Annotated in this window: 230 protein-coding genes, 7 tRNA genes and 1 riboswitch (2 of these 238 running past the window's edge); of the genes, 168 read left to right on the top strand and 69 right to left on the bottom strand. The window is 48.4% G+C overall.

The window, feature by feature from the left end:
- The 10 genes from MAQ5080_RS01470 to fliS all read left to right on the top strand — a co-directional run.
- Positions 1-681, top strand: partial view of a flagellar hook-basal body complex protein gene (locus MAQ5080_RS01470; RefSeq protein ID WP_067204487.1) — the 3' portion only. Its footprint begins 1,002 nt before the window's first position; only the last 681 of its 1,683 coding nucleotides appear in the window; its start codon lies beyond the left edge, outside the window; the stop codon is at positions 679-681.
- Positions 682-814: 133 nt separating this feature from the next.
- Positions 815-1,555 carry a flagellar basal-body rod protein FlgF gene (gene flgF, locus MAQ5080_RS01465; protein WP_067204484.1) on the top strand — a complete coding sequence of 247 codons (741 nt, stop codon included), beginning with the start codon at positions 815-817 and terminating at the stop codon, positions 1,553-1,555.
- Positions 1,556-1,589: 34 nt separating this feature from the next.
- On the top strand, positions 1,590-2,375 hold the full coding sequence (gene flgG / locus MAQ5080_RS01460; RefSeq protein WP_067204480.1) for a flagellar basal-body rod protein FlgG: 786 nt from the start codon (positions 1,590-1,592) through the stop codon (positions 2,373-2,375).
- 12 nt (positions 2,376-2,387) lie between these two features.
- Positions 2,388-3,047 (top strand): flagellar basal body L-ring protein FlgH, encoded by a 660-nt coding sequence (gene flgH, locus MAQ5080_RS01455; RefSeq protein WP_067204477.1) that lies wholly within the window; start codon positions 2,388-2,390, stop codon positions 3,045-3,047.
- A gap of 20 nt (positions 3,048-3,067) precedes the next feature.
- Complete coding sequence (locus MAQ5080_RS01450; RefSeq protein ID WP_067204474.1) at positions 3,068-4,156, top strand: flagellar basal body P-ring protein FlgI; 1,089 nt, start codon at positions 3,068-3,070, stop codon at positions 4,154-4,156.
- A 12-nt stretch (positions 4,157-4,168) separates the two neighbouring features.
- The gene (flgJ, locus tag MAQ5080_RS01445; RefSeq protein ID WP_067204470.1) at positions 4,169-5,131 is read left to right on the top strand and encodes a flagellar assembly peptidoglycan hydrolase FlgJ; all 963 of its coding nucleotides are present in this window, start codon (positions 4,169-4,171) and stop codon (positions 5,129-5,131) included.
- Between the two features lie 133 nt (positions 5,132-5,264).
- Positions 5,265-7,235, top strand: coding sequence for a flagellar hook-associated protein FlgK (flgK, locus tag MAQ5080_RS01440; RefSeq protein ID WP_067204467.1), 1,971 nt, complete (start codon positions 5,265-5,267; stop codon positions 7,233-7,235).
- 7 nt (positions 7,236-7,242) lie between these two features.
- Positions 7,243-8,457 carry a flagellar hook-associated protein FlgL gene (gene flgL, locus MAQ5080_RS01435; protein ID WP_067204464.1) on the top strand — a complete coding sequence of 405 codons (1,215 nt, stop codon included), beginning with the start codon at positions 7,243-7,245 and terminating at the stop codon, positions 8,455-8,457.
- A gap of 15 nt (positions 8,458-8,472) precedes the next feature.
- Complete coding sequence (locus MAQ5080_RS01430) at positions 8,473-10,002, top strand: HD-GYP domain-containing protein (RefSeq protein ID WP_067204460.1); 1,530 nt, start codon at positions 8,473-8,475, stop codon at positions 10,000-10,002.
- 76 nt (positions 10,003-10,078) lie between these two features.
- Positions 10,079-10,516, top strand: coding sequence for a flagellar export chaperone FliS (gene fliS, locus MAQ5080_RS01425; RefSeq protein WP_067204457.1), 438 nt, complete (start codon positions 10,079-10,081; stop codon positions 10,514-10,516).
- Positions 10,517-10,530: 14 nt separating this feature from the next.
- Here fliS and MAQ5080_RS01420 read toward each other — a convergent pair whose 3' ends face one another.
- On the bottom strand, positions 10,531-11,463 hold the full coding sequence (locus MAQ5080_RS01420) for a hypothetical protein (RefSeq protein ID WP_067204453.1): 933 nt from the start codon (positions 11,461-11,463) through the stop codon (positions 10,531-10,533).
- 161 nt (positions 11,464-11,624) lie between these two features.
- On the opposite strand from MAQ5080_RS01420, the gene MAQ5080_RS01415 reads away from it, so the two are divergent.
- From MAQ5080_RS01415 to MAQ5080_RS01250, 33 genes are all read left to right on the top strand, one after another.
- On the top strand, positions 11,625-12,458 hold the full coding sequence (locus MAQ5080_RS01415) for a flagellin domain-containing protein (RefSeq protein ID WP_067204450.1): 834 nt from the start codon (positions 11,625-11,627) through the stop codon (positions 12,456-12,458).
- A 418-nt stretch (positions 12,459-12,876) separates the two neighbouring features.
- Entirely contained in the window at positions 12,877-13,707 is an 831-nt protein-coding gene (locus tag MAQ5080_RS01410; protein ID WP_067204447.1) for a flagellin N-terminal helical domain-containing protein, read from the top strand.
- Positions 13,708-13,785: 78 nt separating this feature from the next.
- Entirely contained in the window at positions 13,786-14,193 is a 408-nt protein-coding gene (locus tag MAQ5080_RS01405; protein WP_067204444.1) for a flagellar protein FlaG, read from the top strand.
- A 34-nt stretch (positions 14,194-14,227) separates the two neighbouring features.
- Positions 14,228-15,688: a flagellar filament capping protein FliD gene (gene fliD / locus MAQ5080_RS01400; RefSeq protein ID WP_067204440.1), complete on the top strand. Its 1,461-nt coding sequence runs from the start codon at positions 14,228-14,230 to the stop codon at positions 15,686-15,688.
- A 371-nt stretch (positions 15,689-16,059) separates the two neighbouring features.
- On the top strand, positions 16,060-18,999 hold the full coding sequence (locus MAQ5080_RS01390; protein WP_067204432.1) for a 6-hydroxymethylpterin diphosphokinase MptE-like protein: 2,940 nt from the start codon (positions 16,060-16,062) through the stop codon (positions 18,997-18,999).
- 12 nt (positions 19,000-19,011) lie between these two features.
- Complete coding sequence (pseI, locus tag MAQ5080_RS01385) at positions 19,012-20,040, top strand: pseudaminic acid synthase (RefSeq protein ID WP_067204429.1); 1,029 nt, start codon at positions 19,012-19,014, stop codon at positions 20,038-20,040.
- The gene (pseG, locus tag MAQ5080_RS01380; protein WP_067204425.1) at positions 20,022-21,014 is read left to right on the top strand and encodes a UDP-2,4-diacetamido-2,4,6-trideoxy-beta-L-altropyranose hydrolase; all 993 of its coding nucleotides are present in this window, start codon (positions 20,022-20,024) and stop codon (positions 21,012-21,014) included. The genes pseI and pseG overlap by 19 nt, the downstream gene beginning before the upstream one ends.
- Before the next feature lie 20 nt (positions 21,015-21,034).
- Positions 21,035-21,565 carry a GNAT family N-acetyltransferase gene (locus MAQ5080_RS01375; RefSeq protein WP_067204422.1) on the top strand — a complete coding sequence of 177 codons (531 nt, stop codon included), beginning with the start codon at positions 21,035-21,037 and terminating at the stop codon, positions 21,563-21,565.
- Between the two features lie 49 nt (positions 21,566-21,614).
- On the top strand, positions 21,615-21,854 hold the full coding sequence (locus tag MAQ5080_RS01370; protein WP_067204418.1) for an acyl carrier protein: 240 nt from the start codon (positions 21,615-21,617) through the stop codon (positions 21,852-21,854).
- 22 nt (positions 21,855-21,876) lie between these two features.
- Positions 21,877-22,641 (top strand): SDR family NAD(P)-dependent oxidoreductase, encoded by a 765-nt coding sequence (locus MAQ5080_RS01365; RefSeq protein ID WP_067204415.1) that lies wholly within the window; start codon positions 21,877-21,879, stop codon positions 22,639-22,641.
- A gap of 9 nt (positions 22,642-22,650) precedes the next feature.
- Positions 22,651-23,994, top strand: a complete 1,344-nt coding sequence (locus tag MAQ5080_RS01360) for an AMP-binding protein (RefSeq protein ID WP_082860963.1) — start codon at positions 22,651-22,653, stop codon at positions 23,992-23,994.
- Entirely contained in the window at positions 23,991-25,070 is a 1,080-nt protein-coding gene (locus tag MAQ5080_RS01355; RefSeq protein ID WP_197464538.1) for a LuxE/PaaK family acyltransferase, read from the top strand. The genes MAQ5080_RS01360 and MAQ5080_RS01355 overlap by 4 nt, the downstream gene beginning before the upstream one ends.
- Entirely contained in the window at positions 25,060-26,184 is a 1,125-nt protein-coding gene (locus MAQ5080_RS01350) for an acyl-CoA reductase (protein ID WP_067204409.1), read from the top strand. Before MAQ5080_RS01355 ends, MAQ5080_RS01350 begins: the two co-directional genes overlap by 11 nt.
- A gap of 117 nt (positions 26,185-26,301) precedes the next feature.
- Positions 26,302-27,198: a nucleoside-diphosphate sugar epimerase/dehydratase gene (locus MAQ5080_RS01345; protein ID WP_067204406.1), complete on the top strand. Its 897-nt coding sequence runs from the start codon at positions 26,302-26,304 to the stop codon at positions 27,196-27,198.
- 2 nt (positions 27,199-27,200) lie between these two features.
- Positions 27,201-27,659 carry a glycerol-3-phosphate cytidylyltransferase gene (gene tagD / locus MAQ5080_RS01340; protein ID WP_067204403.1) on the top strand — a complete coding sequence of 153 codons (459 nt, stop codon included), beginning with the start codon at positions 27,201-27,203 and terminating at the stop codon, positions 27,657-27,659.
- Positions 27,660-27,705: 46 nt separating this feature from the next.
- Entirely contained in the window at positions 27,706-28,605 is a 900-nt protein-coding gene (locus MAQ5080_RS01335; RefSeq protein WP_197464537.1) for a glycosyltransferase family 2 protein, read from the top strand.
- A 29-nt stretch (positions 28,606-28,634) separates the two neighbouring features.
- Positions 28,635-29,621 carry a glycosyltransferase family 2 protein gene (locus MAQ5080_RS01330; RefSeq protein ID WP_231870754.1) on the top strand — a complete coding sequence of 329 codons (987 nt, stop codon included), beginning with the start codon at positions 28,635-28,637 and terminating at the stop codon, positions 29,619-29,621.
- 31 nt (positions 29,622-29,652) lie between these two features.
- Positions 29,653-30,828, top strand: a complete 1,176-nt coding sequence (locus MAQ5080_RS01325) for an NAD-dependent epimerase/dehydratase family protein (RefSeq protein ID WP_067204873.1) — start codon at positions 29,653-29,655, stop codon at positions 30,826-30,828.
- Positions 30,829-30,833: 5 nt separating this feature from the next.
- Positions 30,834-31,526, top strand: coding sequence for a nucleotidyltransferase family protein (locus tag MAQ5080_RS01320; protein WP_067204391.1), 693 nt, complete (start codon positions 30,834-30,836; stop codon positions 31,524-31,526).
- Positions 31,527-31,544: 18 nt separating this feature from the next.
- Complete coding sequence (locus tag MAQ5080_RS01315) at positions 31,545-32,558, top strand: GDP-mannose 4,6-dehydratase (protein WP_067204388.1); 1,014 nt, start codon at positions 31,545-31,547, stop codon at positions 32,556-32,558.
- A 14-nt stretch (positions 32,559-32,572) separates the two neighbouring features.
- The gene (locus tag MAQ5080_RS01310; protein WP_067204385.1) at positions 32,573-33,502 is read left to right on the top strand and encodes a thiamine pyrophosphate-dependent dehydrogenase E1 component subunit alpha; all 930 of its coding nucleotides are present in this window, start codon (positions 32,573-32,575) and stop codon (positions 33,500-33,502) included.
- Positions 33,503-33,514: 12 nt separating this feature from the next.
- Positions 33,515-34,576 carry an alpha-ketoacid dehydrogenase subunit beta gene (locus MAQ5080_RS01305; protein WP_067204382.1) on the top strand — a complete coding sequence of 354 codons (1,062 nt, stop codon included), beginning with the start codon at positions 33,515-33,517 and terminating at the stop codon, positions 34,574-34,576.
- Positions 34,576-35,436, top strand: coding sequence for a transketolase (locus tag MAQ5080_RS01300; RefSeq protein WP_067204379.1), 861 nt, complete (start codon positions 34,576-34,578; stop codon positions 35,434-35,436). Before MAQ5080_RS01305 ends, MAQ5080_RS01300 begins: the two co-directional genes overlap by 1 nt.
- Positions 35,430-36,362 carry a transketolase family protein gene (locus tag MAQ5080_RS01295; RefSeq protein WP_067204375.1) on the top strand — a complete coding sequence of 311 codons (933 nt, stop codon included), beginning with the start codon at positions 35,430-35,432 and terminating at the stop codon, positions 36,360-36,362. The genes MAQ5080_RS01300 and MAQ5080_RS01295 overlap by 7 nt, the downstream gene beginning before the upstream one ends.
- Complete coding sequence (locus MAQ5080_RS01290; protein WP_067204372.1) at positions 36,359-37,297, top strand: class I SAM-dependent methyltransferase; 939 nt, start codon at positions 36,359-36,361, stop codon at positions 37,295-37,297. The genes MAQ5080_RS01295 and MAQ5080_RS01290 overlap by 4 nt, the downstream gene beginning before the upstream one ends.
- 17 nt (positions 37,298-37,314) lie before the next feature.
- Positions 37,315-38,427, top strand: a complete 1,113-nt coding sequence (locus MAQ5080_RS01285; RefSeq protein WP_067204368.1) for an aldo/keto reductase — start codon at positions 37,315-37,317, stop codon at positions 38,425-38,427.
- A gap of 13 nt (positions 38,428-38,440) precedes the next feature.
- Positions 38,441-39,199 carry a class I SAM-dependent methyltransferase gene (locus MAQ5080_RS01280; protein ID WP_067204365.1) on the top strand — a complete coding sequence of 253 codons (759 nt, stop codon included), beginning with the start codon at positions 38,441-38,443 and terminating at the stop codon, positions 39,197-39,199.
- Positions 39,200-39,202: 3 nt separating this feature from the next.
- A complete protein-coding gene (locus tag MAQ5080_RS01275; protein ID WP_067204362.1) occupies positions 39,203-40,189 on the top strand; it encodes an NAD-dependent epimerase/dehydratase family protein in 987 nt (328 codons plus the stop codon).
- Positions 40,189-40,701, top strand: coding sequence for a dTDP-4-dehydrorhamnose 3,5-epimerase family protein (locus MAQ5080_RS01270; protein ID WP_067204359.1), 513 nt, complete (start codon positions 40,189-40,191; stop codon positions 40,699-40,701). The genes MAQ5080_RS01275 and MAQ5080_RS01270 overlap by 1 nt, the downstream gene beginning before the upstream one ends.
- On the top strand, positions 40,698-41,663 hold the full coding sequence (locus MAQ5080_RS01265) for an NAD-dependent epimerase/dehydratase family protein (protein WP_067204355.1): 966 nt from the start codon (positions 40,698-40,700) through the stop codon (positions 41,661-41,663). The genes MAQ5080_RS01270 and MAQ5080_RS01265 overlap by 4 nt, the downstream gene beginning before the upstream one ends.
- On the top strand, positions 41,650-42,627 hold the full coding sequence (locus tag MAQ5080_RS01260) for a GHMP family kinase ATP-binding protein (protein ID WP_067204352.1): 978 nt from the start codon (positions 41,650-41,652) through the stop codon (positions 42,625-42,627). Before MAQ5080_RS01265 ends, MAQ5080_RS01260 begins: the two co-directional genes overlap by 14 nt.
- A complete protein-coding gene (locus MAQ5080_RS01255) occupies positions 42,611-44,497 on the top strand; it encodes a glycosyltransferase (RefSeq protein ID WP_067204349.1) in 1,887 nt (628 codons plus the stop codon). The genes MAQ5080_RS01260 and MAQ5080_RS01255 overlap by 17 nt, the downstream gene beginning before the upstream one ends.
- Positions 44,498-44,506: 9 nt before the next feature.
- A complete protein-coding gene (locus MAQ5080_RS01250; RefSeq protein ID WP_067204346.1) occupies positions 44,507-45,571 on the top strand; it encodes a sulfotransferase domain-containing protein in 1,065 nt (354 codons plus the stop codon).
- 56 nt (positions 45,572-45,627) lie between these two features.
- Here MAQ5080_RS01250 and cysQ read toward each other — a convergent pair whose 3' ends face one another.
- The 8 genes from cysQ to MAQ5080_RS01210 form a co-directional block, all read right to left on the bottom strand.
- Positions 45,628-46,428, bottom strand: a complete 801-nt coding sequence (gene cysQ, locus MAQ5080_RS01245) for a 3'(2'),5'-bisphosphate nucleotidase CysQ (protein WP_067204343.1) — start codon at positions 46,426-46,428, stop codon at positions 45,628-45,630.
- Between the two features lie 10 nt (positions 46,429-46,438).
- Positions 46,439-47,488, bottom strand: coding sequence for a class I SAM-dependent methyltransferase (locus MAQ5080_RS01240; RefSeq protein ID WP_197464536.1), 1,050 nt, complete (start codon positions 47,486-47,488; stop codon positions 46,439-46,441).
- A gap of 58 nt (positions 47,489-47,546) precedes the next feature.
- Entirely contained in the window at positions 47,547-48,563 is a 1,017-nt protein-coding gene (gene galE / locus MAQ5080_RS01235) for a UDP-glucose 4-epimerase GalE (RefSeq protein WP_067204338.1), read from the bottom strand.
- Positions 48,564-48,587: 24 nt separating this feature from the next.
- The gene (gene pseF, locus MAQ5080_RS01230) at positions 48,588-49,277 is read right to left on the bottom strand and encodes a pseudaminic acid cytidylyltransferase (RefSeq protein ID WP_067204335.1); all 690 of its coding nucleotides are present in this window, start codon (positions 49,275-49,277) and stop codon (positions 48,588-48,590) included.
- A complete protein-coding gene (pseC, locus tag MAQ5080_RS01225) occupies positions 49,274-50,449 on the bottom strand; it encodes a UDP-4-amino-4,6-dideoxy-N-acetyl-beta-L-altrosamine transaminase (RefSeq protein ID WP_306455399.1) in 1,176 nt (391 codons plus the stop codon). The genes pseF and pseC overlap by 4 nt, the downstream gene beginning before the upstream one ends.
- Complete coding sequence (gene pseB, locus MAQ5080_RS01220; RefSeq protein WP_067204332.1) at positions 50,442-51,434, bottom strand: UDP-N-acetylglucosamine 4,6-dehydratase (inverting); 993 nt, start codon at positions 51,432-51,434, stop codon at positions 50,442-50,444. The genes pseC and pseB overlap by 8 nt, the downstream gene beginning before the upstream one ends.
- A gap of 83 nt (positions 51,435-51,517) precedes the next feature.
- Positions 51,518-52,051 (bottom strand): adenylyl-sulfate kinase, encoded by a 534-nt coding sequence (cysC, locus tag MAQ5080_RS01215; RefSeq protein ID WP_067204330.1) that lies wholly within the window; start codon positions 52,049-52,051, stop codon positions 51,518-51,520.
- Between the two features lie 8 nt (positions 52,052-52,059).
- Positions 52,060-52,626 carry a DNA-3-methyladenine glycosylase I gene (locus MAQ5080_RS01210; protein ID WP_067204867.1) on the bottom strand — a complete coding sequence of 189 codons (567 nt, stop codon included), beginning with the start codon at positions 52,624-52,626 and terminating at the stop codon, positions 52,060-52,062.
- A gap of 58 nt (positions 52,627-52,684) precedes the next feature.
- Here MAQ5080_RS01210 and MAQ5080_RS01205 point away from each other — a divergent pair, with 58 nt between their 5' ends.
- The 6 genes from MAQ5080_RS01205 (at position 52,685) to parE (ending at position 58,167) form a co-directional block, all read left to right on the top strand.
- Positions 52,685-53,488: an energy-coupling factor ABC transporter permease gene (locus tag MAQ5080_RS01205; RefSeq protein WP_067204328.1), complete on the top strand. Its 804-nt coding sequence runs from the start codon at positions 52,685-52,687 to the stop codon at positions 53,486-53,488.
- Positions 53,485-54,111, top strand: coding sequence for an NUDIX domain-containing protein (locus tag MAQ5080_RS01200; RefSeq protein ID WP_067204325.1), 627 nt, complete (start codon positions 53,485-53,487; stop codon positions 54,109-54,111). Before MAQ5080_RS01205 ends, MAQ5080_RS01200 begins: the two co-directional genes overlap by 4 nt.
- Before the next feature lie 3 nt (positions 54,112-54,114).
- Positions 54,115-55,068: a 1-acylglycerol-3-phosphate O-acyltransferase, YihG family gene (gene yihG / locus MAQ5080_RS01195; RefSeq protein ID WP_082860959.1), complete on the top strand. Its 954-nt coding sequence runs from the start codon at positions 54,115-54,117 to the stop codon at positions 55,066-55,068.
- Positions 55,069-55,094: 26 nt separating this feature from the next.
- On the top strand, positions 55,095-55,547 hold the full coding sequence (locus tag MAQ5080_RS01190) for a DUF1249 domain-containing protein (protein ID WP_067204322.1): 453 nt from the start codon (positions 55,095-55,097) through the stop codon (positions 55,545-55,547).
- Positions 55,548-55,575: 28 nt separating this feature from the next.
- A complete protein-coding gene (locus MAQ5080_RS01185; RefSeq protein ID WP_067204319.1) occupies positions 55,576-56,166 on the top strand; it encodes a YqiA/YcfP family alpha/beta fold hydrolase in 591 nt (196 codons plus the stop codon).
- A gap of 102 nt (positions 56,167-56,268) precedes the next feature.
- Positions 56,269-58,167, top strand: a complete 1,899-nt coding sequence (gene parE, locus MAQ5080_RS01180) for a DNA topoisomerase IV subunit B (protein ID WP_067204316.1) — start codon at positions 56,269-56,271, stop codon at positions 58,165-58,167.
- Between the two features lie 60 nt (positions 58,168-58,227).
- Here the strand turns inward: parE and MAQ5080_RS01175 are convergent, their stop codons facing one another.
- Positions 58,228-58,407: a DUF3012 domain-containing protein gene (locus MAQ5080_RS01175; protein WP_067204313.1), complete on the bottom strand. Its 180-nt coding sequence runs from the start codon at positions 58,405-58,407 to the stop codon at positions 58,228-58,230.
- A gap of 218 nt (positions 58,408-58,625) precedes the next feature.
- Here MAQ5080_RS01175 and MAQ5080_RS01170 point away from each other — a divergent pair, with 218 nt between their 5' ends.
- Together MAQ5080_RS01170 and MAQ5080_RS01165 are read left to right on the top strand one after the other, a co-directional pair.
- Entirely contained in the window at positions 58,626-59,306 is a 681-nt protein-coding gene (locus MAQ5080_RS01170) for a YiaD family glycine zipper/OmpA-like lipoprotein (protein ID WP_067204310.1), read from the top strand.
- A gap of 141 nt (positions 59,307-59,447) precedes the next feature.
- Positions 59,448-60,056 carry a UPF0149 family protein gene (locus MAQ5080_RS01165; RefSeq protein ID WP_067204307.1) on the top strand — a complete coding sequence of 203 codons (609 nt, stop codon included), beginning with the start codon at positions 59,448-59,450 and terminating at the stop codon, positions 60,054-60,056.
- Between the two features lie 56 nt (positions 60,057-60,112).
- Here the strand turns inward: MAQ5080_RS01165 and MAQ5080_RS01160 are convergent, their stop codons facing one another.
- A complete protein-coding gene (locus tag MAQ5080_RS01160) occupies positions 60,113-61,309 on the bottom strand; it encodes an amino acid aminotransferase (protein ID WP_067204304.1) in 1,197 nt (398 codons plus the stop codon).
- A gap of 110 nt (positions 61,310-61,419) precedes the next feature.
- Between MAQ5080_RS01160 and MAQ5080_RS01155 the strand changes: the two genes are divergently transcribed.
- Both MAQ5080_RS01155 and trbK read left to right on the top strand, forming a co-directional pair.
- The gene (locus MAQ5080_RS01155; RefSeq protein ID WP_082860958.1) at positions 61,420-62,646 is read left to right on the top strand and encodes a methyltransferase; all 1,227 of its coding nucleotides are present in this window, start codon (positions 61,420-61,422) and stop codon (positions 62,644-62,646) included.
- Positions 62,647-62,817: 171 nt separating this feature from the next.
- Positions 62,818-63,012 (top strand): entry exclusion lipoprotein TrbK, encoded by a 195-nt coding sequence (trbK, locus tag MAQ5080_RS01150; RefSeq protein WP_067204301.1) that lies wholly within the window; start codon positions 62,818-62,820, stop codon positions 63,010-63,012.
- 35 nt (positions 63,013-63,047) lie between these two features.
- Here the strand turns inward: trbK and MAQ5080_RS01145 are convergent, their stop codons facing one another.
- Positions 63,048-63,731 carry an EAL domain-containing protein gene (locus MAQ5080_RS01145; protein ID WP_231870747.1) on the bottom strand — a complete coding sequence of 228 codons (684 nt, stop codon included), beginning with the start codon at positions 63,729-63,731 and terminating at the stop codon, positions 63,048-63,050.
- A 352-nt stretch (positions 63,732-64,083) separates the two neighbouring features.
- Between MAQ5080_RS01145 and MAQ5080_RS01140 the strand changes: the two genes are divergently transcribed.
- Positions 64,084-66,489 carry an EAL domain-containing protein gene (locus tag MAQ5080_RS01140; RefSeq protein WP_067204294.1) on the top strand — a complete coding sequence of 802 codons (2,406 nt, stop codon included), beginning with the start codon at positions 64,084-64,086 and terminating at the stop codon, positions 66,487-66,489.
- Here MAQ5080_RS01140 and MAQ5080_RS01135 read toward each other — a convergent pair.
- On the bottom strand, positions 66,472-67,167 hold the full coding sequence (locus MAQ5080_RS01135; RefSeq protein WP_067204291.1) for a pirin family protein: 696 nt from the start codon (positions 67,165-67,167) through the stop codon (positions 66,472-66,474). The two genes, MAQ5080_RS01140 and MAQ5080_RS01135, sit on opposite strands and share 18 nt — an antisense overlap.
- A gap of 170 nt (positions 67,168-67,337) precedes the next feature.
- Here MAQ5080_RS01135 and MAQ5080_RS01130 point away from each other — a divergent pair, with 170 nt between their 5' ends.
- Positions 67,338-68,264 (top strand): AEC family transporter, encoded by a 927-nt coding sequence (locus MAQ5080_RS01130; RefSeq protein ID WP_067204288.1) that lies wholly within the window; start codon positions 67,338-67,340, stop codon positions 68,262-68,264.
- Between the two features lie 27 nt (positions 68,265-68,291).
- Here MAQ5080_RS01130 and MAQ5080_RS01125 read toward each other — a convergent pair whose 3' ends face one another.
- The 5 genes from MAQ5080_RS01125 to MAQ5080_RS01105 all read right to left on the bottom strand — a co-directional run bounded on the left by MAQ5080_RS01125 (position 68,292) and on the right by MAQ5080_RS01105 (position 72,492).
- Positions 68,292-69,338 carry a Gfo/Idh/MocA family protein gene (locus MAQ5080_RS01125; protein WP_067204286.1) on the bottom strand — a complete coding sequence of 349 codons (1,047 nt, stop codon included), beginning with the start codon at positions 69,336-69,338 and terminating at the stop codon, positions 68,292-68,294.
- 45 nt (positions 69,339-69,383) lie between these two features.
- Positions 69,384-70,037: a YceH family protein gene (locus MAQ5080_RS01120; protein ID WP_067204283.1), complete on the bottom strand. Its 654-nt coding sequence runs from the start codon at positions 70,035-70,037 to the stop codon at positions 69,384-69,386.
- Between the two features lie 9 nt (positions 70,038-70,046).
- Positions 70,047-70,844 (bottom strand): sterol desaturase family protein, encoded by a 798-nt coding sequence (locus tag MAQ5080_RS01115; RefSeq protein ID WP_067204280.1) that lies wholly within the window; start codon positions 70,842-70,844, stop codon positions 70,047-70,049.
- A gap of 46 nt (positions 70,845-70,890) precedes the next feature.
- Positions 70,891-71,280, bottom strand: coding sequence for a hypothetical protein (locus MAQ5080_RS01110; protein WP_067204277.1), 390 nt, complete (start codon positions 71,278-71,280; stop codon positions 70,891-70,893).
- 66 nt (positions 71,281-71,346) lie between these two features.
- The gene (locus tag MAQ5080_RS01105) at positions 71,347-72,492 is read right to left on the bottom strand and encodes a MalY/PatB family protein (RefSeq protein WP_067204274.1); all 1,146 of its coding nucleotides are present in this window, start codon (positions 72,490-72,492) and stop codon (positions 71,347-71,349) included.
- A gap of 327 nt (positions 72,493-72,819) precedes the next feature.
- Here MAQ5080_RS01105 and betI point away from each other — a divergent pair, with 327 nt between their 5' ends.
- From betI to lplA, 5 genes are all read left to right on the top strand, one after another.
- Positions 72,820-73,404, top strand: a complete 585-nt coding sequence (betI, locus tag MAQ5080_RS01100; RefSeq protein ID WP_067204271.1) for a transcriptional regulator BetI — start codon at positions 72,820-72,822, stop codon at positions 73,402-73,404.
- 106 nt (positions 73,405-73,510) lie between these two features.
- On the top strand, positions 73,511-74,440 hold the full coding sequence (locus tag MAQ5080_RS01095) for a choline ABC transporter substrate-binding protein (protein ID WP_067204267.1): 930 nt from the start codon (positions 73,511-73,513) through the stop codon (positions 74,438-74,440).
- Positions 74,441-74,520: 80 nt separating this feature from the next.
- Entirely contained in the window at positions 74,521-75,366 is an 846-nt protein-coding gene (gene choW / locus MAQ5080_RS01090; RefSeq protein ID WP_067204264.1) for a choline ABC transporter permease subunit, read from the top strand.
- A 3-nt stretch (positions 75,367-75,369) separates the two neighbouring features.
- On the top strand, positions 75,370-76,551 hold the full coding sequence (gene choV / locus MAQ5080_RS01085) for a choline ABC transporter ATP-binding protein (protein ID WP_067204260.1): 1,182 nt from the start codon (positions 75,370-75,372) through the stop codon (positions 76,549-76,551).
- Positions 76,552-76,844: 293 nt separating this feature from the next.
- Positions 76,845-77,861 carry a lipoate--protein ligase gene (gene lplA / locus MAQ5080_RS01080; protein ID WP_067204256.1) on the top strand — a complete coding sequence of 339 codons (1,017 nt, stop codon included), beginning with the start codon at positions 76,845-76,847 and terminating at the stop codon, positions 77,859-77,861.
- On the opposite strand, the gene MAQ5080_RS01075 is transcribed toward lplA, so the two are convergent.
- Positions 77,858-79,069: a LysR family transcriptional regulator gene (locus MAQ5080_RS01075; RefSeq protein ID WP_067204253.1), complete on the bottom strand. Its 1,212-nt coding sequence runs from the start codon at positions 79,067-79,069 to the stop codon at positions 77,858-77,860. The genes lplA and MAQ5080_RS01075 overlap by 4 nt on opposite strands.
- 154 nt (positions 79,070-79,223) lie before the next feature.
- Between MAQ5080_RS01075 and ligA (MAQ5080_RS01070) the strand changes: the two genes are divergently transcribed.
- The 7 genes from ligA (MAQ5080_RS01070) to MAQ5080_RS01040 all read left to right on the top strand — a co-directional run bounded on the left by ligA (MAQ5080_RS01070) (position 79,224) and on the right by MAQ5080_RS01040 (position 84,537).
- Positions 79,224-79,616, top strand: coding sequence for a protocatechuate 4,5-dioxygenase subunit alpha (gene ligA / locus MAQ5080_RS01070; protein ID WP_067204249.1), 393 nt, complete (start codon positions 79,224-79,226; stop codon positions 79,614-79,616).
- Positions 79,616-80,461: a class III extradiol dioxygenase subunit beta gene (locus tag MAQ5080_RS01065; RefSeq protein ID WP_067204246.1), complete on the top strand. Its 846-nt coding sequence runs from the start codon at positions 79,616-79,618 to the stop codon at positions 80,459-80,461. The genes ligA (MAQ5080_RS01070) and MAQ5080_RS01065 overlap by 1 nt, the downstream gene beginning before the upstream one ends.
- Positions 80,458-81,159: an alpha/beta fold hydrolase gene (locus tag MAQ5080_RS01060; protein WP_067204243.1), complete on the top strand. Its 702-nt coding sequence runs from the start codon at positions 80,458-80,460 to the stop codon at positions 81,157-81,159. Before MAQ5080_RS01065 ends, MAQ5080_RS01060 begins: the two co-directional genes overlap by 4 nt.
- Before the next feature lie 5 nt (positions 81,160-81,164).
- Positions 81,165-81,617, top strand: coding sequence for a nuclear transport factor 2 family protein (locus tag MAQ5080_RS01055; RefSeq protein ID WP_067204240.1), 453 nt, complete (start codon positions 81,165-81,167; stop codon positions 81,615-81,617).
- 126 nt (positions 81,618-81,743) lie between these two features.
- Complete coding sequence (locus MAQ5080_RS01050) at positions 81,744-82,724, top strand: TRAP transporter substrate-binding protein (RefSeq protein ID WP_067204237.1); 981 nt, start codon at positions 81,744-81,746, stop codon at positions 82,722-82,724.
- A gap of 2 nt (positions 82,725-82,726) precedes the next feature.
- A complete protein-coding gene (locus tag MAQ5080_RS01045) occupies positions 82,727-83,236 on the top strand; it encodes a TRAP transporter small permease (RefSeq protein ID WP_067204236.1) in 510 nt (169 codons plus the stop codon).
- On the top strand, positions 83,233-84,537 hold the full coding sequence (locus tag MAQ5080_RS01040; RefSeq protein ID WP_067204234.1) for a TRAP transporter large permease: 1,305 nt from the start codon (positions 83,233-83,235) through the stop codon (positions 84,535-84,537). Before MAQ5080_RS01045 ends, MAQ5080_RS01040 begins: the two co-directional genes overlap by 4 nt.
- Before the next feature lie 76 nt (positions 84,538-84,613).
- On the opposite strand, the gene cpxA is transcribed toward MAQ5080_RS01040, so the two are convergent.
- Complete coding sequence (gene cpxA / locus MAQ5080_RS01035; RefSeq protein WP_067204232.1) at positions 84,614-86,014, bottom strand: envelope stress sensor histidine kinase CpxA; 1,401 nt, start codon at positions 86,012-86,014, stop codon at positions 84,614-84,616.
- Entirely contained in the window at positions 86,014-86,703 is a 690-nt protein-coding gene (locus MAQ5080_RS01030) for a response regulator (protein ID WP_067204858.1), read from the bottom strand. The genes cpxA and MAQ5080_RS01030 overlap by 1 nt, the downstream gene beginning before the upstream one ends.
- A gap of 206 nt (positions 86,704-86,909) precedes the next feature.
- Here MAQ5080_RS01030 and MAQ5080_RS01025 point away from each other — a divergent pair, with 206 nt between their 5' ends.
- Positions 86,910-87,446, top strand: a complete 537-nt coding sequence (locus tag MAQ5080_RS01025) for a Spy/CpxP family protein refolding chaperone (protein WP_067204229.1) — start codon at positions 86,910-86,912, stop codon at positions 87,444-87,446.
- Between the two features lie 47 nt (positions 87,447-87,493).
- Here the strand turns inward: MAQ5080_RS01025 and MAQ5080_RS01020 are convergent, their stop codons facing one another.
- Positions 87,494-88,453, bottom strand: coding sequence for a Bug family tripartite tricarboxylate transporter substrate binding protein (locus tag MAQ5080_RS01020; protein WP_067204225.1), 960 nt, complete (start codon positions 88,451-88,453; stop codon positions 87,494-87,496).
- A 312-nt stretch (positions 88,454-88,765) separates the two neighbouring features.
- On the opposite strand from MAQ5080_RS01020, the gene MAQ5080_RS01015 reads away from it, so the two are divergent.
- Together MAQ5080_RS01015 and galU are read left to right on the top strand one after the other, a co-directional pair.
- On the top strand, positions 88,766-90,049 hold the full coding sequence (locus MAQ5080_RS01015) for an MFS transporter (protein WP_067204222.1): 1,284 nt from the start codon (positions 88,766-88,768) through the stop codon (positions 90,047-90,049).
- A 419-nt stretch (positions 90,050-90,468) separates the two neighbouring features.
- Positions 90,469-91,299 (top strand): UTP--glucose-1-phosphate uridylyltransferase GalU, encoded by an 831-nt coding sequence (gene galU, locus MAQ5080_RS01010; protein ID WP_067204219.1) that lies wholly within the window; start codon positions 90,469-90,471, stop codon positions 91,297-91,299.
- A gap of 81 nt (positions 91,300-91,380) precedes the next feature.
- On the opposite strand, the gene MAQ5080_RS01005 is transcribed toward galU, so the two are convergent.
- Positions 91,381-92,172: an inositol monophosphatase family protein gene (locus MAQ5080_RS01005; RefSeq protein ID WP_067204216.1), complete on the bottom strand. Its 792-nt coding sequence runs from the start codon at positions 92,170-92,172 to the stop codon at positions 91,381-91,383.
- A 264-nt stretch (positions 92,173-92,436) separates the two neighbouring features.
- Between MAQ5080_RS01005 and MAQ5080_RS01000 the strand changes: the two genes are divergently transcribed.
- Positions 92,437-93,165: an RNA methyltransferase gene (locus MAQ5080_RS01000; RefSeq protein ID WP_067204212.1), complete on the top strand. Its 729-nt coding sequence runs from the start codon at positions 92,437-92,439 to the stop codon at positions 93,163-93,165.
- 95 nt (positions 93,166-93,260) lie between these two features.
- Here MAQ5080_RS01000 and gnd read toward each other — a convergent pair whose 3' ends face one another.
- On the bottom strand, positions 93,261-94,787 hold the full coding sequence (gene gnd, locus MAQ5080_RS00995; RefSeq protein WP_067204209.1) for an NADP-dependent phosphogluconate dehydrogenase: 1,527 nt from the start codon (positions 94,785-94,787) through the stop codon (positions 93,261-93,263).
- A 498-nt stretch (positions 94,788-95,285) separates the two neighbouring features.
- On the opposite strand from gnd, the gene MAQ5080_RS00990 reads away from it, so the two are divergent.
- From MAQ5080_RS00990 to MAQ5080_RS00975, 4 genes are all read left to right on the top strand, one after another.
- Positions 95,286-96,836: a phosphoenolpyruvate carboxykinase gene (locus MAQ5080_RS00990; protein ID WP_067204205.1), complete on the top strand. Its 1,551-nt coding sequence runs from the start codon at positions 95,286-95,288 to the stop codon at positions 96,834-96,836.
- A gap of 110 nt (positions 96,837-96,946) precedes the next feature.
- The gene (locus tag MAQ5080_RS00985; protein WP_067204202.1) at positions 96,947-97,723 is read left to right on the top strand and encodes a TatD family hydrolase; all 777 of its coding nucleotides are present in this window, start codon (positions 96,947-96,949) and stop codon (positions 97,721-97,723) included.
- Complete coding sequence (locus tag MAQ5080_RS00980) at positions 97,720-98,607, top strand: sugar nucleotide-binding protein (RefSeq protein WP_067204198.1); 888 nt, start codon at positions 97,720-97,722, stop codon at positions 98,605-98,607. Before MAQ5080_RS00985 ends, MAQ5080_RS00980 begins: the two co-directional genes overlap by 4 nt.
- 32 nt (positions 98,608-98,639) lie before the next feature.
- Positions 98,640-99,038: a hypothetical protein gene (locus MAQ5080_RS00975; protein WP_067204195.1), complete on the top strand. Its 399-nt coding sequence runs from the start codon at positions 98,640-98,642 to the stop codon at positions 99,036-99,038.
- A 27-nt stretch (positions 99,039-99,065) separates the two neighbouring features.
- On the opposite strand, the gene MAQ5080_RS00970 is transcribed toward MAQ5080_RS00975, so the two are convergent.
- Positions 99,066-99,914, bottom strand: coding sequence for a hypothetical protein (locus MAQ5080_RS00970; RefSeq protein ID WP_067204192.1), 849 nt, complete (start codon positions 99,912-99,914; stop codon positions 99,066-99,068).
- Positions 99,915-99,926: 12 nt separating this feature from the next.
- Complete coding sequence (locus tag MAQ5080_RS00965) at positions 99,927-100,469, bottom strand: YceI family protein (RefSeq protein ID WP_067204188.1); 543 nt, start codon at positions 100,467-100,469, stop codon at positions 99,927-99,929.
- A gap of 141 nt (positions 100,470-100,610) precedes the next feature.
- Between MAQ5080_RS00965 and MAQ5080_RS00960 the strand changes: the two genes are divergently transcribed.
- Positions 100,611-101,501: a LysR family transcriptional regulator gene (locus MAQ5080_RS00960; RefSeq protein WP_067204184.1), complete on the top strand. Its 891-nt coding sequence runs from the start codon at positions 100,611-100,613 to the stop codon at positions 101,499-101,501.
- Positions 101,502-101,519: 18 nt separating this feature from the next.
- On the opposite strand, the gene MAQ5080_RS00955 is transcribed toward MAQ5080_RS00960, so the two are convergent.
- The 3 genes from MAQ5080_RS00955 to MAQ5080_RS00945 all read right to left on the bottom strand — a co-directional run bounded on the left by MAQ5080_RS00955 (position 101,520) and on the right by MAQ5080_RS00945 (position 105,642).
- Positions 101,520-103,436, bottom strand: a complete 1,917-nt coding sequence (locus tag MAQ5080_RS00955) for a beta-ketoacyl synthase (RefSeq protein ID WP_067204181.1) — start codon at positions 103,434-103,436, stop codon at positions 101,520-101,522.
- Between the two features lie 152 nt (positions 103,437-103,588).
- The gene (locus tag MAQ5080_RS00950) at positions 103,589-104,488 is read right to left on the bottom strand and encodes a glucosaminidase domain-containing protein (RefSeq protein WP_067204178.1); all 900 of its coding nucleotides are present in this window, start codon (positions 104,486-104,488) and stop codon (positions 103,589-103,591) included.
- 173 nt (positions 104,489-104,661) lie between these two features.
- Positions 104,662-105,642, bottom strand: coding sequence for a glutathione S-transferase family protein (locus MAQ5080_RS00945; protein ID WP_067204176.1), 981 nt, complete (start codon positions 105,640-105,642; stop codon positions 104,662-104,664).
- 103 nt (positions 105,643-105,745) lie between these two features.
- Here MAQ5080_RS00945 and MAQ5080_RS00940 point away from each other — a divergent pair, with 103 nt between their 5' ends.
- The 5 genes from MAQ5080_RS00940 (at position 105,746) to MAQ5080_RS00920 (ending at position 112,517) form a co-directional block, all read left to right on the top strand.
- Complete coding sequence (locus tag MAQ5080_RS00940; RefSeq protein ID WP_067204172.1) at positions 105,746-106,879, top strand: GGDEF domain-containing protein; 1,134 nt, start codon at positions 105,746-105,748, stop codon at positions 106,877-106,879.
- A 282-nt stretch (positions 106,880-107,161) separates the two neighbouring features.
- Positions 107,162-107,809 (top strand): TetR/AcrR family transcriptional regulator, encoded by a 648-nt coding sequence (locus MAQ5080_RS00935; protein ID WP_067204170.1) that lies wholly within the window; start codon positions 107,162-107,164, stop codon positions 107,807-107,809.
- 1 nt (position 107,810) lies between these two features.
- Positions 107,811-108,431 carry a LysE family translocator gene (locus MAQ5080_RS00930; protein ID WP_067204167.1) on the top strand — a complete coding sequence of 207 codons (621 nt, stop codon included), beginning with the start codon at positions 107,811-107,813 and terminating at the stop codon, positions 108,429-108,431.
- A 148-nt stretch (positions 108,432-108,579) separates the two neighbouring features.
- A complete protein-coding gene (gene lon, locus MAQ5080_RS00925; RefSeq protein ID WP_067204164.1) occupies positions 108,580-111,012 on the top strand; it encodes an endopeptidase La in 2,433 nt (810 codons plus the stop codon).
- A gap of 122 nt (positions 111,013-111,134) precedes the next feature.
- A complete protein-coding gene (locus MAQ5080_RS00920) occupies positions 111,135-112,517 on the top strand; it encodes an MATE family efflux transporter (RefSeq protein WP_067204160.1) in 1,383 nt (460 codons plus the stop codon).
- Here the strand turns inward: MAQ5080_RS00920 and MAQ5080_RS00915 are convergent, their stop codons facing one another.
- Positions 112,518-113,276 (bottom strand): TlyA family RNA methyltransferase, encoded by a 759-nt coding sequence (locus tag MAQ5080_RS00915; RefSeq protein WP_067204157.1) that lies wholly within the window; start codon positions 113,274-113,276, stop codon positions 112,518-112,520.
- Between the two features lie 107 nt (positions 113,277-113,383).
- On the opposite strand from MAQ5080_RS00915, the gene MAQ5080_RS00910 reads away from it, so the two are divergent.
- From MAQ5080_RS00910 to MAQ5080_RS00895, 4 genes are all read left to right on the top strand, one after another.
- The gene (locus MAQ5080_RS00910) at positions 113,384-114,229 is read left to right on the top strand and encodes a sulfurtransferase (RefSeq protein ID WP_067204154.1); all 846 of its coding nucleotides are present in this window, start codon (positions 113,384-113,386) and stop codon (positions 114,227-114,229) included.
- A gap of 68 nt (positions 114,230-114,297) precedes the next feature.
- Complete coding sequence (locus MAQ5080_RS00905; protein WP_067204151.1) at positions 114,298-115,467, top strand: nucleotide sugar dehydrogenase; 1,170 nt, start codon at positions 114,298-114,300, stop codon at positions 115,465-115,467.
- 189 nt (positions 115,468-115,656) lie between these two features.
- Complete coding sequence (locus MAQ5080_RS00900) at positions 115,657-116,679, top strand: glycosyltransferase family 9 protein (protein ID WP_197464534.1); 1,023 nt, start codon at positions 115,657-115,659, stop codon at positions 116,677-116,679.
- A complete protein-coding gene (locus MAQ5080_RS00895) occupies positions 116,680-117,762 on the top strand; it encodes a glycosyltransferase family 4 protein (protein ID WP_082860957.1) in 1,083 nt (360 codons plus the stop codon).
- A 21-nt stretch (positions 117,763-117,783) separates the two neighbouring features.
- Here MAQ5080_RS00895 and MAQ5080_RS00890 read toward each other — a convergent pair whose 3' ends face one another.
- The 5 genes from MAQ5080_RS00890 to MAQ5080_RS00870 are packed head-to-tail and all read right to left on the bottom strand — an operon-like array spanning position 117,784 to position 122,295.
- A complete protein-coding gene (locus MAQ5080_RS00890) occupies positions 117,784-118,347 on the bottom strand; it encodes an acyltransferase (protein ID WP_067204148.1) in 564 nt (187 codons plus the stop codon).
- Positions 118,348-118,368: 21 nt separating this feature from the next.
- Positions 118,369-119,163, bottom strand: a complete 795-nt coding sequence (locus tag MAQ5080_RS00885; RefSeq protein WP_067204145.1) for a glycosyltransferase family 2 protein — start codon at positions 119,161-119,163, stop codon at positions 118,369-118,371.
- A 10-nt stretch (positions 119,164-119,173) separates the two neighbouring features.
- Entirely contained in the window at positions 119,174-120,184 is a 1,011-nt protein-coding gene (gene waaF / locus MAQ5080_RS00880) for a lipopolysaccharide heptosyltransferase II (protein ID WP_082860956.1), read from the bottom strand.
- On the bottom strand, positions 120,177-121,124 hold the full coding sequence (rfaD, locus tag MAQ5080_RS00875; RefSeq protein WP_067204141.1) for an ADP-glyceromanno-heptose 6-epimerase: 948 nt from the start codon (positions 121,122-121,124) through the stop codon (positions 120,177-120,179). Before rfaD ends, waaF begins: the two co-directional genes overlap by 8 nt.
- A 19-nt stretch (positions 121,125-121,143) precedes the next feature.
- The gene (locus tag MAQ5080_RS00870; protein ID WP_231870745.1) at positions 121,144-122,295 is read right to left on the bottom strand and encodes an AGE family epimerase/isomerase; all 1,152 of its coding nucleotides are present in this window, start codon (positions 122,293-122,295) and stop codon (positions 121,144-121,146) included.
- Between the two features lie 64 nt (positions 122,296-122,359).
- On the opposite strand from MAQ5080_RS00870, the gene hldE reads away from it, so the two are divergent.
- The 7 genes from hldE to MAQ5080_RS00835 all read left to right on the top strand — a co-directional run bounded on the left by hldE (position 122,360) and on the right by MAQ5080_RS00835 (position 131,158).
- Entirely contained in the window at positions 122,360-123,787 is a 1,428-nt protein-coding gene (gene hldE / locus MAQ5080_RS00865; RefSeq protein WP_067204843.1) for a bifunctional D-glycero-beta-D-manno-heptose-7-phosphate kinase/D-glycero-beta-D-manno-heptose 1-phosphate adenylyltransferase HldE, read from the top strand.
- Positions 123,787-125,553 carry a lipid A export permease/ATP-binding protein MsbA gene (gene msbA / locus MAQ5080_RS00860; RefSeq protein ID WP_067204138.1) on the top strand — a complete coding sequence of 589 codons (1,767 nt, stop codon included), beginning with the start codon at positions 123,787-123,789 and terminating at the stop codon, positions 125,551-125,553. The genes hldE and msbA overlap by 1 nt, the downstream gene beginning before the upstream one ends.
- A gap of 4 nt (positions 125,554-125,557) precedes the next feature.
- The gene (locus tag MAQ5080_RS00855) at positions 125,558-126,796 is read left to right on the top strand and encodes a 3-deoxy-D-manno-octulosonic acid transferase (RefSeq protein WP_067204135.1); all 1,239 of its coding nucleotides are present in this window, start codon (positions 125,558-125,560) and stop codon (positions 126,794-126,796) included.
- A gap of 32 nt (positions 126,797-126,828) precedes the next feature.
- Positions 126,829-126,935, top strand: a riboswitch (TPP riboswitch).
- 45 nt (positions 126,936-126,980) lie between these two features.
- Entirely contained in the window at positions 126,981-127,973 is a 993-nt protein-coding gene (gene thiB / locus MAQ5080_RS00850) for a thiamine ABC transporter substrate binding subunit (RefSeq protein WP_067204132.1), read from the top strand.
- A gap of 3 nt (positions 127,974-127,976) precedes the next feature.
- Positions 127,977-129,557: a thiamine/thiamine pyrophosphate ABC transporter permease gene (gene thiP, locus MAQ5080_RS00845; RefSeq protein WP_067204129.1), complete on the top strand. Its 1,581-nt coding sequence runs from the start codon at positions 127,977-127,979 to the stop codon at positions 129,555-129,557.
- A complete protein-coding gene (locus tag MAQ5080_RS00840) occupies positions 129,544-130,248 on the top strand; it encodes a thiamine ABC transporter ATP-binding protein (RefSeq protein ID WP_067204126.1) in 705 nt (234 codons plus the stop codon). Before thiP ends, MAQ5080_RS00840 begins: the two co-directional genes overlap by 14 nt.
- A gap of 52 nt (positions 130,249-130,300) precedes the next feature.
- On the top strand, positions 130,301-131,158 hold the full coding sequence (locus tag MAQ5080_RS00835) for a DMT family transporter (protein ID WP_067204123.1): 858 nt from the start codon (positions 130,301-130,303) through the stop codon (positions 131,156-131,158).
- Positions 131,159-131,160: 2 nt separating this feature from the next.
- Here MAQ5080_RS00835 and MAQ5080_RS00830 read toward each other — a convergent pair whose 3' ends face one another.
- Positions 131,161-132,060: a DMT family transporter gene (locus MAQ5080_RS00830; RefSeq protein WP_067204119.1), complete on the bottom strand. Its 900-nt coding sequence runs from the start codon at positions 132,058-132,060 to the stop codon at positions 131,161-131,163.
- 272 nt (positions 132,061-132,332) lie between these two features.
- Between MAQ5080_RS00830 and rpsF the strand changes: the two genes are divergently transcribed.
- From rpsF to MAQ5080_RS00800, 6 genes are all read left to right on the top strand, one after another.
- Positions 132,333-132,743 (top strand): 30S ribosomal protein S6, encoded by a 411-nt coding sequence (gene rpsF, locus MAQ5080_RS00825; protein WP_067204116.1) that lies wholly within the window; start codon positions 132,333-132,335, stop codon positions 132,741-132,743.
- 22 nt (positions 132,744-132,765) lie between these two features.
- Complete coding sequence (gene rpsR, locus MAQ5080_RS00820) at positions 132,766-132,996, top strand: 30S ribosomal protein S18 (RefSeq protein WP_055461955.1); 231 nt, start codon at positions 132,766-132,768, stop codon at positions 132,994-132,996.
- A 58-nt stretch (positions 132,997-133,054) separates the two neighbouring features.
- A complete protein-coding gene (locus tag MAQ5080_RS00815; RefSeq protein WP_231870744.1) occupies positions 133,055-133,882 on the top strand; it encodes a hypothetical protein in 828 nt (275 codons plus the stop codon).
- A 32-nt stretch (positions 133,883-133,914) separates the two neighbouring features.
- Positions 133,915-134,361 carry a 50S ribosomal protein L9 gene (gene rplI / locus MAQ5080_RS00810; protein ID WP_067204110.1) on the top strand — a complete coding sequence of 149 codons (447 nt, stop codon included), beginning with the start codon at positions 133,915-133,917 and terminating at the stop codon, positions 134,359-134,361.
- 154 nt (positions 134,362-134,515) lie between these two features.
- Positions 134,516-135,892 (top strand): replicative DNA helicase, encoded by a 1,377-nt coding sequence (gene dnaB / locus MAQ5080_RS00805; protein WP_067204107.1) that lies wholly within the window; start codon positions 134,516-134,518, stop codon positions 135,890-135,892.
- A gap of 95 nt (positions 135,893-135,987) precedes the next feature.
- Positions 135,988-137,541 (top strand): methyl-accepting chemotaxis protein, encoded by a 1,554-nt coding sequence (locus tag MAQ5080_RS00800; protein ID WP_231870743.1) that lies wholly within the window; start codon positions 135,988-135,990, stop codon positions 137,539-137,541.
- A gap of 73 nt (positions 137,542-137,614) precedes the next feature.
- On the opposite strand, the gene bioA is transcribed toward MAQ5080_RS00800, so the two are convergent.
- Together bioA and MAQ5080_RS00790 are read right to left on the bottom strand one after the other, a co-directional pair.
- Positions 137,615-138,907 (bottom strand): adenosylmethionine--8-amino-7-oxononanoate transaminase, encoded by a 1,293-nt coding sequence (gene bioA, locus MAQ5080_RS00795; RefSeq protein ID WP_067204100.1) that lies wholly within the window; start codon positions 138,905-138,907, stop codon positions 137,615-137,617.
- Between the two features lie 81 nt (positions 138,908-138,988).
- Entirely contained in the window at positions 138,989-139,528 is a 540-nt protein-coding gene (locus MAQ5080_RS00790; protein ID WP_156496492.1) for a ComF family protein, read from the bottom strand.
- A gap of 278 nt (positions 139,529-139,806) precedes the next feature.
- Between MAQ5080_RS00790 and bioB the strand changes: the two genes are divergently transcribed.
- The 40 genes from bioB to MAQ5080_RS00590 all read left to right on the top strand — a co-directional run bounded on the left by bioB (position 139,807) and on the right by MAQ5080_RS00590 (position 179,599).
- On the top strand, positions 139,807-140,793 hold the full coding sequence (bioB, locus tag MAQ5080_RS00785; RefSeq protein ID WP_067204839.1) for a biotin synthase BioB: 987 nt from the start codon (positions 139,807-139,809) through the stop codon (positions 140,791-140,793).
- Positions 140,780-141,964 (top strand): 8-amino-7-oxononanoate synthase, encoded by a 1,185-nt coding sequence (gene bioF, locus MAQ5080_RS00780; protein WP_067204094.1) that lies wholly within the window; start codon positions 140,780-140,782, stop codon positions 141,962-141,964. The genes bioB and bioF overlap by 14 nt, the downstream gene beginning before the upstream one ends.
- 5 nt (positions 141,965-141,969) lie before the next feature.
- A complete protein-coding gene (locus tag MAQ5080_RS00775) occupies positions 141,970-142,776 on the top strand; it encodes an alpha/beta fold hydrolase (RefSeq protein ID WP_067204091.1) in 807 nt (268 codons plus the stop codon).
- Positions 142,757-143,557 carry a malonyl-ACP O-methyltransferase BioC gene (gene bioC / locus MAQ5080_RS00770; protein ID WP_067204088.1) on the top strand — a complete coding sequence of 267 codons (801 nt, stop codon included), beginning with the start codon at positions 142,757-142,759 and terminating at the stop codon, positions 143,555-143,557. Before MAQ5080_RS00775 ends, bioC begins: the two co-directional genes overlap by 20 nt.
- Entirely contained in the window at positions 143,550-144,236 is a 687-nt protein-coding gene (bioD, locus tag MAQ5080_RS00765; RefSeq protein WP_067204085.1) for a dethiobiotin synthase, read from the top strand. The genes bioC and bioD overlap by 8 nt, the downstream gene beginning before the upstream one ends.
- A 108-nt stretch (positions 144,237-144,344) precedes the next feature.
- Positions 144,345-144,815 (top strand): helix-turn-helix domain-containing protein, encoded by a 471-nt coding sequence (locus MAQ5080_RS00760; protein WP_067204081.1) that lies wholly within the window; start codon positions 144,345-144,347, stop codon positions 144,813-144,815.
- Entirely contained in the window at positions 144,816-145,967 is a 1,152-nt protein-coding gene (locus MAQ5080_RS00755; protein WP_067204078.1) for a sensor histidine kinase, read from the top strand.
- A 1-nt stretch (position 145,968) separates the two neighbouring features.
- Positions 145,969-147,315, top strand: coding sequence for a sigma-54-dependent transcriptional regulator (locus MAQ5080_RS00750; protein WP_067204075.1), 1,347 nt, complete (start codon positions 145,969-145,971; stop codon positions 147,313-147,315).
- A 71-nt stretch (positions 147,316-147,386) separates the two neighbouring features.
- Complete coding sequence (gene fliE, locus MAQ5080_RS00745; protein ID WP_067204072.1) at positions 147,387-147,746, top strand: flagellar hook-basal body complex protein FliE; 360 nt, start codon at positions 147,387-147,389, stop codon at positions 147,744-147,746.
- Between the two features lie 25 nt (positions 147,747-147,771).
- Positions 147,772-149,445 (top strand): flagellar basal-body MS-ring/collar protein FliF, encoded by a 1,674-nt coding sequence (gene fliF / locus MAQ5080_RS00740; protein ID WP_067204070.1) that lies wholly within the window; start codon positions 147,772-147,774, stop codon positions 149,443-149,445.
- 1 nt (position 149,446) lies between these two features.
- Positions 149,447-150,457 carry a flagellar motor switch protein FliG gene (gene fliG, locus MAQ5080_RS00735; protein WP_067204067.1) on the top strand — a complete coding sequence of 337 codons (1,011 nt, stop codon included), beginning with the start codon at positions 149,447-149,449 and terminating at the stop codon, positions 150,455-150,457.
- A gap of 3 nt (positions 150,458-150,460) precedes the next feature.
- Positions 150,461-151,243, top strand: a complete 783-nt coding sequence (locus MAQ5080_RS00730; RefSeq protein ID WP_067204064.1) for a FliH/SctL family protein — start codon at positions 150,461-150,463, stop codon at positions 151,241-151,243.
- A gap of 9 nt (positions 151,244-151,252) precedes the next feature.
- Positions 151,253-152,590 (top strand): flagellar protein export ATPase FliI, encoded by a 1,338-nt coding sequence (gene fliI / locus MAQ5080_RS00725; protein WP_067204061.1) that lies wholly within the window; start codon positions 151,253-151,255, stop codon positions 152,588-152,590.
- Positions 152,591-152,639: 49 nt separating this feature from the next.
- Positions 152,640-153,077: a flagellar export protein FliJ gene (gene fliJ / locus MAQ5080_RS00720; protein WP_067204058.1), complete on the top strand. Its 438-nt coding sequence runs from the start codon at positions 152,640-152,642 to the stop codon at positions 153,075-153,077.
- Positions 153,077-154,795: a hypothetical protein gene (locus MAQ5080_RS00715; protein ID WP_067204055.1), complete on the top strand. Its 1,719-nt coding sequence runs from the start codon at positions 153,077-153,079 to the stop codon at positions 154,793-154,795. The genes fliJ and MAQ5080_RS00715 overlap by 1 nt, the downstream gene beginning before the upstream one ends.
- Positions 154,788-156,518: a hypothetical protein gene (locus tag MAQ5080_RS00710; RefSeq protein ID WP_156496491.1), complete on the top strand. Its 1,731-nt coding sequence runs from the start codon at positions 154,788-154,790 to the stop codon at positions 156,516-156,518. The genes MAQ5080_RS00715 and MAQ5080_RS00710 overlap by 8 nt, the downstream gene beginning before the upstream one ends.
- A gap of 44 nt (positions 156,519-156,562) precedes the next feature.
- The gene (locus MAQ5080_RS00705) at positions 156,563-156,865 is read left to right on the top strand and encodes an STAS domain-containing protein (RefSeq protein ID WP_067204050.1); all 303 of its coding nucleotides are present in this window, start codon (positions 156,563-156,565) and stop codon (positions 156,863-156,865) included.
- Between the two features lie 14 nt (positions 156,866-156,879).
- Positions 156,880-158,574, top strand: a complete 1,695-nt coding sequence (locus MAQ5080_RS00700) for a SpoIIE family protein phosphatase (RefSeq protein ID WP_067204048.1) — start codon at positions 156,880-156,882, stop codon at positions 158,572-158,574.
- Between the two features lie 47 nt (positions 158,575-158,621).
- Positions 158,622-160,487, top strand: a complete 1,866-nt coding sequence (locus MAQ5080_RS00695; RefSeq protein ID WP_067204046.1) for a flagellar hook-length control protein FliK — start codon at positions 158,622-158,624, stop codon at positions 160,485-160,487.
- Between the two features lie 93 nt (positions 160,488-160,580).
- On the top strand, positions 160,581-161,099 hold the full coding sequence (locus tag MAQ5080_RS00690) for a flagellar basal body-associated FliL family protein (protein WP_067204044.1): 519 nt from the start codon (positions 160,581-160,583) through the stop codon (positions 161,097-161,099).
- Between the two features lie 9 nt (positions 161,100-161,108).
- The gene (fliM, locus tag MAQ5080_RS00685; RefSeq protein ID WP_067204042.1) at positions 161,109-162,080 is read left to right on the top strand and encodes a flagellar motor switch protein FliM; all 972 of its coding nucleotides are present in this window, start codon (positions 161,109-161,111) and stop codon (positions 162,078-162,080) included.
- Positions 162,081-162,089: 9 nt separating this feature from the next.
- Complete coding sequence (fliN, locus tag MAQ5080_RS00680) at positions 162,090-162,551, top strand: flagellar motor switch protein FliN (protein WP_067204040.1); 462 nt, start codon at positions 162,090-162,092, stop codon at positions 162,549-162,551.
- Between the two features lie 86 nt (positions 162,552-162,637).
- Positions 162,638-162,943 (top strand): flagellar biosynthetic protein FliO, encoded by a 306-nt coding sequence (gene fliO, locus MAQ5080_RS00675; protein WP_197464533.1) that lies wholly within the window; start codon positions 162,638-162,640, stop codon positions 162,941-162,943.
- A gap of 40 nt (positions 162,944-162,983) precedes the next feature.
- Entirely contained in the window at positions 162,984-163,691 is a 708-nt protein-coding gene (gene fliP / locus MAQ5080_RS00670) for a flagellar type III secretion system pore protein FliP (protein ID WP_231870752.1), read from the top strand.
- 2 nt (positions 163,692-163,693) lie between these two features.
- Positions 163,694-163,963, top strand: coding sequence for a flagellar biosynthesis protein FliQ (gene fliQ, locus MAQ5080_RS00665; RefSeq protein WP_067204034.1), 270 nt, complete (start codon positions 163,694-163,696; stop codon positions 163,961-163,963).
- Complete coding sequence (fliR, locus tag MAQ5080_RS00660) at positions 163,963-164,745, top strand: flagellar biosynthetic protein FliR (RefSeq protein WP_067204032.1); 783 nt, start codon at positions 163,963-163,965, stop codon at positions 164,743-164,745. Before fliQ ends, fliR begins: the two co-directional genes overlap by 1 nt.
- Entirely contained in the window at positions 164,738-165,877 is a 1,140-nt protein-coding gene (flhB, locus tag MAQ5080_RS00655; RefSeq protein WP_067204031.1) for a flagellar biosynthesis protein FlhB, read from the top strand. The genes fliR and flhB overlap by 8 nt, the downstream gene beginning before the upstream one ends.
- A gap of 54 nt (positions 165,878-165,931) precedes the next feature.
- On the top strand, positions 165,932-168,028 hold the full coding sequence (flhA, locus tag MAQ5080_RS00650) for a flagellar biosynthesis protein FlhA (protein WP_067204028.1): 2,097 nt from the start codon (positions 165,932-165,934) through the stop codon (positions 168,026-168,028).
- Positions 168,029-168,126: 98 nt separating this feature from the next.
- The gene (gene flhF, locus MAQ5080_RS00645) at positions 168,127-169,467 is read left to right on the top strand and encodes a flagellar biosynthesis GTPase FlhF (RefSeq protein ID WP_067204026.1); all 1,341 of its coding nucleotides are present in this window, start codon (positions 168,127-168,129) and stop codon (positions 169,465-169,467) included.
- A gap of 119 nt (positions 169,468-169,586) precedes the next feature.
- Positions 169,587-170,306, top strand: coding sequence for an RNA polymerase sigma factor FliA (locus MAQ5080_RS00640; RefSeq protein ID WP_067204024.1), 720 nt, complete (start codon positions 169,587-169,589; stop codon positions 170,304-170,306).
- Positions 170,307-170,363: 57 nt separating this feature from the next.
- Positions 170,364-170,744, top strand: coding sequence for a chemotaxis response regulator CheY (locus MAQ5080_RS00635; protein WP_425324508.1), 381 nt, complete (start codon positions 170,364-170,366; stop codon positions 170,742-170,744).
- A 9-nt stretch (positions 170,745-170,753) separates the two neighbouring features.
- Entirely contained in the window at positions 170,754-171,551 is a 798-nt protein-coding gene (locus MAQ5080_RS00630) for a protein phosphatase CheZ (RefSeq protein ID WP_067204020.1), read from the top strand.
- A 15-nt stretch (positions 171,552-171,566) separates the two neighbouring features.
- A complete protein-coding gene (locus MAQ5080_RS00625; protein WP_067204018.1) occupies positions 171,567-173,864 on the top strand; it encodes a chemotaxis protein CheA in 2,298 nt (765 codons plus the stop codon).
- Between the two features lie 21 nt (positions 173,865-173,885).
- A complete protein-coding gene (locus MAQ5080_RS00620; RefSeq protein ID WP_067204016.1) occupies positions 173,886-174,956 on the top strand; it encodes a protein-glutamate methylesterase/protein-glutamine glutaminase in 1,071 nt (356 codons plus the stop codon).
- The gene (locus MAQ5080_RS00615; RefSeq protein WP_067204012.1) at positions 174,956-175,693 is read left to right on the top strand and encodes a flagellar motor protein; all 738 of its coding nucleotides are present in this window, start codon (positions 174,956-174,958) and stop codon (positions 175,691-175,693) included. Before MAQ5080_RS00620 ends, MAQ5080_RS00615 begins: the two co-directional genes overlap by 1 nt.
- Positions 175,686-176,492: a flagellar motor protein MotB gene (locus MAQ5080_RS00610; protein ID WP_067204009.1), complete on the top strand. Its 807-nt coding sequence runs from the start codon at positions 175,686-175,688 to the stop codon at positions 176,490-176,492. The genes MAQ5080_RS00615 and MAQ5080_RS00610 overlap by 8 nt, the downstream gene beginning before the upstream one ends.
- A gap of 68 nt (positions 176,493-176,560) precedes the next feature.
- Positions 176,561-177,334 (top strand): ParA family protein, encoded by a 774-nt coding sequence (locus MAQ5080_RS00605; protein ID WP_067204008.1) that lies wholly within the window; start codon positions 176,561-176,563, stop codon positions 177,332-177,334.
- Between the two features lie 2 nt (positions 177,335-177,336).
- Complete coding sequence (locus MAQ5080_RS00600; protein WP_231915727.1) at positions 177,337-178,650, top strand: chemotaxis protein CheW; 1,314 nt, start codon at positions 177,337-177,339, stop codon at positions 178,648-178,650.
- A 16-nt stretch (positions 178,651-178,666) separates the two neighbouring features.
- Positions 178,667-179,161, top strand: coding sequence for a chemotaxis protein CheW (locus tag MAQ5080_RS00595; protein ID WP_067332924.1), 495 nt, complete (start codon positions 178,667-178,669; stop codon positions 179,159-179,161).
- A 27-nt stretch (positions 179,162-179,188) separates the two neighbouring features.
- Complete coding sequence (locus tag MAQ5080_RS00590; protein ID WP_067204003.1) at positions 179,189-179,599, top strand: DUF2802 domain-containing protein; 411 nt, start codon at positions 179,189-179,191, stop codon at positions 179,597-179,599.
- A gap of 12 nt (positions 179,600-179,611) precedes the next feature.
- Here the strand turns inward: MAQ5080_RS00590 and MAQ5080_RS00585 are convergent, their stop codons facing one another.
- Together MAQ5080_RS00585 and fliK are read right to left on the bottom strand one after the other, a co-directional pair.
- Positions 179,612-179,893 carry an EscU/YscU/HrcU family type III secretion system export apparatus switch protein gene (locus MAQ5080_RS00585; RefSeq protein ID WP_067204001.1) on the bottom strand — a complete coding sequence of 94 codons (282 nt, stop codon included), beginning with the start codon at positions 179,891-179,893 and terminating at the stop codon, positions 179,612-179,614.
- Positions 179,894-181,717: a flagellar hook-length control protein FliK gene (gene fliK, locus MAQ5080_RS00580; protein WP_067203999.1), complete on the bottom strand. Its 1,824-nt coding sequence runs from the start codon at positions 181,715-181,717 to the stop codon at positions 179,894-179,896.
- Between the two features lie 105 nt (positions 181,718-181,822).
- Between fliK and ccmA the strand changes: the two genes are divergently transcribed.
- The 12 genes from ccmA (at position 181,823) to MAQ5080_RS00520 (ending at position 191,916) form a co-directional block, all read left to right on the top strand.
- Positions 181,823-182,437 (top strand): cytochrome c biogenesis heme-transporting ATPase CcmA, encoded by a 615-nt coding sequence (gene ccmA, locus MAQ5080_RS00575; RefSeq protein WP_067203997.1) that lies wholly within the window; start codon positions 181,823-181,825, stop codon positions 182,435-182,437.
- Complete coding sequence (ccmB, locus tag MAQ5080_RS00570; protein WP_067203995.1) at positions 182,434-183,096, top strand: heme exporter protein CcmB; 663 nt, start codon at positions 182,434-182,436, stop codon at positions 183,094-183,096. Before ccmA ends, ccmB begins: the two co-directional genes overlap by 4 nt.
- Positions 183,096-183,842: a heme ABC transporter permease gene (locus MAQ5080_RS00565; RefSeq protein ID WP_067203993.1), complete on the top strand. Its 747-nt coding sequence runs from the start codon at positions 183,096-183,098 to the stop codon at positions 183,840-183,842. The genes ccmB and MAQ5080_RS00565 overlap by 1 nt, the downstream gene beginning before the upstream one ends.
- Positions 183,832-184,008 (top strand): heme exporter protein CcmD, encoded by a 177-nt coding sequence (gene ccmD, locus MAQ5080_RS00560; RefSeq protein ID WP_067203991.1) that lies wholly within the window; start codon positions 183,832-183,834, stop codon positions 184,006-184,008. Before MAQ5080_RS00565 ends, ccmD begins: the two co-directional genes overlap by 11 nt.
- Positions 184,009-184,440: a cytochrome c maturation protein CcmE gene (ccmE, locus tag MAQ5080_RS00555; RefSeq protein WP_067203990.1), complete on the top strand. Its 432-nt coding sequence runs from the start codon at positions 184,009-184,011 to the stop codon at positions 184,438-184,440. It begins immediately after the preceding gene.
- A gap of 15 nt (positions 184,441-184,455) precedes the next feature.
- Positions 184,456-186,393, top strand: a complete 1,938-nt coding sequence (locus tag MAQ5080_RS00550) for a heme lyase CcmF/NrfE family subunit (protein ID WP_067204832.1) — start codon at positions 184,456-184,458, stop codon at positions 186,391-186,393.
- Between the two features lies 1 nt (position 186,394).
- Positions 186,395-186,904, top strand: coding sequence for a DsbE family thiol:disulfide interchange protein (locus tag MAQ5080_RS00545; RefSeq protein ID WP_067203988.1), 510 nt, complete (start codon positions 186,395-186,397; stop codon positions 186,902-186,904).
- A complete protein-coding gene (locus MAQ5080_RS00540; RefSeq protein ID WP_067203985.1) occupies positions 186,901-187,314 on the top strand; it encodes a cytochrome c-type biogenesis protein in 414 nt (137 codons plus the stop codon). The genes MAQ5080_RS00545 and MAQ5080_RS00540 overlap by 4 nt, the downstream gene beginning before the upstream one ends.
- 2 nt (positions 187,315-187,316) lie before the next feature.
- Complete coding sequence (ccmI, locus tag MAQ5080_RS00535) at positions 187,317-188,495, top strand: c-type cytochrome biogenesis protein CcmI (protein ID WP_067203984.1); 1,179 nt, start codon at positions 187,317-187,319, stop codon at positions 188,493-188,495.
- Positions 188,496-188,561: 66 nt separating this feature from the next.
- Positions 188,562-189,581, top strand: a complete 1,020-nt coding sequence (zipA, locus tag MAQ5080_RS00530) for a cell division protein ZipA (protein WP_067203981.1) — start codon at positions 188,562-188,564, stop codon at positions 189,579-189,581.
- Positions 189,582-189,646: 65 nt separating this feature from the next.
- Positions 189,647-191,683: an NAD-dependent DNA ligase LigA gene (ligA, locus tag MAQ5080_RS00525; RefSeq protein ID WP_067203980.1), complete on the top strand. Its 2,037-nt coding sequence runs from the start codon at positions 189,647-189,649 to the stop codon at positions 191,681-191,683.
- Positions 191,683-191,916, top strand: a complete 234-nt coding sequence (locus tag MAQ5080_RS00520) for a YheU family protein (protein WP_067203978.1) — start codon at positions 191,683-191,685, stop codon at positions 191,914-191,916. Before ligA (MAQ5080_RS00525) ends, MAQ5080_RS00520 begins: the two co-directional genes overlap by 1 nt.
- Before the next feature lie 61 nt (positions 191,917-191,977).
- Here the strand turns inward: MAQ5080_RS00520 and cysE are convergent, their stop codons facing one another.
- The gene (cysE, locus tag MAQ5080_RS00515) at positions 191,978-192,781 is read right to left on the bottom strand and encodes a serine O-acetyltransferase (RefSeq protein WP_141656799.1); all 804 of its coding nucleotides are present in this window, start codon (positions 192,779-192,781) and stop codon (positions 191,978-191,980) included.
- A 116-nt stretch (positions 192,782-192,897) separates the two neighbouring features.
- Between cysE and MAQ5080_RS00510 the strand changes: the two genes are divergently transcribed.
- Positions 192,898-193,227 (top strand): hypothetical protein, encoded by a 330-nt coding sequence (locus MAQ5080_RS00510; RefSeq protein ID WP_067203977.1) that lies wholly within the window; start codon positions 192,898-192,900, stop codon positions 193,225-193,227.
- Between the two features lie 18 nt (positions 193,228-193,245).
- On the opposite strand, the gene mnmC is transcribed toward MAQ5080_RS00510, so the two are convergent.
- Together mnmC and MAQ5080_RS00500 are read right to left on the bottom strand one after the other, a co-directional pair.
- Positions 193,246-195,198 carry a bifunctional tRNA (5-methylaminomethyl-2-thiouridine)(34)-methyltransferase MnmC2/FAD-dependent 5-carboxymethylaminomethyl-2-thiouridine(34) oxidoreductase MnmC1 gene (gene mnmC, locus MAQ5080_RS00505; RefSeq protein WP_067203975.1) on the bottom strand — a complete coding sequence of 651 codons (1,953 nt, stop codon included), beginning with the start codon at positions 195,196-195,198 and terminating at the stop codon, positions 193,246-193,248.
- Positions 195,188-195,739 carry a peptidylprolyl isomerase gene (locus MAQ5080_RS00500; RefSeq protein WP_082860953.1) on the bottom strand — a complete coding sequence of 184 codons (552 nt, stop codon included), beginning with the start codon at positions 195,737-195,739 and terminating at the stop codon, positions 195,188-195,190. Before MAQ5080_RS00500 ends, mnmC begins: the two co-directional genes overlap by 11 nt.
- A gap of 87 nt (positions 195,740-195,826) precedes the next feature.
- Here MAQ5080_RS00500 and MAQ5080_RS00495 point away from each other — a divergent pair, with 87 nt between their 5' ends.
- Positions 195,827-196,135: an Rdx family protein gene (locus MAQ5080_RS00495; RefSeq protein WP_067203973.1), complete on the top strand. Its 309-nt coding sequence runs from the start codon at positions 195,827-195,829 to the stop codon at positions 196,133-196,135.
- A gap of 46 nt (positions 196,136-196,181) precedes the next feature.
- Here the strand turns inward: MAQ5080_RS00495 and MAQ5080_RS00490 are convergent, their stop codons facing one another.
- Entirely contained in the window at positions 196,182-196,478 is a 297-nt protein-coding gene (locus MAQ5080_RS00490) for a YciI family protein (protein ID WP_067203972.1), read from the bottom strand.
- 3 nt (positions 196,479-196,481) lie between these two features.
- Positions 196,482-197,018: a septation protein A gene (locus tag MAQ5080_RS00485; protein ID WP_067203971.1), complete on the bottom strand. Its 537-nt coding sequence runs from the start codon at positions 197,016-197,018 to the stop codon at positions 196,482-196,484.
- Between the two features lie 66 nt (positions 197,019-197,084).
- Here MAQ5080_RS00485 and MAQ5080_RS00480 point away from each other — a divergent pair, with 66 nt between their 5' ends.
- The 6 genes from MAQ5080_RS00480 to MAQ5080_RS00455 all read left to right on the top strand — a co-directional run bounded on the left by MAQ5080_RS00480 (position 197,085) and on the right by MAQ5080_RS00455 (position 202,432).
- Positions 197,085-197,930, top strand: coding sequence for a PHP domain-containing protein (locus tag MAQ5080_RS00480; RefSeq protein ID WP_067203969.1), 846 nt, complete (start codon positions 197,085-197,087; stop codon positions 197,928-197,930).
- Positions 197,931-197,997: 67 nt separating this feature from the next.
- Positions 197,998-198,618, top strand: coding sequence for an L-threonylcarbamoyladenylate synthase (locus MAQ5080_RS00475; protein ID WP_067203967.1), 621 nt, complete (start codon positions 197,998-198,000; stop codon positions 198,616-198,618).
- A 140-nt stretch (positions 198,619-198,758) separates the two neighbouring features.
- On the top strand, positions 198,759-199,673 hold the full coding sequence (gene rluB, locus MAQ5080_RS00470; protein ID WP_067203965.1) for a 23S rRNA pseudouridine(2605) synthase RluB: 915 nt from the start codon (positions 198,759-198,761) through the stop codon (positions 199,671-199,673).
- 35 nt (positions 199,674-199,708) lie between these two features.
- On the top strand, positions 199,709-200,170 hold the full coding sequence (locus MAQ5080_RS00465; protein ID WP_082860952.1) for a DUF1499 domain-containing protein: 462 nt from the start codon (positions 199,709-199,711) through the stop codon (positions 200,168-200,170).
- A gap of 43 nt (positions 200,171-200,213) precedes the next feature.
- A complete protein-coding gene (locus MAQ5080_RS00460) occupies positions 200,214-200,933 on the top strand; it encodes a response regulator (protein ID WP_067203964.1) in 720 nt (239 codons plus the stop codon).
- 5 nt (positions 200,934-200,938) lie between these two features.
- Positions 200,939-202,432 (top strand): ATP-binding protein, encoded by a 1,494-nt coding sequence (locus MAQ5080_RS00455; RefSeq protein WP_067203963.1) that lies wholly within the window; start codon positions 200,939-200,941, stop codon positions 202,430-202,432.
- 23 nt (positions 202,433-202,455) lie between these two features.
- Here MAQ5080_RS00455 and MAQ5080_RS00450 read toward each other — a convergent pair whose 3' ends face one another.
- Together MAQ5080_RS00450 and argF are read right to left on the bottom strand one after the other, a co-directional pair.
- A complete protein-coding gene (locus tag MAQ5080_RS00450) occupies positions 202,456-203,382 on the bottom strand; it encodes a LysR family transcriptional regulator (RefSeq protein WP_269447854.1) in 927 nt (308 codons plus the stop codon).
- A 92-nt stretch (positions 203,383-203,474) separates the two neighbouring features.
- Positions 203,475-204,380 (bottom strand): ornithine carbamoyltransferase, encoded by a 906-nt coding sequence (gene argF, locus MAQ5080_RS00445; protein ID WP_067203962.1) that lies wholly within the window; start codon positions 204,378-204,380, stop codon positions 203,475-203,477.
- Positions 204,381-204,620: 240 nt separating this feature from the next.
- On the opposite strand from argF, the gene grxD reads away from it, so the two are divergent.
- Complete coding sequence (grxD, locus tag MAQ5080_RS00440; protein ID WP_055462026.1) at positions 204,621-204,956, top strand: Grx4 family monothiol glutaredoxin; 336 nt, start codon at positions 204,621-204,623, stop codon at positions 204,954-204,956.
- Between the two features lie 63 nt (positions 204,957-205,019).
- On the opposite strand, the gene gloA2 is transcribed toward grxD, so the two are convergent.
- The 3 genes from gloA2 to MAQ5080_RS00425 all read right to left on the bottom strand — a co-directional run bounded on the left by gloA2 (position 205,020) and on the right by MAQ5080_RS00425 (position 207,543).
- Entirely contained in the window at positions 205,020-205,436 is a 417-nt protein-coding gene (gene gloA2, locus MAQ5080_RS00435) for an SMU1112c/YaeR family gloxylase I-like metalloprotein (RefSeq protein WP_067203961.1), read from the bottom strand.
- Positions 205,426-206,382, bottom strand: a complete 957-nt coding sequence (locus MAQ5080_RS00430; RefSeq protein WP_067203960.1) for a LysR family transcriptional regulator — start codon at positions 206,380-206,382, stop codon at positions 205,426-205,428. Before MAQ5080_RS00430 ends, gloA2 begins: the two co-directional genes overlap by 11 nt.
- 156 nt (positions 206,383-206,538) lie before the next feature.
- On the bottom strand, positions 206,539-207,543 hold the full coding sequence (locus MAQ5080_RS00425) for a 2-hydroxyacid dehydrogenase (RefSeq protein WP_067203956.1): 1,005 nt from the start codon (positions 207,541-207,543) through the stop codon (positions 206,539-206,541).
- A 340-nt stretch (positions 207,544-207,883) separates the two neighbouring features.
- Between MAQ5080_RS00425 and MAQ5080_RS00420 the strand changes: the two genes are divergently transcribed.
- Positions 207,884-208,093 carry a cold-shock protein gene (locus tag MAQ5080_RS00420; protein ID WP_055462030.1) on the top strand — a complete coding sequence of 70 codons (210 nt, stop codon included), beginning with the start codon at positions 207,884-207,886 and terminating at the stop codon, positions 208,091-208,093.
- A gap of 71 nt (positions 208,094-208,164) precedes the next feature.
- Here the strand turns inward: MAQ5080_RS00420 and MAQ5080_RS00415 are convergent, their stop codons facing one another.
- The gene (locus MAQ5080_RS00415; protein ID WP_067203954.1) at positions 208,165-208,923 is read right to left on the bottom strand and encodes a sulfite exporter TauE/SafE family protein; all 759 of its coding nucleotides are present in this window, start codon (positions 208,921-208,923) and stop codon (positions 208,165-208,167) included.
- A 485-nt stretch (positions 208,924-209,408) separates the two neighbouring features.
- Between MAQ5080_RS00415 and MAQ5080_RS00410 the strand changes: the two genes are divergently transcribed.
- The 3 genes from MAQ5080_RS00410 to MAQ5080_RS00400 all read left to right on the top strand — a co-directional run bounded on the left by MAQ5080_RS00410 (position 209,409) and on the right by MAQ5080_RS00400 (position 211,913).
- On the top strand, positions 209,409-210,335 hold the full coding sequence (locus MAQ5080_RS00410) for a porin (protein WP_067203951.1): 927 nt from the start codon (positions 209,409-209,411) through the stop codon (positions 210,333-210,335).
- Positions 210,336-210,569: 234 nt separating this feature from the next.
- Positions 210,570-211,202 carry a cupin domain-containing protein gene (locus MAQ5080_RS00405; protein WP_231870739.1) on the top strand — a complete coding sequence of 211 codons (633 nt, stop codon included), beginning with the start codon at positions 210,570-210,572 and terminating at the stop codon, positions 211,200-211,202.
- Positions 211,203-211,211: 9 nt separating this feature from the next.
- Complete coding sequence (locus tag MAQ5080_RS00400) at positions 211,212-211,913, top strand: fumarylacetoacetate hydrolase family protein (protein ID WP_067203948.1); 702 nt, start codon at positions 211,212-211,214, stop codon at positions 211,911-211,913.
- Here the strand turns inward: MAQ5080_RS00400 and MAQ5080_RS00395 are convergent.
- Together MAQ5080_RS00395 and MAQ5080_RS00390 are read right to left on the bottom strand one after the other, a co-directional pair.
- Positions 211,910-212,386 carry a DTW domain-containing protein gene (locus MAQ5080_RS00395; RefSeq protein ID WP_067203947.1) on the bottom strand — a complete coding sequence of 159 codons (477 nt, stop codon included), beginning with the start codon at positions 212,384-212,386 and terminating at the stop codon, positions 211,910-211,912. The genes MAQ5080_RS00400 and MAQ5080_RS00395 overlap by 4 nt on opposite strands.
- Before the next feature lie 95 nt (positions 212,387-212,481).
- Positions 212,482-213,693, bottom strand: a complete 1,212-nt coding sequence (locus MAQ5080_RS00390; RefSeq protein WP_067203945.1) for an ammonium transporter — start codon at positions 213,691-213,693, stop codon at positions 212,482-212,484.
- A gap of 471 nt (positions 213,694-214,164) precedes the next feature.
- Here MAQ5080_RS00390 and MAQ5080_RS00385 point away from each other — a divergent pair, with 471 nt between their 5' ends.
- Complete coding sequence (locus tag MAQ5080_RS00385) at positions 214,165-214,377, top strand: cold-shock protein (RefSeq protein WP_055462037.1); 213 nt, start codon at positions 214,165-214,167, stop codon at positions 214,375-214,377.
- Between the two features lie 76 nt (positions 214,378-214,453).
- Here MAQ5080_RS00385 and MAQ5080_RS00380 read toward each other — a convergent pair whose 3' ends face one another.
- Entirely contained in the window at positions 214,454-215,299 is an 846-nt protein-coding gene (locus MAQ5080_RS00380) for an outer membrane protein assembly factor BamD (RefSeq protein ID WP_067203944.1), read from the bottom strand.
- A 108-nt stretch (positions 215,300-215,407) separates the two neighbouring features.
- On the opposite strand from MAQ5080_RS00380, the gene rluD reads away from it, so the two are divergent.
- From rluD to clpB, 3 genes are all read left to right on the top strand, one after another.
- Positions 215,408-216,385, top strand: coding sequence for a 23S rRNA pseudouridine(1911/1915/1917) synthase RluD (gene rluD, locus MAQ5080_RS00375; RefSeq protein WP_067203942.1), 978 nt, complete (start codon positions 215,408-215,410; stop codon positions 216,383-216,385).
- A 71-nt stretch (positions 216,386-216,456) separates the two neighbouring features.
- Entirely contained in the window at positions 216,457-217,200 is a 744-nt protein-coding gene (gene pgeF / locus MAQ5080_RS00370) for a peptidoglycan editing factor PgeF (protein ID WP_067203938.1), read from the top strand.
- Positions 217,201-217,300: 100 nt separating this feature from the next.
- Positions 217,301-219,904 carry an ATP-dependent chaperone ClpB gene (gene clpB, locus MAQ5080_RS00365; RefSeq protein ID WP_067203937.1) on the top strand — a complete coding sequence of 868 codons (2,604 nt, stop codon included), beginning with the start codon at positions 217,301-217,303 and terminating at the stop codon, positions 219,902-219,904.
- An 85-nt stretch (positions 219,905-219,989) separates the two neighbouring features.
- On the opposite strand, the gene MAQ5080_RS00360 is transcribed toward clpB, so the two are convergent.
- The 15 genes from MAQ5080_RS00360 to MAQ5080_RS00290 form a co-directional block, all read right to left on the bottom strand.
- Complete coding sequence (locus MAQ5080_RS00360; protein ID WP_067203935.1) at positions 219,990-220,643, bottom strand: TIGR04219 family outer membrane beta-barrel protein; 654 nt, start codon at positions 220,641-220,643, stop codon at positions 219,990-219,992.
- Between the two features lie 95 nt (positions 220,644-220,738).
- A tRNA-Gln gene (locus tag MAQ5080_RS00355) sits at positions 220,739-220,813 on the bottom strand.
- 16 nt (positions 220,814-220,829) lie between these two features.
- Positions 220,830-220,906: transfer RNA gene (locus MAQ5080_RS00350), tRNA-Met, on the bottom strand.
- A 22-nt stretch (positions 220,907-220,928) separates the two neighbouring features.
- Positions 220,929-221,003, bottom strand: a tRNA-Gln gene (locus MAQ5080_RS00345).
- Positions 221,004-221,015: 12 nt separating this feature from the next.
- Positions 221,016-221,092 (bottom strand) — tRNA-Met (locus MAQ5080_RS00340).
- A gap of 21 nt (positions 221,093-221,113) precedes the next feature.
- Positions 221,114-221,188 (bottom strand) — tRNA-Gln (locus MAQ5080_RS00335).
- A 12-nt stretch (positions 221,189-221,200) separates the two neighbouring features.
- Positions 221,201-221,277: transfer RNA gene (locus tag MAQ5080_RS00330), tRNA-Met, on the bottom strand.
- Positions 221,278-221,290: 13 nt separating this feature from the next.
- Positions 221,291-221,365 (bottom strand) — tRNA-Gln (locus MAQ5080_RS00325).
- Between the two features lie 103 nt (positions 221,366-221,468).
- Positions 221,469-222,560, bottom strand: coding sequence for a redox-regulated ATPase YchF (gene ychF / locus MAQ5080_RS00320; RefSeq protein ID WP_067212523.1), 1,092 nt, complete (start codon positions 222,558-222,560; stop codon positions 221,469-221,471).
- A gap of 24 nt (positions 222,561-222,584) precedes the next feature.
- On the bottom strand, positions 222,585-223,169 hold the full coding sequence (gene pth / locus MAQ5080_RS00315) for an aminoacyl-tRNA hydrolase (protein WP_067212526.1): 585 nt from the start codon (positions 223,167-223,169) through the stop codon (positions 222,585-222,587).
- Between the two features lie 16 nt (positions 223,170-223,185).
- Positions 223,186-223,764, bottom strand: coding sequence for a 50S ribosomal protein L25/general stress protein Ctc (locus tag MAQ5080_RS00310; protein ID WP_067212529.1), 579 nt, complete (start codon positions 223,762-223,764; stop codon positions 223,186-223,188).
- A 67-nt stretch (positions 223,765-223,831) separates the two neighbouring features.
- Positions 223,832-224,779 (bottom strand): ribose-phosphate diphosphokinase, encoded by a 948-nt coding sequence (locus tag MAQ5080_RS00305; protein WP_067212531.1) that lies wholly within the window; start codon positions 224,777-224,779, stop codon positions 223,832-223,834.
- A gap of 58 nt (positions 224,780-224,837) precedes the next feature.
- Positions 224,838-225,698 carry a 4-(cytidine 5'-diphospho)-2-C-methyl-D-erythritol kinase gene (ispE, locus tag MAQ5080_RS00300; protein WP_067212534.1) on the bottom strand — a complete coding sequence of 287 codons (861 nt, stop codon included), beginning with the start codon at positions 225,696-225,698 and terminating at the stop codon, positions 224,838-224,840.
- Entirely contained in the window at positions 225,695-226,276 is a 582-nt protein-coding gene (gene lolB, locus MAQ5080_RS00295; protein WP_067212538.1) for a lipoprotein insertase outer membrane protein LolB, read from the bottom strand. The genes ispE and lolB overlap by 4 nt, the downstream gene beginning before the upstream one ends.
- 9 nt (positions 226,277-226,285) lie before the next feature.
- Positions 226,286-228,019 (bottom strand): tetratricopeptide repeat protein, encoded by a 1,734-nt coding sequence (locus MAQ5080_RS00290; RefSeq protein ID WP_067212541.1) that lies wholly within the window; start codon positions 228,017-228,019, stop codon positions 226,286-226,288.
- 238 nt (positions 228,020-228,257) lie between these two features.
- On the opposite strand from MAQ5080_RS00290, the gene hemA reads away from it, so the two are divergent.
- Positions 228,258-228,361 carry the 5' portion of a glutamyl-tRNA reductase gene (gene hemA, locus MAQ5080_RS00285; protein ID WP_067212544.1) on the top strand. The gene runs 1,183 nt beyond the window's last position, so 104 of the gene's 1,287 nt are visible here — the first part of the coding sequence; it begins with the start codon at positions 228,258-228,260; its stop codon lies beyond the right edge, outside the window.

Genomic DNA, 228,361 nt, shown 5'->3' with positions numbered 1-228,361 from the left:
ATTGGTTATTATTTTATTAAGCAAGGTGAAAATAATACTTGGGAAATGAAGGTTACCGTAGATGGTGAATCTACTTATTTTGATGCTGGAACTAACCAAGATGAGCCGTTTTTGGCTGAAGATACGGTAGTGCAGTTTGATGCTCAAGGTAATATTACCGGGTCATATACTAATTACCCTCCTTATGGGGTGGCAAACCCTGTTCAGCTTAGTATTACTGGTTGGGATCCAACTGATGCTTCCGCAACCTTGGATATTGATCTGGGCGAATCGACTCAATATGCGCTATCAAGCTCCGATACATTTAGCCAAGATGGTTTCTCGGCGGGTGAACTGCAAGGGGTAAGCTTTGATGAAGATGGTTTATTGATTGCGAGTTACACCAACCAACAAACTGCCGTATTAGGTCAGATTGCTTTAGCCAACTTTGATAACGTGGATGGTTTAACGCCAGCGGGTGATACTTCCTGGGTGGCAAGTTCTGACTCTGGAGCGGCAAATATCGGCAGACCGAATACTGGTACCTTTGGTAGCATCCAAGGGGGCGCTTTAGAAGAGTCGAATGTGGATTTGACCGAGGAGTTGGTGGCATTGATCGAGGCTCAGCGTAACTATCAGGCGAACTCTAAGACGCTAGAGACCGAAAACACTGTAACACAGACGATTATTAACCTACGTTAAGCAAATCGTTGATGGCAAAGCCCAGCTCTTTAGCTGGGCTTTTTTGTGTCTGAAATTTACTCCTAAAACTTGGCACGCTATTTGTTACACAATCTCTAATAACGGTTTATAAGTTTGCCAATGAGGTTCGAGTATGGATAGAGCGCTTTATTTAGCCATGAGTGGTGGCACGCAGGTGATGAATGCCCAAGCCATTCATGCCAATAACCTTGCGAACGTTGCCACCACTGGATTTCGCTCTGACTTTGAACAGGCTCGCTCTATGCAGGTCAATGGCGATTATTACCCGTCTCGAGTCTATGCCATGACCGAGAACCCTGGTACCAGCTTTGAGCAAGGGCCGTTGCAGCAAACCGGCCGTGATATGGACATTGCGGTACAAGGCGATGGTTTTATTACCGCATTGGATGGCTCTGGCCAAGAGGTATACACCCGCGCAGGAGATCTGCAATTAACCGTAGCGGGGCAGCTGGTGACAGGAACTGGTTTGCCTGTGGTCGGAGCGGCGGGTCCGATCTTTTTACCGCCTCTAGATCAAATGGCCATCAGTGAAGACGGCACAATCTCGATTATCCCTCAAGGTGGCGACGGTACCCAGATGGCGGCCTTGAATCGCATTAAATTGGTGTCGGCGGAGCCTGAAAGTCTGGTGAAAGGTGAGGATGGCCTGATGCGCACTAAAAATGGCGAGATGTTAGAGGCTAATAATAATGTCCAAGTGCTGTCCGGCTTTCTAGAAGGCAGTAATGTCAATGCGGTGGAAGAGATGACCAATATTATGGAGTTGTCTCGTCGTTTTGAAATGAACATCAAAGTTATGAATACGGTGCGTGAGAACGAAAACGCATCAGCACGAATTTTACAACGTAGCTAAGTGCTCGTTGACTAAAAGAGATTAGGAGTAGGATATGCATTCAGCGTTATGGGTTGCAAAAACAGGTTTGTCAGCAATGGACAAGCAACTGTCCACTATCTCAAACAACTTGGCCAACGTGTCTACCACGGCCTTCAAAAAAGATCGTGCCGTGTTTGAAAACTTAATGTATCAAACATTGCGTGCACCAGGCGGTCTGTCGTCTCAAAATACAGAGCTACCATCTGGTTTACAGATGGGCGCAGGTGTTCGTGTCACAGGGACACAAAAGAACTTTGAAGTGGGTGATTACAATATTACCGACCGTCAGCTTGATGTGGCGATTCAGGGCGGGGGCTTCTTCCAAGTGGTTCAGCCAGATGGCAGTATTGCTTATACCCGTGACGGGCAGTTCCAATTAAACAGTCAAGGTGACCTAGTGGATTCGAGTGGTTTGCTACTGGATCCTGGTATCACTATCGATTCGGATGTGGTGCAGATCAATATTGCCGAAGACGGTGTTGTATCCGTGTTGCGAGCAGGGCAAACCGATATGGAAGAAGTGGGTGCGTTGACGATCGCAAACTTTATTAACCCAACCGGTTTGCACTTTATGGGCAGCAACCTATACGGAGAGACCACTGCCAGCGGTGCGCCAATTGTTGGGGTCCCAGGGCAAGATGGTTTAGGTTACTTAAGTCAAGGTATGCTGGAGTCGTCTAACGTGAACTCCATCGAAGAGTTGGTGAATATGATTACTACTCAGCGTGCCTATGAAATGAACTCAAAAGTGATCTCTGCGGCAGATGGTATGTTGAGCTTCGTTAACCAACAATTATAAAGAGTAGTGTTTATGCGTTACTTATTGGCATTGTTTCCTTTGGTGTTAGTGGGCTGTGCAGCGGTTGAGCCAGCGCCAGTATCTGATGACCCTTATTATGCGCCTGTGATTCAGCCGGCAGTGCAATACACTCAGACGAGTGATGGCAGTATTTATCAAGCTGGCATGGGCGATGTGTTTTTTGGTGATAAAAAAGCGCGTCAGGTCGGGGATATTTTAACGGTCACTTTGGCGGAGAATACCACCTCAACCAAAACCAATGCCGCTTCGGTGTCCAAGTCTTCTTCTGCGACCATTCAGAACCCGACTATCTTAGGGATTCCAATTGGGCTAGATACCGACTTGCCCGGTATGAACAGTGATTTTTCCGGCAATGCCAATGCCAACCAAAGTAACAGTCTAAACGGCAGTATTACGGTGACCGTGTATGAAGTGTACCCAAATGGCTTGTTAGCGGTACGTGGTGAGAAGTGGATTACCTTAAATCGAGGTCAGGAATACATTCGTCTGTCTGGTCTTGTGCGCGAGGAAGATATAAGCTCTGCTAACACGGTGGAGTCCACTCGCTTAGCGGATGCTCGAATTGCCTATTCAGGGACTGGTGAACTGGCAACTGGCAGTGAGCAGGGCTGGCTAACTCGAGCGTTAAATACCAGTTGGTGGCCGTTTTAATTAATTAAGAGTCTTGCGTCATGAAAACCTTCTTCCTAGCGTTCTTTTTAATGATCTTGAGCAGCGTGGTCAGCGCTGAGCGTTTAAAAGACATCGCCAGTGTTGAGGGGGTGCGTGACAACCAATTGTTTGGCTATGGTTTGGTGATCGGTCTGAATGGTACCGGTGATGACACGGATTTCACTAATCAAAGCTTTATCAGTATGTTGAACCAGTTCGGCATCAACTTGCCAGATGGTGCCAGTACTGATGCCGATAACGTGGCTGCGGTATCGTTAACGGCGACTCTGCCTCCTTTCTCAAAACCTGGTCAGACCATTGATGTGACCGTGTCTTCGTTGGGCAATGCCAGCTCGTTACGTGGTGGTACTTTGTTGTTATCTGCTCTGAAGGGTGCTGACGGGCAGGTGTATGCCATTGCCCAAGGTAACTTGGTGGTCGGTGGTTTAGGGGTTGGTGGTGCCGATGGTTCTCGGCAGTCGATTGCGGTACCAACGGTGGCGCGAATTCCCAATGGTGCCAGCGTTGAAAAGGCGGTGCCGACCAGTTTTAACCGTGGTGATACCTTAACCTTTAACCTTAATCGCCCTGACTTTACGACAGCCAAGCAGGTCGCGGATAAAATTAACGGCCTATTGGGCCCAGGTGTGGCGCAATCCCTTGATGCCACCTCGGTGCGTGTGTCCGCGCCCCGTGATCCTTCTCAGCGTGTGACGTTTCTCTCGATACTGGAAAATCTCGAAGTCGAGCTTGGCCGCGAACGGGCTAAGATCGTGGTGAACTCGCGTACTGGTACCATTATCATTGGTCAAGATGTGACCGTGTCGCCAGCGGCCGTGACCCATGGCAGTTTAACGGTGACGATTAAATCTAACCCAGAAGTCGGTCAGCCCGATATTCTGCCTGGTGCAGGTCAAGAGCTGGCACCGCGTCAAGAAATTGAGACCGATGAAGAAAGCGGTCATATGTTTGTCTTCACTCAAGGGGCCTCACTCAATGACATTGTTCGTGCGGTAAATCAGGTCGGCGCTGCCCCTGGCGATGTGATGGCGATTTTAGAAGGCTTAAAGCAAGCCGGTGCATTAAATGCAGACCTTGTGGTGATCTAAGCTGGAGGAATTATGAGTCGTATTGATAATAATGCCTTTTTCGCGGACTTCAACTCGTTAGCCGATTTGAAGCGTCAAGCCCAGCAAGACCCCGACGTGGCGCTGAAGAAGGTCGCTCAAGAGTTTGAAGCAATCTTCATCAATATGATGTTTAAGAACATGCGTCAGGCCAATGAGAACATTGGCGGCGGACTGTTTGATAGTGCCCAGACTAAGCAGTATACCGAGATGATGGATACCCAGTTGGCGCAATCTTTAGCTGGGGCTGGCGGTATTGGTTTAGCCGAATCCCTAGTGCGTCAATTGCAGGGGCAAGGTGTGGGGGCATCCTCTTCTTCAGCTAATCTAGACAGCGACGAGGGCTCCGAGCAGGATTTTCTCAGACGTCTTTCTGTATTGGATATGGCGCAAGTCAGAGGCGTGACCAAGAAGGCGGCTGAGGAGTTAGCGGAGACAACCCAGAGCTTGGCGGAAAAAGCCTCTATATCGGCTCAGGATGTGGCCTTTGAAACGCCTGATAGTTTTGTTGAGACTCTTTGGCCCCATGCGCAAAAAGCTGGTGAAAAACTAGGGGTGGACCCAAGAGCTATTCTTGCTCAAGCTGCGCTGGAGACGGGCTGGGGCAAATACCCAATGGCTAAAAATGATGGCTCGCCAAGCTATAACTTGTTTGGTATTAAAGCGGATCAGCGTTGGTCGGGGGATCGTACCTTAGTCAACACGCTGGAGTTTCGTAATGGCGTCGCACAGCAAGAGAAAGCCGCGTTTAGGGCGTATGACTCTTTCGCGCAGAGTTTTGATGATTACGCTGACTTTTTAAAAGCCAGTGAACGGTACCAAAATGCCCTGCAAGCCGGGGACGATGCGGCAATGTTTGCCGCTTATCTGCAGCAAGGCGGCTATGCGACCGACCCTAACTATGCCGATAAAATTTCTAATATCCTTTCCAGTAAATGGTTTAAAACCCTTCTATAACAAGGCGTTACATATTTCTCTACAATTCCCTTAAATTCATTAAGGGAAAAACTTCTTTTTGGTAAAGTAATTGCATCAACTGACGATATAAAGGTATACGCAGTCGCGTTTTGATATTTGAGAGGTTGATCGCATGGCTAGTCTTTATTCCATTGGTTTGTCGGGGTTGCAGTCGAGTACGGCGCGCATAACGACGACTGGTCAAAACACAGCAAACGTTGATACAGAAGGCTATAGCCGCCAATCTACGGCGACAGTAAGTCGATCTGGTGGTGGTGTCTTGGTGCAAGACACCAGTCGCATTATCAACCAGTACGTTAATCAGCAGGTGTGGAGTGATACGTCAAAACACAACTTCTACGACAGCTATCACTCGATGATGACTTCGTTTGATTCTGTGATGGGCGACGAGAGTGTCTCTATTAGTAATTATTTGGATACCGCTTTTAGCTCACTGCAAAATGTGAACAGCGATCCGACGGACAGTTCTGCTCGTGCTCATGCTTATTCCACGTTTAGAGAACTGGCGGCACAGTACAATGAAATTGCTGATTATGTGTCGAACCAACGAGAGCTCGCCAGTGATGAGATTAGCAACAACGTTGAATCCATCAATAATATTACTGATCAGATTGCCTCTCTAAACGCCCAGATTTTTAAACTGGAATCGACGACTAAGAACTCAGCCAATGAGTTGCGCGATCAGCAAGAACAGTTAGTCAAGGAGTTGTCTGGTTATCTTGATGTCAAAGTGCAGTACGATGACCATAAACTGATGACGGTGAACTTAGCGTCAGGTCAGCCGCTGGTTTTACAGAGTAATAACAATGAGCTGGCATTGACCTCCGACCCAAAAAATCCTGACGGCGAGCTAGGTGTGGAACTGAGCTTCGGTCGTTACGAAGTGGCTATTCCGACTGACGAGCTGGGTGGTTCAATGGGGGGGCTGATTGCCTTTCGGGATGAGTTCGTGAGCAGTGCTGAGCGCATGTTGGGGCAGCAAGCCTTGGTGCTTGCTGACACCATGAACGAACAAAATAAATTGGGGTTGGATGTTAATCAAGATTTGGGGATTAACTTGTTTGCTACCGACAGCATTAAAACGGTAGCGAATGAAAATAATGCCAACCCTGCCGCAGATATTTCTGTGCGTGTTACCCCTGGAGCGTCTGATGAAGTGTCGACAGACACTTACGAATTGGTCATGACCTCGGCAACTGAGTTCCAACTGGTAACCTACGATTTAGATGGCCGTATCAGCAATGAGTCGGATGTTATTGATATTACGGCTTCACCGCTGGGAGAACCGATTTCTGTTCCTGGTTATGGGGTGGACATTAGCTTTGGCGGCTTAGCAGACTACAGCACAGGTGATCGCTTCGAATTTACGCCGACTAAAGATGCTGCTTCGTCATTGCGCTTAAGTGCTCGCTCTGGTGATGATTTTGCCATGGCAGCGCCAATCGCGGTATCTAGTAATGCTGCCAACCTCTCTGATGTTTCTATTTCTGTGGCGAGTGTTACGGATACAAATACCAGTGCCTTCACAGCTAATAAAACGTTGGATGTGAGTGCCCCTCAGAGTATTGCGATCAACGCCAGCGGAGAGGTTGAGATCTTCGATGGTAGTGGTTCAGGTGTACCTATTAATACGCCGGCGGTGATCACAGATTACAGCAATATTCTCGAGCAATTTGGTTTAGCCACAAGCGCTGGATTTGATATCAGTCTAGACGGTGCGCCAGAGCTCGGCGACTCTTTCTCGATTGCTTTTAACGATACTGGTGAGTCGGACAATTTTAATGGTTTAAAGTTAGCAGATTTGCAGAATCAGGCCACTGTCGGTGGTGTGCGCTCTTTCTCTACGGCCTTCTCCTCGCTGGTCACGGAAGTGGGCAGTTTAACGGCTTCCTTGAAGACTAATTCAAGTGCCAGTGAGGTGGTGATGAATCAATCGCTGGCGGCACGTGATCAGGTCTCGGCAGTGAGCTTGGATGAAGAGGCCGTGAATTTACTGCGTTACCAACAATCATATACAGCCTCCGCACAAGTTTTATCGGCGGCACAAAACACATTTTCAACGCTGATTGGCGCGTTGAGGTAGGTAAGTCATGCGAGTCACTTCTAACCTTATTTATAATCAGTCAGCCCTCTCTATGGCGAAAGCCAATGAGCGCTATTTAAAAGTCCAAGAAAAGATTGCTGAGCAATCTGATATCGTGCGCCCAAGTGACGACCCCAATGGCGCAGGTCAGCTGATGCGCTACGATGCGGACAGTAAATTACTTGAGCAGTACGAAGATAATATGTCGCTGGCGACCAATGCCTTGGAGTATGAGTCGGTCGCACTGCAAAGCATGAACACCACATTAGACTCCATTAATGTATTGATGATTCAGAGTCAAAATGGTGCCAACTCGCAGGCGGATCTCGATACCATTGCCGAAGAGATGGAAAACTTACTGCATTCCATGTCAGACCTGATGAATTCACAGGACTCGAACGGCAAGTATGTGTTTGCGGGCACCAATGCCAGCTCGCCGGCTTTTATTAAAGATGCCAATGGCCAATATCAATACAATGGCGATGAAGCACAGCGAAATGCCCAGATAGGGGACAACATCTCTATCGCGACCAATGACTCGGGCAAAAAGATCTTTCAGGATGCTTGGACACGTAATAACTTTGCCGCAGCGACCAGTGCTGGCACCGCTACGCTGAGTTATCGTGTCTCTGATCAAGCCGCGTTTGATGCGTTTCTAGAAGATAACTACAGTGCTGTGACCCCTGCCTTAAATGATTTTCAGTTAGTGACCGAGTCACCCGGTGCCGGTCAATTTGAAATCTCAGATAGCTCTGGTGTCATTGCCACAGGAAGTTATCAACCTGGTGAGCCGTTTACCTTTAATGGTATGGAATTCACCTTAACTGGGGCTGCGGGCAGTACTGTTGACTTCAGTTTGGATCAGCCAACGCGTGATAATGTGCTCAATCAGGTGCAAGGGGCGATCGACGCCTTACGTGACCCTAACTTGACCTCCGGTCAAAAAGAAGAAGCGTTACTGGATGCTTTTACCAGCATTGAGAATACCCAAGACAGCATGGCGACGGCTTCCTCTTCCGTGGGAGCGCGACTCAACACCATTGAGAATCGTACCGAGTACAGTTCTGCGAAAAAAATCTTTAACCAAACCGCCCAGGATAATATTGGTGGTTTGAATGTTTATGAGGCCACGACTGAACTGCAGTTAACTGAGACCGCTTTACAGGCTTCGCAATTGTTGTTTCAGCGAGTCAGTTCTTTATCTCTATTTAATTCGCTTTAGTCGTAAGGGGTCTAGATGGCAAAGTTTGATGTTTTAAGCTTGTATGGTACGAATGTCGACTTTGCCTACTTCAATGTTTTTGACTTGATGGATGTGCTTGGGGTCAAGGAGCGGATACTCAAAAGTGATCGAGTGGTCAGTTTGGTTAAAAAGCACGGTCGTAAACATCGTATTGTCAGTATCGCCATTCGTCAGGTGCTTCTTTCCGAGTTAAAACCCTTCTTAAATAGCAAATTCTTATCCTATGACGCGGCTTGCCAAGACCTGAATATGGGGCGTAGCGATTATGAGCGACGTTATGAGGCCGAAGAAAAGTTTATTCTGATCTGCTTTTCATTGGCGATGGGGAAATCAATCGTCAGTATCAAACATCTGAAAAGCAGTGAAGAAATCGCCAAGCTGCCACGAGAGTTTTATGCCAAGGGGAAAAGCCTCTATCAGTACTTGCGTCAGACCTTAAATGACAACACCCGAGATTATGTGCTCAGTTACAAAGAGGGGAAGTTGGATGCGGAAGGTGAATTGAAGGCTGAGCCTGCGAGTGCTGAAGCAACGCCAGTGGACGTGCCTGTGGAAACGTCGAAAGCCTCTGACATAGCAAAAAAGATCGAGCCGGTCGCCTTCACAAAAGAGATTGAAACGGCCTTATCCTTAATGGGGCAAGGGGTCGGTTTGATTGTTGAGGAAGTGAATGCTGTCCTGACAGGTAAATCGTTAGAGTTGCCAAAGTTTGCCAGTTTTTGTCAGAAGCTCAGTGACTCTTATGACCGTAATCCCTATGCCTTATTAGTGGTGAGACATATTCAAGACAGTGATGCTTATGTGGCGCAACACAGTGTGGGCTGCGCTATCCTTGCTTGCCATTTGACAAAAGCGCTCAAGCTGGATGCGCGTTATGTCCAAGTCATTAGTATGGGAGCGTTACTGTTTGATCTAGGGCGTTTTAAGCTCCCTGATGCGATGACGAAAAAGACGGGTAAGTTAACGGACGCAGAGTTTCAGCTTACCCGGAAGCATCTGCAATTTGGTGAAGCCATTTTAGCCAGCTCAGGGAAAGTGCCGAAAGTCATTTATCAAATGCTCTGGGAGCATCATGAGCGCCCTGACGGAGCGGGCTACCCACAAGGCAAAGCTGATCGTGAAATCAGCGTCTATGGTTATATCGGTGCCATTGTTGATGCCTACGATTCACTCACCTCTGAACAGCCTCATAAGCCGCCTTTGACGCCAAGTAATGCGCTGCAGAAAATGTCCAAAGAAGCGGGTTTAGCCTTTGACAGTAAGTTATTGGCCATATTTAAGCAGAGTTTGGGGATGGTGCCGGTGGGAACCTGCGTTGAGTTGAGTAATGGCCGCTTAGGGTTTGTGCTAACGCTTAATAGCCAGCAGCAGCCAGCGTTAGTCCGGCAAGTCTACAGCCTGTCTTCTAAGAGTTTTATTGCGCCCATTGATCTGGCGATCGATCGCAATAGCGAGATTCGGATCGTCAATAACGTGCTGCCATCGGACTATGGCCTCACCTTCGGGCATCATTTGAATATTTAGCCTTAAATTGTTCTAAACTTTCTCAGTATTGGTCGATAACCTATAAGAGCTTTATTTTTTAGTAGGTGGTTTTTTTATGTATGCAAAAAAAGGCATTCAGGCTTATAAGCGTGACTCTATCAGTGCGGATTTGACAGAAGCGACTCCTCACCGCGTGATTCAGCTTCTTATGCAGGGTGTATTAGAAAAGACTGCACAAGGTAAAGGCTACATCGAGCGTCGTGATATCGAAGGTAAGGCGGAAGCGCTGTCGCGTGCCTCTGCGATTATTAATGCCTTGCGCGGTGCCTTAGATCGCGAAGTGAACCCTGAGCTTTGCGATAATCTAGACTCTTTATATGAATATATGATTGGCCTGATTGCAGAAGCCAGTGTCACTATGAATGTTGAGAAGTTAGACGAAGTGATCAAACTGATGCTGACGATCAAGTCTGCGTGGGATCAAATCAGTGAAGAGGATAAGCAGCTCTCTGAGCAGATGCGTCAGGAAAGACAAGCTGCTGTTTCCGAATAATTCTGGTGGGCATATTAGCCCATTTCTATATCTGAACAATAAATTTTGCAGTGCCCGTCATGGCTGGAATAATAGACTGCCTTCAGGGTTTGCTGATCAAGCGCTAACCCTGGGTAACTGCAATCCCCTCCAGATTCCAAATGAATTGACTGCAACACTTTACCAGCCAAAGATAACTCCGCTATCTCTGTCCATTGGGGGAGCCACTGGCTTGGATCTTCGTGCCGACGATAGCCTGCTAATAATGTCTTCTTATCGGGCGCCCATACTAACTCTGGACCACCTATTCTGAATCCCAGGTCCTGCCATTGCCATTGATCGTAAGGTGGCTTTGATGTTCCCAATAAGCCAGTAGAGCTTTCCGGTGGCGTAATATCTCTGCGTAATAAACAGTATGCGGTCCCTTGTTCATCGAAGACCAATCCATGCTCATTGACATAATTACCGTCGAACTCTGTCACGCGCCGGCTCTTATAAGAGTCTAGCGAAGGGGATATTTCGTACCAGTGCAGCCCATTTTTGGGTCTAGTGCCATAGGCGAGGCCGTAAGCTTTATCTTGATGCCAGGTGATGCGCCATAGCCAATGGCTTTGCTCTGCAATTGGCGTTGGCTCTGACCATTCTCCCTGCTTATTGCGCCACGCGAAGGTTTGGCGATATTTGGGATCGGCGTTTGTGTAATACGCCGTTGCAATCAGTATCAGTTGATTGCTTGGGGAGACGCTAAGTTTCGGGTCGCGAAGGTCTGCGTTGTCAATGCGAAGGCAGCCCATATCTTGCCAACGACTTCCATCACTGCTTTTTAGGAGTCTCAAGGTGCCATCAGTAGAGTTATGCGACTCGGCTTCTCTAAAGGTGCACCACCAAGCTTCATTGAAGCGGGTTAGATCGGTGAAGGCATTATGTTCGGACGCTTGCCAGATGCTTGTTAGCTTGATCTCTTTCATGTGTGTTCGCTGCCTTGATTGTCTTTACTATAAATCTTACGCCCTATGAAAAAAAAATGAAGAAATTCCTAAAGTAAAAACTCCCTATGACGATAACTAAATCATAAGAGATACAAACAATATGTATCGCCTAACAGTTAGAATTGAGTGGAGAGATCATCATGGCTCTATATGTAAATACAAACGTTTCTTCTTTAAATGCTCAGCGTCAATTGATGGGTTCAGGCAATGCCTTAACTACTTCGTTTGAGCGTTTATCTTCTGGTTTTCGTATCAACAGTGCGAAAGACGATGCGGCAGGTCTACAGATCAGTAACCGTATGACGTCTCAGATTCAAGGTCTGAACCAAGGTATCCGTAACGCTAACGATGGTATTTCGGTGGCTCAGGTAGCAGAGGGTGCTTTACAAGAATCGACTACTGCACTACACCGTATTCGTCAGTTAGCGATTCAATCGCAAAACGGCATTAACTCAAGTGCTGACCGTGCGGCATTGCAGAAAGAAGTAACTGCTCTTGTCGCTGAAATGAGCCGTATTGCAACCACTACTCAGTTTGGTGGTGTAGATCTGTTGACTGGTGACTACTCTGCAAAATTCCTAGTGGGTGCCAATGCGGGTCAAACTATCAGCGTTAACTTATCGGGAGCTGGTGGTGCTAACTTTGGTGCTTCGGGTTTGGGTGTTGCGACAGTCGATATCTCTACTGAGGCTGGTGCATCAGCGGCATTGGCTGCCATCGATACAGCGATTACTACAGTAGATGGTAAGCGTGCCGACTTGGGTGCGGTGCAGAACCGTTTCAGCTCAACTATCCGTAACTTAAGTAATATCGTGGAAAACGTGACTGCGGCCCGTTCACGAATTAAAGACACAGACTTTGCAACAGAAACTGCGGAATTGACTCGTAACCAGATTCTACAGCAGGCAAGTAACACTATCCTTGCCCAGGCGAATCAGCGTCCTCAAGCAGCGTTGTCTTTGTTGGGAGGTTAAAAATAACCCGTTGGGGTGGATTAGGAGGTCGAGGTAAGATTGGCATCCAGCCACCAACGGGAATAATTAGAGTTCTCAATCTAACTATATTAGCCAAGCTTAATGCTTGGCTTTTTTTTGCTCTTTTTACGGAGCGACTGGGGGAGGTAGTCCCAGTTCCTGATAAATAGCATAATATGTGCCAAAATTTTAAGTTATTGAAAAGTATGAATAATATTTTTATTTAAAGGATGTATTGGCAATTATTTGCCATAAGGTGAAAAAAAAATAAAAAAAAAGGCTAAAGTTTGCCTTTAACGACCCGATAAGCTGATTAGGTAAGATGTAAAGGATTTGGGACTCTAGAGGTGGGGTTCCATATCTCCCACCTAGGTGGATATTAAGGCTGGGCAATGAATTGCCCATTTAGGAGGTCGTTATGGCTTTATATGTAAATACAAACGTTTCATCGATGAATGCACAACGTCAGTTATTGAGCTCTGGTAACAACTTGAGTACTTCATTTGAGCGTTTGTCTTCTGGTTTCCGTATTAACAGTGCAAAAGACGATGCAGCAGGCCTGCAAATTAGCAACCGTATGACATCTCAGATTCAAGGTTTGAATCAGGGTATTCGTAACGCGAACGATGGTATTTCCGTCGCTCAAGTTGCCGAAGGTGCGTTGCAAGAAACAACTACTGCGCTACACCGTATTCGTCAATTGGCGGTGCAATCTCAAAATGGTATCAACTCTAGTGCTGACCGTGCTGCCTTACAGAAGGAAGTCACTGCGCTAGTGGCTGAGATGAGTCGTATCGCAACAGATACACAGTTTGGTGGTGTAGACCTTCTAACTGGTGATTACTCTGCAAAATTCCTAGTGGGTGCCAATGCGGGTCAGAGTATTAGTGTTAACCTTTCTGGTACTGGTGGTGCAAACTTTGGTGCTTCGGGCTTAGGTGTATCGACTGTAGATATCTCCACTACAGGTGGTGCTTCTGCTGCGTTAGCATCCATTGATGCGGCGATCACTGCTGTGGATAGTAAGCGTGCAGATTTGGGTGCAACTCAAAACCGCTTTAGCTCTACTATTCGTAACTTGAGTAACATCGTTGAAAACGTGACAGCGGCACGTTCACGTATTAAAGATACTGACTTCGCAACAGAAACTGCAGAATTGACTCGTAACCAGATTCTTCAGCAAGCCAGTACTTCTATCCTAAGTCAGGCGAACCAGCGTCCTCAAACAGCGCTATCTTTGCTAGGCTAAGCGATATCCCAAGCTAATCTGAGCTAAACTAAAGAGTGGTTTAGCTCTGTTAGCTTCATTTTTATGAAGGGGGAGGGTATGTCTTTAAATGGTATTGATAACCGGTCTATGGTCGTAGGCTTCGAAGGCAGTACACTGGCTTCGACACAGAGTGTAGAGACTGAGCAATTAAAGCTCTCAGGCTCAAAAGCGGATGCTGCTCAAACGACTGAACAGGAAGATGCTGCAGCGTTAGAAGATAATCCAGCGGTGTTGCAAAAAGCCGTGGAAGATATCAATTCAATGGTTGAATCAAAAAACCGTCAGTTGAGGTTTTCAGTGGATGACTCCAGCGGTAAGCCAGTGATAACGGTGTTAGACTCGGAGAATGAAGATGTCATTCGCGAGATTCCTACAGAGGAAGTACGCCGCTTAGCGGCCAGAATTGAAGAATTGCAAAGCGAATTGGGTATGGCTACAGGATTGCTTGTAGACAGCCGAGTATAAGTTGATGGTTAGCGTTTGCTAGAAGGGGGCGAACATGTCAATAGGTGGAACGTTAGGGGTTGCTTCAGGGTTGGCGTTAGAAGACCTGGTAACTCAATTGGTCTCTGCTGAGCGGACCCCCAAAGTAAAACAGCTCGACAGTCAAAAAAGCTCTATTGATGTTTCCTTGTCTGCTTTAAGTAAGATACGTTCAGCGATGGGTAACTTTCAGAGCTCGTTAGATGTTTTAAAGTCTGCCGATAGCTTAATGCAGCGTGCAGCCACTGTCTCACACCCAGATGATCTGACACCATTTGATGTGACCACATCCGGATCTGCTAGTGCTGGCAGCTATAATATCTCGGTTGAAGCGCTTGCTTCTGGAACTCGAGCCACATCAGCTGACGGATCATTTACAGGTTCCGATGCAGTAGTGTCAACAACAGATGGCGTTTTAACTTTTGGTGCGGATGGTGACAGCTTTGATGTCGATGTGACCGCAGGGATGACGTTGTCTCAGCTGCGCGAAGCCATTAACGACAAGTCCGATAACTTTGGTGTGTCTGCCAATATTATCAATACGGGCGACCCAGCGGTAGGCTCCAAACTTGTGATCACTTCGTCTATTACCGGCGATCCGGCAACAAAAGAACTAAGCATTACCAACAACAATGCAGAGTTGGATGCGGTTTCTACGGTTGCGTCTGGCGGTGGCACGGCCATGTCTGTGATTAGTTCACAACAGGCTCATGTTAAAATCGATGGTGTGGATGCTTATTCTGATTCCAATACCATGGAAAACGTTATTCAGAACGTTTCTTTAAACTTGAAAAGTGAGACGAACGGTACGGCGGCAACGCTAGATGTGTCCACGGATACTGAAACAGTACGTGGTTATATTGATGATTTTATTTCTAAGTACAACAGTCTAGTCTCTGCCATCCAAGATCAAACTAAGTCCGGTACAGCGTCAGCTGATGGTGAATCTTTTAGTGGTGGTGGACCGTTAAACGGTAATAGTATGATTCGTGGTCTACGTGATCAGCTTAATACTGACATTGTTGGGGCTGTAGAGGGGGCTGACTCGTCATTAAATACCCTGTTTGCACTGGGGATCTCGATTAATGATGATGGCAAAATGGAGATTGCTAGCACCAACGCGTTTGGTGGGCAAACTGGTGAAGAGCGCATGACGGCAGCTTTAGAAGGTTCCTTTGACAAAATCGCCGAGCTCTTTTCTGGAGATAATGGTATTGCAACTCGAATCGAGTCATCATTAGAGTATTATACCAAGTCTAAAGGTCTATTTGACTCGCAAGAAGAAGTGCTAAAAGGGCAGTTAGAGTCAATTACCCAAAGAAGAGAAGATTTGGATCAGTATATTTCTGGTTACGAAGAAACTCTAAGAAAACGTTATGCTGCCTTGGACTCTGTTGTAGCCTCTATGTCTCAGACGTCTTCTTATTTGATGAGTCAGTTATCATCGTTACCAGGCTTTGGTGGGTCTAGCAACTAATAATCAGCCGCTATTAGGGATGAAATGAATCAGTCAGTAATCGATAGACTTGAGCAGGTAAACAACAAAATAGATCTTCTTCTATCCAGTGAGGAAGTCTCCGAAGTGGATTCTCTCTTAGCTGTTTGGTCGGAACGAGATAGTTTGCTGGAGCAGCTATGTCAGGACCAGAGCTCACTATTAGAGCACAAAGAGCGACTTAGTAATGAATTAGCCTTAACCAATAAATGGTTAGGGCTAATTCGTGCCTACAGTACGAAGCTCGGTAAAGATCTACTTTCCTCTACTAGAAATCAAAAAGCAATTCGCACTTACAGACGTTAAAAGACTGCTTCAATGTCTAACCTCTCTCCAGTAATGGAACCCTTCTTATGAAAAATATTGGTCAACTCACCCTGTCTGATGAAGCGGAACAACAGAAGCTAGAGCAAGTATTGGCGGAGTCTGTTCGAACGATTAAGCAGAATAATATTCAAGCGTTTAGTCTCTACGCCCCCTACTTATTAGATTTTTTTAATGTGTTTGGTGATGACACACTTTCAATCTTTTGTACGAAACAGGGTAAGGCCAATATTGTTGATTATTCAACAGGTCAGTGCTGGTATGGTGAAGACCCTGAGGCTGAGATAAACAGCGGCTTTAAGCATGATGTGAGCCAAGTGGCTAAAATTTCATTGCTTGAGAAAGCAGAGCAAAGCACACCCTTTATCGATTATGTAGAAGGGACACCATTTATTTCGCCTGAGTCATTTCACTCTATGCAAGGTGAAACTACTGATATTGAAGGTGGCAAGATTCCATTGCTAATTCAATTTGGTATTGGCATTGGTCATATATTGAAGGAGATGTCGGATCTTGTTGAGATCGATAACTGGTTAGTTTATGAGCCTTCAATTGAGGTATTTAAGGCGTCAGTCGATGTCTTTGATTGGGCGTCATGGCTAGAGGCGCGCGTTGAGAAGGGGCAGCAGGTTTACCTTCAGATTGGAAATAATGCAGCGACATTAGTTGAAGATGTTCAGCATATTGCCTCTGAAGTTGGCCTCACAGAAGCGTATGTTTACCGCCATTACCATCACGCAGAGATGGACTCTCTCTATCAATATTTAACCTCGTCGCTATTTTCTTGGCGTAGTTTGCTTGATGGTCAGGTTTCGTTAGTTCCTTTTACGGATTTTTGTGATGAAATTCCGCCTGTTTCTACGTCCGTAAAACTGTCTGACTCAGCTTCTTCCCGCATCTCTTGGATGGAAGCGCAACAGCGCTTTCTATTCAATCTACAGGCGTTAGAATACTACTACCCAGAAGTCGCCCAAGCATTTAGAAGCTATTCGCCGCAAAAATGGCACCTTGTGCTATCTGAAAGTAAAAAATGGAACCTGTTGCATATAGAGCGTAATGCCATGTTCTATGGTGAAGATGGTGAGAAAGAATCTAGTCGAGACCTAGAGGATTTTAAAAAGAACCCTTTAAAAGACGACCCTTTGTTAGATACTACGGGGGGAAAGCTTTGGTGGTATAAGCATTTTAGAAAAACTCATAAACTAAAGCGTTTTATTAGAGAGGCTGGCGGTGAAGCATCAGCCACAAGTTTGCCAAATAAAATCAATGGGATGATCTTATTTGGGTTAGGGCTTGGCTACCAGCTAGAAGAAATTGTGAATGGCCATGACGTAGTAAGCTTATACCTTTACGAGTCAAACTTTGACTTCTTCTATGCGTCATTATATGTGCTTGATTGGAATTGTATTCTAAAGAAACTAGATGAAAGTAAAGGGAGATTGTATCTGAACCTCGGTGATGATGGTTCTCATGCTCGAGATGACTTAGCAAATCAAATCCAAAAGGTTGGTCCCTATAATATAGTTTCGACTTACATTTATAGTGTCTACCACCACCCTATAATCCAGCAGTCAATTTTTGACTTGAAGCAAGAATTTAAAGTGATTGTTTCAATGGGGGAGTACTTTGAACATGCTCGATTCGGTATTTCACATATGCGTGAAGTTTTCTCGTCTGGGTCTGCTTACTTAGTGAAGAAAACAGCGTATGAAGATTATTCGGATTTAGTCGATTATCCAGTTTTTATCGTAGGCAATGGGCCTTCACTAGATGCCTCATTTGAGTACATAAAGAAAAATCGTGATAAAGCGATTGTGATTTCATGCGGCACAGCGCTCCGAGCGCTTTATAACTACGGCATCAGGCCTGATTTTCATGCTGAAATTGAGCAGAACCGAGCGACTTACGACTGGATTAGTAATGCCGCAGATAGAGGGTTTTTAAAGCAAATTACATTACTTTCGGTGAATGGTATTCACCCAGATAGTGCAGAATTATTTGCCAAAACCATGGTGATGTTTAAAGCGGGTGAAGCATCAACAAGAGCTTACACAACAACCGTTTGCTCCCTTCAAGATTACCCTGAATTAGACTTTGCGTATCCTACTGTGTCGAATTTAGCCGTCTCGATGATGTGTACACTGGGAATGAAGAGCTTATACCTTTTTGGGGTAGATCTTGGCTTTAAAGAGTTAGATTACCATCATTCTAAAGAGTCAGACTATTACTCTAGATTAGACTCTGATGACATCAGTGCAGAAAAGAAATCCGCTTTAGAGAATGAATATGCAAAAGCAAACGGCGTGATTCCTGTTTTGGGTAACTTTCAGGAGCGAGTTTTTACTAAGCATGAATTTAGGGTGTCAAGCCAGATTATCGAAAGGGTATTGATGTCCTATGAAGGGGTTCAGTGTTTCAACTGTAGTGATGGTGCAAAGATCCTTGGTGCGGAGCCATTGCAGCCAATGGATATCAATTTGCCAGAACAGCAATGCTCTCCTAGTGAAACGATTAATTGTTTGGTTCATAGAGTTTGTGCACCGCCAGAAGCTGCGGCTAAGCTCTCAGAGGAATTTGATAACTTTTTCAACATTGAGCACTTGAAGCGAGATGTTGATTGTCATCTTGACTGGGTGAGGCTGCAGCGTCCGACAAATGTTGTAGAGCTTGAAAGTATTTTGGCGTATCAAAGAGAGCTATTCCATAGAACATTAGCCGATAGAACCTCTTTGTTCTTCTTTTTGTTTTGGGGGAGTATGAACTACTTTTCGGCACTTTTGATAAAGCTGGCTAATACATCTATGGAAAATGATTTTTATGAAAGCCGCTTAAATGAAGCGTGGGAGCTTTGGGCTGAGTACATCGAAGAGGTTTTCTATGAGTACTACGATAACCCACTAGCGAGTGATGTAACTGCTACGAAGAATGCGAACTTTGTAGCGACTCAACCCGCTCCTATTAAGCACTGACTAGGAGGTCATTTGAATAACTTCGCTTTGACTATTCCCTTTATCATCGCTGAATTGTCTGGCAACCACGATCAAGACTTTGATACCGCTAAAGCGATGATCAAGGCGGCGGCAGACGCGGGTGTCGATGCGATCAAGCTGCAAACCTACACCGCTGATACCATGACGCTCAATGTGCGCAATGACGAGTTTATGATCGGTGAAGCGGACAGTCTGTGGCAAGGTCAGAACCTGTACGATTTATACGGCAAAGCCTGCACTCCTTGGGAATGGCATCAGCCGTTGTTTGACTATGCTAACTCTCTAGGCCTAGTGGCCTTTAGCTCGCCATTCGATGCCTCTGCCGTTGAGTTTCTCGAAAGTCTAAATGTGCCACTGTATAAAGTGGCGTCGTTTGAGCTGACCGATATTCCTTTGATTCAAAAGGTCGCTGCCACTGGCAAGCCCACCATTATGTCTACCGGTATGGCATCCATTGAAGAGATTGGAGAGGCCGTCGCGGCTTTTCGCCATATCACTGAAGCAGAGTTGGTATTGCTCAAATGTACCAGTACCTACCCTGCAAAGATGGAAGACTCTAACCTTGCCACCATTCCAGATTTAGCGCAGCGGTTCGGCTGCCGAGTAGGGTTATCTGACCATACTCGTGGTATCGGTGCAGCAGTGGCATCGATTGCCTTGGGTGCGAGTGTGATTGAAAAGCATTTTGTGCTGGATCGCTCGGCTGGGGGCGTGGATGCCGAGTTTTCTATGGAGCCTTCGGAAATGGCGGCGCTTGTTGAGAATTGCCAACAGGCGTATGCGGCGATTGGCTCGGTCAAATACGGTGGCTCCGAAGCCGAACAAAAGGCCAAGAAATACCGCCGCTCGATTTATATTGCCCAAGACCTACCGGCAGGCACTTTGCTGCGTCCTGAGCATATTAAAATCATTCGACCTTCATTGGGTTTGGCGCCAAAGCACTGGAATGAAGTCATTGGTCGTACGTTAAGTACGGATGTTCAGTTAGGTCAGCCATTATCATGGGACATTCTCGACTAAAAGTAGTCATACGCGCCGATGCTTCCGTACAAATCGGTATGGGGCATCGTGTGCGCAGTGAAGTACTTGCTGAGGCCTTCTCTGAGCAAGGCGCCGATGTTCGCTTTGTCGTGCATGCCTCATGTGCTGACTTTGCAAAGGACGGTGACTTTCTTTTTGAGTCTGAGTCAGAATGGCATGAGTTGGCCTGCCAGGCAGATTTCTTAGTACTGGATCATTATGGCTATGATGCGGCTGCGATTAATGAGCTATTTCAGCTTAATCCTAACCTTCTAGTGTTAGACGATAACAACAATCGCGGTGCTTTTTACTGCCGTTGGCTGCTCAACCCCCTTTCTCTTTCCTATACGCAAAGCGTGCAGATCCCTTTAACGGGAGGCCGATTTGCTTTATTGCGTTCACAGTTTTCTCGTCAACAAGTCCAGCAAGAACTAAAGCGGCAAAAACTGCTGTTAACTTTTGGTGGCACGGATCCGCTTGAATTGACGCTACCTTTTATTAAGTCCTTGTTAGAAAAAGGCTTTCCTTCGGAATATCTGCTGGTTATGGTAGGCTCTGGCGTGCAAAATGCTAAAGAAATTGAGGCCTACTGCCGACAACATACTATTGAGTGCCAAATAGGCGTTAGCCAAGTATCTGAGTTGATGGCTCGAAGTCGATTTGCCATTTCTGCGGCAGGCGGCACCTTATTTGAGCTGGCTTGTATGGGCGTACCGACGCACTTTATTCAGGTGGCAGACAACCAGAAAGATGCCCTTACAGAACACACTGCATTAGGCTGGTGTGCCGCGACGGACTTTATCGGCTGCGAGCCGAATAAGCGCTCGGGCTTGGTGGATCAAGTGGTTAATAATGTTTTAATCGCTTGGCAAACAGACTTGAGTGAACGCTCACACTTGGCACGTGAATGTGTTGATGGATTAGGTGCCTGGCGTGTGGTTGAAACCCTATTGACGTCTCACTTGGTAAAATAATTTAGCCCTGATGGGGGACTATGGCAGTCATATTTAAGCGCTACCAAATTGAGTTTAGAGCCATTGAACAAGGTGACATTGAGCAATTACGTCAATGGCGCAATCGTGATGATATTCGTTTGATGATGGTGGATCAGAGTGAAATCTCTCCAGCGCAACAGCAGACATGGTTTGAGCGCTTAGGTACGCACAAAAATCGCCACCATTTTGCCCTATGGTTTCGTGATCAATTAATTGGTTATGCCAATGCCTCTTTAGATGAGTCGGAGAGTGCAAGCACAGGGCTGTACATTGGTCATGAAAAATACCGTGGCAGTATGCTCGCCCTATGCGTAGGGGTTGGTTTAAGTGAATGGTGTTTTGAGCAACTGCCGATCACCAGCATTAGCGCCCAAGTGGCGCCCCATAATCAGGCGGCGTTACGTTTTAACGAAAGCTTGGGCTATAGAGTGCTCGAACAAAATGACAGCTGGGTCTTTCTCAGTAAAACACAACAAGAATTTGAGCAAGCGAGAGAGCGTTTATTGCCGCTTTTGTCGCGTTTCTTGTAAATAGATAGTCTTCATAATCGAAACGTTTGAAGAATAGGTACCGATTACTATGACAAATAACGAGCGTTTGGTTGCAGCCTTTGCCAGCAGTTTAAACATTGAAGCGAGCCAAGTGGTGGATGAACTAGAGTACAACACCATTCCACAGTGGGACTCTGTCGCGCACATGGTATTAGTGGCGGCGTTAGAAAAAGAATTTGATGTGATGCTAGATATGGATGACATCATCGAAATGAGTTCGGTGAAAATCGCCAAAGAGATTCTCGCAAAGCACGACGTTGCATTCTAAATACGGATAAAAGGCTCTCGCAATGCGCCCACTCGATCACTGCCCGTCACAGCCAACTAAACAAGCCGTACTGATTACGGGCGCCACCAGTGGTATAGGTTTAGCCTTGGCGAAAACGCTTGCCGAACAAGGCTATGGGGTGGTGGTTAACAGTCGCAGTGAAGCGGATTGTGTAGCCCTTGCGCAGTCGATTGGTGGTTTTGCGTTACCCTTTGATGTGACCGATGAAGCGGCGTTAAAAGCAGCCTTTAAAACATTAAATGGCTATTTGCGTGACAACGAGTTGACCCTATACGGATTGGCTCATTGCGCCGGTTCTATGCTTACCCAGCCGTTTCACTTTACCAACGTGGCCGCGTTGCAGCAGATGTTGAATGAGCATGTGGCTGGGGCGTTTTTACTCAGCCAGTGGTCGTCCAAATTAATGATGCGTGAGCAGCAGGGGACGATTACTTTACTGTCCTCTGTGGTAGCGCAGCAGGGCAGTATTGGCCAAGTGGCCTATGCTTCCGCCAAAGCGGCGATTGAGGGCATGACTAAGTCCCTTGCCAAAGAATTAGGTCAGTACGGCGTTCGTGTCAATGCAGTGGCCCCTGGAGTGATTGATACACCTCTAATCGCTGAATTAAGTGATGAGCAACGCGGCACTATACAGAAATCGACGGTACTTAAACGCTTAGGCCAGCCGCAGGATATTGCGCAGGTATTGGCTTTCTTGCTCAGCAATCAATCGGCTTTTATGACAGGCCAAGTGCTTTCTGTCGACGGCGGCTTGCAGTTGCCCTAAGGATTCATCATGCAGCTTATTGAACGAATCAAACAACACACTGGCATTGCTCTGATCGATGCTCAGCAAACCGTGTCTTATGGGCAATTGGTTCAGCAAGCCGAGCAAGTAGCGAGCCAATTAGCTGCTCATCAATTGGTGGCCTTGGTGATGGACAATAGCGTTGCCGCCATTGTCGATTATCTGGCGTGTCTGATGGCGCGAGCGCCGATGATCTTATTAAGTGATGCTGAACAGCTTGAGCTGTACACGGAATATCAGCCCAATTTCCTGTTACACAGCAATCAGGTCTCAGCGCTGACGCCATTGAGTGTAGGACAGAAAGCGCATGACGATTTGCGTCTGCTACTGTCCACGTCTGGCAGTACTGGGTCGCCGAAAATGGTGCGTCTTTCTGCCCAGAATCTAGATGCCAATACTGCTGCCATTGTGGAATATCTAGAGCTTGATAGCACAGCGCGTTCCATTACCTCGCTACCATTAACCTATTCGTTTGGCTTGTCGATTCTGAATTCCTATCTGTGGGCAGGGGCGAGTCTAGTGGTTACTGAGACAAGCATTACCGATAAAGCCTTTTGGACCATGATGAAAGAGCATGCGGTGACGTCTTTATCCGGCGTGCCGTTTCATTTTGAAACCTTGCAGCGTTTACGCTTTTTCAATATGTCACTACCGGCGCTTAAGGTTTTTACCCAAGCGGGTGGCAAGCTGCGTAATGAAGTACTTCAGGCATTTGCTGAACACTGCCAAGTCAATCAGCAACGCTTTTATGTCATGTATGGACAGACCGAAGCGGCGCCGCGTATTGCTTATCTACCCTCTGAGCATTTGCTAGAAAAGCTGGGCTCCATCGGTATTTCCGTACCAAGGGGCAAGCTGTCGTTGGTGGATGAAAATGGTCTTGCAATCACGGAGCCGGATCAAGAGGGTGAGCTGGTCTATCAGGGCGAGAATGTCATGATGGGCTATGCTGCAAACCGAGATGACCTAGGTTTAGGGCAGGGCGAGTCTGTTTTGTATACCGGCGATCTTGCTAAGCGTGATGCAGACGGTTACTTCTATATTACTGGTCGTAAAAGCCGCTTTATTAAAATGCAGGGCAAGCGTTTAAGTCTTGCCCACCTTGAAGAAACGTTAAAACAGCGTGGTGTCACAGAGAATGCCTGTTTAGGCCAAGAAGATAAGCTGGTGATCGCCTATGCGGATGCGCAGCAACAAGCTACGATTGAGGATTACCTTAAAGAGCTCAATATCCATCCGATGTTTTATCAGCTATTACTGCTTGAACAGATTCCCCATACCAACAATGGCAAGGTCGATTACCCGACTTTAAAACAGCAGGCGCGTTTGTGAGTGATAGAAGTATGAGCGATTGGAAGTCCCTTGAGGTCTTTGGCCTTGCCAAAGCGGAAAAGCAGGCTTGGTTGCTGGATCAACTGAATCGTCTGACGCAGCATCATCAAGTACATTGCGAGCCTTACGCAAACTTGCTTGCAGGCCAAGGTCAACAAGCGGGCGTTGCCGCGTCGTTGGATGCAGTGCCATTTGTGGCCGCTCGGTTATTTAAAATGCTGCGCCTAAGCAGCACCTTGCCAGACAATGTGTTTAAGACACTGACGTCCTCTGGCACGACCTCTCAAGTGAAGTCACAAATCGTCTTGGATCGCGATACGGCGGCATTACAGTCTAAAGTGCTAGTTTCTCTGTTGTCCTCTTTTACGGGTAAGGCGCGCCGCCCCATGCTGATCATCGATCACGATGGATTAACCGGCGATAAAGCGGGCTTTTCCGCCCGTGGCGCAGGGGTGCAGGGGCTTTCCTTTTTAGGTCGAGATCATACTTATGCGTTAAATGCCGATATGACGCCTAACTGGCCAGCCATTGATGACTTCATGGCAAAATATGCCAATGAGTCTGTGCTGATTTTTGGTTTTACCTTTATGGTATGGCAGCACTTTATTCAGCCATTAATCGCCTCTGGTCGATCAAATCAGTTGCCTCAAGCCTTGCTGTTTCATTCAGGTGGCTGGAAAAAACTGCAAGACCAAGCGGTGTCTAATGACACTTTCAAAACCACTGTGCGTCAAGCCCTTGGGAAAGAAGTTGCGGTCCATAATTTCTACGGCATGGTCGAACAAATTGGTAGTGTGTTTGTGGAATGTGAGCAAGGTCATTTGCATGCGCCCAGTTACGCCGATGTGATTATTCGTCAACAAGATACGCTAGCTGAGCAGGACGTCGGTGAGACTGGCTTAATTCAAGTGCTGTCCTTTATCCCGACCAGTTATCCAGGCCATTCGATCTTAAGCGAAGACCTTGGCCGCCTGTTAGGTGAGGATGATTGTCCTTGTGGTCGCAAGGGGCGTTATTTTGAAGTGCTAGGGCGTTTACCCAAAACCGAAGTGCGAGGCTGCAGCGATGTCTTCTAATATTCGACTTTGGGCTGGCAACTCAAACTTTCTACACTGGACGCGCACGACCGTGGCGGCCTTTTCTAGTGAGCGTATAGCGTTTCTTAGCACTCTGTCACAACGACTACTTGCAGGAAATTACAGTGCGGCATTAAAAGCATTGGGTTTTTGGCTGCGTGAATCGCAACTGCGCCAATGGCAGCAAGAGTACGCCAACGATGACAAAGTCATGCTGGCCCCAGTAGGGCGAGTATTGATTGTGTCGCCTTCTAATGTTGAGGGCTTATTTGCCTACAGCTGGGCATTGTCCTATTTAATGGGTAACCAAACCGTAGTGCGTGTTAGCGAACAGCTGACCGACGATCAGCAAGGTTTGTTTGCCTTATTAGAGTTATTGGATAAACAAAGTGCAGGGTTGTCTGAACAAGCTTTTATTAGCTACGACAAACGCTCTGATTGGACGCAAACGCTGAGCCACTTGTGCCAGCTGCGGATGCTGTGGGGCAGTGATCAAAGTATTGAATCCATTCGTCAGATTGTACTGCCAGCTCAAGCCCAAGAATGGGTCTTCCCTGATCGTTACTCGGTCAGTGTGCTCCATCTAACGGAAACGGATGTACCGCAACTGTCTAAACTAGCAGAAGGTTTTGCACGAGATGTAAGTACTTACCAACAGCAAGCCTGTGCGTCACCCAAATGGGTGTTTTGGTATCAAACTGATAAAACCTTACAGCAGCAGTTCTGGCAGGCCGTGGATACGTATTTAGTGAGCGCCTTTCCTAGCAACGAGCGACTGGTGGCCAGCCAGTATTTGTGTGCTTTGGGTGGCACGCAAATACATCACGGTAATATTCATGTTATTGAAGCGTCGACGATTTTAGATAGTGAGCAGAGCTTGATTGGGGTGGTTGGCCAGACAGGCGTTGCTGATATGACAGAGCTCGCTGGTTTGCTTCCAGATAATCTTCAGTCCGTGACGAATCATGGCTTAGAAAAAGAAAATAAAACTGAGATAGCAAATCGCTCTAATATTCGACAATTTAGCGCATTGGGTCAGTCACTCAGTTTTGATTTGGTTTGGGACGGTGTAGACCTCTTTTCATTGCTCAGCAGACGAGTACGCTGTTACTGACAGCGTACTATAAAAATCTAGCTGGAATCGGTGAAGCTTTGTCTATCAATGCCGATAACCCCTTATAGAGGTGAAAGGCTGTGCTCCTAATAGCAGCAGCAAACATGAGGATATGGAATGAATGGTGTAAAACCTATAGCGGTAATATTTGGTGCTAGCCAGTCTGGTTTGTCAGCTAAACACAATCTATCCCATGAATACTGCTTTAGCGCGTTTATTGATAATGACCCGAATAAAGCAGGCATGCTGCTGGATGGCTTACCCGTACATAATGCATCTGCGTTACCAAAGCTTAAGTTTGATCAAGTACTGATTGCCAGTGAGTTCGCCGAGCAAATCTGCCATCAGCTTACTCATGAGTATCAGGTCCCATCTAGTCAGTTAATTTCCTTGGCGGCGCGCGATATTAAACCTTTCCATTTCGGCGACGATGAGGACAAAAAGGCGCAAGCCGAAAGGATGCTTGGCTTTCTTTCTGAGAAGCTACAGTCGGTAGGGATTACTTTCTATGTGGACGCTGGAACCTTACTGGGAATTTACCGAGATGACGCCCTGATCCCTTGGGATGATGATCTGGACTTTGCCGTAGACGCATCAGAATCTGAGCCGCTCGCTGATTGTTTAAACGGTTTGCTGCCAGAGCTTACGTCTATTACGGGTTATCCGTGGCGCTTAGTAAGCCATCGCGCAGAGCGTGCTTATGGGGCGGTTCCTCAAGGCAGTGTTAGAGGCTATAAACTGCAAGTGGCCGATGAGTCGACAAGCTTCCCAATGGTCGATTTCTTTCTTAAATACATCGATGGCGATGTGATGGACTATGTCTTAGCGTCACGTGGTATTCGCATGCCGAGTTGCTTTATGAAAGAACGTAAAGCGCATTCTTTTCATGGACAAATCATTATGATTCCGTCCGACACTGAGAGCTACCTAGCACAACATTATGGCGCCGATTGGAAAACTCCGAAGCAAGCTTGGAATTTAAGCATGCTCGATAACGCTGAGGTGTTTAGCTAACTATGAAAATCATCTTAACGTACGGCACATTTGATCTGTTTCATATCGGGCATCTGAATATGCTAAAGCGCTTACGTGCTTTAGGTGACAAGCTGATTGTCGGTGTTTCCACGGATGAATTTAATGCGCTAAAAGGTAAGCAGAGCATTTTTTCCTATGAAGAGCGCAAAGCGATTGTTGAATCGAATCGCTTTGTCGACTTGGTGATTCCTGAACGTGACTGGCAGCAAAAAGAGCAAGATATAGTGCGTTATGAGGTGGATATTTTTGCCATCGGAGAAGATTGGCAAGGTAAGTTTGATCATCTAAATCACTTGTGTGAGGTACGTTATCTTGAACGAACTGAGAATATTTCGACCACCAAGATCAAAGAGTCTTTGAAAGGGGTGGATAAAGAGAAGGTCGAAGAAATGAAAGCGATATTGGATGATTTGGTGCTTGTTGTAAAAGCGATGAGCTAAATGTTAGCTAGGTATTGTTATGGATATAAGAAGTAGAGGTTTGGCTGTGAGTGAAACAACACCCATTACGGTAGTGATGCCGGTCAAGAATATAGTGTGCTTTGTCTCAGAGTCGATTGAAAGTATCCTGGCGCAAACGTTTACTGATTTTCGCTTTATCATCGTGGATGATGCCTCCACCGATGGCACGTTTGAGGTGGTGCAGGAGTACGCTAAAAAAGACTCGCGTATAGATCTCTTTCGTTCCCCTGAGCCTGGTATCGTGAACTGTTTAAACTATGGCGTTGCTTTAAATGAGAGCCCATTTATTGCCCGTATGGATGGTGATGATATCGCGGACCCAACGCGTTTCCAGAAACAGTACGATTTCATGTGTGAACATCCAGATGTTCATGTGTGTGGCAGTTGGATTCGTCTTTTCGGTGATAAAGAAGAAGTGTGGCATTACCGTGAGTGGGATGAGCATATCAAAAACCTGATGGTGTTTAAGCGATCGGGCTTTGGTCATAATGCTGTGATGTTTAGAAAAGAGATTTTTGACGATTATCGTTATGAGCGTGAGTTTGAGTTTGTAGAAGACTATCGTCTTTGGTCTAAGCTTGCTGCTGACGGCCGCTATGGCTTTCATAACCTGCGTGAAGTGCTGGTCGATTACCGCATTCACGCAACGCAAGTTATTTCCACCAAACAAGACATTCAGAATGTATTGCGCAGAATTATTCTCAAGGATTTTTGGCAAGACTTGGGCATCATGCTAACGGACGAAGAGTTTGAGCTGCTATGGCGTATTCGTGAGTTTGATATTTCTTCAGAAGAGCTGCCTGTTGCTATTCATTTTCTAAACAAACTTAAAGCGCAAACGTCACTGCATTTTGAGGATAAATTTGGTGTCTATGATGAATATATGGATAAATTGCGATCGAGTGTTGTGAGTCATGCAAGTTAACTTGAGGATGGGAGGCATGCTTGGATAAGGTGCAAATTTGTCTGCCTGTCTATAACGGTGAGCAACACATTCGTGAAACTGTTGAAACGCTGTTATCTCAGACCTATGAAAATATAGAAATTCTGATCTTGGATGATGCCTCGAGCGATGGCACTCTCGAAATAGTACAAGAGCTGGCTGCTACTGATGGTCGTATTCGAATAGAGCGAAATACGCAGAATCAGGGGATTCTGTTTTCTCGCAATAAACTGTTTGACCTGTGTTCGGAGCGTTACATTGCGTTAGCTGATGCGGATGATTTATATCATGAACGCCGTATAGAAGATCAACTTCATTACCTGAAACAACACCAACTCGGTATGGTGAGCTGTGCCTACGAAGCGTTTGGCGAGCGCTCTTATAAAATTACACCGCCTGAATATCACAATGATATTCAGGCCAATATGTTGCTTTTCAATGTCATCCTAAACCCTGGTGTGCTGCTTGATCGCACGAAAGTCTCGGTGCAGCACTGTTATGTCGACCCTGAATACCGTGGTGCAGCAGACTACGACTGCTGGATAAAATTATTAAATAAAACTCGAGTGGGCTGTGTACCTAGCTCGTTGGTGAAATATCGTGTTCATGCAGCACAAGAGAGTACTGGGAACTTTGAACGACAAAAAGAGGCGCATCTCAGAGTATTGGCTCGCGAATATCGTGCACTGAGTTTGCCTTTCAATCGTGATGCTTTGCAAACACTCATTTGGCCTCGTCTTTACGCAGATACATTGAGCTTAGAAGATTTCAAAAAGCTAGGGAGCTTTCTTAAAGGGCTTTTTGCGGAGGTTGATAAGAGTCAGATTCCCGCAAAAAACACATTAAGTTTTGCGTTGGATATCCGATATAAAGGAGTGGCGCGTAGGCATGGCGTAAAGGGCGTCTTGCTCTATCTCAAGTATGCTGGTCTGAAAAGGCTCCTCTCTGGTCGTAAAATGGGCATGAGCTTTGTTTATGACTGTCTATTTAGGAAGTAAGGCCAAGCAAATTAAAGGCAGTAGGTTGGGTATGACTAAGAAAATAATAGTATTGGGTGGTGATGGGTTCTGTGGCTGGCCAACAGCGCTGCATTTATCCAATTGTGGGCATGACATTCTCATCGTTGATAACTTCTCCCGTCGTCATATAGATGAAGAATTGGGCGCCTCCTCTTTAACGCCGATAGCGAGCTTACAAGACCGAATTCATACTTGGGAGGCAGTGTCGGGTAAGCAGATCAGCTTTGCTGAGATAGATGTAGCGAATGACTATGATCAACTACTGATGACCTTTGAGGATTATCAACCTGATGTGATCGTACACTTCGCTGAGCAGCGCGCTGCGCCGTATTCGATGAAGTCTTCTAAGCATAAACGCTATACTGTTAGTAATAACTTGAATGCTACTCACAATGTCTGTTGTGCGATCGTAGAAAGCGGTCTTGATACCCACCTGGTGCACCTTGGTACTATGGGGGTATATGGTTATGGTACCGCTGGGATGAAGATTCCAGAAGGCTACTTAGACGTCAATGTCGAAACAGATGCCGGTACACAGCAGAAGCTGAAGATTCTTTATCCTGCGAATCCTGGCAGTGTTTACCACATGACCAAAACCCAGGATCAATTGTTTTTCTTCTACTACAACAAGAATGATGCCATTCGTATTACCGATTTACACCAAGGCATTGTCTGGGGCACTCAAACGAAAGAAACCAAGTTGGCGCCAGAGCTTATCAATCGCTTTGATTACGATGGTGATTACGGCACAGTTCTAAACCGTTTTTTGATGCAGGCCGCGATCGGTTATCCCTTAACAGTCCATGGTACAGGCGGTCAAACTCGCGCTTTTATCCATATACAGGACACCGTCCGTTGCATTGAAATTGCGATCAATAACCCTCCTGAAAAAGGTGAGCCTGTCAAAATCTACAATCAGATGACGGAAACTCACCGCGTACGGGATTTGGCGAAAATGATCGCTGAGATGACTGACTCTCAAATAGATTTTGTCAAGAATCCGCGTTTTGAGGCCGATGAAAACGATCTGCATGTTATGAACGATTGTTTCCTCAAGGACGGCCTAAGTCCAACGACCCTAAAGGCGGGTCTAATGGAGGAGGTGATGGAGATCGCGGGTAAGTTTTCTAAGCGCTGCGATACCTCTAAGATTCCTTGTGTCTCAAACTGGCACCAATCCAAATGAAGTGTATGCAAAGCCCTCCCGATGTGATGATCCTTTGTGGTGGGCTTGGTACTCGCTTGCGCTCCGTGGTGAGTGACAGACCTAAACCCATGGCGGACGTTCAAGGAAAGCCATTTCTCGAAATTTTGATTACCCATCTAATTCAGCAAGGTATTCAGCGTATCGTGTTGTGTGCAGGTTACATGGGTGAGTACATTCAAGCTTACTTCTCCAGCCAACCTTTTGCTGCAGAAATTGAAGTGGTGGTTGAGCCATTTCCTCTTGGTACTGCGGGAGCCATTAAATATGCCTTGCCCCTTATAGAAGGGGATTCTTTTATTGCCATTAATGGTGATTCGTTTTGCAGCTATCAGCTCAATGCGTTGCGCGAAACACATAGACTAAGTAATGCCGCGGCAACCATTTATGCCACCTACGTAAGCGATGCGACTCGGTTTGGTACGTTAGAGCTGGCCGGAGAGGAAAGCATCGTAAAAGCTTTTAAAGAAAAAGGGAGTTCAGCTGCTGGCTGGGTCAATGCCGGCGCATACATGTTGAACAAAGAGCTGTTTGATGGGGTGCCGTGTTTCGAGGTTTGTTCGTTGGAGCAAGATGTATTCCCTAACATTGCCGCTGGTCAGTTGATGGCTTATTTGGGACAAGAGCCCTTTATTGATATTGGTACGCCGGATGATTATCATCGATTTAAACAACATTAATTTATAAGTGGTTGATTCGTGAATAAAAAACGAGTGCTTGTTACTGGCATCACTGGAATGGTTGGCTCACACTTAGCCGATTACCTGCTAGAACATACGGATTGGGATATTTATGGCATGTGTCGCTGGCGCAGCCCGCTCGACAATGTGTCGCATTTGCTAGAACGCGTAAATCGTAAAGATCGACTTTTCTTCCTGGATGGGGACCTAACGGATTACATTTCGCTAGTGCATGTGGTCAATCAGGCAAAGCCCGATTATGTATTTCATTTGGCAGCACAAAGCTACCCAAGTACAAGTTTCACATCGCCAATTCAAACTATGGATGTCAATATTTTGGGAACGGAAAGGCTGCTTGAAGCGCTGCGCTTAAGTGACTACGACCCTGTCATTCATATTTGTTCCTCTTCGGAAGTGTTCGGTCGTGTGCCAAAAGAAAAGCTGCCGATTGATGAGGAATGCTCTTTCCACCCTGCGTCCCCTTATTCCATTTCAAAAATCGGCACGGATTTGATTGCTCGCTTTCATGCTGAGGCTTATGGCCAAAAATGTATGTCGACACGCATGTTTACCCACACTGGGCCAAGACGTGGCGATGTGTTTGCTGAGTCTAGTTTTGCCAAGCAGATTGCCATGATCGAGGCAGGCTTAATGGCTCCGGTCGTTAAAACAGGTAATTTGCAATCTCTCAGAACATGGTCTGATGTGCGCGATGCGGTACGTGCCTACTTTATGTTGGTGACGGAAGATCCCATCCCAGGTGAGTATTACAACATCGGGGGTAGCTTCTCATGCTCTGTTGAGGACATGCTGCATCACCTTATTTCCTTATCAACTTGCAAGGACATTCAGGTAGAGCAGGAAGCCGCGAGATTACGACCATTAGATGCGGATTTACAACTGCCAAATACGGCTAAGTTCCAAGCCCATACAGGTTGGCGTCCAGAAATACCGTTTGAGAAAACCATGGAAGACCTATTGAATTATTGGCGCGCTCGAATTGCTTCTGGCGCAGGCGTACTACAACGTTAAACGAAGAGACGATTATGACTAATTCCAACAACTACGAAGCGCTGTACCGCCAAGCTCTGTTAATTCGTCGAGTCGAAGAAGAAATTATTCGCCTGTATCCGAGTGATAAAGTGCAAAGCCCAGTGCATCTTTCCATTGGTCAGGAGGCGGTTGCCGTCGGCCTGTGCTCCCTATTAAAACCAGAAGATCGCATGTTTGCCACCTATCGCTCTCATGCTTTTTACTTAGCAAAAGGCGGCGATCTGAATGCCATGATGGCCGAGTTGTTTGGTAAGGTCGATGGTTGCTGTGGCGGTAAGGGGGGCTCAATGCACCTTGCTTATCCGCAAGTTGGCTTTATGGGAACGTCTGCGGTGGTGGCCAGCGGTATACCTAATGCGGTTGGCAACGCTTATGCGAATAAAATACTGGGCAAATCAGATCTGACGCTGAGTGTGTTTGGAGATGGTGCAACCGAAGAGGGGGTTTATCATGAGTCGTTAAACTTTGCCTCCTTACATCAGCTGCCGATCATCTTTATTTGTGAAAACAATCAGTTTGCCGTTCACACGCGCCTACAAGCACGTCAAAGCTATGCCATCCGCGAACATGTACAGAGTTATGGTATCGATACCTTTCATATAAAGGAAGGTTATGATTTTTGTGCGGTGCAAACACAGTTTGCCCAGATGCTGGAAAGCTACCGAGAAAATCCGCGACCACTCTTTATTGAAATTGACACCTGTCGTTACATGGAGCACGTGGGGCCGGGTGAAGACTTCTATGGCGGTTATCGCGACGAAAGTGAGCAAGCAGAGTGGCGTGCTAACGACCCATTGCTAACAGACCTACAAACCTATGAGGCGTTACTGCCAGCGGTCAATCAACTGATTGAAAACAGCGTTGCGTTTGCTGAAGCCAGCCCATTTCCAACCATCACTGACCTATACCAAGACGTATACTAAAGGAGTGCGAACATGACTGAAGTAGTAACCTATCGTGAAGCGCTCGCTGAAAGTATGCACAACGCGCTGGAGCGTAACGATAACAGCGTGATTTTTGGCCAAGGTGTCGATGATTTTAAAGGCACTTTTGGCACGACCTTAGGCTTAGCGGAAAAGTTTGGCGCCCAGCGTGTGCAAGATGTGCCGATTATTGAAGAAGGCATTACGGGGATTTGTATGGGCGCAGCGATGAATGGTCTGCGTCCTATCCATGTGCATATCCGTGCTGATTTTCTATTTCTCGCCCTAAACCAAGTTTTGAATATGGCGGCCAAGTACAAATACATGTTTGCTGGTCATCATGAGGTGCCGATTTTCATTCGTGCAGTGGTCGGCCGCAGTTGGGGGCAAGGGGCACAGCATTCACAAAGCCCGCAGTCGCTGCTCAGTCACTTTCCTGGACTTAAGGTGATCATGCCGTCTAGTTCACAGTCGATTTTAGAAAGTTATGACTATTTGCTAAACGACTACCACTCGCCCGTGGTTTCCCTAGAGCATCGTTTGATGTATGACCTGAACTTTGATGTTGATCGAGCTGGATTGCGCAAAGGCGAGCAAAGTCTAGCGAGCTATGTTGCCCGTCAAGGTTCGGATATTACCATTGTCGCTACTTCAATCATGGTGCTAGAAGCCTTACGCGCCGCGAAGCACTTAGAGGCCTTTGGTATTCAGTGTGAAGTTATTGATCTGCATTGTACCTCTGATATTACGGAAGAAGTGGTATTGGCCAGTGTTGAGAAAACCGGTCGATTATTGGTAGCAGACACCAGCTGGTTAAAATTCGGCACCTGTGCTGAAGTGGCGCGTCTGGTGTGTGAAAACATTCCACACCGTTTGAAAGCGCCGATGAAGTCTGTCGGTATGGTGCCAACTCCTTGCCCGACAGCCAAAGCCCTTGAAGATCTCTATTACCCGAATCTACAGACACTGGTTAGCGATATCCTAGAGGTGTTGGGAGAGTCTTCGTCTTCTATTCAGTTGCCCGATGAAAAATCGATGGCAGATGTGTATAAGAAATTTAGAGGGCCATTCTAATGCTTCCAAGTTATCAAGAGAGTCCTGCCCAATTGGCCTATCGCGCCAGTGAGGCCCGTTTGGCTATCTTTAAAGCCATTTGTGCTGCGGGTAAAGGGCATATTGGTGGTGCTTTTTCCTGCATTGATGTGATTACTTCGGTCTATTTTGGCGCGGGGCTGACATTTGATGAAGGCAAAACCAAATCTACAGCATTTGATCGTTTTATTTTGAGTAAGGGGCATGCCTCTCTAGCCTTGTATACGACATTGGCTGCGTTAGGCTGTATCGAAACAAGTGAGTTAGATACTGTGTGTCGTGGAGGGGCTCGACTAGGCGAACATCCTGATCATTTAACGCCTGGGGTGGATGCATTGAGTGGATCCCTCGGACATGGCCTCGCGATTGGTGTTGGTATGGCCTTGGCACAAAAAATGGACGGTTCGGATAAGAAGACCTTCGTTTTAATGGGTGACGGCGAAAGCCAAGAGGGCAGTGTATGGGAGGCGGCGACGAAAGCGCCTAATTTGGGGCTTGGTAACCTTGTGGCGATCATTGATGCCAATAATCAGATTACCCTCGATAAAACCGAAGATATGTATCAAGTAGACAATTTTGGGGCGGCTTATCAAGCGTTAGGTTGGGAAGTGCTCTATGTGGATGGTCACAATCATGAGGCGCTAAAACGAACCCTAATGGGTCTAAGCGTTTCCTCTAAACCTAAATTGATTGTTGCTCGAACGATTAAAGGCAAAGGGGTCAGCTTTATGGAAGGGCAGCTTAAGTGGCATCACGGCATGCCGAATGAACATGAGCGCCAGATTGCCCAACAAGAATTAGTCAGCCAGGTGAAGGCTCTGAAAGAGGCGGCATCATGTTAGATATTCGAGATGCGACGTTTGAGGCAGTGCATGAGTACTGTAAACACAATAAGGATGCGGTATTTATTACTTCTGATATGGGGGCTTGGTCACTAAATAAATTTCGTGAAGAGCTGCCAGATCAATTTATTAATATTGGTATTTGTGAACAGACCATGATTGGTGTGGCTTCTGGCCTCGCGTTAAATGGCAAGACAGTTATTATCTACGCCATTGCGCCTTTCCTCGCACTGCGTTGCCTTGAACACATTAAATTAGATGTGTGTTTAATGAATCTGCCCATCTTTATTATTGGCGGTGGCGCAGGGATTGCCTATGCCAGTGATGGTCCGACACACCATGCAGTGGATGACATTGCTGCGCTTAATACTTTGCCCAATCTGACGATTTATAACCCTTGTACGGGAGAAGAGGCTGAGCAGTGTACCCGAGCTGCATTAGCACTTGGTACGCCAGTCTACTTACGTTTGGATAAAGGGGGCTTTCCAAAACTCGGAGGGAAGCTGTCAGATCAAGGATTGAATTTAGTTCAGGACGTAGGGAAAGTATTAGTGTTGACGAGTGGCACCATCACTCATGATGTACAAGAGGCCCTTGCAGTATTAGACCCAGACAAGCGCATCTTTTCACTGATTCATGTCGCACGCGTTAAACCACTGGCTTTTGCTTCTCTGTTACCTTATCTGGAAACAGCAAGTCACCTTATTATCGTTGATGAATCACTGCCAAGCAGTGGTCTTGGTGCCATTATTCCAATGTATTTAATTGATCAGCAGATAACGATTAAGTGTTTGCGCATCGCTATGAATGAGACAAGCTCGCTGTATGAATACGGTGATCGAGAATGGATGAAAGAACATTTCTCAATTTCGAAAAACAAAATCCAGGCACGAATTTCTCAGTTTATTGAAGGGGCATCACTATGAGTGACTTTCCAGAAAAAGTTACCCTAGCAGATATCGAATATTGTTTTGGAGTGGATAAGAGCGAGCTGAGCGACGCATTTATGGCGCGCTACGAACAATTAAACTTGCATTACCGTAGACCAGGCAAAGAAGAGCGTGACGGCATTATTCTCGAAGTGCTTAGAAAAATTGAGTCAGATAAGCAAAAGATTGCTGCTAAAGAGCGTAAAGATGTCTGGCATAACGGCTGGCAGGAAAATCTCGATGCGTTTCGTGCCAGCGGTGGGGATTTTGAAAGTCTGACACCGAAGTTTATTCGTCATGGGCAGCCGATCCGCTTTCGCGGGGACTACATCATTCCTGAGAACAACCGGTTTGAATATGACTTCCTGCGACTGTTTCAATACTGGTTATTTGAGAAATACTTAAAGGACTGTAGCGAAGTCTATGAATTTGGCTGTGGTACGGGGTTGAACCTCGAACTGATTTCAAAAATTTTCCCAGACAAGACCTTACATGGATTGGACTTCGTGCAATCATCGGTGGATTTAATCGATGAAATTCATCGTTACCACGATATCAAAGTATCGGGGCATCTGTTTGATATGACTCAGCCAGATCAAAGTCTCATCATTCGAGAGGGGGCTGGTGTTTTCACGTTTGGTTCATTAGAACAGTTGGCTGGTAATATTCAGCCAATTTTGGCGTATTTCTTAGCTTCCAAGGCGAAGATTTTTTTACATGTTGAACCAACCATCGAAAAGTACGACGAGAACCGCTTGTTTGATTTCCTAGCGATGAAGTTCCACAGCAAGCGCGGTTATTCTCAGGGGTTGGTAGCGACCTTGGAGCATTTACATGAGCAAGGCACCATCACTTTGGAGCAAATCCATCGATTGAATTTTGGTTCGCTGTTTATGGAAGGTTATACGCTCTATGTTTGGCATCTAAATTAATTGCTAGGACTGTGGTTATGGATTATATCGATTTCAAAGGCGTTAAACTTTCCAAAATTGGTTTAGGAACCATGGGAATGGGGGGACGCTTTGAGCGAGATGTGAGTAATGATAAACAGCATTTGTCAGCGATTGAAAAGCACTTACAACTAGGTGTGAATTTTATCGATACTGCGGAAGTGTATGCCAATGGCGGTTCGGAAGAGCTGGTCGGGCAAGCTATCTCTGGTGCACGCAGTGAATACTTTATTGCTACCAAAGTATCCCCTGAGCATTTGGCTTATGAGGATGTCATAGCGTCTTGTAAAGCGTCACTAGCGCGTTTAAAAACGGATTATATCGATCTTTATCAGGTGCATTGGCCTAACCCTGATATTCCTCTGGCGGAAACCATGCGTGCCATGAAGGAGCTCAAAGCTCAGGGGCTTATTCGCCATATTGGATTGAGCAATTTTGATCTTGAGGGTGTGCATCAGTGCCAAGCACTCTTGGGTGACGAAAAAGTGGCATTTATTCAGGCGGAATACAATCTTTTTGACCGTAGTGCAGAAGAGGATTTAATTCCCTATTGTGTCGAGAATGGATGCATCTTCATTGCATACAGCCCGCTGGATCAAGGCAGTGTGGTGAAGTCTGCTGAACTAAGATCAGAGTTACGAAATTATAGTGACAGATATGGCCAAACTGATGCCCAAATAGCCCTTAACTTTTTAGTACGATCAGGCCATGTTATCGTTATTCCCAAAGCGTTATCTGATCAGAATATCCATACTAACTGCAGCGCCTTGAATTTTGAGCTGTCCCCAGAGGATGTACAGCGCCTTGAAAGCACGCTGGTTAATCCAGTTGTCTATATAGATTATGGTAAGGTGAAGCCAACCAAAGATATGGTGAACGATCTTGCTATTAAAACTATCGAAGATGCAGAACAGAACCTTCTGCATCATTCCCCATCTCCAATTCAGCTAGCTGAAGAGCTTAAGACAAAAGGTAAGTTTAAAGCGATTCGTGTATCCAAGCATGAAAGTGGTGATTATCAGTACCTTTTGGAAGAGGGTAAACTGCGATTTTGGGCGACAGTCATTGCCAATAAAGAAAGCGGTATCGTCCCCGTCTTGATCAGATCTTAATTGAGGATTGAAAATGTCATTAGATCAAACCGCTATAAAAACGTATGAAAACAATGAAGAAAAAGAGGCGCGCTCTAAGCATGTAGAACTGCTAAAAGGTGCTCCGATTCCTGATGAACAACTGTTGTCCAATCTAGGTCTATTTCTCAATTCAAAAAACCTTTCACGACTGCTATTTCTCGACCATTTATATAAGCAGTCGATTGATGTACCGGGCGTGGTGATGGAGTTTGGTACACGCTGGGGACAGAATTTATCGATTTTTTCTGCGCTACGTGGCATTTATGAGCCGTTCAATCGACATAAAAAAATCATTGGTTTTGATACATTTGAGGGCTTTCCATCTGTTTCTGAAAAAGATGGCAACTCTGAAATGATTTTTACGGGTAATCTTGCTGTGGGTGAGAACTATGAAGATTACCTATCTGTGTTACTGGATATTCAAGAGCAAGATAATCCACTGGCTCACATTAAAAAATATGAACTTTGTAAAGGCGATGCCGTACAAACGCTACCCGCTTATCTAGAGCGTAACCCTGAAACGATTGTCGGCCTTGCGTACTTTGATCTTGATTTATATGAACCGACCAAAGCATGTTTAGAGTTGATTAAGCCACGTTTAGTGAAAGGCAGTGTGTTAGGGTTTGATGAGTTGAATGACCCCGACTCACCTGGGGAGACGATTGCCCTACTAGAAACATTTGGCTTGAACAATATCTCTTTGAAGCGATACCGCTATGCGTCTCGTGTGTCTTACTTTGTGGTGGAATAATTGATGCTCTTCTCTGAATTTAATCAAAAAAATGTCCTAGTCACTGGTGGCACCGGTTTGATCGGACGCCAAGTCGTGAGCTTGTTGTGCGATGCTGGTGCTAAGGTCACCATCGCTTCTCTTGATCGGGTAATTGTCGATGAGCGCGCGGAACATGTTTACTGTGATTTGACTGATTTCCAGCAGTGTCTGCAGCAAACACAAGAGCGTGATTACGTCCTGCACTTAGCCGGTATCAAAGGCTCCATCGACGTGACTAAGAAGTACCCTTCTAACTTCTTGGTGCCGTTTTTGATGTTCAATACCAATGTGCTTGAAGCATCCCGCCGTAACGGGGTTCAAAATCTTGTTTACACCAGCTCTATTGGGGCTTACTCCAGTGCTGAAGTCTTCAAAGAGTCAGAAGGTAATCAGGGTGAGCCAATGGACATGTACCCAGGTCACGCTAAGCGTATGGCCGAGTTGCAAATTCAAGCCTACAAAGAACAATATGGCCTAATGAATTACTCAGTGGTACGTCCATGTAATGTGTATGGTCCTGGGGATAACTTTGACCCTGAAAATGCCATGGTGATCCCTACGTTGATGCATCGTATTGCCAATGGCGAAGACCCTGTCGTAGTGTGGGGCGACGGCTCGGCTGTGCGAGATTTTGCTTACAGCCGTGATGTGGCGGTTGGCATTTTGCAAACGGCTCTGAAAGGCACGGGAGAGCACCCGTTTATTAACTTAGGCAGCGGTATTGGTTACACCATTAAAGAGTTGGTGGAAACGCTGGCCTCCTTTATTGACTTCAATTACCAGTTTGATACCTCTAAACCAAGTGGTTTTCCAAAACGTGTAATGGATGTGTCGTTGGCGAAAGAGTTGGTCGGCTATGAACACACTACAACCCTTAAAGAAGGCCTGCAGGAAACTTGGGAATGGTTCCAACAGAATCGTGATGAGTACAAGAACAAGAAGAACTATTTTGTCGATGGGGTCAACTAATGCAAGTTAAAGAAACCAGTTTACCGGGTGTAAAGTTGATCGAAGTGGATCGATTTGAAGACTTTCGCGGTACTTACATCGAGTCTTTCAATAAGGAAGACTATGTAAAGCAAGGCATCGATATCGACTTTGTACAAGATGATTTCTCCATGTCACGTAAACACGTTCTGCGTGGTATCCATGGAGATCAAGAAACTTGGAAACTGGTTAGCTGTATTTTTGGCTCGTTTCGTTTAGTGGTGGTCAATTGCGACCCGGACAGTGAATGGTTTGGCAAGTGGGAAGCGTTTGACTTATCAGAGACCAATTACCGCCAAGTGCTGATTCCTCCAAAGTATGGCAATGCGCACCTTGTATTGTCTGATCAAGCCATCTTCCATTACAAGCAAAGCACCTACTACAACCCACATGGTCAGTTCACTTATCGATTTGATGACCCTCGTTTCAATATCTGGTGGCCAGTCAAAAATCCAATTCTTTCGCAACGTGATGATTTAGGGAAACGAGTATGATGAATTTGCAAAATAGTAAGGTGTTAGTGGCTGGTGGGGCAGGCTTTTTAGGTACAAACTTGATCAAACGTTTACTTGCGGATGGTGCCCAAGTACGTGCAACCTTGCATGAAACGCCAGCTCAGATTGAGGCGGAACAAGTGGATTGGGTACAAGCAGACCTGACTCAGAAAGCCGATTGTTTAAAAGCTTGTGAGGGGATGGATGCCTTAGTCATCACTGCAGCTTATACGGCAGGTGCCATGGTGATTGAGAAGACACCATTGGCATTACTGACGCCTAACTTGATCCTAAACACTGTGCTTATGGAAGCCGCGTACGAATCTGGTATTAAGAAAGTGGTCTTTATCAGTAGTAATACGGTGTACCCAGTCTCGGATCAAGCCATGACAGAAGACGATCATACTGGCGAATATTTCCATAAATATCACATCGTTGCTTCAATGAAACACTTTTCTGAGCAGATTTGTGAAATGTACGCCAAACATGTGAAGAATCCTATGGATGTGACTGTGGTTCGACCAGGTAACATGTATGGTCCATATGATGACTTTGAATGGGAAAGTTCTCACGTCCTACCTGCCTTCATTCGCCGTGTGATCGAACGCCATGATCCGATTGCTGTCTGGGGTAATGGTGAAGACATCAAAGACTTCATCTATGTTGAAGATGTCGCACGTGGCGTGGCAACAGTTCTTGAGCAGTGTACTGGTTACAATGTGTATAACATCGCCGGTGGACAGGGCTACTGCCTAAAAGACATCCTTAAGACGTTGGTTGACATCGATGGCTACGAAAATGCCAAATTGGAGTTTGATGCAACGAAGCCGACCATGATCCCAATTCGTTTAATTGATGTGACGAAAGCACAGCAGGAATTAGGCTTCACTGCAGACACCAGTATGGCAGAAGGTTTGCAGAAAACTCTTGAGTGGTACAGGAGTGCCCATGATCATCACTAGGACACCGTTTCGGGTGTCTTTTTTCGGGGGAGGAACAGACTTCCCCGTATTCTTCAATGACCATGGTGGGCAAGTACTTAGTACCTCTATAGATAAGTACTGCTATATTATGGCTCGTGAATTGCCGCCTTTTTTCGATTATAAATATCGTATCCGGTACACCAAGCGAGAAGAAACAAACTCAATTGATGAGGTTTCTCATCCCTCTGTTCGTGCTTGCTTGCGATATGTCGATTTACCTTATGGGGTAGAGATTGTCCACAGCAGTGATATTCCAGCGATGTCTGGAATAGGATCGAGTTCTGCTTTTACTGTAGGGTTGCTCAATGCGCTGTATTTGTTGAAAGGCATTGAGCTGTCTAAACAAGAGCTGTGTCAGAAAGCACTATATATTGAACAAATAATACTGGCGGAAAATGTTGGTTCGCAGGATCAGACAGCCTCATCATATGGTGGACTGAATCATATTTCTTTTAGTGCTGGTATGAACCCAGACGTCAGCCCAATTGACCTATCTTCACATCGCCGGGACGAGTTACAAAGCTCTTTGATGCTGTTTTTTACCGGATTTTCGCGAATCTCATCTGATATTGCTTCCGCGCAGATAAAAGAGACACCAAATAAAATACCAGAATTGTTAGAAATGAAAAAATTGGTGGATCAAGGGATAGAGCTGCTCAATTCTGAAGTGCCTATAGATTATTTTGGGGAACTGTTGCATACCTCATGGTGTTATAAACGCACCTTAACAGATCGTGTGACGAATCAGGACATTGATGATCTGTATGAGCAGGCAAGGGCGGCAGGGGCAATTGGTGGCAAACTGTGTGGCGCAGGGGCAGGCGGCTTTTTATTGCTTTTCGTACCAATTGAAAAACAAGTTCAGGTAAAGCAAGCACTCTCCCATTTGCTTCATGTCCCTTTCCAATTTGAGGAACACGGCTCCCATGTCATCTTTAGGTAAACAAAAGCTAATTTCCATTTGCTTGTTCGGTAGAAATGATAACTACATGCCGGACTTTTTGTATCGCATGGAAACGACCATTAATTTTGTCGCACAGAGTGTGAAACGCTTAGGGCGCCTAGATGATATAGAAGTTATTGTACTGGATTGGGGGAGTACCACCCCCTTATCGCAAGCCTTGTCGTTGTCGCAAGAGGCGACCTCAATCTGCCGCTTTATACTGGTGCGGGCTGAAGAACATGGCAAAATCCCTGTCTGTTCTGCGCTAAATATAGCGATTCAGCGAAGCCGCGGTGACTACATCGCCATGTGTGGCGCGGATGCATTAATTCCGACGACATCATTCCAAGCTATTTTTAATGTCATTGCTGGCAATAGCTCTATTAAATCACCGGAGAAGAAATACTTTAATTGCGGTCGGCATGTACTCCCGCATGAGGTAGTTGAGTCTCAGCCTGATATTGATGCTTGGCAGCGTTTTTTACGCCTCAACTCATGGAAACTACCAAAGCAAAGTGCCTACGGTGGCTTTTTGTATGGCAATGCCGGCTTTTTATTAATGCATCGAGATGTGTTGTTTGAAGCCAAAGGTTTGTCAGAGTCCCTGAACTACGGCTGGGGCTGGAATGATATCGATTTGACGCTCCGTCTACTGCATAAGTATCAATGGTACGATCTAGGGCATGAAGGCTTCATACTCTATGACATGGAGCACAGTCCTACTGAAGGAACGCGTGTGAAGGAGGTTAAAGAGAAACCACCTCACTTTATTGCGGCGAGTGTGACTGAGAATGGTCAATGGGGGCTGGTAGATTATGAGATAGTAGAGCAATGTAGCGCCTATCGAGCTAACTCTGGTTCTCAAGTAGAAGCTGTCTCTAGCAAGCGTTGCTCTGTTGAACCAGAGGATATGTCTCGTGTGGCAGATTTTTTAGTGACTTATCAAAAACATGTGGCCTGGTGCTCAGCTTCACTACAGGAGCAACGAGCGATGGTGTATTTGTCTGCTTACGCTAGAGTGTCTTGTCAAATTCCGAAATTGTTGGATTTCAATAGTATTCATGGTTTAAGTGTATTTTTCTTTGCCTCCTTGTTTCCATGGGGGGAAATCTACAGTGCTACTAATTGGAAGCGTATAGATGATAAGTCCGGTCCTCATGAGTTTTCCAAAATATTAGGCTCAAATTATATCGGTCACCAAGGTTACCTTAGCGTACTTAGTGGCGTTACTCAGAAAAGTTTGGATGATTACTGGTATTCATTAAAAGATGATGTTACGACATTTGATCTCATTGTTATTCGTGATCAGCCTACAGATTCTTTGGATGTGACAGCCCTCATTGAGCGTTTATCTAAGTCAGCTATGATGATCGTTTTTCCACAAAATGACCATGATAGAGTTGCTGTTAATTCCGCCATAACGAGTGCTAGCTCATCTGAATTATCAGTTCATCAGGATGAGTCTGGATTTATGGTTGTCACTAAGGGAATAGCATTTTCTAATACCTCCGATATGGACTTTAGCTCAAGTGCACCTCTGCAAGTAGAGCCGTCCGAATTAGATCAATATTTAGCCGTTGTTGAATTTTGTGAACGTGTAAAAAAGCTGAAGTCGGAAAAGCGCATATTATGGGGGCTAGGTTCGGTGGGAAGAATCGTATTTGATCTGATTCCTACACCGGTTGCGATCGTGGATAACGGTTTGTATGCCAAAGGTGAGACCAGCTATAAAGGTGTCCCTCTGATTTCAACAAGCCAAATTGGAGAGTATGAGATTGACTCTATTCTAATCTCAGCAGTGAATCATTATGAGGCCATTTATCAAGAGGCCAAGCATTACTCATCCAAAATAGAGCGAGTGTTTTTTTAGGAGATAAAAATGGTACGAATCGAACCCGATCGACTTTTCATGAATGTTTACCCATTTATGAAAAATACTCAGAAGGGCTACTGGATATTTGGCGGAGGTAAGTCTTTAGCTCTTATCTTGAAGGCGATTCAAGAAAACGCTCTAGAGCTTCCTGAGCGCATAGTAGACCGAGAAGAATCTGAGATAAATGGTATTCAGGTTGTTCCTGAGAGCGAAGAGATCTTCAAACACTGGCAGGAAGGTCAATATATCTTTGTGGCGAGTATTTCATATTACCATGAGATTAAGAAACGCTTGCTTGCGATCGACAGTCGCTTAGAGAACTATTTGGTTCCCATGCTGCCAGAAGCTTGGCGTGAGCAGAAAAAATCGCCCTTTATCTATCTAAATACGATTCCAAAATCAGGTAATAAATACATTGCTAATAATTTGCTAATGTCTCCTTACTGCTCGGAGTCCAGAGATATTTCTGCCGGCCCTTGGGGCAACTCAAATTTACATGAATTCCAAATTAAGAGAGCTATTATTGAAGGAGGCGTATTAATCGGTCATGCCTCGCCTTCTAGTTATAACGTGGGTGTTCTCAAAGATAATGGTATTCATAAAATGGTTCTGCATACACGTGATCCTAGAGCAGCCACTTTGAGTTTTACCCATTGGATCAATAAGAAATTAAAAGCTGGAAATTTAGAAGCATGGGCACACCCTCCAGTTGATGGTTATGCCGAGCTGCCGTTTGAGAAACAGCTGGATGTCGTGTTGAGCTATTGGTTGGATTCATTAGTGGAATATATCGAGGGCTGGATCAAAATTGATGAGCAAGATAATGATTTTGATGTGCTATTCACTAATTTCACCAAAATGAAAAATGAGCCACAAGCCTTTTTCGATGAAATTATGGCGTTTTATGGTCTGGACCATAAGGTTGAAGTACAGGCGCCAAAGGAAGAATGGCATTTCCGTGCAGGTCAGGAAAATGAGTGGATGAATTCTTTTACTTCAGAACAGCGAAAATTTAGCGCGGCTCGTATTCCCTCCTATTTGAAAGAGCAGTTTGACTGGCCGTTAGAGTAAGGCTGTTGTTTAAGCAAGCGCCTATTTTAGGCGCTTGCTCGTACTCAGTACATGAATTAGTTCGCGCGAAGGGCGCTAATCAGCTCCATATTGCCAACCAGGAAATATGGGTTCAAGACATTTTCAGGTGTGGCATATGACAGAGGTTTCCCCTTTAAGTCAGTAACGGTTCCTCCAGCCGCCAGAACAACAGCATGAGCTGCAGCGGTATCCCAGAGGCTAGTCAAACCTATTCGAGGGTATAAATCTGCTTTGCCTTCAGCGACTAGGCATAGTTTAAGAGAACTGCCCATTGAGACCATTTCATAGTCTGCTAGCTTATCTAGCCAAGCCTGCATTTCATCGCTGGTATGGGAACGACTGCCAACCACTCTAAGTGCTGTAGAAATATCTGCTGAGTTATTTACGTTAATATCATGATGACCTGCTTGGTCAATCTTTTGTGCACCACCGTTCTCAAATCCGGTGTAAGTTGTTTCTAGTACTGGAGCATAGACCACTCCTAGTATCGGGGTGCCTTGTTCAATTAAGGCAATATTGACCGTGAATTCACCATTTCTTTTGATAAACTCTTTGGTCCCATCGAGAGGGTCTACTAGCCAATAGACGCCGTCATCATTGGCACCGGCGAAGCGCTCTACCGCTTCCTCTGAAAGGATCGGAAGAGTGGGAGTCAGTGCCTGTAGCTTTTCTATTATGATCTTATTTGCCGCTTTATCGGCTTCAGTAAGAGGCGATGCATCGTCCTTGATATCAACTTGAAAATCACGCTCATAGATTTCCATAATTTTTTGGCCAGCCTGCTGTGCGATCTCGATAACGCTAGTCATCAGGTTTGAAAGTTCGTGAGAGTTCATCAGGAAGTCCTTACTTTTCACTAGTCATAGACTTATTTAAATAGAAATGTAGTTCGCGTGCTTGCTGCGTGCTATCAATAAAATGCAGCTCGCCAAATGGCTTAAGTTCCTCATTTAATGAGTAACGGGCCTCCTTGTTCCAGAGAATAATTTCCCCATCGACATGTTGGAAGTTCCATTGGTGTAAGCCAGTATAGCCAGCATGCTCACCTTCATTTTCATGAACAATGATGTATAGAGCACCTTGCTCTTTTAGCAACTCACACATGTTCTGTATGATCTTTAGTGGGTAGGAGGCATGATCGAGAGCATTACAGCTAAAGACCAAATCAAAGCTTTGTTGAGAGAACTTTTTCAGCAAGTCTTCCCCGCTGCAAGCAATGGGCTCAACCGGAGGAAAAAACTCAAATTGGCGATATAGGTTTTTGTATTCGTCAGCGAGGGGGTCAATACACGTTAACTTAATATGGTATTCCGGTGCTTTGTAGCCCAGCATGGTAACTGGGCCCGAGCCAACATCTAATACTTCAATCTTTGACCCTCTAGGGGAGCCTAGAACATTTAGTGCATTTTGGTAGAAGCGCTTCTCTGGGTTGGCGCGTTCGCTGCACGCCCGCTTGATATGGTGTCGCGTTGCCAAGCTTTTTATCCAAAAGTACACTTCGCTAGCAATTCCCTCATTCCAGAAGTCATTGTGTTCACCACTGGTTGCAATACTGCTAGGAATAGTAAGACCAAAAATGGACGTGGGGTCGATATCCAAGTCTTGTGTCAAATATTGGAAAATGGCGTCTTTGTGCTCTAGTGATGCAATAATGATTTTCTGATTTTGTCTGCAAGAAAGGGTTGCAGGCGCTTCAACAGGCAAATCTAGGATGGTGTTTTTAAGCCCATTACCATGTTGATTGTCTACCACTTTGATAACGCACTTTTTCTGATTCATAAACTCAAAAAAGCAGCTAACCACTTGTCCTAATTCGCCGTTCCCATAAATGATAATTTCATCGGTGGGGTGAAATTCTTTTTTAAACTCATCAATGTTCAGGTTTACTGTATTCATCGTGATAGCTTCTTGTAATGGTAGGTTTAACTTGGTGATTTCATACTTGGCTAAGGCACTAAAACCCTGATGGGTTTTGCTTCTGCCAGTTCCAAGCATCTTGGCAAATTTCTGGTAATGTATAGTGAGTCTGCCACCCTAGACGTCGTTCTATTTTAGACGTATCGGCATATGAAATAGCGACATCGCCAGTGCGTCTCTCAACGACTGTGTATGGGATGCTGATGAGATTAGCCTCTTCAAAGGCCTTTATGATCTCAAGTACGCTGTAGCCTTTGCCTGAGCCGAGGTTATAGACCTCAAAAAAATCCCCTTGTTGTTGCAGTACTTCGCTCAATGCAAAAAGGTGTCCTTGAGCGAGGTCCATGACATGAATGTAGTCACGAATACCTGTGCCATCAGGAGTGGGATAGTCGTTACCAAATACTCTCAAAGAGGCTTGTTTTCCTGCTGCCACATGGGAGATGAAGGGAAGAAGGTTGCTTGGTGTCGTTTTGGGACTTTCTCCTATCATGCCACTTGGGTGTGCTCCTGCAGGGTTAAAGTATCGCAAAATCGAAATATTCCAATTTAGGTCAGATTGTGGCAGATCTGAGAGGATTTGCTCGATCATGAGTTTGGTCTGGCCGTAGGGGGTCTTGCCAATAACGGGATGCTTTTCTTGGTAAGGGGCTGGATGCAAGCTGTCGTAGATGGTTGCCGATGAACTGAAAATTAAATTGAATACCTTAGCTCGCGTCATTTCTTGTAGTAGAGCCAAAGTACTTTGAAGGTTATTGGCATAGTACAGAATAGGGTCGTGACATGACTCAGCAACTGATTTTAATCCAGCGAAATGAATCACGGCATCAATCGTATGTTTGATGAAAACGTCGCGGATTGCTTCAGTATTAGACAAATCTGCTTGGTAAAGGGTGATCGATTTTCCCGACAATGCTTCTACACGTTTTATAGACTCTCTGTCAGAATTACAGAAATTGTCTATAACGACGACTTCAAAATCTGCTTCAAGTAGCACTAAACAAGTATGGCTGCCGATAAAGCCTGCACCGCCAGTCACGAGTATGGTAGCCATTGCAATCAATCGACTCCTTGTAAGTTAAGCATGATCGGATATAGCTAATAGTTGCTGTAAACGCAGCCAATCTTCTTGGGTATCTAAATCCTGAACTCGATGTCTTGGCAACATGATAGGGGTTGCCATGGCTGAGAACATGGAAGGTTTGTTCAGCCATTGCTCAACAGTGCCCCAGTAAAACTGTCCTGCATCGTGGATCGCTTCTTCCAAATCCTGTGATCGCTTACGGATATGCTCAGGGTACATGGGCTGCAGTTTGCCATCACGCACACATAGGGCTCTTTGAATAGGAAAATCAAAGGTTGTCGCGGAAAAGCTTAACGGTGTTTTCGCCAGTGCCTGATAGCCTTTATGGATATCTTCCGTCTTCAGTAAAGGGCAGGTTGCGTAGATCAAACAAGCTTTATCGATCTCCAAGCCTTGCTCGATTAGCGTACGCAGCGCATGTTGCATTACGGGCGTTGTCCCAGTGAAATGATCCGCCAGCTCATCCGGACGAGTAAAGGGCGTTTCTGCTCCCCATTCGCGCGCGACCGCTGCAATCTCTGTATCGTCGGTGGAGACAATCACTTTATCAAACAGCTCTGATGCGAATGCCGTTTCAATAGAGTAGGCGATTAAGGGTTTGCCGTTTAGCAGTTTGATGTTCTTACGAGGAATGCGTTGCGAGCCCCCTCGCGCTGGAATCACGGCGATAGTGATTTTGCTCATAAGATAAATGCCTGATCAATGGCCTCTTTTAAGACGTTTACAACATGCTCTTGTTCCTGATCACTTAGGTCGGGAAACAAAGGTAAGCTCAGGGTTCGAGCATAGTAATCTTCAGCAATTGGGAATTGTCCACAGTGAAAGCCTAGCTGTTGATAATAGGGCTGAGTATGCACGGGAATATAGTGCACCTGAGTACCAATATTGTGATCGCGCAAATATTTGAAAATAGTTGCTCTTTGTTCCGTTAAGGCTTCGTTTAATAGGATTGGGAATAGGTGCCAGCTTGAGTAGGCATAATCTGCTTCACCTGGTAATTGAACAGGTAAACCACGTAACAATTGATAATAGCCTTGTACTAGCTCTCGGCGGCGTTCAATAAAACTCGTCAGACGTTTAAGTTGTGAGAGTCCAAGCGCCGCTTGCAGCTCGGTCATGCGATAGTTAAAACCAAGAGTTTGCTGTTCGTAGTACCAGTCGCCAGGGGAGCGGTTTTCAAATTCGCGCTTATTCTTAGAGACCCCCTGATTAACCAGCAGACGCATGCGTTCTGCAAGTGGCTCTTTATTAGTCACAGCCATACCGCCTTCGGCGGAAGTCATCACCTTGACGGGGTGGAAGCTGAAAATGCAAATATCCGAATAGCGGCTGCCAACGGGGGTTCCTTTGAATTTGGCGCCAATGGCGTGCGAGGCGTCTTCAATTATGGCAAAACCATACTGCTGTGATAGCTCATAAATCGCGCGCATATCGCACGGATGGCCACCAAAGTGAACTGGAATAACGACTTTAGGGAGCTTATCTTCCTGTGCTGCTTGAGCCAGTTTCTCGGCTAACTTAATCGGGCACAAATTATAGGTTTGTGGATCGATATCAACAAAGTCGACGTCTGCATAACAGTAACGCGCACAATTTGCGCTGGCAATAAAGGTATTCGGTGTTGTCCAAACCCGGTCACCTTCTGAAACGCCTAATGCAAGGCAAGCGACATGCAATGCTGACGTCGCACTGTTGGCAGCGATACCGAACTTGCAGCCACTCAGATCAGCGACGGCTTGCTCAAACTCCCCAACCACAGGGCCTTGTGTTAGAAAGTCAGAGGTGAGCGCATCGCAGACGGCTTCCACGTCGGCGACAGAGATGGATTGGCGGCCATAAGGAATAAAGTTAGCCACGTTCAAACTCTAAGATTTGTTCGACGGTTAAGAAATCAGGGTTGCTACCGGATTGATACTCAAAGCCAGGCGCGACAAGCGTCGCGGTTTCGCCTAAGCAGTTTTTATCAAAGTGCAGCTCACGACCAAAAAACTTGATACTGGGCGCAATCACAAAATGGTCGTGATATTCAAAGGTATGATAAGAGTCGTCCGCAGGGCACATCACCTCATGCAACTTTTCTCCAGGTCGAATACCAATATCTTCGGTTGGAATGCCTGGTGCGTAGGCTTCTGCGAGGTCGGTAATGCATACTGATGGAATTTTCGGAACAAAGATTTCGCCACCGTGCATGCGCTCAAAGTTCTTGAGTACGAAGTCTACCCCCATTTGTAAGGTGATCCAGAAGCGTGTCATATCTGGGTGAGTAATGGGGATGGTTTTTGCTCCTTCAGCTGCTTTCTTCTGAAACAGTGGTACTACCGAGCCGCGAGATCCGACCACGTTGCCATAGCGCACGACTGAGAAACGAGTTGGCCCTTTACCTACCGTGTTATTGGCCGCAACGAACAGTTTATCTGAGGCCAGCTTAGTGGCACCGTACAGGTTAATAGGGGCGGCGGCTTTATCGGTGGACAGAGCGATGACTTTCTTAACATCGTTAGCAATAGCCGCCGAGATGACATTCTCAGCCCCATGGATATTGGTTTTAATACATTCCATTGGGTTGTATTCTGCTGCCGGCACTTGCTTAAGCGCCGCCGCATGAATCACATAATCCACATCACGCATGGCTTGTGTTAGGCGGTCTTTATCGCGTACATCACCGATAAAATAGCGCATACAAGGGGCATCGAACTCCTGTTGCATCTCGTATTGTTTTAATTCATCGCGAGAGTAAATAATCAGACGATTAGGCTGATAACGATCCAGCAGCGTTTTGACATACTTTTTGCCAAACGAGCCAGTGCCGCCGGTAATGAGAATACTTTTGTTATCAAACATAATTGTTTATCTCTTCTTTACTTCGTCATGATCTGGACGTTATGACGTTAAAATATTTAAACACACTCACTTGAAAATAGGTGTTAAAGCTTCACTCTCAGAACGTAGTCCAAAAGATAATTCACGGCTTCATCAATCGTATAATCGTTGGTGTTTATTTCTAGCTCAGGTTCTACTGGCTTTTCGTAGGGGGAATCAATCCCTGTAAAGAGCGGAATTAAACCACCTCTGGCTTTGGCATAAAGCCCCTTGGGGTCACGTTCTTCACAGATGCTTAACGGAGTACTGACGTAAATTTCATGGAACCTTCCGGCAGGGCAAGCTTCGCGAACAATTTGGCGATCAGAGTTAAACGGCGAAATAAACGTACAAAGGACAATGTAGCCTTCGTTCATCAAAAGCTTGGCTACTTCACCCGCTCGGCGAATATTTTCCCTACGGTCTTTATCGCTGAATTTGAGATCACTACAAAGTCCGGTTCGCAGAACATCACCGTCAAGCAAGTAAGCTCTTTGACCATTGGCTTTTAATTTAGCCGCTAAAGCGGTTGCCAAAGTTGTTTTTCCAGAGCCACTTAGACCGGTAAACCATAAAATTGAGCCTATGTTTTGTTCCATTCGCTTTCCTATTTGGAATCTAATTTCGCCACACAACCAACTAAATGATCATCCACCATACCCGTTGCCTGCATAAAGGCATAACAAATGGTCGGGCCGAAAAACTTAAAGCCGCGTTTTTTCATGTCTTTGGCAATGGTCTCAGCTAAAGGCGTCACAGCGGGGACGTCGGCCATGCTGTTGGGGTGATTAGTCATCACTTTGCCATCATTGAATGCCCAGTAGTAATTCGAGAACGAACCAAACTCTTCTACAATGCGTAAGAAACATTGGGCATTGCTAATGGTCGCGGCGATTTTGCCGCGGTGGCGAACAATGCTGGCGTCCTGTGACAGCCTCTCTATGTCATCGGCTGTCATGGCAGCAACTTTAGTCGGATCAAAATTGTGAAAAGCTCGGCGATAGCCCTCACGTTTTCGCAATATTGTGATCCAGCTTAATCCGGCTTGTGCGCTTTCCAGTACAATAAACTCAAATAGAGTTTGATCATCGGTGACCGCTTTGCCCCATTCCATGTCGTGGTAAGCCATGTACTCAGGGGAACCCAAACACCAGTCGCAACGCTGTTCAGCCATGATTTTACTCACCTTTTTCATTAGATGTGACTCTATTACCAAATGGGAGGGAGTGCAAATGAACTTCGCCAATGGACTATTTAGCGCAGGGTTTGAATGGTTTGGCTGGATAGTGGCAGTGCTCACTTGTCTAGTTGCGCTCAGGCAGGCGCCTTGGCGAGCCTTGATTGAAAATACGGCCTTACAGCATCGTTTCCTTGGCTGTGCCGTCGGCTTGGCGGTTTTATGGCAAATGAGTGTCAATTTAAACGTCGGGGTGATCATTCATTTTATGGGGATGACCACGTTGACCTTGTTCTTTGGTTGGCCTTTGGCACTGCTTGCGGGCTTGCTGGCACTGCTAGTGGATACGCTCTTGAATGGGCAGCAGTGGTCGGTATTTGGTTGCAACCTGCTGTTTAACGCGGTCATTCCTGCCCTCGTGACTTGGTGGCTGCATGTGCGCATTGAGCGTTTTAAGCCTTCCAATCCGTTTGTGTTTATTCTTGGCACGGGGTTCTTTGGCTGTGTGCTAAGTACCTCCGTTGCCACCTTAGTGGCTGTTACTGCTCTAAAGCTGTTTGGAGTGCTTGAGCTAAAACTGACATTGGCGGATTACCTTGGCTATCTGCCGATTTTTGTTTTTCCCGAGGCCGTGGTGAATGGTATGTTTATCTCCGCCACCACTATATTGCACCCTCATGTGGTGGTGGCGTTTAACGAAGCTCGCTATTTCAAGCAAACCGAGCGCGAGATGATTCTCGATGAGCACATAGAGCCGTCGCTCGATTTAGAGCAAACCGAAGCGCCAGAAGAAGGCGAAGACGACGATAGCCGTTACCGCCCCCCAAAAGACTGGTATGACAAGGATAAAGATTCGTGAAGTTTAAGCCGACCTATCAACAAACTGATGTGGAAATCCAAACCGATGAAGTGGTCTATGATGGCTTCTTTAAAATGCATAAACGGGTACTGCGCCACCGAAAATTTAATGGTGAATGGTCTGATTATATGACACGCGAGATGATGGTGCGTCCGGATGCCATCTGTGTGCTCCTATTCGATCCTAAGCAAGATAAGATTCTATTGATTGAGCAATTTCGTCCCTGTTTACCGGAGCGAGAATCACCATGGCTGCTTGAACTGGTGGCTGGCATGGTTGAAGTAGGGGAATCTGATGACGAAGTCGCCCGTCGCGAATCTTTTGAAGAAGCGGGCGTAGAGGTACAGCGCTTGAAATACATGATGCGCTTTGTGCCGTCACCCGGTGGATTAGTGGAACATCTGCGCATGTACGCTGGGGAGATTGATGTCAGCAAGGTAGATCTTAATGCCACATTGGGACTGGATGAAGAGCACGAAGACATCAAACTGCACCTATTTGACAGCGCTGAGGTCTTGCCATTGTTGGAGCAAGACATCGTTAATGCCAGTACGATTATGGGCCTGCAATGGTTTATGTTGAATAAAGACAAGCTAAAAGCTGAGTGGTTAGACGGTAACTAAATTGTGTTGTTAAAACTGTTTCCTTGGTCTTTTATGCGCCCTGTGATAGGGCTGTTAACGTTCTTATTCCTCTGTATCAACATTTTGCTGTGCGGCATGGCGATTCATTTGGTTGCTTTTCTTGGCTGGCTAGGCAAATGCCCAGCCAGTTGGCAGCGATCGTTTAATGATCGCTGCTATCATGTTTGGGTGAGCCTTTGTCGATTCTGGTTCCAACAACTGTTGGAGATGCATTGGCAACTGGACAACGGCTTAAGGTCAAGGCCAGATCAATGGCATTTAGTGGTTGCCAATCATCGTTCTTGGGTGGACACCTTTGTCGTGCTTTTTCAGCTGCAGGGGAGCATGCCCATGCCACGCATTTTCATGAAAGATACTCTGCGTTGGTTGCCGTTAGTGGGAAGCGCGACTAAGCTGATGGGTTTTCCACAGGTAAAACGCTATAGCAAGGCTAAACTGGCTAAGCAACCGGAGCTGGCTGAGCGCGACCGACAAGCCACTCAGGCAGCCTGTGTTGCCTTAATGCAAACGCCCAGTAGTATGATGAGCTTTGCTGAGGGAACCCGCTTTACTGCACGCAAGCATCGACAACAGAAGTCGCCGTACCAGCATTTACTCCGTCCCAAGGCGGGGGGATTGTGGGCAGTATTACAGGCCATGCCGGATCGGTTTGAATGCATCACCGACCTAAATATTGTCTATCAAAACGGCGCTCCCTCTTTTTGGGATTTGCTCTGTGGTAGAGTCGCGCACGTGTTTGTGACAGCGCGTTATGTTGAGATTCCGAGAGCGTTTCAGCGGATCGATCATGACACCGATAAACAAGCCTTTTATACTTGGTTAAATGGCTATTGGCAGGACAAAGATGTCCATCTGGAAACGGACCTACGCCAATGTGTTATGCTTGAAATTAAGCGAAATGGACCAATTAAGAAGGGAAACGGGATACAAAATTAGTTAAATGAAACATCGAGAGTATCATCATGCCACACCCATATGTGCCAAATTTAGTAGAGCTACAAATGCTCGGCGAATTAAATTATCGCCGACTAGGTAAGCTCGTGCGTGGCCACGAAGACGATGATGCTTGGCACTTTACCATCCATACAGCGGGTCAACAGAGCCGCTTATCACTGGAGCTGATGGAAGAAAGTCGTTTTACCGCGCAAGTAAAATTGACCTTTGCGCCTGAGATTGCCATCAAGCTGCCCTTTAGCAGTGAGTTGACCATGACGGTGCGCCTATACCATGACGTTGGCATCGCTGAAATCACCGATGGTCATCGTCATTACCAAGGGGCATACCCGTATCCGAACGACGATATGCATCATCGCGATGAGAAATTTCGCCTCAATCAGCAGTTAGCGGATTTACTGGAGCTTTGCCTGAAGCATGGTCATCGTATGTATGATCTACCAGACTTCCAGTTTGCTTAATTCACCGACGGATCGCCGATAGTTGCCCATGCCTCATATTATCTACGTTCACGGCTTCAATAGCTCAGAATTCTCTTATAAGTCTCAGCTAGTCAAAAGACGCCTTGAAGCATTAGGACAGCCTGAGCAGTTTAGCTGCCCGCGTCTGCCTTGGCAGCCGCTTAAAGCCATTGCTCTATTGGAACAAAAAATCGAACAGCTGTTATCGCTTAACGAGTCAGTAGCACTGGTGGGCAGTTCCTTAGGTGGCTTTTACTCAGCCTATTTAAGTGCCAAATACGATCTTAAGGCGGTACTGGTGAACCCCGCCGTCGAAGCGCCGAGTTTGTTACGAGACTATCTTGGTACTCAAATCAATCCTTATACACAAGAACAATATGAGCTTGCCGAAGAGCATATGCTGGAGTTAGAAAGCTTAGATCTGCCTGCTTGTGACGCCAACAATCTTTGGCTAATGCTGCAACAAGAGGACGAGGTGTTAAATTATCGCGCTGCCCTTGAACGCTTCCCAACGGTTGCTCGGTTAATCTGTGAGCCAGGTGGTGATCACAGCTTTGTTGGCTTTGACCGTTTTATTGATCAGATCCTGCACTTTGTAGGATTTCAGGACGATTTTTAACGCATTGTTTTTAAGGGATTTGCCTAGCTTTATCCTGCGTTATAGACTCTTGTTCATATTGCTTTATCTGGCGTATCAGCGCCCCGAATCTTGGAAGAACCCATGTCTGCAAAAGAATATAATGCTGGATCCATTGAAGTTCTCAGCGGGCTAGAGCCTGTACAGAAACGCCCAGGGATGTACACGGAAACCACCCGTCCCAACCACTTGGCCCAAGAGGTGATTGATAACTCGGTCGACGAAGCCCTCGCTGGCCATGCCGATCGTATCATTGTGACGCTTCATAAAGACAATTCGTTAAGTGTCGAAGACAACGGCCGTGGTATGCCGGTGGACATTCACCCAGAAGAAGGGGTGTCAGGTGTTGAGTTGATCCTTACCAAGCTGCATGCCGGTGGTAAATTTTCTGGAGATAACTACCAGTTCTCAGGTGGTCTGCACGGGGTAGGGGTGAGTGTGGTAAACGCACTGTCTACCTCATTGGAAGTGTTTGTGAAGCGTGGCGGTGTGCAATATCACATCGGCTTTGCCGATGGCCATAAGGTATCTGAATTAAGCGAAATCGGCACCGTGGGTAAGAAAAACACCGGCACTACGGTGAAGTTCAAAGCGGACCCTAAATACTTCGACAGTGCTAAATATTCCTTGTCACGCCTCAAGCATTTATTAAAAGCCAAAGCGGTACTGTGTTCCGGCTTGCACATGGTCTTTATTGATCAAAGTGGCACGACTGAGGAGCGTGAAGAGTGGTTCTTTGAAGATGGTCTAAAAGATTACCTTCTAAAAGCCAACGAAGGCTTTGAGCTAATGCCTGAAGAGCCGTTTATTGGTGGGCAAACCGAAATCACTCAAGGCGTCGATTGGGCCGTACAATGGCTGCCGGAAGGTGGTGAGTTAGTGACCGAAAGCTATGTTAACTTGATTCCAACCGCACAGGGGGGAACCCATGTGAACGGTTTGCGTACCGGCCTGTTGGAAGGTATCCGTGAGTTCTGTGACTTCCATAATTTATTACCGCGTGGTGTCAAGCTGACCGCTGAAGATGTTTGGGATCGCTGCAGTTATGTGTTGTCAGCCAAACTGCAAGAACCACAATTTTCGGGGCAAACCAAAGAGCGTTTATCGTCGCGTCAGATCGTTGCCTTTATCGCTGCGACGGTAAAAGATGCCTTCAGCTTGTGGCTCAACAAGCATGTGGAAGACGGTAAAAAAATCGCCGAGTTGATCATCACCAGTGCGCAGAAGCGTTTGCGCGCTAGTAAAAAAGTAGTGCGTAAGAAGGTCACTCAGGGGCCAGCTTTACCTGGTAAATTGGCCGACTGTGCTGGACAAGATGGCCGCACCAGTGAGCTGTTCTTAGTCGAGGGGGACTCGGCCGGCGGCTCAGCTAAGCAGGCCCGTGATAAAGATTTCCAAGCCATCATGCCGCTGCGCGGTAAGATTCTTAACTCTTGGGAAGTGGACTCGACTCAGGTGCTAGGTTCGCAGGAAATCCATGATATTTCGGTGGCGCTAGGGGTCGACCCAGCAGAAGATGACCTCTCTGGTCTACGTTACGGCAAAGTCTGTATCCTAGCCGATGCGGACTCGGATGGTCTGCACATCGCCACCTTGCTGTGTGCGTTGTTTGTGCGCCACTTCCCTGCCTTGGTGAAGAATGGTCATGTGTTTGTCGCCATGCCACCTTTGTACCGAATTGATATGGGCAAAGAAGTGCATTACGCCTTGGATGATGAAGAGAAAGACATCATCTTGCATAAGCTGCAGGCAGAGAACAAACGCGGCACGCCGAACGTACAACGCTTCAAGGGCTTGGGTGAAATGAACCCAGCGCAATTGCGTGAAACCACCATGGCACCGGATACGCGTCGTTTGATTCAGCTGACCATGGAAGACCCGTTGTCGACCGGTGAGGTATTGGATAAATTGCTGTCGAAGAAGCGTGCCAATGACCGTAAGAGCTGGTTGGAAACCTACGGTAACTTAGCGGTAGTGGACTAAGTTCAAATACCGCTAAAAAAAGCGCCATGAGGCGCTTTTTTTATGCTGTCATAGTCGCTTTTACAGAATACAGTTCTTGGCATATTCGGTCGCTTCATTCGCGGTCCAGTCGCCTTTTGGTTTTTCTTTCATCTCAACGCACCATTCTGGGCTACCTACCTCTGGCGAACAACCTTGCAGCACAAGCATGGTAATAACGGCAGATAGGCCTAGGGAGATCTTTTTCAATGTGCTATTCATGTTAATTTCCTAAATCTAACGATATTTTTTAGGTAAGCTTAAGGGAATGTAAAGTGTAAAGGAATGGGGCAGGAAACTTTGTAAAGGTTTTCCTAGAATATAAAAAGATGCGGTAAAGGTATGCTGTGGCGCTTTAGTTCAATTTCAGTCAACCTATACTAGCTTTATATTTGCTTATTGCCCCAGTGGATGTTCATAAAAACAAGGTAGGAATCATCATGTTTAAACTTAAAAGCACCATCGCTATTGTATCGATTGCGGCACTTCTTGGTGGCTGTCAATCAATGCAGCGTCAAAATGCCACGACCGGTGAAATGGAAACTAACTCTACGACGACTGGTGCGATCGTTGGTGCCGTGTCGGGTGCGCTGGTAGGCTTGGCAACAGGTGATAATGCTAAAGAGCGCCGTAACCGTGCCCTAGCAGGCGCTGTTGCAGGTGGTGCTGTGGGGGCTGGCGTGGGTAATTACTTTGACCGCCAAGAGGCTGCATTACGTGAGGAACTGCTCAACTCAGGCGTACAAGTACGTCGTGTCGGTGAAGATCAGTTAGTTCTAGTGATGCAAAACGGCATTGGCTTTGCCTCTGACTCCTACATGCTAGAGTCTTCGATCTACAACACTCTAAACGGTGTCGCGCGTATCCTAGTGGAATACCCAGACACAGTTCTGATGATCACGGGCCACACTGATAGCACAGGCAGTGAAGCTTACAACCAAACTTTGTCACTAAAACGTGCCGACTCAGTACGTACTTACTTATCAGGCCAACGTGTCGCAGGTAACCGTCTATCAACCATGGGCATGGGTGAGAGCTCACCTATCTGTGATAACTCAACCAGCCAAGGTCGTACTTGTAACCGCCGTGTTGAAATCAATATTTACCCAAAAGGTAACTAACAGGTTCGCTTTTCTAAGCGATGGCAACGCAGCTGTCTGAGCTGTGTTGCTGCCTTCCTTATGCCCCCAGATATACCTACCTGCGAAATTTATTAAAAACGATTACACTTAGAGCCTGACGCAAAAAAGTAGAGAAGTACCATGCAAGACGACTCTTTGCCGGTTGAGGCAATGTACGAACGCTTAGATTACTACCTACAAAATTACGGTACAGAGCGCTCGATTATGAGTGTCTCTGAGCTTGATGGTTTTGTTACGTCGGTGGGCTGTAGTAAAGATCTGTTGGCACCGAATGATTGGTTACACGCCATCTGGGGGGCTCAAGAAGATCAACCAAAGTGGCACGAAAAGGAGGAAGAGGACGAGTTTTATGGCTTGGTAATGCTCCTTCATTTAGAGGCCGTGGATGGTTTAATCAATGGCACCTTGAGTCCGATTTACTTAGAGCATGACGATCAAAAAGGTCATGTCACTTTGATCATCGAAGACTGGTGTGCGGGTTTTATGCGAGGCGCGCGACTGACGGGGCTGAACCAGTCTGGTGAACGTGATTTTCTCGACGATGTACTGGCCAGCGTGCGTTTATTTGGGACCCCAGCGGGCTGGGAAAAGCTGGATGCTATGAGCGATGCGGAGGTGACTTTTTGGCGAGAGAGCCTAGAGCCCTCGGTGATTCGGTTGGCGCAGGCGAACCACCCAGAAATTCAAATCAGCCAAGATAATGATGGCTCAATGCCGATTTTGCACTAGCCACCTTGAGACCATAAAAAAGGGCCTAATGGCCCTTTTTAGAAACTAAGGTTACATTAACCTACGACTTTGGCGATCGATTCGCATAGGTAATCGATGTTGCTATCACTAACCCCAGCGACACTCATACGGCCAGTATCGGCAATATAGATGGAGTAATCCGAGCGCAACTTGCGGACTTGCTCAAGGGTTAGCCCTGAGTAAGAGAACATGCCGCGTTGCTTTTCAATAAAGCTGAAGTCTTTGCTTACACCTGAAGCCGCAAGTTTCTGTACGAGCTGGCTGCGTAGACCATTGATACGGTTACGCATCTCAGTGACTTCTTTTTCCCACATCGCGTATAGCTCTGGGTTGCTCATAATGGTGTGCACAACGGTCGCTCCGTGCGCAGGTGGCATAGAGTAGTTTGCGCGAATAGCTTGACCGATGATTGAGAAAGCGTTTTTCGCTTCTTCTGCCGTTTCAGCGATTACACTTAGGCCACCACAACGGTCACGGTAAATGCCGAAGTTCTTTGAGAAAGAGTTAGCGATCAGCATGCTTGGGGTACGCTCAGCCATGTAGCGTAGGCCCGCCATGTCTTCGTCCAGACCGTCACCGAAACCTTGATACGCAGCATCCACCAATGGCAACACATTGCGCTTGTTTACGAAGTCGGTCAGGGTATGCCAATGTTCAAGCTTCAGATCCACGCCCGTTGGGTTATGACAGCAAGCGTGTAGCAATAGCACATCGCCTTGTTTCATTTCCGCTTCTAGGAACGCCATCATGTCATCAAAACGCACATCATTGGTCGTTGCGTCGTAGTAAGGGTATTCGATCACTTCAACGCCCGCAGAGTTGAAAATCGACACATGGTTACCCCATGTCGGGTCGCTGACGAATAGGCGCGCACCGTCTAGATTCGCACTGATAAAGTCAGCCGCGACTTTTAGGGCGCCGGTACCGCCAGGCGTTTGTGTCGATTGAATACGGCCTTGCTTGATGATGTCGCTGTCTTTACCTAGCAATAGGTTTTGGATCAGCGGCGCGAAATCTGCAGCACCGTAGACACCCAAATAGGCCTTGGTTTCTTCGTTTTGTACCATCAACGCTTCGGCTTTTTTCACAGACTCAAGAATCGGGGTACGACCTAAATCGTCTTTATACACCCCCACACCCAAATCAATTTTCTTTGGGTTAGAGTCTTGCTGGTGAGCAACGATAAGGGCTAACAAAGGATCGCCAGGAACGGCCTTCAGGTGCTTGAACATAGTGGGTGTTTTCCTTACTGGTTACGGAAAGTTCTTGTCGTATGGAACTGAAAAGGTTCCCATATTCTGCCCGTTTGACGCTAAAATACAATTCATTCATGCGTTAACAAATGCGAACTTTCAATAAACTGTATAAAAAATTGAACACCTCAAAACAACTGTCCTGTTCTTCATACACAGACCTTTTTAAAACCTTAGATCATTGGTTGGCCCAGCATCAGTCATTGTGGGATGTGCCAAGCTTTCATGCCCTAGATTGGCCATGGCTGACGCGTTTCCCCGAGCTCTGTGATTGGTTGCAAGCACTGCCGCAAGCGCCGGATGTCAACCAAGTAGAGCAAGCTTTAGAAAGGTGTGTGGCGGGCTTCGAACGCCTCGAGTGGCCATGGCAGAGCATTGCTCATCGCCCCTTAGTAGAACCTGATAGCCATTTTTCGGCGGGGATCAAAGGACGTAAGTGGCAACAGATACAGGCGTTTTCACAAGCGGTTGCACCTCTGTCACCGGTGCTCGAATGGTGCGCAGGTAAAGGGCATCTAGGTAAACTGATTGCGTATCAGCATCAAGTAACGGTGTGCAGTGCGGAATGGCAAGCTAGCTTGTGCCAAGCCGGACAGAAGGAAGCCAAGCAACGTCAGTTGCCACAGCGTTTCATTCATGCAGATGTGTTGCAGGGGGAAGGTCTAGAGCCCTTACGGCAGGCCCAAAGTGCCATAGCATTGCATGCTTGCGGTGATCTACACACGACTCTGATTGAGCAAGGCATTGCCGCGCAACTGAAGTATTTTGCCATATCCCCCTGTTGCTATCACTTAACACGGGACGAGCAATATCAGCCATTATCCCAAGTGGCGCGCCACGCCCAAATCACTCTAACTCGGGAAAACCTTAAGCTTGCCGTGAAAGAAGTCGTCACGGCGGGGCAACGGGAGCAGCGCTTAAAGCACACTGAATTGGTTTATCGCCTAGGGTTTGATGCTTGGCAAAGGCACGTTACGGGAGCGGATCGCTACCTTAATGTGCCATCCTGCAACAAAGCCTTGTTAGGGCAGGGTTTTGTTGCGTTTGCAACCTGGGCGGCTGAGCAAAAATCCTTGTCTCAGTACGTGGCGCAACACAGTTTCGACGGTTATCAAGAGATTGGCCAGCAGCGCAGTGAGCAGGTAGCTAAGGTCGAAGCCATTTGTCAGTATTTTCGGCGCCCGTTAGAGCTTTGGTTAATTTTAGATCGTGCCTTGCGCTTAGAAGAGGCTGGCTATCGTGTCACCGTGGAAGCCTTCTGTGATAAGGCATTAACCCCGCGAAATTTACTGATTCTGGCGCAACATTCAGGATAGTGTCAGAGACTTGACAATCTTTTTAAATAAAAGTGGTTTTCATTTGTTGATTTCGGTCTATAAAGGGTAGATTATAAATGCTTATAAGCAGCAATACGTTAGGTAGCCATGTCGTCCACTACCTGAAAGATGTATCGTTAAATAATAGCTGTAAGCAAGGGAATATTGGTTATGAAATATGTTTACATGGCAGGCGCATTGGCTGTCGCACTTTTCGTTATTTTCTCTTCCGACTCCGATAATGCGTTTGAAGCGAACGTGGAAAACTGTAAGTCGGAAAATCTGCGCCAAATCACCGATGAGCAAATCATGTGGCAGCTGTCTGGTGAGTGCCAACGGGAAGGTATTTATGAGCTCAACAGCTAATTAGCACGCTTAAAGCCTGTTTTTTAACAGGCTTTTTAGTCTGGCCAATGTATCTCAGGGATGCGCTCAAAGGTCGGTTTGGCAAACAAATAGCCCTGAAATAGAGTAATGCCCATATCTCTTAAGGTTTCGTATTCCGCTTTGGTTTCGATGCCTTCTGCAATCACTCTTTGACCTAGCTCTGCCAACATCTTCACCGTATGGCGAAGGATTGTTTGGCGTGCTGGATCTTGATCAATATTCCGTATCAGTTCCATATCGATTTTAGTGAACTTGGTTTTGAGATCGGCTAGTTGAGCCAGCCCGTTATACCCAGAACCAAAATAGTCAATCGCGGTTTGAAAGCCGATCTGTTGATAGTGCTTGATGATATTGAGCAGATGCTGTTGATCGAAAATGCGCTCGTTTTCAGTAAATTCGAAAATGATTTTCGTGCGATCGAAGCCGTAGGTCTCAGCGGCGGCCAAGGTGGTGCGAATGCAGAGTTCGGGTTTGTAGATCGCGTTGGGCAGGAAGTTAATGCACAGAAAAGATTGTACGCCGAGCTCCGCTGCCAAGCGAATGGCTTTAACTCGACAGCTTTGGTCAAAGCGATAGCGATTGCTTTCGTTGACCTGTTTAAAGACTTCAGCCGCCCCTTCGCCATTCAGGCCGCGCACCAGCGCTTCCTTGGCAAACACCGTACGTGTCGAGATATCGACAATCGGTTGAAATGCCATACTAAAATCAAACCCCAGGTCACATGCCTTGGCGCATTCCTTGCAGCTAAGCTCTGTAAAATCAATTGGTTGCATGACAGTTCTCATTAGGGTATCTGCTTTTAGCTTATCTTGAAATTACTATAAAACAAGTCACCTGTAACAGTTTTCACATATTAGTCGTGTTTGATATAGATCAATTTATTTTATTGGCATGAAAATGGCTTGTTTTTTTGATTAGGTAGAGATGTAGATGGTTTACATCTAACCTAAAAAGAAGGCGCAGCAACCTGTGATAACAGGCATCTGCCACTTCGACTCAAAACGCAATTCACAACTCTTCTGCGAAGCGGTGGAAGATTAGGAGTTCGTTGTGATTAGAACTTGCATCTGTTTTATCTTTCTACTGTTTGGCCCACTAGCCAGTGCGGCGGATGACAAAATTCGTCTACAGCTAAAGTGGCAGCACAGCTTTGCTTTTGCTGGGTATTACGCTGCCCAGCAACTGGGTTATTACCGCGATGCGGGCTTGGATGTAGAGTTTATTGAAGGCTCTGCGCGCACCAATGTGTACAGTGAGGTCGCCACTGGTAAAGCGGATTACGGTATCGGAAACAGTTCCTTGCTGGTAGAGCGCAGCCGCGGACGTCCGTTTGTGATTCTGGCTGTGGTATTTCAGCATTCGCCGATGATTTTTGTGACTCAAGATCAACTGTTAGACTTTGACGACTGGCAAGGGCAGCGTGCCATGTTAGAGGCCTCTTCGGATGAGTTGATACTGTATTTGCAGCAGCAAGGCGTTAAGTTATATGAGCTGGAGTTCCTCAATCACTCCTTTGATCCGCAAGACTTAGTCGATCAGCGCGTTGACATTATGAGTGCCAACAGCACCATTGAGCCGTATTTTTTGGCACAGCAAAACCATCCTTATCGTACCTTTTCTCCTCGTTCCGCGGGCATTGATTTCTCCGGCGATAATCTGTTTACCTCGGAGGAAGAGATCCAATACAACCCTGAGCGAGTGGCCGCCTTTCGAGAAGCCAGTTTACGTGGTTGGGCGTATGCCCTGAAGTATCCTGAAATAGTGATTCAGTGGATTGTATCCATCTATCACAGTGACTATGACCGTGACTACTTAGCGTTTGAAGCCAAAGAAACCTACAGCTTGATCCAGCCGAATTTAGTCGAAGTGGGCTATTTGAATGAATCACGTTGGTATGATGTGGCGCAAGCCTATCAAGCCATTGGTAAGCTCAACGACGACTTTGACGTGGGTGCTGCCTTGTATACGCCGATGATAGAAAAAGATTGGCGCGAGGTTATGATCGTCGTAGCGGTGGCATCAGGCATCATGTTGATATTAATGTCGGTGGTGTTGTACGTCGTGCGCACCAATAAACGCTTAGATTTGGCACTGAAAGAGAGTGACCAAGCGCGGACATTAGTAGCCAAGCAAGCCACCCAGGATCCTCTGACCGAGCTGCATAATCGCCGTTATTTTAAAGAGCGTCTGCAAAGCTTATCTCTGTCTGCGAAGCGGGAAGGGGAGCCGTTTGCGTTGTTGTATTTGGATTTAGATCGATTTAAAGAGATCAATGATATCCATGGACATCAGTGGGGGGATCATTTGCTGCGCGAGGTGGCCAAACGACTGCTGCAATACATTCCTAATGGTGCCGAGCTTGCTCGGATCGGCGGAGATGAATTTACCATCCTAGTGCCTTATGGGCAGTCTCAGTTGAGCCTCACTGAATTGGCGAAAAGGATTCTGTCTGGCTTGGAACAGCCGTATTACCTCAATCAGGATGAAGTCTACATCTCCGCCAGCATCGGTATTACCCAAGCACCATTTGACAGTGTTGAGCCGTCTGCCTTGCTGCAATATGCCGATGAGGCCATGTATTCTGCCAAAGCCGCTGGACGAAGCTGCTGGTGCTTCTTCAGTTTTGAACTGCATCAGCAGACCATTGAAAGGCAGAGTTTGATCAACGACCTGCGTCAAGCGCTGCCACATAATGAGTTGTTTTTGGTATACCAGCCGATTGTCGAGATGCAAGATGGCCGCATCCGTAAATTTGAAGCCTTGCTCAGATGGCGACATCCCCGTAGAGGCATGATAACCCCCGATATATTTATTCCCATTGCCGAAGAGTCTGGCCTCATCTCTGAGATTGGTGATTATGTGTTTAAAGAGTCGATTCGCCAGCTTGCCGATTGGCGTAAGCGGTTTGGTGAGCACTTAATCATGAGCATTAATATCTCGCCGTATCAGCTGTCTGCACCCGATAAGCACATGTCCGATTGGTTTGAGTTTCTGCATGCCCAAGGTGTGCCAGGCGCTGCGGTGAGCTTAGAGATTACCGAGAATATGTTGATGCATCATACCGAAGTCGTCTCAAATCAGTTGTTAGCGTTTCGTGATGAAGGGATTAACGTCGCCTTGGATGACTTTGGTACAGGTTATTCTGCATTGTCTTACTTGAATAGGTTAGACATTGATTTTATCAAAATTGACCGTTCATTTGTCAGTGAGTTGGCCGAAGAGCGTATGGAAAAAGACCTGTGTGAGGCCATTATTACCATGGCCCATAAGCTCAAACTCAAAGTCATTGCAGAAGGCATTGAAACGCCAGCGCAAGCGGCCATATTAGCTAAGTTTGGTTGTGACTTGGGGCAAGGGTATCTGTATGCGAAACCCTTGCTAACCGAGGGTGCAGAAGCCTTGCTGCGAGCCCAAGACACAACTCGTAATCAGGTTCATTTAGGGGAGATCAAATAGAATCACTTTCAGTCGCTCTGACTGCTTGCTAAAGTGAATAGCGTCTAATTGCTCAAGTTTGGCGCCATCCCCTTGGCACAGGACCACTTCGTTTTGTAGCAGCAAGCGACCTTCCACCACATGCACATAATAACGGCGCTCAGGATCGGCTGACCAAGTGGCATCTTGTGTTTGCTGCATGATCAGCTGGATCAGGGAAGCATCTTGCTTAATTTGCAAAGTGCCTGCGCGACCGTCTGGGCTGATGATAGTGGTAAAGCCCTCGGCCTCGCCAAAGCTTTTTTGCTGATAGCTGGGTTCACCGCCAAAACGGTTTGGCTGAATCCAAATTTGTAGAAATTTTAGGCGCTCAGCGTCTGAGGCATTAAACTCACTATGGAAAATACCTGAGCCAGCAGACATTAGTTGATATTCTCCCGCCGGCAGTTCGCGAATATTTCCGGCACTGTCCTTGTGGGCAATGGTGCCTTGGGTCACCAGACTAATGATCTCCATGTCTTTATGGCCATGGGTGTCAAAGCCCATACGCGGCTGTACGGTATCGTCGTTGATGACGCGTAAAGCAGAAAATCCCATATGCTTAGGGTCGTAGTAGTGACCAAAAGAAAAGCTATGGTAACTGTTGAGCCAACCAAAATCGGCTTGGCCACGTTCGCTTGCGGGGCGTAAGGTGATCATGCTGTACTCCAAACTGTTGCGACTCGATTTGAATCAATGAATTCAGTTTATATATCGAAAAAGTAAATTAAAAATACAATATTTCGAGAGTATTTATCGATTTTATTGATTGTTTTCTTGTTTGGAACGCTCTCTTATCTTGTTAACTAGCTGATCTGGAACGAAAACGAATGGAATTATTTATTGCCATACTACCGGTGTTTTTATTGCTCATGATGGGCGGCTTACTACAGCGTTGGCGCTTTCCATTTGACGGCTTTTGGCAAGGTGTCGATAAACTGGTGTATTGGTGTTTGTTTCCCGCGTTGCTGTTTTCGAAAACCAGTGTGATTGATTTCGCCAACCCCATGTTACTTCGTTATGGCATGGTGTTGGTCAGCGCTTTGGCGGTGACAGCCTTGGTGATATTTATCACCGCCCGCTGGTTACAAGTGTCTGCTCCCACCACCACCTCGATGCTGCAAGCCGCGGTACGTTTTAATACCTTTATTACGCTGGCGCTGGCAGAGCGCTTATATGGTGCTGAGGGACTGGTGTTGGCAGCCTTGGGGGCGGCGGTGTTGATTCCTTCGGTGAATGTCTTCTTGGTGGTGAGCATGGTCTCCATGCATGGTCAGAAGCAGCAGTCGTTAGCGAAACTGATTGCCAAAGAATTGCTCAGAAACCCACTTATTTTAGCCATTGCTGCAGGACTTGGTTTAAATGCGTTGGGCTTAACGCCGATCCCAATTGTGTCTGATATGGCGCAAATGTTGGCGCAGGCAACCTTACCACTGGTGCTGCTTGCCGTGGGAGCGGGGGTGCGTTTAACCACTGTTCGGGCCATTGGCGCCAGCTTTTGGCTATCGGCTGCTGGGCGCTTTTTAGTTTTCCCAAGTGTCGTATTACTGGTGTGCTACCTATTGGAGATCAATGGCTTAGCAGCCTATGTTGCCTTGTTGTTTGGTATTGTGCCAACCGCTACGTCGGGCTATGCGCTGGCGAAACAATTGGGCGGCGATGCGGACAGTTTGGCCGCGTTTATTACCTTACAAACGGCCATGTCTTTGCTGACGGTACCAGTTAGCATCGCGCTGGCTCACTTGTGGTTGGGCTAGCGCGTGCCGCTCTGGTTTTAAAATGGCTTAGTGTTTGTGGTGACCGTGCTCGTGATGGTGGTGCTCAATGTCACAATCGTGCTCACAGGGCTCGGGCTCGCCTGGGTAGAAGACGCCAATGTCTTGACGAATTTCATCCATGGTGGCGAGGAGGTTCAAAGTGTCTTGCCAGCTGTGGTTAGGGCTTTGTAGCAGACCTTCATCGATGCAGCGGTTCACTTCTTCGATTTCAAATTGATAACCTGTGCCCGGGACGTCGAACTCGATTGCGTGTTCCGCGCCGTCTTCTTTGACCAAGGTAAGGTTTTTGCTCTGGTACCAGTTCTGGCCAAACTCAATGTAGCCGGCGCTGCCTGAGAGTACCGCACGGTTCGGCTGTTGACTGATGATGGACGATTCTAAAGCGGCCAATTGGCCTTCATCCCAGCCCAGTAATAACTGCTCGAAAACGTCTACATCAGTGTCGCCCACTAACGCTTGGTTTTGAATAAAGTCCGGTTTGCCGAGGAACAGCTGCGCTAGGAAAATGGGGTAAATCCCCACGTCTAGCAGAGCGCCACCGCCGAGTTCATTATTCAGTAGGCGCTCACTTGGGTCTTGTGAGCCGTTGAAGCAAAAGCTGGCTTGTATGCTTTGTAACACCCCAATTTCACCTTCTTCAACCCATTCTAATGCCTGTTCAACGGCTGGATTAAAGCGCGTCCACATGGCTTCCATCACAAACACATTGTGCTTTTTCGCTAACTCAAACAGCTCTTCGGCCTGTATTGCATTTAAGGTAAATGGCTTTTCACAGAGCACATGTTTTCCCGCCATAATGCAGGCTTTGCTGAGTTCAAAGTGTAATGAATTGGGCACGCCAATATAGATGACATCCACTTCGTGGCTATTGATCAGCGAGAAGTAGTCCATCATCGCCAGTTCAATATCAAAGCGCTCTGCAAAGTCATCCGCAGCCTCTTTGCTACGCGATGCGACGGCTCTCAAAACGCCAGTTTGGGCATAGTTAAAGTCTGCCGCGAACGCTTGCGCGATGCTTCCGGTACCGATGATTCCCCAACGTACTTCATTCATGGGAGGCTCCTAAGTGGAAGAAGGTGAGTGACAAGTCAAATCAAATTATAGCCCAGTGTTGGCCTCAAGCGCAGCGAGGCGTGCGTTTAAGTCTGCCACAATTTGTTCAAGGGTATCGATGCGTGTCAATAAATCTTCATTAGTGGAGGCTTGCACCAGCTCTTCGGCACTGACATCGATATTGCTTTCGCTGCAAAACAGCTCCTGATAGCGTGTTTCACGCTTGCCTGGTTCCCGCGGCAACTGCTCGACAAATGGCCCCGCGGCTTTCTCTTTAAGGCTGGTCAAGGCTTGTTCGACTTCTTGAATGCTGGCAAACGCATGCAATCGACCACTGCGTGAGCGCAGCTCTCCTGGGGTTTGCGCGCCGCGTAATAACAGCATGCACACCAGTGCGGTTTCTGCCGCTGTAAACTGCAGGTCAGAGAACTCGGTATTGCAAAAACGGTGCTGGTACTTAGCGACGCGGCTGCCTTGATAAAACTCTTCCGTCACTAGGCTGCGTGCCACCAACGCATCAACCGTATCCTGTACTTCCAGCTCAGTGTAATTGACCACGGGGTCACGGCTGGACTTTTGATTGCAAGCATTGGTTAACGCATTGATGCTCAATGGGTAGTGGTCTGGCGTGACGATAGACTTCTCGATCAGGCAACCAATGATACGAGCTTCCATTGCGGTTAACGTGTAGTACGACATCTTTTTCTCCTATTGCGAACGTCCCTTTCCTTTGACAGACAAGGAAAAAGGCATTTTAAGCAGTTCAAATAAACTTTTTGGGGCATAACGCTGAGTTTGAGGCAAACCAATGTTGAGTCCTTGGTCGCCTCCTTGGCTCTCTTTTAAATAGCTTTTAAAACAGCGGTCCCAAATGCTCAGACAGAAACCAAAGTTACGATTGGCTTCGGTGTTGATTCTGGAATGGTGAATGCGATGCATGGCTGGGGTGACGATTAAACGACGCAGAGGGCGCTCCAGCGACGGCTTGAGTTGTACATTGGTATGATTAAACAGGGCGAGGGCATTAAGTAAGATATCAAACACCAGCACCGCTGTGGCAGGAATACCCAGTAGCCAAATGGCTGCGGCTTTTATCAGCAGTGATAGCAAAATTTCGAGTGGGTGAAAGCGCACCGCCGAGGTGGTATCCAATTCAGGGTCGCTGTGATGGACGCGGTGTAAGCGCCATAGCCAATCGACTCGATGAAACAGGCGATGTTGCCAATAAATTAGCAAGTCTAACAGGGTCAGTGCGACCACCAATGCCAAGGCGCTAGGCAATAGGCTAAGAGGTGCAAAGGGCGCGGCAGGTAGCAGTGCGACGCCGGTTAATAGCAGCGGCTGGAATAAGCGTACGCACAAAGCATCAATAAAGAACAAGCCGAGATTATGGCGCCATCTGGAGCGCCATTGCCGCAGTGGTGCTCGTGGCGCAAGAAACTGCCAGCTCAGTAGAACTGTGACGAACAGTAGAAACAGTAATATGCGCAGTTGGTAGTCGATCATGCCTATCCGTGTATGCGGAAGATAGGGCTAGTCTACACTACTTTTCTCAGTGGAGTGCTTGATCTAGCTGGTGTTTTCTTACCATATCGACTTTGAGCAGCGCCAGAAGTTCCACCAGTACGTTCAAATTGACGCGATCAAGGCTATCGATTAATAGGCAGTGATCGCCTAAGTGCACATTTTTAAGACGCTCATAAAACCCTGAAATGTCCAGGTCGCTGGCGTGATAAAGGCTCAGGTTTTGTTGGTGCGGTACCAACGCGAAGGCCCACTCTTCAACGAGGTAAAATACGTCGACACCTTTCTCGCGAATGATTCGAGCGCTGGGGGCAATGGCAAAAATCAATTCACTTAAAGTATCTAAATCCGTGGTGACATCGTGATGTGGATCGGGGCTTAGGCCTTCTAGGGCAAGCTCTTTAATGGTCGTCAACATAGGCACCTCCTAGGGTGATAGGCATGGCGTATGTTGACGACTTTCACAGCGGATTAAAGCAATGGGTTACGACAGGGAATCCAAAGCAATCAAGATACGGTTCATGGCTTGTTCTAATTGTGAGCGTGGACAACCGAAGTTTAGGCGAATAAATCCCGCTGCGCCAAACCCCTCACCATCAGAAATTCCCACTCCTGCTTTTAAGAAGAAGTCATGGGGCTTGTCAATTTGATAAGCACGGAGATCCAGCCACGCTAAATAGGTCGCTTCATGTTTCGCCATTTGGATTTTAGTCCCCGCGATACGCTGACGAATATAAGTGCAGTTGTTACGCAAATACTCCAATAGCTCAGCGTGCCATGCTTGCCCCTTTGTGTAGGCGGCCTCAGCAGCGACCAAGGCTAACAGATTTGGTGCAGGGGTCAGTCCGGCGCGCGCCTTATTGAAGCGTTGGCGCAGTTGGCTGTTGGCTATGATAGCAAAGGCGTATCCCAAACCGGCGATATTAAACGTCTTCGAGGGGGCCATTAAGGTGACCGTTCGTTGTGCGGCATCTTCGTTGAGGCTGGCAAATGGAATGTGCGTGGCATCCGATAAGATCAGGTCACAGTGAATCTCATCCGATACCACATATAAGTTATAACGTTTGGCAAGTGCATGAATTGCTTGCAGTTCTTCCCGTGTATATACGGTGGCGCCTGGGTTGTGCGGATTACACAAAAGTAGCATGGACGCATCGTCTTTTTTGCATGATTCTTCCAAGCTTACTAAATCCACCGACCAGCGGTTTCCTTTGAGTACAAAAGGAATTCTGTCTAACTTTCGATCAGACATCTCTGGGGCCTTGGTGAGGTGATAGTACACTGGGCTGGGGACGATGATGCGGTCGTTGGCCTCAGACAAGGCTCTGACGCACAAATGTAGTGCGCATACGAGGCCGGGTAGGTGAATAAAGTGGGCACTGGCGGGCTGCCACTGATAATGGCTTTGACAATGCTGCTGAATGGCCTGTACTAGGGACTTGGGGGCATAGGTATAACCAAACACGCCGTCATCCACCCGTTGCTGCAATGCCTCTTTAACGCATGGGGGAGCATCAAAATCCATGTCAGCGACCCACATAGGGATGACATGGCTCGGATATTTACCCCATTTGTCACTGTAGTGACCCCTTCGGTCGATAATGTCGTCGAAATGAGACTCCTGACTCATATACACTCCTTATGTGGCAGGTGATCAGAATTTCACCTTGAAAGATGGATACTGCCATACGCACGATTCGGTAGAGACCTGAAAATCTTGGCGCATGACGCTTTTGGATAAATTGTGTGGTTATTGTACAAATGGTTGGGATCCTGTGATTAGGATCAAGAAAAATATTAAAAATATTTTTTCTTGCGCAATGCCTTATGTTTCAAGCCTTCCACAATTATTCGCAGCGATACGCTAAGTATTTAGAGCTATTAAGGGTTGACCATTCCCTGACGTTGTGTCTACTATAGTTTTTATTAAATGGTTGTTTAACAAAAAGGAATCCAAATGCCAAAAGTTGGAATGCCAGAAATTCGAAAACCACAATTGATTGAAGCAACCATTTCAGCAATCGATGAACTGGGTTTTCCTGGCGCAACGGTTAGCGTAATCAGCAAAAAAGCTGGTGTTTCTCCGGCCATCATCAACCACTACTTTGGTGGTAAAGACGGCTTGTTAGAAGAAACCATGCGCAGCCTAATTAAAGAATTTTTTGAAGTGTTGCACAGTGAGCTGTACCTAGCGCGCGAAGGCAACACTTATGAGAAAGCGATGGCCATTGTTCGAGCTTCGATCAGCCAATCTCAGACACGCCCACAAGTGGTTAAAACGTGGATGGGGTTCTGGGCGTCGGCGATGCATAAGCCAGCGCTTTTTCGCTTACAAAATGTTTATTCACGCCGATTACAAAGTTGCTTAGTGGTTGTGTTTCGTGAGCGTTTTGACAAAGAACGCGCACGAGAGATTGCCTACACGGTGGCGGCGATGATTGACGGTATGTGGCTTCGCGGTTCCCTAGCCGGAGGCATCGACAATCAACACGCAGCCAACATGATTAATGAATACATTTCAATCATGTTAGAAAGACCGTAACGGGCGAGCCCCCAAGGATGGGGCGCTTTGTTGGGCGTGATATCGATTTGAAAATTTAGAGCCGAGTAACCCTCACTCTAACCATATATCCCTTAGGAGATAGATTATGTTGAAATTGAAACACGCTACACTTGCTCTATGCGTTGCTGGTGCCTCTTCCATGGCTGCCGCAGACTGTTCTACTGTTCGTTTCTCAGATGTGGGGTGGACGGACATCACGGCGACCACGGCCATTACCTCAACGGTACTAGAAGGCCTAGGTTACAGCACCAAAACGCAATTGCTATCGGTTCCAGTGACCTATACATCGCTGGCCAACAATGACATTGATATCTTCCTAGGCAATTGGATGCCGACTATGGAAGCGGACATCGCGCCTTATTTAGAAGCGGGCACAGTAGAGGATCTAGGGCCTAACCTGACGGGGGCAAAATACACCTTAGCCGTGAGTCAAGCAGCCTATGACGGCGGCGTAAAAAGCTTTGCTGACATCGCCAAGCACGCCCGTGAATTCAGTGGTCGCATCTATGGTATTGAGCCAGGTAACGACGGCAACCGCCTGATCCAAGATATGATTGATCAGAATGCTTTCGGTATGGGCGACTTCCAACTAGTGGAATCAAGTGAAGCGGGTATGTTGTCTCAAGTGAGCCGTAACGCGCGTCGCGACAAGTGGATCGTATTCCTAGGGTGGGAGCCGCATCCAATGAATGCTAACTTCGACATGGCCTACCTAGAAGGCGGTGACGATTTCTTCGGTCCAAACTACGGTGGTGCTAACGTTCACACCAACGTGCGTAAGGGCTACCTCCAAGAATGTCCAAACGTGGGCAAATTGCTAACTAACCTTAACTTCTCTCTACAAATGGAGAACGAAGTCATGGGTGCCATCCTTGATGACGGTGAAAAACCAAACGTTGCAGCGCAGAAATGGCTGAAAGCGAATCCTGCGGTACTGGATTCATGGTTAGACGGCGTCCAAGCGGCTTCTGGCGACAATGGCCTAGCGGCTGTAAAATCTTCATTGGGTCTGTAACCAAGTGACACGTTAGAAAAATACATAAGCGTCGCATGGCGGCGCTTATAGCTTGATGTAAGTTGTTTGGAGACCCCTATATGAATTGGCTAACAGAGCACAAACTTCCACTCGGCGATACCATGGAAACCTTTGTAAACTGGTTGATTGATGTTGCCTCATTCTTTTTCGATTTTATTTCTGTCACCCTAGAAACCCTGATTTTTGCCCTAGTGGATGGCCTTGAATGGATGAACCCATTCGCCGTGGTCGCGATTGTGCTAGCACTGGTTTGGTGGTTACACCGCAGCGTCGGTATGATGATTTTTGTCGCCGCCGCCTTCCTACTTATTATGAACCTAGGTTACTGGCAAGAAACCATTCAAACCTTGGTGCTGGTGATCACAGCAACCATGATCAGTGTCTTGGTAGGGGTGCCTATCGGTATTGCCGCAGCGCACCGCCCATTGCTGTACACCGTATTACGTCCGATTTTGGATTTGATGCAAACCATCCCGACTTTCGTGTACTTGATCCCAACCTTGATTCTATTTGGTCTGGGTTATGTGCCAGGTCTGATTTCTACCATTATCTTTGCCATCGCGGCACCGATTCGTCTAACTTATCTGGGCATCAGCAAAGTGCCTAACGAGCTGCGTGAAGCGGGTCTAGCGTTCGGTTGCACCAAAGCCAAACTGCTTTACAAAGTGGAGCTACCAGCGGCAATGCCAAGCATTATGGCCGGTGTGACACAATGTATCATGCTGTCCCTTTCGATGGTGGTGATCGCCGCCCTAGTCGGCGCGGATGGTCTGGGCAAACCTGTGGTACGTGCCTTGAACACAGTTAACATTTCGCAAGGCTTTGAAGCCGGTGTGGCGATCGTATTGGTAGCCATCATGCTAGACCGTATCTGTAAAACACCTAATTCAAAAGCGGAGGGCTAAGTTATGCCAATGGTTCAAATTGAAAACCTAGACATCGTATTTGGTAATCAAAAGATGGAATCCCTACGCTTGCTAGACAAAGGCTTAACTCGCCCTGAAATCCTAGCGCGCACAGGTGACGTCATCGGTGTTCAAAATGCGACTATCTCCGTCGAAGAGGGTGAAATCTGTGTGCTGATGGGGCTTTCTGGCTCAGGTAAATCCACTTTGCTGCGTGCCATCAATGGTCTGAACAAGGTGGCCCGAGGCCGTTGTCTAGTGCGAGACGGTGAGCGCATGGTCGATATGGCTAAGTGTGATGAAGAAACCCTACGTCATATGCGTACCAACCGTGTTTCCATGGTGTTCCAAAGCTTTGCTTTAATGCCTTGGATGACGGTGCTAGAAAACGTTGCCTTCGGCCTAGAAATGCAAGGCGTGTCGAAGAAAGAGCGTGAAGAACGTGCCAATAAACAGCTGAAAATGGTGGGCTTGTACGACTGGCGTGATAAGAAACCAGATGAGCTATCGGGTGGTATGCGTCAGCGTGTCGGTCTGGCTCGTGCCTTTGTCATGGACTCCGATATCCTGCTGATGGACGAACCGTTTTCCGCGTTGGATCCCTTGATCCGTTCTCAGCTGCAAGATGAGTTGATAGAGCTGCAAAAGCGCCTAAAGAAAACCATCATTTTCGTAAGTCATGATCTAGATGAAGCTCTGAAGATCGGTTCTAAGATCGCCATCATGGAATCGGCACGTATTATTCAAGAAGACGTGCCAGAGCAGATCGTTTTGAACCCAGCGACGGAGTATGTGGAGAAGTTCGTGGCCCACACTAATCCTCTCAATGTATTACGTGGTAATGCCTTGATGACGCCGCTGGCACAAATGGCGCAACTGGATGGTTTGTTCCACGTCAGTGAGCATCTCGCGTTAGATATCCAAGATGGGGCGCTAAAGGGCGCGTCATCCCACGGCCATGACATCGCGATCAGCAAATGGGAAGATGGCATGGACATTGAAAATATGCCGGAAAACTCTGTTGTGCTGGCGCCAGTGGGAATCTCCATGCGTGATGCCGTTGAAATTCGTTACCACACGAAAATGCCGATGGTTCTGCAAGATAATGGCCAGTGCGCCGGCGTATTGGGCGACCATCAGTTCTACCATGCTTTATTAGGTAAGCACTTTAGCCGCGCTTCCTAGTGACCAGTTTGGTGACATCGGAACGAAGACCATCCAGACTGAACGAAGCAACGTCATGATCCGTTCGGTTGAGTTCTGTAGGGGAAGGGATGCCTTTGTTTTGATAACGCCACTCGGTTAAATTGATAGTGATTTATCGCTAAGATTTGACCAAACCTTAGCCCTTAGCAGCCCTCTGCTAAGGGCTTTTTATGTTCTTTATCACTGGCTGTAACGTTCAGCCCTGTGCTTTAATCTAAAGATAGACAAAAGAAACATTGTTCCTCTCATATTGCACACGGAAGAGAGTCGTTATGAATAAGACGCGGATCTTGATCTCGAATAGTGATGACCCTTGGTTCAACTTAGCGGTGGAAGATACCATCTTTCGATCGATGCCAGCAGATCAACGTGTGCTCTTCTTATGGCGCAATGCCGACACCATAGTGATTGGTCGTGCGCAAAACCCTTGGCGTGAATGCAATACTGAGCGCATGCAACAAGATGGTGTGAAATTGGCACGACGCCAGACTGGCGGTGGCGCGGTGTTTCATGATTTGGGCAATACCAATTTTACCTTTATGGCGCCCAAGCCCGAATACGACAAAGAAGTATCGACCAATATTGTCTTGGCAGGTCTAGAAACCTTGGGAATTAAGGGGCTGGCCAATGGGCGTAATGACTTAGTGGTCGAAGACGGTGAGATGATTAAGAAGTTCTCAGGATCGGCTTATCGTGAGACCTCTGACCGCGGCTTTCACCATGGTACCTTGTTGTTAGATACAAACATGCAGCGTCTAGGGGATTACCTGAACCCTGATGCGAAAAAACTGGCGGCCAAAGGGATCACCTCCGTTCGCTCTCGGGTGATTAACTTAAAACAGATTCAGCCAACCATTGATCATCAAGTGGTATGTGAAGCCATCATTGCGGCCTTTTCAAGCTACTATGGTGAGCAGGTTGAACCCGAGTGGATTTCGCCGGATCACTTTCACGATCTGCCAGGTCTTCACGAACGTTTTGCCCATCAAAGCAGCTGGGATTGGAATTATGGCAGCACGCCACCCTTTACCCACAGCCTAGAAGAACGCTTTGATTGGGGCGGCGTGCAACTGCTGTTGGATGTCGAAAAAGGTGTGATCAAGCAGGCGACAGTGTATACCGATATGCTGGAGCCCGCGCCGCTGGAAAACCTTGCCCCTCGCCTGCAAGGCCTGCACTACAATGTGGCCAATGTGGTGGATGCGGTTGACCAATTGAAGAACAGTTATCCCCACTATGCAACTTGGATGGCGGAGCTCAGTGATTGGCTTAGCCGTGAGTTGGCCTAAGCCAACTTTGCTTTAATCGTGCCTTTTAGCTCGGCAATAAAGTTTTCAATAATCGGCGATTGATGGTCCCTATGTAGGGTAATGCCAATGGTGCAATCTGGCTTCGGCTGCTTGATCGGGACCTGTTTTAGGCGCGGGTTCAGTTGCGTAATATTCCAATCATCATAAAACAATAGCGCGATGGCATCGCTGTGAATCACCAGCTCTTCTGAAGAGGCGAAAGTCAGCATTTCGATGGCTTGGATGGGTGGTTTGTTGTCGATGCTGTGAAATAACGTCTCAAAGTACTCCCGAATCGGCGTGCCATGTCGCGCCACAATCCAACGTTCATCGGTCAAATCTTTCAAGCTCGTCGCTTTATGGTGTATTGGGTGATCTGCTCTCGCGATCAACGCATATTGTGCATGCAGCAAGGGAATCTCGATCAAATCAGGGTGAATTGGCCCTGTTCTTAATAGCCCTAGGAAGCAATCAATTTCTCCTTGGACCAAGGCGTTGGCTAGCATGTGATACGGCCCCTGCATGGCCTGCAGGCGGATCCTTGGGTGTTGCTTAAAGATCGACGCAAAAGCAATCGGTACGATGTCTTGGCAAGAGAAAGACAACATGCCGACGGATAATCTGCCACTGAGCTCGTTTGGCTGAGATTGCAGTGTTTGCTGCAAAGATTGTGCGATGGGCAGTGTTCTTAAAAAAAGTGCGGCCAATTGTTTGGCAGCACTAAGTGGCAGCAAGCCATGGCGCATACGCTCAAACAGGGGCTGGCGCACCATGTTTTCGACTTCTTTTAAGGTTTTGCTGACCGCTGGTTGGGTGATGCCAAGTGCTTCTGCTGCCACGGAAGCACTGCCCAAACGGCAAACTGCTTCGAGCACCATTAAGTGGCGCCACTCCAAATGATTTTTTAGGGTTAAGGCTGAATGGGCCATGTCTTGTAGTGATCGCTCAAGGTCCGCAATGGCGTTGAGGATGCTGGTGCAGGTCGCCAGTACGACTTCGCCATCAGCGGTGAGTTCAGCGCCACTCCAGCCGCGACTAAAGATACTGACTTGAAGGGTTTGCTCCGCTTGCGCCAAAGCACGTGACACGCTCGATTGACTCAGATTTAGGGCGAGGCTGGCATTTTGCTCTGAGCCTTTTCTCATAATGGCGTTGATAACGCGACATTGCTTTAAGGTCAGCAGAGTGCTGAGGTGGTCGTGTTTCATTAGGGCGTCCTAGGCAGTACGGATTCTTGCTTGGCACAACAAGATATAACTAAATTTTAGGTTAACTTTATAAATGTGCATAGGACAGATTGTCTAGCGCTGTGTAGTTTTAAATGGAACCAGCAGCACAGCGATCAGCTGAAGCGGGAAGACAATGAATTCTAATAATAAACAATACAGCGATATTCCAGGGACCACGGTCTTTGATGGCGAGATGGCCCGCAAAGGCTTTCATTTAAATCAGTTCTGCATGTCCCTGATGCAAGCGGAAAACCGAGACGCCTTTAAACAAGACGAGCGCGCTTATCTTGATCAATTTGGTCTCAGTGAGGCACAAAAGCAAGCCGTACTCGGGCGTGACTTCAGTCAGCTTATTGCCCTAGGCGGCAACATCTACTACCTCGTTAAAATCAGTGCTTGTGACGGTTTAAGCGTTGCCGCTGCCGTCTCTACCATGACTGATCTCAGCACAGAAGAATACCTCGACATGATGCGTCGTGGTGGCCGATCCCCCGAAGGTAATCGCTATCTTAAGGAGCAACAATAATGGCCAAGGTTCAAGCCGGTCTCGGTACCTCGCATATTCCTTTACTGGGTCGCATTATGGATGTTGGCGACAGTGATAAAGCGGAGTGGGCACCTGTCTTTTCAGGCTTTGAGTTCACCAGAAAGTGGATCCGTGAACAGCGTCCTGATGTGGTGATCTTGGTCTACAACGATCATGCCACGAGTTTTGATATGAAGTTTATCCCGACCTTCGCCATGGGCTGTGCCGAGCAGTTTCAGCCTGCTGATGAAGGCTATGGCGCCCGCCCTGTGCCGACGGTAAAAGGTGCACCAGAATTGGCTTGGCATCTCACTGAACAGCTCATTCTAAACGGTTTTGATCTCACCATTGTGAATGAAATGGACGTTGACCATGGTTTAACGGTGCCGCTCTCGATGGTATTTGGGCAGGTGCAAGAGTGGCCCTGTCGGGTCATTCCATTGGCGGTCAATACGGTGGTGTACCCCGCGCCAACCGGTGAGCGTTGTTTGGCACTAGGCAAGGCGCTACGCCAAGCGATCGAGCAATTCCCAGAAGATCTGAATGTACAAGTTTGGGGCACTGGCGGCATGAGTCACCAACTCCTTGGTGAGCGTGCGGGGTTGATTAACCAACCTTGGGATCTTTCCTTTATGGACAGTTTGGCCGATGACTATCAACGCTTAGCGAAAATTTCGCAGGTGGAATATATCCGCGAATCTGGCACCGAAGGCTGTGAGATGGTGATGTGGCTGATCATGCGTGGTGCTCTGAATCAGGTGAAGGAGGTGCATCGTCACTATCACGTTCCAGTTTCTAATACGGCTCTCGGGCATATTATTTTTGAACAAGAGGCCGAGCCATGAAAACAAAATTAGTGTGTTTGACGGGATTACTGTGTGACCGCTTAGTGTGGCAAGGGGTAGCGGAACAGCTGAAGCCCTTGGCGGATGTCGAGATTATTAGTTTTGCCGGTTTTGATGATCTGACCGCCATGGCGCAATCGGTATTGCAGCAAGTCGAAGGTAAATTTGCTTTAGCAGGGCACTCTATGGGGGCTCGGGTAGCGCTTGAAGTTTATCGCTTAGCGCCGGAACGCGTGACCCATTTAGCGCTTATGAATACCGGTGTACACCCAAAATCAGAGAAGGAGATACCAGGGCGAATGCGCTTAATTCAACTGGCGCAGGAACGCGGTACCCATGTTTTAGCAAGTGACTGGCTACGTCCCATGATGTCCCCCCAAGGTCTGCGAAATGCACCATTAATGGCAAAGCTTGAGCAGATGGTAAGTGCTTACTCTGTGGCACAGTTTGAGGGGCAGATTAGGGCCCTTCTAAATCGACCAGATGCGCAATCCATCTTACCCACCATACAGGTGCCGACCTTGTTATTGTCTGGTTCTGAAGATACATGGAGCCCTGTGGCCCAGCATCAAGTCATGCAAGACAAGATAGCCAACAGTGAACTGGTCGTTGTTGAGGGGGTTGGCCATATGGCCCCCGTCGAAGCCCCTGACAAAGTGGCAGACGCGATGACCATTTGGTTAGCGAAAGGAAACTAATCCGTATGAAGAGTTCTGAACTAGACACTATGCTGATGGAATGGCAGTGCCAAAAACTGGTGACTCGCTCGATTAATCTACTGGATCAAGGGCGTTGGCAGGAACTGGCCGACTGTTATGCCGAAGATGGTGTGCTTTATCGCCCAAGTGCTCCATTAGAAAAGGTGGCAGGGCGTGCCGCGATTTTGCAATCCTTTATGGCGCGTCCGGTCAAAGAAACCTGCCACGCTTTAAGCAATATGGAAGTGACTCTGCAAAGTCCCACGGCCGCGACAGTGGTGTCCCGAGTGGTACTTTTTTCAGGTGAGCACAAAGCGCCAGATATTGAGACCATTGTCGCTGCCAAAGGCAATGTGTTTATTGGCCGCTTTGTTGATCAATTAAAAAAAGTCGATGGTGAGTGGGTTATCGCCCTAAGACAAGGATCGATTGAACTAAACTACAAAGGATGTGATTGAGATTGCCACAAAAATGCTAGCAAGATGAGTTTATCGTAATAGGGCGCTGCGCCAATTCGGCTCGTCCCCAGGTCCAAAATAAAAAACGCCTCATGAAGGCACTAAGATCAATATGGGAGAAGAACTATGAAAGTTAGTAAACTGCTTATTGCCGCTTCAGCGGCCATCGCGTTGTCTAGTCAGGTTATGGCCGAGGAGCTGAAGTTTGCCAACTTCACACCACCATTTCATACCATTAATGCCTCAGTAATTGAGAAGCTAAACGCTGACTTATCTGCCGCCACCAATGGCGAGCTCACCGTGCGGGGATATCATGGCGGAGAGTTGGGCTCTGGCCCTGCCGAGCAGTACATTCGTGTGCTACAAGGCGCAGCAGATCTGGCGTGGGGGTTACCAGGCTACACCTCATCACAATTTGGCAAAACCATGATTGCCGAGCTGCCAGGGGCGATCCCAGAAGATATGCCAGGCTACCAAGCCCTGTGGCGTGCCTACGATGATAACCTCAGCCAAGAGTTTCCAGGTACCAAGCCGCTGGCGCTATGGACCTCGGAGCCAAATATTTTCATCATGCGCGACAAGGTGATTCGTTCACCACAGGATTTAAAAGGTCTTAAAGTTCGTGTGGCCGGTGCCACGGCAGCAGAGGTTGCTAAGGCTCTAGGCGCAACGCCAGTACAGATGCCGATCAGCCAAGTCTACAACGCCATGCAAACCGGTTTGATCGATGGTGTGATTACCGGTGCTTCCACCTTGAAAGACTTCAAACTGGACGAGGTGGCGGATGCACTCACCTTGGGCGCACCCTTGGGTCGTCTGGCGTTCTTTACCGTGCTTAACGCACAAGTGTATTACGATTTGAGTTCTGACCAACAAGCAGCGATCAGTGCAGCGAGCGGGGCCGAACTGTCGAAGAGTGCCGAAGATGCTTGGTTAGCAACCGCCAATGCAGCGCTGGCTGAAGCCAGTAAGAATAGTGCTAACACCATTGTTGAGTTGAGTGACGCTGAGAAAATGGCTTTCAGCAAAGCTGTATCAGGGGTCGTTGAGTCCTATGTGGAAAGTGTCGATGGTGATGATGCCCTAGCTGCAATGCAAGGCAACTAAGTATGTTGATCACCATTCGAAAACTGGCGGATGGGCTGATAAGCCTGTCCGCAGCGATCGGGGCGCTTGGACTGATCTTTATTATGCTGGTGATTTTGGTGGACGTCATAGGGCGAGCACTAGGTTCGCCCATGTACGGTTCTCAAGACATCATCACCATGTCGATGACCGTGGTGGTATTTGGCGCCATGGCGATTTGTGATCGTACTGGCGGGCATATTTCCGTGGATCTGTTTGAGCGTGCTTATCCAGAGCTTCTAAATCGTATCATCGACATTGTGGCGGCCTTATTAGGGGCGGTTATTTTTGTCGGCATTGCCTATGCGGTCAACGAAAGTGCCAAGCTTTCAGCCATGCTAAACCTGTCCACTAACCTGTTACGTTTACCCAAAGTGTGGTTTCAAAATGGCCTCTCTGTGTTCGCCTTATTGACGGCGGCTGGCATGTTGTTGCGTGCGCTGGAGTTAACTTTTTCGGGACGTGATGTACGTAAAAAAGGAGGCTCAGCATGAGTGCTTCAATGATCGGCATGCTCGGTATTCTGATTATGTTTGTGCTACTGGTACTTCGGGTGCCCGTGGCATTTGCTATGTTTTCGGTAGGCTTTACAGGCATTACCATTTTGGACAGCAGTCGCTCTGCGTTCAGTCTGCTCGCATCGGAAAGCTTTACCTTGGCATCGTCTCCGGAATTGGTGGTGATTCCGCTGTTTATTCTGATGGGCAATGTGGCCTCGGTGACCGGTATGAGCCAGCGCTTATACGATGCGGCTTATGCCATCATTGGCCAATTTCGTGGCGGCTTAGCTTCGGCCACTGTGATTGGATGTGGTGGTTTTGCAGCGTTATCTGGCTCGTCGGTGGCGTCCGCTTTGACCATGGGCAAAGTGGCTCTAGGGCAAATGGACCGCTTTCATTACAACACCCGCTTATCCACCGGGGTTGTCGCCGCTGGGGGGACCCTAGGGATTTTGATCCCACCGTCTACTGGTTTTGTTATTTACGCCATTTTAACCGAGCAAAGTATTGGTCGCTTGTTCCTTGCCGGTGTATTGCCAGGCATCATGTTGCTGCTGTTGTTTATCGTCATGATCATGGTGATTTGTTACTTCAAACCAGAATTTGGTCCCGCAGGCCCAAAGACTAACTTACAGGAAAAGAGCAAAGCAATTCTCGGAGCAGGCCCCATCGTAGCGGTGATTTTGCTGACCATTGGGGGGATTTACGGTGGTTTATTTTCCCCAGTAGAAGCGGCCGCTGTCGGTGCGGGTATCGTGATTTTAGTAGGCTTTATAAGTCGAACCTTGTCGATCAAGATGCTTTGGAAAGCTTCTCGTGATGCCGTGGTGACGACCGCCACTGTAATGTTGATCCTTATTGCGGCACATATGATCAACCCATTTATGGCGCTTAGTCATATTCCTGCGGCCGTTGGTGAGTTTTTATCAGTATTGGATCTTGGTGTCACAGGTACCCTGATTTTGATCCTGATGATTTATTTGGTGTTAGGCTGTTTTTTGGAAGGCTTCGCCATGTTGGTGCTGACTCTGCCGATCTTTTTTCCGATTATTCTGCAGCTGGGTATCGACCCTATTTGGTTCGGTGTATTGACCGTTTTGACTCTTGAAATGGGCTTGATTTCACCACCAGTGGGGATTAACGTTTTTATCGTGAAATCGGTGGCACCCAATGTGGAGTTAGGGGATATCTTCCGCGGCGTATTGCCATTCTGGTTAATGATGATCCTTGCGGTAGCGCTACTAATGGCGTTTCCACAAATCGTGCTGCTGTTACCCAATACCATGTTTGGTTAAGGCGATTGCGTTCTGTCATGTAAAACGGCTCTCAATGCAGATTGAGAGCCGTTTTTTTGCCTTTGGCGTACGCCTGTTAATGACTCAGAGGCAGCTGGATGGCGATTTTTAACCCGCCTAGCTCACTGGCTAAAGCGCGAATGCTGCCATTGTGCTGGCGGATGGCATTTTCAGTGATGGCTAGGCCCAATCCTGTGCCCCCAGAGTGTTGGTCACGGGCGGTGGAGACGCGATAGAAGGGACGGAAAATGGCATCACGTTCTTCTTCTGGGACGCCTTCACCATCGTCCTCTACGGTGATGGTGAGCTGATCTCCATCCTCTGACACGCAGACTTTTATTTGTGATTTTCCGTAATAAATAGCGTTGCGTACGATATTTTCTAGGGCGCTCATTAACAGAGGTGGATGACACAGTATGGTGCGTTCAGGGATGCTGGAGAAAGTCAGGCTTTTGCCCATTTGCTCGGCTTCGTATTGGGTGTCTTCGAGCAGCTCTTCCCACAAGCTTTGTAGGGGTTGCTGTTCACGTTGGTTGTGACTGTCGACTTGCATTCGTGATAGCTCAAGCAAGTTATTAATCATGGATTCTAAGCGCTGAGCTTCGGTTTCAATACGGCTAAGCTCAGGGCTTTGCCCCAGTTTGCGCTGGGCCAAGGAGTTGGCCATCCCCAAGCGTGTCAGGGGAGAGCGCAGCTCGTGGGAGATATCGGACAACAAACGTTGCTGACGCGAAATCATCTGATTCACCGCTTCCACCATTTGGTTAAAGCTGGCCCCCGCTTGACGAAATTCTGAGGTGCCTTTCTCTAACTCGGGATCGATGGTGAACTCTCCTCGGGCGACCCGTTGTGCGGCTTTTTCAAGGCGTCGAGCCGGTTGACTTAGGGCCCAAGCTAACCAGAGTAACAGCGGTGTGCTGACTAACATGGTGACCAATAAAAGTTGGAACGGGTGATCAAATAGTTGAATCAAGAAGCTGGGCGGACGAGTCCATTTTATGCCCACATAAAGAAGATAATCGGCGTTCGCGAGGCGAATAGGGATGGGGCCGGCCAACAGAAAGCGTCCGTAGAGGCGCTGCTGTGGGACGTTGTTGTCTTCGATGTTGGTGACAAAGTTACGCAGCGCACGAGCACTCATGGAGCGACGCTCGTAGGGTGATAATAAATTACCTTCTTGGTCGGTAATAAAAAGCTCTAAACCGCCATCACCGCCGCGACCATCGTGTTTGTGGCGCTCATCGGTATGTTGCTTGAGTTGCCAAACGATCGTTTGAATGTCCGTTTGGCCGCGAAATTGGTGTTCGATTCGATCTCGGGCATCGAGCAAACGCTGATAATGACTTTTCGGCACATCGGTCATTTTACGCGGGTCGAAATGCTGTAATGACAGTACCGCCATCAGCACTAAAAACATGGTGAACCAGAAGATGGCAAAGATGCGACCATATAGGCTGGTGATTTTAGGCAGGCGCATCAATCGCCCCCTTCGGTGAGTAAGTAGCCACGTCCGCGCAGGGTCTTAATGCGTGGCTTGCCATTGTCCCAGTCGGGTAGCTTCTTGCGCAGGTTGGAAACATGCATGTCGATGGCGCGATCAAACGGTGCTAGGCGTTTGCCCAACACATCAAGACTGAGTGTTTCTTTAGTAATCACTTGCCCAGGGTGTAATAAGAAATGCTGCAGCAAGGCAAACTCGGTACTGGTGAGCTCCATTAACGCTTCGCCACAGTATGCTTCGAGCTTGCCGGGATAGAGCTTGATATCAAAGTATTCGATGACGTCGGCTTGGTTATCGGATTGACGGTTGTTGGCGCGGCGCAGAATGGCGCGGATACGGGCCAGTAACTCGCGCTCACTAAAGGGCTTGGCTAAGTAATCGTCGGCACCGAGCTCAAGGCCGACAACACGGTCGATTTCTTCCCCTTTGGCGGTCAGCATCAGCACTGGGATATCAGAGTGTTCCCGTAAACGGCGCAAGGTATCCATGCCGTTTAGCTTGGGCATCATCACATCCAGTAAAATCATATCAACCTGTGGCGAGAGCATGGCCAGCCCCGCTTCACCGTCGTGCGCCACTGATACGGTGAAGTTTTCAAAAGTGAACACTTCCTTCAGCAGTTCTGTCAGTTCAATGTCATCGTCAATTAAAAGTATATGTGCCATAAGCGCCTCGTCAGTCATAGGGCGTGCTCTAACGGTTCCGGTTAGCGTACATCTTAGCTATGGATTTTACTGGGAATAGCACGTCGTCGTGCACTCTTTACGATACTTTACCATGCCCAGACACCGGTTTACCTAGCAAGGATTATTCTGTTCAACATGCGCTGACCAACAGCGAGCTGACATCACTTTAGAGAGAGGGAATAAAGATGAACTTGAGTAAAAAATTAATCGTTGCTGCGATTGCCCTGCCGTTGTTCGCAGGTTCAGCTTTCGCGGATGGGGATCGTTCTGGCAAAGGTCGTCATCACCAAGAGCGCCACACTTGTGCGAGCGAGGCGGGGGCTTTTCAGCAATTGTCACTTTCAGAAGCGCAGCAGGCGGAACTGAAAAAACTGCGTAAGAGCCATCGAGAGCAGATGATGCAGCAGCGTGAACAGCATAAAGAGCGTATGAGTGCTCACCAAGCCGAGAAAAACGAACGCGTTAAAAAGATCTTATTGGCGCCAACATTTGATAGCAACGCCGCGCAACAATTGGCCGATGACGCAGCGGCGATGCTAGCGAGTATGACGGTGAAGAAGTTAGCGTTTGAGCATGAGTTAGTAAGCGTTCTGACAGCAGAGCAGAAACAGCAGTACATCAGCTTAAAGCAGGACCACAAAAAAGGGCGTTGTGACAGCAAGCGCGGCCACGACAAGAGAATGCATGGTAAACACCATGGAGAATCTGAGCCAAACGCTTAACCCCGACATCGTTAGCCTAGGCTGCCCACGTGCGTTGGGCAGCTCGCTTAATGCAGTTGTTCAATCAGAGCTCGGTAGGTTGCTAAGTTAGCTTTGATTTGTTTGCCTAAATCTTGCCCGGTCATGATTCGAACCGGTTGATTGATCCGGTTCATAAAGGCGATAAACTCTCCTGAAGACGCGGCATCAATAAACACCTTTTCCAGCTTACTGACAATCTCGTCTTGGGTTCCTGCGGGGGCCAAAATCCCGACAACCGAGGGGAACGACACGTCATAGCCCGCTTCTGAGAGGGTGGCCACTTGCTCAAAGTCTGGGTCACGAGCATTATCCAATACCCCAAGCAGCGTTAATTGACCGCTTTCAACCAAGTCTCGATACGCAGGCACTAGCGCCATATCTATACGGCCGTTCAGCAAGGCGGCGGTGGTGGATGCCGCACCATTAAAAGGTATGTGTTTGAGGGGCGCGCCCGTTTCATTGGCAATCAACTCAAATGCCATATGAGGGCCGCCCAAGGCGCCCGCTGTACCATAACGTATGGTGGTACCAGCGAGTGCGCTATCAATCACTTCTTTGATGGAGTGATAAGGACTGTCAGCGGTAACAAGGACGCCATGGTACGGGCCTGAGTAATTCATAATAGGTGTGAAGTCTTCCAGCGGTTGGTAGCCCACTGGGCGCACGGCAGGCGTGACAAACAGCGGCGACGAGGTGGTGGCAATCAAGGTGTAGCCATCTGGCTTGGCATGGGCCACTGTCCGCATAGCGATGGCGCCGCTGCCTCCCAGTCGATTTTCAATCACAATCGGTTGCCCCAGCGCTTCTTGTGCTAATGACGCTAGTTTACGTGCAGACAGGTCGGTTGTGCCTCCGATGCCGTAAGGGACGACCATAGTAATTGGGCGTGTAGGGTAGTCTTGTGCTGCGAACACGGATGCGCAGGCCATAAGCGCCGCCCCGATGAGGGAGGCCTTCCTAAGAGCATGATGTGTGCTTTGAACCATAACTGGCTCCTAAATTCCTCGTATCATTCTCATTTACTTTGTGCGCTCGTCATAGAACTAAGACTGAGTACGTACAAAGGATCATGATTCCTTGTCAATGTATTAGGTAAAACAGCTGTTACGCCATACATGATGCCTTAAGCGCGCCAGGGGGTTACAGCATGGCGCTTTTAGGAAGCTTAGTTGACGATGAATCGCTCTGCTAGATTCTGAGTTTGTTTTGTGAATTTCCCTATACACTGAAAGGATTTAGTGACAAAGTATTTGCCACACAAAAGTTAACACTTGGCAGAATCCTAGGAGTGGCGATTCGTGTTTAGACAAACCTTGTTACCGATTTGGAGTCTATTGTTTGGGGTCGCCATTATTACCATGGCCAGTGCGTTACAAAGCTCACTGATTGGTATTCGTGCATCCATCGAGGACTTCAACACCACGGCCACAGGTTTGATCATGTCGTCTTACTATGTCGGCTTTATCCTAGGCTCGATTTTGGTGCCCATTTGGGTCAAGAACGTTGGTCATATTCGAGTGTTTGCCGCCGTTGCATCGCTGGCTTCGATCACTATCTTGATGCAGTCTGTGGTGGTCAATCCATGGTTTTGGATGGCCATGCGTATGGGCACAGGCTTGTGTTATGCCGGTTTGTTTATTGTCACCGAAAGCTGGCTCAATGGTATCGCCACCAATAATACTCGAGGGCGTCTGTTCTCCATTTATATTATCGAGATTTGGGCCAGCCAAACTCTGGGTCAGTTCTTATTGAATGTGTCATCGCCGAGTGGCTATGACCTGTTTATCTTAACCTCTATTTTAATCTCTATGGCGTTGGTGCCTTTGTTGTTGGTGCGCACGCCGTCACCAACCATCGAAGTGCCGGAAAAGTTGAACCTAGATGGGTTGGTAAAGGCAGCGCCACTGGGAGCGACGGGGGCCTTTGTCTCAGGCATAACCTCGGGAGCTGTGCTGGGCCTTGGGGCCTTATATGGTAAAAGTATTGGTTTGGATGTGGCGGAGATTTCCATCTTTATGGGCGCCAGCTACATCGGTGGTATGTTGCTGCAATGGCCCATTGGTAAGTTTTCTGACAGCCAAGATCGTCGTGTGACGATTTTATGGGTGGGCGTTATTTCCGCCATCACGGCCTTGGTGGTGCCGCTTGGGCATGGCATGAACAGCCTGATGGTGATGCTGGTGGGGATGTTCTTAATCGGTGCGTTTACCTTCCCAATGTATTCCTTGTCTTCGTCCCATTTGAACGATCATTTGCGTCCAGAACAACTGTTGTCGGCCAGTAGTGGTTTGATTCTCTTGAACGGTGCCGGTGGCGTATTGGGACCACTTGTGACGTCGGCGATGATGGATGTTATCCATTTAGACGCTTTGTTTGTCATGCTGGCGATTATGAACCTCGCCATTGCCGTCTTTGCATGGGCACGCATACGCGCCAAAGCGCCGATCACGATGGAACAGCAGGGGGATCATATGCATGTGGGGATCGCCATGTCGCCTGTGGTCGCGGCTGAGATGTTGTCAGAAGCGGATTCGAGTACCCCCAGTGCCTCTGAATCGAATGAGGTGGAAGTTAAGCTTTAGCGACCTGTGGGTCGGTCAGGGAAGGGGGCGGTGTTGCGACAAAGTAAGCCAGTTGTAAAACTCATGAACTTTATCCGCCAGCGCTACGCTTTGCTAAAAGGAAGCGTGTATGATGGCCTCTGACGCGGTGAGCGAATAGAGTCACAGGCCCGACGACATAGCGAGGTCTGGCACGTTCTGTGCTTGATAATTAGAGTACAAATGAAAGAGTAGTGTTTGAGTGACCAGCGTGCTGCTCTTTTTCACCATTAGGCATGACAAGTGCCACTGTTTTTTGGCATAAGGGTGTTAAGTAAAACCTTGTGTTAGCGTATTTAAGTTAAGTTAGTCAAAGTGTCACTCGAACAGTGTTAGTTTTAATTGGGGCGGCCGCGCGGTATGACATTGGCGCCCCGTGAGTCTTTAGAGAAGGAAGGATTATGATTCGTAAATGTTTATTCCCAGTAGCGGGTTACGGCACGCGTTTCTTGCCAGCAACTAAGTCTATGCCAAAGGAAATGCTTCCGATCGTAAACAAACCGTTGGTGCAATACGGTGTTGAAGAAGCAGTGGAAGCCGGCTTAGAGAACATTACTTTTGTGACTGGCCGTGGTAAGCGCTCTATTGCTGACCACTTTGATATCAGTTACGAGCTTGAGCATCAAATCGCCGGTACGGCAAAAGAAGAGTACCTAACGGGTATTCGTAGCATCATTGATAAGGTGAACTTCTCTTTTACCCGTCAGCATGAGATGAAAGGTTTGGGCCATGCAATTCTAACGGGTGAACCGTTGATCGGTGATGAAGCCTTTGGTGTAGTGCTTGCCGATGACCTGTGTATCGGTGGTGAATACGATGGTGTGATGGCGCAGATGGTGAAACTGTTTAAACAGTTCCGCTGCTCTATTGTGGCGATTCAAGAAGTGCCAGAAGACGAAGTGCATAAGTACGGTGTCATTGCGGGTGAGTCGATCAGTGATGATATTTTCCGCGTCACCAACATGGTGGAAAAGCCAAAGAAAGAAGATGCGCCGTCAAACTTGGCGATCATTGGTCGTTACATCTTAACACCGGATATCTTTGAAAAGATCCGCGAAACACCACCGGGTGCTAACGGTGAAGTACAAATTACTGATGCGATCCTACGTCAAGCTCAGGAAGGTTGCGTGCTAGCGTACAAATTCAAAGGTCGTCGTTTTGACTGTGGTAGTGTGGATGGCTTTGTGGAAGCGACTAACTACTGCTATGAGAACATCTACAAAGCTAAATAAGTGTGTACCTGATCTAAACGCAAAAAGGCCAGCTCATCGAGCTGGCCTTTTTATTGCTTTGAACTCAGTCAAACAGCTGGCTTATGCACCCAGTTGCTTGTTTAGAATAGGTAGCAAGTATTTGAATAGACGAGGGTTGGCACATAATACATTGCCAGTCTCGTAGTTTGGTGCGCCGTCGAAGCCTGCAAATAGGCAGCCTGCTTCTTTTGCGATGAACAGTGGTGCTTGAACTTCCCACTCACGTAGTTCAAGACCCCATGCCGCATCTAGACGACCTGCCGCAACGTTTGCCAACATAGTCGCAGGGGCATCTTGCATGACAACGCGAGCGCCTTTGCTTGCTACTTCTTCAAGTACTTTGAATTGACCTGATGCGTAGGCAATAGTCGCTTCTGTGCCAGGGAATTGAGTCGCTAGCGTTGTGTTCTCAAGAGAACGTGCAGCGCCAGTACGAATACGGGAATTATTTAGGTATGCGCCACGGCCTTTACTTGCGTAAAACTCGTCACGAGTCGATGGGTTAACCAGTAGAGCGTGCTCAACTTTACCCGCAACTAGGTAGCTAATCGTGATCGCGTGACCTGAAAGACCGCGCGTGAATAGGTGCTGACCTTGGATGGCATCGACGATCCATTCGCCTTCTGAACCTTCTTGTACCGTACCTTGTAGACGTGTCGTGATCTTGTCCGCTGGGTAGGCTTTTTCTAGGTGGTGAACGATACTACGCTCTGCGCCTGTGCAAACGTTTTGATAAACTTCTGCTGCGTTTTGACCTGCTTCTTTGTCAAAAAGCATTTTTTCTTGCGCGTGGATGATGAAGTCTGCGGCAGCGCGAGCCGCTTTCATAGCGACATTAATTCGTGGTTGCATGGGATACCAATCTTGAATCAATAGGGCAGCTACTGTCTTGTGGACAGTTCGTTGCGGTTAAAGTGTTAAAGAGCGTGGTCGATGCGGTGATGCTGTTCCAGCATCGGCTTATTGTGCATCAATATAGTGGGCGCGAATTCTAGCCCAAAAGCCCGCACTAAGCTAGCGAAAATGTGGTTAAATTCTGTTCAAACACTAGGTAATTCTTAATTCTCTGATACCATGGTGGCTTAATGCTCCACTGACCCTTGGTATGAGTTCGATATGCAACAAAATATTAAAATTGTGCTGGTGAATACTTCCCATCCCGGCAACATTGGCGGCGCCGCACGCGCCATGAAAAACATGGGCTTGAGTGAGTTAGTGCTGGTGGATCCAAAGCTATTTCCTCACGATGAAGCGGTCAGTCGTGCATCGGGGGCTACGGATATTTTGGACAATGCCAAAGTCGTGGCCACGCTCGAGGAAGCGATCGCGGATTGTCAGTTGGCGATCGGGACCAGTGCCCGTGAACGCCATATTCCATGGCCGCTAGTGGACCCTCGTCAGGCAGCGGATCTGGTGTTTAACGAACAGTTAAAAACCGCGTTTGTGTTTGGCCGTGAAGACCGTGGTTTGACCAATGAAGAGCTGCAACGCTGCCATTACCATGTGCACATTCCTTCAGTGGAAGGCTTTAGCTCACTGAACTTGGCGGCGGCGGTGCAAGTGATTGCTTACGAACTGCGTATGCAAGAGCTTAGCTTGCAAGACGGCCCGATTGTGAAGAGTAAGTGGGATGTGCCAGCGGCGACTTCTGAGCAACTTGACTATATGCTGGGCCATTTAGAAAAGGTATTAGGCGATATAGAGTTTCTTGATCCTAAGGCTCCGCGCCAGGTGATGACGCGTTTCCGTCGTTTGTTTCAACGCTCACAGTTGGATCAGCAGGAAGTGGGGATGTTGCGTGGTATGTTAACGGCCATTGAGAGACAGCAGCCTAAGGGTGAATAGCCCGAGCAATACGCTTTCTTATGCTGTTAACAAAAAGCCCGTTTAGATTGCTCTAAACGGGCTTTTTAGTAGGGCTATTGCTCGGAGGCTAAAGCTTATTTAACTTTGGTCTCTGGGCGGTTTTCTTCTTGCCAGTGGGTGTGGAATTTCGCACCTGGTGCTGCATCTACACGCTCGTAAGTGTGTGCGCCGAAGTAATCGCGCTGTGCTTGCAGCAAGTTTGCTGGCAGTACTTCAGAACGGTAACCGTCGAAGTATGCTAGGGCAGAGTAGAAAGATGGTGTTGGAATACCAGATTGAGCTGCTAATACCACAGCATCACGCAGACCTTTTTGCTTCTCTGCCATCGCGTTGGCGAAGTACTCGTCTAGCAATAGGTTTTCCAGCTCGTGGTTCTTCTCAAATGCATCAGCAATCTTTTGTAGGAAAGAGGCACGGATGATACAACCACCACGCCAGATCTTAGCGATGCCAATGAAGTTCAGTTCCCAGTCGTATTCCGCTTGTGCGGCACGCATCAATTGGAAACCCTGCGCGTAGGCACAAATTTTGGCACAGTACAGAGCGTTTTCAATCGCTTGTTCTACCGCTTGGGCATCGATTTCAGAGACATCAATGTCAGCCGTTAGGAAGCTAGACGCTTTCTCACGTTCTGCTGTCAGTGTTGACAAGGCACGTGCGTAAACCGATTCGCTGATGATGCCTGCCGGAACACCCATTTGCGTGGCACTGATAGAAGTCCAACGACCAGTCCCTTTTTGGCCGGCACTGTCTAGGATCATATCGACCAATGGTGCGCCCGTTTTAGCATCGTACTGTTGTAGGATGTCGGCTGAGATTTCTACTAGGTAGCTGTTGAGAACGCCTTGGTTCCACTTTTCAAACAGCTTGCCGATTTCAGCAGGCTCGTAGCCTAGTAGAGAACGCAATAGGTGGTAGGCTTCACAAATCAGCTGCATGTCAGCGTATTCGATACCATTGTGAACCATCTTCACGTAATGTCCGGCACCGTTAGGGCCTAAGTATGCAGTACAAGGCTCGCCTTCTTTGACTGGCTGACCCGGTGTACGTGTTTCGATTGGTTTGCCGTTGGCATCTACTTTAGCGGCCACAGACTCCCACATTGGCTGCAAGTATTTCCATGAGTCAGCGTCACCGCCAGGCATTAGAGAAGGACCAAAACGCGCACCAACTTCCCCACCCGATACCGCGGTACCAAAGAATTTAAACTGATCTTTGTACTCGCTTTCTCGGCGAATAGTGTCCGTCCATTGGCTGTTGCCGCAATCTACAACGATGTCTTCAGGATTTAAGCCTGCTTCAATTAAGTTTTGGCAAACCGCATCCACTGGGTTACCCGCTGGCACTAGAACCACAATAACGCGTGGGCTAACCAGCATGTCGAGCATTTGCTTAATGTTGTCACAACCAATGATTCTCGCTTCGTCGACGGAGTCAGGACGTTCTTTGGCTTCTGTGGCCAGCACGTCTTGCACTTTATCTTTGTCGAGATCAAAACCCGCAACGCGATAACCGTGGTCGGCCAGGTTAAGGGCCAAGTTTTTACCCATGACACCTAGTCCAACGAATCCGATGTTGCAGCTCTGATTCACGTTTTGCATAGCTTTAGGTCTACCTTTGTTTCGAACAGGGGGAAGGTTAGAAAGAATCCTACCATGAACCTGGGCTTTCAAGCCTGACTTATGGGCAGGTTAAAAGTTGAATTATTGTGGAAATTAATAATTTCGGAGGGGATTTTAGTCGAGAATCCCTGCAATTTCGAGCAAAAATCATGAAATAGTCGTTAGTTCTAAAAAATAGTTAAATCGAAGGTTATATAACTTTAGGCTATAGATAGATGTAATATAAAAACAAAACTGTAATTTATTTTCATAAATATTTTATTCTTTCAGCTTGGATATTAAGTTGTCTACCACCTATTTAAATGTAAAGCTTAACTATATCAACACCTTAAGTGTCGCTTTTGGTTTGTTGAGGTGAAATAAAATAACACTTTGTTATATCAATATGTTTTTTTAGATTCGTTTGTTACTATAGATTTACCTCAAAAATAATAATTAAAAACAATATGTAACCTTTTGTTCAGAGGACCATAGAGTATGAACAATGAAATTAATGACCTAATCCTACGTAACTTAAATGCCGCTCAACTGGTAGAAAATGCACTGGCTGACGGTGAAGGTGTTCTGGCTGATACGGGCGCTTTAGTCGTCGAGACGGGGGAGCGTACCGGTCGATCTCCTATGGATCGTTTTATCGTTGAAGAAGAGTCAACTAAGCATACGATTCACTGGGGTCCAGTAAACCGCCCATTCCCAGAAGAAAAATTCGCACCGCTTTGGAATCGAGTTGAAGCCTTCCTTGATGCGAAACAATCTTACTTGTCTGATGTGCATGTGGGGGCCGGCGATGAGTACTACATTCCGGTACAAATGCGCACCGAAACCGCTTGGCAACATCTATTTGGCCGTAACCTATTTATTCTGCCAGAGACATACAACCCAGGGGCCCGCGATGAATGGCAGGTCCTAAACGTACCGTCTTTCGAATGTCTGCCTGAGCGCGATGGCACTAACTCTGACGGTTGTGTCATTCTAAACTTCAAAGAGCGAAAAGTGCTGATTGCTGGTATGCGTTATGCCGGTGAAATGAAGAAAGCCATGTTCTCAGTACAAAACTACCTATTGCCGGCGCAAGAGGTGCTCCCCATGCACTGTGCTGCCAACGTCGGTAGTGAAGGCGACGTTACTCTGTTCTTCGGTCTATCTGGTACCGGTAAAACGACCTTGTCTGCTGATGAGTCTCGCTTCCTGATCGGTGATGACGAGCATGGTTGGGGCCGCGGTACTGTGTTCAATATCGAAGGTGGCTGTTACGCGAAAACCATCGACCTTTCTGAAAAGAATGAGCCGGTGATTTGGAAAGCGATCAAATTCGGAACCGTGCTGGAAAACGTGGTGCTAGATGATGAGCGTCATGCGGATTACACCGATACCTCTTTGACACAAAACGGCCGTGCTGGTTACCCGCTAACAAGTGTTGATAAGCGTTCTGAGCATAACCGTGCCGGTGAACCCAACGCGGTGATCTTTTTAACCTGTGATTTAACGGGTGTATTGCCACCGGTGTCGATCCTAAGTAAAGAAGCGGCGGCGTACCATTTCCTAAGTGGTTACACAGCGCTAGTTGGCTCTACAGAGATGGGCGCTGGTTCTGGCATCAAGTCTACTTTCTCTACTTGTTTTGGGGCGCCATTCTTCCCACGCTCTGCTGACGTTTACGCAGATCTTTTGATCAAGCGTATCGAAGAGTTTGGTAGCAAGGTTTACCTAGTGAACACTGGCTGGACGGGTGGTGCGCACGGTAAAGGTGGTAAACGCTTTAGCATTCCAACGACGCGTGCAGTGATTGCTGCCATCCAGTCTGGTGCGCTAGCAAACGTTGAGACGACGCATTTAGAGCAATTAAATGTAGACGTTCCGACTCAAGTAGAAGGTGTGGATAGTGTGTTGTTGAATCCACGTGATACTTGGCAAGACAAAGCCGCCTACGACGAACAAGCGAAAGGTTTGATCGCGCAATTCGTGGAGAACTTTAAGAAGTTTGAAACCGTCTCTGAAGAAATTGTGAACGCTGGTCCTAAGCTATAATCTTAGCTTGACTGAGCTTTACAAAAAGGCCGCGCCAATTGCGCGGCTTTTTTACATTCCTACCTATCTTCTTGCTAGAGTGTTCTGGTTCGATCATGTAATCTTTGTGCATGTTTATCGACAGTCACTGCCATCTTGATTTCCCTGTATTCGACGCGTTAGCGGATCTGATTACTCAGAGCCAAGCGGCGGGGATCGACGCTTTTCTTGTACCCGGAACGACCTCTGAGTCATGGGCAGGGGTGCTGGCTTTGCAACATGAATACAGTGCTATCAAAGTGGCCCTTGGTTTACATCCGTATTTTTTACAGAGCTACCAAGCCAGCGATTTACAGCAATTAGCAAGCTTGTTGGCGCAGTATACCGTGGTAGCAGTCGGGGAAATTGGTCTGGATAAATGGCCGAACTTGCCGGACTATCAGCTGCAACAAGAGGTGTTTGTAGCGCAGCTTGCCATCGCCACTGAGCAGGCATTGCCGGTTATTTTGCATGCCCGAAAAAGTGAGGATGATTTACTCAAACTGTTGCGCCAAAGCAGGTTTACCCATGGGGGAATCGTGCATGCTTTCAATGGCAGTTTAGAGCAAGCCAAGCGCTTTCTTGATTTAGGCTTTGTGTTGGGGATCGGCGGAACGGTCACTTACCCTAGGGCGCAAAAAGCGCGGCGTGTGTTGCAAGCGTTAAGTGACAGTGACTATGTGTTGGAAACGGACTCCCCTGATATGCCTGTTTGTGGCTATCAAGGGCAAGCGAACAGCCCTTTGCGAATATTAGATATTGCGCATACGGTATCAGAATTGCGTCAGCAGTCTGTGTTAGAGATTGCGCACCATACCAGCGCTAACTTACAACGAGTGTTGCCGAATTGGCATAAGGTTAAAAATTGACAGTTCAAGAAAATATCAATGCACCGGTGCGAGTGGTGCTGTTAGGAAGTGACACTGAGCTCGGTCGCGCTATTCGCCAATATTACGACAATGATTATGATTTTGACTGGTTAGAAGTACCTTGTCATGAGGTGTTGAGTCAGGTGTCTTCATCGGTGCTGGATCAGCAATATTGCGATGCCATCATTGATGCTTACTCTTTACGCAGCGCTTCGCAGAATGACTATGACCAGTATTTAGAATTGTTGGGGGCGTTAATACAGCGTGACACTTGCCCGCAGTTTTACATGCTCAGTGGGGTGCAGGTATTTTTAGGCGAGAAAGAATCTTCTTATCTAGAGACCGATGAGCCTGATGCGCGCAGTCGCTTTGCTCGTCGCTTGATGGAGGCTGAGCAAAAAGTCCTCGCCGCAGATAAGCACATTGTGTTGCGTACCGGCTGGTTGTTCAGTGGTGCGCAAGATGACTTTATTGCCAACACGATTAACTTGGTGCGTTCCGGCGCGCCGATTGAGTTTCATGATACGGCGATTGGTTGTCCGACACCGGTATCGGATGTGGCGCGTGTTTTGCTTTCGGTGGTTAAGCAGCGTCATTACGGCGCGCTCAATACCGGTGTGTATCACTATTGCTGCTCAGAGGAAATTAGTTGGATGGGCTTGGTGGAAGCGGTACTGACCACTGCCAGCCAATTCGATCAGAAAGCGCAAAGTGTTTTAGAGCATATGGGCGATACGGCCAACGCATTAGAAATGGCCACTGAGATCAAGCGGCAGTCGTTGTCGTGTCGTAAGATCTTTGGCCATTATGGGATCAAACAGCGCTCTTGGCGCCCAGTGCTAAGAGCGCTGATTCGAGATATGTATAACCTGCCATCGAATTGAGGTGGTTAACAAAAGCTAAAGGTGGTTAACAGGTGAACTTCAAAGCAATTTTGTTGGTCTATTCATTGCAGCTGTTAGTTGGGGCGGTCTGGTATTCAGCCGCGCCTGCAGACGTTGCACAGCAGAGCCGGGTGTTTTACGGAGTGTCCGTTGCGAGCATGATCGGTTTTGCTGTAGCGCTGTTTGTATACACCTATTTCAGTGCTTGGTTATTGGCCAAAACGAACCTACGTTCTAGCTTTGATCGTTTTGTATTAACGGTCAGCAGTTGGTTATTTGTGGTGATTCCAAACATCTACTTTATGAGTATGTTTGTTGATATGTCACATATGGGGATAGGGTACTTGTTATCGTTTGGTTTTATTAGCTGCTTGATTGCGGGCTGCATCTTGCCGTTTTGGCGTGCCAGCCGCTCGATTTTTAAAGGCTAGGATATTTGAGAAAAGCAGAAAAGCAGCTTAATACAAGCTGCTTTCTGGCCACACTGACCAAAGTGAGACACCAGCAATGATGCCGCTGATCAGTATCTGAGGGATCAGATTTACGATGGTACTGCTGATCTTGCCATCTTCCTTCATCAACAAGTTACTGATGACGTTGACCAAAATGGCAAGGTAAGCGATCAACATGGTCGCAATCGGCAAATCGGCTAAGACATGAGCCTGTGCCAGTAAGCCTGCCAAGATGAAGGATCCGAGCAATAACCCGTTTAGGCTACTTGCTTTGCAGACAAAGCGCTGCACCAAGACAAATCCTGCGACACTCGCGGCAAAGCCGCCCAGCAACTGACCGATTAACAAACTTCCGCCAATCGATACGACAGGTGCCGACGCCGCGGCAATCACTGCCAAAGACGCCATCGAGGCATGGGAATGCTGAGCCGTGGCGGTACTTTTTTGTAAGCCAAATAACACCAGCACCAATGCGGCGCTGAGCACAGACCAGCTTAGACTAAGCCATTGTGATTGGTGTTGAAGTACCGGATTAAGCAGTAAATAGAAACTCACGGCTAGGGCGATAAAGCCTGCAGCATTACGTGTTTTAAAGCCTAATTTCAGGGTGCGTAACCCACTGATGGCAACACCGAGTAAAGTACTGATGGTAAGGAAATCTAGGGCTTTGCTCGGCGGAAAGCTTAAGCCTGTATGAATCAGGCTTAAGGCGACGAGGAAGCCTGCCGCAAGCCCTAACAGGCTTAGGCGGGCACTAAACTTACCGGTTAAAGTGATCACAGCCGCCGCCAAAAATGGGTAAACCGCTGTGTTAAGTAGCATGAGTAGGTTCGAGTTACCTGCTTCCTCGTACATGTGAACTCCTAATTACTGGCGGATGCCTTCGATGAAGACTTCGATTTCCGTTTCATCGGTCACGCCAGGAATAAAGTAAGAGACGCCAAACTCACTGCGCTTGATGGTGGTGCTTGCTTCAAAACCTGCACGGTAGCCACCCCATGGATCACTGCCTTCACCGATCTTTTCAACATCGAAGCTCACTGGTTTAGTGATACCGTGAATAGTGAGATCACCTTTCAGTTCTTCACCGTCAAAAGAGGTGCTTTTGAAAGTGATGGTTGGGAATTGTTTTACGTCTAGGAAGTCCGGGCTACGTAGGTGTTTATCGCGCGCTTCGTGGTTAGTGTCCACACTCGCGGCTTGAATGGTGAATTCAGCGCTGCCAGATTGGCTGTCTTCTGCTAGGTTAAAAGAACCTTCAAATTCATTGAAGCGACCTGCGGTCGTGCTTACGCCTAGGTGACCCACTTCAAATGTCACGAACGAGTGAGCTGGGTCGACTTGGTAATCGGCAGCGATAGCGCTAGTAGAAACAAGCACGGCGGCAGAAGTAAGTAGTAAAGCTTTCATAAGACCTCCAAAAAGGATATGTGATTAACAAGATGGCACTAGTATAATCATGTTCTAAGAATACATAATTACACGCGAATACAATTCACTATTTCGGATTACTGAATAATTTTAGCGGAACTTTTTTGAAAGGGTTAAAGAATGGATAAGCTGCAGGCAATGAAGGTGTTCTGTCGAGTCTATGAAGCGGAAAGCTTTAAGGTCGCCAGTGAGTCATTGGACATTTCACGGCCTATGGTGACGCGTTATATCAACGCTTTAGAAGACGACCTTGGAGCAAAGTTGCTGCATCGTAATACCCGTAATATCAGCGTTACCCATGCGGGAAAATTGTATTACCAACATTGCATCAACATCCTTGAAGCGATAGAAGAAGCGGAAGGTGAGCTCGGGGATTTAACCCAGCAGCCGAAAGGTCACTTGCGCTTAAGTGTGCCAATGGACTTTGGTTTGAGTCATATGGTGCCTATTCTTAATGAGTTTTCGCAGCTTTACCCTGACATCACCTTAGAGGTCGATTTCAGCGACAAGCGTGTCGATTTAACGGAATCTGGGATTGATTTGGCAGTGCGTGGTGGGGATCTAGGTGGCGATCAATTTATTGCGCGACCGCTGTGTACCATGCGTGGCTATGTATGTGTGTCGCCAATGTACCTAGAACGCAAAGGCGTGCCACAACATCCAACGGACCTGATGCAACACGACTGCTTGATTTATACCAATGCGCCTTACGCGAACAAGTGGAGCTTTAACTCCTCGGAAGAAGCGTTCGACGTCAGCGTCCATGGTGCTTTGATGGCCAATAATGGCAGTGCCTTAACTCGCTTAGCTGTGGCCGGAGCGGGCATTATTATGCAGCCAGACTTTCTCGTGGAGCGCTATCTTGAGAGTGGTGAGTTGGTGTCGCTGTTCGATGAATACGAAACCTTTACTGGGCAGTTTTATGCGGTCTATGCCGAGCGTAAACTGCAGCCGAAGAAGGTGCGTTTGTTGATTGATTTCTTGCTAGAAAAGCTACAATCCCCAGCCTAGCTGGGGATTGTGTGGTGCTTAAACGAGGTCGTCGAAGTCGTTATCGACATTAAGATCCACTGGCAGGTGGTAGCCAGGTAGGCTGATCTTAGTGTCGCTGATGTCTAACTCTTCACCGCCTAGCACGTTATGACCGAAGCGATAGATAGGCTCAATTTCGCCTCGAACCATGGCTTGGTTATAAGCTTCCGCGGCGTCTTTGATAGCGCTATTTTTCTCTTCATAAGCGGCCAATTGCTCCGCAGAGTAGCGCTTCTTCAGCATTTCTAGAGACTTCTTGGGTGATAGCAATACTGCCGTCGCGTTGTTGCCACCAAAGCCTTTTGAGTTCAATAGGGCCGCTTCGAAGTGTTCTTTGCCGTACTCTTCGTGTTTCAGCTGAATCTTTAAACCGTCCGTGTAAACATCATCTGCCACCGCAGGTGACGTCACAATGCCTGGCAGAATACCGTGCTCCCAAACACCAAGGGAAAGGTGCAGTTGGTCACCGCCAGCGGTACCTTGTGAGTGACCAAGGTAAGCTTTCATCGCCGTTACAGGGATATCTGTAGCACCGAAGCTGGTTGCAGCTTGGCTTAAGACGTGGGATTCAGTGACACGGTTTTGCGGTGTGCTGGTACCGTGTGCTTGAATGAAAGTACGGTCTTTTAGGCCATCCAAACCAATGATGTTCTTCAAGTACGCCATCGCCTTGCTCATAGTGAGATAGTTACCCACACCTGGCGCTGAGATGGATTTTTTGTAGCCATCGGCGTAAGCGTATACCGCTGGGATCGAACCATGAATGGTGGCGCCGACTTCTAGGGCAAGCTCATCGTCCATTAATAGTGTCCACTGGCTCGATTCGCCGATGGTAAAGCCACAGTTCTGCGCGAATGGTCGGCAGCTGCGTGTGTGGTCTGGCTCTTTTTGGTTCTCCAGCTGATCAAGCGCTAAAAGAGCCTGATCTTCCGCTAGGGCACCCATGGTGCGGAAGCCTTCAATAATTTCTGGTGTGATCGGCGCATCACTGCCACCCACCATAGCAACGCGAATCTTGCCCGCTTTGATGGCTTCTACCGCACGTTCAAGGTTGAAGAAGTAGGTCGCGCAGGCGCCGATAGAGGTGCCAACATTGCCGACGGAACCGAGAATGTATGCGTTGACAAAGTCTGCTGGCATTTGCGCGTAACCAAGCGGTAAGTGCTTAGAGGTAGTGCGTTTTCCCATCAGTGCTGACTTCAGCATGCCGCCAAAACCTAGGTCATCCATTTGGCCTATTGAGTTGGCTGCGTACACCGCGACTTGGTCGGGTGCCACTTGGTTGCGAACTTTATCCCAATCCAAGCCACTGCTTAAAATGGCATCGGAAGCACCGTAGACAGTCATCTGCAAACCGCGCGGATGGTTACGGCTTTGGTACAGTTTCGATGGGTCAAACCCCGTTGGTAATTGACCTGCTGCTTTCACAGTCAGTGACTTGGAATCCTTGATAAAGGTTTCAAGTGTGCCATCCACAGTGATTTCGCTGTGCGTTTTAGACACTTCTTTGACTTGCCAGTTAGCCGGAATATTGTCGGGAAGTGAGCGTGTTTTAACGCTAAAGCTTAGTTTTTCACCCTCAGACACGGGGGATAAAGCTGAATTCTTGTGGATCACCACGTTGTCGACATCGAATAAGCTTGGGTGAATGCGGCGGATCAAGGTGCGCGCCAGAATGTCTTCACCAAAGGTGTCGATCAGCGTGTCTGCATCGAGAGCTTCGCCGTCTTGCGTAAGCCAAGCGCCGTTTTGGTATTCAGCAATGTTGGTGATGGTCGCGAGGTCGAGTAGAACCTCCTGCTGAATGGTTTGGGGAAGTAGGTCAAAAATGATTCGGCGATAAGCCTGATGAAAGGATGTACGTCCAGCCGAATTGATTCCGCCAAAGCCAACAATAACAGGTAAACGGGCCAAAGGAATGTCCTCGATTTATAATTTTGGATATTAACGCTTGGTATTGTAAAGGATGGGGGTGATTCACCGCCACCCTATACAGAGCGAATTTTCCTGCAAAACACGGAGTTCGGCAGAACAAATGAGCGAAACCCTAGGTTTTCGTCATTTGTTTACTCGTTATTATAAGTCGCTTCGTCGGTGTGCACATTGAAACGCCATAATTCGTTGTAATCAATCAGACTTTCGATTTCATCGATGTAGTCTTGGCCACGTTGCGAGTAATTCTCTAAGCCGTGTACCAGAGCCAAGCCAGTGATGGCTTCGCCTTCTTTGCGCAGCTGTGCGCGGATCGAGCGCAGCTCTTTGTAGGCAGAGTTGCTGTTCAAGTTATCAATGTAGGCAAATACGGATTCGCGGGCATCGCTAAATTTACGCACTTCGTGATCTTGTTCTTCACCACGAGCATTGGGTACCAAGCCGCAGCCTGGGGTGAAACACCACTGGCCGAAGTAATTGTTGCCTTCTAGGGCAAAGCGCGAGGTTCCCCAGGCCGACTCATTGGCGGCTTGTGCCAACACCAGTGAGGCTGGGATCACATCCACATAGCGCAGTAAAACCGCAATGTCTTCATGGGTGTAGACGCCCAATTTACGCAGTTTATGGATGTTACGAAGCGCTGCAATCCAAGTTTTGTCTTCCCGTGATGGCGGCTCTGGACTGTTAAGGATGGCTTCAATGCGAGCACGATCTTTTAGCAGTAAGTCATTCTTTTCAGTGACAAAAGGCATCAGGAAGTCAAAGAAGACCGCCTTACGTTCTTGCACATCACTGATGGCGGCAAAGTCTGGTCGAGAGCCATCAATTGGGTGGCTTTGGAAATATTCTTGCTCTTCCTTAGACACATTGGCTTCACGCGAACTTTGCGTACGTTTCTGAGCCGGAGGTTCCCCTTGAACTGGCTCAGAGCTGGCAAGATTTGTGTCTGCTTGTTGAGTATCTTGGGGTTCAATTTTGAACCATAAAATCAAGATCACGATACTCGAGATAACCCAAAGTAACTTACGTTCCATATTCAACCATCGTTTTATTAGCGCGTTTATATGCAAAACGAGCAGCAGGTAAACCTGATGCTCGTTTTGAAAGTTCAATATATGAGCAGGTCATTATCTGAAAAAAACAGAGAATTTGATAGCCGATAGTTTGAATATTGTCAAAAAGTACTCAACTTTCCCTAAATTTATCCTTAAATTTCAGGGCGAAAAAGCGTCTTTGGTCCTGCCGGCACGACCCGTGTTGGGTTGATGGTATCATGACTGTAATAGTAGTGCTGCTTGATGTGTTCCAGATTAACGGTCGCAGCAACTTGCTGTGTATTGTACAAACGCTCGAGGTAAGTGCTCAGGTTGGGGTAATCGACAATGCGTTTAAGGTTGCATTTAAAGTGGCCGTGATACACCGCATCAAAACGAATCAGAGTGGTGAACAAACGCCAGTCGGCTTCCGTGACCTGTTCGCCTGTGAGGTAGCTGGCGTTGGCCAAGCGTTGCTCGAGAAACTCTAACGACTCAAATAACGGATAGAGGGCTTCTTCGTAGGCGGCTTGGGTGGTGGCAAAGCCGGCCTTGTAGACGCCATTGTTGACCGTGTCGTAAATACGTTCGTTTAGGGCATGAATCTCATCGTGCAGCGCCTCTGGGTAGAAATCGTCTTGATTGCCAGTGAGATGATCAAAGGCGCTATTGAGCATGCGAATGATATCGGCCGACTCATTGGAAACAATCGTATGCTGTTGTTTGTCCCATAAAATCGGCACAGTGACTCGACCGGAGTACTCGGAATTCGCATGGGTGTAGAGTTGGTGAGCAAACTGGAAGTCGTGCAAAGGATCGCCACTTGGCACCTGAGAGTCTGCAAAACCTTGCTCGTTTTTAAACTCCCAACCGTTTTCCAGCATGTGTGGATGAACGCAGCTGACACTGATATGCGGTTCCAGTTGCTTTAAATGGCGGAAAATCAATGTGCGATGGGCCCATGGACATGCTAATGAAACATATAGGTGGTAACGTCCTGACTCGGCTGGAAAATGTGTTGCATCGTTCGCGTCGAACTGGTCTGGCGATACGATCCAATTACGAAATTGCGATTGTGAACGCACGAATTTACCCTGAGTGGCTTTAGTGTCATACCACTGATCATGCCATTTGCCGTCTATTAAAAGTCCCATAATGATCTCTTGTTGATAGTTTTGCTTAATTATTAATGAAAATGTTCGGCTTTCGGGGCAAGATATTGATTTGTTTTGATCGATTGGTTCGATAGGTTTACGAATGCCGCAAAGAACAGGCTCTCTCCTGATCCCTCTTTTTATCTTACTGGCCGGCTTATTTGCCAGTGTTTATACCCGTGTGCTGCCGTCGTTAGCGTTGGACCTATTGCCATGGCTGCCGTATGTGTTGGCGTCGGTCATGGTGTTTATGGCGTGGCATTTTAACCGTGGCAAAGTGCTGCTGGCCGGTGGTCTGATCTTACTGCCTGCGTTTTATCCTTATGTGGAAAATGAATCCTTGCCCAGTAGCTTTACCACGGTTGCAGCCATTGGCCTGGGGTTATTGCTGGTGTTGCGTGAGCGTGGCTTCTTTAACCGCTTTGTGTTTAACCGCATTCTGTTTCTGGGCATGTTGGTGGCGTGGAGCGTGAGCTATGAAAAGAATGTCATCAACTTTAATTTTTTGGCAGTGAATGTGCCTTTGTTGCAGATATCGCTGTCGGCGTTGCTGTGCTGGTTGATGATTGCTTTGACCTCGCTGTTGAGCCTGATCACCTGGTGGCGCAAGGCGGATGGCTTCTCGACCGCAGTGTTGGTGAGCTTAGTGACCTTGTTGTTGGTCGAGTGTATGACCTTCAGTGCGCATCAGGAGTCGGCCGTGCGCAGCGCTCAGATCCTAGTGTGGGTATGGTTTGTGGTGGCGGAGAGTCATCGTATGGCCTACCGCGATGAGTTGACTCAGTTACCTAGCCGCCGAGCCTTGAATGAAGCCATGTTAGCCTTACCGCGTCACTATGCCATTGCCATGCTCGATGTGGATCATTTTAAAAAATTTAACGATAGCTATGGTCATGCCAAAGGCGATGATGTGTTAAAGCAAGTTGCACGTGTGATGCAGCGTTATGGCAATAGTGCGGCCATTTACCGTTACGGTGGTGAGGAGTTCACCTTACTGTTCAAAGGGCGTGGTGTCGAGCATGCGCAAGCCTTGTTAGATCAGATTCGTGAAGACGTGCAGGCCGAGCAATTGGATGTCTCCACCGAAACCAAAGAAAAAACCGTATCGGTCACCGTGAGTATTGGTTTGGCTCTGGGGCAAACCAGTGATGCTCCCAGTGAGGTGATCAAGCGGGCGGACCAAGCGCTTTATCAAGCCAAAAAGAAAGGCCGAAATCGAGTCGTGCTAGCGGCCTAATGTAGATATTGATCGATCGGTCAGTTTTCTCTTGTGCTGCCAAATAATAGGGTGTATTCTGACCGAATATTCAGATTTCTACAGGGCATCGTCCTAAGCACAGCGGTGTTTCGTTGTGATGAAACTGAGCCAACGTGGTACAACAGCACTCTAGGTGTCCGCCTAGCACCTAACTGTTGTGAGGGGAACGGGGAGCATTGCTCCCCATTTTTAATGTAACGCCTGCGTTTTCCCCTTATAATTCGTACGTCTTTAATTTTCTACTTTGCTATCGAGGCGATCGTGTCAGAAACCCCTAAACGCTCAAAAAATCAGTTGAAAAGTCATATCCGAGCGCAGAATCAGGCGTTGATTCTTTCTACAGCGGAACGTGTTTTTGCGCGACAAGGCTTAGCTAAGACCACTACCCAGATGATCGCAAATGAAGCAGGCTTGCCGAAAGCCAACATTCATTACTATTACCGCTCGAAAAAAGACTTACTCGAAGCCGTGCTTGAGAGCATCCTTCAGCTATGGCTGGACTCGGTCAGTCAATTTAATGTGGAGACGGGCCCGCGTCATAATTTAACCCGCTACATCAGTGAAAAGTTGGATCAGTCCCGTCTCAACCCTAATGCGTCAAAAGTCTTTGCTATGGCGTTGATTGGTGAAGAGCCTTTTGTGCTGGAGTTCCTGCGCCGTTACTTTGTCGATGAGTTGCAAAAAGAGAAGCAGACGATTGATACATGGGTCGCGCAAGGCTTGATGAAACCGGTGGCGGTGGAGCATTTGTTTATTACCATCTGGGCCATGACCCAGACCTACGCCGACTTCGATGCGCAGGTGAAAATTTTGCTGCAGAAAGATGAGCTGGACGAGTCAGATTTTGACGAAGCGAAACAGTTCGTCACCCGTATGGTGTTATTAAGCTGTGGTGTTGAGGAGGCATAATATGACCTTAGAAAGTGCAGTTACCTTCTTTATTGCCATCTTTATTTTTGGCATTACCCCAGGGCCTGGGGTGTTTGCCATCCTAGCCAAGAGTATTTCCCATGGGGTGATGAAAACCCTGCCGTTGTCGGCGGGCATGGCCTGTGGTGACATCGTCTATTTAGTCATGGCCTGTTTTGGCTTGGCGGCCATTGCCCAGCAATGGGAAGTTGTTTTTATCGCGATTCGCTACATTGGCGCGGCCTATTTGCTCTACCTAGGTTGGAAAATGTGGTGCGCACCAATCTCTTTGGATACAGATGAAACGGCGGAAAATAGCCGTAAACAGGGGTGGGGCGCTGCGCTGCAGGGCTTTTTAATTTCTTCTTCTAATCCCAAAGTGGTGTTGTTCTATATCGCCTTTTTACCAACTTTTATGGACGTGACCGCCTTACAAGGGAATGACATTGTATTGGCTGCAGGCCTAGCCTTTGTGGCATTAATGCTAGGTCTTACCTTGATCTCCTACAGTGCTTCACAAGCGCGTCGTTTAATGACATCAGCCCGCGCGGTGAAGCGTATGAATCGCGGCGCTGGTGGTTTGATGGCCGGTGCTGGAGCGTTTCTTGCCCTGCGCGGTTAAGCCCTAAGTCGCTCGCAAAAGTGATGCAAAGATCAAGGACAGAGACGTGCATCACATTTTGTGGATTGTAATTTTGCTAAACGCCACTACATAAGTTTTTATTGTTCCTTAACCGTTTTTTGAGCGGCTCCAAGAGAGATAGAGACTTATGAGTGACGACGAAAAGTATTTAGATCCATCTGAAGATAATGTTGTTGATACCGATGAAGTGTCCATTAGTGACCCGCGTGCACTCGCTTTACCTGATGATGTTTTACCCGACACCCTTTACATCCTGCCGGTGTCGAGCCGCCCGTTCTTTCCAGCACAAGTACAGCCGGTCATGGTGGACGCGGAGCCTTGGGAAGACACCTTAGAATACATCGCTGATCAACCCCAAGCCGTAGTCGGTTTGATTTATGCTGAACGTCTGGGCCCTGGGGCCCCGAAAGTAGAGACGTTCTCACAAATTGGTTGTGTCGCGAAAACCCATCGTGCCGAGAAAACCGATGACAAAATTACCTTTCTAGCCCAGGGGTTAAAGCGTATTGAGGTGGTGGAGTGGCTCAGTACGGAAGCGCCTTACCGCGCTCGTGTGCGCTATATTAGTGACTCAACGCTGCGAGACGATGAGTCCAAGGCCTACTCGATTGCGATCCTTGATGCGATCAAAGAACTGATCCGTTTAAATCCGCTCTTTAGCGAAGATCTACGCCAATATCTAGGACGTTTTTCGTTTAACGAACCTGGCTTGTTGGCAGACTTTGCTGCCTCAATCACCTCCGCAGAGCCCCACGAGCTATACGATGTATTGGCGACCCTGCCGATCCTGCCACGCTTGCATTCATCTTTGACGCTACTGCGTAAAGAGCTTGAAATTGCGCGCCTGCAAAATGAAATCAGCGAAGAAGTGAACGAGAAGATCAGCAAGCATCAGCGTGAGTTCTTTTTACGTGAGCAGCTGAAGGTGATCCAAAAAGAGCTGGGTATTTCTAAGGATGATCGCACCTCTGATGTGGAGATGTTTGAGGAGCGTCTGGCGAATAAAACCGTGCCAGAAGCGGCGCTGAAAAAAATCGAAGAAGAACTGCATAAGCTGAGCATCCTAGAGTCGGGCTCGCCTGAATACGGCGTTACGCGCAATTATCTGGATTGGGCAACTGCTATTCCTTGGGGCGTGCATTCCAAAGATAACCTAGACATCAATAAAGCCCGTGAAGTGTTAGAACAGCATCACGCAGGCCTTGGCGATGTCAAAGATCGCATTGTTGAGTTCCTCGCATTGGGCGCGCACCGTCAAGAAATGGGCGGCTCCATTATGTTGTTGGTGGGACCACCAGGGGTGGGTAAAACCTCCATCGGTAAGTCCATAGCCGAAGCCTTAGATCGTCAATTTTACCGCTTTAGTTTGGGTGGTATGCGTGATGAGTCCGAGATCAAGGGCCATCGTCGAACCTATATCGGTGCTTTGCCGGGTAAGTTTGTGCAAGCGTTGAAAGATGTGGAAGTGGAAAACCCTGTAATCATGCTCGATGAGATCGACAAGATTGGCTCCTCCTTCCATGGCGATCCTGCCTCTGCCTTGCTGGAGGCGCTGGACCCTGAGCAAAATGTGGAGTTCTTGGACCACTATCTCGATATGCGCGTGGATTTATCCAAGGCCTTGTTTGTCTGCACCGCGAACCAATTGGATACCATTCCGGCACCTTTGTTGGACCGTATGGATGTGATTCGCCTATCGGGCTACATCGGCGAAGAGAAATTGGCGATTGCGAAGCAGCATTTGTGGCCGAAACTGCTGAAGAAAAATAAGCTACTGAAGAAGCAGCTGAACATTACCGATGCAGCGCTCAAATACATTATCGAATCTTACGCCCGTGAAGCGGGGGTCCGTGGTCTTGATAAACTGTTGCAGAAAATTCTCCGTAAGTGCGTGGTTCAATTGATGACGGGTGATAAGGAGAGTATCAATGTCGGCGTCAAAGACGTTGAGACCTTCCTTGGCATGCCTTACTTCCGTAACGAGAAGACGCTGCGCGGTGTGGGTGTCGTCACAGGCCTTGCCTGGACTTCCATGGGTGGTGCAACCTTGCCCGTCGAAGCCAACAAGGTGCACGAGTTGAGTCGTGGATTGAAGCTGACCGGTAAACTTGGGGATGTGATGAAAGAGTCGGCTGAGATTGCTTACTCCTACGTGTTGTCACACACCAAGAGCTACCAGAAGAATGCTGAGTTCTTTGATAAATGCATGATTCACTTACATGTGCCGGAGGGGGCCACACCAAAAGACGGCCCTAGTGCGGGCATCACCATGGCGACGGCATTAATGTCGCTGGCCAAAGGAGAGCCGGTACAGCGCCCCTTGGCGATGACGGGGGAGTTAACGCTGACTGGCCAGGTGCTTCCAGTGGGCGGTATTCGCGAGAAGATCATTGCGGCAAAGCGCAGTAAGATCAACGAAGTGATCCTGCCTGAAGCCAACCGCCGTGACTTTGAGGAATTACCAGACTCTGTCAAAGCCGATATGACGGTGCATTTTGCTGAACGTTTTGCTGACGTAGAAAAAATTGTGTTTGCGAAATCTGACCGTGGCATTCACTAAAAACTCCACATTGCTGCGTTCTATCACCTGCGAAAAGGTGAGATAATAGCTAAGCCGAACCTGACAAGGTTCGGCTTTTTTCTATCAGCGCATTGCGCTTCGTTCTTTCTTCGAGGGTAGGCATGCCGAAGCAGGCAACATTGACTCAAGGTTCAACCTTTAAACACGTCTCCATTATGTCGTTTACCGGCGCACTAGGATTGATGGCGATGTTTCTGGTGGACTTGGTCGATATGCTGTTTCTCTCAATGCTTGGCGAACGTGAAATTGTCGCGGCGGTCGGCTTTGCCAGCACAGTGATGTTTTTCACGGTTTCCATCAGCATCGCGGTATCGATTGCGGCGACCGCGTTAGTGGCGCGAGCGATTGGCGAAGGTAACTTTGAACTCGCTAAGCGGCGTGCGACCAATGTGTTAGCCATCGGAGTGTTATTTTCCAGTGCCGTGGTGTGGTTCTTATGGCCACGTATTCCTGAAGTATTATTCTTTTTAGGCGCTAACTTTCGCACCTTAGACCTCGCCACTGGGTATCTACAGATTCTGCTATTGGGGATGCCAGCCGTGATGATCGGTATGATCGCCTCAGGCATTATGCGTGCCTTAGGGGATGCGCGCCGCGCCATGTACGCCACGCTGGTGTGCAGTGTGGTGAATGCGGTACTGGACCCCATTTTAATCTTTGTGTTTGGCTTAGGCATTCACGGTGCGGCCATTGCCTCGTTATTGGCGCGCTTTTCCATGGTGGCGGTGAGCTATTATGGGGTGGTGAAAATGCACCGTATGCTGGGGGCGTTTGATGGTGCGGAATGCTTCAAAGACTTGAAGCCGATCGCATTGATCGCGGTGCCAGCCATGCTGACCAATATGTCATCTCCGTTGGCGAATGCCATCGTGATGGCTTACGCAGCGGAATTTGGTGATCATGCCGTAGCGGGAGTGGCCATTGTCGGTCGTGTGATTCCGGTGGTGTTTGGTGGTCTGTTTGCCTTGTCCGGTGCAGTGGGGCCTGTCTTAGCGCAAAACTATGGTGCGCGTCAGTTTCAGCGCATGCACAATGCCATGACCAGTGCCGTGGTCTATGCTCTGATCTACAGTGTGCTGTTGTGTTCTGCCTTGTATCTGGCACAGGATTTTTTGGTCGCGATCTTTCACGCCACGGAAGAAACGGCCAGCTTGATTCATTTTTTCGCCACCTATGGCTCCTTTAGCTTCTTCTTTCAAAGCTTATTATTTATTGCCATCGCAGTGTTTAACAATCTTGGTAAGCCGCTCAACAGTACCTTGTTGAACTTTGGACGAGCGACCATTGGCACCTGGCCATTGATCGTATTGTTTGGTTGGCTGATGGGAGCGGACGGGATTATTTTTGGGCAGGCGGTTGGCTCGGTGATTTTCGGCTGTATTGGCTTTGTCATGGCTCGCCGTTATCTAAAGGAATTAGAAGTGAAAGAAGAGCAAGCGGTGAGCGACTCTTCTTTATCACAGCAAGCATGCCCCAATCGTTAATCAGTGGCGCTGGGCAAAGAGTACGAATTCTTGGTTACCATCGCCGCCTTTGATAGCACTTTTCTCATAGCTGATGACACTAAAGCCAAGCTGCTCGATCAGCTGCTTCATATCGAACTCGAGCTGTTTCACTTTCAGCTGATCCCGCACAATGCCACCTTTGCCAATCGCCTCTTTGCCTAACTCAAACTGAGGTTTGACGAGGGTGATCAAATAGCCTTGTGAGCGTATCAAACTTGGCAGCTGCGGTAAGATTTTGGTTTGCGAAATAAACGACACATCCATCACTGCGGCATCAAAGCCCCTCTCCGGTAAATGCTCACCAAGATCCTCTGCGCTTAAATGACGGGCATTCAAACCTTCCAAGCAGATCACATCATCCCGTTCGCGTAGTCGAACATCCAGCTGGTCATGACCGACTTCGACACCGACGACCTTACTGGCGCCATGTTGCAAAGCACAGTCAGTAAAACCGCCAGTCGATTGACCGACATCCAATACGGTAAAGCCTTGTAGGCTTAATCCGGACGAAGCCAATGCGCCAGCCAGCTTTAATGCCCCGCGTGATACATAGCGATCGTCTTCGTCCAACTCTAATTTGATCTCAATATCCTCGGCGACTTTTAGGCTAGGCTTGGCCACGACTTGCCATTGGCCTTTGTCGTGAATTGAAACCTTGCCTTGGCTAATAAAGGTTTGCGCCTGGGAACGAGATTTACACAGTTGTTGTTCGGTAAGAAGTTGATCGATACGTTTCATAATTGGGCTTTCTTAAGTCAATGCGCGGGCATCATAGCAAAAGCCAGCGATTCGCAGTAGGCTATTATCAATTGTTGACCATACCCGCTTGATTAAGGAGACCCTTCATGGCTTTGCCGACACTGATTTCTGTTGCACAGCTGCATGAGATGCTGGAGCAAAAAGATTTGCTCATTCTGGACAGTCGCTTCTACCTGACGGATTTAGAAAAAGGTCGTCAGGTATATGAGTTAGGCCACATCCCTGGGGCTGTGTTTGTGGATTTACACCATCAGTTAGCGGGCCATGAAACAGAGCAGACGGGACGCCATCCATTGCCAGAGCCTGAGCAGTTGGCGGACACCTTGATGGCTCTTGGCATTGATAACAACAGCCAAGTGGTGGTGTACGATGATATGGGCGGCGCCATGGCGGCCCGTGCTTGGTGGATGTTGGTGCAGCAAGGCATTGAAGTGTATGTGTTAGACGGCGGTTTCCCTGCGTGGCAACGGGCTGGATACCTGATTGAGGCGGGGGAAAATACTCCTACGCCGAGCACACAGCGCTTGAATATCAGTTACCCATGGTTGGTCTCTGAAGATGACGTGGTGGCAAATTTTGAAGCAGAGCGTTTCCAACTGTTAGATGCCCGCGCAGCGGATCGCTTTCAAGGGGAAAACGAAACCATGGATCCGGTGGCGGGGCACATTCCAGGCGCTATGAACCGTCCTTTTATGCACAACCTAAACGAGCAAGGCATGATGAAAGCGCCCGCGTTGCTGCTGGATGAGTGGAGTGGCTTGCTACAGGATCTTGAAAAGCCAATTGTCTATTACTGTGGCTCGGGGGTGACCGCTTGTCATAACGTATTAGCGATGAATTATGCCGGCCTAGAAGCCAAACATGTGTACGTGGGCTCTTGGAGTCAGTGGGCCAAACGCATGCTGCGTAAATTAGATGAGGCAAACGTTTAGACCGTCATAGAGTTGTTATCTTTGTGTCGCAGAATAAGAAAAAATGTGACGCAAGATAGGTTTGACTCATGAAGATCGCGGTGGTTGGTACAGGTTATGTTGGTATTTCCAATGCTTTATTGTTAGCAAAGCATAATGAGGTGGTCGCCCTAGATGTGGTCCCTGAAAAAGTGGCCATGTTGAATCAGGGCAAGTCCCCGATTCAGGATAATGAGGTTGAGCAATATTTGCTCAGCGAACAGTTGAATTTTCGTGCCACCTTAGACCCAAACGAAGCTTATGAAGGCGCAGAGTTCATCATTATCGCGACGCCGACAGACTATGATCCAGACACTAACTATTTCAACACGCGTCATGTTGAGTCAGTGATCCAAGATGTGCTGGCCTTCAATCCACGGGCCACCATGGTGATCAAGTCGACCATTCCGGTGGGCTTTACCAAACAGGCGTCCGAGCGCTATGGCACAGAAAACCTGATCTTTTCACCAGAGTTTTTACGCGAAGGCAAGGCGCTGTACGATAACTTGCACCCCTCGCGCATCATTGTTGGGGAGCAATCAGAGCGTGCCCAGGCATTTGCTAACCTGTTAGCCCAAGGTGCGCACAAGCAAGACATCGATATTCTGTTAACGGGATCGACCGAAGCCGAAGCGATTAAGCTATTCGCCAATACTTACCTTGCCATGCGAGTGGCGTACTTTAATGAGTTGGACTCTTATGCTTCAACGCATGGTTTGGATACGCGCCAGATTATTGATGGGGTGTGTTTGGATCCGCGTATCGGCAGTCATTACAACAATCCGTCGTTTGGTTATGGTGGCTACTGTCTACCAAAAGATACTAAGCAATTGCTCGCCAACTACGATCAGGTGCCGAACAATCTGATTCGTGCCATTGTTGATGCCAATGTCACACGCAAGGATTTTATTGCTGATGAAGTGATTAAACGCGCACCGAAAGTGGTGGGGATTTATCGTTTGGTGATGAAAGCAGGCTCGGATAATTTCCGCGCCTCGGCCATCCAAGGGGTAATGAAGCGCATCAAGGCGAAGGGCATTGAAGTGGTGGTGTATGAGCCGGTGATGCAGCAGGAAAGCTTCTTTAACTCTCGTGTGGAAACAGATTTGGCCCGTTTTAAACGCCAAGCCGACGTGATCATCGCCAACCGCGTCACCGAGGATCTTAGCGATGTACTGGAGAAGGTGTTCACCCGTGATTTATTTGGCGGTGACGCTTAAGTCATTCTTGCTTGGGCAGCGCTAATCGTGCCAGCTTTCTTTGCTAAACCTCTCTACTTAGGGGGCAATAAGCTTTAAAATAGGGCGCCATTACAGTGTGCCCATCAGGATATGGATCGCCTCTGGCGAGATCTATCATGCCCGTGTGGCACATTCACACTTATAGACGCTCGTGATGTGGTCCTGTTGATGAAAATATTAGTCGTACGAAACGACAAAATCGGCGATTTTGTCCTTGCTTTGCCTGCTTTTAAGGCCATTAAACAAGCTTTTCCTCAAGCGACTGTGGTGGCCCTCGTACCAGCTTACACGCAAGATATCGCCAACGCCTGCGAATGGATTGATGAAGTCATCATTGACCCTAAAAAAGCGGATCAAATCAAAAGCTTCGCCAAAGTTCTGCAAGCACAGCAGTTCGATGCGGCCATCTGCTTATTTTCCAATAGCTACAATGCCAAGCTAGTGCGTAAGGCGCGTATTCCGGTACGCGTTGCACCGGCGACCAAGTGGGTACAGCTTCTGTACACTCACACCCTACGTCAGCGCCGTTCTAAGTCTGAGAAACCTGAGTATCAGTACAACCTTGAGTTGGCGGAGTACTTGATTGAAGTGCTACAGGGACAGGTGCAAACCATGTCACCACATCAGCTATTGTCTTTTAGCAATCAGCAAAAAGCGGCTCAAAAAGAGAAATTGCGCCATGCACTGGGCGTGACCTTCGAGCAACGCACTTGCTTTATTCATCCAGTGACGGGCGGCTCCTCGAATACCTTAACGCAAGCGCAGTGGGGTAAGTTGATTACTTTTCTTGATCAGCAAGCGCCGACGCACTTTGTCATCACTGCAGGGCCTGGTGAAAGCGCCATCTCGAAAGCTTTAGTCGATGCCATGACGGGGAAAGTGGAACGTATTAGCTTGTACGATAACAACGATGGCGTAGAAGACTTTATGCGTTCTATCTCTGTGGCGGATCTATTTATGGCCGGTTCGACCGGACCGTTGCACATCGCTGGCGCATTGGACGTGCCGACCATAGGCTTCTATCCGAAGAAACGCTCATCAACTCCGCTTCGTTGGCAGACACTGAACAGTGCAGGGCGTTGGCTACCGTTTACGCCCAACGCGCAACAAGAAGATTTATCCCAGTTTGAGATAGAGCCGCATCTTGCGGACATTCAACGCTGGTGCGAAACACTAGGGAAAGAAGCGTAAATGAATATTCTGCACATGTGTTTGTCCTATGGCTTTGGTGGCTTAGAAATGTATCCCTTGCGCGTCGGCAAACAAATGCAAAGCCAAGGTCATCGCGTATTTGGTATCGCTTTTCAAGGCTCATCCATTGATGAAGTGATGGCCAAAGAGTTCGATGGCAGTCTGGCGATCAGTAGTCGTGGTTATGGTTATCGTCATCTGCTGAGTTTAGCGAAATGGATTAAGCAGCATCAGATTCAATACGTGCATTGTCACAAGTCGTCGGACTTAGCGTTAGCGGTACTGTTGAAAAAGCTGTGTGGCTTTAAGCTGATTTATACTGATCATATGGGCGTAAAAAAGCCGAAGAAAGATGTCTTTCACCGCTTTATCTACCGCAATGTGGACCAAGTACTGTCGATCAGTCAGTTCACTCTGGCGCATAACAAGCATGCTTTGCCGGTGGCTGATAATGGGATTCAAGCATTGTGGCTAGGCACCGATATTCCAGCACAATTGCCGGATAAGCTAGACCTTAAAGCAGAGTTAAAGCTTGCACCAGAGACCTCAGTCATCGGTATTGTCGGTCGATTATCGCCAGGCAAAGGTCACTTTGAGCTGTTACAAGCCATGCAACAGTTGGATGAACGTTTTCATTTGGTAATAGTCGGTGGCCTAAACGCCAAACAAGGCGGCGATGATCCTTATATTGCCAAGCTTCAGAGCTATGTTAGTGACAACAAATTGGCGCAAAAAGTGACTTTCTATGGTTTCTCCTCAACCCCAGAGAAGCAATTATCAGGCATGGATGTGGTGGCGATTCCATCGCACCTAGAAGCCTTTGGCTTGACGGTGATTGAGGCCATGGCGCAGGGCAAAGCCATTATTGGTGCTAACACGGGGGCGATTCCTGAAATCTTGGAGAAGACCGGTGTGTTGGTCGATCCAATGAATATTGAGGCACTGGCGGCGGCGATGCAGGATTTGTGTTTGGATCAAGCTAAACGCGAATCCTTAGAGCAAGCAGCCCGTCAGCGTGCGCAACAAGAGTTTGACCAAAAGGTGCATGTGCAGAAACTGTTAGGCGTTTATCAGGCGCTTTAATTTGTGTGCGGGATGAGCGGATTAAAAGGTCAGCTCGTCGCGCCAAGTGATTTCGCTTGCCACCACTTTGGCAGGTGATCCTACCGCAATTTCTTGCTCAGCAATGCTTTTGGTGAGGGTGGAGTTGATGCCCACTACGGAACCGTCGCCGATGTTCACGCCTTTTAATATGGTCACGTTATCCGCTAACCAAACGTGAGTGCCAATATGAATCGACTGGGCGGGATTGATACGCTGTTGACCGCGTAAAATATCATGGCCATCGCTGGTCATGATTTTGACATTACGGGAGAACATGCAGTCAGCGCCGATGGTGAGCTGCGTGTCTTTTTCTCGTGAAGACAAATAGCAGTCTTCACCAATGATGGTATCGCGCTCAATATTGATCAGGCAGTTGTCGCCATTGATTTCAATATGTACACCGCGCAGATTACAGCCCTGTGCGATTTCTAGGCGATTATTCGTGCCCTTAATGGCAATACGGCAGCCTTTAATTTTGCTATCAGGGTGGATGTCTACGACATTGTTGCTTTGTACCCTTAGGGTATTAAAGAGCTTGAGTTTGAGTTGCTGTAGCAATGACATAGACCCTCCCTTGTTAGCGTATTAATGAGCGTCTGGGCGATCCGCTTGCTGACGAACCCAGAGATCGGCGTATTTTACGAAGGTAGAGTGCGCCGATAAAACAGCCAATAAGAAACCTTGTTTGCCGTCTAGAAAACCGCGTTTGATCAAGTACATTTTCACAAAACAGGCAAACGCATGCAGGCTCGCCGAACTAAGTGATGTGGTCTTGCCGCGCTTTTGTTTCTGATCGGCCGACAGCTTAGCGTAGGACGCGGATTTGACCAAATAGTGGTGCAAATCATCGTAGGTGTAGTGGGTCATATCACCCGCGAGCGGCTGAGTTGCGACGCCTTCTTTCAGTAACACTTTTTCATGCACCAAGTCGTCAGAGTAGCCACCTTCGTTGACACGATACAAGCGCGTCACACGATCTGGGTACCAGCCCGAGTGGGTGATAAAGCGGCCAAATACCCAGCTTTTACGGTTGACGCTGTAAGCGGTATTGCTGGCTTGCGTGCTTAAGGCCGCTAAAATGCTGGCCTTAAGCTCTGCAGTCACCACTTCATCGGCATCGATCCAGAACACATAGTCGCTGTTGACGTAGGCTTGCGCTGCTTGGCGCTGCTTGCCAAAGCCTTCCCAGTTTTCCTTGGTGTAAAAGTGAGAGGTGTATTGGCGCGCAATGTCTTCGGTACGGTCCGTGCTGCCTGAGTCCAGCAGCACAATTTCATCGACCCAATCGGCGAGGCTGTCGAGACACGTCTTAAGGTTTTTCTCTTCATTCTTAACAATCAGTGCCGCGGTCACCGTGGCGCGTTTAGCAGGGCTGTTCATGGTGGGCGTCCTAGCGGTCCAATTGGATCGATTGAATAATTTGCTCAGGCTTAAGCTTGTTTAAGCAGTCCGTGTGCTCTAGTGGACAGGTACGCTTAAAGCAAGGGGAGCATTGAAGGTGCAGGTTGTGAATCACCTTGTTGTCGGTCAGTGGTGGCGTGAAGGCCTCACTGGTGGAGCCATAGATGCCGTGCACCTTGGTGCCGACTGCTGCGGCCACGTGCATTAGACCTGAGTCATTGCTGACGGCTAACTCGGCCGCGGCTAACAGATCAATGGCATCGACTAATTGTGTCTTACCACACAGGTTGTGCGCATGCGGGCCTAGATCTTTGATGATGATATTGCCATCGTCGATGTCCTTAGGGCCACCTAAAATCCACACTTGGTACCCTTGGGCGATCAAGCGCTCAGCCAACTCATGAAAGTGCGCTAAAGGCCATTGTTTCGCCGGGCCATATTCGGCGCCAGCCATCATCGCCACGGCTGGACGAGTACTGTCCAAACCATGGTTTTGGTATAAGGCGGCTTGGTTGCCTTTATCCACTGTCAGCGCTGGGTTGGGCAAATTCTGTGGTGGATAAGCCTCAGACTTATTCACACCTAATGAAACAAAACGTTTAACGGTCTGGTTCAGTATTGTTTTATCCAGCTTACGGCGCTCATTTAGCAGAAGATAGCGTTGCTCACCATGATAGCCAATACGTTTCGGCACCTTAGCAAAGAAGGGCACTAGAGCCGACTTCCAGGAACGTGGTAGCACAATGGCTTGATCGTATTGCTCGCTGCGCAGGGAATGCCCCAATTGACGGCGGGTGGCAATGCCCCACTCACCATGACCAGTTTTTAGGGTAATGGCGTTTCGTACTTCCGGCATACGCTCCAAAATGGGACTGGACCAAGCGGGTCCAATCACATCAATGATGGCGTTAGGGTCTTGCTGTTTAACAGACTTAAACAGACTTTGTGCCATTACCATGTCGCCCACCCAAGAGGGGCCAACGATCAAATACTTAGCCACGGTTATCTAGCCATGCCATGTAATCTTTTACGCCTTGTGCCAGACCACGGAATGCGCCTTGGTAGCCTACGTCACGCAGCTTACTGATGTCGGCTTGAGTGAAACTTTGGTAGGCGCCTTTTAGGTGCTCTGGGAATGGGATGAATTCGATTTCCCCCTTGCCGTAATGCTCGATTACAGTTTCGGCGATGGTTTTAAATGGCTCAGCATTACCAGTACCTAGGTTAAAGATGCCCGATTTTTCAGGGTTATCTAGGAACCAAAGCTTGGTGTTCACTAGGTCTTGTACGTAGATAAAGTCACGGCTCTGACCGCCGGCTTCGTAACCATCGTAAGCGCCGAACAGTTTTGGATTCTCGCCTGCTAATACTTGATTGCGTAGGTGGAACGCTACGCTGGCCATGCTGCCTTTATGGTTTTCACGTGGGCCGTAGACGTTGAAGTAACGGAAACCAACGATTTGTGAATCGGCTGTTGGTAGGATCTCGCGTACGTATTGGTCAAACTGGAACTTCGAAAACGCGTACATGTTCAGTGGGTTTTCGAATTCACGTGACTCTTGAAACACTGGACCTGGGCCGTAAACGGAGGCCGACGAGGCGTAAGAAAACGGTACGCGATGATCCAAACACCATTTTAAGACCGCTTTTGAGTACTGGTAGTTAACGTCCATGACGTATTTACCGTTCCATTCAGTGGTCGCTGAGCAAGCACCTTCGTGGAATACCGCCGTGGCTTGGATGTTTAGGGAGTCTGACTTGATACGATCAAGGAAATCGTACATGTCCATGTAATCGGCAATGTCTAGGTCAGAAAGGTTTAGACACTTTTTGCCGTCCGTTAAATCGTCGACAAGCAGAATGTTGCGAATACCGCGTTCGTTCAATGCTTTGATGATGTTGCTGCCGATAAAGCCGGCGCCGCCAGTTACGATATACATAGTCTAAGTCCTGTAATCTCTAAGAATCTTGCCATTTTAGCACTTCGGCTAAACCAAGAAAGATGTGATAGCCCGTGGTGCCCGGCAACGGAAAGCCTTTGCTTTGATTGTTGGCATCGAGGTACTCGATCCAGCGACCACGGTCGATAAAGTAATGATGTTCTAAAAAGTCGAGTGCGCTGGTGAGACGCTGTTGGCGCTCAACATCCGTCAGCTCAGCGACACAGCAGGCTTTTAAATATTCTGTGATGGGCCAGATACGCTTGTCGCCATCAACGATCTTGAGCGTATTGCCATCAATGCTGTTCACAATACCACCGTTATCGGCCATACCGTGCTCGCTAGCCACTTGCCAAAGCTGTTTGGCCAAGAGGAGATCTTGTTCACGGCCAGTAATGGCATAGGTTTGGTGCAGTAACCAGACCCATTCAAAGTGGTGCCCTGGTTCGACTAGGTGACCGGTTTCAGGGTCTAAAGACAAGTCCGACTGAAAGAATTCACGCAGAGTATGGCTGTTAGGTTCGACAAAATAATGATCGGCTAGTTGGCAAATCTCAGTGATGCGCGCGACATATTTGTCATCGTGTGTGGCCTGATAGGCAGCAACAAACCCCTCTAGTAAATGCATGTGCGGGTTTTGGCGACGCAGGGCATGCTCATTTAGCGGGTAAGCTTCATAATAGCCGCCTTGTGGATGACGCATCTGCTGATCTAAAAATTGATCGGTTAACTCGATGTACTCTAAGGCGCGCAGATCTTTGCTCAACAGGTAATAATGGCTAAAAGACAGTAGTACAAAGGCTAGGGCGTAAGCATCGCTTTGCGTGTCGAGAATCTCCATTTCGTCGTCGCGCGAGAAGATCCAACGGCCGTCGATGAAATAAAGTTCGACAATAGCATTGAACAACGCGTGAATTTGCGCATCATAACCAGACACATAACCAAGCTTGCTCGCATGGCTAAGTGTGTAAAGTTGACGACATTGGGTCAGCAGGCGTACTCGACCAACCGGATTGTGTTGCCAATCGAGTGTTAAGCTTTCACGGCTATAACCTTCAATTGTGAAACCGTGACTGATCCAGTTTGGAATCAGGCCTTGGAAGATGTGGTCTGCACAGGTTTCTATGCGTTTGTGCAAGGTTTTAGGCATTTCCATGTTGATCAATTTCACATGAGTCCAAATTGAAAGTTCGTTATGATAAAATGTTTGCCCTCAAAAATCGATGAAAAGCGCCATGATATCCTCACATTTAAACTTTAAGAACAAACACATTCTAGTTGTCGGTGACGTAATGCTGGATCGCTACTGGCACGGTGGCACCTCTCGTATTTCACCAGAAGCACCGGTTCAGGTGGTGAAAGTTTCCAATGTTGAAGACCGTCCAGGTGGCGCTGCCAACGTTGCCCTTGGGCTGGCTAAACTGGGCGTGGGCGTGTCTCTAGTCGGCGTTGTTGGCGCAGATGAAAACGCTGTCGCGTTGGAGAACGCGCTGACCCAATATGGCGTTGATTGTCATTTTGTTACCGCGGATAACTTGCCGACCATTACCAAGCTGCGTGTCATCAGTCGCCATCAGCAGCTGATTCGTTTGGATTTTGAAGAACGTGACGATTCGTTAAGCCAAAACCAAGCGGTTGCGGATAAAGTGGCTAGCCTATTACCAGAATCGAATGCAGTGATTTTCTCAGATTACGCGAAAGGCTGTTTGGCGGATGTGCAGAGCCTGATTCAATTAGCGAATCAGGCTAATGTGCCAAGCTTTGTCGATCCAAAAGGGGATGATTTCTCCATTTACCAAGGAGCAACCTTGGTAAAACCTAACTTGGTGGAGTTTGAGGCCATCGTTGGCAAATGTGCCAACCTAAAAGAGATAGAAGAAAAAGGCTTAGAGCTGCGTGAGCGCTTTGGCTGGAAAGCCTTGCTGGTAACCCGTGGTGAAGATGGACTGGTATTGTTAGAAGACGGTAAGCCGTCGTTCTCTTTGGCTACTGCAGCCAAAGAAGTATTCGATGTGACTGGCGCCGGCGATACCGTGGTTGCAGTGCTAACCGCAGTGTTTACCACCAGTAAACGTTTCGCGGATGCGGTGGATTACGCTAACCAAGCGGCGGGCTATGTGGTCGGTAAGCTGGGTACGGCATCGATCGATGCCGACACCTTAGAAGCCATTATGTTCGCACGCTCTCACTCCATGAACTTTGGTGTTTTGTCTCCTGAGGACCTGCAAGAGCAAATTAAAGTCGCTCAGCACAATGGTGAGAAAATTGTCTTTACCAATGGCTGTTTCGATATCCTGCACCCAGGCCATGTGACCTATATTAAACAAGCCAAAGCGTTGGGCGATCGTTTGGTGGTGGCAGTCAATACCGATGCCTCGGTCAAACGTCTGAAAGGTGATACTCGACCCATTAATGATTTGACTCACCGCATGGCGGTGCTGGAAGGCATTGGCGCCATCGATTGGGTTACTTGGTTTGATGAAGACACGCCGTTAGAGGTGATTCAACAACTTACCCCAGACGTATTGGTAAAGGGCGGCGATTACACCATTGAATCGATTGTTGGTGCGGACCACGTTCTCGACCATGGTGGTGAAGTGAAAGTGTTGACCTTTGTGGATGGCTATTCCACAACCAAAATTATTGAAAAGGCGAATAGCTAATGACAGCTCCTGATTCGCAAGCTCCAGCCAAAAAGTCTGGAGTGAAGATCTACCTACGCTTGTTGGGATACATAAAATCCCAGTGGGGGGTATTTCTGGTCAGTGTGTTGGGATACATGCTTTATGGCGCCATGGAACCGGCGTTGGCCGCGCAGTTAAAATACATTGTCGATGTGGTGTCGACCGGCGCGATTGAAGAAAATCGTTTATTGATTCCGACGACCATTCTCGGCATCTTTTTATTGCGTGGTATCGGTACTTTCTTTGGTAGCTACTTCATGGCCAAGATCGCCAACAAAGTAGTCTATGATCTGCGTACTACCATGTTCGATAAATTGGTGCTGTTGCCGACCAGCTATTACAGCGAAATGCCCTCAGGCCGACTGCTGTCCAAGCTGACCTATGATACTGAACAGGTGATTGGTGCGGTGACGTCGGCGGTGAAAACCTTGCTTCGTGAAGGTTTGACCGTGATCGGTTTGCTGGGTTACATGCTTTACACCAACTGGAAACTGTCGCTGCTGTTCTTGTTAATCATCCCTTTGATTGGCTATGTGGTGTCTTACGCCTCAAAGCGTTTTCGTAAACTGAGCCAGCGTATTCAAAATGCCATGGGTGGGGTGTCAGATGTGGCGTCTGAGTCCATCAAAGGTCATGAAGTAGTGAAAATCTTTGGTGGCTTTGAATATGAGCGTGACCGTTTCCGTCAAGCGGCGGGAGACAACAAACGCAGCCAGCTGAAAATGGAGCTGACCAAAGCTCTGAATATTCCCGTGGTGCAGTTTTTGGTGGCGATCTCGTTGGCGACTCTGATTTGGTTGGCACTGGATCCGACCCTAAGTGAGCATATGTCGGCGGGGGATTTTGTGGCCTTTATCGGTGCCGCGGGCATGCTGAGTAAGCCGGCACGTCAGTTAACCGATGTGAACAGTATTCTGCAAAAGGGCATCGCTGCGGCGCAAAGTATCTTTGAATTCCTGGACATGGCTGAAGAAGCAGACACAGGGAAAAAAGAGCTGACGCAGGCGAAAGGCGAAATCGAATGGCGCGAGCTAAGCTTTCAATATCCAAGTAGTGACCGTTTGACCCTAGACAATATCAATTTGCTGTTGCCTGCGGGGCAAACGTTAGCATTGGTGGGGCGCTCGGGCGGAGGTAAGTCCACCTTGGCGAATTTGGTGCCGCGTTTGTACGATGTCACTGATGGTGGTTTGCTGGTTGATGGTTTGGACAGTCGCGAATACAGTCTGAAAAGCTTGCGTAGCCAGATCGCACTGGTGAACCAAAATGTGGTGCTGTTTAATGGCTCGATCCGTGAAAACATCGCTTATGGCTATTTGCGTGGTGCCACGGAAGAAGAGGTGATCGCTGCGGCCAAAGCGGCCAATGCTTGGGAGTTTATCCAAAACTTAGAGCATGGTTTGGATACCATGGTCGGTGAAAACGGTGTCTTGTTATCCGGTGGTCAACGTCAGCGTATCGCCATCGCCCGTGCCATTCTTAAGAATGCCCCCGTGCTGATTTTGGATGAGGCCACGTCGGCGTTGGACAGTGAGTCAGAGCGCGCCATTCAGCAGGCACTTGATAGCTTGATGAAGAATCGCACCACGATTGCCATTGCGCACCGACTGTCGACCATTGAAAACGCCGATATCATTGCCGTGGTGGATCATGGCGTGATTGTTGAAGTGGGCTCACACAAAGAGTTGTTGGCGCACAATGGTGCCTACGCGAAACTTCATCAAAAACAATTCAACGAAGAGTAAAGCAATGTGGCTTTATCGAGTGTTGCTGGCCTTGGCGTCGCCGTTTATCGCGCGCCGTATTTGGCGCTTTCACAAGCGTTATGATAACTATCGTGTGCAAGAAGCCTTAGGTGACTGGGGCGTACTGCAGGCGGATTTGTGGTTGCATTGTGCCTCCGTAGGGGAGGTGTTGGCGGCTAAGAGCTTGGTGAATCAATGGCTCGAAGCGCATCCTGGTAAACAGCTGTTGATCACCACAGTGACGCCTACGGGTGAAGAGCAGGTGCAAAAGTGGTTTGCAGGGCGTGTGCAGCACCGTTATTTGCCGCTTGATCATAATGTTTGTGTACAGCGCGCGTTAAAGGGGCTGTCGTGCCCGCAGCTGGCTATCATTGAGACGGAACTTTGGCCAAACCTGCTGCAAGCGGCAAAAGCTCAAGGCATGACTATTCAAATTATCAACGCTCGTTTAAGTGAACGCTCCGCCAAGCGCTATGCTCAGTTCGATTTCTTCTCTCGGCCTTTGATGGCTTTGCCGGATCGCTTTTTAGCCCATGCTGAAGCGGACGCCGAGCGCTTCAAGGCGCTTGGTGCAAAAGAAGTTCCAGTAGCAGGCAATATTAAGTTTGATATTACCCCCGCAGAAGACTCGGACGTGCCGATATGGCGTAAAGCGTTAGCCCCGAATGGTGAATTTGTTTGGATTGCCGCCAGTACGCATGAAGGCGAGGATGCCCAACTGCTTGAAGCCCACGCTTCTTTTAAGCGTCAATTATCCAATGCCAAATTGATTCTGGTGCCGCGTCATCCGGAGCGTTTTGATTCAGTCTATGAACTTTGCCAACAACAGGGCTTTACAACCGTCCGTCGTTCGGATAATGCGTTAGATACTTGGTCTCAAGCAGATGTCTTGCTGGGGGACAGTATGGGCGAAATGATGCGTTATTTTGCGGTCTCCGATGTGGCGTTTGTGGCAGGCAGTTTGATTGAACGGGGTGGACACAATCCGATTGAGCCCGCTGTGCTGGCAAAGCCTGTGCTGGTGGGGGAACATACCTTTAACTTCGCCGACATCACCGAGTCTCTGATCCGAGATCAGGGGGCACAGCGTGTGCATTCGGTGACAGAGTTAGTGGATCAGTTGCTCTACTTACAAAATGTCTATGTGCGTCAAACCATGGGCCAGAAAGCCCTGGCCAATGCCCAAGCCAATCAAGGGGCGTTAGCGCGCGTCCTCGATTATTTAAAGTGTGACAACAGTTAGATATCTGTTAAGGCTCTGCTAGAATAGCGACGATTTATCTCATGGGGTGTGGCATCTAGCTGCTGAGAAACCATTATTGGTTAACCCACTGAACCTGAACCAGATCATGCTGGCGTAGGAATTGAGATAGCAAGCCCTTCACATCTTGCCAATCCAGTTATACGCCGCTCACTTAGGAGCGACTATGTCTTTCAAATCTTTTGCTTTGTCTGCCACAGCTTTATTGGCAACTTCGTTGGTGTCTGCGGATACTTTGACGGTCTACACCTATGATTCTTTTGCCTCTGATTGGGGCCCCGGTCCGAAAATCAAAACCAACTTTGAAGCTCAGTGCGATTGTGAGTTGAACTTCGTTGCGCTGGACTCTTCCGTGGGGATCTTATCGCGTGTGCAATTAGAAGGGGATGCCTCTGAAGCGGATGTCTTGCTCGGTCTTGATTTGAACGTGATGGAAGCGGCTAAGCAAACCGGCTTGCTGGCCCAGCACAGCGTGGATACGTCCAGTGTGACCACCCCAGGCGGTTGGCAAGATGATCATTTTGTACCGTTTGACCAGGGCTACTTTGCCTTTATCTATGACAGTGAAAAGCTGGCCAACGTACCGACCTCGTTGAAAGATGTGGTTGAGAACCAAGATCTAAAAGTCATTTACCAAGACCCGCGCACTTCAACCCCAGGGCTAGGTCTATTGTTGTGGATGAAGTCGGTCTACGGTGATCAAGTCGCCGATGCTTGGGAGAAACTGGCCAGTCACACGGTTACTGTGACCAAAGGCTGGTATGACGGCTACAGTTTGTTCCTAAAAGGCGAAGCGGATGTGGTATTAAGTTACACCACATCTCCTGCGTATCATATTGTTGCCGAAGGCGAGCATAAGTACAAAGCCGCGTCCGCAAGCGAAGGTTTCTATCCACAAATTGAAGTGGCGGCCATGCTGGAAAGTGCTCCGAACAAGGCTCTCGCAGAAGAGTTTATGCAATTCATCCTTGAACCTGGATTCCAAAATATGGTGGCAACCGGTAACTGGATGTACCCAGTAATGGATAATGTGGATCCATTGCCGGAAGCTTTTACCTCTCAACCTCAGCCAACCAAAGTGCTGACTCTTGATGCCGAGCAAGTGGCCCAGAATCGTCAGGCTTGGATTAATGAGTGGTTAGAAGCGACGACACGTTAAGCTTTGATATTTTCCTCCTATCTGCGCCCAGCTTGGCTGGGCGTTGCCATTTACCTTGTAATAGCGGCCGCCGCACTGAGCGCATTGCTGGGATACGCTTCTCCTAGTTCTTGGGGGCGCTTTTTGGCAGACCCTTATACTTGGCGAGTGGTGCGCTTTTCGTTCACCCAAGCCAGTCTTAGTGCGCTCCTGAGTATTTTGTTGGCCATTCCCATGGCCTCATGCTTATTTCATCGTCGCTTTATTGGTCGCCAAACGCTGCTGTCTTTGTTTGCCATTTCCATGGTGGTGCCGACCATAGTGGCCATTTTAGGCATTGTCGTGGTCTATGGTCGTAACGGTTGGTTTACCACGCTATTCGGCTCAGCTTTTCCGCTTTATGGCTTGGGTGGCATTTTGTTGGCGCACGTGTTTTTCAATATGCCGCTGGCGGTACGGGTGATTCTGCAGGCTTATCAATTGATACCTGATGCCCAGTGGCGCCTTGCCAGTCAGTTGGGCTTTTCCCGCTGGCATGTGTTCCGCTTGATTGAGTGGCATTATTTAAAGAAAAGTCTGCCAGGCTTGTTTTTGCTGATCTTTATGCTGTGTTTCTCAGGTTTTGCCGTGGTTTTAAGCCTCGGTGGAGGGCCTCGCTCGAGCACCTTAGAAGTGGCCATTTATCAGGCGCTGCGGTTTGAGTTTGATTTAAACAAAGCCAGTTACCTGTCGTTGCTACAGGTAAGCATTTGCTCGCTGGTGGCGCTGGCGGTGTATCGTTTAGCTCCGCCGCTGCGACAGGATATCAGTGTCTATCAGGGCGAACGTTTAGCGATGCGTTCTAGCCGTCTGGCCAATGGGGTGGATGCGCTGGTCTCGGCCGTGGTGCTGCTGTGGGTACTGCCGCCTTTTGTGGCCATTCTATCGCCTGCGCTAAGTGCCTTATTTTGGCAAAGTCTGTGGCAAACCGATTTATGGTGGTCAGTGTGGCACTCTGTGCGGATTGCTCTGCCGTCGGGGCTGTTGGCATTATTAATCGGTTTAAGTATTGCAGCGCTGGCGCGCACGCTACGCTGGCGTCAGCGTGGCGACTGGTGGGCGCAAAAGTTGGAGCAATCCGGTAACTTAGTGCTGATGGTGCCGAGTTTGGTATTAGCGACAGGGCTGTTTTTAATGTTCCGTTCTGTGGGAATTAGCATCAAGCATGCCTATTGGATTGTGGTCTGGGTCAATGCGGTGATGGCCCTGCCGTTTGTGTTGCGTGCCATCATGCCGACCATTTACCAGCAAGAAAAACGTTTCCGTCATCTGTACACGCAAATGAATGTGGTGGGCATGGCGCGACTGCGTTTGGAGTGGCCTCAAATCCGCAGTGCCGTCGCTCAAGGGTTAGCGTACGCGGTATTGTTAAGTTTGGGGGACTTAGGTGTGGTGGCCTTATTTGGCTCGAAGGGCTTGGAAACTCTACCGATGTATTTGTATCAATTGATTGGTTCCTATCGTGTTGAGCAAGGCGCCTGTGTGGCCGTGGTGTTGATTTTACTCTGTCTGACACTCTTTTATTCGATTAACCGCTTAGTAGGAGGTCGCCGTGCTGTCGTTTGATGTTAGTTATCATTGGCACAATTTTCATGCCCATTATCAAGCGCAACTGGCGCTTGGCGTGACCTCAATATTGGGGGCAAGTGGCGGTGGCAAAAGCACCTTGTTGTCCTTGTTGGGAGGCTATATCGAGGGGCAGGGGAGTTTGCAGTTTGCCGGTCAAGAGTTGCTGTCGCTTGCGCCCTATGAACGTCCCATCACTACCTTGTTTCAAAGTGATAATTTATTTCCACAACTGAGTGTCTGGGACAATATCGCGATTGGCTTATCGCCTTCACGGGCGTTGTCACAAGCCCAACAGGATAAAGTGAACTGGGCCTTGGCTCAGGTACAGTTGCAGCAGCACAGCGACAAGTTTCCTGATCAATTGTCAGGAGGGCAGGCTCAGCGCGTGGCGATTGCCCGTGTGTTGGTGCGGGAAAAGCCGATTTTGTTGTTGGATGAACCCTTCAGTGCCCTCGATCCTAAATTAAGGTCGGATATGTTGCATTTGATTAAGACGCTCACTGAGCAATATCAATGGACCACTATTATGGTGACGCACAGTCCCATGGATGCGATCTTGTTGGGGGGGCAGGTTCTCCTTGTAGAAGAAGGCAAAGTGGCCGCTCAAGTCCCAGCCAGCGTCTTGCGTGATCCGCCGTCAGATTCTCCGTTTAATCGCTATTTGCATGTTTCCCCTGTCGCTAAATAAGGCGATCATAGCCATTTAGCCTGCTGTCTGTTTAATTCACAAGGAACTACCTGTGAGCGATATCTATCTGGTGAAAAAGGGCATCTACGCCACCATTGCCTACGCCTTTATCATGTCCATCACCGCGGTCGCTGCCAAACAAGTGCAAACCCAGATTGCGGTGCCGGTATTGGTGTTTTGGCAAAGCTTGTTTTGTATTGTGATTTTGTTTCCGCAGATGTGGGGCAAATGGCAGCGCCGACCTTTGCATGTCATTAAAGCACACTTCTTGCGCAGCCTTGGCGGCTTTGCAGGCTTTTTGTTTTATTACTGGGCGCTCAATCATATTCCTCTAGTAGAAGCTTCTCTACTGCGTTCTTGTGCGCCTTTATGCGTGCCCTTTGTGGTATTGATCATGCATCGCATGATGATACCGAAAGCCCGCTGGCTGCCATTGCTGATTGGTTTCATTGGTGTGGCCTTGGTCATCAAGCCAACGCCAGAGCATTTTGATCCATGGCATATTGTCGGTTTCTTATCGGCGGTGGGGCTGGCGTTTTCGATGGTGACCACCCGTATGCTCAGCTCTCATGTCTCGGGGCAAGAAACCATGTTGGTGTATTTTGCCTTCTCTGCGGTTATGTCTGTGCCGCTGGCCTTGGGACAAGGAGAGAGCTTGGCGCTGCCTTCAGAGACCTGGCTTTGGGTGCTGCTGGTGTCGATTACCCTGTATGTGGGGATGCATTTATATACCTTGGCGTATTCCTATGCGCCAGCCAGTGTGGTATCCCCGGTGAGTTATATCGGTATCGTTTTTGCTGGTTTCTGGGGATGGGTGATTTGGGGGCATGTCCCAGATTGGTTGGCCATCTCTGGGACGGTGCTCATTTTCCTCAGCATCCTTATTAGTGCGCGTTTAAATCGTAAGTAGGGCTAAGCTTGTGCTTTGTCTTGTTTGACTCGTTGATTCAAAATAGTGGCAGTGGCGATACCGGTAAAGATCAGTAGGATGCCGACGCCATGGAAGCTTTCGATCTGTTCCCCTAAAAACAGGACCGACAAGAAAATACTGAATACTGGCAGCAGGTGCACAAAGTGACCCGCTGTCGCCGCGCCCAATTTATGTACCCCGATATTCCAGCAAATAAAGGCACCAATCGAGGCAAAAATGCCCATGTAAATGATGGCGCCCCAGTTGGCGCCTGTAAGCGTTGTCACCTCAGTGCTTGAGAACAGTAAAAACAGAGGGAACTGAATGCAGGTGCCCAGCATAGCAGTGACGGCAAAGAAGCTTAAAATGTTCATCGTCGGGCGCTTGGTGAGCAATACTGAATAAATCGCCCAGCTGATTGCGGCGGTAATGATCCATAGGTCACCACTTGAAATAGTGAGATGCAAAAAGGTGTCGAGACTGCCGCGGCTAACGATCACAAAGGCGCCTAGGGTGGATATTAGGATGCCTGTGTTTTGCAAGGTACTGGTCTTAGTGCCCAATAACAGTCGTGCGGTGATGAGAATCATCACTGGCATGATGGAGTTGAGCAATACCGCATTAGTCACCGTGGTGGACGTTAGGCCAATGTACAGAAATAGGTTGTAATTACAGATGCCTAACAAGGCAAACAGCAGCAACATTGGCCAGTGTTTGCGCACCAGCGCCCAATCGGCGACGATTTTAGGGTAGGCAAATGGCAGAATCAGCAGGCAGGCAATGCTCCAGCGGAAAAAGGAAATGGTATATGGATCGATACCGTCTGAAACGGTGAGCCGACCTAATACATAGTTACCGGACCAAAACAGTATTGGCAGCAATAAGTACACAAAAGCTGGCATAGCATGTCCTTGCTAGGGTTATCAGTTAAGCGCTTCAACATAACCAGTAATAATGGACCTGTCTAGGGCTATGCGGATGAACTAATGGCTTCAGCATTGGTCTGAATCTGGGCGGAGCAGAGTTGAGCGAAAGAAAAGGTTAAAAAGTACTCGCTTAGGCTTTTTAATTTTTAAAGGTCGGTATATAATTCGCGTCCCCGTAAATCATACTCCTTGTCTCACAGCTTTTTAACGGGGAAAGCGTGGAGACTAAGAACCCATAAGGAGCAATCATGCGTCATTATGAAATCGTGTTTCTGGTACACCCAGATCAAAGCGAACAAGTTCCAGCAATGATCGAGCGTTACACTAACTTGATCACTGAAGATGGCGGTCAAGTACACCGTCTTGAAGACTGGGGCCGTCGTCAGCTAGCTTACCCAATCAACAAAATCCACAAAGCGCACTACGTTCTTATGAACATTGAAGCGTCTGAAGGTGTGATGGCTGAGCTAAACGACACTTTCCGTTACAACGATGCGATCATCCGTAACCTAGTTATCCGTCGTAAAGAAGCGGTAACTGAAGTGTCTCCAATCAAAGCTGCTGAAAGCCGTGAAGAGCGTCGTTCTGCTCCACAGCGCGAAGAGCAAAAACCAACAGAAGCTGCTGCGGACAACTCTGCAGACGACTCTGCTGAATAATTGATTAATTAGGAGATACATTATGGCTCGTTTTTTCCGTCGTCGTAAGTTCTGCCGTTTCAGCGCAGAAGGCGTTAAAGAGATCGATTACAAAGATCTAGACACTCTAAAAGGTTACATCACTGAAACTGGTAAAATTGTACCAAGCCGTATTACTGGCACACGTGCACGTTACCAGCGTCAGCTAGCGACTGCTATCAAACGCGCTCGCTACATTGCTTTGCTTCCTTACACTGACGGTCACTTTAATTAATAAGTGATGTAAGAAGTATTCCATGGGCGGCTTAGCTAACTGGGTAATGACAAAACGCATGAATGCTATCATTTTGGTAGCAGTCTGCAGCATCATACCTATGATGTTTTGGCTAGGCGCTGCAGCCTTAGGGCTGGTGGTGCTTCGTAAAGGTGTAAAAGACGGAATACACGTACTTGCTTGGGGTGGCCTACCAGCACTTGTGCTGTGGGTGATTCAAAGTGATGCGACAGCATTTATGGTGTTGATCGATACCTTTATCTTGGCTTATGTGCTGAGGGAAAAGGTGTCTTGGGCTTGGGTGATGCTCAGTGCAAGTGTACTTGCGGTGTTATCATCTGTGATCCAGCCGTTACTCATGGCGGATTTGTTGGACATGGTTGCTGACCTGATTCAACAGATTCTAAGCAACAGTGAGGAAGAAGGGGTCGTCATTCCTAGTAAGGAAGAGATTATCCAACAAGCGGTGATCGCCATGTCTGTGGTGCAAGCGTATATCGCTGTGGCGGCGCTATTTTTAGCACGCCGCTGGCAAGCACGCTTGTACAATCCAGGTGGTTTAAAGAAGGAGTTTCATGAATTTAGACTCCCTCTATCTGTTGCACTCATGCTTGGTGCAATGGTGTTGGCAGGTGAAAGCCTAGGCGGTGGTTTTGAGGTGTTGTCTCGCGCTGCTGTACCAGCACTGGTGATCCCTGGGCTCGCATTGGTTCACGGTATTCTGGCATTAAAGAAAATTGGGATGGTCGGTCTGGTCCTATTTTACCTGATTGGCATTTTGGTACTGAGTGTTTACTTTGCAAATATTCTGATCTTCCTTGCGGTGGTCGATAGCTTTGTGGACATTCGTGGACGAATGCAGTCAAAACCAACTGACATCAATTAAAAGCTAGTTAATTTATTTTAGAGGTGATCGAGATGAACGTGATTCTACTCGACAAAGTAGGCAAGCTAGGCGGTATCGGTGACGTTGTTACTGTTAAACCAGGTTTTGCTCGTAACTTTTTGATTCCAAACAAAAAAGCTGTAATGGCTAACAAAGCTAACTTGGCTTCTTTTGAAGAGCGTCGTGCTGAGCTTGAAGCTCAAGCAGCAGAGCGCGTTGCTGCAGCGCAAACTCGCGCAGCAACTCTAGAAGGCAAAACTTTCACAATCACTGCTAACGCTGGTGACGAAGGTAAGCTATTTGGCTCTATCGGTACTCGTGACATCGCTGATGCGATCGTTGCTGGTGGCGTTGAAGTTGCTAAATCTGAAGTACGTCTTCCAGAAGGTGCTCTACGTAACGTAGGCGCTTACGAAGTTGACGTTCAACTACACTCTGAAGTAACTGCAACAGTTACTCTAGAAGTTGTAGCTCAGTAATTTCTTCGGAAATTATTGCTTCAAAGAGAGGCATTCCGCTTAAGCGGAGTGCCTTTTTTTATGCCTAGATTTTTAGTCTGTCAGTCTGGCGTTTTTAAAGCAGAATGATAAGCTTTGTGGTCTTGTCTACCCCCGACTCACGAGAGAGTGTTACGTGCAATTAGAAGATTCTGAAGTCTCCTCCATTAAATTACCGCCTTACTCGATTGAGGCTGAGCGTTCGGTTATTGGTGGCTTAATGCTGGACCCACAGGCGTGGGAGAAGGTATCAGAAGTGGTCATGGCGGATGACTTTTATCGCCCAGAGCATCGTGCGATTTTTTCAGTGATTGCGCGTCTTGCCGATGACACCGAACCTGCCGACGTAGTCACCATCAGTGAGCGTTTAGATAAACGTGGTGAACTAGAAGAAATTGGCGGCATTGCCTACCTGATTGAAATGGTGGAGGCCACACCGAGTGCGGCCAATATTGCCTCGTACGCTGAAATTGTACGGGAGCGTTCGATACTACGCCGTTTGATCAGTACCACCAATGATATTAACAGCCGCGCTTTTCACCCTGAAGGGATGTCTGCCTCTGAAATTGTAGAAGACGCGGAGCGTCGTATTTTCCAATTGAGTGGTGATGGCGAGAAAAAAGGTGGTCCGCGTGTTGCGTCGGAAATCCTCAGTAAGACCGTCGATAAAATCGACGAGTTGTATCATCAAGAGGGCTCGATTACCGGCTTAAGCACTGGTTTTACCGATTTGGATGGCATGACCTCAGGCTTGCAGCCGTCAGACTTGATCATTGTCGCGGGGCGTCCGTCGATGGGTAAAACGACCTTTGCCATGAACTTAGTGGAAAACGCCACCATGATCAGTGAGCTGCCGGTGGTGGTGTTCAGTTTGGAGATGCCAGCTGAGCAGCTGATGATGCGTATGTTGTCGTCTTTGGGGCGAATCGACCAGACTCGTATGCGCTCCGGGCAATTGATCCAAGAAGATTGGGATAAACTCATGTCTGCGGTCAAAATGCTAAAAGACCGCAAGTTGTTTATTGATGATACCGCTGGTATCAGCCCGACAGAAATGCGTTCGCGTACTCGCCGTATTGCACGTGAGCATGGTGGCGTGGCGCTGATCATGGTCGACTATTTGCAGTTGATGCAGATTCCTGGTTACAGCGAGGGTCGAACTAATGAAATTTCTGAGATTTCGCGATCGCTTAAGGCGATCGCTAAGGAAATGAACTGTCCTGTTATCGCTTTGTCACAGCTAAACCGTAGTCTTGAGCAACGCCCTAACAAGCGTCCAGTTAACTCAGATTTGCGTGAATCGGGAGCGATTGAGCAGGATGCGGACGTCATCTCGTTCGTTTATCGAGATGAGGTATATCATGAAGATACCCCTCATAAAGGGATTGCGGAAATTATTATCGGTAAGCAGCGTAACGGTCCGATTGGTACCTGTCGTTTGGCGTTTATTGGTAAGTTTACTCGCTTTGAGGATTTGGCGCCCGACGCGTATCGAGATTTCGACGACGAGTAGTGCTATTTTTGTGCTTTTTTGTTGCTAAAAATGTACGTAAATCTTATGGTTAGGGCAGTGATTAGATAGATTTATCGAGAGAAGCTATGCGTAAAATGTCTGTTACAAACAGGGAAAATGATTTCCCTTCGCACTACACCCTCGTTTCCAGCACGGATGTAAAGGGTCGAATTACCTTTGTGAACGATGATTTTTGTAAGGTGGCGGGCTATGAGCGCGAAGAGCTGATTGGCCAACCACACAATTTGATTCGTCATCCTGACGTGCCGCCGGCAGTGTTCGCCGATATGTGGGAGAACCTGAAAGCGGGTCGTAGCTGGATGGGGATCGTGAAGAACCGTTGTAAAAGCGGTGATCATTACTGGGTCAGTGCACACGTTAGCCCTCTGATTGATAATGGCAAGGTCATCGGCTATGAGTCGGTGCGCCAGAAAGTCAACAATGATCAAAAAGCCCATGCACAGATGGTGTATGAGCGTGTTAATGCTGGTAAGCACCCAGTGCCGGCCATGCCGCGTTTTAAAGGCTGGATGTGGCGTCAAACCTGGCTGAATGCGATTTTCTTTGTGGTGTTCGGCATCATGGGGCTGTTTTCGCCGTGGCTATGGTGGCAAATTCTGTCGCCTATTTTAGCAATTGTGGGAGCGACCCTAAATCTAACGCAGCGCCAATCACTGCGTTCAACCATTGCCAAATTGCCGCCTGAAGCGCACAACATCATAGGTCAGTACCTTTACTACAAGGCGGTGGGACCGAATGTGGCGTTAAGCTTTTCGCAATTGCATAAGAGTGCCGCGGCCTTTACTTTCCGCTACCGCTTGATGGTCGGCTCTAAGCAGCTTCAGAATACCGCGCAACAAGCGAAAACCAGCGTGACGTCCAACTTAGCCAACTTCAATAAGCAGCGTGATAGCTTCCGTACCGTGGTGTCGGCCAGTACTCAGCTGCAGGCCAGTGTTAACCAGATCGCTGATAATGTGCGCATTGCCGCTGAAGATACTGCTTCAGTCGAGGATAAGGCGAAAGCCAGCCGTACCATGGCCAAGCACACGGGTGAAACCATGCAGAAGGTTTACCAAGAAGTAAACTCGGCGAAAGGTGTGGTGGAAGACTTGGCCAAGCAAAGTGACCGTATCAATGGCTTGGTGAATTCGATCAGCGATATTGCTGAGCAGACCAACTTGCTGGCCCTAAATGCGGCGATTGAGTCAGCGCGTGCTGGTGAAGCCGGTCGTGGTTTTGCCGTGGTGGCGGATGAAGTGCGTGCGCTAGCGATTCGCACCCAGGATGCCACGCAAAGTATTCATGAAACTACCGAAGAGTTGAAGCGCAATACGCAAGCGGTACTGGAAGCCATTGATAAGGGAGCTACCGTAGCCAACGAAGGTGTGGCGGGCGTGACCGAAGTGGCGGACAGTATGAATGCCATTGAGAAAGCCATTCACCACATTGTGGAAATGACCGCTCAGATTAACTCAGCGACAGCAGAGCAAGCGGAAGTGGCGACCTCACTGAGTCAGCAGATGATGGACGTGGATCAGCTCAGTATTGAAAGTATCGAGCGTGCCGAGCACATCGTGACCAATATTGCCCACATTGAAGAAGAAGCCTACGAACAGGGTAACCTTGCTGAGCGTATGAAACAATAGTTTCAGTAGTGACTAAAAAAACCGAGCCTAGCTCGGTTTTTTTATGTCTGCGGTCACGCTTGTTAATAGCGACTTAAGCGAAGTGCGCTTGAATCACTGCCTGAATGGCATGCCCTAGCTTGGTGATCTGCTCTTGCTCAATCACGTACGGCGGCATCAGGTAAATCAAACGACCGAAGGGGCGAATCCAGACGCCTTTTTCCACAAACAGCGGTTGGATCTTATGCAAATCCACTGGGTGAGAAAGTTCCACCACGCCAATAGCGCCTAAACAGCGCACATCACGCACCAGATCGAGATCCAAGCAGGGGCTTAGGGCACTCTCTAGCCAGACTTGGATTTGCGCTACTTTGGTTTCAATGTCATAGCTTTGTACTAAATCTAGGCTGGCATTCGCTGCAGTGCAGGCCAAGGCGTTGCCCATGAAAGTGGGGCCATGCATAAACACGCCGCCCTGATCACTGATGCCAAGGGCAACCCTGTCATTCGTAATGGTCGCCGCAAGGGTGATGTAGCCTCCCGTCAGCGCCTTGCCGACACACATGATATCGGGTTCGATGTTGCTGTGCTCGGTAGCAAACAGTTTGCCTGTACGACCAAACCCGGTGGCGATTTCATCAAAGATCAATAGGATGTTGAACTCATCACAGAGGGCGCGAATTTCATCGAGATAGGCGGGGTTGTAAAAACGCATCCCTCCCGCATTCTGCACTACAGGTTCGATGATAAAGCCCGCTAGATGCTCGTGATGCTCGGCAAAGGTTTCGCGAATCTCTTTTAAGTAATTTGGGTCAAGGGGAGTGTCGATCCCCGTTGGCGGTGGCGACACAAAGCACTGCGGTGTCAGTGCTTGGTTAAACATGCTGTGCATGCCATTAACGGGATCACATACGGACATAGCGGCAAAGGTATCGCCATGATAGCCGGAGCGCGGAGTGGCAAAATGCTGTTTGTTGGGCTGACCTTGAGAGTGCCAGTACTGTATGGCCATTTTTAACGCCACTTCCACAGACACCGAGCCTGAATCCGAGAAAAACACGCGGGTCAGACTTGGCGGCGTCATAGCGACCAGCTTTTCTCCCAGTTCGATGGCAGGCTTGTGAGTGAGACCGCCAAACATCACATGTGAGAAGTCGTCAATCTGCTGGTGCAGAGCTTGGTTAATCGCAGGATGGCTGTAGCCATGAATCACACTCCACCAAGAAGACATGCCGTCAATCAAGGTACGGCCATCGGCGAGGTGGAACTCACAACCTGCGGCGCGCTCGACCAGAAAGTGTGGCGTAGGGTGGCTCATGGATGTGTAAGGATGCCATAAAAGCTGCTTGTCTAACTCGGTTAGACGTTGTTGCTCTTGTTGGTTCATGCCGGGCTCTCGATCACTGTTGTAAAAAATGTAGCTGCGATACTAACGAAATTAACATGGCTGTGCCATGTTGCGCCGGCGTTATTCGGATGTGCGTGCTAGCGCCAGTACGGTGACGCGTTTTGCGCCAGCCAGCCGCAGTGCTTTGGCGCACGCTTCCGCGGTACTGCCAGTGGTGACCACATCATCAATCAGTAGTACCTGTTCCGGCACACGCTCCTCAGTATAAAACAAACGATGAGATAGGCTGTGTCGTTCTGCTTTGGAGCGCGTGTGCTGGGCGCTGACTTCTAAACGACGTTTTAAAACAATGCGTTGCATGGATGCTAGCGTTGGTGCCTTGCTCAGTAAGTCGGCAATTAAGGTGGTTTGGCAGTAACCACGCTCGGATAAGGATTGCTGGCTGGTGGGCACCACACACCAAGCGGTGGGGAGCGCGATGTCGTGCTCGATAAGGTGATCGATGATGAATGTGACGAGGGGGCGTAGCAGGTGAGGCTGATTTTCAAACTTAGCTTTGCGAATCAGGCCACGGCATAGGCCTTCATACCTAAGCGGGGCAATGATACGGTCAAAGCTAGGTAGGGTTTGCTGGCATTCACCACACAGGGTAACGGTCACGGCAGTAGGGCGTGAACACAATTGGCAGTGGCTGTGATTACGCTGTAACAGTTTTTGGCAGCTTGAGCAGAGAGTGCCTTCGCGGCGAATATCGCATACATAGCATTGATCTAATAATGATCGCTTGTAAACTATCGATATTAGACTGGTTGACAGTTTGAAGAAGGTCATTAGTATTGCGTTCCTTGCAACAATAAAATGATGGAGCCTCAGCGGTGAATATTGCTACTCAACCTCGATACGACTGGACTAGCCAAGAAGTCCAAGCCTTGTTCGACATGCCTTTTATGGATTTGCTATTCCATGCGCAAACCATTCACCGTGCTAATTTTGCACCCAACCAAGTTCAGGTAAGTACGTTATTGTCGATTAAAACCGGTGCTTGTCCAGAAGACTGTAAATACTGCCCACAAAGTGGTCATTACAACACAGAGTTGGAAAAAGAAAAGCTGATGGAAGTCCAAAAAGTGTTGCAGGAAGCGCAATTGGCCAAAGATAAAGGCGCAACGCGTTTTTGTATGGGCGCTGCTTGGAAACACCCATCGGAAAAAGATTTTCCTTATGTCTTGGAGATGATCAAGGGCGTGAAACAGCTTGGCCTTGAGTCATGCGTTACGCTGGGGACTCTGAACGATGCGCAAGCGAAGCAACTTGCCGAAGTAGGCCTTGATTACTACAACCACAATCTAGATACCTCGCCAGAGTTTTACGACAGCATCATTACTACGCGTTCTTACCAAGAGCGTTTAGATACGCTTTCACGTGTGCGCGATAACGGCGTGAAGCTGTGCTGTGGCGGCATCATGGGCTTGGGTGAAGAGCAGAAAGACCGTGTCGGCCTATTGCGTCAGTTGTCACAAATGACCCCCCATCCTGAAAGTGTGCCGATTAATATGCTGGTCAAAGTCGAAGGCACGCCAATGGAAAATGTGGAAGATTTGGATGAGTTCGAATTTATCCGTACCATCGCCGTTGCTCGTATTCTAATGCCAACCTCGCACGTGCGTTTGTCGGCAGGTCGTCAAGGCATGAGCGAACAAACTCAGGCGCTGTGCTTTATGGCGGGTGCCAACTCAATCTTCTACGGTGAGAAGCTGCTGACCACTGGCAACCCTGAAGCCGACAAAGACCGTATGTTGTTCAATAAGTTGGGTATCCAGCCTGAGCAACGTCATGACGTTTCAGATGAAGCAGTACAAGAATCCATCGTCGCTCAGGCTAAAGCACAAGAAGAAGCGAAATTTTTCTACGATGCCAGCGTTTAACACCCCAGACTGGATGCTGACGGCGCTTGATGAGCGTCGTCAGCAACATCTTTTTCGTTCGACCAAAGTAATGGCCAGTCCCCAAAGTACGCGCCTTACGCAAGATGACAAAGAGTATTTGGCGTTTTGTTCCAATGATTACTTAGGGTTGGCAAATCATCCTTTGCTGAAGCAGACCATGGCGGATGCGGCTCAGCAATTTGGCGTGGGCAGCGGTGCTTCCCATTTGGTCTGTGGTCACTTAGATGCGCATGCCGCGCTGGAACAAGAATTATGTGAGTGGCTAGGGTATGAGCGTGTGCTGTTGTTTAGCACGGGCTACATGGCTAACCTAGCGGTGATTTCTGCGCTTGCCAACAAGCAGCGTCCAGTGTTGATGGACAAGCTCAACCACGCCTCCTTGATTGATGGCGCCCGTTTAAGTGATGCGATTTTTAAGCGCTATTTGCATAACAATGTCGAAAGTGCTGCCAAGCACATGGCAAGCCTTGGCCAAGCCGGCGTGCTGGCCAGCGATGGCATCTTTAGTATGGATGGGGACCGGGCACCACTTGCTGCGTTAGCCAACCTTGCACAACAGCAAGATTGGCTATTAGTGGTGGACGACGCCCACGGTCTAGGTTGTATGGGGGAAGACGGCAAAGGCACTCTGGCGCTGGAGAATTTAAGTTCAGAGCAAGTGCCATTCCTGATGGGCACCTTTGGCAAAGCGTTTGGTGTCGCGGGCGCATTTGTCGCCTGTTCAAACGATATGGCGGATTACCTCACCCAATTTGCACGCCCCTACATTTACACCACGGCCATGCCGCCGGCGGTAGCGGCGACCGTACAAGCAAGCTTACAGCTGATTCGTGCGCCAGAGGGCGAGCAGCGTCGTCAAACATTGGCGCAACATGTGGCGCTATTACGGCAGCGTGCCGCAGCATGGCCCTATGACATGATGCCGTCAGACAGCGCGATTCAGCCATTATTGATTGGTTCGAGTGAGCAAGCCCTAGGCATCAGTGCAGCGTTGCAGCAACGCGGTATCTTGTGTAAGGCGATTCGTCCGCCCACCGTGCCACCGCATACCGCCAGACTGCGAATTACCCTCAGTGCTGAGCACAGCCGTGAGGATGTCGAGCATTTGTGTGATACCCTAGATGCTATCTTCCATGATGTCTCTGAGTGATCAATATGCGTACTCCTATTGAAACGGAAGCCTTTGGCGATCCAAAGCATCCGGCGATCTTTTTAGTGCCTGGTTGGGCGATGCCTAAAGAAGTGTTTCACCCAGTAGCGAAGCTGCTCAGTGAGTCCTTCTATGTGGTATTGGCTAACTTGCCGGGCGTGACGGTAGACCCCCATTGGCACAAAGCCAACCGTTTTGGTCCTAACTACGATATTGATGCCTTGTCTGAGCAATTGATTCGCGCAGCGCCAAAACCTTGCTGGTGGATCGGTTGGTCGTTAGGAGGCATGGTGACTAACTATATTGCATCGCGTCGCTCCAGCTGCGTCAACGGGGTCATCAGTGTGGCCAGTGCCCCTAAATTCGTCGCCTCTGAATCATGGCCGATGGGCATGTCACAGGAAACATATCAGCAATTTTTTGAGCTAGTGAAACAAGCCCCTGAGAAGGGGTTACGTCGCTTCCTGTCACTGCAAGCACAGGGGACTAAGGACCCTAAAGCCTTAACCAAAACCTTATCTGGCTTGCAGCCTAAAGAGTTAATAGACCCTGAGGCTTTGGTGCGCGGTTTAGCCTTGCTGGAAACATTAGATGTATGCCGCGAAGTGGCACTGTTGGATCGTCCCAATTTACATGTCTTTGGTGCGCAAGACAGTTTGCTTAGCACAGCGGAGGTAATGTCAGCTTTGCCAAGCAACCCGCTGCAGACAGTGTTGTCGTTAGCGGATCTGGGGCATCAGCCGTTCCTCGAAGACCCGTCACAGTTTGTGGCATTAATCACTCAGTATATTAATGACAACACCTTCCACTGAATCTGATCAGTCGTATAAGCAAAAAGTGGCCAGCAGCTTCTCCCGTGCGGCCCATAGTTACGATGAGTACGCCTTGTTCCAAGAGCAGGTCTTGGCGCAGCTGATGACTTGGTTTGCGGCCAGTCCAGAGGCGCTTTGGCTGGATCTTGGTACGGGAACAGGGAAGGCCTTACAGGCCATGCAAACCGCGCAGCCGGCACTACAGGGGGTGGCGCTGGATTTGTCGTTTTCAATGCTACAGCAGGCGCGCCAGCGAGCCAGTCAGGCCAGCTTTGTCTGCGCGGATGCTGAAGCATTACCTTTTCAAGACGCTTGCTTTGCCGGCGTCTGTTCCAGTCTGGCGATTCAATGGTGTCGCCATCCGGCAACGTTATTTCAAGAGCTAAATCGTATTTTACAGAACCGCGGCCAGGTATTGTTGTCGACTCTTTTGGCCGGCTCGATGCCAGAGCTGGGGCAGGCGTGGCAGCAAGTGGATGGACGCTCACATCATAATCATTATTCTGATTTAGACGCCGTATTGCGCCATTGTGAGGCAGTTGGCTTGAAAGTCGTGCAGGCCGAGCAGCGCTCGATGACGCTGCATTTCGACAGTGTGAAAGCCGCCGTGTATTCTCTCAAAAAAGTGGGGGCTTCCTTGATAACAGACGACTCTGGCGCTTCCTCTCCTTCCAAGTGGAAGGCTTTTGAAGCAGCTTATGCGCAACAGGCGACGAAACAGGGCATTCCACTCACTTATGAAGTAGCATTTATTCAATTAATGAAGGTAGATCATGGCTAAACAGCAATACTTTATCACCGGAACCGACACTGATGCCGGTAAAACTCATGTCTGTGTCGGCTTATTAAAAGCCGCGGCGCGACGTGGCTCGCGTTCGATGGGGGTGAAGCCGATTGCTGCCGGTGCAGAAGTGATCGACGGTAAGTTATGCAATGAAGATGCCTTGCAAATTCAAGCGGCAAGTTCCGTGGCGTTGCGTTACGAACAGGTCAACCCAGTGGTTTTTGCACCAGCTATTGCACCGCATATCGCCGCGGCGAAAGAAAATAAAATCGTGACCGTGTCGCGCTTAGAAGGCTTTGTGCGCGGCACCTTACTGTCGCCCCATGATTTTGCTTTGGTGGAAGGTGCTGGAGGCTGGCGTGTGCCAGTGAATGACCGTGAGTTGTTATCGGACCTGGCCAAGCGCTTAGGAATGCCGGTGATTGTGGTGGTGGATATGCGTTTAGGTTGTCTAAATCACGCCTTTTTAACTATGGAGGCGATCCGACGCGATGGTTTGCAGATTGCCGGTTGGGTGGCTAATGGTGGGCAACATGAAATGCCTTGCTACGAAGAAAACTTAGCGACGCTCAACGACATGCTGTCAGCCCCTTTGTTAGGCAGTTTATCTTGGCACCAAGACAGTCAAACCGCGGAGCAAGAATTTGATCAGTTACTGCAGAATTTGAGCAGTTAACCCTTTGCCTTATAACGAAATTATTGCCATTTTACTGAGCTGAGCCCATGTCTCTTGGGTGACTCTGTGCTAAAGTTTAGGGTCAGTTAAGGTCATTTATTGAGAATCATGAAAGCCTGTTTAGTTGGTGTCAGCCAAGAAGAGAGTCAAGCCGTTGCACCGATCCTGCATTTTCTCGGTATTGAGGTGGTGCTGGATCCACAGCAAGACGAGTTAGTGGACTTCTTTGTGGTCGGTAGCTTAGTCGATGTGACGCAGCTGTCGTTACCCTTACCCTCTATTTGGTTACAAGCGCACGATGAGAGTGATAGTGATAGCACGGTATGGTGCTGTCCCATTCCGTGGCGCCAAGAGCAAATCATGCCGATCTTAAACCGCTTGGCTGAGTCACCTAACATGCCGCGTGCGCAAGGGGTGAACCTGAATGTTTATGTGCGTCATTTAGAATCTTTGCTGATTCGCCACGCCCTGAGTAGTTCAAATGGCGTAGTCTCCCAAGCTGCGAATCTGTTACAGATCCAGCGCACCACCTTAATTGAAAAAATGCGTCGTTATCGTATTGATAAATCGGAGTTTTAAGTGGACAAGGATGAAGAAATTGCCCGCTTAAAAGAGGCATTTGAGCTGTTTGAAGAAACCTCTTATTCACTGCAAGAGTCCTATGCAGAGTTGCAAAATGAAGTGCGTTTGCTAACGCAAAAGTTAGAACACGCCGAGCAAGCGAAGCGCGCCGAAGAGTCGAAAAATAAAATCCTGTTGAAGCAATTTCAGCAGCTGTTTTGGTCAATGCCAGTAGGGGTGATGATGTTGAACCCCGAAGGCCGAGTGGTGATGACCAACCCCATTGTCGATCGCTTGTTTGGAGAATCTATCTTAGGTGGCGTATGGTCCGACATCGTGCCCAAGAGTTTTCGTCCGCAAAAAGACGATGGCCATGAAATTACCATGGTCACTGGGCGACGAGTGCGGGTGGAAACCTCTTCGCTTGGCGATGTGCCTGGGCAGCTGATTATCTTGGTGGACCTGACCGAAACCCATTCATTACAGCGCCAGTTGTCACACCATGAGCGTTTATCGACCATGGGTAAAATGGTGGCGGCGCTGGCCCATCAAATACGCACTCCACTGTCCTCGGCCATGCTGTATGCTGGGCACTTACAGAAAGAATCTTTGTCAGAAGACATGCGCATGCGCTTTTCTGGCAAACTGACGGATCGCTTAAATAATATCGAGCGTCAGATTCGCGACATGCTGATCTTTTCCAAATCGGATATCAAGTTGGATGAAAAACTCAAGCTGCTGGAGTTTAGCGACAAACTGATGGAGCGCGTGCAAGAGCAGGTTGAACTACACAATGCCATACTTGAGGAAAATATTGCCGAGTTGCCAAGCGGGTTACTGCAGTGTCATGCCGATGTGTTGATTGGGGCGATTTTAAATTTGGTTAATAATGCCATTGAGGCGTCTGAACGCGGTGCCAGCATTTATTTAGACCTGAGGGGCGATGCGCAGCAGCTCACGATCGTGGTGCAAGACCAAGGGCGTGGCATGAACGAAGAGCAGCTAAGCAAGGTTCAAGAAGGGTTTGTGACCACCAAACAGCACGGCACAGGACTTGGGTTGATGGTCGTGAAAGCCATTATTCGTGCCCACCATGGCACTTTTAATATTGAAAGCCAGCCAGGGGTTGGTACTAAGGCGACCATCACATTGCCAATTTTAGGGAGTTAAAATGTCTGAAGTGAGTTTATTAGTCGTAGAAGACGACCGAGGTCTAGCGGAAGCGTTGGAAGATACGCTGCTGTTGGCGGGCTATAAGTGTTTTATGGTGGAGAGCTCAGAAGATGCTATTTTGGCTTTGAAACGCCAGAAGTTTGATATGGTGGTGTCGGACGTCAACCTACCTGGCATGGATGGTTATGGCTTATTGCAGCATGTGGTGGAGCACTTTCCGGAATTGCCGATGATGCTGATGACCGCCTATGGCGACATCGCTCATGCCGTGGAAGCCATGCGCAGCGGGGCGGTGGATTACCTATTAAAGCCTTTTAAAGAAGAAGAGCTTTTGGAAGTGATCGCCAAACACACTTCTCGTGTGGCGCAAGTGAAGAGTCATACGCCGATTGCCAAAGACCCTAGCAGTGTCGCGCTATTAGAATTAGCGAAGCGTGTGGCCGTGACGGATTCAACGGTGCTGATTTGTGGTGAAAGTGGTACCGGTAAAGAAGTCTTAGCCCAGTACATTCACTCTGTTTCGGAGCGCAGCCAGCAGCCGTTTGTGGCGATAAACTGTGCGGCTATTCCAGAAAATATGCTCGAAGCGATCTTATTTGGTTACGAAAAAGGGGCTTACACAGGGGCAGTATCCTCGCAGGCGGGTAAATTTGAGCAGGCCAACGGCGGCACCTTGTTGTTAGATGAGGTCACGGAGATGGACGTCGGCTTACAGGCTAAGCTGTTGCGAGTCTTGCAAGAGCAAGAGGTCGAGCGTCTGGGTGGTAAAAAAGCCATTAAATTGGATGTACGTATTATTGCCACCACGAACCGTGATTTGGCGGAATATGTGCGCGAAGGTGGCTTCCGTGAAGACTTATACTATCGTTTAAATGTTTTTCCATTACGCTGGACACCTATTCGTGAGCGTAAAGGCGATATACAACCGCTGGCAGAAGCTTTATTGTTAAAGCATGCACAAAAGATGCGCATTGATCACGCTTCGCTAACACCTGCGGCCTTGAGTAAACTTGAAGCGCACGGTTGGCCTGGCAACGTACGGGAATTAGAAAACGTGATTCAGCGTGCACTGATCCTGAGTGATCAAGGGCGTGTCGCGGAAGACCACATCGTGTTTGACATGGTGACTGCTCCGAAAGTGCAACAGCCAGACAATGAAGATGCTGAAGAAGCCGCTTCGATTTTAGGTCGTGGTGTGCAGCAGCATGAATTTCGCATCATTGCTCAGGCCTTGATTGATGCCAAAGGCAAACGCAAAGAAGTGGCAGATAAACTGGGCATCAGCCCACGCACGTTACGCTATAAAATTGCCAAGATGCGAGAATGTGGCATAGAAGTTGATTGATTTTAAAGTCTAGTTTTTAATAACAGTGTGCTAAGCTACTACGAACTAATGTTTTTTTGGGTGCAAGTAAGATGGTGACCGATAGACCTGACATTAATCAGGTGCTTTCTCAGATGCGTGACTTGCGGAGTCAGATCCAAACGCCAAGTGCGAATGCCTCATCCGGCATTCAGGAGCTAGGCCCGCAGGCAACCCAACAGGTAGAGCGTCCTGACTTTACAGACATGCTGAAGACTGCTGTCGATAATGTAAACTCATTGCAAAAAGAGGCGTCTTCATTGGCGCAGGCATATGAGCGTGGTGACGAAGGTGTAGACCTACCACAAGTCATGATTGGCTTGGAAAAATCGAGTGTATCCTTCGAAGCGATGACGCAAGTGCGCAACAAGCTGGTAGATGCCTACGAGAAAATAATGAATATGCCCATTTAGTTTGGGTTGGACGCGGCAGTACTGAATGGATAATGTCCCAGCAGAACGATCAGAGCAAAAACTCTATCTAGAGTTATTGACTGGCTTCAACAAACTGACAGTGATTCGTCAGCTTGCGTTGATGGTCGGTCTTGCTGCGTCTATAGCCATCGCTTTGGCCGCAGTTCTCTGGACCTCTGGGCCTGACTACAAACCGGTGTTAAGCAGTATTACGGACTACAACGCCGATCAAATTGTTGAAATACTCAACGTCAATAATATTCCTTTTAAGCTGGATGAAAATACCGGTTCCTTACTGGTTGAGGCGGATCATTATCACCAGGCGCGACTTAAATTGGCCGGTTCCGGCATTGTTTCAGATAATATTGTCGGTCTTGAGATCATGGATCAAGACCAATCCTTAGGCACCTCCCAATTTGTCGAAACCACGCGTTATCGTCGTGGTTTAGAGGGCGAATTAAGCCGTACCATCACCAGTTTGCAGAGCGTCAAATCGGCGCGTGTGCATTTGGCCATTCCGAAAGAATCTGTCTTTGTTCGAGATAACCGTAAGCCCAGTGCCTCGGTGTTTTTGGAACTCTACCCTGGACGTCGCCTAGATCGTAGCCAAGTGGATGCGATTGTTAATTTGGTGGCTTCGAGTATTTCTCAGCTCAGCGATAAAGATGTCACCGTGGTCGATCAGCGTGGTACCTTACTGACGGAAAAGGACAGTAACTCCGAGTTGTCCATTGCTGGCAAGCAGTTTGAATATACCCGTCGTGTCGAAGATGTGATGTTGCAGCGGGTCAACAATATCCTCTCACCGGTGGTGGGGGGAGGCCGTTTTAAGGCAGAAGTGTCGGCGGATATCGATTTTACCGCCGTGGAGCAAACCGACGAACAATACAATCCGGATTTGCTTGCCCTGCGCAGTGAGCAAACCTTACGTGAGCGCCGCTCTGCCAGCGGCGCCAACAATGGCGTGCCAGGGTCTTTGACCAACCAGCCCCCAGGCGCCGTGACCATCCCTGAAGCAGCGGATGAAAACGGAGCCGCCATTGGTGGCGGCGCAAATGGCGCGAATGGTCAATCGCGAGAAGAAACCACCCGAAATTTTGAGTTGGATCGCAGCATCAGTTACACCAAACGCCAGCAGGGCACGGTGCGCCGCTTGTCGGTGGCGGTGGTTGTGGATGACATTGCGTCGCTTGATCCCGAATCAGCCAACATAGTGCGAACCCCTTGGAGCGATGAAGAGCTCAGCCGACTGACATTATTAGTGCGCGATGCGGTTGGTTATGACCCTTCTCGTGGTGACAGCGTCAGTGTCATTAATTCACCTTTTGCGATGCCAGAACCGCCGGAAGAACCGGAAGCCATTCCATTCTACAAGCAAGGCTGGTTCCTTGACCTATTACAGCCTGTGTTAGTGGGCATGTTTATTCTGATATTGTTAATGATGGTGGTGCGCCCGATTCTGAAAACCTTGGGCGAACAGAACAAAATTGCGGTGGCAGAAGATACGGAAGCAGCTATTTTTGCTGATGAAACCGATGAAATTTCCGATGATCAGGTTTCTTTGGTCAGTGCCGAAGACGTAATGGTGCCTGGTTCGCCTGAAAAGATTGAGCGCCAGCTGAATGCGATTCGTGGGCTGATTGCAGAAGAACCGGAGCGTGTTGCGCAAGTGGTGAAGCAATGGGTGATGGAAGGCTAATATGAGTGAAGCAGTTGCTGGAGATATAAGCTCCATCCAAAAAGCGGCGGTCTTGTTGATGTCGCTGGGGGAGTCAGACGCGGCTCAAATTCTTAAGCACATGGGGCCGAAAGAAGTTCAGCGTATCGGTCAAGCGATGGCACAGTTGGCCAATGTGCAGCGCCATCAGGTGGAAAAAGTACTGGATGAATTCCTGATCTTGGTCGGTGACCAAACAGGCCTTGGCCTAGGGGCCGATGGTTATATCCGTAACATGTTAAAAGAAGCGCTCGGAGAAGAAAAAGCGGGCAGCTTAATCGACCGTATTCTGTTGGGCGGTAACACCACGGGCTTGGATACTCTGAAGTGGATGGAGCCCCGTGCTGTGGCGGATGTGATTCGCTATGAGCACCCGCAGATTCAAGCCATCGTTATTTCCTACTTGGACCCTGACCAAGCGGCCGATATCTTGTCCAACTTTGATGAACGTGTGCGCTTGGATATCGTCTTGCGTGTGGCCGCGTTGGAAACGGTACAACCAGCGGCACTGCAGGAACTGAACAACATTCTCGAACGTCAATTCTCAGGTAATAACTCGACTAAGTCGACCACTATTGGTGGTGTCCGTACTGCGGCAAATATTATGAACTTTATCGACAGCTCGGTCGAAGCGGAGTTGATGGAGTCGATTCGTGATGTGGATGAAGATTTGGCTGGCAGCATCCAAGACTTGATGTTTGTCTTCGACAACTTACTGGACGTGGACGATCGTGGCATTCAGGCGATTTTGCGTGAAGTGGAGTCAGAAACGCTGATTCTGGCGCTTAAAGGTGCCGATCCAGACATGCAAGAAAAGGTTTACAAAAACATGTCTTCCCGTGCTGCCGATATGCTTAAAGACGATTTGGAAGCTAAGGGACCAGTGCGAGTCAGTGAAGTGGAAGTGGCGCAAAAAGAGATCCTTGCGATTGCACGTCGTTTGGCGGATAACGGTGAAATCGTCCTAGGTGGCGGTGGCGAGCAGATGGTTTAGTAAATGTCTGACAATGAAAAAAAGCTGACCGCCTACGAACGTTGGGAACTGCCCAACCTAGAAGGACAAAGTAGCAATGCCAAGAAGCCGTCCCATGCATTAGCGATCAAAGACAACGAAGCGGTTGAAGTGACCGATGAGATTGATGAAGACTCCGTCGTTTATGAGCCGCTGACAGCGCAACAGCTGGAAGAAATTCGTTTAGCCGCCTATGAAGAAGGTTTCGCCCAAGGTCATCAAGAAGGCCAAAAGGCTGGTTATGACGAAGGCTTTGCCCAAGGCCAAGAAGAAGGACAGCAACAGGGGCTGGAACAAGGCCATGAAGCGGGGAAAAACGAAGCCCATACCCAAGGCATCGAGCTGGCTCAAGCCCATCTAGGTGAGCTGGAAAACCTTCTCAATGCAACGCTAAAAGAGTTCGAACGTCCCCTCGAAAGCACTCGTGAACGTCTCGAAAGCTTACTGCAAATGGCCACCAAACGCATGGTAGAACATGTGGTGCGTCGTGAGCTCAGCGAAGAGGCCAGCGATCTAATCCATAACGAGTTAGAGAAGATACTCAACTCATTAGGTGACAGCGAGGGCCGGGCCGTATTGATGGTGCACCCAAAGACCATTGAGGCCATCGAGGCACTGGCGGCGGAGCAACGCCTGACCATCAAAATCAAACCCGATCCAAGCCTCCTTGAAGGGGGCTTTATCCTAGATGCCCACGACTTTTATGTGGACGGCACGGTAGAATCTCGTTTAAATGACGTTTTAAAGTCGCTGGATAAGCCACAGTAAACTGTTTCCATGCCAACTCTCTTAGATCGCCTTAACCGTTTAGCAGACCAAGATTTACCGCATTACTCGATTGATATTGAGGGTAAGGTCACGCGCATGGTGGGCCTCACCATGGAAGCCGTGGGCTGTGCGGCGGCCTTAGGCGATCGCTGCGCCGTACAAGTGGGGAAAAATCGTTGGGTGGAGTCCGAGGTAGTGGGCTTTACTGGGGATTTAACCTATCTAATGCCGACCGAAGCCATCGATGGTATTTCGCCTGGTGCACGTGTTCGGCCGTTGCGAGAAGACAGTCAAATGCCTGTGGGGCCTGGGCTTCTGGGACGAGTGGTGAACGGCTTAGGGCGGCCATTGGATGGCAAAGGGCCGATACAGGCGGAAGAAAGTATTAGCTTGCAAGGGGATATTATTAACCCGCTGCAACGTAAACCTATCAGTGACACGCTTGATGTGGGCATCAAGGCGATTAATGCCTTAATGACCGTTGGTAAGGGGCAGCGTTTGGGTCTGTTTGCCGGCAGTGGTGTGGGTAAGAGTATGTTGCTTGGGATGATGACGCGCTTTACCGAAGCGGACATTACCATCGTTGGCTTGATCGGCGAGCGTGGCCGTGAGGTAAAAGAGTTTATCGAGCAAATTCTCGGCGAAGAAGGCTTAGCACGTTCGGTGGTCGTGGCCTCTCCAGCGGACGATTCGGCGTTGATGCGCTTGCGTGCGGCGGTGCTGACATCGCGCATTGCAGAGTATTACCGGGATCAAGGTAAAAACGTCCTATTGCTGATGGACTCTTTAACACGTTATGCCCAAGCGCAGCGTGAAATAGCCCTGTCGGTCGGGGAGCCCCCGGCGACCAAAGGCTATCCACCTTCGGTGTTTTCTAAGCTACCTTGGTTAGTAGAGCGTGCTGGAAATGGCAAGGAAGGGGGGGGCTCGGTGACGGCGTTTTATACGGTGTTAACCGAGGGTGACGACCAGCAAGACCCAATTGCCGATGCCTCGCGGGCCATTCTAGATGGCCACATTGTACTCTCACGTCGTTTAGCGGAAGAAGGACACTATCCGGCCATCGATATCGAGGCGTCCATTTCCCGAGCCATGCCACACATTGTGTCTGATGCGCATATGCAAGGCGCTATGCGTGTGAAACAGCTGTACTCGCGTTACCAGCAGAACCGTGATTTGATCGCGGTCGGCGCTTATACCAAAGGCTCAGATCCAGAACTGGATCAGGCGATTACGTTAATGCCTGCCATCAATGATTTCCTGCGTCAGCCTCTGAACGATAGTTTTAACATCGACAAGAGTCTGGAAGCCTTGGTCACGGCAATGACCTCAGTTCCTGCAAAGTAGACGCCTTTTCCTTGAACCGCTAATATCAAGCTAGTTATGAGGGAGAATTATGAAAAAGTCGCAGCGTATGCAGGTGTTAGTTGATCTTTCTCAACGCAAGGAAGAGGAAGTCGCAAAAGCGCTCGCCAAAGATCAAGCTCGTCTGCAACATGATCAGCAGAAGTTACAGGAGCTGATCGACTATGCGGCGCAATACGATGAACAGCGCAACTTATTGGGCTTGTCACCGTATTTAACCACCAATTACCAGCATTTCGTCACACGCTTGCAGCAAGCGATTAAACAACAGGAGCAGCAGGTGAAGCGCTCTGAGCAGCAAGTGAATATGGCCTTGAAGCGTTGGCAGGACGCCCGCGCCAAAACCAAAGGTATGGACTGGCTAAAAGAGAAAAGCATTCATGAGGAAGTGGCTTTCGCCGATAAGCAGGAGCAAAAACAAATCGATGAATTCTCCAACCGTGCTTTCTTTCAACGGATGCGTTCCTAATGCCTGAGGTTCAAGTAGCCTCTTCTCAGTCGGTCGTGTCGGTTGTCTTTGATCTCGAAACCGCGCTACTGCAGTCTCATCTCTATCCTCTTAAATCCCATCTTACGATTCAGTCTCTTTGTTATGAACTGCAGGCCTGCCTGACTGCCGATGAGCCGTTACAACAGGCCTTAGCCGAGGTCATCAGTGCGCTTGAGCGTGTCATCGAAGCGGGTGGTTTTCTCAATGAACCGCAACGCTCTGATCTATTCGCTTGGGTCACTACCTTGCGTTCCGTTTGGGTGGCGCAGCAGAGCTTTGTTGAAACAGTCGATTATGAAGGATTACAAGCTCTGCAAAAGCGTTTTGTGGGGGCGTGTGCTGACCTTAATAAGGATGAAGTAAAGCGTTATACGGGTGAGTATTCGGGACCTGTGACAAAAGGGTTTGCAGGCTTTGCAAGCTTGTCAGACCTAGGCTATTGGGCGATTGATCATGCCCGCAATAGGGTACAGGGGGCGCATCAGCAGAGTGATGTGGTGGCCATGAGTGTGGTATTGGAGACCGGCTTATGCTTGGCTGAGCTAGCCGCTCGTTTACCTGATTGGCGTTGGCAGAGTGCGCTAGAATCTAATCAGCCATTGAGTTTGTCCCCCGACAGTGAGAATTATTGGGTGGATTGGTTGCATACCATGGCAGCAGAGCGGGAAGTATGGCGCCGCTCGGCCTCATTCTTACAGTTTTATAAGTCGTTACAGACTCAGGTGCGGGAACAATTCTCTGTTGCTCTCGATCAACTGTATGAGGGCACTTTTACCTCGAATATCTGGGTGATCCCCGCCCAGCATCACCCCCCCAATAGTTGCCAGTTTGACCTCTATGGTGGACGTGTGTACTTGTTGGACGAAGCCGATCGGGCACAACAAGTATTGGCATTATCTGAGTCTGTGATACCTGTGTATGTATTGTCTTTTGCTAAGCAAAGCTTTGTCGTGCCAGCGTTTCGTGCACAGTTATTGCAGCCGAGCGACACGGATGTGCAGCGTGTCTGGCAGTATGATGGCGGCTGGCATGAGCAAGTGCTCACGTCAACGCAGTCGCCATTGGTTCAAGTGCGCACCCTTGAGGGGCATGTATGCTTGCAACCGACAGCGGTGACGCGGGATTATGGCGTGGTGCTACGCAGTACCTGCTTGCCTTGTGGTACGCGAAATATCTGGCGAGTGCGAGACGAATTTCAGCAAGAGCCGATCTTTGCCAACGAACAAGAGGTGCTTGCCAAGCGCCAATGGCGTGCTGAATCCGTGACCATCGCCCGACCTAAAAACCATACTCCAGTGTATTTTCAATTGACCGATGAGCACGGTATTGAGCTGTTTGCGGACATGGTGGTTGGTTTACAGCCCTACGGGTCCTTGGAGTGGGTTATGCCAGGTTTGATCTACCATGCTGGGCAGGTGATGCCATTGATTGAGCCGCAGGCCGATGCTTGTCATAGGGACGATATGGTGATGATGGTGGCGGTGAGAGGTAGCCAGTTTGCCTTTCGTGGACGTTACAGCCTTGATAAACAGGCGTTACACAAATTAGTGGATGGGGACACGGTTGTGCTAACTTGGCAAAATGAGCGTATCAACATAAGCTTTCAGGATCGGGGGTGGTTGTTGCTTGATCAGCGCCATACCTACTTGTTTCATAAACAGTTGTTAGAGATTTTTAAATACGATGGATGTGAATAATTCAGCTCATGCAGCCTTTGATCAGCGTCGAACTCGCTTTAGTGACTGGATTATTCAGTATGGCTTGCTGTTCACCTTGCTGTTTTTAGGCTTATTAGGGGCGAGCTACTACACCTTTAATCAGCGTGTTGAGACATCGCTTAAGTCCTCTGCGGAACTGCACGATATCGCTTATGCAAGCCTAGAACTTGTACAGAGATGGCGTATGCTGCCTGCTGATGAAGGGCGCTCAGCCATTGCTGAATTGTTGCAACAAGAACGCATTCTAGTACAACGTTTACGTGAGCAGATTGCCCCTGAGATCGACTTGCCTAGTGCCCCTGTGACCATATCGCAATTTACGGTGCCAGAGCAGGTGCGTCTGGCGCAGAGTCGCCTAGGGCAAATAAAACAGGTGGCTACGGAGCGCAGTGCGCGTTTGGGACAATTGCCGCTACATGAACAGCCACAGTTGATAGCTGTGCTGATGGGGTGGTTGGTATTACTGGGGTATGTAATTTGGGGCTGGCGCCGAGTATTGCAGGATCGCCAAGTGGCGCTGAACTTTTTTCACGCCCAAGTCGCGCGAGCCCAACAAGGAGGGCATCTGTCACCACCGCTTCACCGTAATGATGAATTTGGTGATTTTGCCCGTTACTTGAACAGTGTTTTGAACGCCATATCTGGAGACCTTCAGCATCACAGCGGTTTTTCTCAGCTGTATCGCTCAGCCTTATCCGCATCATTGTCACTTAAGTTAGTGGTCAATCAGTCCCATGAAATCCTCAATGTTAGCGAGGGCTTATCGGAGTTGTGGGTGCTAGAGCCAACGGCTCTATCAGAAGTGCTTGGCGTCGATGCGCATTTGACCTCATTAGAAGGGGAAGTGGTGGCAGAGAGTCTTTTATCAGAATCCTTTTCCGGCCCACTTCGAATCGCCAATCGCCTTTATGAAGTGCGTGTCTCAAAGATCGGGCATGAACCTATTTCAGGCTATTTGGTGGAGTTGGCGGCGATTGATTCCCATGCTGAGTTGCGAGTCTTAGAAGCGACACTCAGTTTGATGGCGAGTGATGTTTGGGATGCTCCGATTCGAATTTTGGATGATGCGTCGCCTTACTATAGCTTTTCTCAAAAATTAGAAAGCACTCGTCAAAAAGTGTTCGAATTTCTGCAGCAAAGCAATGAATTAGTAAACAATGGTGACAAACAATATCCCAAGATTACTAAACTGCAACAGTTGTTGGAGTACCTGCTTGCTAAACTCAACAGCAATGAGTTGGCATCAGAAGTTTACCTTGAACACAATCACCTGATCCTCTCAGAAGTAGATGTTAGCAAGCAAGAGTTCTTGCGAGTAAGAGAGCAAATCGAATATCGCTTCGAGTTGTACGAGGCCTACTTACAACAGTTAGTTGAATGGCAAGCGGCACAAGCCACTTGGGTCGCTACTGTTAATGAAGGTCTGTTAGATACCAAATCTGCGATATTAAACCTTCTGACCATTGTTCATACGGAACCGACCCGAGCCAGTGTTATAGAGCATAGCGTGATTGATTTGACGCATGATATCGATACCGTGTTGAGCGATATTCTTGAGTCCAAGCCAATCCCTGGAGAGCTGCGATTAGAGCATGTGAAAAGCTCTGAGTCGGAGTTAATGCGGCGTTTGAACGATGTGCAAACTCAGCTAGACAACCTGTCTGAGTTGGCGCAGCTGGAGCACATGACCTCTCATCAATAGCTTACATCTGTGACGTGTTATTCGAGCATTGTGAGGCATGATCTATGATCATTAGTCAGTTTGATGAAGCAGCAGCAACGGCGACCTTGCTTGTAAAAGGGCGTTTTGATTATTCCTGCCAGCAAGATTTTCGTGAATGTTTTGGGCGATACCCAAAAGGTTCTGGCTATATTATTGATCTGCATGAGGTGAGCTACATTGACAGCTCTGCTTTAGGGATGCTGTTGTTGCTAAGAGATTATGCTGGCGGTGATGGCAGCAAGGTGGTGATTAAAGGCGCTTCTGATTTCGTCAGCAACGCCTTAAAAATGGCACGTTTTGAGCGCTTATTTGTATTAAGCCAATAAGGATGCGGAGCGAGATGAAGGAACAGAATCTCAAAATCTTAGTCGCCGATGATAATCCATCTGATCGCATGCTCTTAGAAACCATGCTTGATCAGCTAGGTCATGTGGTTGAGACGGCCGTGGATGGCCAAGACGCAGTCGAAAAATTTGATCCAGACACGATTCAACTGGTGTGTCTAGATATCAAAATGCCGCGCAAAGATGGTTGGGAGGCGGCCCTTGAAATTCAGCAAATCGCCAACGAAAAACTGATTCCGATTGTGTTTTTGTCGGGGGTATCTGACCCGGCTGTATTACAAAAATGCTTAGACGTGGGCGCAACGGATTTTATTTCCAAACCGTACAGCCCGACGTTGGTTTCCGCCAAGCTCAATGCCATCGCCCGCTTGTTAGTGTTACAAAATACCCTGTCTGAACAGCGCGATGAGCTGTCTGTGCTAAACCAGCAGATGGTGCATGATCAAGAAGTTGCCAAACTGGTCTATGAGCGGATCACCCATTCCAATTGCCTATCCGATCCTGCTCTAAGCACCTTGCATCACGGTAGCCATATTTTTAACGGCGATGTGATTCTGGCGGCCTACAAGCCTAATGGCGGCATTCATTTGTTATTAGGGGACTTTACCGGGCACGGATTATCGGCGGCCATTGGCGCCTTGCCGTTAGCGGATATTTTCTTTGATTGGACTGAGAAGGGATTTGTCATGCGCCAGATCTTGCCTGAGATCAATAAGCGCTTACACAATATCCTGCCACCTAATATGTTTTGCGCCGCCGCATTCGTTGATATCAATGCTCATAACCGTACTGTTGCAGTATGGAATGCGGGGCTGCCGGATTTGCTGTACTTTGCTGCCGATGAAAAAGTGCCGCGTATGATCGCCTCAGACTCTTTGCCATTGGGGATTCTCAATGAGTATGAGTTTGACGCCAATATAGAAATGTTTTCCTACGAATCGGGGGACTTTCTACTCGCCTTTACCGATGGCGTGTACGAAGCTCGCACAAGAGACAATAAGATTCATTATAACACGGCGTTAGACCCTCTTTATGCGGGCAGTGTGTCTGTCAACCCGTTTGTATGGCTTGAGAATATGCTGCAGAAAGAAGGCATTTTAGAGAACCCTCATGATGACATATCGGTGCTGGGCATCGACTTAGCTCAGGCTTTAGATCATAGTCCTCAAGCGAAAGCGACAGATGTCGCGAAGGGGGGCAATGTTCCTGCGGATTTTGCCTTTCGTTATGAGTTAAACGCCGAGACCCTAAAAAGCACTGACCCATTACCGTATTTGTTGCAAATCCTTACCACAGTGCCTGAACTGAGTAAGCGTTCTGGCGAAGTCTTTATGATCCTCTCTGAGATGTATTCCAATGCCTTAGAGCACGGCATTCTAAAACTGGATTCAAATTTAAAGCGCACCGTGGAAGGGTTTGCGCAGTACTATAGCTCCCGTGAGGCCAAGTTAGCGCAGCTCAGTGACGGGTGGATCACGATTGACATTAAGGTCAGCTCGGATAGCCACCAAGGGTGCTTGTCTCTGACCATGGCGGACAGTGGTGATGGTTATGATACAAGCCAGCTGGATTTGGCAAACTTTGATCATGATATGCCCTTCAATCGCGGCTTAAGCTTGATCAATCAGCTGTGTCAGCAGGTTAGCGTCAGCGATAATGGCTCTTGTATCTCTGTTCAATATCATTGGTAAACTTGGCCCTCTATTTGCAATCCCTTTGTGAATAGTGGAGGTCTCCCATGATTAATAGCCCAACTTTATCCGTATCATCTTCTGCTCCCAAAGCTACGAAAGCACCTGCGGCTTCTGCCGCAACGGGAACGCAGCAAAGCTTTGGCTCGGCGTTTGAAATTGCCAATCAGGCGGCTCAAAACAAACCGAAGGCATCAGAAAAAAACCATTCTAATCAATCGTCTAAAGATATAAATCAGGATGATCATGCGGTGAAGGGAGACTCCATTAAAGAGACTCCTAGAGAGCCTGACGCTAGCCATACGCAGGCGCGTGACACGGATGAGCCGACAGCATCGGATACAGATTCCAAAGCACAAAAGCATGAAGAGAATACTGAGATCTCTGCTAAGCGGTCTTCGTCGACAGATGAAAAGAGCTCTAAAGCGTTAGAAGACGGCAAAGAGCTGCAAGCGGATGGGCAAAACCTTGCAGTGGATCAGGCTGCTACTCCGCCTTCGCCTGAAGCAGAAAAGGGTGAGCAGGAATTGGTGTCTGAGCAGGAGTCAGTGTCTGAGCAGGCGCCATTGTCCGCTGAGGAAGAGCTACCGTCCTCTGCGCTCGTTGCTAAGAGCGGAAAACAGCCAGTAGAGACTGAATCTGATGTACAGGGCGTGGCGGCGACGGCTGACAGTGAACCGTCGGCGACCACTCCCTCTATGCCTGAGCAGCTAACATTGAATGGTTCTGATGAGCCTCTTAGTGATGAGACGGTAAAAGCAGAAGAGGCAGTACTTAATCCACCTGTTGATGGTGAGGTAGAGCAAGGGCACACACTGGCCGCGCAAGATCCGCAGGCCGAGGCAGTAAAGGCTTCAGAAGAGATTGAAAGTGTTACGGTTTCTGTTAATGGGGCGAATGTTCAGGGGAGCCGAACCCCGCCAGAGACAAGTGGGACTGCTCATGCGAGCCAACTAACCCCTGAAGGGGGAGTGCCTGGAGTTGGTGCGAGTACGGCAAAGAGTAACGAAGCCAATCCTGTCGTGGCGGGAGCAACACTTGAAAGCCAAGCGCTAAATCAGGTAGCGCAAACGGTTACCACTGAAGAAGGTGGCGCTGACCTTGATAATAAAGCTCATGATAATCTGCGTTGGGTGATGGAGCAGATGTCGAAAAAAACTGAGCAAGCAGGGACTGGCTCGCCGTTAAGTCTTGCCGCTCAAGGCAATGTTGAGTTGTCGGAAACTGAGGTGCTAAGTAATCTGGTCGATGGCGAGCTTGTGTTAGACAGTGACAAAATAGAATTGCCTAAAGACATCAGTGATATGCTGGGGGGAAAAAAGACCCTTGATCAGTTGATGGCGAATTTAGGGAGTCAGTTGCAATCCTCTCCTAATGCGGCACAGGCACAAACGCCGTCAGCTTTTAGTGCTGTCCCTACGGCGGCTGCAGCAGCCCGACCAGAGGGGGCTGCAGCCCAGTTGACGATGCAGTCATTACCTAATTCAGCGACCTTTGCGGCAGAAATGGCGACCAAGGTGTCATGGGCTTCTAAGGAAGGACTTAAAACCGCACATATACACTTGGATCCCCCCGAGCTTGGCAGCTTGACGGTGAAAATCAGTGTCGATCATGAGTCCAATGCCCATGTCAGCTTTGTGGCCAGTTCAGCCCAGGCGAGAGATGCGCTAGAAGGGCAAATGCAACGTTTGCGCGAGATGCTACAGCAGCAAGGAGTTGAGTTGGATTCCGTGGATGTGGAAGTGTCGCAGGGCAATGATCAGGCTTTTAGTTCAGGTCAATCTGCTGAAGATAATGGGGCGGATGGTCGCGGCACTGGAGTGGGTTCTGGGGATGAGCTACTGGACGGCGATGAGCTGGAAAATGTGGGCTATGTCTTACCTGAGGAGCAAGGGATTGACTATTACGCATAGAAAACCATGGTGATTCACTATAATCTTTGTAGAATAGTGGTCTTTAGCATTTCTAAAATGTAACTCGCTAATTTGCATGAACAAGGGTTGTATATGGCAGATGAATTAGATGTTGGCGCTGATGATGGAAAAAAAGGCGGCAAAAAGAAGCTGATCATCATTATTCTGATGGCGTTATTGGTATTAGGTGGCGGCGGTGCGGCAGCCTATTTCTTTCTGTTGAGTGGTGATGATTCAGAAACTACGGCAGAAGGCGAGGGAGCGGCGGCAACCGAGATGGTGCAAACCGAGGGGCCAGCCATTTATTTGGATTTAGACCAGCCGTTTGTGGTCGATTTCTTAGTGTCAGGTAAGCAACGTTACCTGCAACTAAATATGACCCTGAAATCACGAGATCAAGGCCAAGTGGATGCAGTGAAGTTGCACATGCCATTGATTCGAAACAGCTTAGTATTATTGTTCTCCAGTCAGTCATTTGATGAGCTACAGACGGTTGAGGGCAAGCAGAAGCTGAAAAGCGCCGCCGTGGAAACGATTAACAATATCCTGACTCAAGAAACGGGGTTGGGTGGTATTGAAGACGTATTGTTCACAAACTTTGTGATGCAATAGGACGGTTACATGGCTGCGCAAGACTTATTATCTCAAGACGAAATCGATGCGTTATTACATGGCGCCGATGACAAGCCTGATGCGGATGATAATGCCGACGCAGGCGGGATATCGTCTTATGATATTACCAGCCAAGAGCGTATTGTGCGTGGGCGAATGCCCACGCTGGAAATGATTAATGAGCGTTTTGCTCGTTATACTCGTATCAGTCTTTTCAACTTACTGCGCCGCACCGCCGATGTGTCATCGGGTGGTTTGCAGATTATGAAGTTTGGTGAATACGTGCATACCTTGTACGTGCCAACCAGTCTTAATTTGGTTAAATTTCGACCGCTGCGCAGTACCGCGTTGTTTATCCTCGACGCAAAATTAGTCTTTAAACTAGTCGATAACTTCTTTGGTGGTGACGGCCGTCACGCCAAAATTGAGGGGCGTGAATTCACGCCCACAGAGATTCGTATCGTACAGCTGATGTTGGAGCAGGTATTTGTCGATTTGACCGAAGCTTGGGCGCCAGTATTAAAGGTCGATCTTGAATACATCAGCTCCGAAGTGAACCCGGCCATGGCCAATATCGTGAGTCCAAGTGAAGTGGTGGTGGTGTCGACATTCCACATTGAATTGGATGGCGGTGGTGGCGAGTTGCACATTACTTTACCTTATTCGATGATTGAGCCTGTGCGTGAGCTGTTGGATGCAGGGGTGCAGAGTGACGTCGATGAGAAGGATGAGCGTTGGGGCAAATCGTTAGAGCAAGACGTGCGCGAGTTAGACGTTAAGCTACAGGTCAATGTCGTCAATAAAAAAGTAAAGCTTGGCGATGTCATGAAGTTCAAAGCTGGGGATATTATTCCGATTGAAATGCCTGAGCTGGTCACAGTTCGAGCGAATAATGTTCCCTCTTTTAAGGGTAAGCTTGGTGTCAGTAATGGGCACTATGCCGTCGAAATGATTGAAAGTTGTAAAACTACAAAAAGTTAGGTTTTAGGTATGGCAGAAGAAACAAACCCTGATGCAGAAGGAATGGACGCAGATTTAGCCGACGAGTGGGCGGCAGCAATGTCTGAAGCCGGCGACGCTGGCGGTGACAGTGGCGATCTGGATGACGAATGGGCGGCGGCCATGTCGGAACAGGAGGTTAAGCCGGTTCAGCTTGACCAACTCGGTGCGGCCCCAAGTGTGTCAGGATTAGGCTCTGATATGGAGCTGATCATGGACATTCCAGTGACGTTATCAATGGAACTGGGAAACACCGAAATTGCCATCCGTAACCTATTGCAACTGACTCAGGGGTCAGTAGTAGAGTTGGATCGTTTTGCAGGGGAACCGTTGGACGTATTGGTCAATGGAACCCTGATTGCGCATGGGGAAGTGGTCGTGGTCAACGATAAGTATGGTATTCGTCTGACCGATGTGGTCAGTCCAAGTGAACGTATCAAACGATTGAAGTAACTCTAATGGCCCGCTTAATCACCTTTGTTAGCTTGCTTTTCCTGCCGCTCTCTGTGCTCGCAGAGCCCTATTCTGGGGGCATCAAAATGGCCGATGCATCGTCCATTTGGCGGCTGTTTTTAGCATTGGCTTTCCTAATGATTTTGATTCCGCTGGTGATTTGGGGATTAAAACGCTTACAAGGGCTACAGCATAAACTGTCGAAGTCTGAAATTCAGATCATTGCCTCCCAGTCGATCGGCACCAAAGAAAAACTGATTTTGGTTGAGGTGCAGGGCAAGCGGCTGCTGTTAGGGTCAACGCCTCAAAGCATCACCTGCTTAAATGAGTTTGAGGCTAACGCCAATCAGTTTGCCGAATTGATGAATGAACAGTTGGCCAATGAAAAATAACCTCTTCCTAATACGACACCTGGTGCTGGCTGTGTTGGCGATGGCACCATTTTTGGCTTGGGCCGAGCCTGGTCTGCCAGCGGTGACTGTGACGACCAACCCTGATGGCAGTCAAGAATACACGGTAACCCTGCAAATTCTATTTATCATGACGGCGCTGACGCTTTTGCCTGCCGCCTTGATCATGATGACCTCCTTTACACGCATCATTATTGTCTTGTCCATTTTGCGTCAGGCGATTGGTCTACAGCAGTCACCATCGAATCAGATCATGCTGGGGATGGCGCTGTTCCTGACTCTGTTTATTATGACGCCGACTTTAGATTCCATCAATGAAGTCGCGTTACAGCCTTATTTGAATAACGAGATGACCTCCTTGCAGGCCGTGGAAGCAGCCTCTGTCCCAGTGCGTGAATTTATGTTGGCGCAAACGCGGGAAGACGATGTCGCCTTATATGTGAAGCTGGCGGGCAAAGAAGGGGAGATTGAATCGCTGGATACCTTGCCATTTACCATTTTGATGCCGGCGTTTGTCACCAGTGAGTTGAAAACCGCTTTTCAAATCGGTTTTATGTTGTTTATCCCGTTTTTGATTGTTGATATGGTGGTTGCCAGTGTCTTGATGGCCATGGGTATGATGATGCTGTCACCAGTGATTATCTCATTGCCGTTTAAGATTATGTTGTTTGTTATGGTCGATGGCTGGTCGATGATTATGGGCACCTTGGCTGCGAGCTTCGGGATATAGGTATGGATCCACAGGTTATACTTGATCTTTATGGGCAGGGCTTTTACTTAATCGTGGTCATGGTGTCGGCCGTGATGGTGCCGAGTTTGGTGGTCGGTTTGATGGTGAGTGTCTTCCAAGCGGCGACGCAAATCAACGAACAGACTTTAACCTTTTTACCGCGTTTTGTGGTGACCATCTTCGCTATTATGCACCTAGGCCCTTGGTTATTAATGAGCCTGACGGACTTTTTTCATCAACTATTCATTGATATTCCCATGTTGATTGGCTAATGCTGGCGCTTAATCCTGATCAATTGATGGCGCTTACAGTGGGCTTCTTATTGCCATTTTTTCGTATCGGGGCCTTTCTGATGGCATTGCCACTGTTCGGCAGTCAGCTGGTCAGTGTGCGAGTTCGTCTTATTTTTGCTTTTGTTATCTCAATTATTGTTACCCCTGTAGTGACAATTCCCGCTTACGACCCGATTTCTCCAGGTTTTATTCTGTTAATTGCTGAACAGCTTATCATTGGCATTGTGCTTGGGTTTGTGGTCACCGTGCTGTTTCAGATATTTGCTTTGGCTGGGCAGTTGGCGGCGATGAAAGCCGGCTTAGGTTTTGCCATGTCCAATGACCCTGCGAACGGCATCACGGTGGCGACGATTGGTCAGTACTATATGACCATGGCGGGGTTGGCGTTCTTAGGCACTAATGGTCATCTGGTGATGATTGAGTATTTGGTGGAAAGTTTTGACTATTGGCCGGTGGGCAGTGGTTTCGACAGTCAGCGCTATTGGGATATTTTGATGTTAGGTGGCTGGTTGTTTGAAAAAGCTTTGTTGGTAGTGATACCGCTTGCGGTGGCGACACTGATCATGAATATTTCGTTTGGTATCGTAGCTAAGGCGTCGCCGCAATTGAACATCTTTGCCATGGGTTTCCCTGTCATTATGCTGTTCTCACTGCTCTTTCTCTGGATCATGATGCAAGACTTTTTGGACATCTATCGGTTATTCTTCCAAGAGTTGACGACTTGGTTGCAAGATACTTGGGGGATCAGCAGCGATGGCTGAGAACGAAGACGGTACTGAAAAAACCGAAGACGCCAGTGCCAAGAAACTGCAAGACGCCCGTGAAAAAGGTAATGTGGCTCGGTCACGAGACCTGAGCAGTGCGGCGTTATTAGTGGTTTCGGCGGTGGCGATGTACATGGTAGGGATGCTGATTGTCGACGACTTAATGAGTCTCTACACCTTTAACTTCTCGCTCGCACGAGAAGATCTGTTTGATGTGGCGATGATGATTCACCATCTCTATGTCTCTATCATGACCGCAGTGGATTCCTTGACGGTGTTTATGTTGATCGTTGCTGCGGCGGGCATTATTGGCAGTGTGGCCTTAGGTGGCTTTAACTTCACCATGCAAGCCGTGCAGCCAAAATTGTCCAAGATGAATCCCATTACTGGCCTTAAACGCATGTTTTCGGTGCAGTCCTTGGTAGAGTTGCTGAAATCGACTTTGAAAATCCTGTTGGTAGGAACTGTGGCAGCGTTTGTGCTGATGCATTACCTGCCGACTTTAACAGGGCTCGCCTTTGAAACCATTGGTATGGCGTTATCTCATACCCTGGAAATACTGATTTGGGCATTTATTCTGGTGTCGTCCTCTTTGATCATTATTGCGGCCATTGATGTGCCGTTCCAAGCTTGGCAACACAAAGACAAGCTGAAAATGACCAAGCAGGAAGTAAAGGACGAACATAAGCAGTCGGAAGGTGATCCACAGGTAAAAGGGCGTATTCGCCAGTTACAACGCCAAGCCGCCATGCGTCGTATGATGTCTGATGTACCGAAAGCCGATGTCATCATCACCAACCCGACCCACTATTCGGTCGCCCTTCAATATGATCAGGAAAGTGGTAAAGCGCCAGTGCTGTTGGCCAAAGGCAACGATTTTATTGCCTTGAAGATTCGAGAGATTGGCAATTACTATGATATCCCTGTGATACAATCTCCCGCCTTGACCCGTGCGGTGTACAAGCATACCGAAATCGGCGATGAAATCCCTGAAGGTCTTTTTAAGGTGATTGCTCAGCTGCTGGCGTACGTTTACCAGCTGAAGCTGGCCAGAAGTGGTGAAAAGCCACCAGAACAAATGCCCAGCTTAGATGTACCGGAAGAGTTTCAATGGAATGGGGATATTTGATTTTTATGTACCGAGGTATAAGTGGAGTTTGATCGTCAGCGCATAACTGGACAGATGAGAGGTGTTCTAAGTGGTAACTTAGGGGTGCCTTTTATTCTATTAGCGTTGCTGGCCATGATGGTCCTGCCGCTGCCAGCCTTTCTTTTGGACGTGCTATTTACCTTTAACATTGCCCTCGCCATCGTTGTGCTGCTGGTGGCGGTCTATTCTATGCGTCCGCTGGACTTTGCCGTTTTTCCGACCATTTTGCTGGTCTCCACCCTAATGCGTTTGGCCCTGAATGTGGCCTCGACTCGTGTCGTATTGCTGAATGGTCATGAGGGGGGCGATGCTGCCGGTAAGGTGATCCAAGCCTTTGGTGAAGTCGTCATCGGCGGCGATTATGTGGTCGGTTTTGTGGTGTTTGCCATCTTGATGATCATTAACTTTGCGGTAGTGACCAAAGGTGCAGGACGTATTTCCGAGGTGAGCGCACGTTTTACCTTGGATGCCATGCCAGGTAAACAGATGGCCATCGATGCCGATTTGAACGCTGGTATGATCGATGCGGATCAGGCCAAACAGCGCCGAGATGAAGTCTCTGCTGAGGCGGAATTTTATGGCTCGATGGACGGTGCCTCGAAATTCGTAAAGGGTGACGCAGTTGCCGGTATGATGATCCTAGGCATCAATATTGTTGGTGGTTTGCTGATCGGTACCGTGCAGCATGGCCTGACGTTTGTGGAAGCGATTCAGGTGTACTCTTTGTTGACCATTGGTGATGGTCTGGTGGCGCAAATTCCATCCTTGATGCTGTCGACTGCAGCGGCGATTATGGTAACCCGAGTTAATGAATCGGGCGACATGGGCCAACAGATCTATGGTCAAATGTTTGGCTCGAGTAAGGCCTTGTACATTGCCGCAGCGATTTTGACCGTGATGGGTATCGTGCCTGGCATGCCGCACTTCTCGTTCCTATCATTGGCTGCCATTGTCGCCGGTGGTGCTTATTTTATTGAGTACCGCAAGAAACAAAAAGCCACGATTAAATCCGCTGCTAAGGGTGCCACTAAGGGCGAAGGCTCGGGTGCGGCACAGCCGCCAGCGGAAAGTAAGGACCTAAGTTGGGAAGACGTTGCGCCAGTGGATATGCTTGGCTTAGAGGTCGGCTATCGTCTGATTCCATTAGTGGATAAAAGCCAAGGTGGTGAGCTGCTGGCCCGTATCAAAGGGGTACGTCGTAAACTCTCTCAAGAGCTAGGGTTCTTGGTACCGAGTGTGCACATCCGCGATAACTTGGATTTAATGCCCAATGCTTACCGTATCACTCTGATGGGGGTGAGTCTTGCTGAGGCTGAGGTGCACCCTGATAAAGAGTTGGCCATCGATCCTGGACAGGTGTTCGGAAAAATCGATGGTATCCCAGGCAAAGACCCGTCATTTGGTTTGGATGCGGTATGGATTGACGTGAAAAAGCGCGACCAAGCGCAAACCTATGGCTATACCGTGGTGGATGTCAGCACGGTCGTTGCCACCCATATTAACCAAGTGATGCAGAAACATGCCTACGAGCTGATTGGCCATGATGAAGTGCAGCAACTGCTGGGCTTGCTAAAACAGCATAACCCTAAACTGGCCGAGGAGTTGGTGCCCAATACCGTACCATTAAGCGTCTTGCTCAAAGTCTTGCAAAACCTGCTGCAAGAAAACGTGCCATTGCGCGATATGCGTACCATTGCTGAAGCCATTATGGGGGTTCAGCCGAAGTCTCAAGATCCGATGATCTTGACTGCTGCGGTGCGTACTTCGTTGGCACGTATGATTATGCAGTCTTTGGCTGAAGGCGTAGAGGAAGTGCCTGTCATGACTCTGGATCCACAGCTAGAGAAAATGCTAATGCAAACCGTGCAGCAGAGTCAGCAGTCCGGTATTAAGAATGAAGAAGCCCTGATTCTTGAGCCGCAAATGGCTGAGCAGCTACAGAAATCCTTCCGCGAACATGCCGAACAACAAGAGGCGATGGGCAATGCGCCGATCTTAATTGTCTCCGCTCCGATCCGCCCGATGCTAGCCCGTTTTATGCGCTATGGTGGGGTTGGAATGTCGGTACTTTCTTATCAAGAGGTACCGGATAACAAGCGCGTGACTGTGGTGGCCGTGATTGGTGGGTGAAATAAGGAAAAGCATTGATTTTCGAGCTATATTTATCAAAACCTTTCGGGTAAGCTATGGATTTGTATGCATAAATAGACTTAAAGGACTGGTATTCAATGCAGTATAGGCGGTTTCGAGCTCCCGACATGCAAAAGGCGATACGTAAGATACGTGACGCTGTCGGGCCTGATGCTGTCATTATGTCCAATAAACGTCTTCCTACTGGTGAAGTAGAGATTCTTATTGCCATTGATTACGATGGCTCCATGACCCCAAAAAATGGGCCGCAGAATAAAGCCGAGCCCAGTGCTGTCAGTGCACCGATAGACAGTCCTAGCGCCGCTAAGCCCAGCGCTTCCTACCAAGAACGTATTGAACAAGCGCGCAATATGAGCGGCGCGTCTGCACCAAAAGCCAAAGGTGAGGCCTATGAGGTGTTTGAAGAAGCGCCAGCACCTGCGCCGAAGCGCTACGTCGAGCCAGAGCCTGCTATTCAAGAAGATCTGTCGATTAGACCACACGTGCAAGAGCGTCCATCGCCTGATGAAGAAAAGCTGCGTGCGATGGAGAAAGAACTTGAGCAAGTGCGTCGCTTGTTGGAGCAAACCCAAGAAGACAAGCAGCAGGCTGTCGCTCAATCCGCCGTGGCTAAGCGTCAAACACTTGATCAGCGCTTACAGCAACAGCTCAAAACATTGGGGCTGTCTGATCGAGTCATCGAAAAAATCGTTGCTGACTTGTCTTTAACTGGACGTGAAGAAGATTGGAAAAAAGCTTTGTCACATTTAGCTGATAGCATTCCGATTCGTTCTAGTTCAGAGGCGTTTAGTGGCTGCATCGCTTTTATGGGGCCGACCGGAGTCGGTAAGACCACCACGATTGGTAAAATTGCGGCTCAGTACGTCCTCAAATATGGCTCTAACAGTGTTGTCCTGATCACCACGGATACTTATCGTATCGCGGCCCATGAGCAGCTGAGAACCTTCGGTCGCATTTTAAATGTGCCTGTAGAAGTGGTAAACGAATACACAGATTTAAACGAAGTGTTGGATAAGTACTCGGAGTATTCCTTGATATTAGTGGATACGGCTGGGATGAATCCGCGCGATCGCAACCTTGAGCGCCAGCTGGCCATGATGAAGCGAGCTCGGGGTTACCTCAAGAAACTGCTGGTTTTACCTTGCACGAGTCAACGACAAGTTTTAAAAACAGTGGTGGATGTCTATTCACAAATCCAGTTGGATGGTTGTGTGTTAAGCAAGCTGGACGAGTCGGCTTCTTTAGGCGAGGCCATCAGTGTTGTGATAGAAGAAGGCCTGCCGGTTATGTATGTGGCGGACGGGCAAAGAATTCCAGATGATATAGAACCGGCTAGGGCACATAACTTGATCAGTCGAGCCGTATATACGGCCGAACAATTCGGTCAGCTATACGGTGTCCTCAAGTACGGTAGTTAGTAAAAATTCGTTATTTGGCAGAGCAATGCTAACGACGGTATAGTACATTTGTATCGAATATGCCTCCCGAATAACAATTTTAGAGTTTTGGCGTATGACAACGCAAAGATGGATGTAGCATGTACACAAAGAAGGCGACGTTATCGATAGATGCGATTGTACTGAAGTATGACTTCTTAGTTAAAAAAATCGCCTACCACTTGCTGGCTAGATTGCCGAGCAGTGTTGATATCGATGATTTAATACAAGCAGGGATGATGGGCTTGATTGAGGCTTACAAGCGCTTTGAATCTAGCAAAGGCGCCTCATTCGAAACCTACGCTGGCATTCGTATTCGCGGTGCGATGATGGATGAAGTGCGTAAGAGTGATTGGGCTCCCCGTTCCGTAAGGCGTAATAGTCGTGCTGTTAGTAGTGCGATCAGGGAAGTCGAGTCCATCAGCGGTCGCGAGGCCACTGACTTGGAAGTTGCCGCACATATGGGCATTAGTATTGACGAATATCATGAAATCCTGCATTCATCTATGTCGACTCAGTTGTTTAGCTACGAAGAAATGTTGGATAGTGAGAGCGGTAGTCACGAACTGGATATCAAGGTAGAGGGAGAAAGCAGTCAGCCTGACCAATTGGTGGCTGAAGCGGGCTTTCAAGTCCAGCTAGCGCAAGAGATCGAGCGTCTACCTGAGCGAGAAAAGCTGGTGCTGTCCCTGTACTACAATGACGAATTAAACTTAAAAGAAATTGGTGCCGTACTTGGCGTCAGCGAATCACGCGTCAGTCAAATACATAGCCAAGCGGCGATGCGATTGCGCTCAAGGCTTGGAGGCTGGCAAGATTAATGAATATGATAGAAATGACTTTACCTAAGGGTTGTGGAGGTTGCATTGGATAAAAATATGAAAATCCTGATTGTTGATGATTTCTCAACGATGAGACGTATCATCAAAAATCTACTTAGGGATTTGGGATTTACCAATACAGTCGAAGCGGATGATGGAACGACTGCGCTACCTATTCTGCAAACTGGCACAATTGATTTTCTTGTGACGGACTGGAACATGCCTGGTATGACAGGTATCGAGCTTCTTCGAGCTGTTCGTGCTGACGAAAAACTGAAAACTATTCCTGTTTTAATGGTGACTGCAGAAGCAAAACGTGACCAAATCATCGCCGCTGCTCAAGCGGGGGTAAACGGTTATGTTGTGAAGCCTTTTACTGCTGTGGCCTTGAAGGAAAAAATCGAAAAGATTTTCGAACGTATCGATTCCGCAAAATAGGGGCTGTCAATGTCTAGTGAACACGAGTCAAAACTTGGAGAGTTCGAGTCGGTCGTTAAAGATGGCGCGGTTGATTTGCTAAATAAAATTGAGGTCGGTGACTTCAGTGGCGCAATCAAGGTTATCCAAGAATTAAGCGAGGCTCGCCATAATAGCTTTTATAACGAAGTGGGTTGTTTAACTCGAAGCTTACATGATGCCATTCGAGACTTTCAGATCGACTCAGTAGATATGATGGTGAAAAGCGGCGTGTCCGATGCCGAAGCAGGCTCAAGAATCACAGACGCTTCAGATCGCTTGAATTATGTCATTGAGATGACAAGTTCTGCTGCCAACAAAACCATGGATATGGTGGACAGCAGTGTCCCCGTCGCCAGTGAGTTGCAGAATCAAGCTCGAGAACTACACAAAGATTGGAATCGCCTGATTCAGCGAGATTTAACACCACAAGAGTTTCGCGACCTCTATAAGCGAATTGATGCCTTTCTAAAATACACTGATGAAAGTGCGACCACCTTGCATAACAATTTGAACACCATTTTGTTGGAGCAAGGCTATCAAGACCTCACTGGACAAGTGATTACACGCGTTAATGAATTGATACGTGATGTAGAAGAACGTTTAGTTCACCTTGTATCCGTGGCGGGGCGAGTTGACAGTATCTCTGGTATCGAACACGAGTCAGAGAACAAGGAAAGTAATGACGACGATCGAGGCCATGGGCCCGCGATTAATAAGAATGATAACCCTGAAGTACTAAATAATCAGGACGAAGTTGACGATCTACTTTCGAGTCTTGGTTTTTAAAAGGAGCTGCTGCGGATGAGTTTCGAGGTCGATGAAGAAATTCTACAGGATTTTTTGGTAGAAGCTGGAGAAATCCTGGAACAGCTCTCAGAGCAATTGGTGGATCTGGAGCAAAATCCAGAAGATACAGCGTTATTGAATGCCATTTTCCGTGGTTTCCACACGGTAAAAGGTGGTGCGGGCTTTCTCCAACTGACTGCACTGGTTGATTGCTGTCACTATGCAGAGAACGTCTTCGATATCCTGCGTAACCATCAACGTAAAGTAGACTCTGAGTTGATGGATGTTGTGCTGCAGGCACTGGATGCGGTGAACGAGATGTTTGAAACCGTTCGCGCAGGTGGTGAGCCTGAGCCCGCAGATCCACAAATTATTGAATCATTAAGCTTTTATGCTAAACCGCCATCCGAAGATGAAATGGAAGATGAGTCTGAGGATGAAGGAGATGTCGAAGAAGATGTGGCTGAGACTGTCGAAGAGGCGGTTGAAGATGTCACTTCTGAAGCAGAACATGACGATATTTCTGATGATGAATTTGAGTCTTTACTGAGCGCTTTGGGTTCTGCCGATGACGCGCCAGCAGAGGCCGCGGCCGATAGCAGTGAGCCGGATTCTGATGATATTACCGAAGATGAGTTTGATGCCCTGTTAGACCAATTGCATGGCAACAGTGCACCCGGTATGGACGCATCCGCGGACAGTGCTGCGACGGAACAACCCGCCGCGTCTGACTCAGATGATATTACCGAAGATGAATTTGAAGCTTTGCTTGACCAGCTACATGGTGGCGGAGCGCCTGGTGTGACGGATAGCGCAGCGCCAGGCGAAGAAAGTGCCTCAGAAGAGCCTGAGTCGAACGCGGCCTCCTCGGAATCGGATCTGATTACCGAAGACGAGTTTGAGCAGCTGCTAGACAGCTTACATGGTAAAGGCCAAGGTCCAAACGTGACCAAAGACGAGCCAGCCGCCCAAGCGGAAAGTAAGCCTGAGCCAGCTGCAGCCAAGCCAGAGCCTGAGAAAAAAGCGGAAAAAGCGGAAAAACCGAAAGCCAAAGCCGCACCGAAGAAACCTGCTGCACCGGCTCCAAAACCTAAAGCAGAGCACGTTGAGCACGACAAAGAAAAATCTCAGCATGCGCCTGTGGTACAAGAGACTACGGTGCGAGTTGATACCAAGCGCCTCGATGACATTATGAACATGGTCGGTGAGTTGGTGCTGGTACGTAACCGCTTGGTTCGTCTAGGCCTACAAAGCGATGATGAATCAATGAGTAAGGCGGTTTCCAACTTAGACGTGGTAACCGGTGACTTGCAAAATGCCGTGATGAAAACACGGATGCAGCCGATTAAGAAGGTCTTTGGGCGCTTCCCACGTGTGGTACGTGACTTGGCCCGTAACCTGAAAAAAGAAGTGAACTTAGAGCTTCGTGGCGAAGAAACGGACCTTGATAAAAACTTGGTTGAAGCCCTTGCCGACCCATTGGTTCACTTGGTGCGTAACTCGGTCGACCATGGTGTGGAGGCTCCAGATGTACGTGAGGCTAAAGGTAAGCCTCGTGTCGGTCAGGTTATTCTTTCAGCAGAGCAAGAAGGCGATCATATCTTACTGTCTATCGACGATGATGGTGCGGGTATGGACGCAGATGTGTTGCGCAGAAAAGCCGTTGAAAAAGGCCTGATGGACGCGGACAGTGCCGAGCGCCTGTCGGACGATGAAGCCTTTAATTTGATTTTTGCACCGGGCTTCTCGACCAAAGTTGAGATTACCGACGTATCGGGTCGTGGTGTGGGGATGGACGTTGTTAAGACGAAAATCTCACAACTAAACGGTACTTTAGACATCAAGTCTGTGTTAGGGCAAGGCTCACGCTTCAGTATCAAGGTACCTTTGACACTGGCCATCATGCCGACCTTGATGGTGATGCTAAACGATCAGGCGTTTGCTTTCCCATTGGTTAGCGTGAATGAGATCTTCCACCTAAATCTGAAGAAGACCAATATTGTAGACGGTCAACAAGTGGTGGTGATTCGCGGTAAGACGTTGCCAATTTTCCATTTGAAAAACTGGTTAATCAAAGACGCAGCTTACGATGAAAAACCAACTGAAGCGCACGTAGTTGTGGTGCAAGTTGGAATGAACGAAGTTGGCTTCGTGGTCGATCAGTTAGTTGGCCAAGAAGAAGTAGTGATTAAGCCGCTTGGAAGAATGTTGCAGGGCACGCCAGGTATGGCGGGGGCAACCATTACAGGTGACGGTCGAATTGCCATCATCTTGGATGTACCGAGTATGCTGAAATCCTATGCGTCGCGTTAGACAAGTATTAGGAGCTGTATTATGCCAGTGAAGGTGCTGGTAGTTGATGATTCGGGATTCTTCCGTCGTCGACTCGTTGAAATATTCAGTGCAGACCCGCGCCTACAAGTGGTCGGGACTGCCAATAATGGCAGGGAAGCCGTTGATAAAGTTCAAGCTCTATCTCCTGATGTCGTGACCATGGACTATGAGATGCCAGTGTTAGATGGTATCTCTGCCGTGTCCGAGATCATGAAGCGTAAGCCCACTCCCGTGTTGATGTTTTCGTCGCTCACCCATGAAGGTGCGCGCGTTACATTAGATGCGTTAGAGGCCGGGGCGGTCGACTTCATGCCGAAGAATTTCGAGGATATCTCCCGCGACTCAGCGGTGGTTAAACGTGCCTTGGTTGATCGTGTGCTCACCGTGGCGCGCACCCGTGTTGGGGCAAGTTTTAAACCGACTGCCCGTACTGCTACGAAAGTAGAACCCCGCCCAATAGTGGTCAGTGGTGATCGGGGCGTGATTATTCCGCGGGCGCGCAAGAAAGTCAGCTTGGTGGCGATTGGTACCTCCACTGGTGGCCCGATGGCGTTGCAGGCGGTGTTAACTCGACTACCGAAAGATTTTCCGGTGCCATTGGTATTGGTGCAGCATATGCCAGCGGCCTTCACCCATGCGTTTGCCGACCGTTTGAATAATATCTGCCAAATCAAAGTCAAAGAAGCCGAAGACGGTGATAAGCTGACCCCTGGGGTGGCGTTACTGGCCCCCGGTGGCAAGCAAATGATGGTGGATTCCCGTAACGGTGGTTGTGTGCGTATTTTAGAAGGTGATGAACGTCTAAATTACAAACCCTCTGTGGACATCACGTTTGGCTCCGCTTCGAAATGTTACCCAGGCAAAGTCTTGTCTGTAGTGATGACGGGGATGGGGGCTGATGGCCGTGATGGCGCACGCATGCTGAAAAACTCCGGCTCACGGGTTTGGATTCAAAGTGAAGACTCTTGCGTGATCTATGGTATGCCGCAAGCAGTGGAAAAAGCAGGTTTAGCAGACGATGTGATCCATTTAGATCATATTGGTGAGCGTATTGTAAAAGAGGTTGGCTAGTGGACTTATTGACGCTAGGTGGGTTAGTCGTAGCCTTTGCTTCGGTATTCCTAGCGAACTGGCTAGGAGGAGGGGAAGTAGTCCTACTGCTTAACCTACCTTCGGCCATCATTGTTATCGTGGGCAGTCTTGGTGCCGCATTGGCCCAAAGTACCTTGTTTGAAGCGTTTTCCGCTCTACGGATGTTGGCTTGGTCTTTGTTCCCGCCTATTTTTGACCTTGAAGGTAATCGACGAACCATCATTCACCTGGCCCACAAAGCGCGCCGATTTTCTATCTTAGCCTTAGAAGGCGACGTCCAAGATCTGAATAATGACTTTGCCATGCGTGCCATGCAGATGGCGGTCGACGGTGCTGATCCGGAGCTTTTATCTGAGCGCTTACATGAAGAAGCTGAGCGTATTCGGGATCAACGCGGTGCGCATATTGGTTTCTTGGAATCCATTGGTGGTTATGCACCGACCTTGGGGATCATGGGCTCAGTATTAGGCCTTATTCAAGCCATGGCGAACCTTGATAGTCCAGAAGCTTTGGGTCATGGTATTGCTGTGGCGTTCGTTTCGACCTTATATGGTCAAGGCTTTGCCAATCTGGTGATATTCCCTATCTGTCGCAAACTGTATCGCTATGCCGACCGTGAATTGCTGAATAATCAGATGTTCATTGATGGCATCCATGGCATCGCCATTGGTAAGCACCCGCAGCGCTTGGATTTGGAATTAAGCGGCTATGAGTAGCCCACGACGCCGCCGTTCACGTAATCGAGGTGAGAATGTCCCTCATCATGATCGTTGGATATTGTCTTACGCTGACTTTATTACACTGTTATTTGCCTTCTTTGTGGCTTTGTACTCGATCTCATTAAGGGATGCAGGGGATGAGAGAGTCTTAAGTGAAACTTTGAATGGTGTGTTTGATGCGGTGCAAAAATCGATCAAGCCTATTAATGTAGGGGAGCCCGTTTCGGGACAGCCAGAAAGCGAACGTTTGCTTGAAGTTGCACCTCCCGAGGACGCTGATGCAGAGAATCCGCCAGGAGAGGTAGAAGGCCGTAGCCCTTTGTATGAGGCGTTAAATCAGTCGATCAATTCGCAGTTTCCGACGCTTCAGTCACAAGGTGACATCTCGATTACCGAAGATGCCAATTGGATTACTCTAGATATGAAAGCGGCATTGGTTTTTGACCAAGGCGATTTTGAGTTAACCAATGAAGCAGTGGCGTTAATGATCGTCATTTCGAATATTTTGCGAAGCTATCCTGCGCCCATTATGGTGCTTGGCAATACCGATGATAGCCCCACTAACTCAACCCGAATTCCTTCGAATTGGCACCTCTCAAGTATGCGTGCAGCGTCTGTGGCAGATGAACTGGTGTATCGTGGTATAAATCCTAAGTTATTGGCTCCAATAGGCTTTTCGAGCGAAAACCCACAGGTTCGAAACACCAATGACTTTGCGCGAGCGCAAAATCGACGGGTAACGCTAAAAATTAGTAAGCAGAGGTCGGATAACTTGCACGATTACTTGTTTAACTAGCAAGTTAATGTATATGATTGAGATGCAATAATTACGTAAATTTCTTGCATAGCATCTAAGGGGTCGGTGTGCACATTTGGGCGGTGGCAAATCAAAAAGGAGGCGTGGGCAAAACCACGACCGTTGTTAGTTTATCCGGTTTATTGGCGGATGCTGGCCATCGTGTATTGATGATTGACTTGGATCCGCATGGTTCCCTAACCAGCTATTTCCGTTTTGATCCTGACTCCATTGAGCACAGTGCCTACGACTTATTTCAGGTAAACGGTAAAATCCCCGAGTCACTGCCACGCTCAGTCATTCTGGAGACTGGTCACCCTAATCTGTCTTTGATTCCAGCCTCTACCGCGTTAGCGACGTTAGAACGTAATGCGCAGGCGCAGGGTGGAATGGGCTTAGTGATTTCAAAAACCTTAGCCATTCTTTGGGAAGATTACGACTACGTCTTGATTGATAGCCCACCAGTCTTAGGGGTGTTAATGATTAATGCCTTGGCGGCCTGTCAACAGTTGGTGATCCCAGTGCAAACTGAGTTCTTAGCGATTAAAGGATTGGAACGCATGATTCGAACTTTGACCATGATCAACCGTGCACGAAAAAGGCCTGTCCCCTATACCATTGTCCCGACACTATACGATCGACGCACCCAAGCTTCGAACAAGAGTTTACGTAGTTTAAAAGATTTATACGAAGATGCGGTTTGGCATTCGGTGGTTCCTGTCGATACCAAATTACGTGACGCCAGTACCGCAGGTGTTGCACCTTCAGCCCTGGATGCCAGTGCTCGAGGTGTGAAAGCCTACGCCAGTTTGATGGATACATTACTCAATCCATCTGGTTAGAAATGATGAAAGATACCAAAACCAAAGACCAAGCGCTTAATGGTCCGCAACAAGCTCTGCAGAGTTATCTGAATGAGCTACTGCAAGAAACAAACTTTGTGCCCGAAGAGCCAGAAGAGCCCACAGCGGACGCAGACGCAACGGCTGAACAAGCAATGGCTGATGTCAGCGCTGAATCTGTGCTGGAGCAGGACAGCTCCCTCGACAGCGCGCCACTTGAGCCAGCAGACACTCTAGAAGAAGAGGCCGCTGAAGCCGATTCCGAGATACTGCATGAGGCTGAATTTGATAGCGCGTTTGATGCGCAGATTGACGTCTCGGAAACACAAGCCAGTTCAGCGGCGGAAATGGATTATGCAGCGTTGGATGCCTCGTTTGCGGAGTTCGAGACGGCGATTCAAACGTTGCAGGCCGAGTACAGTCCAGCGACGCAAGCTGATGACATTCCCACTTGGGACATCGAAGCCAATTTAGCTGCAATCGCAAATGAGGCCGTTGAAGATTATGATGCGGACTTGGCCGCAGATGAGACGGCTGAGCCAGAACCAGAAGTCATAGCGGACAGTGCCAACGAGCAACCTGAAGACGATGATCCGACGCTGGATTTAGAGCAAGCTTTTGCCGAGGTGGCAGCTCAAGAAGCGGCCATGCTCGAAGCTGAAATGGCATCAGAACCTGAGCCTGTCGTTGACTCTGAAGTGTCGGCAGACAGTGATCCGGTTACTGAACTGGAGGCGGTCGAGCCAGAGCCTGAGAATGAGCCGGAAGCGGAGCAAACAGACATTGCTGAAATAGAATCTAGCAGTGTGCCTGAGCCGTCTAAATACGTTGCCAAAACCGAGCCGTTGCCGTGGGCAAAAAGTCGCTTTGAGTGTTTACTGTTTTACGTCGGTGGTTTGAAGATGGCTGTGCCCTTAGTGGAGCTAGGCGGTATTTACCAGTCTAATGATGATAAGCTCACAGAGATTTTTGGTCAGCCCAAGTGGTTTATGGGCATGGCCAATGTGGGGGAGCACAATATCCGTACGGTGGATACCGCACGTTGGGTGATGCCGAACCACTACGACGGTGACTTAAAAGATAACTTTAAATTTGTGATCCAGTTGGATCGAACTGACTGGGGACTGGCCTGTGAAAAGGTTGCGGAAGCGATTTCTCTCGAGCCATCACAAGTAAAATGGCGCTCAGACCGAAGCCGACGCCCTTGGTTGGCGGGTACGGTAATCGAGCATATGTGCGCTATATTAGATGTACAGGGATTCATCGAGTTGCTGGAAGATCCTGTAAACGGTTTTCGTAAACATTTAAAAGATTAAGCTTGTAGAGGTCGTGATGTCGACAAGTATCGCTTTAAAAAAAGAAGTCAAAGAAAACGATGATCCTATGCTGCAATGGGTAACTTTCCGCCTGGATCAAGAGATTTATGGCGTGAACGTTATGCAAGTCAAAGAAGTGCTACGTTATTCCGAGATTGCCCCAGTGCCAGGCGCGCCGGCTTTTGTGCTAGGCATTATCCATTTACGTGGTAACGTGGTCACAGTAATCGACACCTGCCAACGTTTTGGTTTGATGTCAGGTGAGATCACGGATGCCACGCGTATTATGATCCTCGAAGTGGAAGGTCATGTGATCGGTATCCTGGTCGATGCTGTCTCTGAAGTGGTGTACTTACGCCAATCTGAGATTGAGGTATCGCCAAGTGTGGGCAATGATGAATCGTCTAAATTTATTCAAGGTGTCTGTCATAAAAATGATACTTTGTTGATTTTGGTAGATTTAGATAAAATGCTTTCTGAAGATGAGTGGAGCGAAATCGCTTCCATGTAGACTAGACCCCCTTTTGGAAGGCGATTAATGGAATCTCAGTGGATTTTTAACTTATTGTTGGTGCTGCAATTTGTATTGTTGTTAGCACTGGCAGTGTGGGCGTTTCGTCTTTCAAGGAAACTGAAAAAATTTGAACGTTCCGTTCACGACGCCGGCCTAGCACAAAAAAAACAGGTGCAAGTGCTGGCGTCTGGTTCGATTGGCATGGGGCGCCGTCTAGTAGCCATTGAAAAGCGTTTGAATATGGCGGTGGAACGTCAGTCAGAACTGATCTCCAAAGAAGGCAGCAGTGTCTCTTATAACCGTGCCATGGAACTGCTGGAAATGGGCGCCTCTGTAGACGACCTAGTGTCCAAATGTGGCCTAATTCGTGCGGAAGCCGAACTGATCAGTTTGTTGAAAAAAGAATCTCGCCGTAACTCTAACCAATCCCATTGATAAAGGGCTGGGTTAGCCTTTATTGTAGAAATCCGATGTGCCTTTGAGCGAGTGTGAGAAGGCGATGATTTCTGCTACCGCCAGATACAAGGTTTCGGGGATTTCATCTCCCAGCTCCAGTGTCGAAAGGACCTCCACCAGCTCAGGGCTTTTGTGTAATAACACATCGTTCTCTTCTGCAACGCGCATGATTTGCTCGGCTAAATAGCCGGTGCCTTTTGCCGTCACGGTTGGCGCGCTTTGAAAATCGTACTTTAAGGCAACGGCCTTTTTAGGATGAGGCGTTTGATTCATTTAGGTTCTCACATCAATTAAGCGGCGCTGACTGGGTTCTTGGTACGCCTTAGGTTGCTCGTCCAGTTTGGCGCGAAAGCAGTCTAGGGTTTCGATCTCAACCTGCTTGTTTCTTAGACTAGTGCGGAGCTCATCAAGGCGCTGGCGAATCATCTGCTCTGTGTTGGGATCTTCCACTGCAAACAGAACCCCTACCTTTTTATCTTGCACACTGGCGCGGGCTTCAAAGCGTCCCGTCTCTTCGAAGTCAAATTTGAGCTGCACCAACCAACGTCGCTTATGAGGCTCTACATCCGCCTCCTTATCAGAGGCGTCTTTATCAATTTTCAAATTGACCACGGACGTGCTTTGGCCATCTTTAATCGGGATCTCTATGCTCAATGGCAAGATGGAGCCATCCTGTTGTGCATTTTCAATTAAGTGGCGTACTTGGTTGGTGGTGATACGTTCGATGGCGCCAGCCACTAAATTCATGGCTTGTTGTGAATTTGTGGCCTGCACACCTGTTACACTAGCCTGCTTACTTGACTCGAGGTTAGCGCCCTCTAAACGGGATAAATTGAGTTTCAAGTCAGACACCAGATTGGTTTTATTGGCCAGATTGTGTTCGCTAAATAGGCCAGAGTTTTGAATGGCTTGTTTGATGCTGTCACTGGATTGGGTCAAGTTCTGGAGACTTGGCAGCTGTTTAACCAATTGCTCCAGTGCTGTAGCGACCTTTTCCGGCAGTGTAGCTCCCTGTTGGACCAGGGTGTTTAACTGGCGGATCATTCCTACAAACTCTTGTGGAGTAATTTGTTTAGGCAAGGTCTGCTTTAAACCTTCTGTCAATGTCGTGGCTGTGGTGGAGTTGCGCTCAACAGGGTACAGCTGCATTTGTCCTTGTTTATCCACTATGACTGTAAGCTTCTCACCGGCCTGTAAAGGGTGTTGCGTGTTCAGCGTAAATTGCTCGTTACCATCGCTTACTACCGCGCTAAAGGTTGCTGCTGGCTGTGGGCTAGGACGAGTGTTAGCTTGCGCCACGTTTTGCGCTGTTACTTGATTCGTGTGTGTCTGGGTAGCAGTGGAAGTCACATGGGCGGTGTTGCTAGGGTTGGCTGACGCAGTGCTTGTCGTCCCTGATGCGGCTTGAGTATTCGGAGTTGCTGAATGAGGCGCGCTTATCGGGGCAGCATTGGTTGTTGCTTTTGCTGGTGCCTGTGAGACAGTGTTGTATGCTGCTTGGCTCGTTGCGGCTTGACTGCTGATCACAGTCAGCACAATCGGGCGGCTGGCAATAGCCACTTGAGCAATGGTTTGTGCCTGTTGTGTGGTCACTTGGGAGGGCGTATAGCTGGCGCCAGTGGTGCGGTTTTGTATGACATTGGTCAAATTATTGGTTGTGTTGCCGGTACTGACGGAACTCGAGGGCTGTGCTGTGTTCGAATTGGCCGTTGTCCCAGGACTTGTGGCTGTCGCTGGCGAAGACGTTTGCATGGAGCTGGTCGGCGCCTGTGTTGGGCGCTGATTGGCAACGGTGAGAGTCACTTGATTGCCAGCCACATTTAAGGTGCCTTTGTCACCTGCTTGCAAGTGACTGCTGGGCTTGTGGTTTACTAAGGTGTATTGCTGTTGATCGCTGCGGGTCACGCCAATCAGCTGTTGCTGGCCGTTGCTGGACTGTGTGTTTTTCACCGAGGTAATTTGAATAGGGTGTAAACCATCGATCAACTTTAATTCGCTGCTCAGTTTGGCCAGGGCGCCAAGGTTCGCGGTCGACGACGTTGACGAAGTCGAGGTTCTTTCTTGCCCAGAAACAAGCGAATTTATGTCCGTGATCATGCTTTCACCACCCTTTCTTTCTGAAAAGCTAGAAATATATTTTATAATAGGCGCCAATTTAGAGTCGTGCTCTATCTCTATTAACGGCCAATATGGGTAATTCTTTTGCAAAAAACAGTCAACTTACAGCTTAAAGATCTTTGCATCGAACGCGGTGAGCGAGATTTATGTTGCAACCTTACGTTTTCGGTCACTAGTGGTGAGCTGGTGCGCATCGCTGGAGAGAACGGTGCTGGGAAGAGCTCATTAATGAAGGCGATCCTAGGATGGGTGCGTTTAGAAGACGGCTCCCTCGAATTTAACGGTGAAGACGTGACGCAACATCGCGATATGCTGTTGCAAAGTCAGCTCTATCTAGGCCATACGCCGGGCATCAAAAGCGTGTTTAGCGCATTAGAAAACTTACAGCTTTATTGCCCTGATGCCAGTGAAGAGGCGTTAGAGCATGCCCTGTCACAAGTGCAGTTAGGTGCGTTTGCCGATACGCCTGCGGCACAGTTGTCGGCAGGGCAGAAACGTCGCATTGCCTTAGCGCGTTTGTGGTTAACGGATAAAGCCTTGTGGTTTTTGGACGAACCCTTTACGGCTTTAGATGTGAAAGGGGTCGCGGCATTGGAGCAACGCATGTCAGAGCACCTAGCGTTGGGTGGGGCGATTGTGATCACGACCCATCAGCCGTTGTTGCACTTATCTCCCAAGGTGATTGAGCTCGCGGCATGAATTATCGATCCTATTTTAAAGCCGAGTGGCTTTCCCTGTTACGGCGTAAACAAGACACGCTCAATGCGCTGCTGTTTTTTGTCATGGTCATTACGCTGTTTCCATTAGGGGTCGATCCCAGTGCGGAGTTTTTAGCCCCAGCAGCGGGCGGTATTATTTGGTGTGCCACGGCTCTATCTGTGTTGATGGCAGTCGAAGGTATGTACAAAGAAGACTACAACGATGGCTCCCTAGAGCAATGGTTAACCAGTGGTTTGTCGGTCACCCTGCTGGTGTTTTTAAAAGTGCTGGCACAGTGGTTGGTGGTGGTGGCGCCCTTGTTGATCGTGCTGCCGGTTCTGGCACAAATGTTGTTCTTGCCTATGTCCGTCTTAGGGGTGGTGATGTTATCCATCTTATTGGGGACGCCAGCGTTATTTTTTATTGGTTCGATCGGCGCGGCCTTGACTGTCTCTTTGCGCCGTGGAGCGGTGTTAATGTTGTTGTTAATATTGCCGCTGTATATTCCTGTGATTATTTTTGCCACCGGAGCGGTGCGCGCTGCGCAGCTAGACATGGCCTATTCTGGCCAGCTAGCCATTCTGACGGCCATCTCTCTGGTGGCGCTAGCGCTGTCTCCGGTGATGGCAGCGGTTTCAATTAAAGCGAGTGTAAATTAATGAATTGGACATGGTTTCATAAGCTTGGCTCCCCTAAATGGTTCTACCAATGGGCGGCAAACTGGGGCGGGCGTTGTGTTTACCTTGGTTTAGCTCTATTGCTATTAGGTGTGGCTTGGGGGCTTGGCTTCGCTCCGGCTGATTATCAGCAGGGCAACAGCTTTCGCATTATTTATATCCATGTGCCAGTTGCTGTGTTGGCGCAAAGCTGTTACCTAGGCATGGGCATCGCGGGTTTTGTTGCGCTAGTCTGGCAGATGAAACTGGCGCCTGTGTTTATTAAGTCTGTGGCCCCGGTGGGCGCGGTGATGGCACTGATCGCATTATTGTCCGGTGCGATTTGGGGCAAGCCAACCTGGGGCACTTGGTGGGTTTGGGATGCGCGCTTAACGTCTGTGTTGGTGCTGTTTTTACTGTATATGGGCGTGATTGCGATTCAAAATGCCCTAGATGATCAGGTGTTTGCTGATAAAGCTGTGGCGGTGGTGAGCTTGGTGGGGGTGATCAACTTGCCAATCATTAAGTACTCGGTGGAATGGTGGAACACACTGCATCAGCCGGCCACCTTCAAATTGACTGAAAAACCGTCCATGCCCATGGAAATGTGGCTACCACTGCTGTTTTCCGCAGTCGGTCTGTATTTGTTCGCGGCCGGCATTGCCATGTGGCGCATGCAAAATGAAGTATTAAAACGTGAGCGTAAGGCGAATTGGGTTAAAAAAGAGGTGTTAGAGCATGGCGTTTGAATCGCTGTCTGAATTCTTTCGCATGGGCACCCACGGTGTTTATGTTTGGTCGACCTATGGCATCAGTGTGCTGGCCTTGGTTGGACTGTTTTTTTCCACCTGTCGTAGTAACGCACAACTGCGCAAGCAATTGAAGAAACGCTATCAAAGGGAGCAGAGCCGTTAAATGCATCCAGTTCGTAAAAAACGCATGATCACGATTGCAGTGATCTTAGTAGTCTTGGCGGCTGCCATTGGCCTAGTCATGTATGCCTTGTCGCAAAACATCAACTTGTTTTACTCACCGACACAAATTGCTCAAGGGGAAGCCCCTCAGAATGTCACCATTCGCGCTGGTGGCATGGTCGTTGATAACAGTGTCGAACGAGCTTCCGATAGTTTGGATGTGGCATTTAGTGTGACCGATTACCAGCACTCAGTGCGTATCGAATACACAGGCATCCTGCCAGACCTGTTCCGTGAAGGGCAAGGCATTGTGGCACAAGGCAAATTGGACGAGCGTGGCGTGTTGATTGCCAGCGAAGTGTTGGCCAAGCACGATGAAGAGTACATGCCTCCCGAAGTCACTGATGCCCTAGAAAAAGCGCAAGCTCAGTAAGGATTTGACATGATTATGCTTCCCGAGATCGGGCACTATGTTTTGATCTTAGCGATGATGTTCGCTTTGGCGTTGGCGGTGTTGCCTATGATGGGCTACTTACAGCGCAATGCGATTTTGTTGTCGACGGCCAAGCCGTTGACCTATTTGATGAGTGGGTTAACCTGCGCGAGTTTTATTATCTTGGCCATTGCCTTTGCCCAAGATGATTTCTCGGTATTGTACGTGAGTCAACATTCCAACAGCTTGTTGCCGATTTGGTACAAGATCAGTGCGGTATGGGGCGGCCATGAAGGCTCCTTGTTACTGTGGATCACGATTTTAACCCTATGGGCCGCGTTACTGGCGTTTAAGAGCGAAACTTTACCTAATAGTACCGGGCCGGTGGTGCTCAGTGTGTTAGGCATTGTCGCCACTGGGTTCTTGGCATTTATTTTATTCACGTCGTCGCCGTTCCTACGTATCCTGCCAGATCAACCGGTTGATGGGGTGGATTTAAACCCATTGCTACAGGACATTGGTTTGATCATTCACCCGCCGATGCTGTACATGGGCTATGTGGGGTTCTCGGTGGCTTTTGCCTTTGCCATTGCTGCGTTGATTACCGGCAACTTAAATGCCTCTTGGGCACGCTGGGCGCGTCCTTGGACCAATGTTTCTTGGGCGTTTTTAACGCTGGGCATTGCCTTAGGCAGCTGGTGGGCGTACTACGAGTTAGGCTGGGGCGGCTGGTGGTTCTGGGATCCGGTGGAGAACGCCTCACTGATGCCATGGCTGGCCGGTACCGCTTTGATCCACTCTCTAGCGGTCACGGAAAAGCGTGGGGTGTTTAAAAGCTGGACGGTACTATTGGCGATTTTCACCTTCAGTTTATCCCTCTTGGGGACTTTCCTCGTGCGTTCAGGAGTGTTGACCTCGGTGCATGCGTTTGCCTCTGATCCAACCCGTGGTGTGTTTATCCTCGCCTTGTTGGTGATCATCATCGGCAGCAGCTTATTCCTGTATGCCCTGCGCGCGTCGCAGGTGAAATCGCAGGTAAGCTTTGGCCTAACGGGGCGTGAATCTTGGCTCTTGATTAACAATATTTTGCTGACCATTCTGACCCTGACGGTCCTACTAGGCACGCTTTATCCACTGATTTTTGATGCCTTCAATCTCGGCAAAATCTCTGTTGGCGCACCGTACTTTAATGCGGTGTTCAGTCCGATTGCGTTATTGTTGATCGTGTTTATGGGCATTGGCCCACTGGCTAAGTGGCACAACACCAAAGGGGCTATGCTGTGGCGCCTGTCTTGGTTGCCTGCCGTGTTAGCCATTGTCTTAGCATCCTTGGTGTTTACCTTCCATGAATTTGACGTGTACATGTGGGTTAGCTTTGCCATTGCGCTTTGGTTAGTGTTGATGTGCTTACGTGATTGGTTGGACAAAGTGCTCGCGGCGCGCCAATCCCTGTGGCAGCGTGCACGTAAGTTACCACGCCATTATTATGGTATGCAGTTGGCGCATATCGGTGTCGCGGTCAGTCTGATCGGTGTGATTTTTGTGAGCATGAACAGTACCGAGACCATTGTCCGTATGGCGCCTGGGGATCGCGTAGACGTTGGTGGCTATGAGTTTGAATTTTTAGGCACGCGTCATGTCGAAGGTCCTAACTACACAGCGGATACCGGTGTGATCAATGTCTATCAAGATGGTCAGGTGATCACCCAGATGCTGCCGCAAAAACGTCTGTATCAAGCGCGTCAGCAAATGATGACGGAAGCGGCTTTGGATCCCGGTTTTACCCGTGACTTATACATTTCCCTCGGTGAGCCATTGGCTGATGGTGCTTGGGGAGTTCGAATTTACATCAAATCCTTTGTACGTTGGATTTGGTTGGGCGGTCTTTTAATGATGGCCGGTGGCTTATTGGCTGCTTGGGACAAGCGTTACCGCCGCAAGACAGGAGCTTAACGTGAAAAAATTACTCTTCTTTATCCCTTTTGTGGTTTTTATTGCCTTGGGTGTGGTGTTTTATCAGCAGCTGGGCAAAGACGCCGAATACATGCCGTCGGCCTTGGTGGGTAAACAAATGCCCGAGTTCAAGCTGGTGGATATGGCAAGCGATACCGTGGTCAGCAACAGTGCCATGCCAAACGAGCCTTACTTACTGAACTTCTGGGCCACTTGGTGTCCTTCTTGCAGCGTGGAGCATGCTTACCTTGGTGAGCTGGCGGAGCAGGGAGTAAAAATCGTTGGCGTCGATTACAAAGACGAGACGCCAGCTGCGAAAAAGTGGTTGGAAGAACGTGGCAACCCATACTCTTTGGTGCTATTGGATGAAATGGGGCGCTTTGGCGTGGACATGGGTATTACCGGTGCGCCAGAGACCTTCGTCGTCAGTGCTGAAGGAAAGGTGTTGTACCGCCATCAAGGGGTGGTGGACGCTGAGGTGTGGCAGACATTGAAGGAATACATGCAATGATCGGACGCTGGGTCATAGCTGCGCTGTGTATGCTGAGTGTGTGGGGCGGTGCCGTCTTCGCCACAGAAGTATTGGAGTTTAACTCTCCTGATGAGCAACAACGCTACCGTGTGTTAATTGAGGAGCTGCGTTGCCCTAAATGTCAGAATCAAAACTTAGAGGACTCCAATGCGGGCATTGCCATTGATCTTCGTAACCAAGTTTACAGCATGATCAATGAGGGTAAGTCTAACGATGAAATCGTTGATTACATGGTCGCCCGCTACGGTGAGTTCGTGTTGTATCGTCCAGTGCATGACCAAAGCACTGCGGTGTTATGGTATGGCCCGTTTGCATTATTGCTGATCGGTGCGCTGATTTTCATCCTCGTTGTTGTTAAAAACAAACGTCAAGCCAACAAGGACGCTTAAGTATGATGCTCGCTTGGATCGTCATGATCGCTGTGACCGTGATCTGTTTGCTGTATTTAATTCGCTCGGTACTGCGTCAACGTGGCTATCAGCAGCGCGAAGATGCGGGGCAAAACTTTCTCACCATTCGCCAGCAAGAAGTGGAAGAGGAGCGTGCAGCTGGGCGTTTAACAGACAGCGAAGCGCAACAACTTCATGAAGACATTGTCAGTGAAGCGCACTATATCAATCAGCATGGCGCGCTGACCTTAAACAAGGAAATACGCTGGGCGCGCATCGCCTTGGCTGCGGCCGTCGCTTTGGTATTAGTGGGTTCGGTGGCGCTTTATCATCGCTTGGGGTTTGCGCCAGACGTCATGTTCACCCAGCAAATGATGGAGCGCAGTGCTGATGAAGAAGATATTTCAGAATTCCTAAATTATCGTGTGGCACGTTACGACCGTGCTGAAGATTGGTACTACTTGGCCAGTGAGCAAGTACTGGCTGGCGATTACCCGTCCGCGATTGCGTCTTACCGCCAGGTGCTGCAAAAACTGGACTCTGACTCAGCGGATCGCGTCAACGTGCAAGTGGAATTGGCGCAAGCCATGTTCTATGCCAACAACAATACGGTTTCACAAAGCATGCGTGAGACCGTAGCGGACGTTTTGCGTGCCGCTCCGAATAATGTCAAAGCACTCGGTTTGCAGGGGATCATTGATTTTGATGCCGCGGATTACCAAGCTGCCATTGTCACTTGGCAAAAAGCCATCCGTTTGGGCCGTGATCGTCAAGAACGCCTGGATTTATTGTCAGGAATCGCGGCAGCGCGTAAGCAAGGTGGAATTAGTGAGGAGCAAGTTCCGGCGCTGATCACCCATAGGTTACAGTTGCAATTGGTGTTGGAAAAAGGCGCCATGGCAAATGATGATGTCTTTTTGGTGTATGCTAGAGCGGCAGGGCAACCAATGCCGGTGGCGATTCAGCAAGTATCAGCAGCAGAATTTGCTGTGCCAATCGTATTAACCAATATTGATAACTTGATGCCAGGTAAGACATTGTCTGAGGTGGATGAAGTGGAAGTCATCGTAAAACGCTCCCACAATGGTGCCCAAGATCTGACTCAGGGTGAAACAGTTGGTTATTTATCGTCCGTACCGAGCCATAGCAGTAAGATTTTTAAGGTCAATGTATCCTTATAATTGAAACCAGCTTCGCTTCGACTGATAATACGGGCAAATGTATTGATCTAAAGCGGATTTTGTATAATGGATTTTAGCTTGCGTGAGTGGCTAATTTTAATTGGTGTCATCATTATCATCGGCATTCTTGTCGATGGTGTCCGTCGTTACCGAAAATCACAGACGTTAGCCAGCGTCGATGAGGACGACAGTTATGAAGACCCAGAAGAGCGTCAGAAAGAAGCGATGCTGCGTCGTGAACTTCCTAATGGTGGCGCACGTCCGGTGGGGCATTCTGAGGAATCAGCCGATCCGGTAATGAATGCCTTTGAGAACGCGCGTAAGACGGCCCGTAGCCCGTTAACGGAAATGCCTCACAAAGTGGATGCAGGACCAGAATTGGATCGTAATGATCAATTCGAACTCGAGGAGTTAGCCTCTTTAGTGCCAGAGCGTTTTGACGAGCCTTCGCAAACGAGCGCGCAGGCTGATCAAGACTATGGGGATGTGCTGTATGACGGTTACGACGAGCTAGATGTGGGGCACGATGAGTCCGACATTGAGGAAATGGATTTAGAACGCAGCTATTCCAGCGTTGACCTTGACCAGTCCTCGCACCTTACCCTCGTGGCAGAAACGCCTGAGGTGGCCGAGGACGAGGAAGCGGAAATCGAAGAAGTCATTGTTATCAACGTGTTCGCTCCGAAAGACGAGCCTTTTGCTGGTATGGAATTGCTGCAATTGGTGCTGAACTGCGGCATGCGTTATGGCGATATGGACATCTTCCATCGTCATGAAGAAGGCTTCGACAAAGGTAAGATCCAATTTTCCGTGGCCAATGCGATTGAGCCGGGGACCTTTGATCTGGATACTATGGGCGAAACCGAATGCCCTGGGGTGAGCTTCTTTATGGGCTTGCCAGGGCCTAAGAACAGCATGAAAGCGTTTGATTTCATGCTGGAAACTGCCCAAGCCCTAGTACGAAATCTAGGCGGTGAATTGCGTGACGAACGCCGTGAACCGATGAGCGAGCAAACCATCGCCCATTGTCGTCAGCGCATTAAAGACTTTGAACGCCGCCAACTGACCAAAAAACTGCGTCAGTAACCTCTCCAATATAAGGCCCCTGATGGGGCCTTTATTCTTTATATCGGTACTTGTTTGAGAACACTATGAGCGACAATCCAGCCTTTACCTTGGCCGACCTTCAAGCGTTAACGAAAACATTAAACGACTACAGTTACGCCTATCATGTGCAAGACGCCCCCATGGTGCCGGATGCGGAGTACGACCGCTGCTATCGTGAGCTACAACAGATGGAAGCGCAGCACCCAGAATGGGTTCAGCCAGATTCACCCACTCAGCGGGTGGGCGAAAAGCCGGACAATGGCTTTGCTTCGGTAGAACATACCATTCCCATGTTGTCGCTGGACAACGCCTTTGACAACGACAGCATGGTCGATTTTGATGAGCGCGTGCGTAAGCTGGCTAAGGTTGCCAAGATTACATACTGCTGTGAACCAAAGCTGGATGGTCTGGCGATCAGCATTCGCTACGAAGACGGCCTATTAGTGCGTGGCGTAACCCGTGGCGATGGTCTAACGGGGGAAGACATTACCTCCAACATCAAAACCATTTACTCGGTACCGCTCAAACTGCGCACAGATACCCCGCCGCCAGTGTTAGAAGTGCGCGGTGAGATCTACATGCCAAAGCAGGGGTTTGACAAGCTGAATCAGCAAGCGGCGGAGAAAGGCGACAAGACCTTCGTTAATCCACGTAATGCCGCGGCAGGCAGTCTGCGTCAGCTAGATCCTAAGGTTACCGCGTCGCGACCACTGGTATTGTGTGCCTACAGTATTGGTTATGCCGAAGGCTGGGAGCAGCCTGAGAGCCATTACGAAGGCCTACTGCAATTAGCCGAGTGGGGCTTTAAAACCAATAACCTGATGGCTCGTGTTGAAGGGGTACAAGGTTGCTTGGAGTACTACGACAAGCTGGCCGCTGAGCGTGATGGCCTGAGTTATGACATCGACGGCATTGTCTATAAAGTCGATAGTATTGCCCAGCAAAAGCAGCTGGGCTTTGTTGCCCGAGCGCCCCGTTGGGCGATTGCCCGTAAATTCCCGGCGCAAGAAGAAGTGACACAAATCCTAGGGGTGGACTTTCAAGTCGGTCGAACTGGCGCCATTACGCCGGTGGCCCGTTTACAGCCGACCTTTGTCGGTGGTGTGACGGTGTCCAATGCCACCTTGCATAACCAAGATGAAATAGAGCGTCTAGGTGTCAAGGTTAACGACTGGGTGGTCATCCGCCGTGCTGGGGATGTCATCCCCCAAGTGGTTCAGGTGTTAGCAGAACGCCGACCAGACGATGCCCAAGAGGTGGTGTTCCCCACTCAGTGTCCTGTGTGTGACTCGGATATTGAGCGCGTAGAAGGGGAAGCGGTACAGCGTTGTACCGGTGGCTTGGTGTGTGGCGCGCAACTAAAAGAGCGTTTGAAGCACTTTGTCTCCCGTAAAGCGATGGACATTGATGGCCTTGGGGAAAAGTTGATTGAGCAATTGGTGGATGCCAAATTGGTGACCACGCCAGTGGATATTTACCTTTTGAAAGACAAGCCTGCTCGCTTGCTGGCGATGGAGCGTATGGGCGATAAGTCCGTTGAGAAGCTGCTAAACGCCATTGAGCAGTCCAAACAAACCTTATTCAACCGTTTCTTGTATGCCTTGGGTATTCGTGAGGTGGGTGAGGCGACGGCGCGTACCCTGACGCAATATTTCGGCACGTTAGAGAAATTGATCTCGGCCAGCGAAGCAGACTTGATTGAAGTGGAAGATGTGGGGCCGATTGTGGCGCAGCATATCCGTATGTTCTTCGATCAAGATGACAATGTAGCCACCGTAGAAGGCTTATTGGCGCAAGGGATTACTTGGCAAGCGGCCTTCAAAGCGGATGTCAGTGAGCAACCACTCGCTGGTAAAACTTATGTGGTCACAGGCACCTTAAGTCGTTATTCACGGGATGAAGTAAAAGACTTACTGATCAAGCTAGGGGCTAAGGTCAGCGGCTCGGTATCGGCGAAAACCGATTGCTTGGTCGCAGGCGAGAAAGCCGGTTCAAAACTGACTAAAGCACAATCCCTCGACGTCCCTGTGATGGATGAAGAGGCGTTGCATAATATGTTGCTTGAGCTGGGAGCGGTGTGATGGATACAGTGATTCCGTTTGACTCACTTGAACGAGAAACCCTTGAGAACGTTTTAAACGACATTGTTTCTAGGGATGGCACAGATTATGGGGAATACGATTTATCCCTTGAGCAGAAGCGAGAACAGGCTCTGCGTGCATTAAAATCAGGGGAAGCCGTATTATTGTTCGATACGGAAAGCGAAACCATTCAATTGGTCGCTAAAAAGACTCTGCGGCAAGGCTACTACTAGAAACCTTGTTTGAATATGAGAAGGGGCTCTTAATAAGAGCCCCTTTTACTTTATTTGATGGCTATTTATAGCAACCTTTAATGGTGTGATCCATCTCTCTTGATGGCTCTTTCTCTTTGTTGCGACCGACTACCTTAGCAGGCACGCCAGCCACGGTTGTATGCGGTTCAACAGGGTCTAGCACAACGCTGTTGGCACCGACTTTAGCGCCTTCGCCAACTTCGATATTACCGAGGATTTTGGCCCCGGCACCGATCAACACACCAGAGCGGATTTTCGGGTGACGGTCGCCAGTTTCTTTACCGGTACCACCTAGGGTGACGGATTGTAGAATCGACACGTTGTCTTCGATGACACAGGTTTCACCGACGACCAGTCCCGATGCATGGTCTAGCATTACGCCACAGCCAATGCGTGCCGCAGGGTGGATATCGACACCGAACACCATCGACATTTGACCTTGCAGATATAGGGCCAAACTTTCACGGCCCTGATGCCATAGCCAGTTTGCGACGCGGTAGGTTTGTAGAGCATGGAAGCCTTTGAAGAATAACAACGGTGTTGTCAGGCAATCACAGGCCGCATCGCGTTCCTTGATTGACAGGATATCTTGTGAGACGCACTCAACGATTCCTGAGCCTGGAGCAGACATTGCCTCTTCAAAAACTTCACGTAATACCATCGCTGGAATGGAAATGCTGTCCAGTTTGCTGGCCAACAAAAAGCTCAACGCGGAGCTGATGGAATCATGGCGCAGGATGGTGGTGTTAAAATAACTTGCCAAAATGGGTTCATCTTGTGCTAGCTTTTCAGCTTCAGCTTGTAATGATGGCCACAGATTGTCAGATGTCACGTCAGATTGGATTGTTTTACTCAAAATCAATTTACCTACATGTTTTCGTGGCTAGAGTGTGGTTATGGGGGTAGCATCTACCAATACAAGGGTGAATGTAAACAGAATGCTCGCTTTATGGAGACACTATGAGTCAAAAAACCGTATCTGATGCGTTACATATATTTTACGAACTAAATAGCGCTTTGTCTGATGCATATTGGGAAACAAATGATATTAACTGCAAGGATTTATTTTTCGCGATGAAATCCATGCTTCAGGATGAGCTTGACGAACTGCACAAGCTGAGTATTCAAGATCATATTTATCCCTATGAACCGATTAACCCAGGTGTGGTTCAGCTGAGTGATAAGCTGCGTGATCTGCATCCAGAAATGAGTGATATTGTTTATCGTCCAAAGACTTACCGTCGTTTGGACGATCTGATTCCAAATGCCTGCGATCTGTTTGAACGCTAAGTATTTAACAGGAGAAGCCTAGGCTTCTCCTCGTTTTAGCTGGCGAATGGTAAAGCGATTAGGGTGTAAGGCTTCAATCACGCCTTGCTCCAGTGCGGCCAGTTCATCCAAGATCAGATTACTGAGATAAAAGCCACTTAACGGTGCGCTGACCAGCCCGCGTGAGCCATGTCCTAGGTTCACAAACAGTCCAGATATCAGTTCACAGGCCTCGTCCGACTGCCATTTGGCATTTTGACGTAGTGGCGCATACTTCGTAACCAGCTCGCTATGTTGGCTTAATGGCCCAACAATAGGCGTGTAATCTGCCACAGTGCAGCGCATGGCTACGCGACCTTGGCAGGCTGCTAGATCCACTTGGTCGGTGTCGACCGGCAACAGCGCGGCAAGCTTTGCTAAATTATCGCGATGGCTTTGTTCTGACACCTTAAGGCTGTCATTCCCCAAGTCGTAAGTCGCACCAAAGTTAATCTGGCCATCCAGCTCCGGAGATAAGTAGCCTTCACCACACAACACTTTATTGACTTGATGGATCAGATTTTGATCGTCCTCGGCTAAGTGATTAACCGCTAACTGTGTCACCTGCCCCCGAATCGGTTTCGTCGGCCACTGTTGCCAAGCTGCCAATGCATCTTGTTCATTCGCCGTACAAATTACCACGTGGGAGTATTCGGCACGCCCATGTTGATTGCTCGCTAGCCAACCTGTTTGTGTTTGCTCTAAGCTTTGCAGCTGAGTATTCAAAGACAGCTGAATGCGCGGATGTTGAAGTAATCGCTCACATACGGCTTGCGGGCGAATCCAGCCAGATAAGGGCAGTTCTAAGCCTTGCTTATGGGCTTTGATGATGCTGTCTGGATAGAGCTGGCTGTTAAGCATCTTGGTAAACTTAGCGTGTTCCGCATCGCTCTTCGGCAATTGTAATAACCCTGACTGCTGCCACAATATCGCCTCTTGGTCGAGGGCGTTATAAAACCGATTAGCGTACAAGTAAGCGCTGAGATAGAAACGATTGACGGGGGTATCGGAAGCTCCCAGCTTAGGATACAACATGCCCTGGGCGTTACCTGACGCGCCACATGCGACTTGTTCGCCTTGTTCCCATACATCGACTGCGATGCCTTTGTCGGCCAGCGCTGCCGCTGTGGTTGCCCCTGCAATACCACTGCCGATCACCAACACTTTGCTGACATTGCTTGGCTGTTTGATCGCAAACCAAGGCGCGGCTTGCGCCACGGCCGGTGTGTCTTGCGACGGCGCAAAAGTGCCTAGCATCATTTCCCGTTTGTGGCCAAAGCCTTTGACCTTTTGCACCTCAAAACCATGGGCTTTGAGCCCGCGACGGACAATGCCGGCGGCGGTAAAGGTAGCGAAAGTGGTGCCTGGCTGACTTAAGCGGAGAATGTTTTGAAACAGTTCATCGCTCCACATCTCTGGGTTTTTACTGGGTGCGAAACCATCTAAGAACCAAGCGTCCACCGTGCCATTCAAGGCAGCAAACCCTTCACTGGCTTCACCAAACCATAAGGTGAGCGTGGTGCGCTGTTCTGGGAAAAACAGCGTATGCAGTCCATGACACAGAGTGGGGTAATGCTCAATCAAAGGCTTAGCAAGCTCTGCTAAGCTTGGCCACATAGCGAGCGACTGTTGCAGCTTCTCTTTACTCAGCGGAAACTTCTCCACTGAAGCAAAATGTAGCCAAGTATCTTGTGGCGCTGTCTCAAGAAACAGCTGCCAAGCACAAAGAAAGTTCAAGCCGGTGCCGAAGCCCGTTTCGGCGATGGTGAAGCCTTGCTTAGCTGGTAATTGACGAAAGCGTTCGCTCAGTTGATTGTGTTCTAGGAACACGTAACGGGTTTCATCGAGACCAGCGTCTTTGTCGAAGTAGACATCATCAAACGCACTGGAGCGAGGCACACCGTCCTCGCCAAAATTCAGTGCGGGTAATTCAAGCTGGTAACTAGTTAACACGTGTGATTTTCTCGATCGTCACCGGAGTGCTGGGCACGTTTTGGTAAGAGCCAACGGTACGGGTTGGAACATTGGCAATTTGGTCGACCACTTCCATGCCTGAGATGACTTCGGCAAATACAGTGTAGCCTGCGCCACCACGTGCGCCGTGGTTTAAGAAAGCATTATCAACATGGTTAATAAAAAATTGTGAGGTAGCGCTGTTTGGGTCATTGGTACGTGCCATCGCTAGGGTGCCGCGTTGGTTGTAAAGACCGTTGTTGCCTTCGTAGGCGATCGCACGGTGGGTGGTTTTACGCTCTAGGTCAGGTGTGAAGCCACCGCCTTGCACCATAAAGCCTTTGATGACGCGATGGAAAATAACGCCTTCGTAAAAGCCTTCGTCGACGTAGCGTAAGAAGTTTTTAACCGTATTGGGCGCCGCTTGTTCATTCAGGTCGACACGGATATTGCCAAGGTTGGTGTGAATATCCACTTCGGTGGCGAAACTAGGTAGGCTCAGTGCAGACAGCACTAGGCCAGTGAGTAAACTTTTTTTCATGAGAGTCTTCCTTATTGGCAATGCGCCCATAATATTAGGGGGTTCGTAATCGAACGCCAAGATGAAATTGATTTGAGAGGTCGAAACATGAGAACCGCAGTGGTTGAAATCGAATATTGCACCCTATGTCGCTGGATGTTGCGAGCGGCGTGGTTGTCTCAAGAGTTGCTAACGACCTTTGATGATGACATCAAAAGCGTGACCTTGATCCCAAGTCAAGGCGGAATCTTTAAGGTACGCGTCAACGGTGAAGAGATTTGGTGTCGTAAAACCGAAGACGGCTTCCCTGAAGCGAAAGTGTTAAAGCAGCGTATGCGCGATGTGATTGACCCAGAGCGTGACTTGGGGCACTCCGATATAAAGAAGCCAGAAGCGAGTGAAGCAGACAAAAAATAAGCGGCCTAAGCCGCTTATTTTTTAAAGAGTCTGGCGCAGCAAAATCTTAGAAAACCTGTTTGAAAGGTTTGATTTCAACGCTTGCGTAAACACCTGCGGCGACGTATGGGTCGGCATCCGCCCAGGCCTTGGCTTCTTCTAGAGAGGCGAACTCAGCGACCACGACGCTACCGCTAAAACCGGCTTCGCCCGGATCGTTTGAATCGATCGCAGGGTTTGGACCTGCTAGTACTAGGCGGCCTTGATCGCGCAGCGCTTGTAGACGCTCAAGGTGAGCAGGGCGAGCTGCTAGACGGTTTTCAAGACTGTTTGCCACATCTTGTCCAACAATTGAGTAAAGCATGTACTAATCCTTATTTTGCATTTGGGAGGTAAGGTAAACCCCCTGAAGAATAATAAATACGATGGTCATACCCAGTAGGCCAAACAGTTTAAAGTCGACCCAGATGTCTTCACTGAAGTTAAACGCAACGTATAAGTTTACCGCGCCGGATAGGATGAAAAAGCCTACCCAAGCCAAATTCAGTGTGCGCCAAGTTTTGTGTGGCAACTCAATTTTGTCGCCCATCATGCGCTCAATAAAGTTTTTATGGCCGATAAATTGGCTGCCAAAGAAGGCCAGGGCAAACAGCCAGTTGACAATGGTTGGCTTCCATTTAATAAAGTCCCCATCGCCAAGTAGCACGGTCGCGCCGCCAAGTAACACCACCAAGGCCAAAGAGATGACGTGCATCTTTTCCACGGTGCGGTGCTTGAGCCAGGTGTAGCCCACTTGCACTAAGGTCGCCGGAATCAGTACCGCCGTTGCAATAATGATGTCGCCGGTGGATTTGTATACCAAGAAAAATACAAGAATTGGTAAAAAGTCGAATAGTAATTTCATAGTCAAGCCAGTTTATGTATGCTCGAATGATAATACCTAGCAACTGCCAGAAAGAATACCCCTTTAATGTCAGATAAGACCTACCAACACATCGATCTACACACGCACTCAACGGCCTCAGACGGCAAGCTATCGCCAACTGAGTTGGTCACTTTAGCCCATCAAGAGGGTGTAGAAATGTTGGCATTGACCGATCATGACACCATTGCTGGGCTTCCTGAAGCACGCCAAGTCGCCGCGTCATTAGGCGTCAATCTGGTCAGTGGCTGTGAGCTATCAGTGGCGTGGAAGAAGATACCACTGCACATGGTGGCGTTAGGTTTTGATGAAAACTGTCCGCGTATGGCGGCATGGACCCAACGTAACCAAAGCGTGCGTTTGGAACGTGGGCGACAAATCGCTGACTTATTGCGCAAGAAGGGCTTACCTGACTTGTTTGATAAAGCCGTAGCGGAAGCGGGCCAGAGTCAATTAGGGCGCCCGCATTTTGCCAAAGTGATGGTCCAAGAGGGCATTGTAAAAGACGCAAACAAAGCCTTTGATCACTATTTAGGTAACAAAAAACTTGGGCAAATTCGTGATGTTTGGCCGCAGTTAGAAGAGATCGTGCCAGACCTAGTGACGACGGGATGTGAGCTTGTCATGGCGCATCCTAAGCGTTATCCGCTAACAGTGACTAAACTTAAGTCGGTATTACAGGATTTTAAAGCCTACGGTGGCAGCGCCATCGAGGTGGCGTCTGGCAATGAGAGACCGGACTATGTGCGTTTTTTAGAGCGCTTGTCCCGCGAGTTCGAGTTTAAAGCGTCGGCCGGTAGCGATTACCACGGCCCTTTTGGCCCTTGGACCCAGGTTGGACGTTATACGCAAATACATGAGCAAGAAATTTCACCCATTTGGTATCAATGGTAAGGCGTCACCCGTCGCACCATGAATTTGATCAGGTTGCCTCTATCCGAGGTGCTATGGAGAGAGTAGTTTGAGCCAGTTTTTTCAGATCCACCCAGAAAACCCACAAGTTCGCTTAATTAAACAAGCCGCGCAAATGATTCGCGAAGGGGCCGTGATTGCCTATCCAACCGACTGTGGTTACTCCCTAGGCTGTCACATCGGTGACAAAGCCGCGTTGGAGAAAATACGCACCATTCGTCGTCTCGATGACAAACACAATTTTACCTTGGTGTGTCGAGATTTGTCGGAAATCTCGACTTATGCACGCTATGACAACGCCATCTATCGGTTGTTGAAGCACAATACTCCAGGGCCTTACACCTTTATTTTTAATGGCACCTCCGAAGTGCCACGTCGTTTGATGCATCCGAAACGTAAAACCATTGGCATTCGTATTCCGGACAATAAAATCGTGCAGGCACTGCTGGAAGAATTGGGGGAGCCCATCATGAGCTCGTCGCTGATCTTACCGGGGGAAACAGACCCGATGACGGACCCTTATGATATCCGCGATACCCTGCAGCATCAGCTTGATTTAGTCATTGATGGTGGCTTCTGTGGTATGCAACCAACTACCGTGATTGGCATGGATTCAGATGACATTAAGGTATTGCGAGTGGGGGCGGGGGATCCGTCACCATTTGAGTAAAAACACTGCTTTGCACGCTATCAACTGTCACTTGATATGACTATAATTGCGCACAGAGTTTTGCTAAGCGTATTAAGGCTTAGCGCATTTAAGAATTTAACCAAATGGGTTGCTGCGAAGCATTCCCGAAAGAGGTCGTAATGGACGAAAAATTACAGAAAGTGTTGGCGAGGGCAGGTGCAGGATCTCGTCGTGAAATGGAAAACCGTATTCGTGAAGGTCGTGTTACCGTTAATGGTGAAGTGGCGACTTTGGGTGATCGTGTGCGCCCAGACGATGCGATTGAATTAGACGGTGTTGAGGTGAAAACCAGCGCTTCCAACGAAGTTGAGCGCCGCGTCATCATTTATAACAAGCCAGAAGGCGAAGTCTGTACCCGTAAAGACCCAGAAGGTCGTCCAACCGTTTTTGACCGTCTGCCAAAATTGCGTGGTAGCCGCTGGATCGCCGTAGGCCGTCTAGACATCAATACATCTGGTTTATTGCTGTTTACAACGGATGGTGAATTGGCGAACCGCCTAATGCACCCATCTACGGAAATTGACCGTGAGTATCTAGTACGTGTGATGGGTAATGTTACTGAAGAGAACATTACTAATCTGAAAAAAGGTGTACTACTAGAAGATGGCATGGCGCAGTTCACCGACATCGTAGACGGTGGTGGTGAAGGTATTAACCATTGGTTTTACGTGTGTCTGATGGAAGGCCGTAATCGTGAGGTACGTCGTCTTTGGGAATCACAAGGTCTAAAAGTTAACCGTCTGAAGCGTGTACGCTTCGGTCCAGTATTCCTGCCATCCAAAGCCAAAGTTGGCCGTTGGGTTGAAATGGAAGAAACCGATGTGAGTGCTTTGTGTGAAGTGGTCGGTCTGGACCATAAAATCACGGGTCTTAAGAGCCAACAGGAAAAGCATGATCGCCGCCGCAGCAGTGGTTCACGTGTATCCGGCAGTGTCGCGAAAACCAAGCGTCGCGAAAAAGGCTTTGATTGGCAAGCTTCTGAAAAACAACAGGAGTTTAAGCCGCGTCGACCAGGACGCCGCTCGTTTCGCTAGACAGCGACCGTATAGTTAAAAGGGGATGAGATGTTATGAGCATGGTGCGATGGATATTAGTTGTTGTCATTGCAATGCTAATCGGTTTTTTTGTTTATGTAGACATGAACAATGATGTACCTGAGAATTTGGGCGTCAATGAGGGATTATTAGCACCGTGCCCAGACATGCCTAATTGCGTGTCGTCACAAGCCCCTGTTGATGACACGGAGCACTTCGTAGAGCCTATTTTCTACCGTTCCAGCGTGAAAGACGCACAACTCACTATTGAGCAGCACATGCTCGATAGTGGTATGGCGCGCATTGTTAGCAGTGAGCTGGGTTACACGCATTTCGAAATTACCAGCGACTTCTTTGGTTTCAAAGACGATTTGGAAGTGTATTTCCCTGAAGCTGACAGTGTCTTACACATTCGCTCCGCTTCACGGGTTGGCTACGATGATCTTGACGTCAATCGTGAACGTGTTAGACAAATTCGAGATCTTCTAGTAGATTGATCTTGAAGGCTTTATTCATATTACAAAAGGACGAGGACAGACTATGAGTGCGAGTGAACCCCAATCAATCTTGATTGTTGAAGACGATGAGCGCCTCGCTACGCTAACTCAGGAATACCTACAAAAAAACGGTTTTACGGTGGCTGTAGAGCCCGATGGACGTAATGCCATCTCTCGTATTGTTGAAGAACAGCCGTCGTTGGTAATCCTAGATTTAATGCTGCCGGGGGCAGATGGCTTCACAGTCTGTCGAAGTGTGCGTAATGATTACCGTGGTCCTATCTTAATGCTGACGGCTCGTAGTGACGATGTCGACCAGATTTTAGGCCTAGAAATCGGCGCCGATGACTACGTCTCAAAACCTGCAAAACCGCGCGTATTGTTGGCACGAGTTCAGTCTCTGCTACGTCGCAGCACTCAAGATGTGGATTTGACCGCTGTGGCACCAGAGACCGAGCAAACGCTAGAGTTTGCTACCCTAGTGATCGACAACTCTCGTCGTGAAGCGTGGCGTGATGGCGAAGAAATTGAACTGACCAGTGCGGAATTCGACTTGTTGTGGCTGTTAGCCAGCAACTCTGGCCGTATTTTGAGTCGCGAAGAAATTTTCAGCGAATTGCGTGGTATTGAATACGACGGTCAAGATCGTTCAGTCGATGTCCGGATTTCGCGCATTCGATCTAAGATAGGCGATGATCCGATTCATCCTCGTCGAATCAAAACGATTCGCAGCAAAGGCTATCTGTTTGTGAAAGAGGTCTAATCCTTATGCGTAGTGATATGTGGCGCCTCTATCGGCACATTTTGACGGGAGGCATCATCATATCACTGGCGTGTTATGGCGTGATTGAATGGATTCAGAAGCGCTATCATGAAAGCTATGCTCAGCAGCAGTGGCTGGTGGATGCAGAGTTAAGTGCTGTCCTTTTAACGCAGAGCGATGCGTTTCCTCCTTTAAGCCCCCACTCAGCTTTTGCCTGGCAGGTACCAACAAGCGATATCCCTGACGCAGACATCCAAGTGTCATGGTCTGAGGACGCTGGCGTTGTCTCGGCCTCGGTATCTGCCGGTGGTACGCTTTTCTTGACCGGCTCACTGATGCCGCAGCGTAGCGCCAATACGCTACCTTTGCTGCAAAGCTTACTCCATTTCGATGGCTTGTCCGTCGCCGATAAAGTAACCCTGCTGAATGGTCTTAGCAGCCTTTCTGTGCGCGCTGTTCCGCTGCAAGATTGGCTTTTGACGCCTCTGCATCTGCAGCACTCGTCCCATGGTGATATGGCTTTAGTGTGGCAGCCAGAAGGGCTAGGCAAGGCTTGGGAGATCCGTGTAGCAGAAGGGGTATCGTTACCCATTACCCTCACGGTGCTGCTGATTATTGTGCTGGCAATTTCGGCGTTGTTGGTGCTGGTGTGGATCGAATTGATTGGTTTGGACCGTAAGCGTGCCCATTTTGAAACCGTCACCCGTCAAATTGCCCGGGGGCGTGGCACCTTACCACAAGGTGTAGTGGACAGCTCAGGCACTTTGAAAGAGCTGGCTTATTCGTTTGACTCCATGTCGACCCATATTCAACGTTTGCTTAAAGTTCAGCGTGAAATGATCAATGCGATATCTCATGAACTGAGAACGCCGATCGCCCGTTTACGTTTCGGTCTGGAAGTCTTAAAAGACGATGTGGATGACACGCTTGAGTCCTCGATTACGGCGCTTGAGTTTGATGTCGAAGAGCTCAATACGCTGGTGGATGAAGTGCTAACCTATGGCAAGTTAGAGGAAGGCACCTTGGCGTTAAACTTTGAGAAAACCAGTATCAAGCAGATACTGGATGGCATTGTCGAGCATAACCATGCGTTACTGCAGAAGTTTGATGTCAAAGTCGTGATTGAAGAGGACGATCTGGTCAATGCCGATGCTCACCATTTACATCGTGCCTTGCAAAACCTAATCCTCAATGCCTCCAAGTACGCCAGCTCGACCATTGCCATTACCTTTAGCGCGGATAAAGAGCGTTGGCAGGTCGACATCGAAGACGATGGGCCGGGCATTCCTATTGAGGATCGGGATAAGGTCTTTATTCCATTTCAGCGCCTAGATAACTCACGCACCCGTGCATCGGGGGGCTACGGCCTAGGGCTAGCGATCGTGCAGCGTATTGCCTTTTGGCATGGCGGTGCTGTCTTGATTGACTCGAGTGAGTTAGGGGGCGCGAAGTTTAGCTTTATTTGGTCGCGAAGCCAGCACCAAAATAGCCTGAGTTAGTGCTGGCGAATCGTGTCGTCGTATTAAAGATCTGGTGCCAAGATGCCACGCAGATTTTTAAAACACGTCTTAGAAGCGGTGCTAATTAGATCATCCATGTAAGCGTTATCTCTCTGATCTTTACGGATTGCAAGATACAGCTTACACCATACCCCTTCCTCTCCTAACGATTTCGTGATGGCGTACTGGCGATTGGTGTATTCCGTTAGCGCCCAGTTTGGCAAGCAACAGACACCACGACCACTGGCCACGAGTTGCATCATCATCAAGGTTAATTCGCTATGACGAATCTTTGCCGGCGTCACTCCTGCAGGCGTTAAGAAATGTTTGAATATGTCCAAACGCTCAGATTCTACTGGGTAGGTAATCAGTGTCTCGTTTTTGAGGTCCTCTGGCACTAGGTAGTCTTTTTTAGCTAACGGGTGATGGCGTGATAGGGCTACCTGGGATTCGTATTGAAACAGAGGAATGTATTCAATGTTGGGCAGGTCTTGTGGGTCAGAAGTGACCACCAAATCTAAATCACCACGGGCCAAGGCTGGCAGTGGCATAAAACTAAACGCCGTCGACAGGTCCAGCTCCACGTCTGGCCAATGCTCACGAAAATGATCGATGGTTGGCATTAGCCATTCGTAACAGCTGTGACACTCAATGGCGATGTGTAGGCGACCGCTTTCACCTTCGGCAAAGCGTTGTATGTCACGCTGGGCCGAGCGAAAGGCCATTAACACGTCATCAGCTAATTGCAATAATCGTAACCCAGCGCTGGTAAAGCGAACGGGTTTAGTCTTACGGATAAACAAAGGGCAACCTAGTTTTTCTTCTAGGTCTTTTAATTGGTGGGAAAGTGCGGACTGGGTCAGGTGTACTCGTTCAGCCGCTTCAACTAGGCTGCCAGTTTCTCTTAACGCGGTCAGAGTCTTTAGATGCCTAACTTCAATAATGCTCATAATAATCTCGAGTTTTTGAGTTTTATTCAGCTCATAACGTATAAAAAAGGCCCGTGCTAGATCACTCTAACTACGAGCCTTACGAGATTGTCTTAGTTACAGATCAAAAATTCAAGTAATGCTTTTTGTGCGTGTAGGCGGTTTTCTGCTTCATCCCATACCACAGAGTCTGGGTGATCAATGACTTCAGTGGTCACCTCTTCACCACGGTGCGCTGGTAGGCAGTGCATGAACAAGGCGTCGGCTTTCGCCAGTGCCATCAACTCTTGATTGACTTGGAAGCCATCAAAGTCACGCATACGCTGTTCTTGTTCGTCTTCTTGACCCATAGAAGCAAACACATCCGTTACGACAAGGTCGGCATCTTGAACGGCTTCTTGGACATTGTTTGTCACAGTCACGCAGTGTTGGTTTTCCGCCAAAATTTGCTCGTTCGGTTCATAGCCTCGAGGGCAAGCCACCACTAGATGGAAACCTAGCAGATCAGCAGCATTCATGTAGGAGTGGCACATGTTGTTGCCATCACCCACCCATACAACGCGTTTACCTTCAATCGAACCGCGGTGTTCAAGGTAGGTTTGCATGTCGGCTAGTAGCTGACATGGATGGTAGTCGTCCGTCAAAGCATTGATGACAGGGACACGAGAGTTGGCGGCAAACGTCTCAACCATGGCATGGTCAAAGGTACGGATCATCACTGCATCCACCATGCTGGAAATCACACGTGCACTGTCTTCAACAGGTTCACCACGGCCTAGTTGTGTATCACGCGGCGAAAGGAATAAAGCGTGTCCACCAAATTGTGCCATACCGGCTTCAAAAGAGACTCGGGTTCGAGTGGATGATTTTTCAAAAATCATCGCCAGAACTTTGTTCTTCATCGGTTCGTATAGCGTACCTTCACGGAGCATTTTTTTAAGCTCAATGGCACGTGAAAGTAGTTGCTTTAGCTCGTCAGACGAAAGGTCTTTCAGAGTCAAAAAATGTCTCGGCGACACGGTGTTGCTCCTGTCAAAAATCAACCAATAATTAGGGAATCCGCCAATTTAATACACTGGTCGCATGGAGTAAAGAGTAGGTCGCCTTTATTAAAGAGGCAAATGTTGAAAAAACGGCTTTTGTCAAAGCTTTTGCATCGCGCAAGGGGTTGTAAAAAATTTAAACATCCCCATACTTCACTGACAATAAATCCCTACACGTCGCAGTTCGTAGCGACCGAATAACGAGGTTTACCGATCGTGAGTAACACAATTGAGACAATCCAAGAGCAAATCAACAACAACCCAATTTTGCTGTACATGAAAGGCACACCACGTATGCCTCAGTGTGGCTTCTCTGCGCAAACCGTGCAGGCGTTGATGGCTTGCGGCGAGCGTTTTGCGTTCGTTAACATTCTTGAGAACCCAGATATCCGCGCTGAGCTACCTAAATTTGCTAACTGGCCAACTTTCCCACAACTATGGGTAAATGGTGAGCTAGTAGGTGGCTGTGACATCGTGGTTGAAATGGCACAAAACGGTGAGCTACAAACCTTGATCACTGAGGCGGCGGCAGCGACTAAAGACGCTGAATAATACGCGGCTCGATAGGCAAATAAAAAACGCGCTACGGCGCGTTTTTTTATTGCTTAGCTAGTATTAGGCTTGGTAAAGCTCCAAGGGTAAGCCATCTGGGTCAGTAAAGAAGGTAAAGCGTTTACCGGTCAACTCATCCGTTCTTATCGTTTCCACAGCAATCTGCTGATGCTTTAAATACGCCACCGCTTGTTCAAGATCGTCAGTCGCAAACGCTAAATGGCGTAAGCCTTGCGCTTCAGGGTAAGAGGGGCGCTGCGGGGCGTTGGGAAAGGAAAATAATTCCAGTTGTGTTTGATCGTTAACCTTTAGATCCAGTTTGTAGGAATCCCGCTCGGCACGATAAGTCTCTTGTATCACGGCAAAGCCAAGTAGCTCGCAATAGAAGGCTTTGGAGCGTGGGTAATCCGAGCAGATAATGGCCACATGATGCACACTTTGAATCTGCAGTGGACTGACTTGATCCTGTTTAACGCACATAATTTTGCGATTTTAATTCGTTGGCCAATTCAATCACCTGCTTCCTAAACCAGATATGGCTGGCATCGTGATGCAGTAGGGGGCTCCAGATCATTTTCAATTCGATCGGTGGGATGGCAAACGGGGGTTCTAAAATGACAAAGTCGGGATTGTTGCGATTGATCAAGGCTACTTTTCTCGGCAGCGTGGCAATCAGATCTTGTTCCAACGCCAAGTGCATGGCGGTATGGTAGCTGCGAGTAAAGACACGAATGCTGCGCTTGCGGCCTTGGCGTTGAAGAGCTTCATCGACCCAGCCAAGCTTTTGTACATCCGTCGGGTCCATCCCTACGCCGACGCCAAACCCTGTTTTACTGACCCAAATATGTTGTGCTTCTAGATAGGTTTCTAAAGTGAAATTCTGAGCAATAGGGTTATCCGCGGCCATCATGCAGACAAAGGTATCGAGCCAAACGCTTTTTTCGTGGAATGACTGTGGCAGCTCTTCAAAACGGTTGATGGCCATATCAATCTTGCCTGCTTCCACATCGTGAAAGGTCACATCACTCGGGGTCATAATATCAATGGTAATCCCCGGCGCGTTTTCTCGTAGACGATTCAAAAGGCGCGGGATCACAGTGGAGGCGGCGTAGTCGCTGGCCATCACCCGAAATACTCGGGTTGAGGTTTTCTCATTAAAGTCCGCCTCGGGTTGAAGCGCTTCTTCTAATTCTAATAGCACTTTGCGTACGATAGGTTGCAAACGCAGGGCTTTCTCGGTTGGCTTCATCCCTTCACTGGTGCGCACTAATAGTGGGTCGTTTAAGAGATCGCGTAACCGTTTTAGGCCGTTACTCATGGCAGGCTGGGTGATGTTGAGCTTATTGGCTGAGCGAGTCACATTACACTCTCTCAGTAGCACATCGAGGTAAATAAGTAGGTTTAGATCAATCTTATTTATATTCATGTTTTTTATGTAGGCCAGAGATTTGATAACCAATAATGAATGATTGTATTACGGTGTGGTAAAAGTACAAGCCTTTCTCTAGCGTCCCATGAAGATTGCTCGCTTAGCAAGAGCAGCGCGCCCCGTAGGGCACGTTACTCATGCTAGACGTCAGCATCAGCAGATCGCAGTGAGCTCTCGTTGGAAAGCATCTGGGGAATGCTGCAGTTGTTCTAGGTTGGCCAAGGTAGTATCGGCGATGTGATGTAGGGCAATGTCGGTAAAGTAGCCTTGATGACCCGTCACCACCACATTTGGGAAGGTGAGTAGCAGTTGAAACACCGTATCGTGAATAATATGGGAGGACATGTCTTCAAAGAAAATCTTGCCCTCTTGCTCGTACACATCCAGCCCCAAGTAGCCAATTTTGCCACTGTATAAACCATCGATGGCTTCTTGGGCGTTGACCAAGGCCCCGCGGCTGGTGTTGATGATCATCACGCCGTCCTTCATTTTCTCAATCGAGGAGCGATTGATCAGATGATGTGTCGAGGCATTGAGAGGGCAGTGTAAGCTGATGATATCGCTTTTGGCATAGAGGGATTCCAAGTCGACATACTCTACCCCTAGAGCTAATAAACGCTCGTTTTCAAATAAATCATGACAAAGCACCTGACAGCCAAAGCCATTCATAATACGGCAAAAGGCTTCGCCAATGCGTCCGGTGCCGATGCAACCAACGGTTTTGCCTTCTAAGTTGAAGCCCATTAAGCCCTCGAGGGCAAAGTTGCCTTCTTTGACGCGGTGATAAGCCCGATGGGTTTTACGGTTAAGTGTCATAATCAAAGCCACAGCATGTTCAGCAACGGAAGTTGGGCTGTAATCAGGCACATGGAAAACAGGGATAGAGAAGGCTTTGGCGCAGTATAGGTCAACATTGTTGTAACCTGCGCAACGCATGGCAATGGCGCCAATGCCATACTCGGCTAATTGTTCGATCACAGGACGGCTTAAATCATCGTTAACGAAACAGGAAACGGCGTCATAGCTTTTTGCTAGGGCGACGGTTTCAAGGCTCAAGCGGCTCTCGAAGTAAACTAGCTCAATATCGCTAGCGGCTTCACTGGCGACATCTAGTGTGCGCTTGTCGTAGGGTTTGCAAGAGAAAACGGCGACTTTCATAAGCCCTCCTAGGAGCGTTGGAAGAAACTAATTCTAGGTAGATTTTTGCAAATTGTTACAAACAACTCCTAGCCTGTTGATTTGACTCAAATTCTGCTCACATCTAGTGAAATGTCCTAGTTTTATAAAGTTGCAAAAAATATGTGGATTTCGTTGACCCCATTCATAAAACAATCTTACAATCGAGATGTTTAAATAATTGGCGCTATTTATGTACAGTGTCGCTTGCGACCAAATACGGTTCTGTCCTGTTTTGTCATAAGTAATACCGAGTTTTTTAAGCACTACCGGTTACAGCAATGTGACCACATTAAAACTTATTTCAAACAGGAATATCATCATGTCAGACGTAGTTACTGGTACAGTTAAATTCTTCAACGAAACTAAAGGTTTCGGTTTCATCACTCAAGAGTCTGGTCCAGACGTGTTCGTACACTTCTCTGCAATCGACGTACCAGGCTTCAAAACTCTAGCTGAAGGCCAAAAAGTTGAGTTCCAAGTAGCTCAAGGCAAAAAAGGCCCAGAAGCTCAAAACGTTAAGCCTCTATAATTTTAGAGCAAACCGTTTTAAGTAAAGAAGGCAGCCGAATGGCTGCCTTTTTTGTTGTTGGCATAAAAGGCCTAACTCATCAATGCGGCGATACTGCCCACCAGTGTCATGACAAACAAAAACCATTTTAGGTGCTGAGGCTTGGCTTTGATGGCAAACTTCACGGCAACCATTGAGCCCACCATGGTGCCACAAGCTAGGGTTAAGCCAGGGATCCACCACACTTGATCGTTCCAGATAAACACCAGTAAAGCGAGTAAAGTGAAGCCAATGGTACAAACCATTTTCAGTGCGTTAGTTCTCACCAAGTCATAACGTAGCGTGCCCGCCAACGCTGCAATCAATACAAAGCCAACCCCTGCTTGTACAAAGCCCCCGTATATTCCCGCGGCAAATAGTGCTAACCATGCACTGGGGCGTTCTGAGATTTTAAAAGGGATAGTGCCTTCTGGTGGTGCCACGATACTTGGTTTAACGAGCATGATAAGCGTCATACTGATCATAGCGGTCAGAAGCAGAGGCTTGAGTAAGGTCTCTGGGGCGAAGGAAGCGAACAAGCCGCCGACTAATCCACCCAGTAAGGTGGGTATCAGGATCGGCATAAAGTCTGTTTGATCAACTTTTCCTGCTTTATGAAACCCTTTTACGCCAACCAGTCCTTGTAATAGAACCCCCACGCGATTGGTTGCGTTGGCAACATCTGCCGGCATGCCCATCACCATTAAAGCCGGTAAGGTTAGATTTGATCCTCCGCCAGCGAGAGTATTGATGATGCCTGCCAGAAACCCTGTTGCGATCAATAGTGCACTGTAAGCTAAGTCTAGTTCCAAAATTTGTCCTCCATTTTGAGCGGCAAGCGTACCAAAGTAGAAAAAAGCCGTCTCATTTTTTAACAAGCAAAGTGCAAATAATAAGTTTGCATGTTTTTTGAGCAATTTGAGAGTGAGCGGGTTTTGTGCGCAATAAATATACGAAAATAGAGGCTGTGATTATCCAAGATATGGTCTTAGGTAATAGATGCTGTTTATTTTTCGTTATTTTTTCTCAAACAGGCGGTTAAAAAGTGGTAATGCATAATAAATCTGTAATATTTTATTTTAAGTTGTTGATTTTTATAGGTTTTTGTTTTTTTGTTGATTAATTTAATATGCATTATTTGAAAATATGAACGGAAAAAGAACTTAGCATGAATTGAGCGTGCAAATATATTGCGTTGTATTGATTAAATGTGGACGAATATTAGAGTGTCGATAAGTGGCTTGCACAGTTCGAGCGCTGTACATAATAAGTGAATCAACAGAAAGGAAACCGATTTATGAAAAAGACTCTTGTTGCTATCGCAGTTTCAAGTGCCGCATTGACTTCAGCTTCTGCATTCGCAGCAGATGAAACGATTAACTTCGATGTATACGGTAACATTCAACTAGTTTACGCTGATTCAGATGCTAACGACTCTGAAATCACTGACAACGGCTCTACTTTTGGCTTCCAAGGCAGCACAGCGATCAGCGATGATCTAACTGGCTTCTTCAAGTACGAACTTGAAGCAGACGCTGATGAGAAAACAAGTGGAGTTGATGTAAACCTTGACCAAGCATACGTAGGTCTACAGGGTTCTTTCGGTAAAGTGCAGGTTGGTTCTTTCGACAGCATTTACAACAATGCTATCCAAGACGATTACGACCAGTTCGAATACCTAGGTGTTCACCAAGCTGATCTAACGGACGAAGGCGACACTATCGCTTACTTCTCTCCATCTATGGGTGGTTTTGAAGTTCAACTTTCTGCTCAATTCAAAGGCAAAGCAGAATCTGAAGTTGGTAACGGCACTGAAGACGGTACAGCTCTAACTGCAGTGGTTAAATACTCTGTTGATGCACTAACAATTGCTGCTGGTTACGACAGCCTAGAAAACAACACGGCTCGTTCTAACGCTGATTCAGCAACTTACGGTCTAAACGTTGCTTACCAAGTAACGCCAGCACTTTCTGTTGCGGCGCAGTACGAAGAAGAGGAAGATTACTCTGAAGCGTTTGGTCTAGCGGCTCGTTTCAACTACGGCGCGGGTGATGTTTACACCACTATCCAAACTGTTGATCTAGAAAACGGCGACGACTACGACGGTTACGGTGTAGGTGCAACTTACAACCTAGCGTCTAACATGTACGTTTACGCTGAATTCGGCCAAACTGGCGCAAGCGAAGATGACGTAACTGCACTAGGTGCTACTTACCTATTCTAATCCCTGTTTAGCGGATTACCTTTACTCTAAGGCTCCTTACGGGGAGCCTTATGTTAAATGTGATCATTCAAGGTTCCATACGTCCTTTTTCGTTCGGAGATAGACTGACTGGAACATTTAGGCATTAGGTCTTTGACCTAGTGCCTTTTTTTTGGGAAAAATTTGCCTAGTCGCTTAGTCACTGGATAGACTTAGTAGATTATTATTTAAACAGGTAGGTGGCCCATGTTGAATATGGATTTTAGCATCCCAGTGATGCGCAACGTCGATGATCTAGAATGGCTACCGAGTCCCATGCCGGGCGTAGAGCGAAAGCCTTTAGCGCGTGAGGATGCGGAGCGTGGCCATGCGACCAGTATTGTGCGTTATGCGCCAGGATCGGTGTTTAGAGCCCACCCACACCCACTAGGGGAAGAAATTCTGGTATTGGAAGGTGAGTTCTGTGATGAAACTGGCCGCTATCCAGCCGGTACCTATTTTCGTAACCCACCTGGCTCCAGTCATGCTCCTTACAGCCCAGAGGGCTGTGTGCTATTCGTGAAGCTGCATCAGTTTGCGCCTTTAGACAGTGAGCAAGTGGTGGTGACGTCAGATATTGTCAAAGGTCTACCGTTCGATCAGCCCTACTTACTGCATGAGTATCACGCCGAGCATGTGTATCTGGTGCGTTTAAACAGTGCCTCGGATTTCTCGGCATTATTTGGCGCTGTGGCTCGGCCATTTGAATTGTTAGTCGCCGAAGGCCGAGTAATCTATGAGGGTGTGGATTTGCCAGCATTGAGTTGGTTACGTACCCCAGACATACAGTCGAGTCAGCTGAACGTGACACAAGATAGCCTGCTTTGGCTTAAATTTGGGCACTTTTAAGGGGCGGATATGACAGAGTACCTCATCACACCTGAGCCAGAGGTGGTTTTGCCAATAGTGGGTATGGAACAGGTGTTTCCAGTGCGTCGTGTCTTTTGTGTTGGGCGCAATTATGCCGCCCATGCTCGAGAAATGGGCGATGACCCGAGCCGAGATCTACCGTTTTTCTTTTGTAAAGATCGCACCTGTGTTCAATGGCTTAAACCAAATCAAGATAATAGCTTGGCCTACCCTGATGCCACAGAGCGGTTTGAATACGAAGTCGAGTTGGTGGTGGCGCTGACCCGTGGTGGGCGTCACTTAAGCTTGTTAGAGGCGGATGATTCTGTGTTTGGCTACAGCCTTGGCTTAGACATGACGCGCCGTGATTTACAAAGCCAAGCGAAGCAGAAAGGTCGCCCATGGGAGGCGGGTAAGGCGTTTGAGGGCAGTGCGCCGATGACCTCGATTGTACCGCGTCATGGCGCGGCCTTGCTCAATCAAGGCAGTATTGAGTTATCGGTCAATGGCGTCGTCAAGCAGAGCAGTGATTTATCTCATTTAACCTGGGATATTGCTGAAGTCGTGATGAAATTATCAGAGCAGTTTGAACTGCACCCTGGCGATTTGATTATGACCGGCACACCAGAAAATGTTGGGCCTGTAGTGGTCGGTGATCGCATACAGGCTCGGCTAGAGGGCGTTGCGGAACTCGAGCTTGTGGTGGTTTAGTGTTGCTGATTAAAGGCTAAGAAAGCCTCTTCTAATTGTTGTGCTTCACGCTTTAGGCCCTGTTGTCGAAGTAAATAAATAGCGGATTCTGCGGTGCAGAGTCCGCTTTTTTGTTGATTGCGGCGGCGCAAGTATTGCGAGCTTTGTCCACGGATTTCATAGGTCTGAAATGGATGTAAATAAGGGCTGCGGTTATACATTTTGCGGGCCTGCTGCCAAGTGCCATCGAGAATAATAAAATGCTCTGCACTCTCTACATCAAGCGTGGGGCTGACAGACTCTGTGCCCGTGTCTTCAATAGAAGGGTAGATGACCAAGGTTTTATCGACAGGAAGGTTGAGCAAGTCTGTTGCAGGTTCCGTTCGTTGCCAAATAATCACGCTACATAATTGCGCTAACTGGCTGCTAATCAGTTGCCCAGTGCCGTTGGCTTTTTTTAATTCTTCTGAATGGGTGAGTAACCAAATATGCATAAGTCTAAAGCTAACACGCTAAAAGGCCCATTCTAGCAAAAAATAATAAGGGGTGCTGTTTGCACCCCTTATTGATCGCGGATGGATTAACAACTCTACTCTTTGCCAACAGAGCCAATTTTGTGGATGCTTAAATCTGCTCCGTTAAATTCGTCTTCTTCTGTTAGGCGTAGTCCCGAAATCGCTTTGACGGCACCGTAAACGATAAAGCCTCCGAGCAGCGCCACAGCGATGCCAGCTAGTGTGCCCAGTAGCTGAGACATAAAGCTGACCCCGCCTAACCCGCCGAATGAACTGCTGCCAAAGATACCCGCAGCAATGCCACCCCAAGCACCACAGATGCCATGCAGTGGCCATACCCCTAAGACATCATCAACCGAGTGCAGTTTTTGCTGGATCCAAGTGAATAGCAGGGTAAACAAGGCACCAGCAACGGCACCGGTGACTAGGGCGCCGATCGGGTGCATGATGTCTGAGCCTGCACACACCGCGACCAAACCGGCTAGCGGCCCGTTATGGATAAAGCCAGGGTCATTCTTACCGATGAGCATAGAAGTGATGACACCGCCAACCATCGCCATTAGCGAGTTCACTGCCACAAGGCCACTGATACCATCTAGGGTCTGTGCTGACATGACGTTGAAGCCAAACCAACCAATACAAAGAATCCATGCGCCCAGAGCAAGGAAGGGAATGTTAGAAGGAGCGAAGGCCACTAGTCGGCCTTGGCGGAAGCGACCATTACGAGTACCCAATAGGATAATGGCCGCTAGAGCGACCCAGCCACCGACGCCATGAACCACTACTGAGCCAGCGAAGTCATGGAAGCCTGCGCCAAAGCTGCTCTCTAGCCAGGCTTGGAAGCCGTAATTGCCGTTCCAGATCATGCCTTCAAAAAGCGGATATACCACCCCAACAATGATGGCTGCTGAGATCAGCATGGGGTAGAACTTGGCGCGTTCCGCCACCCCGCCAGAAATGATCGCAGGAATCGCCGCGGCGAAGGTCATTAGGAAGAAAAACTTCACTAGGGCGTAGCCATTATCTTGCGACAGGACTTCAGCGCTGTCGAAGAAGGTCACGCCGTAAGCGATTTGATAGCCCACAAAGAAGTACACCAAGGCTGAGACCGCAAAGTCGGTCATGATTTTTACCAAGGCGTTGACTTGGTTTTTATGGCGTACAGTGCCGACTTCAAGAAAGGCAAACCCTGCATGCATGGCAAACACCATGATGGCGCCGAGTAAAATAAATAAGGTATTTGAGCTGGAGACTAACGTCTCGACTGCACTATTAATGTGATCCACATGCACTCCTAAATAGGTGTCTATGCACCAGTTTGGTGAATTTTGTTGTATTGGTGCCATTTTTCGGGTCGTAAATGGCGTTTTTGAGGTGTCCTTTCCTCGGCGTGAACCATCTATAGCAATTAATGTGCCTTATTTGCTTAGATTTGGTGCTTGTGTTGCTGCTTCTGCTCTTTGCTGGGGCTGAGATAGGGGAAATAAGTCAATCTTGTCAAACAACTGTCATGGAAAAACCCTAAACTGAGACTCTGATATTGTCACTGAAGTCATAAAAATGGATCTAGTGTGCATGTTTTGTGTATTTATGGGTTTATATTTTTTTCTTCACGACATATTATCGAAGGGTCGCTGTTTAAAAATAACTCAAACTTAAAGGGATTTAGGCAGCACAAAGGAACTATGTCTTGCATAAAGTGAGATAGAAGATTGAACAAGCTACCGTACAGGGTAGTCAGCGTAAAAGAGGTTGTTATGTCAGATCAATTGGTATCCGGTATCGTTAAATGGTTTAACGACGAGAAAGGTTTCGGTTTCATTGAGCGCGATAGTGGTTCAGACGTGTTTGTACACTACCGTGCAATCAACGGTACTGGTCGCCGTACTTTGCAAGAAGGTCAAAAAGTTACCTTTGAAGTAACTCAAGGCCAAAAAGGTCCTCAAGCAGAGAATGTCACGATTGTTTGATCTGGCATAAACGAAAAAAAGCCAAGCTATATGCTTGGCTTTTTTATGTCTGTCAACCGGCCTCGACCAGGCCTTATCAGTTGATAAGACCTAGGCTCACCCAGTACAGCAGGTCTGGATCCGCTTCACGTGGCAGTTCAAACGGGATGAACTTCTTGTCTTTGTCCAAGAATTCACTGTTAGGGAAACTGTTTGCCAATACAGATAGATTCAACTTCGCCTCATCATACAAGCCTAAGTCCATGTACGCTTGAATCGTGATGGCTAGAGCTTCCTCTACTGCTGGCGTTGAAGGGTAGCTCTGTACCACTTCTTGACCGCGACGTAGCGCAGACAAAGGGGCTTTACGTTTAAAGTAATAATGGGCGATGCTGATTTCATGTTCGGCAATCAAGTTACGCAAGTAGACCATGCGCGCTTTCGCATCGGGAGCAAAGTTACTGTCTGGGAAACGGCGTAAGAAGTCGGCAAACTCAGCAAAAGCTTTGTCGAATTCAGCGGTATCTCGCTCAGCAGCATTGAGGTCTAAATAACGACCTAAGAAAGTTTCTGCACCACGGTAAGTCGACAGGCCACGCATGTAGTAGGCGTAGTCAATTGACACATGATCAGGATAGTTTTTGATAAAACGGTCCGCTGTGGCGTGGGCGGCAGCGTAGTTGCCGGCCTCAAATTGCGCGTAGATTAAGTCCAGTCGCGCTGGGATGGTGTACTCACCAAATGGGTAGCGTGTTTCAAGCTCTTTCAACTGCTCGGCTGCGGTCGTTGGAAGGTTATTCTCCAGAGCTTCTTGAGCTATGCGAAAATATTCTTTTTCCGGAAGGTCCGGCTCTACGGTTGGTTGGTTGCTTGAACAGGCCGTCAAAGCGGTGTAAAAGCCTGCAATTGTCAGAAATCGTGACAATGTCTTATTAAATCCCATGTATAATACAACCCTAGTAAACGAGGCATAGCATTTTTAACAGATTGCTATGCGGTTGGCATATTTCGCGTCGCGATGACGCAGCATCGAGCATAGAAAGTTTATTGTATGGCAGAGCGCATAGTAAAAGAAGCCCAAGTTTCATTGGATTTCTCAGGTCAGCGATTTGATCAAATTGCTACCGAATTATTTTCAGATTACTCACGTTCTCGAATCCAGAGTTGGATCAAAGAGGGCGTGCTACTGGTGGATGGTAAACAGACCAAGCCTAAAGAAAAACTCTTTGGTGGTGAGACAATCACATTAGACGTGGAATTGGAAGAGCAAGCCGCCCATGATGCTCAGGAAATCCCGTTGGACATTGTCTACGAAGACGAAGATATCCTTATCATTAATAAGCCTGCAGGTTTGGTTGTGCACCCAGCAGCGGGTCACCATGATGGCACTCTATTGAATGCTATTTTGCACCATGCCCCAGAAACGGCTTTGGTGCCGCGCGCGGGGATTGTGCACCGACTAGACAAGGAGACCACTGGCTTAATGGTGGTGGCCAAGACACTGCAAGCCCAGACCGACCTAGTCGCTCAGCTACAGGACCGTAGTATGGGACGTGAATACGAGGCCATTGCCATTGGTGCGATGACTGGCGGTGGTGTGGTGGATGAGCCGATCGGTCGTCACCCACATAATCGTCAGAAGATGGCTGTTGAGCCAGTGCATGGTAAAGAGGCGATCACTCACTACCGTTTGATCAAGCGCTACAACAACCATACCCACATTCGTTTGAAGCTAGAAACAGGTCGTACCCACCAGATCCGTGTGCACATGGCACATATTCAGTATCCGTTGGTGGGGGATCCCCAATACGCTGGTCGTTTGAAAATGCCAAAGGGTTGTTCGCCTGAGCTACAAGATGCGCTGCGTGATTTCCGTCGCCAAGCGCTGCATGCCAAGAAGCTGGAGTTGTCTCACCCAGCGACAGGTGAGTGGATGGAGTGGGAAGTGGAGCTTCCTGACGATATGTTGGCACTGATAGAAGTGTTAGAAGCCGATTTGAAAAACGGCGGCCAGAACCAATATATGTAATGTGATTGAATAAAAAGGCAGCGCTAAGCTGCCTTTTTCTTAGCTGAACTTTTTAGATGGACGTATGCAGTATGGCAACAGCAGAGCAACTGATCATTCCCGATTGGCCAGCACCAAAGCAGATCAGGGCGTGTGTTAGTACACGCTTCGGCGGTGTTAGTGAGGCGCCTTACCAAGGCCTAAATTTAGGTGCCCACGTGGGGGACTTACCTGAGAGTGTGCAGGCAAACCGCGCAGAATTGCAGCGCTTAGCGGGTTTTTCTGGTGAGGTTCAGTGGCTTAATCAAGTGCACTCGAATATTGCCCTTGAGCTGCCTAGCTGCGCGCAAGATCGTACAGCAGATGCGTCTTACACCACGCAGCCCAATACGGTGTGTGCGGTATTAACGGCAGACTGCTTGCCAGCGATTTTCACCGACGCTAAGGGGACTCAAGTCGCAGCGGCTCATGCTGGCTGGCGTGGCCTATGTGATGGGGTTTTAGAGGCTACCCTAGAAACCTTTCCTAACCCTGCTGAAGTCTTGGTGTGGTTGGGGCCTGCGATCGGACCTGAGGCTTTTGAGGTGGGCGCGGAAGTGTGTGAAGCCTTTATGGTGGCCGATACTCAAGCGGAGCAAGCATTTAAGCCTTCTTCCAATGCTGATAAATGGCTAGGTAACCTGTACTTGCTAGCGCAACAGCGCTTGGCGGCGCTTGGCTGTACACAGGTCTACGGTGGTGATTTTTGTACTTTTAGCGATCAAGAGCGTTTTTACTCCTATCGCCGTGATGGCGTGACAGGACGCATGGCGACGTTGATATGGATGGAAAAGTGATGGGTGTCAAAAAAATGACAGTCAACCATTGAAAAGCAGAAGAGTGCTCCTATAAAGCATGTAGAAGCTCAATTTTGTTATCGATTCATCGGAGGTCAGTATGCGAATTGATCGATTAACCAGTAAATTACAAATTGCTCTGTCAGACGCCCAATCTGTGGCGCTAGGGCAAGATCACAACTATATCGAAGCGGTGCACGTATTAATGGCTTTGCTGGATCAGCAAGGTGGCGGTGTGCGTCCGATTCTACAGCAGGCTGGCGTTCAGATGGCGAAGTTCCGTGAGGAGCTGGGGAGTATCTTAGACCGTATGCCGAAAGTGACCAATCACGATGGCAATGTGCAAATGTCACCGGAGTTAGGTCGCTTGCTAAACCTTGCCGATAAAGAAGCGCAAAAGCGTAAAGACCAGTACATTTCCTCTGAGTTGCTGCTGTTGGCCATGTTCGATGGTAAGGACGATGTCGCCAAAGCCTTGAAAGCCACGGGGGTGACCAAAGCCGACATTGCTGCTGTGATTGATTCTGTGCGTGGTGGCGAGACGGTGAACGATCCTAATGCCGAAGAGAGTCGTCAGTCGTTAGATAAGTTTACCGTGGACTTAACAGCGCGTGCGGCCGAAGGGCGCTTGGACCCAGTGATTGGCCGTGACGATGAAATCCGTCGTACTATTCAAGTGTTGCAGCGTCGCCGCAAGAACAACCCTGTGCTAATTGGTGAGCCCGGTGTCGGTAAGACCGCCATTGTTGAGGGCCTAGCGCAACGTATTATCAATGGTGAAGTGCCTGAAGGTCTGAAGAACAAGCGTGTGCTGTCTTTGGATATGGGGGCCTTGATTGCCGGTGCCAAATACCGTGGTGAGTTTGAGGAGCGTTTAAAAAGTGTCTTGAATGAGCTGGCCAAGCAAGAGGGCCAGATCATTCTCTTTATTGATGAGATCCACACCATGGTCGGTGCTGGTAAGTCGGAAGGCTCCATGGACGCCGGTAATATGCTAAAGCCTGCTCTGGCCCGTGGTGAGCTGCACTGTGTCGGCGCGACGACCTTGGATGAATACCGTCAGTACATCGAGAAAGACGCAGCGTTGGAGCGTCGTTTCCAAAAAGTCTTGGTCGAAGAGCCGAGCGTATTGGATTCGATCGCCATCTTACGTGGTTTGAAAGAGCGCTATGAGGTGCACCACGGTGTCGATATCACCGACTCGGCGATCATCGCCGCAGCGAAACTGTCTCAGCGTTACATTACCGATCGTCAGTTGCCGGATAAAGCCATCGACTTAATCGATGAGGCGGCCAGCCGTATCCGTATGGAGATGGACTCTAAGCCTGAGGAGATGGACCGCTTAGAGCGCCGCCTGATCCAGCTTAAGATTGAGCAAGAAGCGCTGAAGAAAGAGAAAGACAAAGCTTCCAAACAGCGCTTGACTGAGCTTGAAGATGACATTGAGGCGCTAGAGAAACAGTTTTCTGATCTTGAAGAAATCTGGAATGCCGAGAAGGCAGCCCTACAGGGGGCCCAGAAGCTCAAAGAAGAGCTTGAAGGGGTGCGTCATGAAATGGAAGAGGCCCGTCGTCAAGGCAACTTAGCGAAGATGTCTGAGCTTCAGTATGGTGTCATTCCAATGCTGGAAGCGGAGATTGAGAAAGCCGCTCAAGCGGAGGAAAGCGAGGCGCAAACGCAGCTGCTTAAGAACCGTGTCACCGAAGAAGAGATCGCTACGGTCGTGTCTCGTTGGACCGGTATTCCGGTAGACAAAATGCTTGAAGGTGAGCGCGATAAATTACTGCGTATGGAAGATGCGTTGCATGAATCGGTGATTGGTCAAGATGAAGCGGTGACTGCAGTGTCCAATGCGGTACGTCGATCGCGCTCTGGTTTGGCAGATCCGAATCGTCCGAATGGTTCCTTCCTATTTTTAGGCCCAACCGGGGTGGGTAAAACCGAGCTTTGTAAATCCTTGGCCAAGTTCTTATTTGATACCGAGCAAGCCATGGTGCGAGTGGATATGTCCGAGTTTATGGAGAAACACTCTGTGGCGCGTTTGATTGGTGCGCCTCCAGGCTATGTGGGCTACGAAGAGGGCGGTTATCTAACCGAAGCCGTACGTCGTCGACCTTATTCGGTATTGCTGCTAGACGAGGTAGAGAAAGCCCATCCAGATGTGTTTAACATCTTGTTGCAGGTGTTGGACGATGGCCGTTTAACGGATGGTCAGGGCCGTACCGTCGATTTTCGTAATACAGTAGTGGTGATGACCTCGAACCTTGGTTCGGACATGATCCAAGAGTATCGCAGTAACGACGAATACGAAGCGATTAAGAACAAGGTCATGGAGGTTGTGGGCACACACTTCCGTCCTGAGTTTATCAACCGTATCGATGAGACCGTGGTGTTCCACCCATTAATGCAGTCTCAGATCAAAGGCATTGCTAAGATCCAGTTAGCACATCTAAATGATCGCTTAACGGAAATGGGCATGTCGATTAATCTGAGTGAAGCAGCGATGGAGCGCTTGGCTGAGGTGGGTTACGACCCTGTTTACGGTGCCCGTCCATTGAAGCGAGCGATCCAGCAGTGGATTGAGAACCCATTGGCGAATGAGTTGCTCGGTGGCAAGTTTGTCGCAGGCGATCTGATTCAGGTCGATGTTAACGAGCAAGGTATGACGTTCGCAGCCTTACCTGAAGCGCAGCAAGCCTCCTAAGACGCGAGGCCGCTCAAACGCAAAAAAGCCAGCTAATCAGCTGGCTTTTTTTATGGTGCTTGCTATCACTCTAGAGTGTGGCTGATTAGAAGTCAGCAAACACACCGACAAAGAAACCGTCAAACTCTAGCTCAGAGTCGATGCTGCCTTCGTCAATATCAAAGTTAGCATTGCGGTAACCGCCCTCTACGCCTAGGATAAATGGCGATTGGTATTTGATCTTAAAGGTCGTGTCCGTGATGCTTGAGTCGCCTGCGGAGATGGTTTTAACTTCGCCGCCAAATTGGATTGGCAGGGTAGGGATAGTGAAGTAAGCCGATAGGTAGCCTGTTGGTAGCACAACGCTTTCAGAGTCTGAAGACGTGCCAACACGTGCATCCAAATCAAGATCGCGAATCGAGATGCCTACATCTAGGTCCAGCCAAGCTAAGCCGTCTAAAATTTCGTAGTAAAGCGTGTAATCGGTGCTGTCGATCTTCATGTCCACATCGTTGCTGTAGCCCTCTAGTGTCGAGTTCTGCAGACGAACGTTTGGAATCAGTGGTACTGGGTGTTCAAAAGCGATGCCGTAGTAAGTGTTGTCTTCACCGTTGAAGTCTACGTTCGCTGTCTGGCTATCGATGCGACCATCGAATGAAGCATCAGGCGAGAATTGGCCTACTTCAGCGGTTACGCCAAGTACGTCGGCTTGTGCCACGCCAGCAAGTAGTAGAGTTGAGGCAATCAAAGCTTTCTTCATGAAAGGAATCCCTATATTGATTTTGATTTTCACGGATTATAACGAAGCGTGGGGTAAAATCTAAGGGGAGAACAAAGAAAGTAGAGAGTTTTTGATGGCTGGGGTAGCTGGATTCGAACCAACGCATGACGGGATCAAAACCCGTTGCCTTACCGCTTGGCTATACCCCAACGTATCAAAAAAGGGTGGTGGCTATGACTAGATTCGAACTAGTGACCCCATCATTATGAGTGATGTGCTCTAACCAACTGAGCTACATAGCCTTAAGCTTAAATTGTGTTTTGATGGCTGGGGTAGCTGGATTCGAACCAACGCATGACGGGATCAAAACCCGTTGCCTTACCGCTTGGCTATACCCCAATTCATCAAAATTGGTGGCTATGACTAGATTCGAACTAGTGACCCCATCATTATGAGTGATGTGCTCTAACCAACTGAGCTACATAGCCTTAAGCTTGATTGTATTTTAATGGCTGGGGTAGCTGGATTCGAACCAACGCATGACGGGATCAAAACCCGTTGCCTTACCGCTTGGCTATACCCCAATTCATTAAAATTGGTGGCTATGACTAGATTCGAACTAGTGACCCCATCATTATGAGTGATGTGCTCTAACCAACTGAGCTACATAGCCTTTTGCAAGAGAGTGGCTGGGGTAGCTGGATTCGAACCAACGCATGACGGGATCAAAACCCGTTGCCTTACCGCTTGGCTATACCCCAACAATCTCGCAACACAGACAATTTTGAAACAATGCTTCGCTGTGTCTGTGGCGCGATATTATTCATATAACCCATTCATGGGTCAAGGATTTTTATAAAAAAATTAAACATTAAAGCGGAAGTGCATCACATCGCCGTCTTTGACGATGTAGTCTTTGCCTTCTAAACGCCATTTACCGGCTTCTTTGGCACCGTTTTCGCCTTTGTACTGGATGAAGTCGTTGTATGCGACCACTTCCGCACGGATAAAGCCTTTTTCGAAGTCTGTGTGGATCACACCAGCGGCTTGTGGGCCGGTTGCGCCTTGCTTAACGGTCCATGCGCGAACTTCTTTAACGCCAGCTGTGAAGTAGGTCTGAAGGCCTAGTAGCTCGTAGCCTGCGCGGATAACGCGATCAAGGCCCGGCTCTTCCATACCCATTTCGTCTAGGAAGTCTTGCATTTCTTCGGCATCAAGCTCAGAAATTTCGGCTTCTAGTTGGTTGCAGATAGGTACTACCATGGCACCTTCCGCTTCAGCGATTTCGCGTACTACGTCTAGGTGAGGGTTGTTCTCGAAACCGTCTTCTGAAACGTTAGCGATGTACATGGTTGGCTTAGTGGTTAGCAGGTGTAGCTGCTTCACTGCTTTCTTCTGATCGTCTGTTAGGTCCATAGAGCGAACTGGTAAGCCGTCTTCTAGGTGCGCTTTGATGCGCTCTAGGAACTCTTTGTGCGCGATGGCTTCTTTGTTGCCGCTCTTAGCGTTTTTCGCAGTACGCAGAATTTGCTTATCAATCGACTCAATGTCTGCAAAGATCAGCTCAAGGTTGATCACCTCAATGTCGGCCTTTGGGTTCACCTGGTTAGCAACGTGAATCACGTTGTCGTCTTCGAAACAACGTACTACGTGCGCAATGGCATCGGTTTCACGAATGTTGGCTAGGAATTTGTTACCTAGACCTTCACCTTTTGACGCCCCTTCAACAAGACCGGCAATATCAACGAATTCCATCGTTGTTGCTAGGACGCGTTCAGGTTTTACGATTTCTGCCAGAGCGTCTAGACGTGGGTCAGGCATGGGCACCACACCAGCGTTTGGCTCAATGGTACAGAAAGGGAAGTTTTCAGCGCCGATGCCGGCTTTGGTAAGCGCGTTGAACAGAGTTGATTTGCCGACGTTTGGTAAGCCGACGATACCGCAATTAAAGCCCATAAAGATTTCCTAAAGCTGGTAGTTTTATGCTTTGAAACTATGAAGATGGTTCATGACACTATTCCAATTGTCCGCGACAATGTCTTGGTGATAACGTAACGACTCATCAATGGTTTGTTCGATTTTTTGGTATTCATCGCTAGGGGCTTTTTTCAAAACATAGCTGGCCACTTGGCTAGCATGCCCTGGATGTCCAATACCGATGCGTACACGACCAAAATCACGGTTATTACCGAGTTTGCTGATGATGTCTTTGAGGCCATTATGACCGCCATGACCACCGCCTTTCTTCAGCTTAATGGTACCTGGGGCGATATCTAGCTCGTCGTGCACGACAAGAACTTCTTGGGGAGAGATTTTGTAGAACTGGCAAACGGCTTGAACGGCCTTGCCACTTAAATTCATATAGGTCGTAGGAATCAGTAAATAGCATTCCTGCCCACCTATAAAAACTTTTCCGAATTGTCCGAAAAATTTCTTTTCAGAGCGAAGAGAACACTGGCTCATACGAGCCAGTGCTTCTATCCATTGTGCGCCAGCATTGTGGCGGGTATCTTCATATTCAGCACCTGGGTTGCCCAAGCCAACGAGTAATCTAAAACCTGCCACAGACTTGCCTCAATGATTAACGCTTAGCTTTACCGATACGAGCGATAGGTTGGTTGTGATCTTCGCCTTTAAGCAAAGCAACCAATTCAACGCCTGCTGGTACTTGAGCATCAGAAAGGTGGAAGATATCGCCTAGTTGACCTTTGATGATGTCAACTTCTAGTGCAGCTGGTAGGTCTTGTGGAAGACAACGAACTTCAGCAAGTTTCGCTTCAACTTGTAGACGACCACCTTGAGATTTAACACCTTCAGACTTCGCAGCGTTTACGAAGCTTAGAGGAACGCGAGTTACTAGCTTCACAGAAGAATCAACGCGCTGGAAATCGATGTGCATTACATCGCCAGACGCTGGGTGACGTTGTAGAGACTTAACGATTACTTCTTGCTCTGCGCCATCAACAGATACTTTAACTACACCAGTAAGGAAAGCAGTATCTTGAACCGCTTTCGCAACTTCGTTGCCTTTGAACGTTACAGAAACCGCGTCAGTGTTACCACCGTATACTACAGCTGGAACAAGACCCGCGTGACGAAGGCGGCGGCTCGCACCTTTACCTTCTTCGTTACGTACAGAAGCGTTTAGTACTAGAGACATTTTGAATATCCTAAATTAAGTTAAGTTTGCCCAGAACTGCGACCCGTTCCGAGCGTAAATGTTTGGCTTAGGCCCCAAACATGGCACTGATTGACTCTTCGTTGCAGACGCGACGAACAGCCTCAGCCATAATGTCAGACATTGACAGTTGGCGGATTTGTGGGCAGTTCTGTGCCGCTTGAGACAACGGAATCGTATCCGTTACCACAAGTTCATCTAGCACAGAATTGCTGATGTTCTCGATTGCTTTGCCGGACAGCACTGGGTGAGTACAGTAAGCCAAAACTTTGGAAGCACCGTGTTCTTTTAGTGCTTTGGCAGCGGCACATAGAGTACCACCTGTGTCACACATGTCATCGACTAGCACACAAGTTTTGCCTTCAACATCACCGATTAGGTGCATGATTTGTGCTTCGTTGGCGCGTGGACGGCGCTTGTCGATGATGGCTAGGTCAGCATCATCCATTAATTTTGCAAAGGCACGAGCTCGAACCACGCCACCCACGTCTGGAGAAACGATGGTGATGTTCTCATGGCCTTGGCGTTGTAGATCGTCTAGCAACAATGGCGTCGCGTAAACGTTGTCTACCGGAATATCAAAGAAACCTTGGATTTGGTCAGCGTGCAGGTCTACCGTCAATACACGGTTAATGCCTACTGCAGAAATCATGTCAGCGACCACTTTAGCAGTGATTGGCACACGCGCTGAGCGTACACGACGATCCTGACGAGCATAACCAAAGTAAGGGATTACCGCAGTCACACGGGTAGCCGACGCACGACGCAGCGCATCAGCCATTACAATCAGTTCCATTAAGTTGTCGTTGCTTGGAGCACAGGTTGATTGGATGATGAAAACGTCTTTACCACGAACGTTCTCGTTGATCTCAACTGTGATCTCACCGTCACTGAATTTTCCAACCGTTGCGTTGCCGATAGGTAGGCCTAGGCGACGAACAACTCGACGAGCAAGTTCCGGGTTGGCATTACCGGTAAAAACCATCAACTTGGACACTGTGTATACCCTTTGTATTTATAGCGATGAAAAATAGACTGGCGTTAGTTCAGCATGATTAAGTATGCTGAGATGCAATCCACTGGTTCAATGCGTCATGAGTGGGAGAAGTGTTACAGCCACGGCAAATCCAAGTTTGCCACTTTGCTGGTGCAGACGCTCTCACTCGCTCAGCGTCATCAATCGACTCAAATGCTAGAAACAAACACGCACCGGTGCCAGTTAACTTAGCGTCGCCAAATTGTGTTAGCCACAGAAACGCTTCATCCACCTCAGGATAAAGTCTTCTTACGACTTCAAGGCAATCGTTATGCCCCTCCAGTTTCAAGGCGTGCGATATTCTGATCGCAGGGGTGTCTCTTGTCAAATATTTATCGGTAAAAATTTGACCAGTTGGCACTTCGCAATTTGGCTTTAAAAGCAGGTAATACGGGGTTTCTGGGTCGGTTTGTGTGAGTTTTTCACCGATCCCTTCAGCATAGGCTGAATGGCCGAAGACAAAGATTGGTACATCCGCCCCCAGTTGTTTGCCCAATTGCGCTAACTGTTCTAGTGGTAGATGGCATTGCCATAACTGATTTAACGCTAACAGTGTGGTGGCTGCGTTACTGCTGCCGCCACCAATACCACCGCCCATGGGCAGGACTTTGGTTAACGAAATTGCGACACCTTGATGAGCCTGTTTGTAGGGTTCAAGGATGCGAGCGGCTTTGACAATTAGGTTGTCTTCGTGGGCCACTCCTTCGATTTCAGGGATCAGGCTAATGTCAGGGTTATCGGTCAGGGTAAAGCTCAGTTCATCGCACACATCAATAAACTGAAACAGGGTTTGCAGTTCATGATAGCCGTCGTCACGACGGCCGGTAATGTGGAGAAATAGATTCAACTTAGCCGGAGAAGGCAAGGTTAATAGGGTCATTGCACGGTCCAATCGGTAATGATCAAGTTAACGCGATAGGGGGGATGGGTTACCTGCATACGTTGCGGTAACTTTAAACCGTCCAGCTCGGTGAACTCACGATAGGTCACAGTCCAGCCGTCCTGCTCGATCTGTTCTGGCGTCAGACCATCTTGCTGATAGGAAATGGCCGCAGAGCTATTGGGCGACGCCATACCACGAATCCAGTATTGCACATTGGTAACGGGGAAGTGCCAGCCCAGTTCATGGTACAGCAATGCTTCGGCGCTGTGGCCAGTGAGGTCTTTATCCTCGTACGTCAGGCGTGCATCTTTACCAGGGGTGCCCTCAAGACGCGTTGCCCCTTGACCGAATGGGCCATAAATATTCAGTTCGTAATGCTCTGGCGAATGCTGCCAATTAAAGTTACCTGAAATGGCGTCTTGCTCGGTGCGAATGCCAACACGCCCCTCAGTTTGCCAAGCGCTGATGTCTTCTACGCGCTCGGGGGTAGGAAGTTTCGGTGTGCTAGGCGAAAGGCTACAGCCCGCCAGTAAGGTGGCGGCGAGGGCGCCTAGCAATAGCTGTTTAGCGTTCATTCATTGTCCTTACGCCTGTTCGAGTAATTGCGGCGCGTATGTCTCGATGGTTTTAATGAGTACTGGCAACAGGCGATTGTCTTTTAGCGCTTGTTGCCACACGGCCAAGGCTTGCTCTTGTTTACCGAGCTGCCACAGTACTTCGCCAAAATGGGCACCAATCTCGGCGTCTTGCAGTTCGTGCCAAGCCTGGGCCAATAAATCTCGGGCACTGTCTATGTCGCCGTTGAGGTAGTAGCCCCAGCCCATGCTATCAAGAATGGCGGGATCTTCATCGTCCAATGCGTAGGCTCGTTGAATGAGTGCAAACGCTTGCTCGAAGTCCTCTGGTGAGCGCACCATCATGGTGTAGCCCAGCGCATTCAAATAGGCTGGGTCATTCGGGTGTTTTTCCAGTAGCAATTTAAGGTCTGCCAGCGCACTTGGCCACTGCTCTAAGGTATCGTAGGTAATGGCGCGTTTGTAACGTAAACCATCAGCTTCAGGAAATACCGCTAAGGAACGTGTCAGTAAATCAATGGCTAGGGCTGGATTCTGTTGACGTAAGTGCAAATCAGCCACTCCTGTCACATGACCCGGCTCTGCATCGAGCGCGGCGCGCTTCAAAATAATGCTGTTGATGAGCTCCGCTTGATGCGCATCGTAGAGCCATTTTACGATTAACTCAGAGGCCGTCCAACTAAACTGACCGAAAACACTGGCAAGATTGGCTAAGGCTGCATTGTACTCTCCTGCCTCTTGTTGAGCGGTGGCCAGCATAAACAACAGTTGGTCGCGTAGCACGCCGTGCCGTGGAAGCTCTGAGAGTAGAGCAATGCTTTGCTCTAGGTGGCCTTGTTGGATCAGTAACTGCCCCATCGCCAGCCCAATCTGTTGTGCCAGATAGGGAGGAAAGTCTGCGTTGTAGAAGGCCTCAAGTGCCTGTTGCGACTTATTATTTTTAATCAAGACTTCAAGCAGGTTGGCCTGAATGCGCTGACTATTGGGGTGTCGTCGTAAGCCTTGTTGTAAGGTGCGCTCAGCTTTGTTTTTGAAGCCTAGTTGCTCTTCGCTAAAGGCTTTAATGATGAACAAGCCCTCGAGCTCAGATTTCGGGCTGCGTGCCATGAGCTGGTCGATGTTTTCAACGATATAGGGGTAGCCACCGTTAATAAACAGTAGGTGGTAGCGGGCGATTTCGACAAACACGTCTTGGGCCAATTCAGGGCTAGTTAAAATCGCCTCCAGCTGCGAGGTGATGCCTTCATTACGCACATTCTGATCAATAAAGTTCGGCAGGAAATCCAACGCTAGTTGCTGCTGCGCGGCTTGTTTAAGCAGTTGCGCCGCTTGCTCCGTTTGTTCGTCTGTGAGCAGGGCCTGCAGGCGCACAGGGTAAATCTCAGTGGCGTCTGGTGATAGCGCCAGCCAACGTTCACTCGCGTCTAGAATGGCTTGTGTGTCATCGCTCATGACGGCTGTCGACGTGGCGCGCTTGGCGATCTCGGCGTCGTTGCTTTGTTTGGCGACTTCAAGGTACATGGCACTGGCTTGTTGGCTGCCTTGGCGTTGTAGGGCAAATTCTGCAGCCAGCAGTTGTTCTAACTGCCGAGCCTGCTGTGATTGCGCCACCGGAGCCCATTGCGGATCAGGCTGTAATGGGGCGACATGATTAGAAACAGATGAACAGGCACAGAGTGACAGACCCAGTGTCATCGGTAAAAAAACGCGTTTGAGCGAGAACGGGAATTGCAGTCGTTGCATAAGTACCTGCCTTAAAGGGCCAAAATCATGTCCTAGTTACTATGGTAGCCTCGCATGAACCGTGTTGTCAGCCTAATAAAGGGATGTTGATTGTAAGGAATCGACACATTTATTGATTTGATGGGGTGCGAAGAGCTAAAAATTCCTCTTATAATAGGGGCATTTATTTATGAGTCAGAAAATTTGGCCCATTTCTGAAAACACTTGTTCGATCTCTAGTCGTGAGAAGAGTTCCTGAATGCCGCTAATTGCTGTGGGCGTAAACCACAAAACTGCACCAGTATCTATCCGAGAGAAAATTTCGTTTGCGCCTGAAAAAATGGTTGAGGCACTCAATTCCCT

Source organism: Marinomonas aquimarina, assembly GCF_900089755.1.
Classification (GTDB): Bacteria; Pseudomonadota; Gammaproteobacteria; order Pseudomonadales; family Marinomonadaceae; genus Marinomonas; species Marinomonas aquimarina.
Note: the sequence above shows the minus strand (reverse complement) of the source record. Positions and strands in the feature narration are given on the sequence as shown.

Bases quoted from the DNA above. Each gene is read 5' to 3' on its own strand.
- MAQ5080_RS01130 (WP_067204288.1), top strand. From the start codon at position 67,338: ATGGAATTATTTATTGCCATACTACCGGTGTTTTTATTGCTCATGATG.
- pseF (WP_067204335.1), bottom strand. From the start codon at position 49,277: ATGAGCAAAATCACTATCGCCGTGATTCCAGCGCGAGGGGGCTCGCAA.
- MAQ5080_RS00520 (WP_067203978.1), top strand. From the start codon at position 191,683: ATGGATACAGTGATTCCGTTTGACTCACTTGAACGAGAAACCCTTGAG.
- pseG (WP_067204425.1), top strand. From the start codon at position 20,022: ATGGGACATTCTCGACTAAAAGTAGTCATACGCGCCGATGCTTCCGTA.
- fliJ (WP_067204058.1), top strand. From the start codon at position 152,640: ATGAAAAAGTCGCAGCGTATGCAGGTGTTAGTTGATCTTTCTCAACGC.
- MAQ5080_RS01320 (WP_067204391.1), top strand. From the start codon at position 30,834: ATGCAAAGCCCTCCCGATGTGATGATCCTTTGTGGTGGGCTTGGTACT.
- MAQ5080_RS00635 (WP_425324508.1), top strand. From the start codon at position 170,364: ATGAAAATCCTGATTGTTGATGATTTCTCAACGATGAGACGTATCATC.
- bioF (WP_067204094.1), top strand. From the start codon at position 140,780: ATGCCAGCGTTTAACACCCCAGACTGGATGCTGACGGCGCTTGATGAG.
- MAQ5080_RS01430 (WP_067204460.1), top strand. From the start codon at position 8,473: ATGGCAAAGTTTGATGTTTTAAGCTTGTATGGTACGAATGTCGACTTT.
- MAQ5080_RS00510 (WP_067203977.1), top strand. From the start codon at position 192,898: ATGAGTCAAAAAACCGTATCTGATGCGTTACATATATTTTACGAACTA.
- ccmD (WP_067203991.1), top strand. From the start codon at position 183,832: ATGGCGTTTGAATCGCTGTCTGAATTCTTTCGCATGGGCACCCACGGT.
- MAQ5080_RS01190 (WP_067204322.1), top strand. From the start codon at position 55,095: ATGCCACACCCATATGTGCCAAATTTAGTAGAGCTACAAATGCTCGGC.
- MAQ5080_RS00485 (WP_067203971.1), bottom strand. From the start codon at position 197,018: ATGAAATTACTATTCGACTTTTTACCAATTCTTGTATTTTTCTTGGTA.
- fliD (WP_067204440.1), top strand. From the start codon at position 14,228: ATGTCAATAGGTGGAACGTTAGGGGTTGCTTCAGGGTTGGCGTTAGAA.
- cysC (WP_067204330.1), bottom strand. From the start codon at position 52,051: ATGGAACAAAACATAGGCTCAATTTTATGGTTTACCGGTCTAAGTGGC.
- fliM (WP_067204042.1), top strand. From the start codon at position 161,109: ATGGCTGCGCAAGACTTATTATCTCAAGACGAAATCGATGCGTTATTA.
- MAQ5080_RS00985 (WP_067204202.1), top strand. From the start codon at position 96,947: ATGTTTATCGACAGTCACTGCCATCTTGATTTCCCTGTATTCGACGCG.
- MAQ5080_RS00715 (WP_067204055.1), top strand. From the start codon at position 153,077: ATGCCTGAGGTTCAAGTAGCCTCTTCTCAGTCGGTCGTGTCGGTTGTC.
- ccmI (WP_067203984.1), top strand. From the start codon at position 187,317: ATGATGCTCGCTTGGATCGTCATGATCGCTGTGACCGTGATCTGTTTG.
- MAQ5080_RS01040 (WP_067204234.1), top strand. From the start codon at position 83,233: ATGAGTGCTTCAATGATCGGCATGCTCGGTATTCTGATTATGTTTGTG.
- MAQ5080_RS00360 (WP_067203935.1), bottom strand. From the start codon at position 220,643: ATGAAGAAAGCTTTGATTGCCTCAACTCTACTACTTGCTGGCGTGGCA.
- flgL (WP_067204464.1), top strand. From the start codon at position 7,243: ATGCGAGTCACTTCTAACCTTATTTATAATCAGTCAGCCCTCTCTATG.
- MAQ5080_RS00310 (WP_067212529.1), bottom strand. From the start codon at position 223,764: ATGTCTCTAGTACTAAACGCTTCTGTACGTAACGAAGAAGGTAAAGGT.
- MAQ5080_RS00600 (WP_231915727.1), top strand. From the start codon at position 177,337: ATGATGAAAGATACCAAAACCAAAGACCAAGCGCTTAATGGTCCGCAA.
- MAQ5080_RS00455 (WP_067203963.1), top strand. From the start codon at position 200,939: ATGCGTAGTGATATGTGGCGCCTCTATCGGCACATTTTGACGGGAGGC.
- MAQ5080_RS00965 (WP_067204188.1), bottom strand. From the start codon at position 100,469: ATGAAAGCTTTACTACTTACTTCTGCCGCCGTGCTTGTTTCTACTAGC.
- MAQ5080_RS00730 (WP_067204064.1), top strand. From the start codon at position 150,461: ATGTCTGACAATGAAAAAAAGCTGACCGCCTACGAACGTTGGGAACTG.
- MAQ5080_RS01240 (WP_197464536.1), bottom strand. From the start codon at position 47,488: ATGAATACAGTAAACCTGAACATTGATGAGTTTAAAAAAGAATTTCAC.
- MAQ5080_RS01210 (WP_067204867.1), bottom strand. From the start codon at position 52,626: ATGGCTGAACAGCGTTGCGACTGGTGTTTGGGTTCCCCTGAGTACATG.
- MAQ5080_RS00590 (WP_067204003.1), top strand. From the start codon at position 179,189: ATGGAATCTCAGTGGATTTTTAACTTATTGTTGGTGCTGCAATTTGTA.
- MAQ5080_RS00815 (WP_231870744.1), top strand. From the start codon at position 133,055: ATGAATGCTATCATTTTGGTAGCAGTCTGCAGCATCATACCTATGATG.
- thiB (WP_067204132.1), top strand. From the start codon at position 126,981: ATGTCTTTCAAATCTTTTGCTTTGTCTGCCACAGCTTTATTGGCAACT.
- MAQ5080_RS00620 (WP_067204016.1), top strand. From the start codon at position 173,886: ATGCCAGTGAAGGTGCTGGTAGTTGATGATTCGGGATTCTTCCGTCGT.
- galE (WP_067204338.1), bottom strand. From the start codon at position 48,563: ATGGCTACCATACTCGTGACTGGCGGTGCAGGCTTTATCGGCAGCCAT.
- hldE (WP_067204843.1), top strand. From the start codon at position 122,360: ATGATATCCTCACATTTAAACTTTAAGAACAAACACATTCTAGTTGTC.
- flgJ (WP_067204470.1), top strand. From the start codon at position 4,169: ATGAGTCGTATTGATAATAATGCCTTTTTCGCGGACTTCAACTCGTTA.
- MAQ5080_RS00500 (WP_082860953.1), bottom strand. From the start codon at position 195,739: ATGAAAAAAAGTTTACTCACTGGCCTAGTGCTGTCTGCACTGAGCCTA.
- MAQ5080_RS01000 (WP_067204212.1), top strand. From the start codon at position 92,437: ATGCAACAAAATATTAAAATTGTGCTGGTGAATACTTCCCATCCCGGC.
- fliG (WP_067204067.1), top strand. From the start codon at position 149,447: ATGAGTGAAGCAGTTGCTGGAGATATAAGCTCCATCCAAAAAGCGGCG.
- rluB (WP_067203965.1), top strand. From the start codon at position 198,759: ATGGACGAAAAATTACAGAAAGTGTTGGCGAGGGCAGGTGCAGGATCT.
- MAQ5080_RS01450 (WP_067204474.1), top strand. From the start codon at position 3,068: ATGAAAACCTTCTTCCTAGCGTTCTTTTTAATGATCTTGAGCAGCGTG.
- MAQ5080_RS00890 (WP_067204148.1), bottom strand. From the start codon at position 118,347: ATGTCATTGCTACAGCAACTCAAACTCAAGCTCTTTAATACCCTAAGG.
- MAQ5080_RS01270 (WP_067204359.1), top strand. From the start codon at position 40,189: ATGCAAGTTAAAGAAACCAGTTTACCGGGTGTAAAGTTGATCGAAGTG.
- fliO (WP_197464533.1), top strand. From the start codon at position 162,638: ATGGCCGATGCATCGTCCATTTGGCGGCTGTTTTTAGCATTGGCTTTC.
- MAQ5080_RS00970 (WP_067204192.1), bottom strand. From the start codon at position 99,914: ATGTACGAGGAAGCAGGTAACTCGAACCTACTCATGCTACTTAACACA.
- MAQ5080_RS00800 (WP_231870743.1), top strand. From the start codon at position 135,988: ATGTCTGTTACAAACAGGGAAAATGATTTCCCTTCGCACTACACCCTC.
- MAQ5080_RS01250 (WP_067204346.1), top strand. From the start codon at position 44,507: ATGGTACGAATCGAACCCGATCGACTTTTCATGAATGTTTACCCATTT.
- MAQ5080_RS00940 (WP_067204172.1), top strand. From the start codon at position 105,746: ATGCCGCAAAGAACAGGCTCTCTCCTGATCCCTCTTTTTATCTTACTG.
- MAQ5080_RS01055 (WP_067204240.1), top strand. From the start codon at position 81,165: ATGAAGAGTTCTGAACTAGACACTATGCTGATGGAATGGCAGTGCCAA.
- fliN (WP_067204040.1), top strand. From the start codon at position 162,090: ATGGCAGAAGAAACAAACCCTGATGCAGAAGGAATGGACGCAGATTTA.
- flgF (WP_067204484.1), top strand. From the start codon at position 815: ATGGATAGAGCGCTTTATTTAGCCATGAGTGGTGGCACGCAGGTGATG.
- MAQ5080_RS01370 (WP_067204418.1), top strand. From the start codon at position 21,615: ATGACAAATAACGAGCGTTTGGTTGCAGCCTTTGCCAGCAGTTTAAAC.
- cpxA (WP_067204232.1), bottom strand. From the start codon at position 86,014: ATGCGCCTGCCTAAAATCACCAGCCTATATGGTCGCATCTTTGCCATC.
- fliP (WP_231870752.1), top strand. From the start codon at position 162,984: ATGGCACCATTTTTGGCTTGGGCCGAGCCTGGTCTGCCAGCGGTGACT.
- MAQ5080_RS00640 (WP_067204024.1), top strand. From the start codon at position 169,587: ATGTACACAAAGAAGGCGACGTTATCGATAGATGCGATTGTACTGAAG.
- MAQ5080_RS00395 (WP_067203947.1), bottom strand. From the start codon at position 212,386: ATGCATATTTGGTTACTCACCCATTCAGAAGAATTAAAAAAAGCCAAC.
- MAQ5080_RS01350 (WP_067204409.1), top strand. From the start codon at position 25,060: ATGTCTTCTAATATTCGACTTTGGGCTGGCAACTCAAACTTTCTACAC.
- MAQ5080_RS00290 (WP_067212541.1), bottom strand. From the start codon at position 228,019: ATGCAACGACTGCAATTCCCGTTCTCGCTCAAACGCGTTTTTTTACCG.
- MAQ5080_RS00760 (WP_067204081.1), top strand. From the start codon at position 144,345: ATGAAAGCCTGTTTAGTTGGTGTCAGCCAAGAAGAGAGTCAAGCCGTT.
- MAQ5080_RS00950 (WP_067204178.1), bottom strand. From the start codon at position 104,488: ATGGAACGTAAGTTACTTTGGGTTATCTCGAGTATCGTGATCTTGATT.
- MAQ5080_RS00905 (WP_067204151.1), top strand. From the start codon at position 114,298: ATGAAGATCGCGGTGGTTGGTACAGGTTATGTTGGTATTTCCAATGCT.
- MAQ5080_RS00610 (WP_067204009.1), top strand. From the start codon at position 175,686: ATGAGTAGCCCACGACGCCGCCGTTCACGTAATCGAGGTGAGAATGTC.
- MAQ5080_RS01030 (WP_067204858.1), bottom strand. From the start codon at position 86,703: ATGGCACATATACTTTTAATTGACGATGACATTGAACTGACAGAACTG.
- parE (WP_067204316.1), top strand. From the start codon at position 56,269: ATGTCTGCAAAAGAATATAATGCTGGATCCATTGAAGTTCTCAGCGGG.
- gnd (WP_067204209.1), bottom strand. From the start codon at position 94,787: ATGCAAAACGTGAATCAGAGCTGCAACATCGGATTCGTTGGACTAGGT.
- MAQ5080_RS01160 (WP_067204304.1), bottom strand. From the start codon at position 61,309: ATGTTCAAGCACCTGAAGGCCGTTCCTGGCGATCCTTTGTTAGCCCTT.
- MAQ5080_RS01415 (WP_067204450.1), top strand. From the start codon at position 11,625: ATGGCTCTATATGTAAATACAAACGTTTCTTCTTTAAATGCTCAGCGT.
- MAQ5080_RS00540 (WP_067203985.1), top strand. From the start codon at position 186,901: ATGATCGGACGCTGGGTCATAGCTGCGCTGTGTATGCTGAGTGTGTGG.
- MAQ5080_RS00450 (WP_269447854.1), bottom strand. From the start codon at position 203,382: ATGAGCATTATTGAAGTTAGGCATCTAAAGACTCTGACCGCGTTAAGA.
- MAQ5080_RS00425 (WP_067203956.1), bottom strand. From the start codon at position 207,543: ATGAAAGTCGCCGTTTTCTCTTGCAAACCCTACGACAAGCGCACACTA.
- MAQ5080_RS00750 (WP_067204075.1), top strand. From the start codon at position 145,969: ATGTCTGAAGTGAGTTTATTAGTCGTAGAAGACGACCGAGGTCTAGCG.
- cysQ (WP_067204343.1), bottom strand. From the start codon at position 46,428: ATGAACTCTCACGAACTTTCAAACCTGATGACTAGCGTTATCGAGATC.
- flhF (WP_067204026.1), top strand. From the start codon at position 168,127: ATGCAGTATAGGCGGTTTCGAGCTCCCGACATGCAAAAGGCGATACGT.
- MAQ5080_RS01045 (WP_067204236.1), top strand. From the start codon at position 82,727: ATGTTGATCACCATTCGAAAACTGGCGGATGGGCTGATAAGCCTGTCC.
- MAQ5080_RS01375 (WP_067204422.1), top strand. From the start codon at position 21,035: ATGGCAGTCATATTTAAGCGCTACCAAATTGAGTTTAGAGCCATTGAA.
- MAQ5080_RS01170 (WP_067204310.1), top strand. From the start codon at position 58,626: ATGTTTAAACTTAAAAGCACCATCGCTATTGTATCGATTGCGGCACTT.
- ychF (WP_067212523.1), bottom strand. From the start codon at position 222,560: ATGGGCTTTAATTGCGGTATCGTCGGCTTACCAAACGTCGGCAAATCA.
- MAQ5080_RS01175 (WP_067204313.1), bottom strand. From the start codon at position 58,407: ATGAATAGCACATTGAAAAAGATCTCCCTAGGCCTATCTGCCGTTATT.
- MAQ5080_RS01060 (WP_067204243.1), top strand. From the start codon at position 80,458: ATGAAAACAAAATTAGTGTGTTTGACGGGATTACTGTGTGACCGCTTA.
- MAQ5080_RS01125 (WP_067204286.1), bottom strand. From the start codon at position 69,338: ATGAATGAAGTACGTTGGGGAATCATCGGTACCGGAAGCATCGCGCAA.
- MAQ5080_RS01280 (WP_067204365.1), top strand. From the start codon at position 38,441: ATGTCATTAGATCAAACCGCTATAAAAACGTATGAAAACAATGAAGAA.
- MAQ5080_RS01145 (WP_231870747.1), bottom strand. From the start codon at position 63,731: ATGGCATTTCAACCGATTGTCGATATCTCGACACGTACGGTGTTTGCC.
- rfaD (WP_067204141.1), bottom strand. From the start codon at position 121,124: ATGTATATCGTAACTGGCGGCGCCGGCTTTATCGGCAGCAACATCATC.
- MAQ5080_RS00700 (WP_067204048.1), top strand. From the start codon at position 156,880: ATGAAGGAACAGAATCTCAAAATCTTAGTCGCCGATGATAATCCATCT.
- betI (WP_067204271.1), top strand. From the start codon at position 72,820: ATGCCAAAAGTTGGAATGCCAGAAATTCGAAAACCACAATTGATTGAA.
- tagD (WP_067204403.1), top strand. From the start codon at position 27,201: ATGAAAATCATCTTAACGTACGGCACATTTGATCTGTTTCATATCGGG.
- flgG (WP_067204480.1), top strand. From the start codon at position 1,590: ATGCATTCAGCGTTATGGGTTGCAAAAACAGGTTTGTCAGCAATGGAC.
- MAQ5080_RS00775 (WP_067204091.1), top strand. From the start codon at position 141,970: ATGCGTACTCCTATTGAAACGGAAGCCTTTGGCGATCCAAAGCATCCG.
- MAQ5080_RS00420 (WP_055462030.1), top strand. From the start codon at position 207,884: ATGTCAGACGTAGTTACTGGTACAGTTAAATTCTTCAACGAAACTAAA.
- MAQ5080_RS01305 (WP_067204382.1), top strand. From the start codon at position 33,515: ATGACTGAAGTAGTAACCTATCGTGAAGCGCTCGCTGAAAGTATGCAC.
- ligA (WP_067203980.1), top strand. From the start codon at position 189,647: ATGAGCGACAATCCAGCCTTTACCTTGGCCGACCTTCAAGCGTTAACG.
- MAQ5080_RS00495 (WP_067203973.1), top strand. From the start codon at position 195,827: ATGAGAACCGCAGTGGTTGAAATCGAATATTGCACCCTATGTCGCTGG.
- gloA2 (WP_067203961.1), bottom strand. From the start codon at position 205,436: ATGTGCGTTAAACAGGATCAAGTCAGTCCACTGCAGATTCAAAGTGTG.
- bioC (WP_067204088.1), top strand. From the start codon at position 142,757: ATGACAACACCTTCCACTGAATCTGATCAGTCGTATAAGCAAAAAGTG.
- MAQ5080_RS01325 (WP_067204873.1), top strand. From the start codon at position 29,653: ATGACTAAGAAAATAATAGTATTGGGTGGTGATGGGTTCTGTGGCTGG.
- MAQ5080_RS01310 (WP_067204385.1), top strand. From the start codon at position 32,573: ATGACTAATTCCAACAACTACGAAGCGCTGTACCGCCAAGCTCTGTTA.
- MAQ5080_RS00400 (WP_067203948.1), top strand. From the start codon at position 211,212: ATGACAGAGTACCTCATCACACCTGAGCCAGAGGTGGTTTTGCCAATA.
- fliE (WP_067204072.1), top strand. From the start codon at position 147,387: ATGGTGACCGATAGACCTGACATTAATCAGGTGCTTTCTCAGATGCGT.
- MAQ5080_RS00630 (WP_067204020.1), top strand. From the start codon at position 170,754: ATGTCTAGTGAACACGAGTCAAAACTTGGAGAGTTCGAGTCGGTCGTT.
- pgeF (WP_067203938.1), top strand. From the start codon at position 216,457: ATGGCAACAGCAGAGCAACTGATCATTCCCGATTGGCCAGCACCAAAG.
- MAQ5080_RS01285 (WP_067204368.1), top strand. From the start codon at position 37,315: ATGGATTATATCGATTTCAAAGGCGTTAAACTTTCCAAAATTGGTTTA.
- MAQ5080_RS01075 (WP_067204253.1), bottom strand. From the start codon at position 79,069: ATGAAACACGACCACCTCAGCACTCTGCTGACCTTAAAGCAATGTCGC.
- MAQ5080_RS01290 (WP_067204372.1), top strand. From the start codon at position 36,359: ATGAGTGACTTTCCAGAAAAAGTTACCCTAGCAGATATCGAATATTGT.
- fliR (WP_067204032.1), top strand. From the start codon at position 163,963: ATGCTGGCGCTTAATCCTGATCAATTGATGGCGCTTACAGTGGGCTTC.
- MAQ5080_RS00930 (WP_067204167.1), top strand. From the start codon at position 107,811: ATGACCTTAGAAAGTGCAGTTACCTTCTTTATTGCCATCTTTATTTTT.
- galU (WP_067204219.1), top strand. From the start codon at position 90,469: ATGATTCGTAAATGTTTATTCCCAGTAGCGGGTTACGGCACGCGTTTC.
- MAQ5080_RS01345 (WP_067204406.1), top strand. From the start codon at position 26,302: ATGAATGGTGTAAAACCTATAGCGGTAATATTTGGTGCTAGCCAGTCT.
- fliF (WP_067204070.1), top strand. From the start codon at position 147,772: ATGGATAATGTCCCAGCAGAACGATCAGAGCAAAAACTCTATCTAGAG.
- zipA (WP_067203981.1), top strand. From the start codon at position 188,562: ATGGATTTTAGCTTGCGTGAGTGGCTAATTTTAATTGGTGTCATCATT.
- rluD (WP_067203942.1), top strand. From the start codon at position 215,408: ATGGCAGAGCGCATAGTAAAAGAAGCCCAAGTTTCATTGGATTTCTCA.
- MAQ5080_RS00385 (WP_055462037.1), top strand. From the start codon at position 214,165: ATGTCAGATCAATTGGTATCCGGTATCGTTAAATGGTTTAACGACGAG.
- MAQ5080_RS01275 (WP_067204362.1), top strand. From the start codon at position 39,203: ATGCTCTTCTCTGAATTTAATCAAAAAAATGTCCTAGTCACTGGTGGC.
- ccmB (WP_067203995.1), top strand. From the start codon at position 182,434: ATGAATTATCGATCCTATTTTAAAGCCGAGTGGCTTTCCCTGTTACGG.
- MAQ5080_RS01050 (WP_067204237.1), top strand. From the start codon at position 81,744: ATGAAAGTTAGTAAACTGCTTATTGCCGCTTCAGCGGCCATCGCGTTG.
- MAQ5080_RS00595 (WP_067332924.1), top strand. From the start codon at position 178,667: ATGTCGACAAGTATCGCTTTAAAAAAAGAAGTCAAAGAAAACGATGAT.
- MAQ5080_RS00830 (WP_067204119.1), bottom strand. From the start codon at position 132,060: ATGCCAGCTTTTGTGTACTTATTGCTGCCAATACTGTTTTGGTCCGGT.
- MAQ5080_RS01020 (WP_067204225.1), bottom strand. From the start codon at position 88,453: ATGGTTCAAAGCACACATCATGCTCTTAGGAAGGCCTCCCTCATCGGG.
- MAQ5080_RS01120 (WP_067204283.1), bottom strand. From the start codon at position 70,037: ATGTCGTACTACACGTTAACCGCAATGGAAGCTCGTATCATTGGTTGC.
- MAQ5080_RS00960 (WP_067204184.1), top strand. From the start codon at position 100,611: ATGGATAAGCTGCAGGCAATGAAGGTGTTCTGTCGAGTCTATGAAGCG.
- MAQ5080_RS01365 (WP_067204415.1), top strand. From the start codon at position 21,877: ATGCGCCCACTCGATCACTGCCCGTCACAGCCAACTAAACAAGCCGTA.
- MAQ5080_RS00480 (WP_067203969.1), top strand. From the start codon at position 197,085: ATGTCAGATAAGACCTACCAACACATCGATCTACACACGCACTCAACG.
- MAQ5080_RS00915 (WP_067204157.1), bottom strand. From the start codon at position 113,276: ATGAAACGTATCGATCAACTTCTTACCGAACAACAACTGTGTAAATCT.
- fliK (WP_067203999.1), bottom strand. From the start codon at position 181,717: ATGATCACGGACATAAATTCGCTTGTTTCTGGGCAAGAAAGAACCTCG.
- choV (WP_067204260.1), top strand. From the start codon at position 75,370: ATGCCAATGGTTCAAATTGAAAACCTAGACATCGTATTTGGTAATCAA.
- MAQ5080_RS00690 (WP_067204044.1), top strand. From the start codon at position 160,581: ATGGCAGATGAATTAGATGTTGGCGCTGATGATGGAAAAAAAGGCGGC.
- MAQ5080_RS00885 (WP_067204145.1), bottom strand. From the start codon at position 119,163: ATGAACAGCCCTGCTAAACGCGCCACGGTGACCGCGGCACTGATTGTT.
- MAQ5080_RS01360 (WP_082860963.1), top strand. From the start codon at position 22,651: ATGCAGCTTATTGAACGAATCAAACAACACACTGGCATTGCTCTGATC.
- MAQ5080_RS01105 (WP_067204274.1), bottom strand. From the start codon at position 72,492: ATGAGTCAGGAGTCTCATTTCGACGACATTATCGACCGAAGGGGTCAC.
- flhB (WP_067204031.1), top strand. From the start codon at position 164,738: ATGGCTGAGAACGAAGACGGTACTGAAAAAACCGAAGACGCCAGTGCC.
- MAQ5080_RS01110 (WP_067204277.1), bottom strand. From the start codon at position 71,280: ATGTTGACGACCATTAAAGAGCTTGCCCTAGAAGGCCTAAGCCCCGAT.
- bioD (WP_067204085.1), top strand. From the start codon at position 143,550: ATGGCTAAACAGCAATACTTTATCACCGGAACCGACACTGATGCCGGT.
- MAQ5080_RS00550 (WP_067204832.1), top strand. From the start codon at position 184,456: ATGCTTCCCGAGATCGGGCACTATGTTTTGATCTTAGCGATGATGTTC.
- MAQ5080_RS00405 (WP_231870739.1), top strand. From the start codon at position 210,570: ATGGATTTTAGCATCCCAGTGATGCGCAACGTCGATGATCTAGAATGG.
- ccmE (WP_067203990.1), top strand. From the start codon at position 184,009: ATGCATCCAGTTCGTAAAAAACGCATGATCACGATTGCAGTGATCTTA.
- MAQ5080_RS00920 (WP_067204160.1), top strand. From the start codon at position 111,135: ATGCCGAAGCAGGCAACATTGACTCAAGGTTCAACCTTTAAACACGTC.
- rplI (WP_067204110.1), top strand. From the start codon at position 133,915: ATGAACGTGATTCTACTCGACAAAGTAGGCAAGCTAGGCGGTATCGGT.
- MAQ5080_RS01420 (WP_067204453.1), bottom strand. From the start codon at position 11,463: ATGAAAGAGATCAAGCTAACAAGCATCTGGCAAGCGTCCGAACATAAT.
- MAQ5080_RS00945 (WP_067204176.1), bottom strand. From the start codon at position 105,642: ATGGGACTTTTAATAGACGGCAAATGGCATGATCAGTGGTATGACACT.
- MAQ5080_RS01405 (WP_067204444.1), top strand. From the start codon at position 13,786: ATGTCTTTAAATGGTATTGATAACCGGTCTATGGTCGTAGGCTTCGAA.
- lplA (WP_067204256.1), top strand. From the start codon at position 76,845: ATGAATAAGACGCGGATCTTGATCTCGAATAGTGATGACCCTTGGTTC.
- MAQ5080_RS01410 (WP_067204447.1), top strand. From the start codon at position 12,877: ATGGCTTTATATGTAAATACAAACGTTTCATCGATGAATGCACAACGT.
- MAQ5080_RS00565 (WP_067203993.1), top strand. From the start codon at position 183,096: ATGAATTGGACATGGTTTCATAAGCTTGGCTCCCCTAAATGGTTCTAC.
- MAQ5080_RS00460 (WP_067203964.1), top strand. From the start codon at position 200,214: ATGAGTGCGAGTGAACCCCAATCAATCTTGATTGTTGAAGACGATGAG.
- MAQ5080_RS00910 (WP_067204154.1), top strand. From the start codon at position 113,384: ATGGCTTTGCCGACACTGATTTCTGTTGCACAGCTGCATGAGATGCTG.
- rpsR (WP_055461955.1), top strand. From the start codon at position 132,766: ATGGCTCGTTTTTTCCGTCGTCGTAAGTTCTGCCGTTTCAGCGCAGAA.
- trbK (WP_067204301.1), top strand. From the start codon at position 62,818: ATGAAATATGTTTACATGGCAGGCGCATTGGCTGTCGCACTTTTCGTT.
- fliQ (WP_067204034.1), top strand. From the start codon at position 163,694: ATGGATCCACAGGTTATACTTGATCTTTATGGGCAGGGCTTTTACTTA.
- MAQ5080_RS00380 (WP_067203944.1), bottom strand. From the start codon at position 215,299: ATGGGATTTAATAAGACATTGTCACGATTTCTGACAATTGCAGGCTTT.
- MAQ5080_RS01115 (WP_067204280.1), bottom strand. From the start codon at position 70,844: ATGATCGACTACCAACTGCGCATATTACTGTTTCTACTGTTCGTCACA.
- lon (WP_067204164.1), top strand. From the start codon at position 108,580: ATGAGTGACGACGAAAAGTATTTAGATCCATCTGAAGATAATGTTGTT.
- MAQ5080_RS01390 (WP_067204432.1), top strand. From the start codon at position 16,060: ATGAAAAATATTGGTCAACTCACCCTGTCTGATGAAGCGGAACAACAG.
- MAQ5080_RS01095 (WP_067204267.1), top strand. From the start codon at position 73,511: ATGTTGAAATTGAAACACGCTACACTTGCTCTATGCGTTGCTGGTGCC.
- ligA (WP_067204249.1), top strand. From the start codon at position 79,224: ATGAATTCTAATAATAAACAATACAGCGATATTCCAGGGACCACGGTC.
- MAQ5080_RS00695 (WP_067204046.1), top strand. From the start codon at position 158,622: ATGATTAATAGCCCAACTTTATCCGTATCATCTTCTGCTCCCAAAGCT.
- MAQ5080_RS01005 (WP_067204216.1), bottom strand. From the start codon at position 92,172: ATGCAACCACGAATTAATGTCGCTATGAAAGCGGCTCGCGCTGCCGCA.
- MAQ5080_RS00410 (WP_067203951.1), top strand. From the start codon at position 209,409: ATGAAAAAGACTCTTGTTGCTATCGCAGTTTCAAGTGCCGCATTGACT.
- MAQ5080_RS00895 (WP_082860957.1), top strand. From the start codon at position 116,680: ATGAATATTCTGCACATGTGTTTGTCCTATGGCTTTGGTGGCTTAGAA.
- MAQ5080_RS01185 (WP_067204319.1), top strand. From the start codon at position 55,576: ATGCCTCATATTATCTACGTTCACGGCTTCAATAGCTCAGAATTCTCT.
- MAQ5080_RS01135 (WP_067204291.1), bottom strand. From the start codon at position 67,167: ATGATCACCTTACGCCCCGCAAGCGAACGTGGCCAAGCCGATTTTGGT.
- choW (WP_067204264.1), top strand. From the start codon at position 74,521: ATGAATTGGCTAACAGAGCACAAACTTCCACTCGGCGATACCATGGAA.
- lolB (WP_067212538.1), bottom strand. From the start codon at position 226,276: ATGAACGCTAAACAGCTATTGCTAGGCGCCCTCGCCGCCACCTTACTG.
- clpB (WP_067203937.1), top strand. From the start codon at position 217,301: ATGCGAATTGATCGATTAACCAGTAAATTACAAATTGCTCTGTCAGAC.
- flhA (WP_067204028.1), top strand. From the start codon at position 165,932: ATGAGAGGTGTTCTAAGTGGTAACTTAGGGGTGCCTTTTATTCTATTA.
- MAQ5080_RS00855 (WP_067204135.1), top strand. From the start codon at position 125,558: ATGTGGCTTTATCGAGTGTTGCTGGCCTTGGCGTCGCCGTTTATCGCG.
- flgK (WP_067204467.1), top strand. From the start codon at position 5,265: ATGGCTAGTCTTTATTCCATTGGTTTGTCGGGGTTGCAGTCGAGTACG.
- MAQ5080_RS01295 (WP_067204375.1), top strand. From the start codon at position 35,430: ATGTTAGATATTCGAGATGCGACGTTTGAGGCAGTGCATGAGTACTGT.
- MAQ5080_RS01155 (WP_082860958.1), top strand. From the start codon at position 61,420: ATGCGAACTTTCAATAAACTGTATAAAAAATTGAACACCTCAAAACAA.
- MAQ5080_RS01165 (WP_067204307.1), top strand. From the start codon at position 59,448: ATGCAAGACGACTCTTTGCCGGTTGAGGCAATGTACGAACGCTTAGAT.
- MAQ5080_RS00490 (WP_067203972.1), bottom strand. From the start codon at position 196,478: ATGCTTTACTCAATTGTTGGACAAGATGTGGCAAACAGTCTTGAAAAC.
- pseB (WP_067204332.1), bottom strand. From the start codon at position 51,434: ATGTTTGATAACAAAAGTATTCTCATTACCGGCGGCACTGGCTCGTTT.
- bioA (WP_067204100.1), bottom strand. From the start codon at position 138,907: ATGAACCAACAAGAGCAACAACGTCTAACCGAGTTAGACAAGCAGCTT.
- MAQ5080_RS01205 (WP_067204328.1), top strand. From the start codon at position 52,685: ATGAACTTCGCCAATGGACTATTTAGCGCAGGGTTTGAATGGTTTGGC.
- MAQ5080_RS00625 (WP_067204018.1), top strand. From the start codon at position 171,567: ATGAGTTTCGAGGTCGATGAAGAAATTCTACAGGATTTTTTGGTAGAA.
- MAQ5080_RS01300 (WP_067204379.1), top strand. From the start codon at position 34,576: ATGCTTCCAAGTTATCAAGAGAGTCCTGCCCAATTGGCCTATCGCGCC.
- MAQ5080_RS00705 (WP_067204050.1), top strand. From the start codon at position 156,563: ATGATCATTAGTCAGTTTGATGAAGCAGCAGCAACGGCGACCTTGCTT.
- MAQ5080_RS00585 (WP_067204001.1), bottom strand. From the start codon at position 179,893: ATGAATCAAACGCCTCATCCTAAAAAGGCCGTTGCCTTAAAGTACGAT.
- msbA (WP_067204138.1), top strand. From the start codon at position 123,787: ATGACAGCTCCTGATTCGCAAGCTCCAGCCAAAAAGTCTGGAGTGAAG.
- MAQ5080_RS00990 (WP_067204205.1), top strand. From the start codon at position 95,286: ATGAACAATGAAATTAATGACCTAATCCTACGTAACTTAAATGCCGCT.
- MAQ5080_RS00430 (WP_067203960.1), bottom strand. From the start codon at position 206,382: ATGAATATAAATAAGATTGATCTAAACCTACTTATTTACCTCGATGTG.
- ispE (WP_067212534.1), bottom strand. From the start codon at position 225,698: ATGACCCTATTAACCTTGCCTTCTCCGGCTAAGTTGAATCTATTTCTC.
- flgH (WP_067204477.1), top strand. From the start codon at position 2,388: ATGCGTTACTTATTGGCATTGTTTCCTTTGGTGTTAGTGGGCTGTGCA.
- fliS (WP_067204457.1), top strand. From the start codon at position 10,079: ATGTATGCAAAAAAAGGCATTCAGGCTTATAAGCGTGACTCTATCAGT.
- bioB (WP_067204839.1), top strand. From the start codon at position 139,807: ATGCCTTTTATGGATTTGCTATTCCATGCGCAAACCATTCACCGTGCT.
- MAQ5080_RS01260 (WP_067204352.1), top strand. From the start codon at position 41,650: ATGATCATCACTAGGACACCGTTTCGGGTGTCTTTTTTCGGGGGAGGA.
- MAQ5080_RS00465 (WP_082860952.1), top strand. From the start codon at position 199,709: ATGAGCATGGTGCGATGGATATTAGTTGTTGTCATTGCAATGCTAATC.
- MAQ5080_RS01025 (WP_067204229.1), top strand. From the start codon at position 86,910: ATGAACTTGAGTAAAAAATTAATCGTTGCTGCGATTGCCCTGCCGTTG.
- MAQ5080_RS01065 (WP_067204246.1), top strand. From the start codon at position 79,616: ATGGCCAAGGTTCAAGCCGGTCTCGGTACCTCGCATATTCCTTTACTG.
- rpsF (WP_067204116.1), top strand. From the start codon at position 132,333: ATGCGTCATTATGAAATCGTGTTTCTGGTACACCCAGATCAAAGCGAA.
- MAQ5080_RS01255 (WP_067204349.1), top strand. From the start codon at position 42,611: ATGTCATCTTTAGGTAAACAAAAGCTAATTTCCATTTGCTTGTTCGGT.
- MAQ5080_RS00900 (WP_197464534.1), top strand. From the start codon at position 115,657: ATGAAAATATTAGTCGTACGAAACGACAAAATCGGCGATTTTGTCCTT.
- fliI (WP_067204061.1), top strand. From the start codon at position 151,253: ATGCCAACTCTCTTAGATCGCCTTAACCGTTTAGCAGACCAAGATTTA.
- MAQ5080_RS01265 (WP_067204355.1), top strand. From the start codon at position 40,698: ATGATGAATTTGCAAAATAGTAAGGTGTTAGTGGCTGGTGGGGCAGGC.